At 65.7% G+C, this 230,686-nt stretch carries 178 protein-coding genes and 1 tRNA gene (1 of these 179 cut by a window edge); 136 read left to right on the top strand and 43 right to left on the bottom strand.

Annotated elements, in window-relative coordinates; all coding sequences use genetic code 11:
- The 4 genes from AAK988_RS00895 to AAK988_RS00880 all read right to left on the bottom strand — a co-directional run.
- Positions 1-1,839 carry the 5' end (the start) of a hypothetical protein gene (locus tag AAK988_RS00895; protein ID WP_369880269.1) on the bottom strand. 2,688 nt of this gene lie to the left of the window's left edge, so 1,839 of the gene's 4,527 nt are visible here — the first part of the coding sequence; the start codon lies at positions 1,837-1,839; the stop codon falls past the left edge of the window.
- A gap of 238 nt (positions 1,840-2,077) precedes the next feature.
- Positions 2,078-2,212 carry a hypothetical protein gene (locus AAK988_RS00890; protein ID WP_263000148.1) on the bottom strand — a complete coding sequence of 45 codons (135 nt, stop codon included), beginning with the start codon at positions 2,210-2,212 and terminating at the stop codon, positions 2,078-2,080.
- A gap of 202 nt (positions 2,213-2,414) precedes the next feature.
- Complete coding sequence (locus AAK988_RS00885) at positions 2,415-6,560, bottom strand: hypothetical protein (RefSeq protein WP_369880268.1); 4,146 nt, start codon at positions 6,558-6,560, stop codon at positions 2,415-2,417.
- 175 nt (positions 6,561-6,735) lie between these two features.
- On the bottom strand, positions 6,736-6,870 hold the full coding sequence (locus tag AAK988_RS00880; RefSeq protein ID WP_288071395.1) for a hypothetical protein: 135 nt from the start codon (positions 6,868-6,870) through the stop codon (positions 6,736-6,738).
- Positions 6,871-7,186: 316 nt separating this feature from the next.
- On the opposite strand from AAK988_RS00880, the gene AAK988_RS00875 reads away from it, so the two are divergent.
- On the top strand, positions 7,187-7,432 hold the full coding sequence (locus AAK988_RS00875; RefSeq protein ID WP_135971432.1) for a helix-turn-helix domain-containing protein: 246 nt from the start codon (positions 7,187-7,189) through the stop codon (positions 7,430-7,432).
- Between the two features lie 5 nt (positions 7,433-7,437).
- Positions 7,438-8,700, top strand: a complete 1,263-nt coding sequence (locus AAK988_RS00870; RefSeq protein WP_369873290.1) for a HipA domain-containing protein — start codon at positions 7,438-7,440, stop codon at positions 8,698-8,700.
- A 70-nt stretch (positions 8,701-8,770) separates the two neighbouring features.
- On the opposite strand, the gene AAK988_RS00865 is transcribed toward AAK988_RS00870, so the two are convergent.
- The 8 genes from AAK988_RS00865 to AAK988_RS00830 form a co-directional block, all read right to left on the bottom strand.
- On the bottom strand, positions 8,771-11,623 hold the full coding sequence (locus AAK988_RS00865; protein WP_369880314.1) for a hypothetical protein: 2,853 nt from the start codon (positions 11,621-11,623) through the stop codon (positions 8,771-8,773).
- 937 nt (positions 11,624-12,560) lie between these two features.
- On the bottom strand, positions 12,561-13,409 hold the full coding sequence (locus tag AAK988_RS00860; protein WP_369873291.1) for a hypothetical protein: 849 nt from the start codon (positions 13,407-13,409) through the stop codon (positions 12,561-12,563).
- Between the two features lie 100 nt (positions 13,410-13,509).
- Positions 13,510-13,644, bottom strand: a complete 135-nt coding sequence (locus AAK988_RS00855; protein WP_321194257.1) for a hypothetical protein — start codon at positions 13,642-13,644, stop codon at positions 13,510-13,512.
- 135 nt (positions 13,645-13,779) lie between these two features.
- Complete coding sequence (locus tag AAK988_RS00850) at positions 13,780-14,055, bottom strand: DUF4160 domain-containing protein (RefSeq protein WP_135971671.1); 276 nt, start codon at positions 14,053-14,055, stop codon at positions 13,780-13,782.
- Positions 14,048-14,308, bottom strand: coding sequence for a hypothetical protein (locus AAK988_RS00845; protein WP_369873292.1), 261 nt, complete (start codon positions 14,306-14,308; stop codon positions 14,048-14,050). The genes AAK988_RS00850 and AAK988_RS00845 overlap by 8 nt, the downstream gene beginning before the upstream one ends.
- Before the next feature lie 146 nt (positions 14,309-14,454).
- Positions 14,455-18,900, bottom strand: a complete 4,446-nt coding sequence (locus tag AAK988_RS00840) for a hypothetical protein (RefSeq protein ID WP_369880267.1) — start codon at positions 18,898-18,900, stop codon at positions 14,455-14,457.
- Between the two features lie 265 nt (positions 18,901-19,165).
- On the bottom strand, positions 19,166-19,300 hold the full coding sequence (locus AAK988_RS00835; protein ID WP_369880266.1) for a hypothetical protein: 135 nt from the start codon (positions 19,298-19,300) through the stop codon (positions 19,166-19,168).
- Positions 19,301-19,473: 173 nt separating this feature from the next.
- On the bottom strand, positions 19,474-19,875 hold the full coding sequence (locus AAK988_RS00830; RefSeq protein WP_369873294.1) for an RrF2 family transcriptional regulator: 402 nt from the start codon (positions 19,873-19,875) through the stop codon (positions 19,474-19,476).
- A 152-nt stretch (positions 19,876-20,027) separates the two neighbouring features.
- Here AAK988_RS00830 and nifS point away from each other — a divergent pair, with 152 nt between their 5' ends.
- Positions 20,028-21,254: a cysteine desulfurase NifS gene (nifS, locus tag AAK988_RS00825; RefSeq protein WP_135970692.1), complete on the top strand. Its 1,227-nt coding sequence runs from the start codon at positions 20,028-20,030 to the stop codon at positions 21,252-21,254.
- Between the two features lie 127 nt (positions 21,255-21,381).
- Complete coding sequence (gene nifU, locus AAK988_RS00820; RefSeq protein WP_321194131.1) at positions 21,382-21,843, top strand: Fe-S cluster assembly scaffold protein NifU; 462 nt, start codon at positions 21,382-21,384, stop codon at positions 21,841-21,843.
- A gap of 63 nt (positions 21,844-21,906) precedes the next feature.
- On the opposite strand, the gene AAK988_RS00815 is transcribed toward nifU, so the two are convergent.
- Entirely contained in the window at positions 21,907-22,872 is a 966-nt protein-coding gene (locus AAK988_RS00815; RefSeq protein WP_369880265.1) for a sortase domain-containing protein, read from the bottom strand.
- 482 nt (positions 22,873-23,354) lie between these two features.
- Here AAK988_RS00815 and AAK988_RS00810 point away from each other — a divergent pair, with 482 nt between their 5' ends.
- The 10 genes from AAK988_RS00810 (at position 23,355) to AAK988_RS00765 (ending at position 37,344) form a co-directional block, all read left to right on the top strand.
- Positions 23,355-25,955: an ATP-binding protein gene (locus tag AAK988_RS00810; protein WP_369873296.1), complete on the top strand. Its 2,601-nt coding sequence runs from the start codon at positions 23,355-23,357 to the stop codon at positions 25,953-25,955.
- A 98-nt stretch (positions 25,956-26,053) separates the two neighbouring features.
- Positions 26,054-27,631, top strand: coding sequence for a methionine--tRNA ligase (metG, locus tag AAK988_RS00805; protein WP_369873297.1), 1,578 nt, complete (start codon positions 26,054-26,056; stop codon positions 27,629-27,631).
- 90 nt (positions 27,632-27,721) lie between these two features.
- Positions 27,722-27,853 carry a hypothetical protein gene (locus tag AAK988_RS00800; protein ID WP_257475584.1) on the top strand — a complete coding sequence of 44 codons (132 nt, stop codon included), beginning with the start codon at positions 27,722-27,724 and terminating at the stop codon, positions 27,851-27,853.
- A gap of 112 nt (positions 27,854-27,965) precedes the next feature.
- Positions 27,966-28,961: a TatD family hydrolase gene (locus AAK988_RS00795; RefSeq protein WP_369873298.1), complete on the top strand. Its 996-nt coding sequence runs from the start codon at positions 27,966-27,968 to the stop codon at positions 28,959-28,961.
- The gene (locus AAK988_RS00790; protein ID WP_369873299.1) at positions 28,954-29,967 is read left to right on the top strand and encodes a flavodoxin family protein; all 1,014 of its coding nucleotides are present in this window, start codon (positions 28,954-28,956) and stop codon (positions 29,965-29,967) included. The genes AAK988_RS00795 and AAK988_RS00790 overlap by 8 nt, the downstream gene beginning before the upstream one ends.
- Positions 29,951-30,976 (top strand): 16S rRNA (adenine(1518)-N(6)/adenine(1519)-N(6))-dimethyltransferase RsmA, encoded by a 1,026-nt coding sequence (rsmA, locus tag AAK988_RS00785; protein WP_369873300.1) that lies wholly within the window; start codon positions 29,951-29,953, stop codon positions 30,974-30,976. Before AAK988_RS00790 ends, rsmA begins: the two co-directional genes overlap by 17 nt.
- 49 nt (positions 30,977-31,025) lie before the next feature.
- Entirely contained in the window at positions 31,026-32,573 is a 1,548-nt protein-coding gene (locus tag AAK988_RS00780) for a cellulase family glycosylhydrolase (RefSeq protein WP_369873301.1), read from the top strand.
- Between the two features lie 2 nt (positions 32,574-32,575).
- A complete protein-coding gene (locus tag AAK988_RS00775) occupies positions 32,576-34,567 on the top strand; it encodes a RecQ family ATP-dependent DNA helicase (protein WP_369873302.1) in 1,992 nt (663 codons plus the stop codon).
- A gap of 204 nt (positions 34,568-34,771) precedes the next feature.
- Positions 34,772-35,974: an NADP-dependent isocitrate dehydrogenase gene (locus AAK988_RS00770; RefSeq protein ID WP_369873303.1), complete on the top strand. Its 1,203-nt coding sequence runs from the start codon at positions 34,772-34,774 to the stop codon at positions 35,972-35,974.
- Positions 35,975-36,657: 683 nt separating this feature from the next.
- Positions 36,658-37,344 carry a peptidylprolyl isomerase gene (locus tag AAK988_RS00765; RefSeq protein ID WP_369873304.1) on the top strand — a complete coding sequence of 229 codons (687 nt, stop codon included), beginning with the start codon at positions 36,658-36,660 and terminating at the stop codon, positions 37,342-37,344.
- Between the two features lie 239 nt (positions 37,345-37,583).
- Here the strand turns inward: AAK988_RS00765 and AAK988_RS00760 are convergent, their stop codons facing one another.
- Positions 37,584-39,272, bottom strand: a complete 1,689-nt coding sequence (locus AAK988_RS00760) for a helix-turn-helix transcriptional regulator (protein ID WP_369880264.1) — start codon at positions 39,270-39,272, stop codon at positions 37,584-37,586.
- A gap of 341 nt (positions 39,273-39,613) precedes the next feature.
- On the opposite strand from AAK988_RS00760, the gene AAK988_RS00755 reads away from it, so the two are divergent.
- Complete coding sequence (locus AAK988_RS00755) at positions 39,614-41,284, top strand: FAD-dependent oxidoreductase (RefSeq protein WP_369873306.1); 1,671 nt, start codon at positions 39,614-39,616, stop codon at positions 41,282-41,284.
- 133 nt (positions 41,285-41,417) lie between these two features.
- Entirely contained in the window at positions 41,418-42,104 is a 687-nt protein-coding gene (locus AAK988_RS00750) for a cytochrome c3 family protein (RefSeq protein ID WP_369873307.1), read from the top strand.
- Positions 42,105-42,329: 225 nt separating this feature from the next.
- Here AAK988_RS00750 and AAK988_RS00745 read toward each other — a convergent pair whose 3' ends face one another.
- Positions 42,330-43,319, bottom strand: coding sequence for a C-terminal binding protein (locus tag AAK988_RS00745; RefSeq protein WP_369873308.1), 990 nt, complete (start codon positions 43,317-43,319; stop codon positions 42,330-42,332).
- Between the two features lie 194 nt (positions 43,320-43,513).
- Between AAK988_RS00745 and AAK988_RS00740 the strand changes: the two genes are divergently transcribed.
- From AAK988_RS00740 to AAK988_RS00725, 4 genes are all read left to right on the top strand, one after another.
- Complete coding sequence (locus AAK988_RS00740) at positions 43,514-44,266, top strand: SDR family NAD(P)-dependent oxidoreductase (protein ID WP_369873309.1); 753 nt, start codon at positions 43,514-43,516, stop codon at positions 44,264-44,266.
- A 150-nt stretch (positions 44,267-44,416) separates the two neighbouring features.
- The gene (locus AAK988_RS00735) at positions 44,417-44,743 is read left to right on the top strand and encodes a Veg family protein (protein ID WP_016308269.1); all 327 of its coding nucleotides are present in this window, start codon (positions 44,417-44,419) and stop codon (positions 44,741-44,743) included.
- Positions 44,744-44,811: 68 nt separating this feature from the next.
- Positions 44,812-44,887, top strand: a tRNA-Ala gene (locus tag AAK988_RS00730).
- A gap of 98 nt (positions 44,888-44,985) precedes the next feature.
- On the top strand, positions 44,986-45,915 hold the full coding sequence (locus AAK988_RS00725; RefSeq protein WP_321194133.1) for a 5-formyltetrahydrofolate cyclo-ligase: 930 nt from the start codon (positions 44,986-44,988) through the stop codon (positions 45,913-45,915).
- Between the two features lie 326 nt (positions 45,916-46,241).
- Here AAK988_RS00725 and AAK988_RS00720 read toward each other — a convergent pair whose 3' ends face one another.
- Entirely contained in the window at positions 46,242-47,870 is a 1,629-nt protein-coding gene (locus AAK988_RS00720) for an FAD-binding protein (protein ID WP_161127523.1), read from the bottom strand.
- Between the two features lie 504 nt (positions 47,871-48,374).
- Between AAK988_RS00720 and AAK988_RS00715 the strand changes: the two genes are divergently transcribed.
- Positions 48,375-49,592 carry a helix-turn-helix transcriptional regulator gene (locus AAK988_RS00715; RefSeq protein ID WP_172711590.1) on the top strand — a complete coding sequence of 406 codons (1,218 nt, stop codon included), beginning with the start codon at positions 48,375-48,377 and terminating at the stop codon, positions 49,590-49,592.
- Here AAK988_RS00715 and AAK988_RS00710 read toward each other — a convergent pair.
- The gene (locus AAK988_RS00710) at positions 49,555-51,117 is read right to left on the bottom strand and encodes an MFS transporter (RefSeq protein WP_369873311.1); all 1,563 of its coding nucleotides are present in this window, start codon (positions 51,115-51,117) and stop codon (positions 49,555-49,557) included. The two genes, AAK988_RS00715 and AAK988_RS00710, sit on opposite strands and share 38 nt — an antisense overlap.
- A 282-nt stretch (positions 51,118-51,399) precedes the next feature.
- On the opposite strand from AAK988_RS00710, the gene AAK988_RS00705 reads away from it, so the two are divergent.
- The 5 genes from AAK988_RS00705 (at position 51,400) to AAK988_RS00685 (ending at position 56,646) form a co-directional block, all read left to right on the top strand.
- On the top strand, positions 51,400-51,540 hold the full coding sequence (locus AAK988_RS00705; protein ID WP_172711589.1) for a hypothetical protein: 141 nt from the start codon (positions 51,400-51,402) through the stop codon (positions 51,538-51,540).
- A 238-nt stretch (positions 51,541-51,778) separates the two neighbouring features.
- Positions 51,779-53,563, top strand: coding sequence for an FAD-dependent oxidoreductase (locus AAK988_RS00700; RefSeq protein WP_369873312.1), 1,785 nt, complete (start codon positions 51,779-51,781; stop codon positions 53,561-53,563).
- Positions 53,564-54,139: 576 nt separating this feature from the next.
- Positions 54,140-54,265 (top strand): hypothetical protein, encoded by a 126-nt coding sequence (locus tag AAK988_RS00695; protein ID WP_369880263.1) that lies wholly within the window; start codon positions 54,140-54,142, stop codon positions 54,263-54,265.
- A gap of 80 nt (positions 54,266-54,345) precedes the next feature.
- The gene (locus AAK988_RS00690) at positions 54,346-54,927 is read left to right on the top strand and encodes a transporter substrate-binding domain-containing protein (RefSeq protein WP_135970675.1); all 582 of its coding nucleotides are present in this window, start codon (positions 54,346-54,348) and stop codon (positions 54,925-54,927) included.
- Positions 54,928-55,083: 156 nt separating this feature from the next.
- Positions 55,084-56,646, top strand: coding sequence for a helix-turn-helix transcriptional regulator (locus tag AAK988_RS00685; protein ID WP_172711587.1), 1,563 nt, complete (start codon positions 55,084-55,086; stop codon positions 56,644-56,646).
- 69 nt (positions 56,647-56,715) lie between these two features.
- On the opposite strand, the gene AAK988_RS00680 is transcribed toward AAK988_RS00685, so the two are convergent.
- Positions 56,716-56,922, bottom strand: a complete 207-nt coding sequence (locus tag AAK988_RS00680; protein WP_321194130.1) for a virulence RhuM family protein — start codon at positions 56,920-56,922, stop codon at positions 56,716-56,718.
- A gap of 269 nt (positions 56,923-57,191) precedes the next feature.
- On the opposite strand from AAK988_RS00680, the gene AAK988_RS00675 reads away from it, so the two are divergent.
- Positions 57,192-58,592 (top strand): RNA-binding domain-containing protein, encoded by a 1,401-nt coding sequence (locus AAK988_RS00675; RefSeq protein WP_135970672.1) that lies wholly within the window; start codon positions 57,192-57,194, stop codon positions 58,590-58,592.
- 10 nt (positions 58,593-58,602) lie between these two features.
- On the opposite strand, the gene pdxR is transcribed toward AAK988_RS00675, so the two are convergent.
- Positions 58,603-59,994 (bottom strand): MocR-like pyridoxine biosynthesis transcription factor PdxR, encoded by a 1,392-nt coding sequence (gene pdxR / locus AAK988_RS00670; RefSeq protein WP_369873313.1) that lies wholly within the window; start codon positions 59,992-59,994, stop codon positions 58,603-58,605.
- A gap of 382 nt (positions 59,995-60,376) precedes the next feature.
- On the opposite strand from pdxR, the gene AAK988_RS00665 reads away from it, so the two are divergent.
- The 17 genes from AAK988_RS00665 to AAK988_RS00585 all read left to right on the top strand — a co-directional run bounded on the left by AAK988_RS00665 (position 60,377) and on the right by AAK988_RS00585 (position 78,871).
- The gene (locus AAK988_RS00665; protein WP_242370011.1) at positions 60,377-61,003 is read left to right on the top strand and encodes a 4Fe-4S dicluster domain-containing protein; all 627 of its coding nucleotides are present in this window, start codon (positions 60,377-60,379) and stop codon (positions 61,001-61,003) included.
- Positions 61,004-61,128: 125 nt separating this feature from the next.
- Entirely contained in the window at positions 61,129-63,672 is a 2,544-nt protein-coding gene (locus tag AAK988_RS00660; RefSeq protein ID WP_369873314.1) for a molybdopterin-dependent oxidoreductase, read from the top strand.
- A 12-nt stretch (positions 63,673-63,684) separates the two neighbouring features.
- A complete protein-coding gene (locus AAK988_RS00655; protein ID WP_369873315.1) occupies positions 63,685-64,026 on the top strand; it encodes a hypothetical protein in 342 nt (113 codons plus the stop codon).
- A gap of 2 nt (positions 64,027-64,028) precedes the next feature.
- Entirely contained in the window at positions 64,029-64,280 is a 252-nt protein-coding gene (locus AAK988_RS00650; protein WP_369873316.1) for a chaperone NapD, read from the top strand.
- Between the two features lie 305 nt (positions 64,281-64,585).
- Positions 64,586-65,431, top strand: coding sequence for a 4Fe-4S binding protein (locus AAK988_RS00645; RefSeq protein ID WP_369873317.1), 846 nt, complete (start codon positions 64,586-64,588; stop codon positions 65,429-65,431).
- 151 nt (positions 65,432-65,582) lie between these two features.
- Positions 65,583-66,842 carry an ammonia-forming cytochrome c nitrite reductase subunit c552 gene (locus AAK988_RS00640; RefSeq protein ID WP_369873318.1) on the top strand — a complete coding sequence of 420 codons (1,260 nt, stop codon included), beginning with the start codon at positions 65,583-65,585 and terminating at the stop codon, positions 66,840-66,842.
- 356 nt (positions 66,843-67,198) lie between these two features.
- Entirely contained in the window at positions 67,199-67,864 is a 666-nt protein-coding gene (locus AAK988_RS00635; protein WP_369873319.1) for a cytochrome c maturation protein CcmE domain-containing protein, read from the top strand.
- A gap of 3 nt (positions 67,865-67,867) precedes the next feature.
- On the top strand, positions 67,868-70,174 hold the full coding sequence (locus tag AAK988_RS00630; protein WP_369873320.1) for a heme lyase CcmF/NrfE family subunit: 2,307 nt from the start codon (positions 67,868-67,870) through the stop codon (positions 70,172-70,174).
- Complete coding sequence (locus AAK988_RS00625; RefSeq protein WP_369873321.1) at positions 70,171-70,884, top strand: ABC transporter ATP-binding protein; 714 nt, start codon at positions 70,171-70,173, stop codon at positions 70,882-70,884. Before AAK988_RS00630 ends, AAK988_RS00625 begins: the two co-directional genes overlap by 4 nt.
- A 102-nt stretch (positions 70,885-70,986) precedes the next feature.
- The gene (locus tag AAK988_RS00620) at positions 70,987-71,742 is read left to right on the top strand and encodes a heme exporter protein CcmB (RefSeq protein WP_369873410.1); all 756 of its coding nucleotides are present in this window, start codon (positions 70,987-70,989) and stop codon (positions 71,740-71,742) included.
- A gap of 12 nt (positions 71,743-71,754) precedes the next feature.
- A complete protein-coding gene (locus AAK988_RS00615) occupies positions 71,755-72,525 on the top strand; it encodes a cytochrome c biogenesis protein (protein ID WP_369873322.1) in 771 nt (256 codons plus the stop codon).
- 45 nt (positions 72,526-72,570) lie between these two features.
- Positions 72,571-72,762, top strand: coding sequence for a hypothetical protein (locus tag AAK988_RS00610; RefSeq protein WP_369873323.1), 192 nt, complete (start codon positions 72,571-72,573; stop codon positions 72,760-72,762).
- 115 nt (positions 72,763-72,877) lie between these two features.
- On the top strand, positions 72,878-73,291 hold the full coding sequence (locus AAK988_RS00605; RefSeq protein WP_369873324.1) for a DUF454 family protein: 414 nt from the start codon (positions 72,878-72,880) through the stop codon (positions 73,289-73,291).
- A gap of 375 nt (positions 73,292-73,666) precedes the next feature.
- Entirely contained in the window at positions 73,667-76,129 is a 2,463-nt protein-coding gene (locus AAK988_RS00600; RefSeq protein WP_369873325.1) for a molybdopterin-dependent oxidoreductase, read from the top strand.
- A gap of 25 nt (positions 76,130-76,154) precedes the next feature.
- Positions 76,155-76,700: a 4Fe-4S dicluster domain-containing protein gene (locus tag AAK988_RS00595; protein WP_369873326.1), complete on the top strand. Its 546-nt coding sequence runs from the start codon at positions 76,155-76,157 to the stop codon at positions 76,698-76,700.
- Between the two features lie 198 nt (positions 76,701-76,898).
- Positions 76,899-77,615 carry a Crp/Fnr family transcriptional regulator gene (locus AAK988_RS00590; RefSeq protein ID WP_369873327.1) on the top strand — a complete coding sequence of 239 codons (717 nt, stop codon included), beginning with the start codon at positions 76,899-76,901 and terminating at the stop codon, positions 77,613-77,615.
- Complete coding sequence (locus AAK988_RS00585) at positions 77,612-78,871, top strand: MFS transporter (RefSeq protein ID WP_369873328.1); 1,260 nt, start codon at positions 77,612-77,614, stop codon at positions 78,869-78,871. Before AAK988_RS00590 ends, AAK988_RS00585 begins: the two co-directional genes overlap by 4 nt.
- Positions 78,872-79,168: 297 nt before the next feature.
- On the opposite strand, the gene AAK988_RS00580 is transcribed toward AAK988_RS00585, so the two are convergent.
- Positions 79,169-80,284: a DUF5692 family protein gene (locus AAK988_RS00580; RefSeq protein WP_369873329.1), complete on the bottom strand. Its 1,116-nt coding sequence runs from the start codon at positions 80,282-80,284 to the stop codon at positions 79,169-79,171.
- A gap of 346 nt (positions 80,285-80,630) precedes the next feature.
- Between AAK988_RS00580 and AAK988_RS00575 the strand changes: the two genes are divergently transcribed.
- The 3 genes from AAK988_RS00575 to AAK988_RS00565 are packed head-to-tail and all read left to right on the top strand — an operon-like array spanning position 80,631 to position 83,833.
- On the top strand, positions 80,631-81,224 hold the full coding sequence (locus AAK988_RS00575; protein WP_369873330.1) for an FMN-binding protein: 594 nt from the start codon (positions 80,631-80,633) through the stop codon (positions 81,222-81,224).
- On the top strand, positions 81,217-83,058 hold the full coding sequence (locus tag AAK988_RS00570) for an FAD-dependent oxidoreductase (RefSeq protein WP_369873331.1): 1,842 nt from the start codon (positions 81,217-81,219) through the stop codon (positions 83,056-83,058). The genes AAK988_RS00575 and AAK988_RS00570 overlap by 8 nt, the downstream gene beginning before the upstream one ends.
- 1 nt (position 83,059) lies before the next feature.
- A complete protein-coding gene (locus AAK988_RS00565) occupies positions 83,060-83,833 on the top strand; it encodes a hypothetical protein (RefSeq protein WP_369873332.1) in 774 nt (257 codons plus the stop codon).
- Between the two features lie 49 nt (positions 83,834-83,882).
- Here the strand turns inward: AAK988_RS00565 and AAK988_RS00560 are convergent, their stop codons facing one another.
- Both AAK988_RS00560 and AAK988_RS00555 read right to left on the bottom strand, forming a co-directional pair.
- Positions 83,883-84,812 carry a MarR family winged helix-turn-helix transcriptional regulator gene (locus AAK988_RS00560; protein ID WP_369873333.1) on the bottom strand — a complete coding sequence of 310 codons (930 nt, stop codon included), beginning with the start codon at positions 84,810-84,812 and terminating at the stop codon, positions 83,883-83,885.
- Between the two features lie 64 nt (positions 84,813-84,876).
- Complete coding sequence (locus AAK988_RS00555) at positions 84,877-85,875, bottom strand: FAD:protein FMN transferase (protein ID WP_369873334.1); 999 nt, start codon at positions 85,873-85,875, stop codon at positions 84,877-84,879.
- 96 nt (positions 85,876-85,971) lie between these two features.
- On the opposite strand from AAK988_RS00555, the gene AAK988_RS00550 reads away from it, so the two are divergent.
- The 5 genes from AAK988_RS00550 (at position 85,972) to AAK988_RS00530 (ending at position 91,858) form a co-directional block, all read left to right on the top strand.
- Positions 85,972-86,784, top strand: coding sequence for a UTP--glucose-1-phosphate uridylyltransferase (locus AAK988_RS00550; protein ID WP_369873335.1), 813 nt, complete (start codon positions 85,972-85,974; stop codon positions 86,782-86,784).
- 496 nt (positions 86,785-87,280) lie between these two features.
- The gene (gene folP / locus AAK988_RS00545; protein WP_369873336.1) at positions 87,281-88,594 is read left to right on the top strand and encodes a dihydropteroate synthase; all 1,314 of its coding nucleotides are present in this window, start codon (positions 87,281-87,283) and stop codon (positions 88,592-88,594) included.
- A complete protein-coding gene (locus AAK988_RS00540; RefSeq protein WP_160324925.1) occupies positions 88,595-89,440 on the top strand; it encodes a biotin--[acetyl-CoA-carboxylase] ligase in 846 nt (281 codons plus the stop codon).
- A 46-nt stretch (positions 89,441-89,486) separates the two neighbouring features.
- Entirely contained in the window at positions 89,487-91,082 is a 1,596-nt protein-coding gene (locus tag AAK988_RS00535) for an MATE family efflux transporter (RefSeq protein ID WP_369873337.1), read from the top strand.
- A 134-nt stretch (positions 91,083-91,216) separates the two neighbouring features.
- Positions 91,217-91,858, top strand: a complete 642-nt coding sequence (locus AAK988_RS00530) for a biotin transporter BioY (protein WP_135970251.1) — start codon at positions 91,217-91,219, stop codon at positions 91,856-91,858.
- A gap of 108 nt (positions 91,859-91,966) precedes the next feature.
- Here AAK988_RS00530 and AAK988_RS00525 read toward each other — a convergent pair whose 3' ends face one another.
- On the bottom strand, positions 91,967-92,662 hold the full coding sequence (locus AAK988_RS00525) for a response regulator transcription factor (protein WP_028026943.1): 696 nt from the start codon (positions 92,660-92,662) through the stop codon (positions 91,967-91,969).
- 137 nt (positions 92,663-92,799) lie between these two features.
- Here AAK988_RS00525 and AAK988_RS00520 point away from each other — a divergent pair, with 137 nt between their 5' ends.
- The 6 genes from AAK988_RS00520 to AAK988_RS00495 all read left to right on the top strand — a co-directional run bounded on the left by AAK988_RS00520 (position 92,800) and on the right by AAK988_RS00495 (position 98,976).
- Positions 92,800-93,567, top strand: a complete 768-nt coding sequence (locus AAK988_RS00520; RefSeq protein ID WP_369873338.1) for a type III pantothenate kinase — start codon at positions 92,800-92,802, stop codon at positions 93,565-93,567.
- A gap of 305 nt (positions 93,568-93,872) precedes the next feature.
- A complete protein-coding gene (locus AAK988_RS00515) occupies positions 93,873-95,561 on the top strand; it encodes a formate--tetrahydrofolate ligase (protein ID WP_160324592.1) in 1,689 nt (562 codons plus the stop codon).
- A 391-nt stretch (positions 95,562-95,952) separates the two neighbouring features.
- The gene (locus AAK988_RS00510; protein ID WP_160324591.1) at positions 95,953-96,567 is read left to right on the top strand and encodes a cyclodeaminase/cyclohydrolase family protein; all 615 of its coding nucleotides are present in this window, start codon (positions 95,953-95,955) and stop codon (positions 96,565-96,567) included.
- Positions 96,567-97,427 (top strand): bifunctional 5,10-methylenetetrahydrofolate dehydrogenase/5,10-methenyltetrahydrofolate cyclohydrolase, encoded by an 861-nt coding sequence (locus tag AAK988_RS00505; protein WP_160324590.1) that lies wholly within the window; start codon positions 96,567-96,569, stop codon positions 97,425-97,427. Before AAK988_RS00510 ends, AAK988_RS00505 begins: the two co-directional genes overlap by 1 nt.
- 111 nt (positions 97,428-97,538) lie before the next feature.
- Complete coding sequence (locus AAK988_RS00500) at positions 97,539-98,690, top strand: hypothetical protein (protein ID WP_369873339.1); 1,152 nt, start codon at positions 97,539-97,541, stop codon at positions 98,688-98,690.
- A complete protein-coding gene (locus tag AAK988_RS00495) occupies positions 98,674-98,976 on the top strand; it encodes a helix-turn-helix domain-containing protein (protein ID WP_369873340.1) in 303 nt (100 codons plus the stop codon). The genes AAK988_RS00500 and AAK988_RS00495 overlap by 17 nt, the downstream gene beginning before the upstream one ends.
- Positions 98,977-99,017: 41 nt before the next feature.
- On the opposite strand, the gene AAK988_RS00490 is transcribed toward AAK988_RS00495, so the two are convergent.
- Positions 99,018-100,712, bottom strand: coding sequence for an FAD-dependent oxidoreductase (locus tag AAK988_RS00490; protein WP_369873341.1), 1,695 nt, complete (start codon positions 100,710-100,712; stop codon positions 99,018-99,020).
- 337 nt (positions 100,713-101,049) lie between these two features.
- Here AAK988_RS00490 and AAK988_RS00485 point away from each other — a divergent pair, with 337 nt between their 5' ends.
- The 16 genes from AAK988_RS00485 (at position 101,050) to AAK988_RS00410 (ending at position 128,464) form a co-directional block, all read left to right on the top strand.
- Complete coding sequence (locus AAK988_RS00485; protein ID WP_136432462.1) at positions 101,050-101,871, top strand: formate/nitrite transporter family protein; 822 nt, start codon at positions 101,050-101,052, stop codon at positions 101,869-101,871.
- A 202-nt stretch (positions 101,872-102,073) separates the two neighbouring features.
- On the top strand, positions 102,074-102,586 hold the full coding sequence (tsaE, locus tag AAK988_RS00480) for a tRNA (adenosine(37)-N6)-threonylcarbamoyltransferase complex ATPase subunit type 1 TsaE (protein ID WP_016309350.1): 513 nt from the start codon (positions 102,074-102,076) through the stop codon (positions 102,584-102,586).
- Positions 102,587-102,869: 283 nt separating this feature from the next.
- Complete coding sequence (tsaD, locus tag AAK988_RS00475; protein ID WP_369873342.1) at positions 102,870-105,332, top strand: tRNA (adenosine(37)-N6)-threonylcarbamoyltransferase complex transferase subunit TsaD; 2,463 nt, start codon at positions 102,870-102,872, stop codon at positions 105,330-105,332.
- 487 nt (positions 105,333-105,819) lie between these two features.
- Positions 105,820-107,607 (top strand): potassium-transporting ATPase subunit KdpA, encoded by a 1,788-nt coding sequence (gene kdpA, locus AAK988_RS00470; RefSeq protein ID WP_369873343.1) that lies wholly within the window; start codon positions 105,820-105,822, stop codon positions 107,605-107,607.
- Between the two features lie 15 nt (positions 107,608-107,622).
- The gene (kdpB, locus tag AAK988_RS00465) at positions 107,623-109,848 is read left to right on the top strand and encodes a potassium-transporting ATPase subunit KdpB (RefSeq protein ID WP_369873344.1); all 2,226 of its coding nucleotides are present in this window, start codon (positions 107,623-107,625) and stop codon (positions 109,846-109,848) included.
- Between the two features lie 15 nt (positions 109,849-109,863).
- Entirely contained in the window at positions 109,864-110,472 is a 609-nt protein-coding gene (locus AAK988_RS00460; protein WP_160324583.1) for a potassium-transporting ATPase subunit C, read from the top strand.
- 176 nt (positions 110,473-110,648) lie between these two features.
- On the top strand, positions 110,649-113,480 hold the full coding sequence (locus tag AAK988_RS00455; protein WP_242370119.1) for an ATP-binding protein: 2,832 nt from the start codon (positions 110,649-110,651) through the stop codon (positions 113,478-113,480).
- Positions 113,464-114,174, top strand: coding sequence for a response regulator (locus AAK988_RS00450; RefSeq protein WP_135971609.1), 711 nt, complete (start codon positions 113,464-113,466; stop codon positions 114,172-114,174). The genes AAK988_RS00455 and AAK988_RS00450 overlap by 17 nt, the downstream gene beginning before the upstream one ends.
- Before the next feature lie 93 nt (positions 114,175-114,267).
- Entirely contained in the window at positions 114,268-115,578 is a 1,311-nt protein-coding gene (locus AAK988_RS00445; RefSeq protein WP_369873346.1) for a replication-associated recombination protein A, read from the top strand.
- Positions 115,579-115,728: 150 nt separating this feature from the next.
- Complete coding sequence (locus tag AAK988_RS00440) at positions 115,729-116,577, top strand: DUF948 domain-containing protein (protein WP_262999533.1); 849 nt, start codon at positions 115,729-115,731, stop codon at positions 116,575-116,577.
- 24 nt (positions 116,578-116,601) lie between these two features.
- Positions 116,602-117,978 (top strand): AI-2E family transporter, encoded by a 1,377-nt coding sequence (locus AAK988_RS00435; protein WP_369873347.1) that lies wholly within the window; start codon positions 116,602-116,604, stop codon positions 117,976-117,978.
- A gap of 61 nt (positions 117,979-118,039) precedes the next feature.
- Positions 118,040-120,676 (top strand): alanine--tRNA ligase, encoded by a 2,637-nt coding sequence (gene alaS, locus AAK988_RS00430; RefSeq protein WP_369880262.1) that lies wholly within the window; start codon positions 118,040-118,042, stop codon positions 120,674-120,676.
- 144 nt (positions 120,677-120,820) lie between these two features.
- Entirely contained in the window at positions 120,821-123,331 is a 2,511-nt protein-coding gene (locus tag AAK988_RS00425) for a type I restriction-modification system subunit M (protein ID WP_369880261.1), read from the top strand.
- Between the two features lies 1 nt (position 123,332).
- Entirely contained in the window at positions 123,333-124,586 is a 1,254-nt protein-coding gene (locus AAK988_RS00420; protein WP_369880260.1) for a restriction endonuclease subunit S, read from the top strand.
- 8 nt (positions 124,587-124,594) lie between these two features.
- The gene (fic, locus tag AAK988_RS00415; RefSeq protein WP_114540314.1) at positions 124,595-125,218 is read left to right on the top strand and encodes a protein adenylyltransferase Fic; all 624 of its coding nucleotides are present in this window, start codon (positions 124,595-124,597) and stop codon (positions 125,216-125,218) included.
- A gap of 3 nt (positions 125,219-125,221) precedes the next feature.
- Positions 125,222-128,464, top strand: a complete 3,243-nt coding sequence (locus AAK988_RS00410; RefSeq protein ID WP_369880259.1) for a type I restriction endonuclease subunit R, EcoR124 family — start codon at positions 125,222-125,224, stop codon at positions 128,462-128,464.
- Here the strand turns inward: AAK988_RS00410 and AAK988_RS00405 are convergent.
- Positions 128,436-129,002, bottom strand: coding sequence for a restriction endonuclease subunit S (locus AAK988_RS00405; protein ID WP_369880313.1), 567 nt, complete (start codon positions 129,000-129,002; stop codon positions 128,436-128,438). The two genes, AAK988_RS00410 and AAK988_RS00405, sit on opposite strands and share 29 nt — an antisense overlap.
- A 623-nt stretch (positions 129,003-129,625) precedes the next feature.
- Between AAK988_RS00405 and AAK988_RS00400 the strand changes: the two genes are divergently transcribed.
- A complete protein-coding gene (locus AAK988_RS00400; protein ID WP_135971231.1) occupies positions 129,626-130,879 on the top strand; it encodes an ATP-binding protein in 1,254 nt (417 codons plus the stop codon).
- 213 nt (positions 130,880-131,092) lie between these two features.
- Positions 131,093-131,437 carry a restriction endonuclease subunit S domain-containing protein gene (locus tag AAK988_RS00395; protein WP_369880258.1) on the top strand — a complete coding sequence of 115 codons (345 nt, stop codon included), beginning with the start codon at positions 131,093-131,095 and terminating at the stop codon, positions 131,435-131,437.
- On the opposite strand, the gene AAK988_RS00390 is transcribed toward AAK988_RS00395, so the two are convergent.
- Positions 131,423-132,349 carry a site-specific integrase gene (locus tag AAK988_RS00390; RefSeq protein WP_369880257.1) on the bottom strand — a complete coding sequence of 309 codons (927 nt, stop codon included), beginning with the start codon at positions 132,347-132,349 and terminating at the stop codon, positions 131,423-131,425. The genes AAK988_RS00395 and AAK988_RS00390 overlap by 15 nt on opposite strands.
- 209 nt (positions 132,350-132,558) lie before the next feature.
- Between AAK988_RS00390 and AAK988_RS00385 the strand changes: the two genes are divergently transcribed.
- The 16 genes from AAK988_RS00385 (at position 132,559) to AAK988_RS00310 (ending at position 148,640) form a co-directional block, all read left to right on the top strand.
- Positions 132,559-134,124, top strand: a complete 1,566-nt coding sequence (locus AAK988_RS00385) for a 5-bromo-4-chloroindolyl phosphate hydrolysis family protein (protein ID WP_369873355.1) — start codon at positions 132,559-132,561, stop codon at positions 134,122-134,124.
- Positions 134,125-134,230: 106 nt separating this feature from the next.
- Positions 134,231-135,379 (top strand): toxic anion resistance protein, encoded by a 1,149-nt coding sequence (locus AAK988_RS00380; RefSeq protein ID WP_160324573.1) that lies wholly within the window; start codon positions 134,231-134,233, stop codon positions 135,377-135,379.
- A gap of 2 nt (positions 135,380-135,381) precedes the next feature.
- Entirely contained in the window at positions 135,382-135,810 is a 429-nt protein-coding gene (ruvX, locus tag AAK988_RS00375; RefSeq protein ID WP_242370309.1) for a Holliday junction resolvase RuvX, read from the top strand.
- A gap of 45 nt (positions 135,811-135,855) precedes the next feature.
- Positions 135,856-137,049: an endolytic transglycosylase MltG gene (gene mltG, locus AAK988_RS00370; protein WP_369873356.1), complete on the top strand. Its 1,194-nt coding sequence runs from the start codon at positions 135,856-135,858 to the stop codon at positions 137,047-137,049.
- Between the two features lie 30 nt (positions 137,050-137,079).
- Positions 137,080-137,658: a YqeG family HAD IIIA-type phosphatase gene (locus AAK988_RS00365; RefSeq protein WP_369873357.1), complete on the top strand. Its 579-nt coding sequence runs from the start codon at positions 137,080-137,082 to the stop codon at positions 137,656-137,658.
- Between the two features lie 19 nt (positions 137,659-137,677).
- Positions 137,678-138,604 (top strand): shikimate dehydrogenase family protein, encoded by a 927-nt coding sequence (locus AAK988_RS00360; protein WP_304596825.1) that lies wholly within the window; start codon positions 137,678-137,680, stop codon positions 138,602-138,604.
- Between the two features lie 129 nt (positions 138,605-138,733).
- Positions 138,734-140,173: an asparagine--tRNA ligase gene (gene asnS / locus AAK988_RS00355; RefSeq protein WP_369880256.1), complete on the top strand. Its 1,440-nt coding sequence runs from the start codon at positions 138,734-138,736 to the stop codon at positions 140,171-140,173.
- A 125-nt stretch (positions 140,174-140,298) separates the two neighbouring features.
- Complete coding sequence (aroC, locus tag AAK988_RS00350) at positions 140,299-141,465, top strand: chorismate synthase (RefSeq protein WP_369873359.1); 1,167 nt, start codon at positions 140,299-140,301, stop codon at positions 141,463-141,465.
- 1 nt (position 141,466) lies between these two features.
- The gene (locus AAK988_RS00345; RefSeq protein ID WP_369873360.1) at positions 141,467-142,054 is read left to right on the top strand and encodes a shikimate kinase; all 588 of its coding nucleotides are present in this window, start codon (positions 141,467-141,469) and stop codon (positions 142,052-142,054) included.
- Positions 142,036-143,160: a 3-dehydroquinate synthase gene (aroB, locus tag AAK988_RS00340; protein ID WP_369873361.1), complete on the top strand. Its 1,125-nt coding sequence runs from the start codon at positions 142,036-142,038 to the stop codon at positions 143,158-143,160. The genes AAK988_RS00345 and aroB overlap by 19 nt, the downstream gene beginning before the upstream one ends.
- Positions 143,161-143,199: 39 nt before the next feature.
- Positions 143,200-143,643, top strand: coding sequence for a type II 3-dehydroquinate dehydratase (aroQ, locus tag AAK988_RS00335; protein WP_016308320.1), 444 nt, complete (start codon positions 143,200-143,202; stop codon positions 143,641-143,643).
- Positions 143,644-143,882: 239 nt separating this feature from the next.
- A complete protein-coding gene (locus AAK988_RS00330; RefSeq protein ID WP_369873412.1) occupies positions 143,883-144,962 on the top strand; it encodes a M24 family metallopeptidase in 1,080 nt (359 codons plus the stop codon).
- Between the two features lie 3 nt (positions 144,963-144,965).
- Positions 144,966-145,691: a response regulator transcription factor gene (locus AAK988_RS00325; RefSeq protein ID WP_369873362.1), complete on the top strand. Its 726-nt coding sequence runs from the start codon at positions 144,966-144,968 to the stop codon at positions 145,689-145,691.
- Between the two features lie 244 nt (positions 145,692-145,935).
- The gene (locus AAK988_RS00320) at positions 145,936-146,883 is read left to right on the top strand and encodes an ABC transporter ATP-binding protein (protein WP_369873363.1); all 948 of its coding nucleotides are present in this window, start codon (positions 145,936-145,938) and stop codon (positions 146,881-146,883) included.
- Complete coding sequence (locus AAK988_RS00315) at positions 146,876-147,724, top strand: ABC transporter permease (protein ID WP_369873364.1); 849 nt, start codon at positions 146,876-146,878, stop codon at positions 147,722-147,724. The genes AAK988_RS00320 and AAK988_RS00315 overlap by 8 nt, the downstream gene beginning before the upstream one ends.
- 28 nt (positions 147,725-147,752) lie before the next feature.
- Positions 147,753-148,640 carry a sensor histidine kinase gene (locus AAK988_RS00310; RefSeq protein WP_369873365.1) on the top strand — a complete coding sequence of 296 codons (888 nt, stop codon included), beginning with the start codon at positions 147,753-147,755 and terminating at the stop codon, positions 148,638-148,640.
- A gap of 108 nt (positions 148,641-148,748) precedes the next feature.
- Here AAK988_RS00310 and AAK988_RS00305 read toward each other — a convergent pair whose 3' ends face one another.
- Entirely contained in the window at positions 148,749-150,392 is a 1,644-nt protein-coding gene (locus tag AAK988_RS00305) for an FAD-dependent oxidoreductase (RefSeq protein ID WP_304596833.1), read from the bottom strand.
- 146 nt (positions 150,393-150,538) lie between these two features.
- On the opposite strand from AAK988_RS00305, the gene AAK988_RS00300 reads away from it, so the two are divergent.
- The 3 genes from AAK988_RS00300 to efp all read left to right on the top strand — a co-directional run bounded on the left by AAK988_RS00300 (position 150,539) and on the right by efp (position 153,973).
- Positions 150,539-152,080 (top strand): response regulator transcription factor, encoded by a 1,542-nt coding sequence (locus AAK988_RS00300; RefSeq protein ID WP_369873366.1) that lies wholly within the window; start codon positions 150,539-150,541, stop codon positions 152,078-152,080.
- Positions 152,081-152,367: 287 nt separating this feature from the next.
- A complete protein-coding gene (locus tag AAK988_RS00295) occupies positions 152,368-153,294 on the top strand; it encodes a YczE/YyaS/YitT family protein (RefSeq protein ID WP_369873367.1) in 927 nt (308 codons plus the stop codon).
- A gap of 115 nt (positions 153,295-153,409) precedes the next feature.
- On the top strand, positions 153,410-153,973 hold the full coding sequence (gene efp / locus AAK988_RS00290; RefSeq protein ID WP_016308328.1) for an elongation factor P: 564 nt from the start codon (positions 153,410-153,412) through the stop codon (positions 153,971-153,973).
- A gap of 128 nt (positions 153,974-154,101) precedes the next feature.
- On the opposite strand, the gene AAK988_RS00285 is transcribed toward efp, so the two are convergent.
- Positions 154,102-155,757 (bottom strand): FAD-dependent oxidoreductase, encoded by a 1,656-nt coding sequence (locus AAK988_RS00285; RefSeq protein WP_369873368.1) that lies wholly within the window; start codon positions 155,755-155,757, stop codon positions 154,102-154,104.
- Positions 155,758-155,978: 221 nt separating this feature from the next.
- Between AAK988_RS00285 and AAK988_RS00280 the strand changes: the two genes are divergently transcribed.
- Positions 155,979-157,454: a helix-turn-helix transcriptional regulator gene (locus AAK988_RS00280; RefSeq protein WP_369873369.1), complete on the top strand. Its 1,476-nt coding sequence runs from the start codon at positions 155,979-155,981 to the stop codon at positions 157,452-157,454.
- A 32-nt stretch (positions 157,455-157,486) separates the two neighbouring features.
- On the opposite strand, the gene AAK988_RS00275 is transcribed toward AAK988_RS00280, so the two are convergent.
- The 3 genes from AAK988_RS00275 to AAK988_RS00265 form a co-directional block, all read right to left on the bottom strand.
- Positions 157,487-158,359: a DegV family protein gene (locus AAK988_RS00275; RefSeq protein WP_369873370.1), complete on the bottom strand. Its 873-nt coding sequence runs from the start codon at positions 158,357-158,359 to the stop codon at positions 157,487-157,489.
- A gap of 617 nt (positions 158,360-158,976) precedes the next feature.
- Positions 158,977-159,726: a hypothetical protein gene (locus AAK988_RS00270; protein ID WP_369873371.1), complete on the bottom strand. Its 750-nt coding sequence runs from the start codon at positions 159,724-159,726 to the stop codon at positions 158,977-158,979.
- Positions 159,716-160,426 carry a cytochrome c3 family protein gene (locus AAK988_RS00265; protein ID WP_369873372.1) on the bottom strand — a complete coding sequence of 237 codons (711 nt, stop codon included), beginning with the start codon at positions 160,424-160,426 and terminating at the stop codon, positions 159,716-159,718. The genes AAK988_RS00270 and AAK988_RS00265 overlap by 11 nt, the downstream gene beginning before the upstream one ends.
- A 265-nt stretch (positions 160,427-160,691) precedes the next feature.
- On the opposite strand from AAK988_RS00265, the gene AAK988_RS00260 reads away from it, so the two are divergent.
- The 7 genes from AAK988_RS00260 to dxs all read left to right on the top strand — a co-directional run bounded on the left by AAK988_RS00260 (position 160,692) and on the right by dxs (position 169,145).
- A complete protein-coding gene (locus tag AAK988_RS00260; RefSeq protein ID WP_369873373.1) occupies positions 160,692-161,996 on the top strand; it encodes a putative endonuclease domain-containing protein in 1,305 nt (434 codons plus the stop codon).
- 608 nt (positions 161,997-162,604) lie between these two features.
- On the top strand, positions 162,605-164,476 hold the full coding sequence (gene accB / locus AAK988_RS00255; protein ID WP_369880255.1) for an acetyl-CoA carboxylase biotin carboxyl carrier protein: 1,872 nt from the start codon (positions 162,605-162,607) through the stop codon (positions 164,474-164,476).
- A gap of 11 nt (positions 164,477-164,487) precedes the next feature.
- The gene (gene accC, locus AAK988_RS00250) at positions 164,488-165,840 is read left to right on the top strand and encodes an acetyl-CoA carboxylase biotin carboxylase subunit (RefSeq protein WP_242370251.1); all 1,353 of its coding nucleotides are present in this window, start codon (positions 164,488-164,490) and stop codon (positions 165,838-165,840) included.
- The gene (locus AAK988_RS00245) at positions 165,837-166,187 is read left to right on the top strand and encodes an Asp23/Gls24 family envelope stress response protein (protein ID WP_151430526.1); all 351 of its coding nucleotides are present in this window, start codon (positions 165,837-165,839) and stop codon (positions 166,185-166,187) included. The genes accC and AAK988_RS00245 overlap by 4 nt, the downstream gene beginning before the upstream one ends.
- A 13-nt stretch (positions 166,188-166,200) precedes the next feature.
- Positions 166,201-166,902 (top strand): transcription antitermination factor NusB, encoded by a 702-nt coding sequence (gene nusB, locus AAK988_RS00240; RefSeq protein WP_369880254.1) that lies wholly within the window; start codon positions 166,201-166,203, stop codon positions 166,900-166,902.
- A gap of 4 nt (positions 166,903-166,906) precedes the next feature.
- A complete protein-coding gene (locus AAK988_RS00235) occupies positions 166,907-167,257 on the top strand; it encodes an exodeoxyribonuclease VII small subunit (RefSeq protein WP_369880253.1) in 351 nt (116 codons plus the stop codon).
- A 10-nt stretch (positions 167,258-167,267) separates the two neighbouring features.
- Complete coding sequence (dxs, locus tag AAK988_RS00230) at positions 167,268-169,145, top strand: 1-deoxy-D-xylulose-5-phosphate synthase (RefSeq protein WP_369880251.1); 1,878 nt, start codon at positions 167,268-167,270, stop codon at positions 169,143-169,145.
- Between the two features lie 78 nt (positions 169,146-169,223).
- Here dxs and AAK988_RS00225 read toward each other — a convergent pair whose 3' ends face one another.
- The gene (locus tag AAK988_RS00225; RefSeq protein ID WP_240806259.1) at positions 169,224-169,889 is read right to left on the bottom strand and encodes a GNAT family N-acetyltransferase; all 666 of its coding nucleotides are present in this window, start codon (positions 169,887-169,889) and stop codon (positions 169,224-169,226) included.
- A 439-nt stretch (positions 169,890-170,328) separates the two neighbouring features.
- On the opposite strand from AAK988_RS00225, the gene AAK988_RS00220 reads away from it, so the two are divergent.
- From AAK988_RS00220 to AAK988_RS00195, 6 genes are all read left to right on the top strand, one after another.
- Positions 170,329-171,654, top strand: a complete 1,326-nt coding sequence (locus tag AAK988_RS00220; protein WP_369880250.1) for an ammonium transporter — start codon at positions 170,329-170,331, stop codon at positions 171,652-171,654.
- Positions 171,655-171,696: 42 nt separating this feature from the next.
- On the top strand, positions 171,697-172,035 hold the full coding sequence (locus AAK988_RS00215) for a P-II family nitrogen regulator (protein WP_136433641.1): 339 nt from the start codon (positions 171,697-171,699) through the stop codon (positions 172,033-172,035).
- 50 nt (positions 172,036-172,085) lie between these two features.
- Positions 172,086-172,340: a TIGR03905 family TSCPD domain-containing protein gene (locus AAK988_RS00210; RefSeq protein ID WP_369880249.1), complete on the top strand. Its 255-nt coding sequence runs from the start codon at positions 172,086-172,088 to the stop codon at positions 172,338-172,340.
- Positions 172,341-172,404: 64 nt separating this feature from the next.
- A complete protein-coding gene (locus AAK988_RS00205; RefSeq protein WP_369880248.1) occupies positions 172,405-173,523 on the top strand; it encodes a PucR family transcriptional regulator in 1,119 nt (372 codons plus the stop codon).
- 189 nt (positions 173,524-173,712) lie between these two features.
- On the top strand, positions 173,713-174,843 hold the full coding sequence (locus tag AAK988_RS00200) for an aminotransferase (RefSeq protein WP_369880247.1): 1,131 nt from the start codon (positions 173,713-173,715) through the stop codon (positions 174,841-174,843).
- 43 nt (positions 174,844-174,886) lie between these two features.
- On the top strand, positions 174,887-175,903 hold the full coding sequence (locus AAK988_RS00195; protein WP_369880246.1) for an ornithine cyclodeaminase family protein: 1,017 nt from the start codon (positions 174,887-174,889) through the stop codon (positions 175,901-175,903).
- Positions 175,904-176,130: 227 nt separating this feature from the next.
- Here AAK988_RS00195 and AAK988_RS00190 read toward each other — a convergent pair whose 3' ends face one another.
- On the bottom strand, positions 176,131-177,177 hold the full coding sequence (locus AAK988_RS00190) for an inorganic phosphate transporter (RefSeq protein WP_135971139.1): 1,047 nt from the start codon (positions 177,175-177,177) through the stop codon (positions 176,131-176,133).
- A gap of 426 nt (positions 177,178-177,603) precedes the next feature.
- Here AAK988_RS00190 and rpsA point away from each other — a divergent pair, with 426 nt between their 5' ends.
- Entirely contained in the window at positions 177,604-178,824 is a 1,221-nt protein-coding gene (gene rpsA / locus AAK988_RS00185; RefSeq protein ID WP_135971138.1) for a 30S ribosomal protein S1, read from the top strand.
- A gap of 145 nt (positions 178,825-178,969) precedes the next feature.
- Positions 178,970-179,578, top strand: coding sequence for a dephospho-CoA kinase (coaE, locus tag AAK988_RS00180; RefSeq protein ID WP_369880245.1), 609 nt, complete (start codon positions 178,970-178,972; stop codon positions 179,576-179,578).
- A 54-nt stretch (positions 179,579-179,632) separates the two neighbouring features.
- Here coaE and AAK988_RS00175 read toward each other — a convergent pair whose 3' ends face one another.
- The gene (locus AAK988_RS00175) at positions 179,633-180,760 is read right to left on the bottom strand and encodes a YeiH family protein (RefSeq protein WP_369880244.1); all 1,128 of its coding nucleotides are present in this window, start codon (positions 180,758-180,760) and stop codon (positions 179,633-179,635) included.
- A gap of 331 nt (positions 180,761-181,091) precedes the next feature.
- Between AAK988_RS00175 and uvrB the strand changes: the two genes are divergently transcribed.
- Together uvrB and AAK988_RS00165 are read left to right on the top strand one after the other, a co-directional pair.
- Positions 181,092-183,209, top strand: coding sequence for an excinuclease ABC subunit UvrB (uvrB, locus tag AAK988_RS00170; RefSeq protein WP_151430567.1), 2,118 nt, complete (start codon positions 181,092-181,094; stop codon positions 183,207-183,209).
- A gap of 254 nt (positions 183,210-183,463) precedes the next feature.
- The gene (locus AAK988_RS00165; protein ID WP_369880243.1) at positions 183,464-185,080 is read left to right on the top strand and encodes a polysaccharide deacetylase family protein; all 1,617 of its coding nucleotides are present in this window, start codon (positions 183,464-183,466) and stop codon (positions 185,078-185,080) included.
- Between the two features lie 199 nt (positions 185,081-185,279).
- Here the strand turns inward: AAK988_RS00165 and AAK988_RS00160 are convergent, their stop codons facing one another.
- From AAK988_RS00160 to AAK988_RS00150, 3 genes are read right to left on the bottom strand one after another with little or no spacing between them, the layout of a single operon-like run.
- The gene (locus AAK988_RS00160; RefSeq protein WP_369880242.1) at positions 185,280-186,902 is read right to left on the bottom strand and encodes a DNA repair protein RecN; all 1,623 of its coding nucleotides are present in this window, start codon (positions 186,900-186,902) and stop codon (positions 185,280-185,282) included.
- A 12-nt stretch (positions 186,903-186,914) separates the two neighbouring features.
- Positions 186,915-187,361, bottom strand: a complete 447-nt coding sequence (locus tag AAK988_RS00155; protein ID WP_135971134.1) for a hypothetical protein — start codon at positions 187,359-187,361, stop codon at positions 186,915-186,917.
- A 2-nt stretch (positions 187,362-187,363) separates the two neighbouring features.
- Complete coding sequence (locus AAK988_RS00150) at positions 187,364-187,669, bottom strand: hypothetical protein (RefSeq protein WP_135971133.1); 306 nt, start codon at positions 187,667-187,669, stop codon at positions 187,364-187,366.
- 283 nt (positions 187,670-187,952) lie between these two features.
- On the opposite strand from AAK988_RS00150, the gene AAK988_RS00145 reads away from it, so the two are divergent.
- From AAK988_RS00145 to pheT, 3 genes are all read left to right on the top strand, one after another.
- Positions 187,953-189,095 carry a coiled-coil domain-containing protein gene (locus AAK988_RS00145; protein ID WP_369873384.1) on the top strand — a complete coding sequence of 381 codons (1,143 nt, stop codon included), beginning with the start codon at positions 187,953-187,955 and terminating at the stop codon, positions 189,093-189,095.
- A 423-nt stretch (positions 189,096-189,518) separates the two neighbouring features.
- A complete protein-coding gene (gene pheS / locus AAK988_RS00140) occupies positions 189,519-190,580 on the top strand; it encodes a phenylalanine--tRNA ligase subunit alpha (protein ID WP_135971131.1) in 1,062 nt (353 codons plus the stop codon).
- Positions 190,581-190,595: 15 nt separating this feature from the next.
- Positions 190,596-193,046, top strand: coding sequence for a phenylalanine--tRNA ligase subunit beta (pheT, locus tag AAK988_RS00135; protein WP_369880241.1), 2,451 nt, complete (start codon positions 190,596-190,598; stop codon positions 193,044-193,046).
- A 20-nt stretch (positions 193,047-193,066) separates the two neighbouring features.
- Here pheT and acpS read toward each other — a convergent pair whose 3' ends face one another.
- Positions 193,067-193,621: a holo-ACP synthase gene (acpS, locus tag AAK988_RS00130; protein WP_240806261.1), complete on the bottom strand. Its 555-nt coding sequence runs from the start codon at positions 193,619-193,621 to the stop codon at positions 193,067-193,069.
- Between the two features lie 208 nt (positions 193,622-193,829).
- On the opposite strand from acpS, the gene glmS reads away from it, so the two are divergent.
- Positions 193,830-195,677 carry a glutamine--fructose-6-phosphate transaminase (isomerizing) gene (glmS, locus tag AAK988_RS00125; RefSeq protein WP_369880240.1) on the top strand — a complete coding sequence of 616 codons (1,848 nt, stop codon included), beginning with the start codon at positions 193,830-193,832 and terminating at the stop codon, positions 195,675-195,677.
- A 21-nt stretch (positions 195,678-195,698) separates the two neighbouring features.
- Positions 195,699-197,549, top strand: a complete 1,851-nt coding sequence (locus AAK988_RS00120) for a hybrid sensor histidine kinase/response regulator (RefSeq protein ID WP_289636661.1) — start codon at positions 195,699-195,701, stop codon at positions 197,547-197,549.
- 9 nt (positions 197,550-197,558) lie between these two features.
- Here the strand turns inward: AAK988_RS00120 and AAK988_RS00115 are convergent, their stop codons facing one another.
- The gene (locus AAK988_RS00115; protein ID WP_369873388.1) at positions 197,559-198,443 is read right to left on the bottom strand and encodes an NAD(P)H-hydrate dehydratase; all 885 of its coding nucleotides are present in this window, start codon (positions 198,441-198,443) and stop codon (positions 197,559-197,561) included.
- A 156-nt stretch (positions 198,444-198,599) separates the two neighbouring features.
- On the opposite strand from AAK988_RS00115, the gene AAK988_RS00110 reads away from it, so the two are divergent.
- The 7 genes from AAK988_RS00110 to AAK988_RS00080 all read left to right on the top strand — a co-directional run bounded on the left by AAK988_RS00110 (position 198,600) and on the right by AAK988_RS00080 (position 208,182).
- Positions 198,600-199,139 (top strand): HdeD family acid-resistance protein, encoded by a 540-nt coding sequence (locus AAK988_RS00110; protein ID WP_160324698.1) that lies wholly within the window; start codon positions 198,600-198,602, stop codon positions 199,137-199,139.
- A 198-nt stretch (positions 199,140-199,337) separates the two neighbouring features.
- Positions 199,338-201,473 (top strand): NAD-dependent DNA ligase LigA, encoded by a 2,136-nt coding sequence (gene ligA / locus AAK988_RS00105; RefSeq protein WP_369873389.1) that lies wholly within the window; start codon positions 199,338-199,340, stop codon positions 201,471-201,473.
- 323 nt (positions 201,474-201,796) lie between these two features.
- Entirely contained in the window at positions 201,797-202,378 is a 582-nt protein-coding gene (locus tag AAK988_RS00100) for a C40 family peptidase (protein WP_135971385.1), read from the top strand.
- 378 nt (positions 202,379-202,756) lie between these two features.
- On the top strand, positions 202,757-205,225 hold the full coding sequence (locus AAK988_RS00095) for a PASTA domain-containing protein (protein WP_369873390.1): 2,469 nt from the start codon (positions 202,757-202,759) through the stop codon (positions 205,223-205,225).
- 142 nt (positions 205,226-205,367) lie between these two features.
- Complete coding sequence (locus AAK988_RS00090) at positions 205,368-206,384, top strand: MraY family glycosyltransferase (RefSeq protein ID WP_369880237.1); 1,017 nt, start codon at positions 205,368-205,370, stop codon at positions 206,382-206,384.
- A gap of 240 nt (positions 206,385-206,624) precedes the next feature.
- Entirely contained in the window at positions 206,625-207,434 is an 810-nt protein-coding gene (locus AAK988_RS00085; RefSeq protein ID WP_331881798.1) for an ABC transporter permease, read from the top strand.
- Positions 207,424-208,182: an ABC transporter ATP-binding protein gene (locus AAK988_RS00080; protein WP_369873392.1), complete on the top strand. Its 759-nt coding sequence runs from the start codon at positions 207,424-207,426 to the stop codon at positions 208,180-208,182. The genes AAK988_RS00085 and AAK988_RS00080 overlap by 11 nt, the downstream gene beginning before the upstream one ends.
- Here the strand turns inward: AAK988_RS00080 and AAK988_RS00075 are convergent.
- Complete coding sequence (locus tag AAK988_RS00075; RefSeq protein WP_369873393.1) at positions 208,176-210,221, bottom strand: DUF6541 family protein; 2,046 nt, start codon at positions 210,219-210,221, stop codon at positions 208,176-208,178. The genes AAK988_RS00080 and AAK988_RS00075 overlap by 7 nt on opposite strands.
- Positions 210,222-210,232: 11 nt before the next feature.
- On the bottom strand, positions 210,233-211,360 hold the full coding sequence (locus AAK988_RS00070) for a CDP-glycerol glycerophosphotransferase family protein (protein WP_369873394.1): 1,128 nt from the start codon (positions 211,358-211,360) through the stop codon (positions 210,233-210,235).
- 184 nt (positions 211,361-211,544) lie between these two features.
- Here AAK988_RS00070 and AAK988_RS00065 point away from each other — a divergent pair, with 184 nt between their 5' ends.
- Genes AAK988_RS00065 through AAK988_RS00025 form a run of 9 tightly spaced genes read left to right on the top strand, consistent with a single transcriptional unit; the run spans position 211,545 to position 223,937 of the window.
- The gene (locus AAK988_RS00065; RefSeq protein WP_369873395.1) at positions 211,545-212,258 is read left to right on the top strand and encodes an IspD/TarI family cytidylyltransferase; all 714 of its coding nucleotides are present in this window, start codon (positions 211,545-211,547) and stop codon (positions 212,256-212,258) included.
- Positions 212,252-213,274 carry an alcohol dehydrogenase catalytic domain-containing protein gene (locus tag AAK988_RS00060; protein ID WP_369873397.1) on the top strand — a complete coding sequence of 341 codons (1,023 nt, stop codon included), beginning with the start codon at positions 212,252-212,254 and terminating at the stop codon, positions 213,272-213,274. The genes AAK988_RS00065 and AAK988_RS00060 overlap by 7 nt, the downstream gene beginning before the upstream one ends.
- Positions 213,275-213,308: 34 nt before the next feature.
- Positions 213,309-215,585, top strand: a complete 2,277-nt coding sequence (locus AAK988_RS00055) for a CDP-glycerol glycerophosphotransferase family protein (protein WP_369873398.1) — start codon at positions 213,309-213,311, stop codon at positions 215,583-215,585.
- A 43-nt stretch (positions 215,586-215,628) separates the two neighbouring features.
- The gene (locus AAK988_RS00050; RefSeq protein ID WP_369873399.1) at positions 215,629-216,849 is read left to right on the top strand and encodes a nucleotide sugar dehydrogenase; all 1,221 of its coding nucleotides are present in this window, start codon (positions 215,629-215,631) and stop codon (positions 216,847-216,849) included.
- A gap of 23 nt (positions 216,850-216,872) precedes the next feature.
- Positions 216,873-217,928 (top strand): glycosyltransferase family 2 protein, encoded by a 1,056-nt coding sequence (locus AAK988_RS00045; protein ID WP_369873400.1) that lies wholly within the window; start codon positions 216,873-216,875, stop codon positions 217,926-217,928.
- Between the two features lies 1 nt (position 217,929).
- Positions 217,930-218,997, top strand: coding sequence for a glycosyltransferase (locus tag AAK988_RS00040; protein WP_369873401.1), 1,068 nt, complete (start codon positions 217,930-217,932; stop codon positions 218,995-218,997).
- Position 218,998: 1 nt separating this feature from the next.
- Positions 218,999-221,113, top strand: coding sequence for a DUF6541 family protein (locus AAK988_RS00035; RefSeq protein WP_369873402.1), 2,115 nt, complete (start codon positions 218,999-219,001; stop codon positions 221,111-221,113).
- Positions 221,103-222,359 (top strand): alginate O-acetyltransferase AlgX-related protein, encoded by a 1,257-nt coding sequence (locus tag AAK988_RS00030; RefSeq protein ID WP_369873403.1) that lies wholly within the window; start codon positions 221,103-221,105, stop codon positions 222,357-222,359. Before AAK988_RS00035 ends, AAK988_RS00030 begins: the two co-directional genes overlap by 11 nt.
- A gap of 51 nt (positions 222,360-222,410) precedes the next feature.
- Positions 222,411-223,937, top strand: coding sequence for an MBOAT family O-acyltransferase (locus AAK988_RS00025; protein WP_369873404.1), 1,527 nt, complete (start codon positions 222,411-222,413; stop codon positions 223,935-223,937).
- Positions 223,938-224,030: 93 nt separating this feature from the next.
- On the opposite strand, the gene AAK988_RS00020 is transcribed toward AAK988_RS00025, so the two are convergent.
- The gene (locus AAK988_RS00020; protein WP_369873405.1) at positions 224,031-225,221 is read right to left on the bottom strand and encodes a TRM11 family methyltransferase; all 1,191 of its coding nucleotides are present in this window, start codon (positions 225,219-225,221) and stop codon (positions 224,031-224,033) included.
- Between the two features lie 117 nt (positions 225,222-225,338).
- On the opposite strand from AAK988_RS00020, the gene AAK988_RS00015 reads away from it, so the two are divergent.
- A complete protein-coding gene (locus tag AAK988_RS00015) occupies positions 225,339-227,600 on the top strand; it encodes a sensor histidine kinase (RefSeq protein WP_369873406.1) in 2,262 nt (753 codons plus the stop codon).
- Entirely contained in the window at positions 227,593-229,074 is a 1,482-nt protein-coding gene (locus AAK988_RS00010) for a hypothetical protein (RefSeq protein ID WP_369873407.1), read from the top strand. Before AAK988_RS00015 ends, AAK988_RS00010 begins: the two co-directional genes overlap by 8 nt.
- A 524-nt stretch (positions 229,075-229,598) precedes the next feature.
- Here AAK988_RS00010 and AAK988_RS00005 read toward each other — a convergent pair.
- Complete coding sequence (locus AAK988_RS00005; RefSeq protein ID WP_369873408.1) at positions 229,599-230,273, bottom strand: hypothetical protein; 675 nt, start codon at positions 230,271-230,273, stop codon at positions 229,599-229,601.
- Positions 230,274-230,686 lie beyond the last annotated feature (413 nt).

Here is a 230,686-nt window from a genome sequence, read left to right as displayed (position 1 = left end):
CGTGGCGCGGTGGCCCCAGTAGCTCTCCGAGAAGTTCCCCTCGGTGTCGTCGGAGTACTGGGTCGATATGGCCGTGAACGTCATGGTGCCCACGTCGGCGCCGTTGTCGGTCTCGGCGCCCACAGGGTTGCCCGACGGGTCGAGGCGCTGGTACTTGAAGGTGATCTTGTCGGCCTCGGTGAGGTCGCGCCCGTCGGGGGCGCGCAGGGGCAGCGGGAAGACGGGGAACGGCTCGCCGTCGTAGTACTTGCTGAGGCCGGCGAGGTAGTCGGGGTCCAGCTCGAAGTCCACGTAGCGGCGCAGCTTGCCGTCGTTGGTGACCCCGGGCGGCAGCGAGCTGTCGGCGGGGCGGAACAGGGGCAGCGGCGTGACGGGGGTGGGGTTGCCGCTCTCGTCCAGCTTGTCGGTGTCCAGGTAGGTGAACTCCACGGTCACCTCGGAGTCCTTCACGACGCGCTCGGGCAGCCACAGGTACAGGTGCCCCTTGTCGAACTCGGCGGGCGCCCCGTAGTCGTAGGGCACGCCGTCCACCTTGAGCTCCCACTCGCTGAGGGCGAAGGTGTTCTCGCCCACGTCCGAGGTGAGATCTACCTGGATCATCTTGATGGGCTCGCCCTCGGCGTTGTGGACATTGCCTGAGAAGGTGAAGTGTTCGGGGTCGCGGCCGTTGCCGATGGAGCCGCCGGTGATGGTGATGTCGGCGTTCGGTGCGCCGATATCACCCGTGCCAGCATAAGCGGGTGGGTAGACGGTTGAGGGGATGAGGGTACCCCCGGTGAAGATCATTTTGAACGCGGAGCTGTCGGCGGGGATGCAGGCGGCTCCGAACCCGCTGCCGTGGTCGCCGCCCTTGGAGATGACGTAGCCGCCGTTGATGCGAATGTTGCCGCAGGCACCCTGGTTGCCGCTGCCCACGCCGGCACCATGATTGCCGCCGATGGCGGTGAGGCGCCCTCCGTTGATGGTGATCCACTCGTCGGCGCCGGTTCCATTGCCTCCCCAGCTGCCCCCGCCCACTCCGGCCGAGCAATGCCATCCGCCCGCATCGTAATTATAAGAGCTGCGGGCGGTGACGACGCCCCCGTCCATGGTGAAGGTCCCTCCGTCCTCTCCTTGCATGGTAGAGAATCCGAGGTCGCCGCGGCCACCGATGGCCGCACCGGAGCCTGCCGTGCACCAGGCGAGGAGGGAGCCTGGGTTGTCGCTGTCCATGACCGTGAGGGGATCGCCCTTCTTGATTCGCGTCCCATTGGCCAGAACAGCGTCGGCGGGAACGAAGCCGTCTTCGGGAACGATGGCGTTGCCCCTCTGGTCCTTGTTGGCCACTGAGTCGTCGATAGCGAGAGAAGCTCCGGTGGGGTTGTGGATGCCGGAGCCGTTCGACGCGAGGGCGACAAGGGAGTTCTGCGTGCCGTCGGCGAGTACCAGATGGCAGGAGGCCCCCTTGGCGATATCGATGGCGCTGTTGGTAGCGATGTCGGGTTCCGCTCGGATGCCCACGCCCGCAAGCGTGATATGCGCCTCGCGGCCAGCGGGAATGAGGAGGCGGGTGCTCACGGGGTTCGTGTGAGCGCCCACGATGGTGTGCACGCTCTCGTCCTCTTTGTCGGAGAGGGTCTGGTCGTCCGTCTGCAGGGCGAAGTGCTTGTCGGTGTTCACCGTGAGGGTCTTGGCGGCCTCGTCGTAGGCGAAGTCGGAGGCGGTCACGGCATCGCCGTCGACGCCCCAGATGGTGAAGCCGCCCAGCTCGAAGGAGCCGGGGCCGGGAGCAGGTTTCGCGCCGTCGGATACGGGGATGGCCGTCGCCGATGCCGACTCGCCGGCGGTCAGGTGGGCCATGCCGGCCGTGATGCGGCCCAGGGGCGATGTCGTCGCGCCAGTTGCGGCGGCGGAGTCCGGTGCGTCGCCGGGGGATGGGTCCTCCCCGCCGGCCGATGCGCCGCCGGCGGGGCTGGTGGCCGCAGGGGAGCCGTCCTCGCCGGAGGAGGCTGGGGGGTCGGAAGAGGAAGATGGGTCCGGGGAGTCCGGGGGAGAGGAGGAGGGAAGGCCGCCGTCGGGCGATACGTCGCCTACCGGCTCAGAAAACTCGATGGGGGGGGGTCTCCGTGCCCTGGCCCTCGGGCTCGGCGAGGGCCGCCGCGGGAACCATCCCGCAGGCGAGCGCGGCCGCCAGGCCGAGGCTCAGAAGCGAGACCGCTCGCTTCTCTCTCATGGTCGTTCTCCTTCTCTCGCAGGCCGGGTCGCATCCTTCGGGTGCGCGGAACCGTTGCCGACCTGTCAGCGTACCGTGGCCGAATATACCCCTTCGGCCCGCTTTCCGCAACCCTGAGTGGGTCAGTCGGGGTTGGAGGCGGCGGAGGGGGCCGGGGGCGCGAAGCCGCCGGCCCCCTCCTGCATGATGGGCGGACTTTTGCCTACCGCGGGCTGCGCGCCCTGCGCCGCCGCGACGCGAGCAGGGCTGCGCCGGCCGCCAGGGCCAGCGTCAGGGGCAGGAGCGCCGCGGCCAGCAGGGCGTCGCCGGTCTGGGCCAGCTTGTGGGCGATGGTGGTGCGCCGCTTGCCGCCTTCGTCGCCGTCCAGCACGCCGCCCGAGGCGTCCGCGCCGGGCGGATAGGCGGGGTCGGAGACGGCCTTGCCGCGGCCCTGCTCCCAGGCGTCCCAGCCGCCGTCGGGGGAGAAGGGGGCGCCTGGCTCGGGATGGGTGCCGTCGGGGTCCCATGCGCTCGGCGGCGTCCCGTAGCCGACGGCCACGTTGCCGATGTCGGCGCCGAGCGCCTCCCCGGTCACCAGCGCGTCGAAGGAGAGGACGGCGGCTTGGCCGCCGCGGAGGTGGCCGCAGGCGACGGCCAGGATGCGGGTCGCCGGGTCGTAGGCGGCGTCGTCGACGGAGACCTCCGAGCCGTCGGGCAGCGCGAGCTTGATCGTGCCCGCCACGGGCTCCAGGCCCTCGGGCACGTCGTCGCGGATCGCTGCGTCCATCCAGCTCGTGCCCGCCCCCTCGTTGCGCAGGGTTATCTCGTAGCGCACCGTGTCGCCCACGCGGGTGGTGCCGTCGTCCCGGCTCGTGTTCTCGGCCGTCTTCCCGATGGCGACGTCGCCCTCGGCCGGGTCGTCGCCCACCACGACGGGCGGGACCGCCGGCGGCGAGGACGCCTCGGGCTCGCCCGCCGGGGGCTCCGCGGGCCCTCCGGGCTCGGGGGCCTCGGGGCGCGCCCCCGGGTTCTCGGAGGGCACCTTCCCGCCGGCGTGGGCAGTGTTCGCGTTGTCGGCCCCGAGGGCCGCCTCGCCCACGGTGCACTCGAAGGTCAGCACGGCCCTGTGCCCGCCCCACACATCGCCGCAGGCCACCGCAATGGTGCGGCCGGCCCGGTCGTAGGCCTCGTCGGGGACCTCGACGGGCTCCCCTCCGTCCACGGAAAGCCGCAGGGTGCCGGGCACCGGCTCGATGCCCGCCGGCAGCGGGTCGGACACGACGGCGCCCATGAGGCAGCTGTCGGCGGGGCCCGCGTTCTCCAGCGTGACGGTGTAGCGCAGGCGGTCCCCCAGGTGCGTCACCTTGGCGCCCGGCGCGGTCAGGTTCTCCACGCTCTTGGCCACCCGGACGTCGGGGTCGGCCGGCGCCACGGTCCCGCCGCCGGGCGGCGTCGACGGATCGGTGTCGGGCGGCGCCACCGGCCCCACGTCGGGGCCGTCCGGGCCGTCGGGGTTGGGGCGCTTGCCCGTGGCCGAGGCGACGTTGGCCAGATCGGCCGCGCCCGCGCCGGGCGCCGCCGCGTCGTCGCGCACCGTGCACTCGAAGGTGAGCGTGGCCGACGCGCCGCCGGCCACGTCCCCGGCGGGGGCCGCCAGCACCTGCCGGCCGTCGGCGCCCGGAGCGGAGAGCGAGAACCTCCCCACGTCGCCCGCGGCGGCCGCGTCGGCCCGCGCGAGCGTCCGGCCCTCCAGCCCCTCCCAGGCGTTCGTGAGCCGCACCGAGCGCTCGTCCAGGGCGAGGCACGCCGGCAGCGGGTCGGTCACCACCACGTCGGTCCACAGCGACCCCTTGGCCCCGTTCGACGCCTCGATCGTGTAGCGGATGCGGTCGCCCGGCTGCGTCGGCCCGTTCGGGTGCGTGAGGTTCTCTGCCCTCTTGGCGAGCTTCGGCACAGGCGCGATGGCCGGGTCCGGCGCCACCTGCACCGGCGCCCAGGGGGCCTTCGAGTCCCCGGAGGGCTCCTCGCTGGCCAGGTAGTTCGCAGGCGCGCCCGTGGCCTGCTGGGCGGCGTCCGGCGGCAGGAAGCGGACCGACACCCGGTGCTCGCCCGCGCCCGCGGCCGCCGCGTCGAGCCCCGCGGCGGCCGCCGTCATCGAAAGCGACACGCGCGTGCGGTGGCCCGCGGCGTCGTCTCCCTCCCGCGCGGCGTTGGCGGGCAGCACGGTGCCGTCGGGCAGCGTCGCGTCCTCGAAGCGCAGCTCAACCGGGTCTCCCACGGGCTTCCCGTCCACGTACAGCTGCACGCGGCCCTCGGGCGAGGCGCAGGTGGGCTCGGTCAGGTTCGACCCGTCGGCCGCCGGCGGGGCCCCGTCCACGGTGGCGGCCCGCTCGATCACGGCCTCCACGTCGAGCGCCCGGCCGGCGCCCTCCCCGGCGCCCCACGAGGCCCTCACGTCTGCCACCCTCGAGGGGATGGCCCATATCTCGCACCACCCGAAGGCGCGGTGTCCCCAGTAGTTCTCCTTGAAGCCCTCGGTGGTGGAGTACTGCCGCGGGATCATGGTGAACTTCATGATCCCGACGTCGCTGGGCATCTTGTTGCCCGTGGACACCTCGCCGGACACGGCGTTTCCGCCCACGGCGTCGAAGCGCTGGTACTTGTAGTCGCAGGCCAGGGGGTCGTTCAGCACGCGGTCGGGGTCCTTCGGCGGGGCGATGGGCCTGGCGGCCAGGTCGTAGGCCTCGAGGGGCCGCCCGTCATAGTACTTCTTCAGGCCGGCCAGGTACGACGGGTCCAGCTCGAACTCCTCGTAGCGCTTCAGCTTCGTGCGGTTCGGGTCCTCCGGGTCGGCGGGGCTCGCGGGGTCGCGGAACAGGGTGTCCGGCTCCACGCGCGTCCCGTCCTCCCTCTCGTAGCCCAGGTCGATGGAGATCACCTTGTCCTTGGCCGACGCGGGCAGCCAGAGGTACAGCTTGCCCTCGTGGAACTGCGCGGGAGCGCCGTAGCCCTGCGGCACCCCGTCGATGCTCAGGCCCCATTTGTCTATGGTCTCGTTGCCGACCCCGTCCGAGCCGAGGTCGACGGTGATCATGAACACCTTGTCCTCTTCTCGGTACTCGCCTTCGCTGCCGTAGGCTGTGCCGCCGAACCCCTCGAAGTTGTCGGTGCCCTCGGTGCGCACCGATCCGCCGCTGATGACAACGCGCCCTTCGGTGCCTGCGGAAAAATCAGGGCGAGACCCCTCGGTGCCTGGGAGTAGGGTTCCGCCGGTAACTTTAACGAGATTGCCCTTGTTGGAGCCCCCGCCGCAGCCGGTTCCGAAGCCACTAGTGCAGTAGCCTCCGATTGAGGTGATGCAGCCGCCGTTGATGGTGATGTCCCCTGCGTTCGGCGCCCCCCACGTGCGAGAGCAGATGGCATCCGGTGTGGCATATGGGCTTGGGTCTGTCGTCAGCCAGCAGCCAGCCCCGGTGCCAGCCCCGTGGTATCCGCCATGAACTTCAATGGTGCCAGAGTTGTACGTGATAACTTCGTCGGACCCTTCTCCGCCCGCGCCGCCGCCAATGCCGGCCCCTGTGTCGGTGTTCTTGGTGCCATAGTAGGCCCGCGCGAGAATGGCTCCACCATTTATGGTGATGCGTCCGCCTGTTTCTGCCATTCCGCCGCCGATGGCCGACGCGCCGTAGCCTCCCTCAACCGTGAGCGATCCGGGCTCCTCGCTGTCCAGAGTGGTGTGCACCTCCCCTTTTTTGAGGTGTTTGCCTCCGATAAGTGTCGTCTCGTGATTGATGATACCGCCAACGGGCACCACTTCATTGCCGGCGGAATCGATATTGCGAGTTTCATCGTCGATGGTCAGGTTCGCCCCTTCTCCGCATCTGATGCCCGGTCGGTAGTTTTCATGGGAGGAAAGGGAATTGTCAGACCTGTCGCTTACGACCAGATACAGCTCTGTCCGAGTCTGCAGCTGCGTGCTGTCGGATGCCTTGGAGCCGTTCTCGGTGGAGGTGCAGTCGGTGATGATGTTGAGCGGAATGGTGTGGGAGACATGCACGCCGTTCAAGGTGATGGCCGCGTGCACGCCGGGGTTCACCTGGATGCCCGTGGCGCCCGGCGCGTCCTTGCTGTGGCCGGCGGCATCCGAGAAGACGAGGGGCGCGGAGGTGAGCACCTCCACGACGTCCGATGTGCCGTAATCGGCCCCGTTGTACTGCACGGCGCCGGGCGTGTACGTGAAGTCCACGCCGTAGGCCCCGCCTTTCACGCGCAGGTCACCGCAGGTGACCCACCCCTGCGCGTCGGGGGAGGGATCGGCCGAGGCCGCGGCGGAGAGGGGCAGCCCCGCCTCGGCGAGGGCGCGCGCCACGGGGTCGGGGGTGCTGCCGGGCGCTACATCGGGAGCGCCCGGCTGGGGAGCGGTGTCGGATTTTTCGAAAGAGGGAGAAGCGGAGCCCGCGGCATCGGTGGCTTGCGGCCGGCTGTCGGGCGGATCGCCTTCGGCCGGGATGGTCTCGCCGGGGTCGGTAGCGTCGTCTACGGCCTCAGAAAACTCGATGGGGGGGGGTCTCCGTGATTTGGCCCTCCGGCTCGGCGAGCGCGGCCGCGGGCATCATCCCGCAGGCGAGCGCGGCCGCCAGGCCGAGACTCAGAAGCGACCCCCGTCGCTTCTCTCTCATGTCGGATCTCCTTCTCTCGGGCGCCCTTTTGGCGCCAGGTCTGCCCGAATATACCCCTTCGCCCCGCTTTCCGCAACCCTGAGCGGCGCGGTCGGGGTAGGGGAGACGCCGTAAAGTTGAGAGGGGTGCCCCTAAAAGCTTTACACCGAGCAGCTAGGCGGGAGAAAGGTTTTGGGGAAAGAGTGGGCCAGGTGCCGACGGACCTATTCTTCATACGTATACGTAATATTTTGGCTGAATCTTGAATATCTTACGTATACGTATGATACTATAGACGACACAGAACGGATTACCTATACGTAAGAAACGAGGCGTCATGGACATAAGCCGCGATCAGATCATAGCCCAGGGGGTGCGCGTGACGGAGGGGGCTGCGCTGGGGGCGGCGCTCAGGAGCCGCCGCAAGAGGCTCGGCTACACCCAGGAAGATCTTGCGGACATGCTGGGCTTCAGCCCGCGGCTGGTGGGGGAGATCGAGCGCGGCCGCGGCACGGTGGGGATCGACAAGGTGCTCGCCTTCGCGACGGCCCTGGGCGTCGACGTCGTCGCGTTCGAGAGGTGAGTGCCATGAAAGACACCGAACTTGTGGTCTACCGCGAGTACTTCGGCCGCTTCGAGGAGGTCGGCCGGGTGGTGCCCGCGGGCGGCGGAATAGGCTTCGCGTATTCCGAGAGCTATCTCCAGAGCCGTACGGCGCAGTCGATCTCCCAGGCGCTTCCCCTGCGGCCGGGGGCGTTCTCCGCCAGGGAGACCGAGTCGTTCTTCAACGGCATCCTGCCCGAGGGGAGCATGCGGCGCAGCTTGGGTCGCGCCTTTCACGCCGATATCGACGACGTAGGCGCCTTCATGGCCCGCCTGAACGACGAGTCCGCCGGGGCTCTGGTGTTCGGCAAGGGGGAGGAGCCCCTTCTGGAGGGCCGCAGCTATGCACCCGTGGGGGAGGAGGACCTCGTGCGCTTCGCCGCGCGCCCCGGGGAGTTCGCCCCGCGGGCCGCCAGCCGATCGAGGTTGTCGCTGGCGGGGGCGCAGATGAAGATCGGCCTCTTCTTCGACGCCTCGTCCGGATTCTGGTTTTACCCGCAGGGAGCGGCTCCGTCCAGCCATATCGTGAAGGCGTGCGACGGCAGTTTCTCCGACCAGACGGTCAACGAGGCCATCTGCATGAGGACGGCCGCCGCGCTGGGATTCGATGCGGCCCCGTGCCGCCTGATTCCCGTTGCGGGCCAGGAGCCCCTGCTCGCCGTGGAGCGGTTCGACCGCATCGACGTGGGCGATGCGTTTTTGCACCGCTTGCACCAGGAGGACTTCCTCCAGGCCTTGCCGGACTATTTCGACAAATACGAGCCCACGGACGGGAACTACGCGAACCACTGCGCCCGGGTCGTGAACGAGGGAAGTCGCAATCCGTTCGGGGACAGGAGGCTGCTGTTCTCGCGCCTGCTTCTGGACTGGGCGATGGGGAATGCCGACAACCATCTGAAGAACCACTCGATGCTGTGGAGCGAGGACTGGTCGTCGCGGGAGTTGTCGCCGCTGTACGGCCTCACGTGCACGACGATATACCCCGACCTCGATCGGGAGATGGGGGTGTCGTTCGGTGGCTCGCGCCGCATCGACGATGTGAGGATGGAAGATATCGTCGCAACCGCCCGGTCGTGCGGCGTCGGTGCCCGGTTTGCCCGCGACGAGCTGGAAGAGTTGATCGAAGCGTTTCCGGCGGCCCTGCGCGAGGCGGCCGGGGCCGTCGCCGAGGAGGGCTTCCCGCGGGCCGCCGAAGTGGGCGGGCGGATTGAGGAAGGCTTTCTGGGGCGACGCGACGCGCTGCGATAGGAGCTGCAAACGAGGAGGGGCCGGCGGCGCGAAGCCGCCGGCCCCTCCTGCATGCCGGGCGGATTTTTGCCTACCGCGGGCTGCGCGCCCTGCGCCGCCGCGACGCGAGCAGGGCCGCGCCGGCGGCCAGGGCGAGGGCCGCTGGCAGGAGCGCCGCTGCCGCCAGGGCGTCGCCGGTCTGGGCCAGCTTATGGGCGATGGTGGTGCGCTCCTTCTCGCGGGGCAGGTCGCCGGGCACCACGCCGCCCAGCCGGTCGACCCCCGGCGGGTAGGCGGGCTCGGACACCACCTTGCCGTGCGAGCGGTCATAGGCGTCCCACCCCTCCGGCGGGTCGAAGGGCGCGCCCGGCTCGGGCGACTCCCCGTCGGGGTCCCACGCGCTCGGCGGCGTCCCGAGCCCCACGGCCACGTTGCCGATGTCGGCGCCCACGGCGGCCTCCGTCACCAGCGCGTCGAAGGCCAGCGTGACCCGCTGCCCGCCGTAGAGGTGCCCGCAGGCCACGGCCAGGATGCGGGTGGCCGGGTCGTAGGCGGCATCGTCCACGGCGACCTCGCTCCCGTCGGGCAGCGTCAGCCGCAGCGTGCCGGCCATGGGTTCCAGCCCCTCGGGCACGTCGTCGCGGATCACGGCGTCCATCCAGCCGGTGCCCACGGCGCCGTTGGCCAGCTCGACGCGGTAGCGCACCGTGTCGCCCACGTGGGTGGTGCCGTCGTCGCGGCTCGTGTTCTCCGCTGTCTTCTCGATGGTCACGTCCCCGCGGTCGGGGTCGTCGGGGACGACGGTCGGGGGAAGGACTGGCGGCGTGGACGTCTCGGGCTCTCCCGACGGCGGCGTTGCGGGCCGGCCGGGCTCGGGGTCGGTCGGTGCGGTGCCGGGATCCTTCGAGGGGACGGACCCGTGGGCGTGGGCGACGTTCCCGTTGTCGGCGTCCGCGGCCTCGGCCCCCACGGTCGCGTCGAAGGTGAGCACGGCGCGCGAGCCGCCCCACATATCGCCGCACGTCACGGCGATGGTGCGGCTCGCGCGGTCGTAGGCCGCGTCGGGCACGGCGACGGGCGCCCCGCCGTCCACAGCCAGGCGCAGCGTGCCGGCCACGGGTTCCAGCCCCACGGGCAGCGGGTCGGACACCACGGCGCCCACGAGGCAACTGTTGGCCGCTCCGGTGTTCGCGAGGGTCACGGTGTAGCGCAGCACATCGCCGATGTGCGTGGTCCCCGCATCGGGCGCGGTGACGTTCTCCACGGTCTTGGTCAGGTCGACAACCGGGTCGGCCGGCACCACGCGGCCGGGGCCGGGCGGCGTGGCCGGGTCGGTGGGCTCGGGGTTCACGGGCAGGGGCTGCCCGGGGTTGTCGGGGTCGGGCATCGGTCTCTCCGGGTCGGCCGGGTCGGGCCGCGTGCCCGTCGCCTGGGCCACATTGGCCAGGTTGGCCGCCGGCGCCCCCTCGCCGGCCGCGTCGGCGCGCACCGTGCACTCGAAGGTCACGGTGGCCGAGGCCCCGCCGGCGACGTTGCCCACGGGCACCGTCAGCACGGGCCGCCCGTCCGCGCCCGGGGCCGACAGCGAGAACTTGCCCACGTCGCTGGCGGCCACCGACGGCGCCTTCGAGAGAGGCTTGCCCGCGGCGCCCGCCGACGGGTTGTCCAGCTTCACGCTGCCCTCGTCCAGCTCCAGGCACGCGGGCAGCGGGTCGGTCACCACCGCGTCCGTCCAGAGCGACCCCTTGGCCCCGTTCGATGCCTCGACCGTGTACCTGATGCGGTCGCCGGGCTGCGTGGGGCCGTTCGGGTGCGTCAGGTTCTCGGCCCTCTTGGACAGCGCCGGCGCGGGCGCGATCCTCGGCTGGGGTAGCACCGTCACGTCGAAGTTCCAGGTGGTGCCGGTGAAGGCGCCGTTGGGCTCCTGGCGGATGGAGAGCTTGCCGCTCCCCACGGCCGCGGGGTCCAGCACCAGGGTGTAGGAGCCGTCGGCGTTGCGCACCGGCTCGCCGTCCTCGCCGCGCAGGAAGTCGGCGGTGAATACGTCGCCGTTCTGGTTCACCACGCTCACCGGCCCGGAGGACTCGGTCTTGATGTCGATGACCACGCGGCCGGGGTGCGGGTTGTCGGCGCTCGGCTCGCCCCAGGTCGTCACGATGGCGCCGTCCACGATCTTGTCGCCGGGCTTGGCCGGGTCGGCGCCCGGGTCGGCGGGCCGCGGCGCGCCGGCGCTGACGTCGGGGACGGGGGAGTCCGGGTCCTTGTTGTCGGGGTCGTCCCTCCGGATCACCTCGGTAGTCGGGTCGATGGGGTCGATGGCCACCTCCGCCCGCGGCACCGTGCTGTCCGTATCGGGCGCCCCGCTCGCCAGGTAGTTGGCCGGCTGCCCGGCGTCGGCCTGGGCGGCCGAGGGCGGCAGGAACCGGAGCGCTATCTCGTGGCGTCCCTGCTGGCCCTGGGTGGGCACGAGGAAGTCGGAGGCGGAGGCCGCCCGGGCCAGCGAGAAGAGCGCGGTCGATCCGCCCTGGCCGTTGTCCACTTTCTTGGCCGTCACGCGGGGGTCGCCCTCGGGGATGGGGTTGCCCTCGGCGTCCGGGTCGCCCGCGTACACGAGGTCCACCGGCGCGCCCACGGGCTGGCCGTCCACGTAGATCTGCACCTGCCCGCGCGGGGCCTGGCAGGTGGGCTTGGTGGCCTCCGACCCGGGCCGGCCGTCGACGGTGGGGGCGGCGCCAATGGTCGCGCTCACCTTGAGCACCTGGTCGGAGGGGTGGGCCACGTCTCCCGGGTCCCCGTCGTCCACCCACTCGGCGGCGATGCCGCTCACCTGGGAGGCGATGGGCCAGATGGTGAACTGGCCGGTGGCGCGGTGCCCCCAGTAGCTCTCGGAGAAGCCGTCCTCGGTGTCGTCGGAGTACTGGGTGGACACGGCGGTGAGCTTCATCGCGCCGACGTCGGCCCCGTTGCCGCTCTCGGCGCCGACGGGGTTGCCCGACGGATCGAGGCGCTGGTACTTGAAGGTGATCTTGTCGGCCTGGGTGAGGTCGTGCCCGTCGGGCGTGCGCAGCGGCAGGGGGAACATGGGTGCGCCCTTGCCGTCGTAGTACTTGCTGAGGCCGGCGAGGTAGTCGGCGTCCAACTCGAAGTCAGCGTAGCGTCGCAGTGTGCCGTCATTGGTGACCCCGGGCGGCAGCGAGCTGTCGGCGGGGCGGAACAGCGGCAGCGGCGTGACGGGGGTGGGTTTGCCGTTCTCGTCCAGCTTGTCGGTGTCGAGGTAAGTGAACTCGACGGTCACCTCGCTGTTCTGCTTTACAATTTCTGGCAGCCACAGATACAGATGTCCCTTGTCGAATTCGGCCGGGGCGCCGTAATCGTAGGGCTCGCCGTCAACAAGCAGCTGCCATTTGGCGATGGGGTAGGCGCTCGTGCCTACATCGGACGTGAGATTGACCTCCACCATGGTGACGGTTTCTCCGCGGTCGTTCTTGGCCGTCCCGTCGAATCGGAAGTCTGCCACACCGTTTTGGTTGCCCATGGACCCGCCGGTGACAATCACCTGTAGGCCGGGGGCTCCCACATCGTTGAATATGGGATCCGATCGAGAGCCAGTCGGCAGAAGGGTTCCTCCGGTGAGAATGAGCTGGTAGGCCGAGCTGTTGCCGGCCGAACAGCCGCCTCCGAAGCCGTTGCCGTCGTTGCCGCCGAGCGACTCCACGAAACCGCCATTGATGCGAATATTCCCAGAGGGCGCCAAGGCTCCTGACCCGATGCCAGCGCCATGGCAGGCTCCCTGGGCGCTGACGCGGCCTCCGTTGATGGTGATCCACTCGTTCAGGCCCGTTCCGGGGCCGCAACGGCCGCTTCCGATGCCCGCGCCGTCGCTATTGGGGTTGGTGTTGCTTCCAGATTTCGCGACGATGAGGCCCCCATCGAAGGTCATATTGCCCGCAGGCTCGTCCTGGTCGCGATGAGCGATATCTCGAGGTGTGCCCAGGTAGTTCGATCCGATGGCTGTACGCATGGGCCCCGCTCGGCGCCCATGCGTACAGCTCGCCCGGAAGATTGCTCTCCAGGGCGCTGAGGGGGTCGTTGCGGGAGACGACTATCCCGTTCGAGAGCGTGCAGTCGTAGGGAACCTTTCCGTTTTCGGGGACGATGTGCCGCCCGTCAGCGGTGCGGTTGAGCATAGCGTCATCGATGATCAGGCTCGCGCCGGTGGGACAGTGGAGGGCGGCGTGATTGATATTTGTGGAGCACAGTTCGTTTCTCGTTCCGTCGCCGAGGATAATGGTGAGAGAGCCGCCGGCCTTGATGTCGACGGGCTGATCGCCCTCGATGCCTAGACCTTCCATTGCCATGAAAGCGTTTCGCCCCGCCGGGACAACGATGCTCGCGGAAGAAGGATTGGCGATGCGCCCAGCATCGGCGCCGGAGGTTACCTTCGTCTGATCGGTGTTTTGGATGGCGAAGTGAGCATCAGTGTTCACCGTGAGGGTTTTTGCCGAGGAATTGTAGGTGAAGTCGGCTGCGGTCACCGCGTCGCCGTCGATGCCCCAGATGGTGAAATCGCCAAGGGCGAAGGAGCCTGCGCTCGGGGCAGCGGTGGGCTGAGCTGTTCGGGGGCTCGCGGACACCGGAGTCGTCTGGGCGCATCGGAACGCCTCGCCCACGGTTCTCGCGACGAGATCGGCCGTCGCCCGTGCGTGGTCGCCTTCCTCAGAGGGTGTCACGACGGTCGGCTCTGGGGGATCGGAGATGCTGCCGCCGGCGGCAATGCCGTCTGGGTCGCCGGGTGCGGGATCCTCGGCAGCGGAGAGGTCGTCTACGACCTCAGAAAACTCGATGGGGGGGGGTCTCCGTGATCTGGGCCTCCGGCTCGGCCAGGGCGACCGCGGGCGTCATGCCGCAGGCGAGCACCGCCGCCAATCCGAGGCGCAGAAGCGACCCCTGCCGCTTCTCTCTCATGGTGGTTCTCCTTCTCTCATGGGTAAGAGTCCGCTGAATATACCCCTTCTGCCCGCTTTCCGCAACCCTGGGCGCCGCGGTCGAGGTTGCGAGCAGGCGCAGCCACCTGGCTTGCGAGAAAATCCGAGGGGCCTTTTAGCAGTAGAACGACAGGTCGCCGTCGAACACCCGACGCCACTTGTCGCAGATGTAGGCGTGGTTCAGCACGACGAGCTCCTTGATGTCCTCGAGATCCTTCGCGGGAATCTTCGATCGATTGTGGGCGACGAGGCAGCCGCCTGCGGCGGTGAGCCATATCTTCGTGGCGTTTTGCGAGGGCCTCTTCACCGCGACGTGTACGTGGACGGGCTCGCCGTTTTCCCCTACCCAGAAGAAGAGGATGTAGGGGCCGAACTCCAGGACCTTAGGCATAGGCCTTGCCCGCCTCGCGGGAGAGCCGGTAGATGAGCGGCGCGTTGTTCCGCACGATTTCGGTGAGGAAGCTCAGCTCCTCGCGGGTGAACCCCTCCGTGTCGTGCCATTGGCAGAGGGGGAGGGAGCAGAAGGCCGCGTCGAAGCCGCCGTCGACGGGGCGCTCCACGGCGATGCGCACGGTTCCGTCCTCCTGCGGGCTGGAATAGGCGATCTGCGTCTCGTCGTCGAGCTTCAGGTAGTTGTACATCATGGCCGCGCCCTTCCGAGAGTCCTTGCTGTGGGGCCATTATACAACGCGGCCGCGCAACCGGGCGGCGTGCATCCGCCCCTCCAGGTGGGAGCGGCCCCGGACGCTGCTGCATCCGGGGCCGCGCTGCGGGGCGTGGTGGCAAGCCCCTACCGGCTCGCGCGCTGGCGGCGGCGGGAGGCGAGCAGGGCCGCCCCGGCGGCCAGGGCGAGGGCCGCTGGTAGGAGCGCCGCTGCCGCCAGGGCGTCGCCGGTCTGGGCCAGCCTGTGGGCGATGGTGGTGCGCCGCTTGCCGCCCTCGTCGCCGTCCAGCACGCCGCCCGAGGCGTCCGCGCCGGGCGGATAGGCGGGGTCGGAGACGGCCTTGCCGCGGCCCTGCTCCCAGGCGTCCCAGCCGCCGTCGGGGGAGAAGGGGGCGCCTGGCTCGGGATGGGTGCCGTCGGGGTCCCATGCGCTCGGCGGCGTCCCGTAGCCGACGGCCACGTTGCCGATGTCGGCGCCCACGGCGGCCCCCGTCACGAGCGCGTCGAAGGAGAGGGCGGCCTCCTGCCCGCCGTAGAGGTGCCCCACGGCCACGGCCAGGATGCGGGTCGCCGGGTCGTAGGCGGCGTCGTCGACGGCGACCTCCGAGCCGTCGGGCAGCGCGAGGCGGATGCTCCCGCTCACGGGCTCGAGCCCCTCGGGCACGTCGTCGCGGATCACCGCGTCCATCCAGCCGGTGCCGGGCCCCGAGTTCGAGAGGGCGATGCGGTAGCGCACCGTGTCGCCCACGTGGGTGGCGCCGTCGTCCCGCGTGAGGTTCTCGGCGGTCTTGGCGATGGCGACGTCGTCCTCGGCCGGGTCGCCGGGGACGACCGGCGCGGGCGAGGCGGGCGGCGAGGAGGCCTCGGGCTCGCCCGCCGGGGGCTCCGCGGGCTTGCCGGGATCGGGGTCCTCGGGGCGTGAGCCAGGGCTCTCGGAGGGCACCTCGCCGTGGGCGTGGGCGATGTTGGCGTTGTCCTGTTCCAGGGCCGCCTCGCCCACGGTGCACTCGAAGGTCAGCACGGCCGCGTGCCCGCCCCACAGGTCGCCGACCGTGACGGCTATGGTGCGGCTCGCCCGGTCGTAGGCGGCGTCGGGCACCTCGATGGGCTCGCCGCCGTCCAGGGCCAGGCGGATGGTGCCGGCCACGGGCTCGATGCCCGCCGGCAGCGGGTCGGACACGGCGGCGGCCATGAGGCAGCTGTCAGCGGCGCCGGCGTTCGAGAGCTCGATGGTGTAGCGCAGGCGGTCCCCCAGGTGCGTCACCTTCGCGTCGGGCGCGCTCAGGTTCTCCACCGACTTCGCGATGCGCACGTCGGGGTCGGCCGGCGCCACGGTCCCGCCGCCGGGCGGCGTCGCCGGGCCGGTGCCGGGCGGGGCCACGGGCCCCACGTCGGGCCCGTCCGGGCCGTCGGGGTCGGGGCGCTTGCCCGTAGCCGAGGCCACGTTCTCCAGATCGGCCGCGCCCGCGCCGGGCGCCGCCGCGTCGTCGCGCACGGTGCACTCGAAGGCGAGCGTGGCGCTCGCGCCCCCGGCCACGTCCCCGGCGGGGACCGAGAGCACGGGCCGCCCGTCCGCGCCGGGGGCCGACAGCGAGAACTTCCCCACGTCGCCCGCGGCCACCGACGGCGCCTTCGAGAGCGCGCGGTCGGCGACGCCGGCGCGCGGGTTGTCGAGCCGCACCGAGCGCTCGTCCAGGGCGAGGCACGCCGGCAGCGGGTCGGTCACCACCACGCCGGTCCACAGCGACCCCGCCGCGCCGTTCGTGGCCGTCACCGTGTAGCGGATGCGGTCGCCGGGCTGCGTCGGCCCGTTCGGGTGCGTGAGGTTCTCGGCCCTCTTAGACAGTGCCGGGGCTGGGGCGATCTTCGGTTCTGGTTTCACGGTCACGTCGTAGACCCAGGTGCTGCCGGTGTAGGCGCCGTTGGGCTCCTGCCTGAAGGTGAGCTCGCCGCGCCCGACGGCCGTCGGGTCCAGCACCAGGGTGTAGGAGCCGTCCTCGCCCCGCACCGGCTGGCCGTCCTCGCCCCTCACGAAGTCCGCCTCGAACACGTTGCCCTTGGCGTCGGTCACCGACACGGGCCCCGACGAGGGCGTGTCCACCTTCAGCAGCACGCGGCCCGGGTGCGGGTCGATATCATTCGGCTCGCCCCAGGTTGTCACGATGGTGCCCCGGAACGCCTTGTCGCCGGGCTTGGCCGGGTCGGCGCCCGGGTCGGCGGGCTGCCCCGGCCCCGTCGACACCTCGGGCTCGGGCGCGTCGGGGTCGGCGCAGTCGGGATCGGGCTCGGGCGTCACCGCGGGGTTCGGGTCGATGGGGTCGATGGCCACCTCCACCCGCGGCACGGTTTCGTCCGCATCCGGCGCGGCGCTCGCCAGGTAGTTGGCCGGCTGCCCGGCGTCGGCCTGGGCGGCCGAGGGTGGCAGGAACCGGAGCGCTATCTCGTGGCGTCCCTGCTGGCCCTGGGTGGGCACGAGGAAATCGGAGGCGGAGGCCGCCCGGGCCAGCGAGAAGAGCGCGGTCGATCCGCCCTGGCCGTTGTCCACCCTCTCGGCCGTCACGCGGGGGTCGCCCTCGGGGATGGGGTTGCCCTCGGCGTCCGGGTCGCCCGCGTACACGAGGTCCACCGGCGCGCCCACGGGCTGGCCGTCCACGTAGATCTGCACCTGCCCGCGCGGGGCCTGGCAGGTGGGCTTGGTGGCCTCCGACCCGGGCTCGCCGTCCACGGTGGGGGCGGCGCCAATGGTCGCGCTCACCTTGAGCACCTGGTCGGAGGGGTGGGCCACGTCCCCCGGGTCCCCGTCGTCCACCCACTCGGCTGCGATGCCGCTCACTTGCGAGGCGATGGGCCAGATGGTGAACTGGCCGGTGGCACGGTGCCCCCAGTAGCTCTCGGAGAACTTTCCCTCGGTGTCGTTGGAGTACTGGGTTGATATGGCGGTGAACTTCATGGTGCCCACGTCGGAGCCGTCGCCCGTCTCGGCGCCCACCGGGTTGCCGGCGCTGTCGAGGTGCTGGTACTTGAAGGTGATCTTGTCGGCCTCGGTGAGGTCGCGCCCGTCGGGCGTGCGCAGCGGCAGGGGGAACATGCCCGCGCCCTTGCCGTCGTAGTACTTGTCGAGCGACGCCAGGTAGTCGGCGTCCAGGGTGAAGTCGGCGTAGCGGCGCAGCTTGCCGTCGTTGGTGACCCCGGGCGGCAGCGAGCTGTCGGAGGGTCGGAACAGGGGCAGCGGCGTGACGGGGGTGGGGTTGCCGTCCTTATCGAGATGGTCGGTGTCCAGGTAGGTGAGCTTCACGGTCACCTCGCTGTCCTGCTTCACGATCTTGGGCAGCCACAGGTACAGGTTCCCCTTGTCGAACTCGGCGGGCGCTCCGTAGTCGTAGGGCTCGCCGTCCACGAGCAGCTGCCAGTCGGTGATCTTGTAGGTGTTCTCGCCCACGTCGGATCTGAGGTCCACCTGGATCATCTCGATGGGCTCGCCCGCGCCGTTGTAGGCCTCGGCTCCGTTGCCGCCGAGGAACCGGAAGTCCGCGACGTCGCCACCATTGCCGATGGAGCCGCCGGTAATGGTGATCTTGACGCCGGTCTGACCCATGTCGCAGGTGCCGGCCGAGGGGATGAGCGTGCCGCCGGTGAGGATGATCTGATAGCCGTCGGCCCGGGTGCTGGCGCAGCAACCCTGCCCGAACCCTCCCGAGCACTCGCCGCCCGTGGCCTTCACGTAGCCTCCGTTGATGCGGATGTTGCCGCAGCGCGTGCCAGCGTTCCCGTTGCGTACGCCGCCGCCGATGCCGGCTGCGTGGTAGCCGCCTTGGGTCTCGATATAGCCGCCGTTGATGGTGATCCACTCGTCGATGCTGGTGCCATCGCCAAACGAGCCGCCGCCGATACCGGCCGAGCCGCCGACATCGGTAACGGGCTTCTTTGCGAGAATGCGGCCGCCCTCGATGGTGATGGCGCCGCCCGCCTCGGAATGGCCGCCGCCGATGCAGGCACCGTCAAGGTTGCTGCTCATGGTCGAGGAGACATCGAGGGTTCCCGGGTTGTCGCTGGCAAGGACGCTGAGGGGATCGCCCCGTTTCACCTGGGTCTTTCCGTCATCGAGGGTCGCATCGGCGCTCACCTCGCCGTTCTCGGGGACGATGCCGCTGTTGGGCACCGTGTCGTCGATGACGAGCTTGCCTCTCGTGGTGCATCGCAGGCCCGCGGCGCCATTGCGGCTGGCAAACAGGCTGTTGAGCGTCCCGTCGGCAAGCACAAGGTGGAGGGAGGCTCCGGGTTCCACGCTAATGGCACTGGAGGAGGTTGAGATGGAGACGCCGTTGAGCACGATGCGCGCGTCAGTGCCGTCGGGGATGAGGATGCTTGTGGTGCAGGAGGAGCCCATGTTCTTGTTCTGCACGACGAGGTGCTTGGGCGTCAGCACGGTCACCTGGTCGGCGGCACTATTGTAGGAGAAGTCGCCGGCTTCGGCTGTGTCTCCGTCGATGCCCCAGAAAACCAGGCCGCCGAGCTCGATGACCGATGAGGGACGCGGCAGGGGGCTGCCGGTGTTGATGTCGTCGAGCGGCACCTGCGCACGGGGTGAATCCGAAGGGGGATTGTCGGCGGTCGGCGCCGCTGGGCTGTCAGCTGTCGCGGCGACGAGGGGAAGCGCTGCTCGCGCGATGGCGTCGGCGACGGAGGTGACATCGGGATGCGCCTGGTCGGCTGTCGCCGAGGGGGTGGAAGGGGAGAGGGCGCCGTCTCCCGACGGATCTGCGGAGTCGGGCGAGTCTTCCGGCGGATCGGCCTCAACCGGGGCGGTCTCGCCGGTCGCGACAGCGTCGTCTACGACCTCAGAAAACTCGATGGGGGGGGGTCTGTGTGCCCTGGCCCTCCGGCTCGGCGAGCGCGACCGCGGGCAGCATCCCGCAGGCGAGCACGGCCGCCAGGCCGAGGCTCAGAAGCGATCCCCGTCGCTTCTCTCTCATGTCGGATCTCCTTCTCTCATGGGTAAGAGTCCGCCCGAATATACCCCTTTGCCCCGCTTTCCGCAACCCTGAGCGGCGCGGTCGGGGGTTGGAGAGGCTCGCAACTCGCGCTCCTGCTGGGCTGCGGCAGCGTTTGGCATCGTGCGGTTTGCAGGCGAGGAGACGGCCTTAGGCTACGAAGCCGCCATGTCGGCGAGGGTCTTGCTCTCCAGGTAGGCGTTCACGGCGTCTTGGAGGCCGCCCCACACAAGCCGACTCGGGCAGGCGTCGGCGCGCTCGCAGGCGAGTAGGTCGCTGGTGCAGGTCATCAGGTCGAGACCGTCTTCCGAGGCGGCGATGACATCGGCCAGGGTGATCTGCGCGGGCGGCCGGGCCAGCTGGTAGCCGCCCTGGTGACCGCGGGTAACGGCAAGCAGGCCAGCTGCGGTGAGGGGGGCGACCACCTGCTCCAGGTACTTTTTCGAGAGGCCCTGGCGATCTGCCACGTCCTTTAGGGGCGTGTAGCCCTCATCGTAGCGCTCGGCCAGATCGAGCATGACGCGCATGCCGTAGCGAGTTTTCGTTGATATCTTCACAGGGCCACCATTCTCTCCTTGACATTCTCATTTTCCAGTTTATATTAAAACCTAGCAAACTACTAGACTTAGATGGGACGGCTGCGGGGCCCTCGGAGGAGCGAGCGGCGCCGAGGGCCCCATCGCAAAGAGAACGAGGAACCGTGAGCCCCATGAAGCAGATCTACCTCGACCACGCCTCAACCACGCCGGTGCGCCCCGAGGTGGTGGAGGCCATGCTGCCGTATTTCACCGAGCAGTTCGGCAACCCGTCGTCTATCTACCCGCTCGGCCAGGAGGCCGCCGACGCCGTGGCCGCCGCCCGCGAGACCTTGGCCGGCCTTATCGGCGCCGCGCCCCGCGAGGTGTACTTCACCAGCGGCGGCACCGAGTCGGACAACTGGGCAATCAAGGGCTTTGCCCGGGCCAACGCCGCCAAAGGCAAGCACCTCATCACGAGCGCCATCGAGCACCATGCGGTGCTGCACGCCTGCGAGGCCCTGGAGAAGGAGGGCTTCGAGGTGACGTATCTGCCCGTGGACGAGCACGGCCTCGTGCGCCCCGAGGACTTTGCCGCGGCCATCCGCCCCGACACTACGTTGGCCTCCATCATGTTCGCCAACAACGAGATCGGTACCATCGAGCCCGTTGCCGCGTTGGCCGCCATCGCCCGCGAGCACGGCGTGGCCTTCCACACCGACGCGGTGCAGGCCTTCGGCCACGAGCCCATCGACGTGAAGGAGATGGGCATCGATATGCTGTCCGCCTCGTCCCACAAGATCTACGGGCCCAAGGGCGTAGGCCTGCTCTACATCCGCAAGGGCGTAAAGGTGGAAAACTTTATCGACGGCGGCCAGCAGGAGCGCGGGCGGCGCGGAAGCACCGAGAACGTGCCCGGCATCGTGGGCTTCGCGAGGGCGGCCGAGCTGGCTGCGGCCGACATGACGGCCGAGCACGATCGGCAGCGGGCCCTGCGCGATCACGCCATCCGCCGCATTCTGGACGAGATTCCCTCGGCGAAGCTGAACGGCAGCTGGGAGAGCCGCCTGGCCAACAACGTGAACTTCTCCTTCGAGTTCATCGAGGGCGAGGGCATGCTGTTGCAGCTGGCGGCCCGGGGCATCTGCGTGTCGTCGGGGAGCGCCTGCACCTCCGGCTCCCTGGATCCGAGCCACGTGCTTCTGGCCATCGGCCTGCCCCACGAGATCGCCCACGGCAGCCTGCGCATGACCATCGGCCGCGACACCGCCTTGGAGGACGTGGACTTCGCCGTGGACTCCCTGAAGGCCACGCTTCAGAACCTGCGCATGATGAGCCCCCTGTACGAGGACTTCCAGCACGGCAAGGTGGCCTCGGTCATCGCGCGCCTGAAGGAAGGCGGCTTCCCCTACGCGAGCTAGCCCGGGCGGCACGGAAGGCGCGGCCCGTCCGGTGGTTCGCGGTCGCTCCGTCTGACGGCTCCCGACCCGCGCCCTGTACACGAATCCCACTTCAACGACGACATTTTCAACGAAAAGAGGAACAACCATGGCAATGAACTACTCCGATAAGGTGATGGAGCACTTCACCAACCCCCAGAACGTGGGCGAGATCGAGAACGCGAGCGGCTGCGGCACGGTGGGCAACGCCGTGTGCGGCGACATCATGCGCGTGTATCTGGACATCGACGAGAACAACGTCATCCAGGATGCGAAGTTCAAGACCTTCGGCTGCGGGGCCGCCATCGCCACCAGCTCCATGGCCACGGTGCTCGTGAAGGGCAAGACCGTGCAAGAGGCCCTGGAGGTGACCAACAAGGCCGTGATGGATGCGCTGGACGGCCTGCCGCCGGTGAAGGTACACTGCTCGCTTCTGGCCGAGGAGGCCATCCACGCGGCGCTGTGGGACTACGCCGAGAAGAACAACCTCGTCATCGAGGGCCTGGAGAAGCCGGTGACCGATATCGGCGAGCACGACCATCATCACGACCTGGTGGAGGACGAGGACTAAGGGCCTGGGGACTCTGCGGAAGAGGGGCGGCCGCCTGCCGAGGGCGGTCGCCCCTCTTTGCGTTCAGGCGGCCACGACGATGATGTTGGTGGCCCCGTCGCCGCTACAGGTTTGCAGGACGATGGACTCCCCATAGCCGGTGACGCGTGCGGCGATGGTCTTCCACGTGGCGGTGACTTCTGCGGTGAATACCGTGCGCACGGTATAGGTGCGGCTTCTTCCCGCGTTGTCGCACAGGATGACGGTGCTGCCAACACCGAGGCCTTTTACCGGGGAGAACGATCCGGGGTTGTGACCGACGAAGTAGCCCCAGGAGCCGTCGGTGGTGTCGTCTGAGCCGAGCCAGAGGCCGGCTCCGCTGTCGGGGGTGGTGCCCCCGCGCACGTCGCGGTAGGGGATGATCGCGCCCCCGATGTTCAGGCTGCGGGCAGCCATTCCCGGCTCGGGGGCTGCCGGCGCCGGGGGCTTCGGTTCCGAGGCGCCGTTGCCGCCGCCCGCGTCGTCCTCGCTCCGATCATCGGCGGCGCCGGAGTCGGCGGGGTCGCCGGCTGGGGGCTCGCTGGTGCCGGGGTCGGGGGCCGGTGCGGGGGAAGCGCCGGCCCCTTCATCGGCTGAGGGGGATGGCCCTGCGGCCGGGCTGGCGGGGGAGCCCGCTGAGGCGCCACCGGCCAGGTCGGTGGGGCCCGGCTCATCCCCGTCGGCCAGGGACGGGCCGGGATGCTCGGATGCAGCGCTGGCATCCAGGGTTGCCGGTCGGGCGGCGCGGCGCACCTGGTGGGCGGCCCCAGAGCCGCGGGCAAGGCTCTGCTCGGCGAGGCTGCGGATGTGGTCGCGCACTGCTGCGGCCGCGACGCCATCGCCGCCGTCGAGGGAACGGCTTTCCACGGCGGGGGTGCCCGCGGTGCTTTCCGGTGCGGCCACGGCCTCTTCAAGGGCCCAGGCGAGGGCGCCTGAGGCTGCGAGCCCCAGGACGAGGGCTGCGGCGATGGCCCATGCGGGGATGGCTCTCGGCTTCTTCGCGTTCTCCATGGCTCCTCCTTCGGTTGGGCGGTCGGGGCGCACGAATCCAAAGGACCCTTGCCCCTGTTTCTGCCCTATAGCGAATATTTGTTCGCATTTTAGCGGGGTATTTGAAGAATGTAAATAGCAATTCCCATTAAATGATCGCCGTTATCTCTTCAAAATCATTTTGCTATCATAGTAGTGTCCCCTCGATACCTCCCGCATGGCTCCTCTGCGTCGCCCGGGCATTCCCCTTGAACCGCGCTCCCGTCGCCGGGAGGCTTCCCGCAAATCGCCCCCGCGCCGTTCCCGCACCGCTCTCCATTCGGCTACGGTTCGCGGCGCCGTTCCCGCACCGCCCTCCATTCAGTCGCGGTCCGCGGCTCTGTTTCCGTGCCCCTGGCCTTTTGCCTTGGAGTGGGGATAAACTTGATGACAGTTCTCCTGAGGTACTATCGGGGGGGTGTATGATGGACGGCACGGATAGAAGAGGCCCGAGGGGAGCGCCCATGGAGGACGAAGGCAGGAAGTACTGGCTGTCAGTGGCGGCCTTCGTCGTCGTGTTCGTGGCCGTCATCATCACGTTCTCCATGTTCATGCAGCAGACGAGCAATCGCATCGTGGCCCAGACGAGCCAGTACGTCTCCGATGCCACCGATCAGACGGCCAAGCTCGTGTCCACATTCATGCAGAACACCCAGAAGGACATCGAGACCATCGCGGCCCTGGCCTCGGAATCCCCCGATGCCGCCCAGGTGGCCACGAGCGAGGAGTGGCTGCGCTCCGTCGGCGAGATCGCCCCCTTCGATTCCATCGACTTCGTGGATGCCGACGGCATCCAGCACTCGCCCGGCCTCGGTGCTGTGGACGTGAGCGATCGGGTCTACTACGAGCGGGCCATGGCTGGCGAGTCGGGCATTGAGTGCGTGTTCAACACCCGCCTCACCCATGAGAACCTCGTGTACTTCTATGCCCCGGTGCGCGAGGGGGCTGACGGCCCCATCATCGGGCTCCTGCTGGCTCATTACGACGAGGAGCGCCTGACGGGGCTGCTTCAGAACAGCTTCTTCGGCTACGAGTCCCATGTGCTGCTGTGCTTGCCCACGGGCGAGGTGGTGGCCTCTAGCGGCGAGTTCGTGGGCATGAACCTGCTGGCCGAGGCCGAGGCCGCCTCCAGTGTGAGCGCCCGCCAGATCGAGCTGGCCTTCGAGGGCAGCCAGGGGGCCACCTTCACCTACGAGGCCGGCCACGGCCTCGGTTCGGCCTGCGTCAAGGTCGTGCCCGGCTTGAACTGGATGATCGTCGAGACCTTCCCCTCGGCCGCCACCGAGCAGATGATCAACGCCGCCAACGAGGGCGGCTGGAATGCCCTGTTCGTCATCGTGCTGGTGTTCCTCGCGGTGCTCGTGGGCATCATCGCCTTCAACAACCACCGTCATCGCACCCTGGCCCGCTCCATGCGGGACCGCATCGATGTGCAGACCGGGGTGGGCAAGCTCACCGAGCGTCTGGTGCTCATCGATTTCCCCGCGAACCATTTCCGCTACATGAGCGGACCGGTGATGTCGGACGACCCCCATGCGACCGAGGGCGACTACGACTACATGGTGCGGCGGCTCGAGCGGCTCGTGGTGGGCGAGGAGGCGAAGCGCGAAGTGGTCGAGCAGTTCAGTCGCGAGGCCGTCATAGCCGCCATGGCCGATGGGGTGGACAATCTCGGTTTCGAGTATCAGATCAATCGCAGCGGCCGGTTGAAATGGGAGAACATCAACCTCATTTGCGTGGAGCGCGACGGAGAGGGACGGGCATCCCGCGTAGTGTACACCACTCAGGACGTGACGGCGATGAAGGCCCGCGAGAAGCGCCTCCAGCAGGCCATGGAGGATTCCTATCGCGCCGCTGTGGCCGCCAACAGCGCCAAGAGCGACTTCCTCTCCCGCATGAGCCACGACATCCGCACCCCCATGAACGCCATCATCGGCATGACCGAGCTGGCCCGCATGAGCGAGGGCGATTGGGAACGGGTGAGCGATTGCCTTGGGAAGATCACGCTGTCGAGCAATCATCTGCTCGGGCTCATCAACGAGGTGCTCGATCTGTCCATGATCGAGAACGGCCGGTTGGTGCTGAATGTGGCCCCCGTGGATCTGCGGGAGCTTGTGGCCGAGACCGAGACGGTGTTCGCTGCTCGCTGCCAAGAGGCGGGGGTGACGTTCTCCGTTGCCGTCGAATCCCTGGCTCACCCGGTGGTGCAGGCCGACGACCTGCGCTTGCAGCAGGTGTTCATGAACATGCTCGGCAACGCCGTGAAGTTCACTCCGGCCGGGGGACGGATATCCATGGTCCTCATCGAGCATCCGGCCCGCGTGGAGGGGACGAGCGACTACGAGTTCATCTTCGCCGATACCGGCTGCGGTATGGACCCCGCCTTCGTCGAGCACGTGTTCGAGCCTTTCACGCGGGAGCATGACTCCCGCACCGAGCGGGTGGAGGGCACGGGGCTCGGCCTCTCCATCGTCCAGAGCGTCGTGTCGCTCATGGGGGGTACCATCGAGGTGGAGAGCGCCCCTGGGGTGGGGAGCACCTTCACCGTGCATGTGAACCTGCGCCACGACGAGGGGGCCGCCGATGTTCCTGCCGGCGCGGGCGATCCCAATGCCGCGCTCGACGGCTCCGAGCGCGGGGCGACCCCGCTGCCCGAGGCTCCTTCTGCCCCGGCGGGCGCCCTGCCCGCGGCCCGCGTGCTGCTCGTAGAGGATAACGAGCTGAACAGCGAGATCGCCGCCGCCCTGCTGGAATCCCTCGGGCTGACCGTGGAGTGCGCCTTCGACGGCCAGGAGGCCCTGGACAAGCTTGCTGCCCACGAGCCCGGTCACTTCGCCGTGGTGCTCATGGACATCCAGATGCCGGTGATGAACGGTCTGGAGGCCACCCGCCGCATCCGCGCGAGCGAGCGGGCCGACTTGCGAGCGCTGCCCATCGTGGTGCTGTCGGCCAACGCCTTCACCGAGGACGTGCAGGAATCGAAGCAGGCCGGTGCCGATGACCACCTCTCCAAGCCCATCAGTGTGAAGGACCTGGCCGCCACCCTGCGCGGAATCCTCGGGTAGCGCGCTCCTTCCCAGTGTTAAGATAGCCAGCACGTATATTCGAGGGAAGCGGCGGCGTCATTGGCCGCCCGTCTTCCGGATAGGAGCATCGATTCCTCATGGCTAAGGGAACCTTCGGCGTCACCACGCCCATCTACTACATCAACGCCGCGCCCCATCTGGGCACCGCCTACACTACGGTGGCGGCCGACACCATCACCCGCTACCAGCGCATGAACGGCTACGACGTGTCGTTCGTCACCGGTACCGACGAGCATGGCCAGAAGATCGCCGAGACCGCCGAGAAGAACGCCATGACCCCCCAGGCCTGGTGCGATTCTTTGGCCCCGGCCTTTACCGACGCGTGGAAGACGCTGAATATCGACTACACGAACTTCGTGCGCACCACCGAGGATCGCCAGACCCGCGCGGTGCAGAAGTTTTGGGGCGCCCTCCACGATGCCGGCTGGCTGTACAAGAGCGCCTACGAGGGCTGGTACTGCGTCCATGAGGAGACCTATTACGCCGAGAGCGACCTGGAGAAGAACGACGACGGCGAGTTCGTCTGCCCCGACTGCAAGCGCCCCGTGCGCTACGAGGCCTCCGGCGAGGAGAACTGGTTCTTCAAGCTGTCCGAGTTCCAGGACCGTCTGCTGGCCTTCTACGACGAGCACCCCGACTTCATCCGCCCCGTCACGCGCCGAAACGAGATCGTCTCCTTCGTGAAGGGCGGCCTGAACGACCTGTCCATTTCCCGTTCCAGCTTCGACTGGGGCATTCCCGTGCCGTGGGATGAGGGTCACGTATTCTACGTGTGGGCCGATGCGCTCATCGCCTACCTCACCGGCATCGGCTACGGCGACGGCGAGCGCGAGGCCGAGTTCGACGGCCGCTGGCCCATCCAGTACCACTTCGTGGGCAAGGACATCACCCGCTTCCACTGCGTGATCTGGCCGGCCATGCTCATGGCCGCCGGCATGCCCATCACCCACACGGTGTTCGGCCACGGTTTCCTGCTCACCAAGGGCGAGAAGATGTCGAAGTCCAAGGGCAACGGCCTTATGCCCGCCGATCTGGTGAAGGTCTTCGGCGTGGACGCCTACCGCTACTACTTCATGAGCGACGTGCAGTTCGGCCATGACGGCTCCATCTCCATGGAGCGCATGGTGCAGGTGTACAACGCCGATCTGGCCAACACCTGGGGCAACCTGGTTTCTCGCGTGACCAACATGACCACGAAGTACTTCGAGGGCCGCGTGCCCGAGGCACCGGCCGCCGCGGCCGAGAACCCCCTGCGCGAGATCGCCGATACGCTGTACGCGGACTATGACGCCTGCATGGCCGAGGTGGACTTCACCGGGGCGGCCGCGGCTGTGCAGAAACTCGCGAGCCGCGTGAACCTCTACGTGGAGGAAAGCGCCCCGTGGGCCCTGGCCAAGGATCCCGCGCGTGCCGATGAGCTGGCCGGCGTGCTGTACAACTGCCTGGAGGCCATCCGCATCATCGCGCTGTACCTGGCGCCGTTCATGCCCAACACGTCGGCCGAGGTGTTCCGCCGCCTGGGCCTGGGCGACATCGCGGAGGTGACCGACATTAAGGAGGCCACGGCCTGGGGCCAGCTTCCCGCCAGCGTGGCCGTGGAGGTGGGCGAGCCCCTGTTCCCGCGCCTGGACGTGGACAACCTGCCGGAGCTGTAAGAAAGTAATACGTTAGTTTGTATGCTATAATGAGCGAGCACTAGCAAAGTCCGACTGCGGGCGGCGCTTCGAGAGATTGGAGTACCGCCTATGTTTGAACAGGTTCTTTTTGCCGCAGCCGCGGCCGCCACCATAGCAGGCTTCCTTTTGGAAGTCTGGCGAGAAACGAAATCAATCGTGCAGGAGGATGACGAGGGGAGAAACAGAAAAGGCCAGCGCTAACTGACCTTTTCTGAATCGATAACACCCGCGCCGCCCGCCTAGGCTCACAACCACCGGGCTTTGCTGGTGCAACCATTATAGCAGCTTGGGAAGCGGATTGCTAGGAAACTGCATGGATAACGACGAGCCGATATTCTACGACGGGAAGTTTCGCCAGAAGCGCAAGCACGGGGTGTGGCGCGAGGTGGAGGCGCCGGTGCTCGAGGGGCCGGTGGCCGACACCCACGCGCACCTGCAGATGCTGCGCGACCCGGCGCTGGAGCTGGCCCGCTGCGCGATGCACGGCGTGACCTTCGTGGAAACCATCGTGGATCCCGCCGATGACGGCTTCGCCACCTTCGAGGCGCTGCCGGGCTGGCTTATGGAAGCCTCGGCCGACCTGCGGGCCATGGTGGCCGCTGAAGGGGCCGGTGAGGGAGCGGACGGGGAAGAGCGCCGGGCGCTGCCCCCGCTGCCTGCGGTGCGCATCGCCGCCGGCGTGCACCCGCACAACGCCAAGGACCTCACGGACGACCTGGCCGCGGCCCTGGGCGAGCGCCTGCGGGATCGCCGGGTGAGCGCCGTGGGCGAGATCGGGCTCGATTACCACTACGACCTGTCGCCCCGAGCGGTGCAGCGCGAGGTGTTCCGGACCCAGATTCGCCTGGCGAAGGCGGCGGGGCTGCCCGTCGTCCTCCACATGCGCGAGGCCCACGACGACGGCTTCGCCATTCTGGCCGAGGAGGGCTTTCCCGAGGCCGGCACCTTGCTGCACTGCTTCAACTTGGATGGGGTCGAGGTGGCCCGCTGGGTGGAAGCGGGCTGCTTCATCGCCTTCGGCGGCCCGCTCACATTCAAGCGCGCCGAGGAAGTGCGCGAGGCGGCCCGGATAGTGCCGGTGAACCGCCTGCTCACCGAGACCGATTCCCCCTACATGACCCCCGAGCCCCTGCGCGGCACCTTGTGCGGGCCGGCCCACGTGGTGTGGACTGCCGACGTGCTCTGCGCGGTGCTCGGTGCTGATACGCCCGAGACCCGCGCGACCCTGCTTGCCCAACTGTACGCCAATGCCGAGGCGCTGCTCAACCGCGTCCCCACCCCCTGGCAGAAGGAGCCCTCCCATGCATAGAGTCATCCTGCACGGATCGTGCCGTGCCGACGGTCGCAGCGCGGCCCTCGCCGACGAGCTGTTCAACGCCTGCATCGAGGAGTGCCCCGACGACGGCGTGTCCATCGTGTCGGTGTCCTCCACGGACGTGGGGCCCTGCATCGGCTGCGACGAGTGCCGCGCCCTCTCGGAGGAGCCTATCCACGTGTTCCAGGAGGGCGACCCGCTCCTGCCCCAGGAGACGGTTGTGGAATCGGAGGCGCTCTTCCACCACTGCGTCATCGACGACGACATGGACGAGGTGCGCAAGCACCTGGATGCGGCCGACGAGCTCATCGTGGTGTGCCCGGTGTACTTCGCCGGCGCCCCGGCCCAGATGAAGGCCCTGCTCGATCGCTTGCAGCCCTACTACTTCACCGATCTGCGCACGCGGCCCAAGCGGCCGGCGGTGCTGCACGTGGTGGGCGCGGGAGGCGATCCCCACGGCTTCGAGCCGCTTATCGGCAGCCTGCGCTCGGCCCTGTCCGTGACGGGCTTCACCCTGGAGCTGGTGCTCGACTGGGTGGGCAAGATTCGCGCCGACGGCGAGATCACCGCCGAGGCCGAGGAGTACCCGCTGCCCCCGGTGGGCGGCTTCGGCGCGCTCGGGCTCGATGGGGAGGATTGCGGCGAGGCGATGGCGGATGGCGGGGAATCCCCGGCGTCTTTTGTAGGTTTTGCCGAGGAGGAATTCGCGGTGGCCTTCGAAACGGAAGACGACGATGGCGGCCGGGATGACGACTGGGGCGGCGGTCGAGGCGAGCGGGCCGGCTCCAGTTCCGGTTCTGGCTCCGGCCCTGATTGCCGCGGTCGCGCCAAGCTCTCGGTGAGCTCGCCGACGCCCGCGGTGAAGGACGAGGCCGCGAAGGGGTCGGGCGGCGCACGCGGTTCCCACGGGTCGCGCAAGTCCTCGGGCAAGGGGGGCGGTCCCGCCTACGGCAAGAAGAACGCCAAGAAGAAGGGCAACGGCCGTGGCGGCCGCCGCTAGCGGACGGGGCCGGGATGACCTCGCCGGTGACGGTGGGCGCCTCTCGCCCCTTTCCACCCCGAGTGCCACGCGGCTCGTGCTGGAGGCCCACGGCATCGGCACTAAGTACACTCTGGGCCAGAACTTCCTCGTGAACGACGACGTGTTGAAGAGGATCATCGCCCTAGCCGAGGTAGGGGAGCGCGACCGCATCCTGGAGGTGGGCCCCGGCATCGGCACCCTCACCATCGCGCTTCTGAAGCACGCTGCAAGTGTGGTGGCCGTCGAGCGCGATCCCGACCTGCCCTCCGTGCTGGCCGACACCCTGTACCCCTGGCGCGAGCGGTTCGCCCTCATCGAGAAGGATGCCCTGAACTTGACCGCGGCGGACATCGGTGAGCCTCTCCCTAACAAGTTCGTGTCCAACCTGCCCTATGCCGTGGCGGCCACGGTGGTGCTCGACTACTTCCAGCAGTTCCCCTTCCTGGAATCGGCCACGGTCATGGTGCAGAAAGAGGTGGCCGATCGCATGGCTGCCGAGCGGGGGACCAAGAACTACGGGGCCTACACGGTGAAGCTCGGCCTGTACGCCGAGGTAGCGGGTCGCTTCGCCGTGGGTCCGGGCAATTTCTTCCCGCCGCCGCGCGTCGATTCCGCCGTTATCCGCCTGAACCGTCGGGTGCCTCGCATGGCCGACGGCGCCCCGGCTGCCCCCGAGGTCATAGCGGCCGCCTGCCTCATGGCCGATGCCGCCTTCGCGAACCGCCGCAAAACCCTGGCGAATTCCTGCAAGACCTACTTCGCGGGGCGCGGGGGCATTACCCTGACACCAATCGGCGACCTGGCGGAGGCAACCGACTCCGTGACGCTGGACGGTCCGGCGGTGGCCTCCCGGCTGCCGGCTCTCTTCGAGGCGGCTGCCATCGACTCGAGGCGCCGCGGTGAGACCCTCGACCAAGGGGAGTTCCTTGCTTTAGGGGCGGCCCTGCTGGCTCTGACGGGCGCGAGCGCCGGAGCGGCGGCCGAATAAGGTACAATAGCGGGTCTCATTGATCCTATGGCAGAGAGGGGCGAGCCCGATGGCCGCACAGCAGCGTAATAAGCATACGGGACGCGCGAAGCGTATCGTCGTGGCCGCGGTGGCCCTGGTGGCCCTCGTGGCCGTGGGCATCGCCCTGGCCTCGACGGCCGCTAACGCCGAGGATCCAGACTATTCCGGCCTGGCGGTAGAGACGGAGCCCACCCGACCCCAGGCCCCCGAGCCGAAAGAGGAGGAGCCGGCCGAAGAGGCTGCCCCGGTTCCGCAGGATCCTGCCGAGGAGCCGGCGCGGCCCGTGGCCTCCCCCTCTCAGAACGGAGCGCTTCATGTGGAGGGGTCCCAGCTCGTGGATGCCGCCGGCGATCCCGTGCAGCTGCGGGGCGTTTCCACCCATGGCCTGGCCTGGTACCCCCAGTACGTGAACGAGGAGCTCTTCAGCGAGCTGCGCGAGGACTGGGGCGCCAATGCCGTGCGTTTTGCCCTGTACTCCGACGAGGAGGGGGGCTACGCCACCGATGGCCGTCGCGTCGAGCTGAACGACCTGGTTCTGAAGGGTGTCGAGTACGCCACGGCTGCTGACATGTACGCCATTGTGGACTGGCACATCCTGTCGGACGGCAATCCGCGCACCCACGCTTGGGCCGCCGAGGAGTTCTTCAAGCTCGTGTCGGCCCGCTTGGCCGATCACGACAATGTGATCTACGAGATCTGCAACGAGCCCAACGGGAAGACCACCTGGGCGGATGTGAAGGCCTATGCGGCCGAAATCATTCCCGTCATCCGTGCCAACGATCCCGATGCCGTCATCGTCGTCGGTACGCCCACCTGGTCCCAGGACATCCAGGATGCAGCCGCCGACCCGCTCTCCGAGGACAACATCATGTACGCGCTCCACTTCTACGCGGCCACTCACCAGGACGACCTGCGCGACCGCCTCAAGACCGCCGTGGAGGGCGGCCTGCCGGTATTCGTCACCGAGTTCGGCATCTGCGAGGCTTCGGGTGCCGGCGAGATCGACTACGAGTCGGCCGATGAATGGCTCGCCCTCATGGATGAGCTCAACGTGAGCTACATCTGCTGGAGCCTGTCGAACAAGGAGGAAGCGTCGGCGCTGTTCAAGTCCGACGTATCGAAAACCTCCGGCTTCTCCCTGGACGATCTGAGCGAAGAGGGGCTCTGGCTCGTGGATGCCCTGCGCGGCCCCGGCTTCGATCGCAAGGAGGTGCAGCTGGCTCGCGCCGATAAGAAGCCGAACGCCACGGGCTCGGCCATGATGGCCTTCGCCGAGGATACCATCCAATGGCAGCTGAACGTGACCGAGACCTGGGAGGAGGGCGACCGCACCTTCTTCAAGTACGAGATGGCGGGCAGCAACTACAGCGCCGCTACGAAGAAGTGGTCGGTTACCATCCCCTTCAACGCCGACGTGACGCTAGAGGACAGCTGGAACTGCAAGGCGAGCGCCGCGGCCAACGAGCTGACCGTTTCCAACGACAGCCACAACGGGAAGGTGGGTGCCGGCGATTCGGTGTCCGATATCGGCTTCATCGTCAGCGGTCCCGCCAAACTGGCCGTCGTGGACCTGTAGCCATGGCGGTATCTCTCGGGGCCGCCCGCTCGGTGCTGGCCCGGCAGTTCGGCTATGCTGATTTCCGTCCGGGCCAGGAAGCCGTGGTGGCCGCCGTGCTCGCCGGCCGCGATGCCCTGGCGGTCATGCCCACGGGCGCGGGGAAGTCTGTCTGCTATCAGGTGCCGGCCGTGGTGCTCGACGGCCTGACCGTGGTGGTGAGCCCTCTCGTGTCGCTCATGGCCGATCAGGTGCGGGCCTTGAAGGAGGCCGGCATTCGCGGGGCCTATCTCAACTCCACGCTCACGCCGGCCCAGCAGGCCGAGGTGCTCGCCCGGGCTCGGGCCGGGGCCTATGATCTCATGTACGTGGCCCCTGAGCGCCTGGCCGATCCGCGCTTCGCCGCCTTCGCCGCCGAGGCCCCCATTCCCTTCGTGGCCGTGGACGAGGCCCATTGCGTGTCCCAGTGGGGCCAGGATTTCCGGCCGTCCTATCTGGCCATCGGCGAGTTCATCGCGGCCCTGCCCGTCCGGCCGGTCGTAGCGGCCCTCACGGCCACAGCCACCGAGCGGGTGCGGGCCGATATCGTGCGCCTGCTCGGCCTGCGCGATCCGGCCCTCACGGTGACCGGATTCGACCGTCCCAACCTGCGCTTTGCCGTGGAGCGCTGCGAGCCGAAGCGCAAGGACGCCCGTCTCGACGCCTTCATCGACGAGCGCCGGGCGGAAAGCGGCATCGTGTATTGCTCCAAGCGCGCCTGCGTGGAAGAGGTGTGCGCGCACCTGCGGGAGCGGGGCATTGCCGCCACGCGTTACCATGCGGGCCTCTCGCCCGAGGAGCGCCAGCGCAACCAGCGGGCCTTCGTGGCCGACGATGCGCCGGTCATGGTGGCCACCAACGCCTTCGGCATGGGCATCGACAAGTCCAACGTGAGCTACGTGGTGCACTACAACATGCCTGGGTCGGTGGAGGCCTACTACCAGGAGGCCGGCCGCGCCGGCCGCGACGGGGCGCCCGCCGAGTGCCTGCTGCTCTGGTGCGACGGCGATATTGCCACGGGCCGCTTCTTTATCGAACAGGAGTCGGCCAATGAAGCCCTTACGCCCGAGGAGTCCGAGGTAGTGCGGGCCGGGCGGCGCCGCATGCTGGAGGCCATGGTGGGCTATTGCTACACCACCGACTGCCTGCGCCGCTACCTGCTCCGCTATTTCGGGGAAGACGGGGAGGGCGGGGAAGGCGAGGAAGGGCTCGCGCTCGTCGACCACGCCGGCGGCGGGGCTGGCACGGCAATGGAAGCCGGTGCGGCTGCGGCCGCTGCGGGCGCCCCTGTGGCTGGGGGTGGTCCCGCGCTCGCGTCGCCCGACCCCCGTTGCTGTTCCAACTGCGCCGGCGAGATGGAGACTGTGGACGTGACGGCCGAGGCCCGGGCGGTTATGCGCTGCGTCCACGAGTTGCGCGGACGCTTCGGCAAGACCATGGTGGTGGACGTGCTGCGCGGGGCCGACACCGAGGCCATCCGCTCCCGGGGCCTGAACCGGGCGACCTCCTACGGCGGCTGCGACGCCAAGCGCTCCCTGCTCATGGAAGTGGTGGAGCTGCTGGCGGCCGGCGACTACCTCGCCATCACCGAGGGCACCTACCCGGTGGTGTGCGCCGGCGGTCGCTACCGCGAGGCGGCGCGGGACGATTTCTCCCTGAGCATGAAGCGCACGGCTTCCAAGGCGAAGCGGGGTGCGGCGGCGCGCGCGGCCGGCGGCACCGGTAGCGGCGCGACGCTGACCGCGTCCGACGAGGCCCTGTTCGAGCGCCTGCGCACCCTGCGCAAGCGCCTGGCCGACGAGGCGGAGGTGCCGCCCTATGTGGTGTTCCCCAACACCACGCTCGCCGCCATGGCCTCCGCCCGTCCCGCCACGGCCGCCGAGTTTTTGGCCGTTCCCGGCGTGGGCGAGAAGAAGCTCGCAACCTACGGCGAGCCCTTCCTCGCCGAGATCGCCGCCTTCCAGGAGAAGGGATAGGGGCAGCGCCTCTATGCTTCGTCGCCGCCCCCAGCCGGGCACGGCGTCCCTGCTGCCCCAGCCGGTCGCGGCGCCCCTGCGCTTCACGCTCTTCGGCGCGCCCCTTCCGCGTTACATCCTTGTTTCTGGGCGAATTGCGGGGCGCGGCGGTTCGGTTTCGCGGTAGCATAGGCACCGAGCAATTCCGATACCCGAGGAGGCCCTGTGACGAAAATCGCAATGACCACGCCGCTTGTGGAGATGGACGGCGACGAGATGACCCGCATCATCTGGCAGATGATCAAAGACGAGCTGATCTGCCCGTTCGTCGATCTCAAGACTGAGTACTACGATTTGGGCCTGGAGAACCGCAACGCTACCGACGATATGGTCACCTTCGAGTCCGCCGAGGCCACCAAGCGTTTGGGCGTGGCCGTGAAGTGCGCCACCATTACGCCGAACGCCGCTCGGGTGGAGGAGTACGACCTGAAGCAGATGTGGAAGAGCCCCAACGGCACCATCCGCGCGATGCTCGACGGCACGGTGTTCCGCACCCCCATCATTGTGAAAGGCATCGAGCCCTGCGTTCGCAACTGGACGCGCCCCATCACCATCGCCCGCCACGCCTATGGCGACGTGTACAAGAACGCCGAGATCCGCGTGCCCGGCCCCGGCAAGGTGGAGCTCGTCTACACGGGTGACGACGGCACGGAGATCCGCGAGCTGGTGCACGAGTACGACGGGGCCGGCGTGGCCCAGGGCATGCACAACCTGGACGCCTCCATCGCCAGCTTCGCCATGAGCTGCTTCGAGTTCGCCCTGGACACCAAGCAGGACCTGTGGTTCGCCACCAAGGACACCATCTCCAAGAAGTACGACCACCGCTTCAAGGACATCTTCCAGGAGATCTACGACGATAAGTACGCGGCCCGCTTCGAGGAGGCCGGCATCGAATACTTCTACACGCTCATCGACGACGCCGTGGCCCGGGTCATGAAGGCCGAGGGCGGCTTCATCTGGGCCTGCAAGAACTACGACGGCGACGTGATGAGCGACATGGTGTCGAGCGCCTTCGGGTCGCTGGCCATGATGACCTCGGTGCTCGTGAGCCCGGCGGGCGTCTACGAGTACGAGGCGGCTCACGGCACGGTGCAGCGTCACTACTACAAGCACCTGGAGGGCAAGGAGACGTCCACGAACTCCGTGGCCACCATCTTCGCCTGGTCCGGCGCCCTGCGCAAGCGCGGCGAGTTGGACGGGTTGGACGAGCTGGTTGCGTTCGCCGACCGTCTGGAAGCGGCTACCCTGGATACCATCGAGGCCGGCGAGATGACCGGCGACTTGACCCGCATCACCACGCTTGAGAATCCGACCACCCTTTCCACGGGCGAGTTCATCAAGGCCATCGCCCGCCGTTTGGCCGCTTAGGCGGTGCAGCGCGGGACTTCCTGGAGAGAAACGGGACGATCCCTCTGAGCGCGGCGTCTTTTTGGGTGCCAAAATCTGAGCCCGGTCGGGTGCAGGACTCTTTTCTGCATGAGATTTCGAGTTATGAGCGCCGTGAAGGGGTCTGTCGATTCTTCGAGATAACGTTGAATCTTTGCGACCTGGGATTTCGCTGAAGGCGGAATCTCAGGTCGTTCTTTTTGTGCTTCCAAGACGCTCATAACTCGAAATCTCATGCATTTTCGGGGCGGCTCGTCGACGCGGGGATGGCGTGGGGCCCATAGCTCCGGATTTCGCGCAAAAATAGGATGCTCCATCGTGGCGCGACCTTCGGGTACACGGCGGCTCTGACCCAGGCCGAGGACTTCCCGAGGCAGCCGTAAGGGTGCCAAAGGCGTTCTGTGGGCCCGGCGCTTGGCCGTCTGGCATCCTCGCGGAAAATCGGGGGCACCTTCTGGGGGCGCTCTTGCGCGGCGAGGGTGCCCCCGTTTGCGTGGGAATGCGGTTTCGGGCGGCGTTTGGCGCGAGCGGAGTGCAAAATACGACGTTCCGTCGGATGGTCGGACGGCCTTCCTACCGTAAGATAGGGAGGCCGTCTCTATGAGGGACGGCCTGCTGTTGTGTGACCTGCGGACCTTGCGTCCGCCCGAGGAAAGGGGAATGGAATGGGACGCATCGAGCTGTCCGTCTACACGCCTCATTACGTGCCGACCGGCACCGAAATTGCCGTTATCGAAACATCGAAGGGTACCGTGCGCGTCGAGTTGTTCGGGCGTGAGGTGCCCGTTACCGTGGGGAACTTCGTCGAGCTGGCCGCCAAGGACTTCTACGACAACCTGAAGTTCCACGCGAAGAAGCCCGGTTCGGTGGTGCTCGGCGGCTGCCCCACCACCCGTTCCATGGGCCCGGCCCAGGTGCTGGCCGCCGCCCAGGGGGTCATTCGCGGCATGCACCCCGGCACCGGGGATGCCCGCTACACCATCATCGACGAGTGGGAGGGCAACCCGAGAAACGTGCACCGGCTCGGGAGCCTGTGCATGGCCCACAAGTCGGCGCCGAACTCCGGCAGCTGCCAGTTCTACTTCTCGTTGGGCGAGCAGCCTGAGTTCGACGATCAGTACACCGTGTTCGGCCAGGTGACAGAAGGGCTCGAGGTGATCGAGAACTTGGCCATCGGCGACGCTATCAAGACCGTTGCCATCGAGGGGGCCGACGAGGAGGCCCTGGCTGCCGCCATCGCTCAGGAGACGCCGCGGCCGCCCACGCCCCAGGAGGCTCTGGCCGCCATCGAGGCCGAGCGTGCCGAACGGGCTGGCGCCAGGGCCGTCGCGGAAGCGGAAGCCGCAGAATAGGCTGCTTGCCGCGGAAATAACGGGACGTCTCGTAGGGAAGGGCATCTCACAGGGTAAGACGCGGCAGAGAGCGGAGCGTCCCGTAGGGAAGGGGACGTCCACGTCCCGTAGGGCCGCTCGGAGCAGAAAGAGCGGGGCATCCCGCCGGGCAAGGGCCGCGTCCCTGCCGCTCAACCGACCGGAACATTCCAGATTGCGGAGGCGGCGAGGGCGCGGCCCTTGGGTTTTGCCGGGTTGCCCTAGCCCTCGTGACTTTCCACGAGGTCGATGAGCTCCTGCTGCTTGTGCACATCGAGCTTGCGGTAGATGTTCTCGATGTGGGTACGGGCCGTGCCCTGGGCGATGTGCAGATCGCGGGCGATGATGGCCAGGGTGCGCCCGTAGGCCAGAAGCACGATGACCTCGCTCTCGCGCGGGGTGAGCCCGAAGTCGCGGGCCACGGCGGCGCAGTGGCGCTCGATGCGGCCCGGAGCCGTCGCGCCCTCTTCCGCCGCCGGCGCGGTCTCGCTGGCGGCCGCTTCGGCCCGAGCCGCCGCGCTCTCGGCCTTATCCCCATGGCCCTCGCGGCGGGACAGCTGGGCCACGGTGCCCTCGGGCAGTACGAGGAAGGCCACGATAACCAGACAGAGGATGGCGGCCATGGCCACGGCGTTGGCCTGGAGGTTCCCGCCGATAAGCAGGCTGTTCACCACGTGGCTCGCCGCATTGCCGAGGGCCATGCCGCAGAACATGAAGGCCACGCCCAGACCGAAGATGTACAGGGCGTTCTCGTTGCGCCGCCGAGCGGCATCTACGAAGAGCACCCAGGTGAGGATGTCGAAGAACTCGTAGCCCACGTTGATGATGAGCAGAGACATGGCCGCGTGGGTGTCGAACAGCAGGGCGATGGCCACGTAGCCCGCCACCATGATGGGCAGCGAGAGCCGGTAGATGAGCGTGGGGTTGAAGCGCTCCCGCACCTTCGCCACGATGGCGAAGAAGGCCACCCCCACCACCACGAGGGCGAAGATGGGGCTGCCGCCGAGGAAGGAGAGGGGGTCGTCGCCCTGGTTCATGGTATCGAACATGCGGCAGAGCAGCGAGAAGGCCATGATGGAGAACATGAGCTTGCCCACGCCCAAGGGCACGCGGCTGCCCGCCCGCAGCCCCAGGGATCGCACGACAGCCGGGGCCGTGGGCATCGGGGCGGCTGCCGGGGCCCGGCCGGTGGCGTCGCTGCTCTGCGAGGGGCGCCCCATGAGCTCGTGCCAGGGGTGTCCCGTGCGCCCGGCGTGGAAGGCCAGCAGGGCGAAGGAGAGCAGGGGCACCACGACGAACCCCATGAAGCTCGTCTGGCTCGAGGACAGCGCGGCCACCACGGCCGTGACGATGGCCGCCACCGGCGAGGCGAAGGCGGCGAACTGCACCGAGTGATGGGAGAAGCGGTCGCCCCAGAGCGCCTGGAGAGGCCCCGCGCCGATGCCGCCGGCCACAAAGCCGCACACCATGAGGGCCTCGCTGTTGGTGCGCACGGCCAGGGGGATGAGCACGCCGCTGGCCAGAAGGGCCACGGGCGTGATCTTGAAGAGCAGCCCGCGCGCGGCCGCGACGGCCGCCCCGCCCCGGCGGCACACGAGGGCCACGGCTACCGAGCACAGGGCCCCGGCGGTCAGATACACCCAGTGGGTGGGGGAGGCGGCCGGAAAGGCGAGGGGCGCTCCCAGGCAGAAGACGATCCAGGCGCGGCACAGGCCGAAGCCCAGCACGATGATGAGGAAGTCCAGAATGGCGGAATCGCCCACGGCGCCCAGACTGCCGCAGCCCGGCCGCTCCGGGGGCTCCGGCATCGCCGATGGGGGAGACGCGGCGGCATTCGCGGCTCCTGCGGTCTCGTCGGTTGCGGCTGCTGTGGTCTCGGTATGCTCACGCGCGTGTGTACATGCTGACACGGGCTCCCCTCCCAGGCTGTGTCGTCGTCGGCGGCGAATGGGTGCGGCCCATTCGCCTGTCTCTGCGCTTCCGATCATAGCCGAACAGGGGGTTTACGCCTATCGGATGCATAATCCTAGAAGCTCTGAACAGGGAAATCATCCCCGGCATCCGAAAAATTTTCCAAAAATCCGACGGATGCTCAGATGTACGGCGCTCCCGTTGTCCGTAACCTGTTGCCTCGCAAACGCGGAGAAGCGCCGCAAGGGGAGGGGCCCGCCGACCACGGCGGGCGGCTTTCGGGAAGGTTCTCGGGAGTGCCCTTGGGCATCCGCACAACCAGAGGAGGAAGGATCTTTCCATGAAGAAAGACGCGAATCTCGGCGTATCCCGCCGCTCGTTCCTGAAGGGCGCGGGCCTTGCCGCGGCCGCCATGGCGGGCACCGCGGCTCTGGCCGGCTGCTCTGCCGAGGGCGGTGCCGACAGCCTCGCCGACACCGGCGACTGGATGCCGGCCAACTGGGACTACGAGTGCGACCTGCTCGTCATCGGCTACGGCGGCGCGGGCATGTGGGCGTCGCTCATCGGCGCCGACGAGTGCGGCCAGCAGGTGCTCGTGCTGGAGAAGGCCCCCGAGCGCGGCGGCGGAAACAGCTCCATTAACAACGGCGAGTGGACCATTGTGGAGGAGGCCGACAAGCAGCGCTTCAAGGACTACATCCGCGCGTTCACCAAGGGCAAGACCCCGGACGCCATGATCGAGGCCTGGGTCGAGGAGTGCGCGCGCAACACCGAGTACGCCGACAAGTACGGCATGACCTACGAGGTGGTGGAGCAGGCCCTGGCCGGCGCCATCCCCGAGTACTTCTTCCTGGACGACAACGCCTACGAGGGCTCCTGCAAGCTGTCCTCCGTGGACGGCTTCGGCATGCTGTCCTTCCACGAGCTGGACGCCCAGCGCGAGGCCCTGGGCGTGGAGGTGCTGTTCGACTGCCATGACGAGCGCCTCATCCAGAACCCCGCCACCAAGGAGATCGTGGGCGCCTACACCATGATCGGCGACGAGGAGAAGACCGTGAAGGCGCGCAAGGGCGTCATCATGACCCTCGGCGGCTTCGAGTTCAACGAGGAGCTGAAGAACGAGTACCTCAAGTGCTCTCCCTTCAAGTTCGAGGGCTGGCGCTTCAACACCGGCGACGGCATCAAGATGGTGGAGGACGTGGGGGCGAAGCTGTGGCACATGGACATGGCCATCTCCATGTACTCCATGTGGACCCGCGATCCGGAGTACGACTTCTCCATCCTGTACTTCATGCCCGGCTTCAGCTACTTCAACGTGAACCGCCTGGGCCGCCGCTTCGTGAACGAGAACAACATGGGCTCCCCGCACAACGGCTGGCACACCCTGCTCTCCTTCGATGACGGCATCGCTGATTTCGACCGCATCCCGTCCTGGGGCATCTTCGACCAGACCTGCTTCGATGCCGGCAAGCTGTCCACGAGTCAGGGCGACTTCTTCGAGTGCGGCAACTTCGCGAGCGATCTGCCCGACTCCGTGCGCGACTGGGACGGCTGGAGCCAGGACAACAAGGCCGAGCTGGAGCGCGGCTGGATTCTGACTGGCGCCACCATCGAGGAGCTCGGCCAGAAGATCAAGGAGTTCGATCCGCTCATGGACATCGACACCCTGAAGGCCACCTTCGAGGAGTACCAGGGCTTTGCCGCCGCCGGCAAGGACGCTCGCTTCGATCGCGCTGCCGAGACCCTCGTGCCCCTGGACAACGGCCCCTACTACGCCGTGTCCATCTATCCCGGCTCCTGCTCCACCCTGGGCGGTCCCATGAAGAACGAGCATGCCCAGGTGCTCGACCCGGCCCAGAACCCCATTCCGCGCCTGTACGCGGCCGGCTGCTTCGGCAACTTCCAGAGCCACACCTACGGCATCACCGGCGGCAACAACGCCGAGAACCAGGTGTGGGGCCGCATCGCCGCCCGCCACGCCTCCGGTCTGGACGCCTGGGACGCCGAGTAGCGCGACCCTTCGGGCTCGCGGATTCGCGGGCCTGGCACGATAGATCGACGGCGGCCGCCCGACGCGACGAGGCCTCGGGCGGCCGCTCCCTGCGAGCGGCCGGGCGCCGCGAGCGAGATGAGAGGAGAATCCCATGGAATGTGATGTGAAGCGGGGCCATCGCCGTCTCGCTCTCGCGGCCGTGCTCGGCGCGATGCTCGCCGTGGCGGCGCTGACCGCCACGCTGATGGGCTGCGCCCCCGGCCAGCCCGCGGCCGACACCGGCTCGGGTGCGACTTCGGGGGCCGAGGCCCCGGCCGGGGAGGCCGGCGGCGGCGATGCCATGGCCGACCAGCCGGTGAACTGGACCCCCGAGTCCGACTGCGCGACCTGCCATACCGCCGAGGCGGAATCGGCCACCGATGCGGCCTGCCCCCAGGGCGTGGCCCACGAGGCCGAGGGCGTGACCTGCGTGACCTGCCACACCGACGAGGCGGTGCTCTCCGAGGCCCACGCCGACGCGACCATGGGCGACAAGCCGGCCACCAAGGCCACGGTCGTCACCGTGGACGAGGCCACCTGCATCGGCTGCCACGGCGACCTGTCGCAGGTGGCGGAGCTGACCGCCGACTCCACGGCGCTGACCGACGACAAGGGCACCACGGTGAACCCGCACGAGCGCCCCGCCGGCGCCAAACACGAGGAGAACCCGGCCACCTGCACCGACTGCCACAACAACCATTCGAAGGATCTGCCCAAGGACGCCATGAAGTACTGCGCCCAGTGCCACCACCGCGGCACCTTCGAATGCGGCACCTGCCACGAGCTGCGCGAGCGCTAGGCTGCCCGCTCAAAGGTCCTCACGCTGCTATCCGGCAATGCTCTTGTCGGACAGCGCCCCCCGCTCAGAGCCCATCCCGCGCCGGGGCGGCACCCTCCCGTTCGCCCCGGCATCCCTCCCCGGCCCGACCGCTCCCAGCCCGCGGTCGGGCTTTTTTCGGGCTGGGGGCGGTTGCCGTCCGAGGGGTTAGCGCGAAACGCCCCTGGTCGTGCCCCGCCGCACCCGCTACTTCGCCAAAGCCCGGGGAAGCACCGCGGGGTTCACGCAGGCCTCGGGGGCGCGGCCGAGCACCACGTCGATGGCGTTCTGCGTGCAGCGCTGCCGCAGCTCCACGGCCGATTCCTCCGACCAGTAGGCCGCGTGCGCGGTGAGCACGGTATGCGGCGCGCGCATGATGGCCGCGTCGGCGGGCACGGGCTCGGTCTCGAACACGTCGATGCCCGCGCCCCAGAGCCTTCCCGCCTCCAGGGCCGCCGCCACGGCGTCGGTGTCGATGACGGCGCCGCGGGAGGTGTTCACCACGATGGCGCCTGGGCCCAGCAGGGCGATGTTGTCGGCGTTCAGCAGGTGGCGGGTCTCGGGGGTGAGCGCCGTGTGGAAACTGACCACGTCGGCGGCGCGCAGGGCCTCGTCGAAGGCGAGGTAGGGAAAGCCCTCGGCGGTGAGGGTGCCCGGCTGGCCGTGGCGGTCCCATACGACGACGGAGAAGCCGAGGGCGGCCGCCTTGACGGCCGTGGCCCGTCCGATGTTGCCGTAGCCCACCACGGCGAAGGTGCGGCCGCGCACCTGGCCCAAGGGTCGGCGGCGCGCGAAGTCCCACACGCCGGCGCGCATGTCGGCGTCGATCTCGTTGATGCGCCGCAGGCATGCCAGCGCGAGCGCGATGGCATGGTCGCTCACCACTTCGGTGCCGTAGGCCGGTACGTTGCACACGGCGATGCCGCCGGCCGTGGCCGCCTCCACGTCGATGTTGTCCACGCCGGTGCCGGTCTTGCTGATGACCCGGGCGGCCGGCAGGGCGGCGATCACCTCGGCCGTGAAGTGGCCGTAGGAGGTGATGATCCCGTCGGCACCGGCCGCATGGGCGATGATCTCGTCGGCGGTGCAGTGGCGGCCGTGGCTGAAGCTCGTGAACTCAATGCCCGCCGCCTCCACCATGGCCCGCTCGAAGTCGCAGTCGTCGAAATCGAAGTCCACCATCGCAATGGTTGCCATGGCCCCTCCCTTCCGCAGGTTCGCTGATCCGTTGAGAACGCCATTGTAGCCTCCACGGGCCGTTCTGCCGACGCACCGGGCGCGGCAACCCTTATACTGACAAGCCCTGTCGCCCAACGGCTCGGCGGCTTTTCCGCCCGAGCGTGCGGGCCGGGGTGCACCTATCGGTAGATCGATCAGATGGGAGTTCCATAATGAAGAAACTTGAGGGGCGCGTGGCCATTGTGACCGGGGCCAGCTCGGGGGTGGGCCGGGGCCTGGCCAAGGTGCTCACCGAGAACGGCGCGAAGATCTGCGCCTGTGCCCGCCGTGTGGAGAAGCTCGAGGAGCTGAAGGCGGAAGTGGAGGCCTTCGGCGGGGAGGTGCTGCCCGTGGCCTGCGACGTGACCGACGTCGATCAGATCAGCAACGTGGTGGCCCAGTGCGTCGAGCGCTTCGGCGGCATAGACATCCTCATCAACTGCGCCCAGGGCGCCATGGAGTACCGCGAGATCAACGACGTTGACGAGGCCTATGCCCTGGAGGCTTTCGAGAGCGGCCCGCTCGCTTCCATGATGTTCATGAAGGCCTGTTTCCCCTACCTGAAGGAGAGCGGCCACGGTCGCGTCATCAACACCGCCTCGGCGGCCGGCTACGACGGCAACGCCGGCTTCGGCGCCTACGGCATGGCTAAGGAGGCCATCCGCGCCATCACCCGCACGGCGGCCAACGAGTGGGGCAAATACGGCATCACGGTGAACGTGTTTCTGCCCATCATCGCCACCGACTTCTTCCGCGAGACCCAGCCGGCAGCCCTGAAGAGCCTGGAGGCGAAGACGCCGCTCGGCTACATCGGCACCACCGAAGCGGACTGCGCTCCGCTCATCGTGTTGCTCGTCAGCGACGAGGGCGGCTATTTCACCGGCCAGTCCTACATGGTGGACGGCGGCATCCACAAGCATTCCTAAGACTTGCGCACCTCTTGGAGCCGCCTTCAAAAATGGGCCCCGCTAGGGGTTGCGGATATTCCCGCGGCCGAAAAAAGTTGCGGGGCTTGACAATCGTGGTATGATATGGGGCTGTACTTGTACCGTCAGCACACGTGAGGAAGTTAGTCAATGGATTTGGCCAAGCAGGCAAAGATCGTCGATGGCATTCATGATACCTTGAATGATTTCGTCGGTCAACGACTGAAAGTGCGCGCCAACATGGGCCGCTCGAAGATCGTGGAGAGCGAAGGCGTGCTCACCCAGGTTCACCCGCAGCTGTTCATCATGGAGGTGGACCGCAAGCGCGGCCGCACCGCCCGTCAGTCCTACCAGTACGTGGACGTGCTCACCGGCATGGTGGAGCTGTCCCAGAACGGCGAGCCCCTGTTCGCCCCCTTTGTGGACGAGTCCATGGAGCTGATCGACTACGTTATGGAAGAGCGCGTGGTCTCTTAAGGGCAGCGCTTGACAACCGCCGCCAAATCGGGCAAACTACTGCCTTGCGCGAAAGCGCACACCTTCGTGGGGATGTAGCTCAGCTGGGAGAGCATCACGTTCGCAACGTGGGGGTCGTGGGTTCGAATCCCATCATCTCCACCACGGAAATGTAACGGCCTCGGGAATATCCCGGGGCCGTTTTGCATGGATTGTGCCCGCATCTGTGCCCGCACGCTATCGACCTTGCCCGCGTTTATACAATGCGCGACCGTCCTGCATTCGCTCATTTTCGCGAACTGACGTATGATGTACTCAAATCTGCAGTTATCAGCGTCGGTATTATTTGCCGGTCAGTGTGTAGCACTTCTCATATAGCTCTGAACTGGCGTTTTGGTTTTGCGAGAAGAATGAGGCTCGACGCCGAGGCCTTCGAGACGCTGATAACTGCAGATTTGGATACAAAATCGGGCAGTTCATTCAAAAGAGGATTGCGGGGAAGTATCTGCATGCGAGGAATGCTCAGGATGGATGTGCTTTGGAGCGGACAGTCTCTCATGCAGGGCTGCGTGTTTGATGCGAGAGAAAGGGAACGCTCGGTGGAGTTACCAGCAGATAAGAATCTCCTGCGGCAGCACTTCAGGATGCTCCGGGCCAAGTTGTCGGAAGGGGAGCGTCGGGCGGCGGATGCGGCTATTGCGGGGAGCATGGCGGCGTTGCCCGAGTTTGCGGAAGCCGACGGGGTGTTCACGTACCTGAGCTTTGGGGCTGAGGTGGATACGCGGGAGCTTATCGAACGGGCGTGGAGCTTGGGGAAGACCGTGGCCCTGCCGCGGGTGGTGCCCGGTACGCGCCAGATGCGGTGGTACGCGGTGGATTCCCTGGACTGCCTTGAGCGCAGCTCCTTCGGCGTGGAAGAGCCGCCAGCTGACCCGGCCCGCGAGGTGACGCCGCGCGACTTCCACACCCCTGTTGCCCTCGTGCCCGGGCTCGCCTTCGACCGCGAGGGCTACCGCCTCGGCTACGGCGGCGGCTTCTACGACACCTTCCTGCCCACGTTCCCCGGCACCTCCATGGGCCTCTGCCGCGCCGCCCAGCTCGCCGACCACCTCCCGCACGAGGACTATGACATGCCAGTGGACGAAGTGGTGACTGAGCACGGTTTGCGGGCACTTTCAAAAATCTCAAGCTGATTTTCGCAAAAAAACGAGTTTGGTAGGGTTTGCGAAGCGTCGGCACCTTCCGAAACGGCAACCTGGGGGCAATAAGGGTCGGCAGACGAGCGTTTTCTCAAATCCCCACCCTACTAACTTGAGTTTTTGCCAAATTTCTCGGGATGATTTCCGTTTCCCCTCTGCGGGTATGCGGCGTAAGGTTGCGAACGGGGCCGGCTCCATGCTCTCCCTGCTTTGCGCAAGCCATCCCCGATGAAAAGCCCCGCCGGGGGAGGGGTCGGCGGGGCTGGGGGAATGGCGCGATGCGGGTGCCCGCGGGCGCAGTCGACCGCGGGTCGAGCGGTCTACTCGTTGGCGAGCGCGCTGCGGGCGGCGATGCGGCCGAAGGCCAGGCACTCGCCCAGGTTGCCGCCGCCCTGGTAATGGCCCGACCACACCGAGCCGAACTCGCCGGCGGAATAGAGGTGCGGAATGACGTTGCCCTCGATGTCGATGATCTCGCCCTTGGCGTTGCGCACGGGGCCGCCGTCGGTGTTCAGCATCTGCGGCCGCTGCATCATGATGTAGAACGGCGGGGTCTTCACCGGGGTCAGCGTGCTCGGCGGCCGGAAGAAGGAGAGGTCCTTGCCGTTCTCGCAGTAGCCGTTCCACACGGTCACGGTTTCGACGAACTCGTCGACGGGCAGGTTCGCCTGGGCTGCCAGATCCTCCAGCGTGTCGGCCTTGTAGCCGAAGCCCTCGGCGACCGGGTCGGTGCCTTGGAAGGCGTAGGCGCCGGCGTCCATGGCGGCCTGGTCGCAGACGAACCAGCTGATTTCGGGCATGGGCAAAAGGTGCCAGTTGCCGCCGAACTGCATGTGGCCGTGGCGCGAACCCACCGCGGCGTTCATGGGCACGCCCGCGTAGAACTGGTCCCAATCGAAGGTGCAGCAGGCGTCCCAATCCATGTAGAAGCGCCGTCCGTTGTCGCCTACGGTAATGCCGAGGTTCTTGAGCGGGCTGCCCGAGCCGTTGTACTTGCCCCATCCCGAATCGTCGAGCTTGCGGATGGTGTTCCAGAAGCCGGCGCCGGAATTCATGTGCCACTCGGCGACGTTCAGCAGGGCGCAGATGCGGTGGCCGTCGCCGGTGTTCTCTTGGGCGGCGATGGGAGTCACCGTGGGCTGGGAGAAATAGTTGGCCATCATATCGGGGTTGCTCTCGAAGCCGCCGCAGGTCATGATGACGCCCTTGTTCGCCTTTACGCGCACGTCGTTCTTGCCGTCGTTGTAGATGCCGCCGAGCACCGCTTTGGTGGTCGGATCTTGCACCAGGGCCACGAGCGGGCACTCGGTCTTCAGCGTGACGGAAGGCAGGCCGCCCACCACCTCGTTCATGAACTTGGTGACGTGGTCCCACTTGCTGTCCTCGGCGGTGAATGCGGCGTAGTCGATGGCCGCGGAATGCTCCAGCTCGGGGTATTCGGGGAAGCAGGCGTAGTCGGTGGTGCCGGGGACGATGGTCAGGTCGGTGTCGGCGGCGCCGAGCTCCTTGATCCAATCGAGATTGCGGGTCAGTTCGGTCGCGAAGGCGGCGAGCACGTCGTCGGGCGTGCCCGTGTCGCTGTGGCGCAGCTCCTTCAGATAGTCGAGGGCCGCTTGCTCGCGGTCGGCGCTCGTGTACATGAACCAGCCGCTGGAAAACGGGCTGTTGCCGTTGCCGAGGGGGCTTGTGCCCTTCTCGATGAGCAGGCACGAGGCATCGGGGCTCTCCTTGCCCACGGTGACGGCCGCGGCCACGCCGGCCAGGCCCGCGCCCACGACGAGCACGTCGGTTTCCTCGTCCCAGGCGAAGTCGCCGTCTGCGGCTGGTGCGCTCTCGGAGGCGCCGCCTTTCGAGCTGCAACCTGCCAGGCCCATGCCCGTCAGCCCCGCAACGAGAAGCGTCGTTCCCGCGGTCTTCACGAAGGACCGGCGGCTCTGTGCCATTGCCATGATAATCTCCCTTCCGATAGGTTCTCCTTCGCTGCATGGATGCGGAGAATTTGCTACCATGCAGTGGCTCGATCATGGAGGGAAAATGCTTCGGGCGAAACTCCCGTTTTAGGGTAATTTCGAGCATTGGCTCCATGGATGCTTTGCCCAAAAATTGGGCAAATATGAAGATGATCAGGCGATATGCGGCATTCGTCGCAGGATGGGGGAGGGGCGATGCGCGAAGGAACGAAAAAGCGGATCCCATCGCTTGACAGCGTGCGGCGGATGGCGGCGTGCTTCTTCAGCGTGCTCCTCACCGTTCCGTACTTGCAGCACAACCTCTACCACACGACGTTGTTCTCCGGATTCGGGGCGCAGCAGTTCGTCGTTTTCGCCCTTTTCTCCCTGATTTTTGCCGCTGGGCTGATTGGCTGCATCGTGGGCTGCGAACGCATTGGGCGAATTCTTCGCCCCCTCAGCGTTGCCGCCGCGGCGTCCGTCGTGGCAACAGGCGGTACGGTGATGCTTTGGTTTGCTCCCTCAGTGGGTTCCGATGCGGCGCTGATATGGGGTGCTTTGGGCGCCGGCTGTTACGCCCTCGGTCTGGTGGCCCTCGGAGCCCGGATGTTCCTCATGCTCGGCGTTCTTGCGCGACGGGAGGGCTTGAAGGCAGTTCTGGCACTCGTGGTTTTGGCGGCGCTCTGCGGCCATGTGGCATTCGCGTACTCGGCGCCTGCGCCCTTCTACGCGTTTATCGCCGTGGCCGGTCTCAGCTTGAGCGGCATCGCCCAGCTTTGCTTCGGGCTTTTGGCCGTCCCCGCGTCTGCCGCGGCGGACGGGGGAGAAGTTCCTTCCCCGTGCGACGCCGACCTCTATGGAAACGGGTGGCGCTTCTTCTACGTCATCTTTTTCGCGACGGTGCTCGTGCACGGTCTGCTCTATGTGGCCGATCCGGCGCTGGAATATTTGGGCGATGCGCCGCTGTCCCGCGGGGTGACGTTTTTGCTCCTGTTCGCGCTCAGCGTGCTCATGCTCGCGACGTCTTCGAAGGCATCGCGGTACCTGCGTGCGGTGTGCCTGTTCGGCAACGGGCTTTTCGCGGTGCTGTTCTTGGGGCTTGTGGCTGTGAGCTTCTCTTCGCTTACCCACGGCGATTTCTCCGCGGCCGCCGGCGTGGTGCTGGCGCTCATCCGCGTGTTCGATGTCCTTCTGCTCGTCGCCATGTTCGTGAGCGCGTTTTTGAAGGGGTCGAATCTGGTGCGCACGGCGGCCGTGTATCTGCTGGCGCTCTTCTGGCTGCCGACGACGTTCGCCTACGTGCTGCTTCCCCTCGCCACCGCCGGCCACGCCCTCGACGCCGGCCACGCCCTCGACGCCGGCACGCTGCTCGGCCCGGCGTCGCTGGTCATTGCCGCGGTACTGGCTCTGGCCATCGTCGCGTTTCTGACCCTTTTCATGGTGAAAGCGGCGCGGCCCTTGTCGGCTGCGCGTCCCGCTGCGGAAAAGGAGGGGCGCAGGGAAGCCTGCGATGCTCTCGCGGAACAACACGACCTCACTCGGCGCGAGGGGGAGATTCTCTACTATATATCCCTCGGCTACTCGAGCAAGGCCATTGCCGAGAAACTCTTCGTGGCGCCCGGCACCGTGCAGTCCCACACCAAGCGCATTTACGCGAAGCTGGGCGTGCATGCAAAACAAGAACTTATCGAGTTGGTGAATCGGGAGGAAGGGGACGGTTAGTGTCCTGCCTGCTCGAGCTGGGTCGTCGCAAGGGCTTCGTGCCGCCGTGGTTGATGGTTGTGGCGAGGGGGTGCTGCTTGACGAGGGCCATCATCACCACCGTGACGGCCACCATGGGCACGAACCACAAAAACAGGGGCACGAGCGCGTCGGAGTAGCCCTGGGCGATGACGGCCTGGGCGGAGGCGGGCAGCTTGTCCATGAGGGCCGGGGTGATGTGGGCCACGGAGATGTTGTCGGTGGCCGGCAGCGTGGCGGAAAGCGCGGCGGTCAGGCGCGAGGTGAACAGGGTGCCGATGAGCGACGCCCCCAGCACCGAGCCGATCTCGCTGAAGAAGTTGTAGGCCGCCGTGGCCGCGCCCACCATGGCGTGGGGGAACTCGTTTTGCACCACCAGGGTGAGGATCTGCATGCCGAAGCCGATGCCGAAGCCCAGGATGAACAGGAACACGAGCGGCAGCCAGAACGCCTCGTGCACCTGCAGGGTGGACATGAGGAAGAAGCCCACGGCGGCGATGGCGCTCGAGGCGACGAGCATCCACTTGTACTTCCCCGTGCGGGCCGCAATGAAGCCGCTGGCCGTGGACGTGATGAAGATGCCGATGCTCATGGGCACGCACATGAGGCCCGCGAGCTCGGGGCTCATCTCGTCGACGATTTGGAAGTAGGTGGGCAGGTAGGTGACCGTGCCCATGAACGCCACGTCGATGATGAGGCTCGTGACGGCGCAGAGCACGAAGTTGCGGTTGCGGAAGAGCGAGAGCGGCATGACCGGTTCGGTGGCCCGGCGCTCCACCAGCACGAAGGCCACGGCCGAGGCGACGCACAGGGCAAACAGCCCGATGATCTCCCAGCTGTCCCAGGCGTACAGGGCGCCGCCCCAGGCGCTGGCCAGCACGAGCGAGGTGACGGACAGGCCCAACAGCGCCGCGCCCGCGTAGTCGATGACGGCGCGTTTCTTCTGGGCGGTGCGTCGGGGGAGGAACGCGCCGAGGGCCGCCAGGGCGAGGCCCGCGAGCGGAATGGTGAACCAGAAGATCCACCGCCAGCCCGGCACCTGCACGAACCAGCCGCCGAGCACCGGGCCCAGCACGTTGGAGGTGGTGAAGACGGCGCCCATGATGCCCATGTAGGCGCCGAGTTTCCGCGGGGGCACCACATCCGAGATGATGGCGTAGGCCAGAATGCCCAGGCCGCCTCCGCCCAGGCCCGACAGGCAGCGGCCGCAGATAAGCATCTCCATGGACACGGCCAGGCCGCACACCGCCTTGCCCAGGGCGTACAGCGCCAGGGCCACCATGATGACGTGCTTGCGGTTGTACAGGTCGCTGATCTTGCCGTAGACGGGCATGACCACGGTGCTCACCAGGATGTAGGCGGTGGAAATCCACTGCATCATCTCCACGCCGCCCAAATCGCCCACGATGGTGGGCAGCGCCGTGGCGGCGATGGTCTCGGACAGCGAGTTCACGAACATCGCCAGCAGAAGCCCTGTGAATATGAATGCCAGCCGGCGGCCGTGCACGGCCCATCCGACGTGTGCTCGTCCGCATTCGCGCCCATGATGTCATTCCTCGCGTTCGATGTATACTCAGTCGAACTCCATTGTAGGAATGCTGGAGCGGCCACCCGGGAAAGGCCCCAACTTGAAACGCCCCCGATGCCAACCTGCCTTTTCGGCAGCTTTTCAGCTGTGGTATACGTTATCAACGTATAGTCGTGTGCGCTGTACGGCAATGTGCCTGCGAACCTGCGAAGCGCTCAGATTCTGTGCGATCACATGGAGGGCGAGGAGGCACAACTCATCATGTTCGGCTACGCCACCGAGGCCCGCGGGATCGAACGGGCCCTCCGCGAAGTGGACGACTACCTGGTCCTCGTGGCGGAAAGGGAAACAGAGCAGATCGAGGCATCTGAAAGCCCGATGGCGGGAGGTTCCGAAGAATAGACGAGGCAAGATGCTCCTTGCTGCGGTCGGGAAAGGTTCTTGTTGGCGCCCGATGGACGGCCTTTCCAGAGAAATGCCTGATCGTTGATGCCCTCGGGTGAAATGCCCGATATTCTGTCCAATGAGATGTTCCCTCCTTCTGCCCGATACGCGCGGGCTTGGAATCGTGAATAGTGGGGGTGCGGAGTCAAGGGGCTCCACGGAGACTATCGGTTCCATTACGAAGAAGGGGATGGACATGAAGCAAGAACTGCAGAACGTCTCTCGGCGCGAATTTCTCAAGCGCTCGGCCGTGGTCGGCGCCGGCGCCGTCGCTGCGGCGGGGATGCTGAGCGCATGCTCGACGGAGCAGAACGAGGACGTGAAGGTCGCCTCCACGGGAAGCGACATCAATTGGGACCACGAGGTTGACATCGTGATCGTGGGCTATGGCGGAGCCGGCGTGACCGCCGCCATTTCGGCCCAGCAGGCCGGCGCGAGCTTCCTCGTGCTGGAGAAGGACACCGAGGCCCGCGGCGGCAATACCGGCTGCACCGGCGGTTGGACCATCGGCAAGGACGTCGAGTCTGGCTTCAACTACTTCAAGTCGCTCTGCCGCGGCGTGACGCCCGACGAGGTGCTCCGCGCCCACGTGGAGGCCTTCCACAAGTTCCCGGATTTCGCCCGCAGCATCGGCATCGAGCCCGACTACAAGAAGTACAACTTCGTGTACCCCTCCGTACCCGGCGCCACCGAGTTCGGCGACGGCACCAAGGACAGCAAGGCGTCGTTCCGCTGCGCGAAGCCCGGCGAGAACACGAACACCACCTGGCAGCGTTTTGCCGACGCGGCCCGCGACATGGGCATCAGCGTGGAGGACGGCAACGTGCTCGTCGCCACGCCGGCCACGCGCCTCATCCAGGATCCGAATACCAAGGAGGTCATCGGCGTCACGGCCATGACGGGCGTCCAGTTCGACATTCCGAGCTACACCTGGTCGGGAGGCACCGAGATCAACATCAAGGCCAACCGCGCCGTCATCCTGTGCTGCGGCGGCTACGAGAACAGCCCGGAGATCCGCGACAACTTCGGTGCGCATCCCCATGGTGCCTACGTGACCTTCTACGGCACGCCCTTCAACCAGGGCGACGGCATCCGCATGGCGTCGGACGTGGGCGCGAAGCTGTGGCACATGAACAAGAAGGAAGTCCATGCCCTGGCGAACGTGCCGGCCACCCAGGCCACCGGCATCGGCATCGTGGTGGACGCCTACGAGGCCAAGGGCCACGACGACGCGCCGGCCACGAAGTCCTCCTTCTTCATCAACCGCTTCGGCAAGCGCTTCCAGAACGAGAGCTTCTACCACGGGCACACCGACCGTACCCAGGCCTGGGACCGCTTCGTGCACGTGCACGGCAAGGACGATGCGGGCATCGAGTTCGCCGACGAGGTGGGTCCGGAGTTCGCCGACTACATCAACCTGCCGTTCTACTGGATCTTCGACCAGGCCATGTTCGATGCCGGTCCGCTGATCTCCGACCATGAGGAGAACTACCGCTTCGCGCTCCAGCACGGGCTGTTCACGGCCATCGACAACCAGGAGTGGGTGGACAACGGCTGGGTCATGAAGGCCGACACCATCGAGGAGCTGGCCGCCCAGATCGTCGCCAAGGACTACTGGGGCCAGACGGTGGGCGTCGATGCGCAGGCCCTGGCCGAGACGCTGGCCAAGTTCAACGAGTACGCGGCCGCCGGCGAGGATCCGGAGTTCGGACGCCCCGCCGAGACCATGCAGCCGCTGGCGGGCCCCTTCTACGCCATGGAGTTGTGCGAGTGCCAGACCAACACCGACGGCGGTCCGGAGCGCAACGAGTTCTGCCAGACCATGAACCACTACGGCGAGCCCATTCCGCGCCTGTACAACTGCGGCGAGTGCGGCTCCATCTGGGGTGCCATGTACAACGGCGGCGGAAACATCCCCGAGACCTACTCCACGGGCATCATGGCCGTCGAGCATGCCATGACCCTGGAGCCCCTGAGCTAGCTTTTCCCCGACGGCCGACCGCATGGGGAGCCGCCCCTCCCTCCCGCTCCCCATGCGGCCCCTGCCGCGGTTCCTGCCGTGATGTGATTACTGGAGGTAAGATGATGGGCAAGAAACGTCTCCTGCTGGCGGCGATCTCGCTGTGCGCCGTGGCGGCCTTGGCGGCCTGCTCGCCGCAACAGGCGCCTACGGGCGGCGAGTCCGACGATGGGGGCGCACCCGCGGTCGAGGCGGTCGCGTGGTCGGCCGACTCCGACTGCGCCTCGTGCCATGCCGAGGAGAGCGCTGCAGCCGCCGATGCGGCAACGGGATCCGGATTCCATGCGGGCCAGGGCGTGACGTGCGCCACCTGCCATGCCGACGAGGCCATGGGCGAGGTGCACGCCGATTACGCGACGGCGCGGCCGCCCTCCGAGCTGCGGAAGACCGAGGTGCAGCCCGAGACGTGTCTGACCAGCGGCTGTCACGACCAGGCGCAGCTCAAGGAGAAGACGGCCGCCGCGACGGTGCTGACGGACAACAACGGCATGACGGTGAACCCCCCACGATCTGCCCGTCAACGAGGATCACGCATCGGTGACCTGCGTCATGTGCCACGAGATGCACGGAAGCGACCCGGTGGAGGAGGTGGCGCCCCAGAAGTGCCTTGGATGCCACCACAAGGGCACCTACGAGTGCGGCTCGTGCCACGGAGACGAATAGCAAGTCGGGCCGCGTGCCGGGAGAGGCGTGCGGCCCGGCCCTGTACCATGACAATGAACGGAACATGAAAGGAGGGGCGTATGAACGCACTTCCCAAAACCTTGGCGGCCCTGGTCCTGATGGCGGCGCTGTGCGGGCTGGCGGCCTGCGCGAACGACGACGGGGCCGCCTCGCAGCCGGCGCCCGAGTCGGCCGCCGAAGAGACCGTGGCTTCTGCGGAAGCCTCCGAAGCGGAGGCCCCCGAGGTGGAAGCGCCGGCGGCGCCCGAGGTGTACGCCCTCGCGATCGACCCCGCCCAAGCGCCGGCCCAACGACGCGATTCCCACAGCGATTGGCTGACCATCGACGAGGAGATCTGCGCGGCCGTGGCCAACGATCAGGATTTCCGCATCGAGTACACGTACTTCAACGAGGATCCCGACGACGCACTCGCTGCGGCCGAGTCGGGGGAGGTCGCCGGCGTCGTCGGGGGTGTGGCCATCACCGATGACGCGAAGACGGCATTTGATTTCTCCGACCCGTACTTCGAGGACGCCGACGGCGTGGCCTACGGGCTCGCCGTGCCCAAGGGCCAAAGCGCCGAGCTTCTCGAGGCGTTCAACGCGGGGCTGGCCGACATCAAAGCGAACGGAAAGTACGAGGAGATCATGGGCAAGTACTAGGAGCGGAGCGTGCGGGGAAGCCGGCTGGCTGACCGGCGCCTTCGCAGGCTGGATAGACGGTAAAGGATGGCGAACGGCTCGAAGGGGCCGTTCGTCTATCGGCGTTGGTCCCGCATGGGCCAGACGTCGGAAGGTTCGGGAGGGGAGGCGCATCCTATGAGGAAGAGGGAGGCGAGCCGGGCAGACATGGCGAAGGCGGGGGAGGGGACGGCACGGGAGAGCCGCCGTCAGCGTATCCTCGACGAGCGGAATCGCCGGGTGCGCATTCCGACGCTCGGAGCGGCCATCGACGAGTCGGTCGGCACGGCCATTCTCATGGTGGTTGCGTTGGTCGTGATCGGCGTGTGGGTCAATTTGGTTGGGCACAGCCCGATCTTCCTCGATTCGATCATCGATTCCAGCTACTACGACATGGGGCGCAACGTGTACCTGCTCGGGCGCGTGTGCGTCGCGCTGGCCATGGTGGCCCTCTATCGGGTGCTGGGGCGGTATCTCGCCGAGGCGTGCGCCTTGGCGTGCTGCGTGCTGTGCGTCGTCACCTGTCTGCACGGCTTCGGCGCCCATCAGACCCTGATCGACTCCGTTCCCGTGGAGCTGCTGTGCCAGTTCCTGATGGGCATGTGCTATCCGCTTATCGTGGCCACGTTCCATATCACCATTGCCACCAAGCTGCGCATCGAGGCCGCTGTGGCGGTCATAGCCGTCGCCCAGGCCGTCGAGCAGGTCGCCTCGAACAGCCTCAACGCCCTGTTCACCTCGGGCTCCGCCGTCATTCTGTGCATCGCGTTCCCCTTGGTGGCCTGCGCCGCCTTCCTGCGAGTGAACAGGCGCCCGGACGCGGCTCATCCGGAAAGGGCGACGGGCCGCATCGTGGGCTGTGCCGTGGCCCTCATTCTGGCCTCGCAGATGGCCCTCGCCATGGCATCCGCTGTGAGCACCGTGGGATTCTGGAGCAACGTGCGCCCGGATTACTACACCGAGGACAGCGTCCAGGCCCTCGCCCAGACGGTTATCGCCGCGATGCTGGTGCTGGCGCTCAGCTATCTGACGCTGTACCGCCGCATGCGCGATGCGCTCTCCGTTCGCTACCAGTTGCCGTTCCTCGTGGTCATCGCGGCTTTCTTCTGCGCGAGCGTTCCGTCGTTCTTCGGAGAGAGCATGGTCGCCCTCGATACGGTGACCCTTGCCATCGAGTTCTTCGCCCACGTGTTCGCCTGGACGGTCATCGTGTCCGCCATCCAGCGGTTGGACGTGCCGCCGCTGATGCTGGTCGGCGCGGCGAATCTCTTCCACGCGGGAATTCGCTTCGCCGCGGAGTCGCTCGAAGGCATCTCGGCCGCCTCGGCGAGCGCGACCATCGCCATCATGTGCTACGGACTGATTGTCGTGGCGGCATTGAGCGCTCCCGTCATCGGCGGAGCCTACGGCAGCGGCGAAGTGGCGCCGCCGGCCGCCGAGGCCGGCGACATGCTCGGCGAGCTGCAGCGGCGGTGCGAGGCCCTCGGCGCGCATTACGGCCTGACGGCCCGAGAGGTCGACGTGTTCGTGCTGATGGCGCAGGGGCGCACCCAGACGCGCATCGAGGAGGAACTGACGCTGTCGAAATCCACGGTAAAGACCCACATAGGCAACATTTTCTTGAAACTCGGCGTCCATTCCAAGCAGGAACTCATCGACCTGGTGTTCCGCACGCCCGAGGACGACACCGCAGCCCCGTGATCGTGGCCGGCCGCCCTGGCATCGAGCCGTCTCCGCGGGAGGGTCCTCGGCCATGCCGGCCGCCCTGGCCTATGCGGGGCTTTCGCCGTCGTTGAGCGGCTTCTTCAAGTGGTAGTTGATGGTGTTGGTGCCCACGTCGTAGAGGATGCCCATCATCTTCTGGGTGAGCCAGACGTTCTCGTCGGCGTAGACGGCATTCACCTCGCTCTCGCCCGTGGCGGTGATGAACGTGAGGTACTCGGCGACACTCGATCGAACGATGAGCTCATCGGCCACGGCGATCCTTTCTCCGGCAGGGGTGATCACCATGCCATATCGGGCGGTTGGCGAACCGAGAAAGGTGCTCTGTCGCGAGGGGGTGAGGCGGCTGCCCCGAGCGTGGTCGGCCATCCTCGCCTTCTGTCCGAATCAGGCCCTTGTGGGGGCTTCGACGCTGGAACGAATGTCCTCTTGAGGGTGCCTCGGCTAAAGAAATTTCCCTTATTTTTTCCTCTATTCCCTTATTTTTTCCTCTATTCTGCTAGGAAACGAGCGAAAGGGGCGTTATGGAGCGCGAGGTATTCGAGGCCATTCTTCGCCAAGGGGAATCTACGACGGTGGAATTCAAACGCTGCGGGACCAACCCTGGCCCCGATGCGCTCGAGACCATCTGCTCCTTTGCGAACCGGAATGGAGGGAGCCTCTTCCTCGGCGTGACCGACAACGGGGAAGTGACGGGGGTTCCGTCGGCAAACTTGCTCGAGATACAGCGCAACCTGATCAACTGCACCTACAATCCCAACCTTTTCAACATGCCGCCGAGCCTGGAATTCGAGTCCATCGAATACGATGACCGCTCGGTACTTCGAGTGTGGGTGCCGCCGACTCAGGGAGTTTTCCGGTTCAAGGGACGGGTGTACGATCGCGTGGCCGATGCCGACGTGGTCTTGAAAACGGATTCCCAGATATCCTCTCTCTACTTGCGGAAGTACACCGTTTTCACCGAGCAGCACATCTTTCCCCATTTGCGTATGGAGGATCTGGAACTCCCCCTCATCGAAGAGTGCCGTAAGCGTGCGGTTCTTCGCCGACCGGGACACCCGTGGGGACAGATGGACGATTTCGAGTTGCTGAGAAGTGCCCAGCTCTATATGAGGGATATCGAGACGGGTGCCGAGGGATTTAATCGCGCTGCCGCGCTGCTGCTTGGCAAGCCGGAGGCCGTGTTGGCGGCGTGCCCCGCCTATAAGACCGACGCCGTGTTCCGCAAGGACGATCCCGACCGCTACGACGATCGCGCGACCGTGCGGGACAATCTCATAATCGCCTATGATCGGCTGAGGGAATTCTGCGCAAAGCACCTTCCCGATCCGTTTTATTTGGAGGGAGATGTGCGCATCAGCGTGCGCGATATTGTCGTGCGCGAGGTGGTGTCCAACACGCTCATCCATCGCGAGTTCACGAGCCCCTTTCCCGCGAAGCTCGTCATCGACGACGCGGGCTTGCGCACAGAGAACGCGAGCCGCGCCATTTTTGAGGGGCGTCTGACGCTGGCCGACTTCAACCCCATGCCGAAGAACCCGATCATCGCCAATTTCTTCACCCAGATTGGCTATGCCGAGGAGCTGGGCAGCGGGCTGCGCAACTTGGAGAAGTACTCCAAGCCGTTCCTCGGTGCCGATCCTGCGCTCCGGGAGGGCGATGTGTTCGTGACTCAGATTCCTCGGGAGATCGAGCTGGTTCCCGGGTCGCACCCGGCGGAATCGATGAAGGAGACAACGCGCCTGGCCATTCTCGCTCTTCTGGAAGAGAGAGGGTCGCTGTCGGCCTCGGAAGCAGCCGGCGAAGCGAGGGTTACGGCGAAGACCGCTGCGAAGTACCTGAAGGGCTTGGTGGCTGAGGGTTTGGCCGAGCCCGATGGCAACGCGAGAACGCGACGGTATTATCGAACGGGAATGATGCGTTGATGGGCCACCCCTACCCGAACCACGCCCGGGCCAGGGCTTCTATGCCGGGGCGGATGTCTTCCTCGCGGATGGAGCTGAAGCCGACGAGCACGATGCCGCCGGGGCGGTGGGCGGGGTCGGCCCAGTACTTCTTCGTGGGGTACACGGCCACGTCGGCCGCCGCGGCCGCGGCGATGAGCTCGTCCTGGCCCCGGCCGTCGCGCACCCGCACCAAGAGGTGCAGGCCGGTGCCGCACTCCAGCACTTCCACGCGCTCGCCCATGCACTCACGCAGCGCAGCGGTGAGGGCGTCGTACTTGCGGCGGTTCTTCGCCTGCACCCGGCGCAGGTGCCTGTCCCACGAGCCGTCGGTCATGAAGCGGGCCAGCACCTTCTGGTTCAGCCACGGCACCGGCGAGTAGGAGTTGGCGAACAGCTCGCGCCAGCGGGCCAGCAAGGGCTCCGGCAGCACCAGGTAGTTCATGCGCAAGGCCGGCGAGAGCGACTTCGAGAACGTGCCCATGTAGATGACGCGCCCGCGGGTGTCCATGGAGGCCAGCGGCGGCAGCGACCGTTCCCGGTAGCGGAAGTCGCGGCAGTAGTCGTCTTCCAGGATGTAGGCGTCGGTGCGCTCGGCCCAATCGAGCACCCGCTCGCGTATGTCCGTGGGCATGATGCGGCAGGTGGGAAACTGGCTCGACGGCGTCAGGTACACGAGTCGCGCCCCCGAGGCCTCCAGATCTTCCAGGAACGCGTCGTAGCCCTCCGTCACCCGGCACGGCGCGATGGCGAAGCGGGCCCGCTCGATGACCGAGCGCACCCCGTCGTAGCCCGGGTCCTCCATGGCCACGGTGTCCGCGGCGCCGTCGAACAGGGCCAGCAGGTTCTGCACGCTCGTCTGGGTGCCGCCCTGGACGATGACCTGGCTCGGGGTGCAGTCGATGTCGCGTTGGGTGGCGATGCGCCAGGCGATGGCCACGCGCAGGGCCTCCTCGCCGAAGGGGTCGTTGTAGGCGTCGCAGCCGGCGCTTTCCACCGACAGCAGCACGTCGTCGGTGATGGTGCGCCAGGCGAGTGCCGGGAAGGTGCCCGGCTCCAAATCGCCGTAGGTGAAGTCGTAGCGGGTCCGCCGCGCCGGCGACCCCAGCAGCACGGCGCAGGCGGGGGAGGCGGCCGTGGGCTGCAGGTAGGCCACGTTCTGCACCACGTACCCGCTGCCCGGCCGGCTTTCCACGTAGCCCTCCTGGGTGAGCAGGTGGTAGGCCTGCTCCACGGTGTTGCGGGCGCAGCCGAGATCGCCGGCGAGCCCCCGGATGGAGGGGAGCTTCGCCCCTGCGGGCCGCGTGCCGTCCTCGATATCGGCCCGCAGCTGATCGAAGAGCTGCTGGTAGAAGGGGATGTCGCTGTGCTCGTCCAGGTGCATGGGGCTCCTTTGGGGCTCTTCCGGGGTCGGGAGCGCGGGGTACTCTGATTCGCTCAGACAGTCCTCGCTTTGGAGAACAGGACGTTTAGTCCTGTTCTCGTCGCTGTGGAACTCGCTCGGTCAGAGCACCCCGCGCTCCCTCTACGCTCAACCTTGGTCGAAGGGGAGCGCATTGTTTCCTGACTCAGAAGCTTAGCAAATGTGGACGGTTGGTGGAGGCGTCCCCTGGGAAGTTTTTCAACCGTCCCCATGAATTAGCGGGGAACTGTCCCTTCGCGGGCGGGCCGTCCCCATCGTAGACTGTGCGCCGAACTTCGGTGCGGGCCGCAGTTGCGCCCCCGCGCCGCCCGTCATCGCGCAAGGGGAAGGGAGAGGATCCGCCATGCGTCTTTCGGCCGTTGCCGCCCTCGCGGCGGCCGGCGTGTTCGTCGCCGGCACCGCCTACGCTGCCGCGCCGTCGCCGCTGCCGCTGCTGCGGCCGCCCGGCGCCGGCGAGCCGGCCCGCTTCGCGGCCCGCTGCGTGCGGTGCGGGCGCTGCCTGGAGGCCTGCCCCTACCAGGCCATCCACGCCGCTCCGCTGAATGCTGGCCGGGAGGCTTCCACGCCGTTTCTGAACGCCCGGGCCCAGGCCTGTCGCCTCTGCCGGGACTTCCCCTGCGCCGCGGCGTGCCCCACGGGAGCTCTGGAGATGCCAGCCGAGCGCAAGGCCGCCGCCATGGGGGTGGCCGTTATCAACGAGGACACCTGCCTGTCGTTCCAGGGCATGCGTTGCGAGGTGTGCTACCGGGCCTGCCCGCTCATCGACGAGGCCATCCGCATCGACTACCGCCCCCGCGAGGGGGATGCCATTCACGCGGTGTTCGCGCCCCAGGTGATCGACGAGGATTGCGCCGGTTGCGGCCTGTGCGAGCAGCGCTGCCCGGTGAGCGACCCGGCGCCGGCCATTGTGGTGGTGCCCACGGGCGCCGACGAGGCGGCCTACACGGCCCGGCGCAACGGCGAGGCGTGACGACCGGCGCCACAGCAGCGCGTGACGACCGGTGCCGCGATGCCGGCCGACGCGGTCGGCGGCGCGGGCGGCGTATTTCAGGAACTCGGGGCCGGGTGCGGCCCCCGAACCATAAGGGAGGAACTATGGAACTGACTCGACGGAACTTCGTGAAGACCACGGCCGTGGTCCTGGCCTCGGCGGCCGCCGCCGGCACCATGGGCGGCTGCTCCTCGTCGCTGGCCGGCACCGGCGACGACGCCGCGGCGACGGGCGGCGACACCACCAAGACCGTGGGCGTCTGCCGCTTCTGCGGCTGCGGCTGCGGCGTCATCGTGGAGGCCAAGGACGGCAAGGTGATCTCGGTCACGGGCGACCCGGAGAATGGCTCGAGCCGCGGGCTCAACTGCGTGAAGGGCTACTATTTGGCCGGCGCCCTCTACGGCGAGGACCGCCTGACCCGCCCGCTCATCCGCGACGACAAGGCCACCAAGGGCACGCCGGACGGTTTGCGTGAGGCCACCTGGGACGAGGCGCTCGATCTGGTGGCCGGCAAGCTCCGCGACACGTGGAAGGCCGACAAGAGCCGGCTCGCCTTCTGGGGCAGCGGCCAGCAGCCCATCGTGGAGGGCTACTGCCAGGCGAAGTTCTGGAAGGCGGGCCTGCTCTCCAACAACATCGACCCCAACGCGCGCCTCTGCATGGCCAGCGCCGTGGTGGGCTTCATGAACGTGTTCCAGACCGACGAGCCGGCCGGCTGCTACGCCGACATCGACGAGACCGACACCTTCGTCACCTGGGGCGCCAACATGGCCGAGGCCCATCCCATGCTGTACTCGCGGCTGACGGCCCGCAAGCTGGCCGACGCCAACGTGCGCCACTACGACGTGACCACCATGACCACGCGCACCTCCGCCTCGGCCGACAAGGTGCTCACCTTCCGCCCCGGCTCCGACATCGCCATCGCCAACGCCATCGCGAACTACCTCATCGTGAACGACAAGTACGACCACGCCTTCGTGGCCGACCACGTGCAGTTCAAGCAGGGCACCGAGAACCTCGGCAACGCCACCGACGACGGCTACGACAAGTCCGACATCGGCCAGGCTGTGGACAACGTGGAGCCCATCACCTTCGAGGCCTTCGCCGCACGGCTCGCCCCCTACACGCTCGAGTACGCTTCCGAGCTCTCCGGCGTGCCCGCCGAGGACATCCAGGAGCTGGCCGAGGTGTTCGCCGACAAGAGCCGCAAGGTGCTCTCCCTGTGGACCATGGGCGTGAACCAGCACAACCGCGGCACCTGGATGAACCACTGCATCTACAACATCCACCTGCTCACGGGCCGCTACGCGCTGCCCGGCGACGGCGCCTTCTCGCTGACGGGCCAGCCTACGGCCTGCGGCACGGCCCGCGAGGTGGGCACCTTCTCCCACCGCCTGCCGGCCGACCTGGTGGTGAAGAACCCGGATCACCGCCGCTACACCGAGGCCATCTGGGACTTGCCCAACGGCTACCTCGACGCCATCGAGACGCCGGGCTACCACACGGTGAAGATGTTCCGCGAACTTTCCAAGGGCGGCATCGACTTCCTCTGGAGCGCCCACAACAACTGGGCCGTGTCCATGCCGAACCTCACCCGGTTCCTCGGCAAAGGCGAGATGAAGGGCATCAACGACGCCTTCATCTGCGTGGCCGAGGTGTACCCGACCCTGTCCTGCCAGTACGCCGACGTGGTGCTGCCCGCGGCCATGTGGGTGGAGCGCGAGGGCGCCTTCGGCAACGGCGAGCGCCGCACGGCCGTGTTCGAGAAGGCCGTGGACGCCCCCGGCGAGGCGAAGTGGGACCTGTGGATGCTCATGGAGATCGCCAAGCGCGTGCTGGCCGGCGAGCAGATCGGCGGGGAGGACGCCTTCGACCACCTGTTCGGCGCGTGGTACGACGCCGACGCGGCCGCCTTCAAGGGCACCGACCGCGAGGTGTGCGCGAGCATCTGGGAGGAGTACCGCACCTTCTCCAACCCCGACCTGAACCCCGACGCCGCGGCCATCAACACCGAGGCCAAGCTGAAGATGGAGGCCAAGCAGCTGGCCCCCTACGAGGAGTACATCCACAACCACGGCCTCACCTGGCCCGTGCGCGAGGTGGACGGCCAGTGGAAGCCCACGCTGTGGCGCTTCTGCGACGGCCCCCAGGAGGACGGCTTCGACCAGTTCGGCGTCGAGCAGTACGGCGAGCACGACAAGGCCGGCGGCGTGAGCTTCTACAAGTCCGCCGATAAGAAGCCCTCGGTGGTATTCCGCCCCTGGGAGCCGCCGGCGGAGGAGCCGACCGATGAGTACCCGTTCTGGTTCTGCACCGGGCGCTTGCTGGAGCACTGGCACACCGGATCGATGACCCGGCGCGTGCCCGAGTTGAACCGGGCCCTGCCCGAGGCGCTGCTGGACATGAACCCCGCCGACTGCGAGCGCTTGGGCGTGACCGACGGCGACCGCGTGCGCGTGACCTCGCGCTTCGGCACCTGCGACATCACGGTGTCCACGGCCGGCCGCACCCGTCCGCCCGCGGGCATGGTGTTCGCGCCGTTTTTCGCGGAGGAGACGCTCATCAACCTGGTGGTGCAGGACACCTACTGCCCGCTGTCCAAGGAGCCGGACTTCAAGAAGACCTGCGTTTCCATCGAGAAGATCTAGGGAGGGAATACCATGGAGAAAATGAAGAAGTCGAAGGTTCTGACCACCTGCGTACTGGCCGGCGTGCTGGGAGCGGCGGCCCTGGTCGGGTGCTCCCAGCCGGTGGCCGAGACCGGCGCCACCTACAACCCCGGCGAGCCGCCGCTCATGACGGCGAGCCACGAGGGCCGCTACGAGAGCCTGGGGGCCGCCGGCTGCTACGGCTGCCACGGCTCTAGCGACGAGGCCGAGGTGTTCCTGGCCACGGCGCCGGCGCTGCCCGAGGACCACTACGCCGACGGCGACGCGTCCTCGCGCCAGGTCGACGGCCCCCGTGCCGAGTGCATCACCTGCCATCCGGTGGCCCAGGAGTAGCCATGGAAGAGGAGAAGGTGGTCATCTCGTCGCTTGTGGTGGAGGCGCGGCCGGAGTCGGTGGACGAGGTTGCCGCGGCCCTGGCGGCCATGGAGGGGGTGGAGGTGCATGAAGTGAGCGGCTACAAGATCGTCGTCACCATCGAGGCTTCCTCCACCGGCGCCTCCCACGCGCTGTCGAGCCGCTTCGTCTCGGTGCCGGGCGTGCTGAACGTGAACCTGGTGTACGTGAACTTCGAGGACGAGACGCTGTAATTCCGCCGTTGCTACGCAACGTCGGATTACGCCGATGCTGCGGTTCCGACAGGCACCTGCCCTTGCCCCTTGTTTTGGGCACGGCGTTGGCCCAAGCCAACTTGGCCCAAAGGCGGGGCAATTGCAGGCACCTGCCGGAACCTCGCTGACTTCCTTGGGCGAACCAGCGAGCGGTTGTATAAGAGGAGAGCTCGCTTGGTTGGAACACCCTGTATCTCCTCTACGCATTGCCAATTGTTGAGGAGTGAACTGTGGCTCGCACTGTCGGAAAAATTACCCTTGTTAGGCGTATCGTGCAGGTTTGCATGTTGGTGTTGTTCTGCTTGCCGCCGCTGTTGGCCGGGTGGGGGCTGGCGGGGCTGTTCGCCGGGGGCGATGGGGAAGTGGCCACGCCGGCCGAGGGCGTGTTCTTCGGCAGTTTGTCCTCTTCCAGTGTCAGTGGCGTCACGCTGTTCGATCCCTTGGCGGCGTTGGAGGTGCTGGCGGCTTCCCGGAGCCTGTTGGTAGCGTCGGCGCTGGCAGGGGCGCTCCTCGTGGCCGTGGTCTACGGGCTCGTGCGGGCCCGGGCCTTCTGCAGCTGGGTGTGCCCGGTGAACCTCATCGGCGAGGGGGTGGATGCCGCCCGGCGCCGACTCGGCATCGCGGTGCCCGAGTCCACGGTGCCGCGCCGCGCGAAGATCGGGGTGGCCGTGGCCGTCGTGGCGCTGTCGGCCCTGGTGGGATTCCCCGTCTTCGAGCTGGTGTCGCCCATCGGCGCGGTGAACAAGGGGCTCGTCTTCGGCGGCTTCGCCGGCCTGGGTACGCTGGTGGCCATCGTCATCGCCGAGCTGCTCGTCAGCCGGCGGGTGTGGTGCCGGTCGCTGTGCCCCTTGGGCGGCACGTTCCAAGTGCTCGGCCGCGCCGGCCAGGTGAACGTGGCCATCGACCATGGCGCCTGCATCCACTGCGACAAGTGCCGCGAGGCCTGCCTGGCCGACCCGGCCATTTTGGATGCGCCCCTGGCCGGAGCCGACGTCATCGTGCGGGCCGGCGACTGCATGGCCTGCGGTGCCTGCGTGGACGCGTGTCCGACCGACGCCCTGCGCTTCCGCCTGGGACGCCCGCGCAAGCCAGCTGCTGCGCCGGCCGACGAGGCTCTAACGGCTCTGTGACGTCCATGGCGGTGTCATGGAACCGTCCCCATGAAACATCGCGCAACTGTCCCTTTCCGCAGGTAAGGGCCCTGCGATAGGCTGGGGCCGACGAGGAAGGCGCCCCGCTGGGGGTGCCGTTGAACCGGTCGTAAGACAAAAGGAGGGAACCATGAAGAAATCGCATCTGCGCACGGTCGCCACGGCGGCGTGCACCCTGGCGCTTGTGGCGGGGCTGGCCGCCTGCGCCCCGGCCACCTCGGGCAACCCCGAGGAACCGGCCACGGGCGGTACCGCCCCGGAGGCGCCGGCCGAGACGCCCGAGGCCGACGAGTTCGGCGTGGTGCTGGCCGATTCCTGGAAGGACATCTACCCGGGCCAGTACGCCACCTATAAGGCCAACGAGTCCAACAGCCCCGACGGCAAGATGAACTACCTGGAGGAGTACCCGGAGCTCACCACCATGTATGCCGGCTACGGCTTCGCCAAGGGCTACGACGAGGCCGCGTCCCACAGCTTCACCCTGCACTCCATCAGCGAGACGCCCCGCGTGAACGACAAGACCCTGGCCAACTGCATCACCTGCAAGACGCCCCAGTTCACCGCCATGGTGAACCGTGAGGGCGACGAGGTGTACGCCCGGCCCTTCGCCGAGGTGCTCGCCCAGATGAGCGAGCCCATCAGCTGCTACAATTGCCACGAGAACGACCCGACCCAGGTGGTGGTCACCCAGAAGCACTTCGCCAACGCCATCGGTGCCGATGCCGCCAACGTGCCCGTGGAGGCCCAGACCTGCGGCCAGTGCCACAACGAGTACTACTTCGATCCGGACACCAAGGCCACGAGCAACCCCTACACCGACCTGGCCGGCATGGACGCCGAGGCCATTCTCGCCTACTACGACGAGATGGGATTCAAGGATTGGGAGCACCCGGACACCGGCGCCCCCATGCTCAAGGCCCAGCACCCCGAGTTCGAGACCATCTACGGCGGCGAGCAGTCGTCCATGGCGAAGCAGGGCTACAGCTGCGCCGACTGCCATATGGCGCCCGTGGAGGACGAGAACGGCGAGTACAGCTCCCACGAGCTGAAGAGCCCGCTGGAGAGCCCCGAGGTCATGGAGCAGTGCTCCGGTTGCCATAAGGACCTGGAGGGCGAGGTGCGCGCCTGGCAGAAGGAGGTCACCGACCGCGAGCACGCCATCGCCGCTGACATCAAGCGCTACACCGACGAGCTGGCCGCCCAGAAGGACGCCCTCGACGCCGACAAGCTGGCCCAGGCCCAGCAGATCCAGCGCCGCGCCCAGTTCTATTGGGACTACGTGATGGTGGAGAACTCCGAGGGCGCCCACAACTACAAGGCCGCCCACGCGAACCTCGACAAGGCCGAGGCCCAGCTGGAAGAGGGCTTCAAGCTCCTCGGCATCGCCTAGGGCCGCAGCGAACCCACCCATCGACACGGCGGGAACCCTCCCTTCCCGCTGACGACGCCGACGCGCACCCATCCGTGGTGCGCGTCGGCGCATTCAGGTGGGACGCCCTACCGGGCAAGCTGTCCCACTTTTGCCGGCGGTGAAGTAGGACAGCTTACCCGGTAGGGCGTCCCACTTCGCCGCAGGGCGACGGCTCCGTCCGACCTCCCCATTGCGAAAGTGTTGCGTTTGCGCTGATCTGCTGGTTTCGGTGGAGTTTTCGTGCCGCCGCGGACGGGTTTCGGGGATACTGGCCGTTGGTAATTTTCAGACCGTCGGGGAGGCCGGTCTGGCTCATCGACGGAAACAGGAGGATTATGAACGCGAAGATGAAGAAGAGGATGATCGCCGTCTCCGGCGTCATCGTCATCGTGCTCATCCTGGTGCTCGCCTTTGTGGGCGGCAACACCGCCGCCACCACGCTCTCGGTGGCCGAGGCGGCGGAGAACCCCCAGGCGGGCCAGAAGGTGCAGGTGTCGGGCAACGTGGTGCAGGATTCCTTCTCCACCACCGACAACGTGCTCACTTTCAAGATCTACGACCCGGCGGGCGATCCGGCCCAACAGCTGGAGGTGCGCTACGACGGCGCCGCCTCCTCCACCTTCGGCAACGACGTGACCGCCATCTGCACCGGCAAGATCAACGACGCCGGCGTGCTGGAGTGCAGCAACCTCGTCACCAAGTGCCCCTCGAAGTACGAGAACGCCGACAGTGCCCTCACCGTGGACCAGCTGCTCGGCTACGGCGACGAGGTCGTCGGCAAGGTGGTGAAGGTGGCCGGCACCGTGGGCGAGGGCACCCTGAAGGCCGCGGGCCAGGGCGACCGCTTCGTGCTCGTCGCCACCGAGGCCGAGGGCTCCATCCCCGTCGCCTTCGACGGCGCCCTGTCCGACGAGGTGGTCGACGGCGCCTCCGTGGTGCTCACCGGTTCGCTCGCCGAGGACGGGAAGTTCGCCGCCACCGACGTCGCGCTGGAGGGTTAGGCCATGGGTGTCTCTATGATCGGCCTTCTCGGCCTGCTCGTGGCCTTCGCCGGCTGCGTGATCTCGGTGCTGTGCCTGGGCGTGGCCCACGTCCTGTACCGGAAGCGCTCCTTCGAGCGCTCCGAGACCTTCGCCTGGGGCGGGCGTCTGGCCGCGGTACTCGTGGCCGCGGCGCTCACGCTGTGCTGCGCGGTGCTCGTGTGGTGCTTCTTCACCGGCGACAACACCATCCAGTACGTGCTGGACAACCGCTCCAACTCCGTGTCGGACATCGCGTGGCTCTACAAGCTGGCCGGGCTGTGGGCCGGGCGCCAGGGCTCGCTCCTGTTCTGGGCGTGGCTCATCGCCGTGTTCAACAGCGTGCTCGTCTTCGCCACCCGCAAGGACGTGCGCCCGCTCGACAACGGGGCGCTCTGCATCGCCCAGCTGGTGCTGACCGCCTTCGTGTCGGTGCTGCTGTTCTCCGAGGCGAACATGCCCTTCCTCACCACCGATTCCCGGTACTTCGCCGAGAACGGCATGCTGAACGCCGCCGCCTCCATGCGCTCCATGAACGCGCTGCTGGAGCACTGGGCCATGGCCATCCACCCGCCGACGCTGTTCATCGGCTACGCGGGCCTCACGCTGCCCTTCGCCTACGCGGTCTCGGCGCTCATCGTGAACGACGACTCGACCCTGTGGGTGAACCGCTCCACGGGCTACCTCATGTTCTCGTGGCTGCTCCTCGGCATCGGCATCGGGCTCGGCGCCGTGTGGGCCTACGTGGTGCTCGGCTGGGGCGGCTACTGGGGCTGGGACCCGGTGGAGAACGCCTCGCTTCTGCCCTGGCTCGTGGGCGTGGCCCTCATCCACTCCTTCACCGTGTACCGCCAGCGCGGCGCCTTCAAGCGCTGGAGCGTGTTCTGCGCCTGCCTGGCGTTCTGCTTCGTGGTGCTGGGCACCTTCATCACCCGCTCGGGCCTCGTGCAGTCGGTGCACGCCTTCGAGGGCGACCCGGTGTCGCTCGTGATGTTCGGGGCGCTCATCGTGCTGTCGCTTTTGGCCGGCATCGTGGGCCTTGTCGTGCGCCGCAAGAGCTTCGGCGCGGTCAATGCGGCCGATGACGACATCGAGTCCATGGCGTCGAAGGAGGCGGCCTACTACGTGAACAACCTCATCATGGTGGTGTTCGCGGTGCTTCTGGCCTACATGACCGTGTCCTCGGCCCTGCCGAGCTGGCTGCCCTTCGGCGGCCAGTCCCTGTCGGCGGGCACCTACAACGCCATTGCCCGCCCGCTTGGCATCGCGTACCTGGCCGTGCTGGCCATCTGCCCGCTTCTGGGCTGGCGCCGCACCGACAAGAAGGCCTTCTGGCGCGCCGCCCGGGTGCCGGGGCTGTGCGCGCTTTTGCTGTTCATCGTGCTGATGGTGTACTTCGCCACGTACCTGCTGCCCAGCTACAACGCCATGATCGCCATGGGCGGCACCATCGCCGAGGGCCTGCTGGAGCAGGGCGCCCCGGTGTACTACAACGGCCTTACCGTGGTGGGCTTCGCCGTGGCGAGCCTGCTGTTCTTCAACGCGCTGTTCATGGCCGTGCGCTCGCTCAAGCGCTCGGCGGGGAAGGTGCGCCGGCGTCTGGCCCTGTTCGGCGGCTCGGTGGCCCACGCGGCCATGGGCATCATCCTCGTGGGCCTCATCGGCTCGTCCATGTACGTCACCGAGGTGACCGACTACATCCCCTACAACGAGGACGAGGACGCCACGGTGGCCCCCTTCGTCATCCAGGACTTCGAGTTGCAGTACACCGGCAACAACATCGAGGAACTGGGCAACGGCAACGTGAAGTACACGGTGTACTTCGATGCCTACCGCGACGGCCAGTTCGTGGGCAAGGTGGCCCCGGCCGTGCAGGTCGTGGGCGCCACCCAGCAGCAGAAGCTGGAGGCCAGCGTCATCAGCTTCCCGCTGGAGGACCTCTTCGTGGTGTACCGCGGCGTGAACGAGAACGGCGACTTCTCCATGGACGTGCGCGTGAACCCGCTCATCTCGCTCGTGTGGGTGGGCTTCGGCCTGCTCATGGCGGGCTGCCTCATTCCGCTGTTCGCCAAGCGCACTGCCCGTCGCGACGACGACCCGGCCGATGAGCCGGCCCGGGCGCTGGCCGAGGACGAAGGCGACGGGGAAGCGGTGGCCGTGGCCGTCGCAACCGAGGAGCCCGAGCGCCCCGACCCGGTGGAAGAGACCGTGGCCGAGGAAGTGGCCCTGGTGGAAGACGCCGAGGGCGACGCGGCCGCCGACGCCGATGGGGCGGAAGGCGCCGCGCAGTGAGCGCCGCCATTTGCGTGGAGCACCTGACCAAGTCGTTCGGCGGCCGCAAGGCCGTCGACGACTTGTCGTTCTCGCTGCCTGAGGGCGCGTTCCTCTCCGTGTTCGGGCCCAACGGCGCCGGCAAGACCACGCTGCTGCGCATGCTGGCCACGCTGTCGCGCCCCACGGAGGGCTCCATCACCCTGGCCGGCATCAACTTGAAGGAAGAACCGGAGCGGGCGCGGGCCTCCATCGGGCTCATCTCCCACAACCCCATGCTGTACCCCGACCTCACGGCCGAGGAGAACCTGCTCTTGTTCGCGAGGCTCTACGGCGTGGCCGACCCGCAGCGCCGCGTCATCGAGCTTTTGGACGCCGTGGGCCTCAAGCACCGCCGCCTCGATCGGGTGCGCACCTTCTCCCGCGGCATGACCCAGCGCGTCTCCATCGCCCGGGCGCTGGTGAACGACCCGGCCGTGGTGCTCTTGGACGAGCCCTATTCCGGCCTCGACCCCCACGCCATGGCCATCTTCGACGAGCTCATCGCCTCGGTGCGGGCGAACCGCACCTTCGTCATGGTGAGCCACGACTTGGAGAAGGGCCTGTCGCTGGCCGACCACGTGCTCGTGCTCGCCCGCGGCCGCAAAGTGGCCTTCGCCGAGAAGGAGACCCTGGCGGTGGACGAGTTCCACGACCTGTACCGCTCCACCGTCGGATTGGGGGTGAGCTAGGTGACAAAGGATATGCAGCGAGCAGACGTGGGGTGTTCCGACCGAGCGAGTTCCACAGCGAACGAAACAGTCCAGTGGACTGTTTCGCAGAGCGAGGACTGTCTGAGCGAATCGGAATACCGCGCGGCTGATCGCGGAGAGGTAAGAAGCTCTCTCTGCAAAGCCCCCTCCACTTGGACCCAGTGCAAGACGCTGCTGGGGAAGGACTTGAAGGCGGAGTTCCGCACCAAGGACATGATCGTGTCCATGGGCATTTACGCCTTCCTCGTCATCGTGGTGTTCGGCGTGGCGCTCTCCTTCGCCCGGCCCGGCTCGGAGTTCCTGGAAGTGTCCGGCGGCCTTCTGTGGGCGCTCGTGGTGTTCACGTCGCTGTTGGGCCTGAACCGCTCCTTCGCCAAGGAGACCGAGAACGGCTGCCTGGAGGGGCTTCTGCTCGCGCCGCTCGACCGCGGGGTGATTTTCCTCGCCAAGGCCACGGCCAACCTGGTGTTCCTGCTCGTGGTGGAAGTGGTGGCCGTGCCGCTGTACTGGGTGTTCTTCTCCAGCTTCGCGGCCCCGGCCGATACGGGCTGGCTGCTTGTGGTGCCGCTTTTGCTCGGCAGCGTGGGCATCGCCGGCATCGGCACCATGCTCTCCACCATCACGGCGGCCACCCGCGGCAAGGACGTCATGCTGGCGCTCCTGTTCGTGCCCGTGGTGTTCCCGCTGCTGTACGCCTGCGTGTCCGCCACCACCTGTGCGCTTGTGGGCGGCGATGTGTTCGCCGACGGATTTGCGACCTCACTCGCGCTCGCCGGCGGCTACGATGTGATTATGATTTTGGCGTCGTGGGTTCTTTACGACTTCGTTGTTAACTGAGAGGAGGACCGTGTGTCCGATAAGAAGTTGAAGCTGCCCGAGGTGGGGCAGTGGCCCGACAAGCTGGTGGCGCCGGCGCTCATCGCGGGCGCCGTGCTGTCCACGGTCGGGTTCCTCATGGCGTTCTTCTACGTGGCGCCGGTGGGAGGGGCCACGGTGAACGGCGCCGAGCTCATCGGGGATGTGATGGTGTCCCAGAAGATGCTGCTGTCCCAGAAGATCTTCTACTTCCACATGCCCGTGGCCATCACCTCGTTCATCGCGCTGGGCTTCGGGTGCTACTACGCCGTGCGGTTCCTCATGACGAAAAACCAGCGGTTCGACACCTGCTCGCGCATCTGCCTGGAGATCGCCCTTCTGTTCGTGGCACTCACCATGATCACCGGCGAGATGTGGACCCGCTTCGAGTGGGGCGTGTGGTGGAGCTGGGAGCCGCGGCTGACCACCTACCTCATCCTCATGCTCATCGTGATCGCTTACTTCGTGCTGCGCAGCTCGGTGGACGAGCCGGAGCGCCGCGGCACCTTCGCCGCCGTGGTGACCATCATCGCCACCATCGACGTGCCCATCTGCTTCATGATCACCCGGCTCATTCCCTCGTCCATCCACCCCGTGGTGCTGCGCGAGGGCGGCATGAGCCCGGAAATGGGCCTGTGCGTGGGCCTGTGCGCCCTAGGCATGCTGTGCGTCGGCTTCGTGCTGTACCGCGCCCGCTTCAACCAGGTGCGCCTCACCCAGCGGGTGGAGGCCCTGAAAGAGACCCTCGACGACGAGCGCGCCTAGGCGCCCCCTCCTGTTCCGCAACGACTTTGAAGAGAAAGGCCCCTTATGAACCCCATTCTCGCTGATATCTACTCCACCATCCTGCCGTCGGCGCCCTACATCATCGCGGCCTACGCGCTTCTGTGGGTGGCCCTGCTCGTGTACGTGCTCGTGGTCTTCCGCGGCACCAAGAAGGCCGAGGCCCAGCTCATGCTGCTGGAAGAGGCCGTGGCCGACCGCGCCGCGAAGGGCGAGTAGCGTCCGGTTCGGAATAGCCCGTTCGGGCGATGCCCGTTTGCGCAAAGCCGCGTAGCATGCACGGTGGAGAAACGCCGCTGCATGGTGCGCGGCTTTTAAGATGAGGAGCCACCCTGTGAACGTTGTTTTGCGCTATGCCATTCTCGGTTTCGCCTGGTTCTGCGTGGGCGCGGCCGTGGTCGGCGTGTTCGTGCCCGTGCTGCCCACCACGCCGTTGCTGCTTCTGGCCACCTTCCTGTTCGGGAAGTTCTCGCCGCGCTGCCACCGCCTCATCACGGGCTCGAAGATACACCGCTCCTACGTCGTGCCCTTCAAGGAGGCCGGCGGCATGCCCGTGAAGGCGAAGATGCGCATGCTGCTCATCTCGTTTTCGGTGCTGGCCGTCTCGGCGGCGCTGGTGCAGAAGCCCTTCGTGTGGTGCATCCTGGGTGCCGTGGCCGTCTTCCTCGTGTACCTCATGGTCGTGCGCATTCCCACGGTAGGCGAGAGCGATGTCGTCCGCGACGCCGAGGTGGAAGCCGAGGGGTAGATGCGGGCTTGAATCGAGAACTTCAACGGCAGTCTGTCTTCTGAGCCACCCCCAAAACCCCTTCCAGGCGGGAACTGCGGCGATAGTTCCCGCTTTTGTTTTCGCTATGCACAGCGTGGTCTTATTTCGCGACTTCTCAAGAATCTTTAGAAGATGAGGGCGTAACTTCTCAAAATTTTTGAGAAGTTACGAGAAACCTGCCGTGATCCCGCCACTACCGAGCGGTTTCTTCAAATGGGCGGCTGGCCATGGCCTGTCACGTCAACACCGGGACTGCTATGTGACCAATGTTGGGCGGAAGACCCAGCTCCCCTCTTTCTATACTGAATTTACTCAGTGTCAAGGCACTGCGTATCAGAGAGAAAGAGGAGGACTATGGAAGAGAAAGAGCAACTTGCTCCCACCGAGTTCGTGCACGACGGGAAGCTGACCCGCCGTACCTTCGTGAAGGGCGCCGGTTGGCTGACCATCACTTCGGCGGTGGGCGCTGCGGTGGTGGGCTGCGCGCCGGCCGAGAAGTCGTCCGAGGAGCTGGCGTCCACGGGCGCCGAGCCGGTGGCCGACCCGGAGGAAGGCTTCACCTACAAGAGCGCCTGCTGCTCGGTGAACTGCACTTCGCGCTGCCATTTGCGCGCCCGGGTGAAGGACGACCGCATCTACACCGTCACCCCGGGCCAGATGCCCGGCCGCGACGACTACGCCAACTGCTGCCTGCGCTCCATCGGCCTGGGCACCCGTACCCATGACGAGTCCGTGCGCGTGCTGCATCCCATGAAGCGCACCGGCGAGCGTGGCTCCGGCGAGTTCGAGCAGATTTCCTGGGAGCAGGCCATCGACGAGATCGCCGAGCGCATGGAGGCCTCGAAGGCCCAGTACGGCCCCGAGTCCTGCGGCTTCTACTCGTTCACCGGCAACCTTTCGAAGCTGTCCTGGGAGGCGCCCACCCGGTTCGCCGGCTGCTACGGCGGCACCGCCTTCGACATCGAGGGCATCATGGGCGACCACGGCGCCACCATGGGCATGACGCTCTGCTTCGGCCAGGGCCGCGGCGCCCACGACACGCGGGACTACCTGAACTCCAAGATGGTGGTGCTGTGGGGTCGCAACGTGGCCGACACCCACACTTCCGAGTACCGCTATCTGGTGAAGGCCCGCGAGAACGGTGCCAAGATCGTGGTGGTAGACCCGCGCCTGTGCTCCACGGCGGCCATCGCCGACCAGTGGATTCCCATCAAGGCCCAGACCGATCCGGCCCTGGCCCTCGGCATGATGAACGTCATCATCTCCAAGGACCTCCACGCCAAGGACTGGCTCGTGGCCAATTCCGTGGCGCCCTTCCTCGTGCGCGAGTCCGACGGCGCGATGCTGCGCGACGGCGAGGGCGAGGACGCCGCCTGGATGGTGTGGGACGAGACCGCCGGCAAGGCGGTGCCCAACACCACCGAGGGCGTGAAGGGGGCGCTCTCTGGCACCTTCGACGTGGACGGGGAGCCCTGCCGCACGGCCTTCGACCACCTGGTGGACGAGGTGTCGAAGTACACGCTGGAGTACACCGCCGAGATCACGGGCCTCGACCCCGAGGTCATCGAGACCTTCGCCATGGAGTACATCAATGCCCAGCCCGCAGGCATCCGCATGGGCCAGGGCATGCAGCGCGTGTGGAACTCCCACTCGCCCTTCCGCACCGTGGCCACCCTGGCCGCCGTGGCTGGCTACATCGGCGTGGAGGGCGGCGGCGCGTCCCATGCGGGCGGCACCGCCTCCATCCGGTCGACGCCGGGCATCACCATCCCCGCGTTCAACTACGACGAGTGGGCGGACACCGGCGCCAACGAGGTGAACATGGTGAAGAGCTCCACCACCTACGAGCAGATCCTCACCGGCAAGCCCCATCCCATCGACTTCATGTGGTTCGCCAACTCGAACTTCATCAACATGAGCCCGGATTCCAACAAAATCATCAACGAGGTGCTGCCGAAGATCTCCACCATCGTGACCGTGGACCCCTACTGGACCTGGACGGCGAAGTACTCCGACTACGTGCTGCCGGCCTGCAACTACTGGGAGAAGTGGGACTTCCTCGACCGCTCGCCCTGGGTGTTCTTCCAGAGCCCGGCGGTGACGCCGGCCGGCGAGAGCAAGTCCGACGTGGAGATCATGTCGCTGTTGGCCGCCAAGGTGGGCCTGGGCGATTTGTGGGCGAAGACCGACGAGGAATGGGTGCGCAGCTTCGTGAACGAGGAGCATCCGGCCTGGGAGGGCTTCGACTTCGATACCGTCGTGGCCGACGGCATCTGGGGCCGCCCCGATGGCATCTACGACTCTCAGATTGTCTTCGCTGACGGCGTGTTCGCCACTCCGTCCACCAAGTTCACGTTCTACAACGACGATCTGGTGGAATTCCAGGAGGAGGTGCCCTGCTACAAGCCCATGCTGGAAGACCCCAAGGGCCCGCTTGGCGAGAAGTACCCGCTCGTGTTCCTGCAGTACCACGACCGCATGAACGTGCACACCCAGCACATCGGCATCCCGGCCCTGGCGGGCATTCAGGACGAGCCTCTGCTGGAGATGAACCCGGTGGACGCCGAGGCGCGCTCCATTGCCGACGGCGATGTGGTGAGCATTGTGAACGATCGCGGCGCCTGCAAGATGAAGGTGTTTTTGACCGAGGGCATCGTGCCGGGCACGGTGGCCACCCAGAGCGGCTGGACTCCCGACTACACCATCGAGGGCAACTACCAGACCCTCACCCACTTGACGTTGAACCCCACAGAAGAGCATATTTCCCAGACCTGCACGGCGTTTTACGACGTGTTGGTGGAAGTAGAGAAGGCGTAGGTGCGACATGGCTAAGCAATATGGAATGGTAATCGATACAAGCCGCTGCATGGGCTGCCAGACCTGCGTGGTGGCGTGCAAGGTGTCCAACGACGCTCCGGGCGACATCTACTGGGGCCACGTGGTGAGCCTGGACGGCGAGGACGTGTATCGCCCCACGGGCACGTTCCCCAACGTGAAGATGAACTTCCGCCCCACTCTGTGCAACCATTGCGCCGAACCGGCCTGTGTGGCGAACTGCCCCACCGGCGCCATGGCCAAGCGCGAGGACAACGGCGCGGTAGTGGTGGACACGGAGGTGTGCATCGGCTGCGGCACCTGCGCGAGCGCGTGCCCCTACGGGGTGCCCCAGATCGACGAGGAAGCGAGCGTGTCCTCGAAGTGCACGATGTGCTTCGACCGCCAGGATCACGACCACGCGCCCTGGTGCGTGCAGGCCTGCCCGGCCGAGGCCCGCTTTGCCGGCGACTTGAACGATCCGGAGAGCCCCGTGGCGAAGTACATCGCCGAGAAGGGCGCGGTGCCCTACCTCGAGGAGCACGGCACGGTGCCTTCGGTATACTACGTGTAACATGACGCGGGCCGGCCGTCCCGGTGAGGGGCGACCGGCACCGGGGCCCGACCCTGCGGAAGGGCGGCCCCGGCTTTTGAAAAGCCCTCCCTCTGGTTGCGCCCCGGCCGTTTGTGGCCGGGGTCGCAGCCGTTTGGGGAAGGGGCATGGTACCATGAGGCGGCGTCGTCGAGCCGCCGCGCGAGGGGAGGGGAGTCCATGACCTGGACGGGAAAAAACGAGGTATTGCAAGAGCCCTTGGGTCGGGCCGAGTTGGAGGCGATGCTCGACGGCATCGACGCCACCTATACGGTGAAGCGGGTGCCCGCCGGCGCCATGGTGTTCTGGCTCGACGAGCCGAACCAGTGCCACTATTACCTGGTGGAAGGCTCGGTGGAGTGCTTCCGAGTGGATGCGGCCGGTCGCACCAAGGTAATCGACCGATACGGCCCTGGGTGCTTTTTCGGCTATCACATCCTGCGGGACGATTGCCTGCCCATGTCCTGTGCGCGTTGCTGCGAGGACAGCCGCATCCTGGCCATTCCGAAGGAGTCGTTCTTCCAGCTTCTGCACACGTGCCCCGAGTTCACCGACCGCACGGTGCGCTATTTGTTCGGGCTTCTGTCCATGCAGACCCGTGAAGTGGTGAACCAGTCTTTCTACGGGGCCGCTCAGCGGGTGCCCATGCTGCTTGCCGAAATGGCGCACGATTGCCAGCGCGGGGAAGGAGCTTCGGTTCCCGGTACGCCGACCCAGCCGATGGTGCTGCCCTACAGCAATAACGAGGTGGCCGATATGTTGGGCCTGTCGCGCAACTCCGTGACCACGGCCCTGTCGCGGCTGCAATCCCAGGGTGTCATCGAGAAGCAGCGCAACTCCATTCGCGTGTTGGATATCGCCAAGCTGGAGGAGATCGCCCAACGGGAGCAGGAATGAGCGCGCGGGACGTCCTGCGCGTGGCGCCGTTGTGCGCGGCGGGGTTTCTCGCGTTCGGTTACAACAACGTGCTCATGGCCGTGCTTCCCTCGTACCTTACGGCCGCAGGTATGACTCTGGGGGAGGCGGGGGTGCAAAACGGCGTGTTCCTTATTCTGGCCGTGGGTTTGCGCTTCGCTTTGGGCTCGGTGGCTGATCGCCGGGGGCCGCGGTGGGCGATGCTCGTCGGCATGGCTTCGTTTGCGGTCGGGGCCCTTATGCTTGCGTTGCCGCTGCACTTTGGGACAGTGCTGGCCGCCCGGTGTGTGCAGGCCGTCGGTTTGGCGCTGTTCTGGCCCGCCGCCACCGCGGCCGTGACGCTGATGGCACCGCCGGGGCGCCAGGGGCGGTACTTGGGGCGGTATCGCTTCTTTACCTCGCTAGCTCTTCTGGTGGGGCCGGCCTTCGGGTTTTGGGTGGGGGAGCAGTGGGGCTTCCGGGCGCTCTTCCTCGTGGCTGTCGTTGCGGCGGTGGGCGCGGGCTTTCTGGTGCTGGCGTGCCCTTCGACGGGGCGCGGGAAGGCTGGCGGTCGCAGTTCGTCCGACGCTTCTCCGGTCGGCCGCGCCCCGGGGAATGCTTGCGGCGACGGGGCGGCCGAAGAAGCGAGCGGCCATCGCCGGCCGCAGCGGTGGGGGTTGGTGGATGCCGGCGGGACGTCACTGGCCCTTGCCATCGGGCTGTCGGCCGTGGCGGCGCTCGGCTACGGCCTCGTGTTCAGCTTCTCGTCCACGTTTCTTGCCGCGGCGGGCTTTCCCGACGATGCGGGCGGGTATTTCACCGGCATAGGCCTGGGGTCTTTGGCCCTGAACCTCGGATCGGGGTGGCTGCTCGATCGCTGCGGGCACCATGGCGTGTTGGCGGCCTGCCTCGGGGCCATGGCCCTCGGCATGGGCCTCATCGTTTCCGCGGGAAACGTTCCCGCGCTTCTGGGGGTATCGGGACTTTTGGTAGGAGGCGGCTACGGGGGCGCCATGACGGCCGCCCAAACGTTGACGGCGGCTCGCAGCGCCGAATCGGTGCGCACCTCCGTGCTCGCGTGGCAGCAAAACGCCATCGATATCGGCATCGCCGCCGCCAGCGTTGCCTTCGGCTTCGTGTTCGCCGCAACCTCGGCAGCCAACCCGGTCCCGTTCCTCCTCCAAGCCGCCGCCCTGCTGGTCGGTGCCCTTATTGCTTGTGTCTGCAATAGGTTTTCGCGATCTGGGAAAGAGCGCTGATGAGACGGTGGGCTCGTAGGCCGTCAAGTTGTCATGGAAAGCAACTATTCGAAAAATTCGAATAGTTGAGTCTCCTGTGCCCGAACCTTCGTCGATCAACTTCTCAAGAATCTTCAGAAGATAAGACTGCAACTTCTCAAAAATTTTGAGAAGTCAATTAACAAGCGTTTTATGTCTTAGCAGGAGTCATTGTTAACATGCAAAAGCGATGTTAATGACCGGTGCACAAGAAAATGAGCCCGTACAAAACGGGCTCATTTTCTTGGATGGGAAGGCGTGGGCTGGCGGCCTAATTGCCTACTTTGCGCTCTCGTCCTTCTCGACGGCGACGTAGACGTAGCCCGGGGTGCCTTCGGCGGGCAGCTCGTTGTAGGCCACCATCTCGGCGATCTCGGCCGGGGTGGCGGAAGCGGGCTCGGTCTCAAGCAGGTAGGGGGTGGCGGCGCGGCGACGCATGGCGGCCACGAAGTCCTTGGTGCCCACGAACGCTTCCTGCATCCAGGGGTTCACGCCGAGCTTCTTCGCGCGGTACATGATGTAGGCGAAGGCGGCGATGTTCGCGCCCAGGGCCAGAAGCGAGACGACCAGGTTCACGCTCGGGTTGTTCACGGAATCGGCGGCGAAGATGGAGTCGTTGGCGAACATCGGCACCAGCTGGCAGAACATGCACCACATGGACAGCGTGAAGGCGCGGTTCTGGATCCAGCCGCCCTTGTTCCAGATGAGGCCGGCGATGGTGGGGGCGAGCAGCAGGGCCACGCCGCAGTACCAGGAGTGGGTGGGCAGGTTGTTGTAGGTGTAGCAGAAGTTCCACAGGTCGTAGGCGATGATGAACACCCAGGTCATGTCGGGCCACAGCATGTCCTGGCGCTTCTTGGAGATGTAGATGCCGAACCAGCCGGTCATGCAGGCGATGTTGATGATGCCGGCGATGCCGTTGAACACGTTGTGCCAGCCGCCGTAGAGCGTGACGCCCTCGGAGGACACCCAGGTGGTGCCGAAGGCACGGATGGCGCTCTCGAAGTCGCTCACCACGGCGATGAGGATGTTGATGGCCACGATGACGAAGGGGAAGGCCTTGAACCAGTGGGAGCGGCCGATGGTGCCCCAGGAGTACTTGATGGCCATGAAACCGATGCAGCCGATGGTGGCGGCGATGACCTTCGCGTAGTGGAACCAGCTGTTCATGTCGGTGTGGGTGGGGTTGTTGAGGGCCCACTCGGCCCCGGCGGCGGCGCCGACTTCCACAACGATGCAGTAGGCGAGCATGGCGCCGAACACGCCGAAGAACATGAAGATGCCGCCCGCTTTGGTGCGGCGGGCGAGCTCGTTCAGCAGAATGAGCGCCACGAGCACCATGGCCAGGCCGAGCCATTGGTACAGAGCGTTGGGGCCGTACACGTCGAAGAGCATGGGTATCCCTCCTTAATAGATACCGGGTGGTGCGCCCGGCGCGGGCGGGGCGGGGGAGAGGGGAGGCTTTCGGGGGCCTCCGCGCTTCCCCGACGTGCCCGCGCCGGGGTGCAAGGGGTTCCTTGCGGTCATTGATATGCACCTTACTCGTGTTTGCTTCTCCAGTCAATATCCATAAATTATCAATTTGGTAGTAATTGACGGAATGTAAAAGAGCGTCAATATATGCTTGATATACGGGATAAATGCTGATATGCTCCGCTTCAATAAGTTCATGAATGTAAATAAAAGAAAACTTTCATGAAGAAATATCAGTCCAACAAGTGCGAATGATTGGAGGTATGGGATGCAGTGGAAGACGAAGGCCGCGTGCAGCGCCGTGCTGGTGCTGGGCCTGACCGGTTGCGGCGCCTCGTTCGAGGGGTCCGGCTCTAAGGACGCCGCCTCGGCCGAGCAGCTGGCCCAGCGTACCGACGATCCCTGGGCCGTCGAGGCGGTCGCCGACGGGGCTGCCCGCGCCGAGGGCGATCTCCGCGACGGCGTGTACACCGGCCGCGGCACGGGCATGGAGGGCCTCATCACCGTGACGCTTCTGGTGGACGACGGGCGCATCACCTGCCTGGAGACCACCCAGGAATGCGAGAGCCAGAGCCGCGGCGGCTACGAGGCCATCCGCGATGGCAAGTTCGCTGCCATGATAGAGGCGGCCCAGGGCCCCGACATCGACGCCGTGGCCGGGGCAACCATCACCACGGCCGGCGTGAAGCAGGCCGTGGAGGACGCCCTGGCCCAGGCCGAGGCGGCAACGGCCGCCGAGGGCACCGCCGCGGCTGGCACGGAGGCGGCCGACGCTGCGGGCACCGACACCGCTGCAGCTGTCGACAGCGCCGCGGACACGAGCGTCCCGGCCGAGACGAGCAAGGAGGCCGACCATGACTAGGCAAACCCCTTCCGCGCCCAGCCTCTCGCGGCGCGACTTTCTGGCCGGGGGCGCCCTGGCCGCCACCGCCGCGGCCGCCACGGCCCTCATGGGCCCGGATGCGGCCCTGGCCGCCGAGGGCCGCATCGGCGACTGGGCGGCCGACGGCAGCGCCCGCGCCGACGCGCCCGACAGCGCCCGGGCCAACGCCAGCGCCGCCGACGGCACCTACCGCGACCACAACGCCGCAGCGTTCCCGGCCAACGACGCCACGCCCATTCCTCCCCGTGCGGTGCCGGCGACGTGGGACTACGAATGCGACATCTGCGTGGTGGGGGCCGGCGGCGGAGGGCTCAACGCCGCCGCCCGGGCCTGCCAGCTCGGCGCCGAGGTCATCTGCGTGGAGGCCATGGGGCTTCCCGGCGGCAACGCCCAGGAGGCGGGCATGTGCGGCATCCTCGGCGGGTACTCCGGCCAGGAGGAGAAGCAATTCGCCTTCCCGAGCTACCCCTTCGACCCCAAGGCGCTGACCGACTGGGCCATGGACGAGTACCACTACGCTGCCGACCCGAAGCTCATCTACCGGCTGGCCTGCGAGGGCGGCAAATCCCTCGATTGGATGGCCGAGTGCGGCGTGCACTGGCGGCTCGGCGAGGTGCCGGTGTACGTGGCGCCGAAGCGCTCCACGCTGGACCACCACGTGCTGAAGATGAAGGACGCCACCGACGCCATGTACAACTACGGTTACAAGCACGGGGTGGACTTCCACTTCCAGAGCCCGGCCGTGGCCCTCGTGCAGGACGACGAGGGGCGCATCGTGGGCGTGGTGGTGAACGAGGACTACCAGGCCGAGCGTTTCATCCACGCGCGGAACGCCGTCATCCTCACGGCCGGCGGCTTCTGCAACAACAAGGCGCTCTTGGACAAGTACATCCCCACGGCGGCCATGGGCTGCGCCTCCAGCTATCTCACGGCCGGGGAGCGCGGCGAGTGCTTCCGTATGGGGCTCGGCGTGGGCTCCGACGTGTCCGGCTTCAACAGCTCCGCCTCCTTCGACGGCGGCGTGGACTGGCAGGCCGAGGGCGGCCAGTGGGCCCGGTTCCTCTACGACGGCATGACCCAGCTGTCGCGCCAGCCGTGGCTGACCATCGACCGGTGCGGCAATCGCCTGCGCTACATGGATTCCCGGGTGGGGGAGGACGGCGCCAACGCCATCTACGCTCTGGGCGATTTGGCCACCATCCAGATGACCCCGCCGGGCCACCGCTCCTACATCATCTTCGACGCGAACTATGAGGACCACCTGGCCGGTTTCGCCCAGGAGCACTGCCGCAAGCTCATCACCCCCGACCTGGAGCAGATCGAGAAGGTGCCCGAGCACTACCGCGACTGGCACCACGGCGTGCAGGACGCCATCGACGCCGATGTGCTGAAGCGCCGCGACACCCTGGAGGAGCTGGAGCGCGACCTGGGGTTCGCCGAGGGCGTGCTCACCGGGGCCGTGGCGCGGTGGAACGAGGCGTGCGAGGCCGGCGAGGACGATTTTTTGTACCCCATGCCGCCCGAGTGGCTCCACGCCATCACCGAGCCGCCCTTCTACGGCTGCCGCATCGGCGGCAACTTGTACGGCACCAAGGCGGGCCTGCTCATCAACGACCAGATGCAGGTGGTGGGCACCGACGGCCGCGTGATTCCGGGCCTGTACGCCGGCTGGCACACCGCCGGGGGCGCTTGCGGCGAGAACAGCTACATCGGCGACCCCATTCTGGGCTCGCTCATGGGGGATGTGGGTCTGGCCTTCTGCGGCGGCTACCTCTGCGGCACCTCCGCCGTGGAGAACGAGATGGGAGCGTAAGATGAACGACATGAAGAAAATGGCGCGACCCTTCGGCTGGCTGTTCGCGCTGGCACTGGTGGTGGCGGTGCTCGGTCGTATCGGCCTGACCATCGCCGGGAGTACCGGCGTGCTCGCCTTCGACTACATCTCGGCGGCCGGCGTGCCCGTGCTGGATGTGATCTGCTCCATCCTCACGGGCTCGGCCTTCGTGGCCTTCCTGTTCGCGGCGGGGCTGGCACTGGCGGTGTCCACGGCGGGGCCGGTGCTCTACGGGGCGCTCGTGGCCCGGGGCGATGTGAAGGCGCGGCCGCTCACGGCGTTTCTCGCCGGTTGGGCCTGCGCCCTGGTGGCGCTGCTGTGCCTCGTCGTGGTGGTGCTCGGCATCCTGTCCGCCGTGCAGGTGGGCTCCATGTCGTCGAAGTTGCCGGGGGCGGCGGCGCTGGCGCTGGGCGCCATCGGGTTCGCGGCGTTTCTGGGCACGCTTCTGGGCGCGGCTTCCCTGGTGGTGTGCGCGGCCGTGGCCCGGGCCCGGGCCGGCCACAGCCTGGGGCTCTCCCTCGTGGTGGCCTGCGCCGGGTGCGGCGCGGTGGTCATGGCGCTTACAGTGGGCACCTTCGGCGCCCTGAACGCGGCGGCCGTCAGCCTACCGGCGTTGGGCGGGTGGCTTGCGGCCGATGTGGCCGTGAACCTGGGGATGCTCTTCGGGGCCGCGGCCTACCTGCGCAAGCTGGAGGGCGCAGCCGCGGCGCCGGCAACCGGCCCGGCCGCGTCCCGGGCCCACTCGGCGGCCTAGGAGGTTTCCGGCGCCGCATCCGCCGGACGGCTTCCCGGCCGATCCGGTCCTACACTTCCTGGAGCAGGTCGTAGGCGGCCTGCTCCTTTGCTTTGCGTCGGGCGTCCAGCTCGGCCACCACCACATGGCCCACCTTCTCGATGGCCTCGCGCTGGCCCGGGGTCAGGTGCGCCCACAGCTTCGTGGCCGCCAGCTCGTTCACCGTGGCGCTGATGAGGAACCCCTGGTAGACCCCCTCGTCGGTGAGGGCCACGTACACCGCCTTCTTGTCCGCGGGCGATTTCAGGCGCTTCGCCCAGCCGCGCTGCACCAAGCGCTCGCAGGCCCGGGCGGCGTTCACGGGCGACAGGTGCAGGGCCTCGGCCAGCGCGCCCACGCGCTCGGGGCGGTCGGTCTCGCCCAGGCGCTGCACGATGCGGCACTCGTTGAACGAGGCGCCGGTGGCCTCCCTCAGCACCCGCTCGGTCTCGGCGCGGATGAGCTCGATGGACACGAGCGAGCGCGTGGCCGGGAAGCGGTCGGCCGCCTTCGGGTTCAGCGGCGGCTCGATCTGGGCCGCGGCCGACACGGCGGCCTCCAGAATGGTGCGGTAGGTGGGGTTCTCTGTGGGGAAGGTGGTGTAGAGGCTCTCCACGAGTGCCTCGTTCACGGCGGCCACGTGGGCCCGGCCCTCCTCGGTGACGGCCAGGTAGCGGGTGCGCCCGTCGGCAGCGCCGGCCGTGCGGGTGACGAAGCCGGCGCGGTTCAGCGCGTCCACGGCCTGGGTCACCACGTTGGGCTTCATGCCCAGAAGCTTTCCCAACTCGCCCTGGTTCACCGGCTCGCTCGCCTGGGCCAGCTTGGTGAGCACCCGGTATTGGGTGATGTTCAAATCGCTCGCCGCCGCCAGTCCGCGCTTCAACGCCTCGTGGGCCATCTCGAAGGCCACGAAGTAGGTGGAGTCCAGGTTGAACCGGTCTTTGGCGCAGGTGGCGGTCATGGGATCCTTGCTCGCGGGGAATTAGTTCATTGCTGCAATAATTGTACCGCGCGATTCTCGGATTTCACCGCGCCGGCGTGATCTTCCCCGCGCCATCCACGAAAAAAGCCTGCAAGATTTCCGGGTGGCGCTGCACGAGGGCGCAGCCGCGCTCGGTGCCCAAAGCGAGCAGGGTGGTGGAGAAGCCCTCGGCGTCGATGGACCGCTCGCAGATGACGGTGACGCCGCCCACGTCGGTGGCCACGGGCATGCCCGTGCGCGGGTCCAGGATGTGGTGGTAGAAGGTGCCGTCGGGCGCGGTGAAGCAGCGCTCGTAGATGCCGCTCGTGACCGCCGAGCCGCCGGTGAGGGGCACGGCGCCGATGAGCTTCTCGGGGTTGCGGGGGTCGCGCACGCCGATGCCCCAGGGCTCGCCCGAGGGCTTCGCGCCGCGCACGGCCACGTTGCCGCCCAAATTCACGATGAGGCCCGTCAGCCCGTGGGCCCAGGCGGCCTCCACGAGGGCGTCGGCGATCCAGCCCTTGGCGATGCCGCCGGCATCCACCGCCGCCTCGGGGTCGGCCAGCTGGGCGAAGCAGGTGGCCGTGCCGTCGGGGCCGGCCTCCTCCCACAGCTGCACCTGATGCCAGTCCACATGTTCCACGGCGGCCGCCAGGGCCGCAGGGTCGGGTACCGTGCCCTCGTGGAAGTTCCACAGGCCCACGGCCGGCCCCACGGTGATGTCGAAGGTGCCCTCGCTGGCCGCGCAGTAGGCGAGGGCCCGCGCAAGCAGGTCGTAGGTGCGCGCATCGATGGCCACGGCCGCGCCGCCCGCGCCGTTGATGCGGGCGATGTCGGAATGGGGGAGCGTCCGGCTGAACAGCCGCTCGTAGGTGCGGCAGAGCGCCCGCGCCTCCTCGAAGGCCGCCCGGCACGCGTCGGGCTCGCCGTAGGCCTCCAGGTCGATGACGGTGTTGAAAGCCAGGAACCGCACCCCGGCCGGCTTGCCGCCCTCGGCCTCGCGCCACTGCGCGAAACCTTCGTCGGGGATGGGGTCTGTGAGTTGTCCGTTGCCGTTTTCCATGGGCCCAGTATAGACCAAGGGACGGTGGTATCATGGGCGGACGGAAAAACAACGCGCAGTGGGGCCCGGGGGCTCCCGCAAGAGAAAGGCTCGCAGATGAAGGCTCTCATTCCCGCGGCGGGGCTCGGCACCCGCTTCTTGCCGGCCACGAAGGCCCAGCCCAAGGAGATGCTCTTGGTGGTGGACCGTCCGGCCATCCAGTACGTGGTGGAGGAGGGCCTGGCTTCGGCGGCCGACGAGGTGGTCATCATCAACAGCCGCGAGAAGAAGGCCATCGAGGATCACTTCGCCCCCAACCCCGAGCTGGTGGCGCTCCTGCGCGAGCGCGGCAAGGACGCCTACGCCGACGCCGTAGAGACCGTGGGCAACTACCCGGTGAGCTACGTGTACCAGGAAGAGGCCCTGGGGCTCGGTCACGCGGTGCGCTGCGCCGCCGAGAAGACGGGCGCTGAGCCCTTCTACGTGCTTCTGGGCGACGTGCTCGTGCCTGGCAACGGGATGCTGCCGGCCATGCAGGCGGTCTCCGACGCCCATGGCGGCGCGAGCGTGATCGCGGTCATGCCCGTGCCCGACGATGAGGTGAGCCGCTTCGGCGTCATCGCCGGCGCCGAGGTGGAGCCGGGCGTGTGGAAGGTGAGCGAGCTCGTGGAGAAGCCGGCCCGGGAAGACGCGCCGAGCAACCTGGCCGTGTTCGGCCGCTACCTCTTGAGCCCGCGCGTCATGGAGCTGCTCGCCAACGTCGCGCCCGGCGTGGGCGGCGAGATCCAGCTGACCGACGCCCTCGACGCCGTGCTCGCCGAGGAGGAGATGTACGCGCTTGTCGTGGACCCTGCCGACGGCTTCGACACCGGCACCGTGGAAAGCTGGCTGGAGACGAACAACGTGCTGTTCCAGCGGAAGCGCGGGTAGGGGAAGGATCGGGGAAGCGGCGGCGGCAGGCGGCCGGCCGTGCGCGGGTGCCCTGGAACCCTCGAAATCGGGGGTGACAGGGTGTCAGCGGACGTGCTATCATAACGGCTTACCGCCGCGTTGCCGCAGGTGGGAATTCTTCTCAATGCTGAAGAATTGTTTAACGATGACCCGTTGAATCCACAAGTTCCCCACCTTCGCGTCATAGGGAATTCAAGGGCGGCTGTTATACTGACGTCAGCAAGTGAGACAACCCCCTCCGATCACTTGCCTGCTTTGTCTCTGAAAAGCAGAAAGCGGCTCCTGAGAGAGTCGCATCCCCCCTCCTTCTGGCCCGGCTGGCCCCCTCCAGCCGGGCCGCTTCTTTTCTCGCACCCGTTCTTGGCGCCCGCGCAGAGCTCGTACACGGGCCTTTCGCCCGAAAGTCAACGAAAAGCGGCGAGGTCGGCATTACACTGAGCGCTTAGGCTGGCAAACGGAAAGGCACGTTCCCTTCATGATTTGGCATTGCGGTCGCTTCGACTTCGATACATCGACGCCCATCGTCATGGGCATTCTGAACATCACTCCCGACTCGTTCTCCGACGGAGGCCTCTATCTGGATGCCGACGCGGCGGTGGAGCACGCCCTGGCTATGGTGGACGCGGGCGCGGCCATCGTCGACGTGGGCGGCGAGTCCACCCGCCCCGGTTCCGATGCGGTAGACCCGGCCGAGGAATGGGAGCGCATCGGGGCCGTGATCGCGGCCCTGGCCGAGCGCGGGCTGTGCGTGTCGGTGGACACGCGCCACGCCGAGGTGGCCTCCCGGGCCCTGGCCGCGGGCGCGTCCATCGTCAACGACGTGTCCGGCTTCCGCGATCCCGCCATGGCGCAGGTCGCGGCGAAGAGCGGCTGCGGCTGCGTGGTGATGCACATGGCCGGCGAGCCGAAGACCATGCAGGACAACCCCGTCTACGACGATGTGGTGGCCGAGGTGCGCGACTACCTGCGCGATGCGGCCGCCGCCCTCGAGGAAGCGGGCGTCGACCGGTCCCGCATCTGCATCGATCCGGGTCCCGGCTTCGGGAAGACCCCCAAGCAGACCATCGAGCTCATGCGCAACCTCCATGAGCTCGTGCACCTGGGCTATCCGGTCATGGTAGCCGCCTCCCGCAAGAGCTACGTGGGCTACGCCTACGGCGTGGAAGAGCCCCACGAGCGCGACGTGGCCTCGGCCGCCGAGGCACTGCTCGCCTGCGAGCTGGGGGCGAGCGTGGTGCGCACCCACAACGTGCCCCTCACTGTGGCGGCCCTGGGCGACCTGCGCCCGGCTGTGGTACTGGGCCTGGGATCCAATGTGGCTTTAGTGGCCGAACCCGGCGAGGAGACCGAGGCGAAGATCGCCCAGATCAATCTCGCCGTGGGACAGCTATGCGGCCTGCCGGACACCCAGATCATCGACATGGCCCCCTTCTACGAGAGCGAGCCGGCCTACTATACCGATCAGGACGCCTTCGTGAACACCGTCGTGCTGCTGCGCACTGGGCTGCCGCCTAAGGAGCTGCTCGGCTACCTCCACGGCATCGAGAACTCCCTTGGCCGCGTGCGCACCATGGAGAACGGCCCGCGCACCTTGGACCTGGATATCGTGGACTACCAGATGTACGTGGCCTCCGACGACGAGCTTACCCTGCCGCACCCCCGTGCCTGTGAGCGCGACTTTGTGGTGCGCCCCCTGCTCGACATCCTGCCCGGCTACGAGCTGGCCGACGGTACGGCCGTCGGGGCGGTTCCCGCGGCCGAGCGCGTGGGGAAGGCGAGGAGGTTGTAGATGAAGCTCACGGTTATCGACGAGGTGACCTCGACCAACGAGGTGGTGAAGGAGGCCCTGCGCGAGGGCAAGGCCGAGGGGCTCGTGGTGCGGGCCCGGCGCCAGTCCGGCGGCTACGGCCGCCAGGGCCGCGGCTGGGACAGCCCCGAGGGCGGCCTGTACATGTCGCTGCTGCTGCGTCCCGATGTGGCCGGCAGCGGTCTGGCCACGCTCAGCCTGGTGGCGGGCCTGTCCGTGCAGCGGGCCCTGGCGGCCATGGCCGACCCCTCCGTTGAGGATGGCATCCAGCTGAAATGGCCCAACGACGTGGTGTACATGCCCGCCGACTGCGAGCGGGCCGACGAGTACCGCAAGCTCTGCGGCATCTCGCTGGAGTCTTGCGGGGGAGGGGTGTGCGTGGGCATCGGTGTCAACGTGTTCCCGCCCGACGTGGAGCGTCCTATCGAGGGCCGCAACATCCCCGAGTACCTAGCCGATCTCATGATGGATCCCGCTTCCAGCCCCGCCCATCCCGTCACCGTCCGCGCGGCCATCGAGGCGCTCGACGAATCAGAGCAGGCGGCGCGGCGCGAGGAGCTCATCACCGACGTGCAGCGCGAGGTGCTCGCCCGGGTGCTGGTGAACTACGGTCGCTGGCGCGAGCTGGGCTTCCAGCCTTCCCTGGCCACCTACGAGGCGGTGTCGTTCTTGGATGGGCGCCCCCTGCGCATCGAGACCATCGGCGGGGCGACCACGGTGGAGGGCGTCGGCGCCGGCGTGGACGAGCGCGGCCGGCTGCTCGTGCGTACCGCTGACGGCGTGGTGCCCGTCGCCTCGGGGGAGGCCCACGTCGTTCCGCTGCCCTAGGGTCTACAATGGCGCTCGGCGTTTTTTGAGGAAAGGCACGAGCCCCATGGACGAATCGAAGCAGAGCGAACCTAGCGAACCTGTGACACCTACCGACCGCACTCCGGTCGCCGGTGGCTCCGACGCGGGGGCGGCCGCGACTGAGGGCGGTGCCGGCCGTCCCGATGAGGACGCGGCGCTGGACGACCGGGGAGAGGCGCTGCGCAGCCACTCGGCCGGCGACGAGAAGGTGCTGCGCATGGGCACCGCCTCCATTCCTCGGCTCATCACCGAGTTCGCCATCCCGTCGGTGGTGGGCATGCTCATCAACGGCTCCTACGCCATCATCGACTCGGTGTTCCTCGGCCATGCCGTGGGAGAGATCGGTCTTTCAGCCATGACCGTGGCCAATCCCATCATGATCGTGTTCATGGCCCTGGCCATGCTCATCGGCAACGGCGGCAACGCTCTGGCGGCCCTGCGCCTGGGGGAGGGCCGGCGCGAAGATGCGGAGCGGGCCCTGGGTAACGTGGTGTCCCTGAGCCTGTTGGCCGCCGTGGTGGTGCTGTTCATCGGATGGAACCCCGTGCTCGTGAACGGGGTGCTCGACCTTGCCTCGGCCACCGAGGAAGTGCGTCCCTACGCCCTCACGTTCATTCAGATCCTCTGCTCGGGCTTCCTGCTCCAGTGCATCGGCATGGGCGTGAACAACTTCATCCGCACGTGCGGTGCCCCGAACCGGGCCCTCGGCACCATGGTGGTGGGCCTCGCGAGCTCGGTGGCCTTCAACTTCCTGTTCGTCATCATGCTCGGCTGGGGAGTGGCCGGCAGCGGCCTGGCCACGGTGCTCGGCTGGGGTTGCTCTTGTGCCACGGTGCTGTGGTACTTCTGCGGCCGCACCGATGTGCCCATGCGCCTGTCTGTGCGCTCCATGATTCCGAACGTGCCCCTCATCGTCACTATTCTGGGCTATGGGCTCCCGAGTTTCTGCGTGCAGGCCGGCATGGCCGTGGTGAATTTCGTTATCAACTTCCAACTCGTGAAATACGGCGCCCTCACTCCCATCGGTGCCGACGATGCCCTGGCGGCCATCGGGGTGGTGCAGCGTATCGGCCAGTTCACCGTCATGCCCCTCATCGGCATCGCCATCGCCCTGCAGCCGCTGCTCGGCTTCAATTACGGTGCCCGCAAGGTGGCCCGGGTGCGCAAGACGCTGTGGTACGGCATCGGGGCCGCCACCTCCATCGCCGTGGTCATGTTCGCTGGGGTGGAGCTATTCGCCGTCCCCATCGCCCACGGCTTCGGCATCAAGCACGACGGGCTCGTGGACTTCACCGCCTTCGCCCTCCGAGTGCAGTTCCTCATTCTGCCCTTTGTGGGCTTTCAGATCGTGAGCGCCAACTACTTCCAGGCCACAGGCCAGCCGGCCAAGTCGGTGCTCCTCACGCTGACGCGGCAGATCCTGTTCCTTGTGCCGCTGCTGTACCTCATGCCCGAGATGCTGCCCTCTCTGGCCCCGGGGCTCACGGGCCTCGATGCCCTGTACTTCGCCGCTCCCGTCTCCGATCTGCTGGCCACGGGCACCACGGCCGTCTTCATCGCATGGGAGATGGTGCGCCTGCGCCGCTTGGCCCGACTGTGCGCCCAGGGCGCGGAGGCCTGAGGCTGGGGCATCCATATTTTGTGCATATGCTCAAAACTGATCAAATCGCTTCCCGTTGGCCGTTCAGGGGCGACTCTGGCGTCTGAAGCGCACGGCGTCCCGTAGTATCTCCCTCGTCGAAAGGAGATATGACCATGGAAACCGCACGCACGAAAACCAGCGCTTCCGCGCGCACCCGTTCCGTGGCCTTTGTAGGCCTGACCATTGCCATCATGGCGGTATCGGCATGGGTAACCGTACCTCTGGGGCCGGTGCCCTTCACGTTGCAGATGTTCGCCATCACCTTCGCCATCGTGGTGCTGCGGCCCAAGGAGGCCATCGCCGCCATCGCGGGCTATCTGCTCCTCGGCGCCGTGGGCGTGCCGGTGTTCTCCGGTATGCGCGGGGGCCTCGGGGTGCTGGCCGGTCCCACGGGCGGCTTTCTGTGGGGCTACCTCCTTGGCGTGAGCGCCGCGGTGCTGTTCCTGCATCTGGCGCGTCCGGGCCGCGGCTCGGGCCCCGCCCGCGGCCCGCGGCCCACGGCCGCCGAGCGGGCCGCCCTCGCGCCGGCCCAGCGGGCCGTGGCGTTCCTGCGCGCCTTCGGGGTCGATCTGGCGGCCGGCCTCATCTTCACGGCCGTGGCCTACGTCTGCGGCTGCGTCCAGTACATGGCCGTGGGTCAGGTGGACCTCATGACGGCCTTCCTCACGGCTGTGGCCCCCTTCATGGTGGTGGACGCCTGCAAGATCGTGGCCGCCGTCATCTGCGCCGACGCCGTGAAGGCCGTGGTGAAGTAGGCCGTTTGGGCGAATTGGAATATGCGCCGCCCTCTGATCGGGAGGCGTGACAACAAGCAAGGGGCTCCCATCTGGGAGCCCCTTGGCGCTTAAGATGAGGTGCGTTGGTTACGCCTTGAAGCGGTAGCCGTAGCCGCGGACGGTCTCCACGAGGGCCGGATCGTAGCCGGCGGCGTGGATCTTGTCGCGCAGGCGCTTGATGTGGGTGTCCACGGTCTTCGTCTCGGTGAGGTACTCCCAGCCCCAGGCGTCGCGGAGCAAGTCCTCGCGGGAGACCACCTTGCCGGCGCTCTTCATGAGGCTTGCGAGCAGCTCGAACTCGCGCGGGGTGAGGTCGATCTCGCCGTGATCGCCGGCGGCGGTGTGAGCATCCTCGTCAAGGGTGATGCCCGAGGCGGTGATGGAGTTGGAGGCACCGGGGAACTCGCCGCCCTGACCGCGGCGAAGCAGGGCGCGTACGCGGGCGATGAGCTCGCGCACGCCGAAGGGCTTGGCGAGGTAATCGTCGCCGCCGATCTCCAGGCCGACGACCTTGTCGAGCTCGGTATCGCGGGCCGACAGGAACAGCACGGGGGCCGTAGTTTTGGAACGAAGGCGGCGGCACAGCTCGTAGCCGTCCATTCCCGGCAACATGATGTCGAGGACGAACAGATCGTAGTTGTTCGCGCTCGCGAGGGCGAAGGCCTCCTCGCCGTTGTCGACGACGTCGGCGTCGTAGCCTTCCTTCCGCAACGCGTAGCTGACGAATTCAGTGATCGATGGCTCGTCGTCAACGACAAGGATTCGGCTCGGTGTCTCAATCATAATCTTGCCTTTCTCTCGTCATGTCGACGATTGCCCTGCGGGGGCAGATCGTTTAATCCTTGATATAATCAAGCACCGTGTTCACTATAAACACTGTGTCATATTTTACTGGAAAACTGAGGAAGATTGTCATAATTATGTTACTTGCTATTGACATAGGGAATACCCATACCGTTATCGGGGCCTACGACGGTGAGCGACTCGCTGCCATGTGGCGCGTGGCCACGGATCGTTCGGTGACCGCCGACCAGCTGCGGGCGACCCTTTCCTCGCTTTTCGCCCTGGATGATCTCACCCTGACCGAGGTGCGGGCCTCGGCTGTGGCCTCGGTGGTGCCCCAGCTCAGCCGCGCATGGATACAGGCCATCGCCGACGCCACGGGCACCGCGCCCCTTGTGTGCTCGGCCGAGACGGCCGCCGGGCTCTTCGAGGCCGACTACCCCCGTCCTCACGAGATCGGCGCCGATCGCGTGGCCGACGCCGTGGCCGCCCGCAGCCTCTATGGGGCCCCGGTCGTGGTGGTCGATTTCGGCACCGCCACCAACATCGAGGTGATCGACGGCGAGGGGCGCTTCCGTGGCGGCGTCATCGCGCCGGGCGTGCAGACCTCGGCCAACGCCCTATTCGCCTGTGGGGCCCAGCTGCCCGACATCGCGCTGGTGGTGCCTCCGGCCCCCATCGGCACCTCCACGGTGGAGGCCATCCAGGCCGGCATCATGCTGGGGGAGGCCGACCGGGTGGACGGTCTGGTGCGCCGCATCTTTGCCCAGCTGGGCTACGAGGCCCCGGTCATCGCCACGGGCGGCCTGGCCCCGGTGGTGGCGCCCCATTCCGCCACCATCTCCGCAGTGAACCCGGAGCTGACCCTCCACGGCCTGCGCCTCATCGCCGAGCGGGCCCAATAGGGGGGCTCTGGCACTGCGGGCACGGGAACCGCGCCCGATCGGCGTCGGGAGGGGCGGGCGCTGTCGTCCTGTCTCGGGCCGCCGGCCCCGATGCCGGCGCGGAACGCATCGCGGGAGCGGTCGCGTCCGGCCTTGCTGCCGGCGCAGGGCCGTATCGCGGGGAAGTTGTGCCCTTGGGGGAACGGTGCGGGCCACCGTGCGGTTCCATGGCTAGAATGGGGATGCGCCCGCAGCGTGCGGGCACATTCGTCCAAGGAGGCTGCCAGGACGTTCCCGGCGCCGCGACATGAGAAAGAGGGCCCGACGTGTTGACCGACATTGAAATTGCCCAGGCGACCGAACCGAAACCCATTGGCGAGATCGCCGCCATTGCCGGCGTCGACGAGAAGTACCTTGAGCTGTACGGCAACTACAAGGCCAAGGTGGATTTCAACCTCCTGCGCGACGAGGAGCACGCCCCGGGCAAGCTCATCCTGGTGACCGCCATCAACCCCACGCCCGCCGGCGAGGGCAAGACCACCACCACCGTCGGGCTCGCCGATGCCCTGGCCCAGCGCGGCAAGAACGTGGTCGTGGCCCTGCGCGAGCCGTCGCTCGGGCCCGTGTTCGGCATCAAGGGCGGCGCTGCCGGCGGCGGGTACGCCCAGGTGGTGCCCATGGAGGACATCAACCTGCACTTCACCGGCGACTTCCACGCCATCGGGGCTGCCAACAACCTGCTCGCGGCTTTGCTGGACGCCCATATCCAGAACGGCAACGAGCTGAACATCGATGTCCGCAAGATCACCTGGAAGCGCGTGGTGGACATGAACGACCGCCAGCTGCGCCACATCGTGGACGGCCTCGGCGGCAAGGCCCACGGTGTGCCCCGCGAGGACGGCTTCGACATCACCGTGGCCAGCGAGGTCATGGCCATCTTCTGTTTGGCCACCTCCATCACCGACCTGAAGGAGCGTTTGGGCCGCATCGTGGTGGGCTACACCTACGATGACGCGCCGGTCACGGCCCACGACCTGAAGGCCGAGGGCGCCATGGCCGCGCTTCTGAAGGACGCCCTGAAGCCGAACCTCGTGCAGACGCTGGAGGGCACCCCGGCCTTCGTGCACGGCGGCCCTTTCGCCAACATCGCCCACGGCTGCAACTCCATCATGGCCACCCGCATGGCCATGGCGCTCGGCGACTACTGCGTGACCGAGGCCGGCTTCGGCGCCGATCTGGGCGCGGAGAAGTTCCTCGACATCAAGTGCCGCCTGGCCGGCCTCGCGCCCGATGCCGTGGTGGTGGTGGCCACCGTGCGCGCGCTCAAGAACCACGGCGGCGTGGACAAGGCCGACCTGAACGAGGAGAACCTGGAAGCGCTGGAGGCGGGCTTGCCGAACCTGCTGCAGCACGTGGAGAACATCACGAATGTGTACAACCTGCCCTGCGTGGTGGCTATCAACGCCTTCCCGACCGACACCAGGGCCGAGCTGGATTTGGTGGAGGCCAAGTGCCGCGAGCTGGGCGTGAACGTGGCCCTGTCCGAGGTGTGGGCCAAGGGCGGCGAGGGCGGCCTGGCCCTGGCCGACGAAGTGGTGGCCCTCTGCGAGAACGGAGACGCGGCCGGCCGCTCGGCCGAGACGTTCTCGTTCTCCTATGAGAGCGACCTTTCCATCGCCGAGAAGATCGAGGCCATTGCCAAGCGGGTCTACCGGGCCGACGGCGTGGTGTTCGAGCCGGCCGCGCAGAAGGAGATCGCGTCGTTGGAGGCCCTGGGCTTCGGGGCCATGCCCGTGTGCATGGCCAAGACCCAGTACTCGTTCTCGGACGATGCCACGAAGCTGGGCGCTCCCCGCGACTTCACCGTCACGGTGCGCCAGGTGAAGGTGTCGGCCGGTGCCGGCTTCATCGTGGCGCTGACTGGCTCCATTATGACCATGCCCGGCCTGGGCAAGGCCCCGGCCGCCCATAAGATTGACGTGCTGGAAGACGGCACCATTGTTGGGTTGTTCTAGGCAATAAATAGCATGTAAAAACAGCCCCTAGGCGAATAGCTTGGGGCTGTTTTCGTGTTAGAATGGCGGCACTGGCAAAGTCCGATGCGGGCGGCGCTTCTTGAGAGAGGAGTGACGCCTTATGCTGAAAGAAGTTCTCATTCTCGTTTTAACGGCACTGCCCAACTGGATGGCCCTGGCGCTTATGGGGCTCGACAGGTACGAGCGATGGAAGTATAAGCAATCGGATGGAGCGGGAGAACAGTAAAAAGCCCGGCGGCAACCGGGCTTAATCGTCAACACCGCGCCGCCCGTACCCAGGCTAGCAACCTACGGGCTTTGCCAGTGCCCTTGCAGTATAGCTGATTTTTTTACGAAAGACAATGGGTCGAAGCGTGCGATTGGGAGAATCATGGTAAACACCGAGTTCATCGAGGCGCTGGCGTCGAAGGCGCCCACACCGGGCGGGGGCGGGGCGAGCGCCTACGTGGGGGTCCTGGCGAGTGCCCTGGCCTCCATGGTGGGCAACCTCACCGTGGGGAAAAAGAAGTACGCTGACGCGGAGGAGCGCGTGCAGGCCGAACTGTTGGAATTGGAGGCCACGCGCTTGCGCCTTTTGGAGCTCATCGATGCCGATGCCGAGGCCTTCGCGCCGCTGGCCGCGGCCTATGGTATGGCCCGCGATACCGATGGGGCCGCAGCTGCTCAGCGAGCGGCCCTGCAAGTGGCCCTCGTGGATGCCTGCGAGGTGCCGCTGGAGATTATGCGCCAGTGCGTGCAGGTGATCGAGTCCTGCGTGTTCATGGCGAAGCACGGCTCGGTACTGGCCGTGTCCGATGCCGGAGCTGGGGCGGTGCTGGCAAAGGCGGCCCTTCTGGCGGCCAGCCTGAACGTGCGCATCAACATCGGCTCCATGGACGACGAGGCCCGGGCCGCCGCCTATCGCGAGCAGATGGAGGACCTCATCGCCGCTGGCAGCGCCCTGGCCGACGATGTGTATGCCGACGTGGTGGAGAGGCTGGGATAATGGCGAAGCTGCTCACTGGTAAGGAAGTGTCGGCGGCTCTGGCCGACGATCTGGCGCCCCGCATCGAGCGCCTGTCCGCGGTCGGCGTGACTCCGACGCTGGCCATCGTGCGGGTGGGAGTGCGTCCGGACGATCTGTCCTACGAGCGCACCGCGTGCAAGCGGGCCGAGGCCTTGGGGCTCGCCGTGCGCCGCTTCGAGCTGCCGGCCGATGCCCCCCAAGGCGAGCTGGAAGCGGTGATCGACGCGGTGAACGCCGACGACGGCATCCACGGCTGCCTCATGTTCCGCCCCTTGCCCCCCTCCATGGACGAGCGGGCCGTGTGCGATCGACTGGCCCCGGAAAAGGACATCGACGGCATCGGCTCGGCATCGCTGGCCGGGGTGTTCGCCGATACGGGGGAGGGCTTCCCCCCGGCCACGGCCCGGGCCTGCCTGGAGACCCTGGACTTCTACGACATTCCCGTTAAGGGCAAGCGGGTGGTGGTGCTCGGCCGCAGCCTGGTGATCGGGCGGCCCGTGGCCATGATGCTGTTGGCCCGCCACGCCACGGTCACCCTGGCCCATTCCCGTACCGAGGACGCGGCGGCTCACACCCGTGAGGCCGACATCGTCGTGTGCGCCACGGGCCGGCCCCGCGCTTTCGGGCCGGAGTACTTCGCTCCGGGCCAGACGGTGCTCGACGTGGGAATCAACTTCGACGAGGCGGGCAACCTCTGCGGCGATGTGGACTTCGACGCCGTGGAGCCCGTGCTGGGGCCCGAAGGCGCCATCACGCCGGTGCCCCGGGGTCTCGGCGGCGTGACTACCACGGTTACCATGGCCCATGTGGTGCAGGCGGCCGAGGCTGGGCAGCGCTAGGGGCGGACGACTCGTGAAACGAGCCTTGCCCCTTGGGAGCAGATAGCGGGTATAATGGTGGCGGCCCCCCTGGGGCCGCGCGCGACCGGTTCTGATTCGAGGGGAGAGAGGTTGAACAAGCTGCGCATCCTGCTGCTCGCGTTGGCCTACGCCTGCTTTTGGGCGTTGTTCGTGCTGTTTCCCTACCCGTCGAACGTAGTGCCCGAATCCTATACCTCCTACGATGCGGCCCCTGTATTCGCCAGCAGCGTTGTCACGCTCGTTACGATGGCCCTTTCAGGCGGGGTTCTCGTAGCGCTTCGTGACGGTCTGGCCGAGCGGGTGGCCGGAAGCACGATGGCTGTCGTTGGGTCCGGCGCCGCGCTGCTTGCCTGCGGCGCCGCGCTCATTGTCAGCGCTCATATCGGAGCGATACCGCTTTGGCTGATGGTCGCCTATCCCGCCATCATGGCGATCTATGGCGTGGTGGCCGCCGTTGCCCTTGCGGGGGCATCGCGGCGTTTGTCTTCTCGGGACAACGCCGTCGTGCTCGCCCTCTCCCTGTTCCTGTCGTTCCTGATCGGCGAGGCTATCGTGGCGCTTACGGATCCTCTGCCCACCGGGGAGGTCTCCAACCCGCTCATGCCCGCCTTGGGCGGTGTCTTCCTGGTGATTCTCGGCCGCCTCGGCCGCAGTGATGCCGAGCCGCCGTCTCCGCCACGCCCTGCGTCGTCGCTTTCGGGTCGTGCTGCTGCGCTCGCGGCTGCCATTCTACTGTGCTACCTGCTGGGAAGCGGGGCGTTCATGAGCCTCTCGTCGGTGGCTCGGGGTGAGACGTGGTTTTCCGATGGGTGGATCCATTGCGCCATCGCCCTTGGGCTCTACCCGGCTTTTTGCCTCTGCGCATTCGCTGCATGGCGCCAGGGTCGCGCGGGCTATCCGTGGCTCGGTTTCTTCATCCTCTGCATCGCCTGCCTCTATTGCACCGCCCTGCTGTATGCGCCGCTGGCCGTCCTATGCCGAGCTTTGATCCTGTCGAGCCGTCCCATGGCCATCATGCTGCTGTGGGTGGCGGTTCAAGAGGGGATGCGCGCGCGGTCTTCCTTGGTGGCAGTCCGCGGTTGTCGCGCCCATGCTCACCGTTGCCGTCGATTGCGCCATTCACGCCATCGGACTTGTCGGGCTCCCTTCCGCTCAGATGGATTCAGTCGTCAATGCCGTCATGCTCGTTACGGCCTTTGTCATGACGCTGGGGATGCTCTGGTTCGTGCGACTGCGCCTTGACGGCACGGATCCCGCGCGCTCTGGGTACCTTGCGGGTGCCATCGATGTGTCGGCGGTTATCGCCGCTTTGGCCGACGAACATGGCTTGAGCGAGCGGGAGGGCGAAGTGCTCGGGCTGCTCTACCGCGGTAACACCCAGAAAAAGATTGCCGAGCGCTTGTTCCTGTCGGTGAACAGCATCCAAACCTATGCAAAGAGCCTCTATCGAAAGCTCGGCGTGCACTCGCGTCAAGAGCTCATCGACATGGTGAACGAGGCTATGGACAAAGGCGACCGGGCCCGCTGAGGGGCCCGGTCGCAGGGGGGGGGAGGGCGAAAAGTGGTCGATTACCAGACCGAGATGGCCGTGGCGCAAGCGGGGCTGTCCCAGGCGTAGCCGCCGTCTTCCCCGATGAAGGAGTCGGCGATAGAATCGAAGCTCGCCGGGTTCGAGGGTGTCATGTCACCGGTTAGCGCGTGGATGACGGTGTAGCGTCCGGCGGTGAAGATATGCGCGTTCGAGAAGCCGCCCGGCATGTTCCAGTTGATGCCCCCGCAGGGGTTGCCCGCCTGGATGCCGGCGGCGTAGAGGCCGGGAATGGGATTGCCCTCGCCGTCGGTCACTCGGTAGCGGTTGTCCACCACGATACCGGCGTTGATGCCCGAGATGCCCACATCTCCCTTGATGCAGAAGAACGGGGGAGTGTCTATGGCCGCCATGTCGGATCCGGCCACGCCGAAATCGTCGTCGGCGCCCTTGGCACACAACTCGTTGTATCGCTCGATGCTGGCCACTCCCTCCTGGACGGGAATGCCGGCCGCCTCGCAGAGCTCCTCGAGGGTATTCCCCGACACCACCGTTTCGGGATCCATCCAGGCGCTGCCCTCGCCTACGAGGGCCACCGGCGGTACGCCGGGGATGCCCTCCACGGCGCCTTCGGTCTTAGAGTCGAAGATGCGGTAGTGGATGCCGCGATCCTCGGGTTTGTAGGTGGCGGACATGGAGATGTTCAGGCTGCTCATCGGAATGGTTTCGTTGCAGAAGCGCTTGCCGTTGACATCGAGGGCCAGGAAGGGATAGAACATGAAGGGGCCGATATAGTTGGTGTGGATCTGCCGGGCGTGTCCGAGCGGTGCCATGCGCCCGCCTGCCAGAATGCCGAGGATGTGCCCGTCGCCTGTGTGGTTGACCAGGCAGAGGGGGAACATGGACGCATCGCGCATGTTCCGATCCACCATAGACTCGTTGTTCATGTAATCGCCGGCGGCCAGCACTACGCCCTTTGTGGCGGTGAGCTTCACATAGGTGCCGTCTTTTTGCTTGCCGATGGCGCCGGTGATGGTGCCGTCCTCTTCCTGGACGAGCTGCACGCAGGGGGTTTCGTAGTAGAACGTGGCACCGCCGTCGGCTGCCTTTTGGGCGAGAGCGGTCATGAGGTCCTGATTCGAGGCTTGGGTCGCGTCGCAAACGGCGACAACGCTGCCGTCATCGTAGCGGATGGAGCTGTCGGTGAGGAACTCGATGGGCTCGATGCCGACGGAGCGGCCCTGGGATATCACCCACGGCACGGCTTCCTCGGCGTATTCCACATAGTAGTCGAACAAGTCGTTGTTGATCCTCCAGTCGTTAAGGCGGGCCCAGTCGCTGCGCCAGCGCTTGATGCCGGCGGGGGTGGAGTGCTCTTTCGCGACGAAGGAGCAGCCGTTGCCATTGGCGGACACCACGGCCTCTTTCTGGAGACAGGCTACCTTTGCGCCCTCTTCCACGGCGGTAAGTACGGCGGGCACGCCGGCGCAGCCCGCGCCTACTACGACGATGTCGTAGGTTTCCTCGGCGGCGAACTCGGTGATCGGCTCGCGCTCTATGATGCTGAAATCGAAGTCGCTCTCCTTGAGGTCGGTGGGAAGCTCGTCGTTTGCGGTGTCGGCCAATTTCCCGCTTGCAGTGGCGGATGGGGCGCACCCCGCCATTCCCAGCAGGGCGGTTCCGGCCGCTGCGCCGATGCCGCCTTTGATGAACATTCTGCGATCCATGGTCTGCATGAGTCCCTCCTTGCACTGTTTCTTGGACGCGGACTGCGGTGCCCGAACGTCTCTTGCCAGTGATCATCATGGCCCATGAAGCCGGCTCGCGCTTCCCATGGAATGGGGATAGTTTTGCTCGGAGTGCTTCCCATAAAATGGGGAAGCACCTGTATGGAGGCGCTTTTGGAAACAGTGCCCGCATCTTCGCATTCGCCGTGCGAAGCTGGATGGGAATTGCGGGAAAAGACAAAGGAGGTCGTGCCGTCAGCCGATTAGCGCAATGATGACGCAGCGTCAGAGGCTTTCTCGTGAAATGATATGTCTTTCACTGACATTCACGAGAAGGAGAGCGATCATGCCCATCTTCACGCCCACCGAGATCACCGACAACTACATGAAGGCTTCGGTGGGGAAGGCGGCATCGCCGGCGTGGCGCCTGTTCGTCCTCGCCGTGGCCGCAGGTCTGCTCATCGGTCTGGGCGGCGTGACCTCCTCCACGGCGGCCCACGCCCTCGACAACGCCGGCATGGTGCGCCTCGTATCGGGCCTCATCTTCCCTGTGGGACTCATGATGGTCATCCTCATGGGCACCGAGCTGTTCACGGGCAACGCCCTTATGATCACGGCGGCGCTGGACGGCCGCATCACCTGGGGGCGTCTGCTGCGCAATTGGGGCATCGTGTTCGCCGGCAACCTCGTGGGTGCGGTGCTTCTGGCCGCCTGCATGGCATTCTTCGGCCAGCTGAACATCGGCGGGGGCGACTTGGCTGTGTACACGGCCAAGGTGGCGGCCGCAAAGAACGGGCTGCCGTGGGCGAACGCCTTCGTGCTGGGCATCTTTTGCAACCTCATGGTGTGCATCGCGGTGTACCAGGCCAACACCGCCCAGGACACCGCCGGTCGCATCCTCGGCATCTTCTTCCCCATCATGGGGTTTGTGCTGGCCGGCTTCGAGCACTGCGTGGCCGACATGTACTATGTGCCGGCGGGCATCTTCGCCTATATGAACCCGGCCTACACCGGCATGATCGACGCGGCCGGCATCAACACGGCCCTGCTCACCTTCGGGGACTTCATCGCGGCGAACCTCATTCCCGTCACGCTCGGCAACATCGTGGGCGGCGTGCTCGTGGGCGCGACCATGTACGCCTGTCACCGCACCAAGTCCGCGAAGTAGCTTTCCCGGGGCATCGCGCGGGCAAGCGGGCGCGAGCGGGAACGGCGTGCCGTCTGGCGGAGGCGGCACCGGTCTTCTCGGCCGGAACCGCTGTGGGGTCCCCAGCCTAAGAAATCGTAAGGAATATGGGTAATTCGGTCGGGTTTTGCGCGTTTGCCCTGGCGGGACTTGCGCTATGGGGCGCGAGCCGTAAGATAGGGCCATGGCAAACGGACTGACATACCAGCGCACCACTTCCACCCCCGAGGCGACCAAGCAGCTCGCCTCTACGTTGGCCCCCTACCTGCATCCGGGCGATGTGGTGGTGCTCGATGGCGACTTGGGCGCCGGTAAGACCCAGTTCGTGCAGGGGGTGGCCGCCGCCCTCGGCGTGCGCTCGCCGGTCACGAGTCCCACCTTTAACATTCTGCTGGAATACGGCGAGGGCCGCATTCCCGTGCGCCATTATGATCTGTACCGGCTGGACGATCGTTTCCAGCTGGAGGACATCGACTACTACAGCGCCATCGACGGCGACGGCGACGGAGTTGCCTTCGTGGAATGGGCCGAGAAGTTCCCCGAGGACATGCCCTACGACTACCTGGAGCTGACTGTTACCGTTGAGTCCGACGAGTCTCGCCGTATCGTGGCCCATTCCTACGGCAGCCGCGCTCGTCAGCTTCTGTGCGTGTGGGCCAACGACTCCAAGGCGCGTTTGGGGAAGTGCAAGCTGTAGGCACCTGTGCCGCCGGCTGCTGTCCTGTGTTTCGCCTGCGGCGAGCCAAGGGCCGCGAGATGCGGGAAATGACGTTTTCGCGAGCCGAGGGGGCCGGCGCGCCTCTCTTTCCGGGCCAAAACCTCGCTCGAACATGCTTGCGGTCGCAGACGAACTCGCTCAACCGTCATTTTTTGCATCTCGCGTCGGCAGCTGTGCGCCGCGGCCCGTGTCGCACGGCGGCTCGCGGGGGCTGCGGTACAATACCGGGGCGAAATACCGACATGGCATGGAAGAGGTTTCCGTGAGTACAGCTGAACACTCCTTCGTTCTCGCTTTCGACACCGCCAACGAGGTCATTGCCCTGGGGCTCGGGCTGCTCGATGCCGACAGGTCCGCGGTGACGATCGTGGCCTCGGCGGAAGTGGAGGCGCGGCGGGCCTCGAACACCCAGCTCGTTCCCCGTATCGATCGCCTGTGCGCCGAAGCGGGCGTGGCCCGCGACGAGATCGCCTGCGTGGCCGTGGGCCGCGGGCCGGGGTCGTTTACCGGCGTGCGCATCGCCCTCGCCACGGCCAAGGGCATCGCGAGCGCCCTGGGCGCGGCCCTTGTGGGGGTCTCTTCCTTGGATGCCGTGGCTTGGGGCCTGTGGGACGCGGGTCTGCGCGGCACCGGTGCGGTGGTGGCCGACGCCATGCGCCGGGAGGTGTACCCGGTGCGCTTCTCGCTGACCGATGACGGCGCCATGCGCCTGACGGCCGACCGGGTGGTGAAGGCCGCCGAGGCCGCCGAAGAGCTGGCTGCGGGCGGCTCGGCGGATTTCGTTGCCGGCGACGGACTGCGCAAGTACGGCGACTTGTTCGCTGGCGCGGGTCCCTTCGCGCCCGAGGACCGGTGGGCGCCGACGGGCCGCGGCCTGCTGCAGGCGGTGCAGGCGGCCTGGCGGGCGGGACAGTGCGACCCCCTCGACGCGCGCCGGCACGATCCCGGTCTGCTGCTGCCGGTGTACACGCGCCTGTCCGACGCCGAGGAGAACGAGCGGCAGCGCCTGGCCCGGGCCGACGACGCCCTGGCGGGCAAGCGCGGCAGCAAACATGTGACCATGAACGACACGGCCATCGCCAACGCCCGGGCCAACGGCGAGGGCATTGCCTACAAGCCCCTGGACGCGCGGCACGGAGCCGACGTGGCGGCCCTGGAAGCCGCGGTGATGGGAACCGACGCATGGAGCGAGGCTCTGGTGGTCGACGAGCTGGGACGATCCGACCGCGTGTGGTGGGCCGCCTACGCCGCCGACCCGAAGATGCCGCTTACGGCCGACGCGCCCTTGGTGGGCTATGCCGGCGGCTGGGTAGTGGACGGCGACGTGCAGATTCTGAAGGTAGGGATCGATCCGGACTGGCGCCGCCGCGGCGTTGCCCGGATGCTGCTGGCCCGCGTGGCCGACGACGCGCGCAACCTGGGGGCCCGCACCTGCTCGCTGGAAGTGCGCGCGGCCAACGCGGGCGCCCAGGCGCTCTACGGGGCCCTCGGCCTGACTGTGGCGGGGAAGCGCCCGCGCTACTATTCCGACGGGGAGGATGCCGTCATCATGACGGGCCCGCTGCCCACCCTGGCCCTGGCGGCCCTGCCCAACGGGGAGCCGGCTGCACTGGTGCCCGCGTCCGAGCCAGGGCCGGGAACGGCACCCGGCGGAAGCGCTCCGGAAGGGGAGGCGGCCGCCGCAATGCGTCCGCTCATCCTCGCCATTGAGTCGTCCTGCGACGAGACCGCCGCCGCCGTCATCGACGGTACGGGTGCGCTGCGCTCCGATGTGGTGGCGACTCAGGTGGACTTCCACGCCCGCTTCGGCGGAGTGGTGCCCGAGATTGCCAGCCGCAAGCATATCGAGGCCATCTGCGGCGTGTGCGACGAGGCCCTGGACCGGGCCGCGGAAAGCCTCGGCTGCGCCGCCCTGGCCTGGCGCGACCTGGATGCCGTGGCCGTCACCTATGCCCCGGGGCTCGTGGGAGCGCTCGTGGTGGGGGTGGCCTTCGCCAAGGGGGCGGCCTGGGGCGCCGATCTTCCCTTCATCGTTGTGAACCACCTGGAGGGGCACCTCTACGCCAACAAGATCGGCCTGGAGGACTTTGCTCCCCCGGCGGTGGTGTCGCTGGTGTCCGGCGGCAACACCATGCTCGTGTATATGGCCGGCTGGGGCGACTACCGCGTGCTCGGTGCCACCATCGACGACGCGGTAGGTGAGGCCTTCGACAAGGTGGCCAAGGCCCTGGGGCTCGGTTATCCGGGCGGCCCGGTGGTGTCGAAGTTCGCCGCCGAGGGCGACCCCGCGGCCATTTCCTTCCCCCGGGCCATGCTGCATTCGGGAGATTTGCGCTTCTCGCTTTCAGGCTTGAAGACCGCCGTGGTCACCTACATCAACAACGAGCGCGAGGCGGGCCGCCCGCTGAACGTGCCCGACATCTGCGCGAGCTTCACGGCCGCCGTGGTGGACGTGCAGGTGGCCAAGGCCCGGACGGCCCTGGAAGAGACCGGGGCGCCGACGTTCTGCCTCGGCGGCGGCGTGGCGGCCAACCCGACGCTGCGGGCGGCCTACGGGCGGCTCTGCGCCGAGATGGGGGTGCGGCTCGTGATGCCCCCGCTGGCCTCCTGCGGCGACAACGCCGGCATGATCGCGGAAGTGGCCCTCGACCGCTATCGCGCCGGAGCCTTCTCGCCCCTTTCCACCGACGCGGCGGCCCACGGCGATTTGGAAGAGCCCTACTGAGCCATCAAACCCGTACTGGTGACGTTCCGCTGCGGAAGGGGAGGGCCCGCGGCGGACGTCTGAGCGCCCCTTGGAGAATGCGGCCGTTAAGAAGCAGATTCCACTTCAGCAGCAGCGATGGCGGGATGGTGCCGGCCTGCGTGCATCAGCTTCTCTGCTTCTGTTGCCGCATTCGGAAAGGGATCAGCGCGAAGTCGGCCGCCGCGGGCCCTCCCCTTCCGCGACGCCGGGGCATCCCGCCTGTCTTAATACTCCCTTAATACCCGAGCGCGAACCTTAAGGGCGCGTTTATCCCCTTTTTCCTAGACTAGGTTCCATCCGGTGCGGAAGGCCGAGAACGGCGCCGCACCGCCTGTGACGGTGCGGCCCTGCGGGGCCCTGAGCGAAAGGGGAGCGCCATGGCGTATGTGACGGCGGCGGTGGGCGTGCTGGCCCTGGCCGCGATGGCGTACCTCGCGGTACTGCTGTTGAGGGACGGTGACGGGCGATGAGCGGGGAGGTGAGCGCGGCCCTGTTCACGGCGGCGGCCTACGGGGCCCTGCTGGTGGCCTGCGCGGTGCCGCTTTCCGGCTACCTCGTGAACGTGATGGAGGGGCGCCAGGCCCGGGCCCGCCGCATCATCGGCCCGGTGGAGCGCGGCGCCTTCCGCCTTCTGCGGGTGAACCCGGACGACTCCATGGGCTGGAGGCGCTATCTGGTGTGTGTCGTGGCCTTTACGGGGGTGTCCATCGCGGGGCTGTTCCTGCTGCTCGTGGCCCAGGGGGGCCTGCCCGCCAACCCCGAGGGCTTCGGGGGGCTGCCCGCCGATACGGCCCTGAACATGGCCGTGAGCTTCGCGACCAACACCGATTGGCAGGCCGTGGCGGGGGAATCGCACCTCAGCTACTTGTCCCAGGCCGCGGGCCTGGCCGTGCAGAACTTCCTGTCCCCGGCCGTGGGCATTGCCGTGGCCTTCGCCCTCATGCGGGGACTGTGGTCGGCCGGCGACGGGCGGCTCGGGAACTTCTTCGCCGATGTGATCCGCGTGACCCTCTGCGTTCTTTTGCCCCTCTCCCTCGTGCTCTCCATAGCCCTGGCTTCCCAGGGCGTGCCCCAGACCTTTCAGGGCTACGAGACCGTGCAGCTGCTGGAGCCCGTGGCCGTGGACGAGGCCGGCAATGTGGTGGCCGCCGACGATCCGGCGGCCGTGGAGGAGGTGACCGAGGCCGTGGTGCCCCTGGGCCCCCAGGCCTCCCAGGTGGCCATCAAGCAGCTGGGCACCAACGGCGGCGGCTTCAACGGGGCGAACTCCGCCTCGGCCCTGGAGAACCCCACGCCCCTGGCGAACTTGCTCGAGTGCCTGGCCATTCTGCTGCTGCCCTTCACCCTCATCCTCAGCTTCGGGCGCATGGTGGCCGACCGGCGCCAGGGGCGGGCGCTGCTGGCCTGCGTGCTCATCCTGCTGGCCATCGGCACCGCCGTGCTCGTGGGGGCGGAGTTTCGGGCCACGCCCCAGCTTTCCCAGGACGGGGCCGTCTACACCGGCTCGCTTGCCCAGGCCGCCGGCAACATGGAGGGGAAGGAGTGCCGCATCGGCACGGCCGGCTCCGCCATTTGGACCGCGTTCACCACGGCGGCGGCCAACGGGTCGACCAACGCCTCCCTGGAGGGGCTCACGCCCCTGGGCACGCTGGTGCCGCTGGTGTTCATGGGGCTTGGCGAGGTGGTGGGCGGAGGGGCCGGCACGGGCTTGGCGGCCCTGGTGGGATTTGCCGTGCTCACGGTGTTCATCGCGAGCCTCATGGTGGGCCGCACCCCCGAGTACCTGGGGAAGAAGATCGGCCCGACCGAGATGCGCGCCGCCGTGGTGATGGTGACGGCCCCGGCCCTTGTGATCCTGCTCGCGGCCGCCGGGCTCTGCCTGGCCCCCGCTGGGGCCGTGCCCACGGGCGAGGGCGGTCCTGCCGGCTTCACCGAGGTGCTCTACGCCGCCGTCTCGGCCGGGGCCAACAACGGCTCGGCCCTCGCCGGGCTGGACGCCGATGCTCCGCTCGTGAACATCGTGCTGGCTGGGGCCATGGCGGCCGGCCGCCTCATCCCCGTGGCCTGCGCCCTCGCGCTGGCCGGCTCCCTGGCCCGGCGCGAGCCGGTGGCCGCCGGTCCCGGGTCGCTCTCCACGGCGAGCCCCCTGTTCGTGTTCCTCCTCCTGATGATCATCGTGCTCGTGGGCGCCCTCACGCTGCTGCCGGCCCTGGCCCTGGGGCCTGTGGCCGAGCAACTCGGCGCCCTCGCGTAGGAAAGGCAGTGCGCTATGACGACGTTGGCAAAGAGCGGGAAGGATCTCCGCGCGGCGGTCGAAAGTGAGCCGGGCGCGGGGAATGATACGGGCGCCGGGGCCCTCCTCGGTCCGGCCGCCGGCGCCGGCTGCGGTGCAGCGCGCCGGGGGGCGCCGGCTGCGGGGGCGTCCCCGGTAGGTCGGGCCCTGCGCGGGGCCGTGAAGAAGCTCTCGGTGCGGGACCAGGCCAAGAACCCCGTGATGTTCATGGTGTACCTGTCGGCCCTCTTGACCACGGCGCTGTTCCTGCTGGCCCTGGGCGGCATTTCCGACGCGCCGGCAGGCTACATCGCGGCCGTTGCCGCTATCCTGTGGGCCACGGTGCTCTTCGGCAACTTCGCCGAGGCCCTGGCCGAGGGGCGGGGCAAGGCCCAGGCCGATGCCCTGCGCTCGGCCAAGCGCGATGTGCGGGCCCGGCGCATCGACGGGGCCGCCCTGGCCCTGGCCGAGGGGGCCGACGATCCGCTCGCCCTGCTACGAGACGCCTCGTGCGCGGTGTGCTCCACCGAGCTTGCCCGAGGGGACGTGTACCTCGTGTGCGCCGGCGAGGCCGTGCCCGCCGACGGCGAGATCCTCATGGGCGCGGCCAGCGTGGACGAGAGCGCCATCACCGGCGAATCGGCCCCGGTGGTGCGCGAGAGCGGCGGCGACCGCTCGGCGCTCACCGGGGGCACCACGGTGCTCTCCGACTGGCTCGTGGCCCGGGTGGCGGCCGAGCCCGGCGCGAGCTTCCTCGACCAGATGATCGCCATGGTGGAGTCGGCGGCCCGCAAGAAGACCCCCAACGAGCGGGCCTTAGAGCTGCTGCTCATCGCGCTCACCCTGGTGTTCCTGACCGTGTCGGTGGCCCTGTACGCTTTCGGGTCGTTCGCGGCCGCCCAGGCCGGCGAGGCGAATCCCGTGGGACTCACCTCGCTTGTGGCCCTATTCGTGTGCCTGGCGCCCACCACCATCGGCGCGCTGCTGTCGGCCATCGGCATTGCCGGCATGAGCCGTCTGAACCGGGCCAACGTGCTGGCCACGAGCGGCCGGGCCGTGGAGGCGGCCGGCGATGTGGACGTGCTGCTGCTGGACAAGACCGGCACCATCACCCTGGGCAACCGCCAGGCCGCGGCCTTCCTGCCCGTGGACGGCGCCAGCGAGCGCGACCTGGCCGACGCCGCCCAGCTGGCGAGCCTGGCCGACGAGACCCCCGAGGGCCGCTCTGTGGTGGTGCTCGCCAAGGAGCGCTTCGGCATCCGCGAGCGCACCCTGGCCGGGGCGGGCTTCACCGTGGTGCCCTTCACGGCCCAAACGCGCATGAGCGGCGTGGACTTCGGCGGCCACGAGATTCGCAAGGGGGCCGCCGATGCCGTGCGGGCCTACGTGGAGGAGCGCGGGGGCCGCTACAGCGCCCAGACCGCGGCCATCGCCGACGGGGTGGCCCGGGCCGGCGGCACCCCGCTCGTGGTGGCCCGGGACGGGAGGGTGCTCGGGGTCATCCATTTGAAGGACGTCATCAAGTCGGGCATTCGCGAGAACTTCGCCGACCTGCGCGCCATGGGCATCAAGACCGTCATGGTCACCGGCGACAACCCGCTCACGGCCGCGGTCATCGCCGCTGAGGCGGGGCTGGACGACTTCATCGCCGAGGCCACCCCCGAGGCGAAGCTGGCGGCCATTCGCGGCTACCAGGCCGAGGGGCACCTCGTGGCCATGACCGGCGACGGCACCAACGACGCGCCGGCCCTGGCTCAGGCCGATGTGGCCGTGGCCATGAACTCCGGCACCCAGGCGGCCAAGGAGGCGGGCAACATGGTGGACCTGGATTCCTCGCCCACCAAGCTCATCGAGATCGTGCGCATCGGCAAGCAGCTGCTCATGACCCGCGGCAGCCTGACCACGTTCTCCATCGCCAACGACCTGGCGAAGTACTTCGCGGTGATCCCGGCGCTGCTGGTGCCGCTGTACCCGGGCCTGGAGGTGCTGAACATCATGCACTTGGCCAGCCCCGCCTCGGCCATGCTCGCGGCCATTCTGTACAACGCCCTCATCATCGTGGCGCTCATTCCGCTGGCTTTGCGCGGCGTGAAGTACCGCGAGGGCACGCCGGCCTCGCTTCTTGCTCGCAACCTCGCGGTGTACGGCCTTGGTGGCGTGGCGGTGCCCTTTGTGGCCATCAAAGCGCTGGATATGGCCCTCGTGGCCCTGGGTGTGGCCTAGGGAAAGGAGAGAATCATGCATGGAAATCAGTGGGCGCGCGCCATTCTGCGCTCGGCGGTCCTCGTGCTGGCGGCCACGGCGCTGCTTGGGGTTCTGTACCCCCTCGCCATCTGCGGCGTGGCCGCAGCGGCCTTTCCGGCCCAAGCCGCGGGATCGCTCATCCAGGTGGACGGCGTGACCTATGGGAGCGCCCTGGTGGGCCAGCCCTTCAGCGATCCCGGCCATCTGTGGGGGCGCCCCACCGTGGCCGATGCTTCCACGTTCACTGGGGAGGACGGCGAGCGGCTTCTGTGGTACGGCCCCGAGAACCTAAGTCCCGCCAGCGACGAGTTTGCCGAGCGCGTGGCCGCACGGGTGGAGGTCGTGCGCGCGGCCCATCCCGACCAGGGCGACGCGCCGGTGCCGAGCGAGCTGGTGACCGTGTCGGGCTCCGGCTTCGACCCGCACATCTCGCCGGCCGCCGCCGAGTACCAGGTAGGGCGCGTGGCTGCGGCCTGCGGTCGCACCGAGGAGGAGGTGCGGGCCATCATCCGCCAGTGCACCGAGCGGCCCCTGCTCGGCGCCATCGGGGAGGCCCGGGTGAACGTGCTGAAGGTGAACCTCATGCTGGACGGCATCTTGTAATACGCTCGTCCTGGCGGGACGAGCGTATCGCTCCGACGCTGAGGCTTCGGCAGGCACCTGCCGGAGCCTCGCTGGCTTCTCGGGGCGCTTCCCCGTTTCCTTAGATTGATTAACTGTTAAGTGAACGAAAACCATCGGGGCTGCGGCCAGTGATAGGATGATGGATACGGTAAGCAATGGAGAGGAAGGAGGTTGCGGTGGCGCTCGGGCGCGACAATGGGGAGGCGGCCGAGGCGCGTCGCGATCCGGAGGCCATCCTGCACCGCCTGCGCGAGGAGGAGGCCGCCGCTCCGACCGGTCGGGGGACGCTGAAGGTGTTCTTCGGCTACGCGGCCGGGGTGGGCAAGACCTACGCCATGCTGAGCGAGGCCCATCGGGCCCAAGAGGCCGGCGCCGACATCGTGGTAGGCTATGTGGAGCCCCACACCCGTGCCGACACCCTGGCCCTCGTGGAAGGGCTCGAGGTGCTGCCCTGTCGTGAGCTGTCCCACCGCGGCATCGCCCTGCGGGAGTTCGACCTGGATGGGGCCCTGGCGCGCCGTCCCCAGATCGTGCTCGTGGACGAGCTGGCCCACAGCAACGCGCCGGGGTGCCGCCACCGCAAGCGCTACCAGGATGTGGAGGAGCTGCTCCGCGCCGGCATCGACGTGTACACCACGGTGAACGTGCAGCACCTCGAGGGGCTCAACGACAAGATCGCCGCCATCACCGCCGTGGCTCCCTCCGAGCGCATCCCCGACCGCATCTTCGACGCTGCCGATTCGGTGGAGCTCGTGGATTTGGAGCCGGCCGACCTTATCGAGCGCCTGCAGGCGGGCAAGATCTACGCCCCGGAGCGGGTGGGCACGGCGCTGGCGCACTTCTTCTCCCGCACCAACCTCGCCGCCCTGCGCGAGGTGGCCCTGCGCCGGGCGGCCGATCGCCTCACCCGCAACGCACCCGCCTCGGCGGTGCCCCATGCGGCCGGGGGCGAGGACGTGCTCGTGCTGGTGAGCGGCGAGGACGCTGCCGCCCGGGTCATCCGCACGGCAGCTGCCCTGGCCGAGGCCGCCCACGGCACTCTGACGGCCCTCGTCGTGGAATCGCCCGAGGAGGCCGCCGCCCCCGATGAGGTCGAGGGGCGCAAGCGGGCCGTGGCCCTCGCCGAGGAGCTCGGCGCCCGCGTGGTCACCCTCGCGGGCGACGATCCCGTGCAGCCCTTGGCCCTCTACGCCGCCACGGCCGGTATCCGCCGCATCGTGGTGCCCGCCGGCACCGGCCGCTCGCGGCTCTTCGGACGGGGGGAGGTGGCCTGGCGGCTCATGCGGGCCGCTCCCGAGGCGGTGGTCACGGCGGTGCCGGCCGTGGACGCCCCCTCGGTGCTCAAGCGCCTCCACGCCTCCACGGGATTTAGGCCCACGGCCGCCGACGGGATCCGGGCCCTGGGGGCCGTGGCCCTGGCCACGGCCGTGAGCGCGGTGGCCTGGGCCGTGAGCCCCGCCACCTCGGTGGTGCTCATGGTCTATCTGCTCGTGGCCCTGCTCGTGGCCACCCGGGCCGACGGCTTCCTCTATGCGGTGCTGGCAGCCCTGGGCAGCGTGGTGGCCTACAACTTCTTCTTCACGGCCCCGCGCTTCACCTTCCATGCCTACGGCCTGTCGGCCCCGGTGATCTTCGCCTTCCTGCTCATGGGCACTTTGGCGGCCTCGTCGCTGGCCATCCGCCTCAAGCGCCAGGCGGCCCAGGCGGCCCGCCGCTCCTACCGTACCGAAGTGCTCTTGGAGAGCAGCCGCAAGCTCCAGGCCGCCTCTACCCTGGACGGCTGCCTCGAGACGGCCGCCGCCCAGGTGGTGAAGATCCTCGACCGGCCTGTGGTCATCTACCGCGCCGACGATCTGGCCCCCTCGGGCCTAGCCGCTCCCCGGGTCTTCGACGTGCCGGGCACCGGCGGTGGCGATGCCGAGGCTGCCGCGCTCACGGCCCCCGGCGAGCGGGCCGTGGCCGCCTGGGTGGCCGCCAACGGCGAGCCGGCCGGCGCCACGACCGATACGCTGCGGGAGACCCGCTGTCTGTATCTGCCCATCCGCTCGGCTGAGCGCGTGTTCGCCGTGGCCGGCTTGGTCATGGAGCGGGACAGCGGCGATTTCGGGTCCTTCGAGCGCAACCTGCTGGCCGCCCTTCTCGATGAATGCGGCCAGCAGGCCCAGGCCCTGGTTCTGGCCCGAGATCGGCGCAATCTTTCGGTGAAGGCCGAGAAGGAGGCTCTGCGGTCGAACCTGCTGCGGGCCATCTCCCACGATCTGCGCACGCCGCTCACGAGCATCTCCGGGGACGCCGATGTGCTCCTGACCGCGGGCGATGCCCTGGACGGCGCCCAGCGCCGCCGTCTGGCCTCCGACATCTATGAGGATGCGACCTGGCTTATCGACCTCGTGGAGAACTTGCTGTCGGTGACGCGCCTCGACGACGGTGCCGTGGAGGTGGCCCGGGCCCCCGAGCTGGTGGCCGACGTGCTTGATGACGCGCTGCGCCACGTCAGCCGCGCGGCGGCCGATCGCGCCATCGCTGTGGAAGTGGAGGACGAGCTGCTCATGGCCTCCATGGACGGACGGCTCATCGTGCAGGTGGTGGTGAACCTCGTGAACAACGCCGTGGCCTACACCCCGCCCGGCTCCATCATCCGCGTGACGGCGGCGCGCCAGCGCTCGGCCGCGGGCGAGCCTCTCGTCGCCGTGGCGGTGGCCGACGACGGTCCTGGCATTCCGGACGGGGAGAAGGCCCGCGTCTTCGAGCTGTTCTACCACGGCACGGCCGCTGGCGAGGGGTGGTCCGCTGCTCCGGGCGAGGGGGGCGACAGCCGCCGCGGCATGGGCCTGGGGCTGTCTTTGTGCCGCTCGATTCTGCGGGCCCATGGCAGCGACATAATCCTGGCCGACGCCGTGCCCCACGGCTGCGTGTTCTCCTTCACCCTGCCCGAGGCTGCGGTTCTGATGATAGAGGGAGGCGGGAGCTATGGCAGTTCACGATGAGGGCGTCATCCTCGTGGTGGAGGACGACGGGGCCGTGCGCAACCTCGTGGCCACGGCCCTCGATGTGCACGGCTACGCCCACCGCGAGGCCGCCACGGCCACGGCGGCCCTTATGGAGCTGACGAGCGCGACCGACATCAACCTCGTCATTCTGGATCTGGGGCTGCCCGACCGCGACGGCGTGGAGGTCATCGGCGCCCTGCGCGGCTGGTCGCGCACGCCGGTCATCGTGCTGTCGGCCCGCCAAGAGGACGCCGACAAGGTGGCCGCCCTGGACGCCGGGGCCGACGATTACCTCACGAAGCCCTTCTCCGTGGAGGAGCTCTTGGCCCGGGTGCGGGTGGCCCTGCGCCGCCAGGCCTACGACCAGCCGGCGCCCGAGGTGCCCCAGCGGTACCACAACGGCGGCCTGGAAATCGATTTCGACGCCGGCGTGGCCCTCCGTGATGGAGCCGAGCTGCACCTCACCCCCATCGAGTACAAGCTCCTGGTCCTTATGGCCCGCCATACGGGGAAGGTGCTCACCCACAACTACATTCTGAAGGAGGTGTGGGGCGCCGCCCTGGCCTCCGACCTGCCGAGCCTGCGGGTGTTCATGGCCACCTTGCGCAAGAAGATCGAGCCCGATCCCGCCAATCCCGTCTATCTCCAGACCCATGTGGGCATCGGCTATCGCATGATGCGGGTGGAATAGGTAACGCCCCCACGCCCGCTCACTCGGCTCTAAAGGTAAACATTTGTTCGATTTCTCGTGACCACTTGGGCGGAGCCGTGGTAGGATAGGCCCATGGATACTTTATTTACAGCTATGGAGAACGATCGGCGGGCCACGGTGGCTCCCCTAGCCGTGCGCATGCGCCCTCGCACCCTCGATGAGGTGGTGGGCCAGGGCGAGGCCGTGGGCGAGGGCAGCTGGCTTCGGGCCGCCATCGAGAACGACAGCCTCAGTTCGGTTATCCTCTTCGGCCCCGCCGGCACGGGGAAGACCTCGCTCGCCCATGTCATCGCCGAGTCCACCCGCGCCACGTTCGTGGAGGTCTCGGCCATCGGGGGCACCGTCTCCGACCTGCGCCGCGAGATCGACGCGGCGGAGAAGCGACTGCTCATGGGCGGCCTGCGCACCATCCTGTTCGTGGACGAGATCCACCGCTTCAACCGCAGCCAGCAGGATGCGCTGCTCCACGCCGTGGAGGACCGGCTGCTCGTGCTCGTGGGGGCCACGACCGAGAACCCCTTCTTCGAGGTGAACTCGGCCCTCATCTCCCGCTCTCGGGTAGTGGAGCTGCACTCCCTGTCCGACGACGAGGTCGCCGAGCTCGTGGGCCGGGCCGTGGCCGACGAGCGGGGGCTGGCGGGCCTCTATGTTCTGGAGGATGCTGCCCGCGACGCCATCGTCACCCTGGCCGGGGGCGATGGGCGCGGGGCTCTCACCACCTTGGAGCTGGCGGCCGGCATGGTGGCCCCAGGCACCCTTGAGGCCCCGGTCGCCGTTACCGAGGCCATGGTGCGGGCCGCCACACCCCATCGGGCGCTGCCCTACGACAAGAACAAGGACATGCACTACGACATCATCTCGGCGTTCATCAAGTCCATGCGCGGCAGCGATCCCGATGCCGCGGTGTACTGGCTCGCCCGCATGATCGACGGGGGAGAGGACCCGAAGTTCATCGCCCGCCGCATGTTCATCGCCGCCTCGGAGGATATCGGCAACGCCGATCCCCAGGCCCTGCTCGTGGCCGAGGCCGCCTTCCGCGCCGCCGAGGTCATCGGGTATCCCGAATGCCGCATCAACCTGGCCCAGGCCGCCATCTACCTGGCCCTGGCCCCCAAATCCAACGCCGCCGAGGCCGCCATCGACGCGGCGCTCTCGGAGGTGCGCCATGGTCCTGCCCGCAAAGTGCCCGACTACCTGCGCGACCGGCACCGTCCCGGTTCGGAGCATTACGGGAAGTACCAATATCCGCACAGCTATCCTGGCGGTTGGGTTGATCAGCGGTATCTGCCCGATGGCTTGGAGCGCGGCTGCTTCTACCAGCCGAGCGAACGGGGCTGGGAGGCCTGGCGCATCGACGCCGCCGCTCGGGATCGCGGCCAGTAGGCCCTGCGGCGGGCGCGGTTGACGCGGTGTCTCCATCCGTTTACGGAATGGCTACTGTGTGGGAGCCTTCTGTGGAATGGGCCGGGAGCCTTATTAGAATGAGCGCGGTAATAGTATAGTTTGGTCTTCGGAACTATAAGGAGGCTCATCATGGAATTCGCCGCTCTTGTGGATATCGCGCTGCCCGTCGTCTACGTGCTCGTAGGCGCCGTGCTCGTCTGGTTCGTCGTGGAGCTCGCCCTCACCATTCGCTCGACCCGGGCCACCATCGACGACGCCCACGAGGAACTGGTGCCCACCTTGCAGCATGTGGAGAAGATCACGGCCCAGGTGGAGCCCCTCGTCGGCAACGTCAACACCCTCATCGTCGAGCAGGTCACGCCCCTTATGGAGAAGGCAAACGCCCTGGCTGAGGAGGCCCGTCCGGCCGTGGGCCGGGTCGATCCCCTCGTGGAGCGCCTGTCTCTCACGGTGGATGCGGCGAATTTGGAGCTCATGCGGGTCGATCAGATCCTGGAGGACGTGACTCAGATCACCGATTCCGTCTCCAAGGCCGCCGGCGCTGTCGATACGGTGACGAGCGCCCCCATCGATCTCGTGAACACCCTCACGGGCAAGCTGCGCAGCAAGTTCAAGCCCCGCTACGCCTCCGATGAGTCGGTGCGCCTCGGCGGCGGTCCGGCGGTCCCCGAGGCCGGGCGTTCCGCCACCGTCGCCGACGCTGTGAGCGCCGTGGGCGATGCAGCCAGTGCCGTGGTATCCGAGCAGAAGGCCCGCCATGCGGCTCGCAAGGCCGAGGCCGCCTCCCGCGCCTCCCGCTCCGAGGCCTTCGAGAGCCAGTTGACCGATACCGCCGCCGCGCTCGCCAACGCCGCGGTGGACGCCGCCGGCGCCGACACCGAGCCTGCGGGCGACCATGCTCGCGCGGTGTCCCCCAACGCCGCTGCGGCCGACGCCCCGGCGGCGCCGGTTGGCCGCGATCCCTATTCTGTCCAGTAGCCTGCGCTCTTCAAGGAGCTGTCTATGAGCACCGAGGTACCCGCCGACAACAATCCCCGTGCCGCGGCCGATCGCAGCCTGACGGCGCGTCAGGCCAAGGCCCGCATCCGCTTCCTCGACCTGTGGTCGGTCATCGCCGCCATCGGGCTGCTCGGAGGTATCGTATGGCTCATGGGCATCCTGTCGGTGCCCGTGGCCATCCTCATCTGGACGCTCATCATCGTGTTCTGTCTGCGGGGCATCGTGAACGGCCTCGAGCGCGTCCACGTGAACCGCGCCATCGGCACCACGGTGGCCTACGTGGTCATGGCGCTCGTGATCGTGGTAGTGGGCTTCTTGCTGTTCTCTCCTATGTTCGGCCTGAACGCCCAGTTCAACGACTTGCTCACCAGCATGCCTCACTACGTGGACGCGGTCATCGCCTGGGGCAACGACATCTATGTCCGCTATGCGCCGGTCTTCGAGGACGACACGGTGAAGAGCCTCATCGCCGAGGCCCAGAAGGCGGCGGCATCCTGGGCCGCCGGCATTGCCCAGGGCAGCGCCAATGGCGTGGTGGCCTTCGGCACCACGCTCGCCAACGGGCTCATGGCCTTCGGCTTCGGCCTCGTCATCGCCTTCTGGGTGCTCATGGAGCTGCCGGCCATCGGCCGGGAGACCCGGCGCCTCATCGGTCCCAAGCACGCGGGGGACGCCGAGTTCTTCCACGCCACCTTCACCCGCGTCATGGGCGGCTACATCAAGGGGACGCTGTTCCAATGCGCCATCATCGGCGTGGGCTGCGGCGTGCTGTTCGGCTTCATCGGCGTGCCCAACGCCGCCGTGCTCGGCCTCATCACCGGCGTCATGAACATCATCCCCATCATCGGTCCCTGGATCGGCGGCGCGCTCGCGGCCATCGTGGCCATCTTCTCCGGCCCCATGACCGCTGCCATCGCGCTGATCGGCACCATTGTCATCCAGCAGCTCGTCTACACCTTCATCTCTCCGAAGATCATGGCGAACTCCGTGGACATCCACCCGGCCCTCACCCTGTTCGCCCTCATGGTGGGCTCCGCTCTGGGCGGGGCCATGAGCGGCCTGCTCGGCTCGCTCGTGGGCATGCTCGCCTCCATCCCGCTCGTGGCGGTGGCCAAGTCGGTGTTCGTGTACTACTTCGAGAAGCGCACCGGCCGTCATCTCGTGGCCGAGGACGGCGTGTTCTTCAAGGGCACGCCGGCCAATGCCGAGGAGGTGAACCCCATCGCCGACGCCACCGCGCCCGGCACCACGGGCACGTTGCGGCCCATTCGCCTGGAGAACATGCCCGGAATATCGGGGCGTCTTCCGAAGTTGCATATGCAGCGCCACGGCCGCATCACCCCGCGCCACTCCCACGACGAGGACGACGGCCGCAGGTAACTTGTACTATAATACTCGGTTGGATATTTTCGACATGCCGTAAAGGACGGACAGGATACCTATGCAGTACATGACCACCGCGGAAATCCGCGAGAAGTACCTCGCCTACTTCCAGGAGAAGGGCTGCAAGCTCGTGCCCTCTTCCTCCCTCATTCCCGATGACCCGTCGCTTCTGCTGACGAGTGCGGGCATGGTGCAGTTCAAGCCCTACTTCCTGCAGCAGAAGCAGCTGGAGGCGCCCTATATCGGTACCACCAGCGTGCAGAAGTGCGTGCGCACCAACGATATCGACATCATCGGCACCACGGGGCGCCACCTGAGCTTCTTCGAGATGCTCGGCAACTTCTCCTTCGGCGAGTACTTCAAAGAGGAGATGTGCGCCTGGGCCTACGACTTCTCCGTGAACGTGCTGGGACTGCCTCCCGAGCGTCTGTACTTCACCGTGTTCGAGGACGACGACGAGACCATCGAGATCTGGAAGAACCTGGGCGTGCCCGATGACCATATCTCCCGCCTCGGCGAGGACGACAACTTCTGGCGTGCCGGCCCCACGGGCCCCTGCGGTCCCTGCTCGGAGATCTACTTCGACCAGGGTCCCGACTTCGGCTGCGGCAGCCCCGATTGCGCCCCAGGCTGCGACTGCGACCGCTTCCTGGAGTTCTGGAACTGCGTGTTCACCCAGTACGACGGCCAGGAGGACGGCACGCTTGCCCCCCTGCCCAAGAAGAACATCGACACGGGCATGGGCCTGGAGCGCATGGCCGCCATCATGCAGGGGGTGCAGTCCAACTACGAGACCGACGTGCTGCGCAGCCTCGTGGCCGTGGGCGAGCGTTTGTCCGGCCGCACCTACGGGGAGGATGCCGAGGTGGATCTGGCCCTGCGCATCATCGCCGACCATTCTCGCTCGGTCACCTTCATGATCGCCGACGGCATCCTGCCGGGCAACGAGGGCCGCGGCTACGTGCTGCGCCGCCTGCTGCGCCGCGCTATCATGAAGGCCCAGCTCGTCGGCATCGAGGGCCACTTCCTCAATGAGTACGTGGACGAGATCGTGCGCCTCATGGGAGATGTATACCCCGAGATCGTAGAGAACCGCGAGCTGGAGCGCGGCCTCATCATGGCCGAGGAGGATCGCTTCGGCGCCACCCTGCGCCAGGGCCAGGCCTACCTGGAAGAGGCCCTGGGCAAGCTTGCGGGCGACACGCTTTCCGGCGAGGAGGCCTTCACCCTGCACGACACCTACGGCTTCCCCGTGGAAGTGACTCAGGAGATTGCCGGGGGCCGCGGCGTGAAGGTGGACATGGAGGGCTTCGAGCGTTCCATGGCCGCCCAGCGTGAGCGCGCCCGCGCGGCCGGTGCCAAGGACGCCGAGGCCGCCTGGTCCACTTACGGCGGCGTGTACGCCGATCTGCTGCGCGAGCTGGGTCCCACGGCCTTTGTCGGCTACGACGCCACGGCCGCCGAGACGCACGTGGTCGCCATTGTGGTCGACGGCGAGCGGGTGGGCACCCTGGCCGCCGGGCAGACCGGTGAAGTGGTGCTGGCCGCCACCCCCTTCTATGCCGAGATGGGCGGCGAGGTGGGCGACACCGGCCTCATGGAGAACGGTGCCGGCCGCGTAGCCGTGCTGGACACCCGCGCTCCCGAGGAGGGGCTGTTCGTGCACGCGGTGCGCGTGGACGAGGGCGCCCTGGCCGTGGGCGATACGGTGGTGGCCCGCGTGGACGCCAATCGCCGCGCCGCCATCGAGCGCAACCACACCGCCACGCACATCCTGCACGCCGCCCTGCGCCGCGTGCTGGGCGATCACGTGAAGCAGGCCGGCTCCTATGTGGGCCCCGACCGCCTGCGCTTCGACTTCACCCACTTCGAGGCCTGCACGGCCGAGCAGCTGGCCGAGGTGGAGCGCGAGGCCAACGACCACATCATGGCCGCCGTGCCTACCACGATTTACGAGACCTCTCTGGAAGAGGCCCGCGCCGCCGGCATCACGGGGTTGTTCGGCGAGAAGTACGGCGAGGTCGTGCGCGTCGTGGAGGCCGGCGAGGCGTCCCGCGAGCTGTGCGGCGGCTGCCATGTAGGCAATACTGCCGAGATCGGCTTCTTGAAGATAACGAGCGAGTCCTCCGTGGGCGCCAATGTGCGCCGCATCGAGGCCGTGACGAGCTTCGGGGCGCTCGCCTACGTGAACAAGGTGGAGGCCGAGCTGAAGGAGACCGCGGCCATCTTGCGCGTGCCCCCCTTCGACGTGTCCGAGCGCGTGGCCGCCGACCAGAAGGTCCTGAAGGACTTCCGCACCAAGGCCAAGCGCGCTAAGGAGATGGTGGGCGGCGATGTGTTCAACGAGCTGCTCGCCCAGGTGCAGATGGCCCCGGCCGGCTACCCGGTCATCATCGCGCGGACCGAGGTGCGCGACGGCGGTCAGCTGCGTAATCTGTGGGATGTGCTCAAGAGCCGCATGGAGGCGCCCGGAGCGATCGTGGTGGCGGGCGTGAAGGACGGCAAGCCCCTGCTGTTGGCGGCCGGCACCGACGAGGCCGTGGCCGCGGGCTTCGACGCCGGCGCGCTCATCAAGGCCATGGGCCCGGCAGTCCAGGGTGGTGGCGGCGGCAAGCCCACCATGGCCCAGGCCGGCGGCAAGAACGCCGAGGGTATCGATGACGCCCTGGAGATCGCCCGCAACATGGTGCTGTAGGGCTCTTCGCGCCACGCAAAGTTATCACCCCGAGGGGCGGCTGCGGTCGCCCCTCTTTGTTGGCTGGCCCTCTTGTGGCTCACGCTGTACTACCGCGTTCGTTATAATGAAATGATCTGTGCTCGCATCGAAAGGGACGCTTCTATGAACAAGCAACAGCTCGCCGCGAAAATCTGGGAATCTGCCAACCGCATGCGCGGCAAGGTGGATGCAAGCGAGTACAAGGACTTCATCCTGGGCTTCATCTTCTACAAGTACCTCTCCGAGAAGGAGGAGCAGTTCTTCCTGGGCGAGGGTATGACGGCCGCTGATATGGAGCAGCTGGTGGAAGAGGACGAGGAGACCGTAGGCTATGCTCAGAATCATCTGGGCTATTTCATCTCCTATCAGAACCTGTTCTCCACTTGGATCCAAGCCGGCAATGATTTCGCTGTGTCGCAGGTGTACGAGGCACTCTCGGCCTTCAGCCGCCTTGTGAGCCCCCTTTACAAAAACGTGTTCGACGGCATCTTCATCACGCTACAGACGGGACTGAGCAAGCTCGGCGACAATACAGGGTCGCAGACGAAAGCCGTGCGCGATCTCGTCCATCTCATTCAGACCATCCCCATGAGCACGCACCAAGATTACGATGTGCTGGGCTACATCTACGAGGATCTCATCTCGAAGTTCGCCTCTAACGCCGGCAAGAAAGCCGGCGAGTTCTACACCCCCCACGAGGTGTCGGTGCTCATGGCGGATATCGTCGCTCATCATTTGCGGAGCCAGGACACGATTCGTATCTACGATCCTACCAGCGGATCCGGTTCGCTGCTCATCACCATCGGCGATGCGGTGAAGCGTCGCATGGGGGATGCGGACGGCATCGCCTACTATGCTCAGGAGCTCAACCAGTCCACCTACAATCTCACGCGCATGAACCTCGTCATGCGAGGCATCAAACCGTCGAATATCACAGTGCGCAACGGCGATACCTTGGAAGATGACTGGCCCTACTTCGACGATTCGGATCCGTCAGGCACCTACGACCCGCTCTATGTGGACGCGGTGGTTTCCAATCCCCCTTACTCGCAGCGATGGGAGCCTGAGGGCAAGGAGAACGACATCCGATTCGCCTATGGCATCGCCCCTCGCTCGAAGGCGGACTACGCGTTTCTGCTGCATGACCTGTATCATCTGAAACCCTCGGGTATCATGTGCATCGTCTTGCCCCACGGCGTCCTATTCCGTGGGGGAGAGGAGGGAGCGATCCGTCGCAACCTCATCGAGAACGACAAGATCGCCGCCATCATCGGGCTACCGGCCAACATCTTCTTCGGAACGGGCATCCCCACCATCATCATGGTGTTACGTCAGAAGCGCGACGAGAGCGACGTGCTTATCGTCGACGCCTCGAAGGACTTCGAGAAAGTGGGGAAGAACAACCAGCTGCGCTCCTCGGATATCCGCCGCATTGTCGATACGGTTACGGCTCGTCGGACGATCGAGGGCTACTCGCGCCTTGTGGGAAAGGACGAGATACGCGCCAACGATTACAACTTGAATATCCCGCGCTACGTGGATTCCTCTGAGCCTACGGAAACGTGGGACTTGTATGCGTCGATGTTCGGTGGCATTCCGGTTCAGGAAATTGACGCCCTAAGCAAGTATTGGGAGGCGCTTCCCGGCCTTCGTGAGGCGCTGTTTACGGCCAACAATGGCCATTGCGCTCGGATGGCGTGCGAGGACGTAGCCGATGCAATTCAGGGGAATGAGGCGGTCGAAGGCTACGTTGCCCGCTACCACGCAGCGTTCTCTGGGTTGCGCCGTCAGCTCGTGGCGACGCTCATCGGCAACTGGCAGCGGGTGGACGCACCGAGCGCGGAGGCTGCGGTGGCCGATGAGGTGTTCAAGCTCGTGGAACCGTTTACTCTGGTTGATAAATATGACGCTTATCAGGCGCTTGATGATGCTTGGGGCGTTATTGCCGCCGATTTGGAAATGCTGCAAACGGAAGGTTTCGACGCTGCGAGGAAGGTCGATCCGGAATACGTCATCAAGAAGAAGAGCGGCAAAGACGTTGAGGTGCAGGACGGATGGAAGGGCCATATCCTGCCGTTCTCTCTTGTACAAGACGCGCTCTTGAGTGTGGAAGCCGAGCAGTTGCGTGATTTGCAGGATGAGATGAGCCACTTGAATGGCGAGTGCGAGAGCTTGCAAGAGGAGCTGCCCTGCGAGGACGCCGAAGAGGGCGATGCCGACGATTCGTGCGATTTGACCGAGGAGGAAATCGCGGCGAAGCGGAATGAGCTCGCGGCCCTCCAGAAGAAGCTAAAGAGCTTGAAGAAGGATGCCAAAGCTCAGGAGTCGGCCCTCGAAGAGAAGACCCGCGAGACCATTGAGGCGCTGACCGACGAGCAGGTGTACGAGCTGCTCGAGGCCAAATGGGTAGAGCCCCTCATGGATGATCTGAACGCGCTGCCGCAAGTGTCTATTGAGGGTCTTATCAAGAAAGTGAACGCGCTGGAAGAGAAATACAAAGACACCTATGCCGATGTGGCAGAGCAGATCAGCGAAGCCGAAAGAGAGCTGGATGCAATGCTCGGCCAGCTTGTGGGTGACGAGTTCGACATGCTCGGCATCGCGGAACTGCGTAAGCTTTTGGGCGGTGAGTAACATGGAAGAGCAGCGTAAGTCCGAAAACGCCCTCGTCCCCGCCCTCCGCTTCGAAGGATTCAGCGACCCTTGGGAACAGCGTAGGTTGGGGGAGCTGTGCTCGTTCGCCAAAGGGCGAGGCTACAGCAAGATGGATATCTGCGACTCGGGAATGCCCCTAATTCTCTACGGGCGTCTTTATACACAGTATCAAACCAGGATCGAAGAGGTTGATACGTTTGCCGCGGATAAGGGCGGCTCGCTGCTCTCAAGCGGCAATGAGGTGATAGTTCCGGCTTCGGGCGAGACGGCCGAAGACATTGCAGTTGCGTCGTCTGTTCGCAGGCCAGGCGTCATTTTTGGTGGCGACTTGAATGTTTTAACCCCAGAGGGTGCACTGGATCCCGACTACGTTGCGCTTGGGATAACCTACGGAAGCGCCCATGGCGATCTAGCCAAACGCGCGCAAGGAAAGTCAGTCGTGCATGTGCATAACGCCGACATCGCGATGACGGAATTGGCGTACCCAGGTATCGACGAGCAAAGAGCTATATCGTCTTTTGTGTTAAGCCTCGACTCGCTCATCGCCCTTCATCAGCGTAAGCATGAGAAGCTGAAAACGGTAAAGCAATCACTGCTTGAGAAAATGTTCCCCAAAGAAGGCGAGGATGTGCCCGAGATCCGTTTCGAAGGTTTTACTGATCCTTGGGAACAGCGTAGGTTGGGGGAGATCGCACATCGAGTAATCCGCAAGAACGAAGAGGGGGTGTCCGATCTCCCATTAACTATCTCGGCTCAGCTCGGGCTCGTAGATCAGAGGGACTTCTTTAGCAGCCAAGTTGCAAGCCGTGATTTGCGTGGATATTACTTGCTCAAGAAGGGAGAGTTCGCTTACAACAAAAGCACCTCGGGCGATAGTCCTTGGGGCGCGGTTAAGCGCCTGACGAGATACGAAAAAGGCTGCTTATCGACCCTTTACATTTGCTTCGGGCTCGACGAAGGCGATCCTGCTTTTCTAGTGACTTACTATGAAACCAACCGTTGGCACAAAGGGATTCGAATGATTGCCGCCGAAGGTGCCAGAAACCATGGTCTGCTTAACATAGCACCCATCGATTTCTTTGAAACTAAATTAACTCTACCGAGCGAAATCGAAGAGCAGTCCCGCATCGGCCTTTTCTTCCAGAAACTCGACTCGCTCATCACCCTTCATCAGCGTGAGTTGGATATTCTTAAAAACCTTAAGCAAGCGTTACTTGAAAAGATGTTTGTCTAGGAGCTGCCATGACTCTAAAAAACAAGCTGGGCATCCATAACGCTGTAGAGCTTTCTCGCCAAGAGGAACGACTGTCGAAGCAGCGGGCATTGGAGTTGTTCGATGAAGGGCTGCTCGACACCTTCGAGATAGGAACTTTTGCAGGCTTGCAAGCGATTCACGCCCATCTCTTTTGCGATGTTTACGACTTTGCAGGAGATGTGAGAACCGGCAATATCGCCAAGGGGAGCTTTCGGTTCGCTCCTTCTCTCTATTTGGATGCTGCGCTTGAAAGCATTAGCGCCATGCCGCAAAGCACCTTCGATGAGATCATCGAAAAGTACGTTGAAATGAATGTGGCGCATCCTTTTTGGGAAGGCAATGGTCGAAGTATGCGAATTTGGCTCGATGCCATGCTTCGCCAAGAGCTGGGTGTCGTAATCGACTGGAGCCAGGTCGACAAAGAGGACTATCTGCTTGCCATGGAACGCAGTCCCGTGCGAGATAGGGAGATCAAGGCTCTTCTCAATGCGGCATTGACTGACAAAGCCGCTGATCGCGAGGTGTTCATGAAGGGCATTGACGCGAGCTATCGCTACGAGGGACTCGAAGAGTACGAGACGGGGAACCTGCCCGAGGATGACGAGGATTAGCTCATGGTTTTCGATACAGAGGCGGCATTCGAGGAAGCGGTTATCGAGAAGCTGAAGGCCTACGGCTGGGACGATGCGGGCGGAGTGTTGAAATATCCGACCGAGCAGCAGCTGCTGGACAACTGGGCGGCCATCCTCTTCGAGAACAACAAGCATCGCGATTGCCTGAACGGCGCGCCCCTGACGCCTACCGAGATGCAGCAGATCGTCGAAAAGATCCGGGAGAAGCGCACGCCGGTGGCCATTAACGAGCTGATCAACGGTAAAGAGATTATCATCAAGCGGGACAACGCCAACGACGACCTGCATGTCGGCAAGGAAGTGGCCCTTAAGATATTCCATCGCGACGAGATCGCTGGCGGGCAAAGCCGGTACCAGATCGCGCAACAGCCGGTGTTCCCCTCGAAGTCGAAGCTGGGCCACGACCGGCGGGGCGATCTCATGCTGCTCATCAACGGCATGCCCCTGTTCCATATCGAGCTGAAGAAGAGCGGTGTGCCGGCATCTGAGGCCATCGGTCAGATTCGCAAGTACGCCGCCGAGGGCGTGTTCGAAGGGCTGTTCTCGTTGGTGCAGATCTTCGTCGCCATGAACCCCGAGGAGACGAAGTACTTCGCCAATCCCGGTCCCGACGGCGCTTTCAACGAGAAGTTCCAGTTCCATTGGGCCGACTTCAACAACAATCCCATCAACCAGTGGGGCGATGTGGTGAAGCACCTGCTGAGCATACCCATGGCCCATCAGCTCATCGGCTACTACACGGTGGCCGACAGCTCCGACGGCGTGCTGAAAGTGATGCGCAGCTACCAGTACTATGCGGCCAGCCGTATCTCCGACCGCGTGACGGTGATCGACCGCGACAAACTGTGGGGAACCAAGGGCCTGAAAGGCGGCTTCGTCTGGCACACCACGGGCAGCGGCAAAACCATGACCAGCTTCAAGTGCGCCCAGCTCATCGCCAACTCCAAGGATGCCGACAAGGTGGTGTTCCTGGTCGATCGCATCGAACTGGGTACTCAGTCGCTGGAGCAGTACCGCTCCTTCGCCAACGAATCCGAGACCGTACAGAAAACGGAGAGCACCGATGCGCTGAAGGCGAAGCTGAAGAGTAGCGATCCCTCCGATACGCTCATCGTCACGTCCATTCAGAAGATGGGCAACATCGACGAGGATGCCATGAGCGCCCGCGACCTGGAGGCGATTCGCAAGAAGCGCATCGTGTTCATTGTGGACGAGTGCCATCGCTCGACGTTCGGCAAGAACATGGAGACCATCAAGCGGGTGTTTCCTGGGGCGGTGCTGTTCGGTTTCACGGGCACGCCGATACACGAGGAGAATCGCAAAAAGCTGAGCACGACCACCGATGTGTTCGGCGACGAGCTACACCGCTACAGCATCGCCGACGGCATCCGGGACGGGAATGTGCTCGGGTTCGACACGTACCCGGTAGCCACCTATCCGGAGTTCGATCTGCGACAAGCGGTAGCGCTGGATGAGGCCAAGGCCCGCAGCATTGAAGAGGTGATGGGCGATCCGCGGCGCGAGCAGGTGTACTACCAGGTTATGGACTTGCCCATGGCCCCTTACGAGAACGATCGGGGTGAGCGGTGCCACGGCATCGAGAGCATGGTGGCGGAATCGCAGTACGGCACGGCCGACCAGGCGGAGGTGACGGAGCATCAGCGCCAGGTAGTGGCCGACATTTTGAAGCACTGGCCGACGCTCAGCCGTATGGGGAAGTTTCACGCGGTGTTCGCCACCCATTCCATTCCCGAGGCCATTGACTACTACCACCTGTTCAAGGAGCAGGACAAATTGCCCCTGAGCGTGACGGTTCTGGTTGATCCCTCGATCGATAACGAGCAGGAGCGCATCGATAAGGCACTCATCAAGCAGGATGCGCTTGAGGAGATAATCGGCGATTACAACGAGCGCTACGGCAAGGAATTCACGCTAGGCACGTGGCCGGCTTTCAAGACCGATGTGTCCAACCGGCTGGCTCACAAACGGCCCTATCTGGGCATCGAGAAGAAGCCCGAGGAGCGGCTCGATATTCTCATTGTGGTGGACCAGATGCTGACTGGCTTCGACTCGAAGTGGATCAATGCCCTGTATCTGGATAAGATCCTGCGCTATGAGATGATTATCCAAGCGTTCAGCCGCACGAATCGCCTGTTCAACGAGAACGAGAAGCCGTTCGGCGTTATTCGCTACTATCGTCGGCCCCATACGATGCGCAAATATATCGAGGAGGCTATCAGCTTGTATTCGGGCGACAAGCCCTTCGGCCTGTTCGTACCGAAACTGCGGGAGAATCTGTTAGCGCTGAACGGCGTCTTCGATGAGATTTCCTCGGTATTCCACGATGGGGGAGTGGAAGGTTTTCTGCATCTGCCTGAGAATGGCGCCGCCAAGGCCAAGTTCGCCAAGCTCTTCCGCGAATTCGACTTGCTGGTAGAAGCGGCAAAGGTGCAGGGGTTTACGTGGGACGAGTCGGATTACGACTTCCCGGTGGGGGAGGACGTGGTCGAGGAACTGGCGGCGGCAATTTCCGATGTGATGGAAAATGTCGGGGCGGAGCTGGTTGAGAATCGCGAGATTATATCGGTGCGTTTCGATGAGACTGATTACCTCACGCTGGCCCAGCGCTACAAGGAGCTGCCGGCCGGTGAGGGGCGGGAGCGCGGAGGAGCCGATATCCCCTATGACATCAGCGGTTACTTGATGGATATCGACACCACGAAGATCGACCAGGACTACATGAACGCGAACTTCTCCAAGTGGCTCAAGCAGCTTGACCTGGAGGGCGCGGATGCGGCGGCCACCGAGGCGGCTCTGGCGGCGCTGCACAAAACCTTTGCCACGTTGAGCCAGGAAGAGCAAAAATATGCCAACCTGTTCATTCACGACGTGCAGAGTGGCGACGTGTTCGTGGACTCTACCAAGACGTTCCGCGACTATATCACCGAGTATCAGCGCCATGCCCAAGACGAGCGCATCGCGCGTGCCGGAGACTTCCTGGGCGTGAATGTGGCGCAGCTCGCGGAGCTTCTTGCCGCAGGGCCCGATGAGGAGGGCTTGAACGAGTTCGGGCGCTTCGACAAACTCATGGACACCGTGGATTTGACGAGGGCGCGCGAGTACCTGTCTGCACTCGAGGGTGCCTCTATCCCCGCATTCAAGGTGAAGATGCGTGCCGATAGCCTGCTCCGTCGCTTCATCTTGGAAGGAGGCTTCGACTTGTAGGATTTTCACTGCCTGCTTCCTCACGCTGATGAAGGGTGATGAGCGAGTCGAGCTTCTGGAAGAGCGCGCCGATGCGGGATTGCTCCTCACCTGATGGTAGCGCAAGTGTCAGGTCTTTAACTATGGCTCCGGACAGATTGCCTTGACCTCCTTGCAAATATGTATCGAGTATTTTTGGCTTTTCGCGCCGAAGCCATGCTGCAATGAATTCAGCATTGTTGTTCTTACTGGGAACAATCGCAAGTATCGCCTGGTTGATAGCTCCTCTTATACGAGAAATGGCTACCTCGCCGCTAGTGGCTCCGTAGAGCGCATACAGAACGCACCCACTTTCAACTAGTGCTGCCGAAGAATTGTCTAGGCCCTTTTCCGTGAGTCGTAATTCGGTTGAATCAGATGATATTTCAGCCGATCGGATGAACGGAATATCGCCACCGTAATAGCTCTCGTTTCCTACTGAAGGCGTGCCACCCGAATACGATTCGCTTATCTCCCCCAACCTACGCTGTTCCCAATCATTAGCAAGCGCCTGTTGGATTGATACAAAACTCGAGCATGAAGATGCCGGGGGGGGGATTCACGGCAACTTGGGAACAGCGTAGGTTGGGGGAGTTATTTGTCGAGAGCGAAGATCGCTCATCCGATTTGGAGATACTCTCGGTTAGTGTTGCGAACGGAATATATCCTGCGTCGGATTCCGACAGGGAGATAAATCCCGGTGCGAGTCTTGTCAACTATAAGGTGGTGTGCAAGGGGGACGTGGTATACAACAGCATGAGAATGTGGCAAGGCGCCGTAGACTCGAGTCTGCATGATGGCATTGTTAGCCCAGCTTACGTTGTGGCAAGACCGGTTTCGATGACTGCCTCTCGCTTTTTCGCAAGGTTGCTCAAGCGTCCCAACCTGCTCTGTCAATATCAGCGACGATCTCAAGGAAATTCGAAAGATACTCAGGTTCTTAAATTTGAGGAATTTGCAGAAATCGAAGTCAGCGTACCTCTCTTTCGAAAAGAGCAGGAGGCGATAGGCTCTCTTGCGGATGCTCTCGACTCGCTCATCACCCTTCATCGAGCGTGAGGACTTGCCTCCACGCTGCGCCCTCGCTACAATTCTATCTGTGAAAAATGCTACAATCATCACGTTAGAAAGATGGATATCTCCATGGAGTTCTCTCGAGGCGCCTACGTTTCCCAACTCGTATCCCAAATCGGCAGCGGCCAGGTCAAGGTTGTCACTGGCGTTCGCCGTTGCGGCAAGACATACCTGCTAAATACCCTCTTCAAACGCCATCTCATCGAGGCGGGGATCCGCGCCGACCATATCGTCGAGATGGATTTCGACGGATACCGCAACAGCGTTTACCGGGATCCCGATCGCTTCCTCTCGTTTGTAGACGGCAGAATAACCGATGGGGAGCCGTACTTCCTCCTGCTCGATGAGATCCAGCTCCTCGACCGATTCCCGGAAGTGCTCAACGACCTGCTGCGCATGGAGAACGTCGATGTGTACGCAACGGGAAGCAATGCGCGCCTCCTCTCCAAGGACGTCGTCACCGAGTTCAGGGGCCGGGGCTACGAGATACCGATGCGGCCATTGAGCTTCTCGGAATTCATGGAGGGCTTCAATGGGGACAAGCGCGATGGATACTTGGAATACGCCACCTACGGGGGCCTGCCCGCAGTCGTCCTTCGCAAGAGCGCCGACGAAAAGACGCAGTATCTCACGAGCGTGATGAGCGAAGTTTACCTGGCAGATATCGTCGATCGGTACAAGGTTCGGGACGTCTCCGACCTCAACGACCTGGTCGACATGCTCTCGTCCTGCATCGGCTCCCTCGTGAATCCGACCAAGATCGCAAACACTTTCAAAAGTGAGAAGCACTCCAATATCGCGAGGGAGACCGTGGACAGGTTCCTAGCCCACCTCGAAGACTCATTCCTTTTCGAGAAGGCGGTACGCTACGACATAAAAGGCCGAAAATACATCGGGGCGGGATCAAAGTACTATGCCGTTGACGTGGGCCTGCGCAACGCGCGACTCAACTTCAGGCAGTTCGAGGAAACTCACATCATGGAGAACATCCTGTACAACGAGCTCCGCGGACGGGGTTTCAAGGTCGATGTTGGCATCGTGCCCTCGCAGCGCAGGGACAGCCAGGGCAGCGTGAGGCGCGTCAATTACGAGATAGATTTCGTGTGCAATCTCGGAAGCAAACGGCTCTACATCCAATCCGCCTACGCGTTGCCCACTCAAGAGAAGATGGATCAGGAGCAAGCATCCCTCATGCGAGTCGGCGACTCTTTCAAGAAGGTCATCGTGACAAAAGATGGCATCGCGCCCCACTACAACGATCGCGGCGTGCTGATAATGAACATCTACGACTTCCTCCTCCATCCCTCCTCGCTGGAGATATAAAACCCGCGCCCTACGGCTTCCTTGTAAGTCGCCACAACAGCTTGGGAACAGCGTAGGTTGGGGGAGTTATTTGTCGAGAGCGAAGATCGCTCATCCGATTTGGAGATACTCTCGGTTAGTGTTGCGAACGGAATATATCCTGCGTCGGATTCCGACAGGGAGATAAATCCCGGTGCGAGTCTTGTCAACTATAAGGTGGTGCGCAAGGGGGACGTGGTATACAACAGCATGAGAATGTGGCAAGGCGCCGTAGACTCGAGTCTGCATGATGGCATTGTTAGCCCAGCTTACGTTGTGGCAAGACCGGTTTCGATGACTGCCTCTCGCTTTTTCGCAAGGTTGCTCAAGCGTCCCAACCTGCTCTGTCAATATCAGCGACGATCTCAAGGAAATTCGAAAGATACTCAGGTTCTTAAATTTGAGGAATTTGCAGAAATCGAAGTCAGCGTACCTCTCTTTCGAAAAGAGCAGGAGGCGATAGGCTCTCTTGCGGATGCTCTCGACTCGCTCATCACCCTTCATCAGCGTGAGCGTTTCGCCGATCTAGATGAGACTTGAAATGGAGCGCATTACAAGGTCGACATCCTGGTTCTCAAGTTCTTGGATGATGTGCAGGTAGGTTTTTTGCGTCGTGTTCATGCTGGCATGCCCCAGTCGCTTGGCAACGCTTGCGATGGATACGCCGGCGAACAGCAGGAGCGACGCGTGCGTATGGCGCAGGCCGTGCACGGATATCACGGGTATTTCCGCATGCCTGCAGTGGCGCTCTAGCACGTCATTGGCAGTCGAGTTGTAGACCTTCCCGTTCACGAAGATGGGCTCATCGGGGGGAAGCGACTTGGTGAGTTCCGAAAACTGAATGACGAGCTGCCAATCGAGTTGCACCTTGCGAACTGACGAACGGTTTTTCGTGGGCACGAAGCCGCCTCCGCTCTTATAGTCCCAGGTTTTGCTCACCGACACCACCCGCCTTCCGAATTCGAAGTCGGCGGGGGTGAGCGCGATGGCCTCCGAGAACCGCAGCCCTGTTTTGGCGATGAGCAGGATAAGCCAATCCCACGAGATGTCCGTCCCGAGGTTAAGATCGTTGAGCAGGCGGTGGAGTTCAAACTGGTTCAGGTATTTCTGCTTCTTGGCGCGTGGGGTCTTGCCCTTGATGATGGCCTTTCGTGTCGGGTCTCTGTCGACAAGGCCCTCGTCCACGGCGTCGAGGACGGCGCCTTTAAGTTGGTGGTGGAAATCCATCGTGGTTTGCCGCTCGTGGCTTTGGGCGTAGTCGTTGAGAAGCTGCTGGTAGGTGATTCGGTTGAGCTCTGCCAGGGTGAGCAGAGGGATGAGCTTTTGCAGCCATGCGCAGGTGAGGTGGTATTTGCTGAGTGTCACATCGCGCACGGCGCCCTCCTTGTACATGGCAACCCATTGTCGACAGTAATCGCAGAAGGTGTGCTGGGGTGTCATCGCGTTGATCATGGCCTTCTCCTATCTTCGTTTCGGGGTTCGTTTGGATTGCTCACGCTGACGAAGGTTTTACGAGCATAGGCGAAGGGGGCATGGACGCGCAATGGCTTCGGGCTTGCTGATTGCGTGGGATGCGGGCCTGCCGCAGCGGGCGCGTGGTATGATGGCGGCGAAATTACGGAAGGCGCCTGCGACGGCGCCGCGCACGATGAGGATGGACGATGGCAGCGTATAGTACGGGAGGCCCCGGGCCCCAGCAGCCCCACCACAGCCAGGGGAGGCCCGCGGCCGAACCTCAGCAACCGGGGCCCGACGCCATCTACGAGGTGCCCTGGGACGACCCTGCCCCCGCGGGGCAGCCGGGCGGCCAAGCCGAGTCCCGGTCTGGCGCAGGTTCGGCATTCGCGCCCGGCACCAGCCCGGTGCCCGGCATGTCACCCAAAGATTTCGAGCGCCTGTGCCACTCGGTGGACAAGGCGTTCTCCCAGTTCGCCAAGGCGGTGGAGAAGGGTGCCGGTGAGGTGGCCGAAGCCCTGGGATCGAAACCCGAGGACAATCTGAAAGCCTACGAGGAGATAGCCCGCAAGCGCCAGGCAAAGGCCCGCAAGCGCCAGGCCAAGCGGGAGCGCAAGGCGGCCGAGGCCCAGTACCGCGCCGCCCAGGCCCGGGCAGCCGCCCAGGCCCAGGCAGCCGCCCAGGCCCAAGCTGCCCAAGCCCAGGCTCGGCCTCCGGCCAACGGCGGCTGGGGCATCCCCGTCGCTTCCGCTCCCGCGCCGGCCTACCCCGGCCCCACGGCCCTTGCCAAGGGGCGGTTCCGCTCGTCCGGCGGCCTGACGGCGTCCGGCGTCATCATGACGGCCATCGGCGGCGCGTGCACCTTCGCCTTCGGCATTTTTACAGCTGTGGGCATCGTTGCGGGGCTCGCCACGGGTCCTGTCGGCGTGGTGACGGCGGTGCTGTTCGGCACGCTCACGGCGGCCGGGGCGGCGCTGCTGGCCGGAGGCATCGATCGCTTGCGCACGGCCTCGCAGCTCAAGTCGTTCCGGCGCATCTTCGGCGACCGCGAGGCCTGCACCTTCGACGACATTGCCGCCCGCGCCCTGATCAGCCGGCCCAAGGCCCTGGCCCGGGCCCGCAAGCTGATCAGACGCGGGCTCATTCCCCAGGGGCGCATCGACCATGAGGCCACCACCCTCATGGTGACCGAGAACGCATACCGCCAGTACTGCACGTTGCAGCAGCATCAGCGCCAGATCGCCGAGAGCCAGCGGGCTGCCGAGGAGGCCCGGGTCGCTGAGGCGGCCGCGCGCCAGAGTCGCGAGCGCGACCTGAGCGACCGTCTCACGCCGGAGCAGCGCGCCTTCGTTGCGACAGGCCGGGACTACCTGGGCCAGCTGCGCCGCCTGGACGAGTCCATCGACGATGCGGCCGTGAGCGAGCGCATCGTGGCCATCGAAGAGGTGGTGGGCCGCATCCTCGCCCGAGCCGAAGGGGAGCCCTCTGTCATCGCCGGCCTCGATCGCTTGACCGCCTACTACCTTCCCACGACGGTGAAGCTGCTGGCCGCCTACGATAACCTGGAAGAGCAGCCGGTGCAGGGCGAGAACATCGCCGCCTCGCGCCGCGAGATCGAGCATACCCTGGGAGTGCTCCACAGCGCCTTCGAGAAGCTCTTGGACGACACCTACCAGGATCTGTCCCTCGATGTGTCTGCCGATATCGCCGTGCTCCAGACCATGCTGGCCCAGGAGGGGCTGGTAGATGGCCCCTTCGATGTGAAACCGTAAGCCGATGACGGGCTGTGCCCGGAAGCGAAACACCCCCGAAAGGCGGTCTTTCCCCATAAGGCCGCCTCACGCTAACGACGTTGTTGAACCTTTGGAAGGAACTTTTATGAACGACGAGCTGACGAACCTCACGAACATTCCCGCTCCCACCCTCACGCTGGACCCGGTGGTCGAGGACACCACCGTCAAGGCGTCCATCATCGAGGTGGAGGCCCCGCCCGCCCCCTCTCTCGCCGATTCGCTCTCAGCCGAGGAGCTGGCCCAGGTGGACGCCTTCGCCCAGCAGATCGATATCGCCAACTCCCAGCAGGTGCTCACCTTCGGCTCCGGCGCCCAGAAGAAGATGGCCGACTTCTCCGAGACGGCCCTCGAACGTGTGCGCACCCAGGATCTGGGCGAGGCCGGCGATCTCATCGCCGGGGTGGTGACCGAGCTGAAGAGCTTCGATGCCGATGAGGAGAGCAAGGGGCTGTTCGGCCTGTTCAAGCGCCAGGCAAACAAGATCATGGCCCTGAAGGCCCGCTACGACAGCGCCGAGGCCAATGTGGACAAGATCGCCCGGGCCCTGGAGGCCCACCAGGTGACCCTCATGAAGGACGCCGCCACCATGGACAAGCTCTACGAGCTGAACCTCACCTACTTCAAGGAGCTGACCATGTACCTCTTGGCCGGCCGCCAGCGTCTGGCCGAGGTGCGCGAGGGCGAGCTGGCCGCGCTGGCCGCCAAGGCCCAGGCCTCGGCCTCCACCGAGGATGCCGAGGCGGTGCAGAAGCTGTCGGCGGCCTGCAACCGCTTCGAGAAGAAGCTCTCCGACCTGGATCTGTCCCGCACCGTGGCCATGCAGATGGCCCCGCAGATCCGTCTCGTGCAGAACAACGAGATGCTCATGATCGAGAAGATCCAGACGACGCTCGTGAACACCATCCCCCTGTGGAAGAGCCAGATGCTTCTGGCCTTAGGGCTGGCCAACAACGAGGCGGCGCTTAAGGCCCAGTCCGCCGTCACCGACATGACCAACGAGCTTCTGCGCAAGAATGCCGAGAAATTGAAGCAGTCTACGGTGGAGGTGGCCCGCGAGTCCGAGCGGGGCATCGTGGATATCGAGACCTTGAAGGCCACCAACGAGAACCTCATCCAGACCTTCGACGAGGTGATGAAGATTCAGGCCGAGGGCCGCGCCAAGCGCGCCGAGGCCGAGGTGGAGATGCGCCGCATGGAAGCGGAGCTGCGCCAGAAGCTGCTGGAGGTGCGCTAACCGTGCGCGTCATGGCGCTCGATATCGGGGAAGTGCGCGTGGGGGTGGCCGTGAGCGATCCCGGCGAGCGGGTGGCGAGCCCCGTGTGCGTGCTGCCGGCCGCCGAGGTGGCGGGCGCGGCCAAGCCCTTCCGGCGCCTGCTGGAAGATTGGGAGCCGGAGCTGCTCGTCTGCGGGCTGCCCCGCACCTTGGCCGGCGAGGAAGGCCCCCAGGCGGCCCGCATCCGCAAGGCCGCCGCCGCTATCAGCGATGCCTGCGGCATTCCCCATGTTTTCGCAGATGAGCGTCTGAGCTCGGCCGAGGCCAAGCGGAGTTTGCGTGAAAAGGGCCTAAGCGAGCGCGCGATGCGCGGAAAAGTGGATATGATAGCCGCGAGTTTGTTTCTGCAATCGTGGCTCGACGAGCGTGCTCGCGCCGAGGGGAGGCGCTGAGCCGCCAAGCGCTTCCGGTCGGGCTGAGGAGAGAAAGGCTGTTCTGTGGCCCTTCACAAGAAGACGGTAACCTATTCCTCCCGACCCACCCATGCGGCTCGCGCGGCCCATGCCAAGGGCGATCGGGAGTTCCGCACCTACGACACGAGCGCCATCATGCCCAAGCGCGATCCGAAGCCGGTCATCTTCCTCGGGGTGTTCGCGCTCATCGTGCTCGCCGCAGTATGCTTCTTCGCCTTCAAGGCCTGCTCGGGCACTGAGCTCTTGCAGCCCGGCGAGACCGTGGAGGTGACGATCGCGGAAGGGGAGAGCGCCACTTCCATCGGCGATGCCCTGGCTGCGGCGCGCCTCATCGGCAGCGCCCAGGAGTTCACGAACGAGGTGACGCGTCTGGATGCCGCCGCCGCGCTCATTCCCGGCACCTACACCTTCGAGGGCGGCAGCACTCCCGAGGCGCTGGTGCGGGCCATTATGGCCGGGCCGGCCACCGTGGGCGATACGCTCGCCGTGCCCGAGGACATCACCCGCGCCGAGCTGTCCGATCTGGTGGCCAGTGCCACGGGCGGTCGCATTGCGGCCGAGGCCTTCCTGGCCGCCTCCGAGAACGCGAGCGCCTATGTCGCCGACTATCCCTTCCTGGAGAGCGCTGGGGAGAACTCTCTCGAGGGCTTCCTGTTCCCCAAGACCTACGCCGTGACCGAGGACGCGGACGCCGAGGCCGTGGTGCGCATGATGCTCGACCAGTTCGGCACCGAGACCGCCGCCATCTTCGGCGACTTCGCCAACAGTTATCCGGCGAGCCAGGGGTTGTCCCTTTACGAAGCGGTGAACCTGGCCTCCATCGTGGCCAAGGAGTCCACGGGCGATCAGGAGGTGCGCGATCATGTGGCCGGCGTGTTCTACAATCGCCTCTCCTCCGACCGCCCCTATCTGGAATCCGATGCCACCACGGCCTACGAGGTGGGCCGCGAGCCCACGGCCGAGGAGGTGCACGCCGAGACGCCCTACGGCACCTACGCGAACCCGGGGCTGCCGCCGACCCCCATCTGCTCCCCGGGCATCGAGAGCCTTGTGGCCGTGTGCGAGCCGACGGATACCGAGGATATGTTCTTCTACTTCTATGCCGATGCCGACGGCAACATGCAGGCCGTCTTCAGCCAGACCTACGAGCAGCACCAGCAGGCCATCGCCGACAACTCCGGTACCTCCGCCGGCGACGGCGAGGCCGAGGCCGCCTAGGTCCTGGGCCCCGCCGGTGCGGATGTGCCCATGGCGCTGCTGACCCCCGACCGCTACTTCTCGCGCATCACCGCCATCGATATCGAGGCCGACTTGCTCGGCCGCGGATATCGGGCGGTGCTGCTCGATATCGACAACACCATTCGGGCTCGGGATACGCATCAGGTGCCCCGTGATGTGGGCCTGTGGCTCGGCCGCGCCCGCACGGCCGGGGTGGATTTCTGCCTCGTGTCCAACAACTGGCACAGCGACGTGTACCAATTCGCCGGCGAGCTTGAACTGCCCATCGTGGCCAAGGCTATGAAGCCCGTGCCCGCGGCCTTCATGGTGGCCCTGCGGAAGCTGAAGGCGCCGCGGAGCGAGGCGGTGGTGGTGGGCGATCAGCTGGCCACCGATGTGCTCGGCGCCCATTTGGCCGGCCTTCCCGCCTATATGCTGCAGCCTCTGGTGGAGCAGGATCTGCCCCATACGCTGCTGCTGCGCAATGCGGAGCGGGTCATTCTGGGAGACCGCAAGCCGGAGCCGGCCGTGCATATGCGCCAAGCCGGCGACGAACTGGCCGCCTCCTGTGCTCCAGCTGGTGCGGGTTCTCCCTCATCGTCGGAATAGGAGTGAAAGGAGCGCGGCTGTGACCGAGCATCTCTATATTTTGGGGCATCCCATTGCCCATTCGAAGTCGCCCGTCATGTACAACGCCGTCTACGAGCGGGCAGGGCTGCCCTGGCACTACGGCGCGGCCGATCTGGCGACCCGGGCCGAGGCCGAGGCCTTCTTGGCGGCCCGCGACTTTCTGTCCATCAACATCACGACCCCCTATAAGCCCGAGGCCTTCGCCGCCGCCGATGTGAGGGCCGCCTCGGCGAGCCTTGCCCATGGGGCCAACGTGCTCGTGAACAAGGCCGGCGCGCTCATCGCCTACAACACCGACGGCCAGGGCTGCGTGGCCTATCTGGAGGGGGCCGGCGTCTCCTTCGCGGGGAAATCCGTGGTCGTCTGCGGTACGGGCCCCACGGCGCTGTCCATCCTGCACGCCGTGGCCCAGGCCGGTCCGGCCGACGTGCTGCTGCTCGGCCGCGACAAGGAGCGGGCCCATCGGGTCATGCGCACCTACGCCGACGAGCTGGGGGCCATGATTGGCCGCACTGTGGACATGCCGGCTTTCAAAGAGGGGCATCTCAGCTTCGCCGAGGTGTACAGGCAGGTGGATTTCCGCTTCGGCAGCTACGACACCTCGCGCCAGGCCATCGCCGGTGCCGACATCATCATCGACGCCACGCCCCTAGGCATGAACGAGGGCGATGGCGCCCCCTTTGATGTGGCCCTGCTCCGCGCGGACCAGACGGTGTTCGACGTGGTGTACGGCCACGGTGAGACGGCCCTGGCCGCGGCGGCCCGCGCTACGGGGTGCACCTTCTTCGACGGAGCAGGCATGCTGGTGGGCCAGGCGGTGGTAACGGTGGGCATCCTGCGCGACATCACCGAGACGGCCGCCCTCGATATTCCCGAGGACGAGTTGTTCGCCATCATGGCCGATGCCGCGGGGTTCGATCTGTAGGGGCACCGACGCGCCCATGGGCCGTGGGGTTGGGTCTGCAAGATTGCCTATCGGGCCATAGGCGAGCGCGGCCCGTCCTGCTATCATAGCCGCAACGGAAAATACGCTCTGTCGAAAGGTTGCGCCCCTATGAACCGCATCAAGATTGCTCAACTCTACGCCGACGCCGGCGCCTTCGAGGGGAAGGCCGTCACGGTGGCCGGATGGGTCAAATCGGTCCGCGATATGAAGAACTTCGGCTTCGTCACCTTGAACGACGGCAGCTGCTTCAGGGACCTGCAAGTGGTCATGGACCGCTCCAGCCTGGAGAACTACGACGAGATCGCCCATCAGAACGTGGCGGCGGCGCTCGTGGCGGAGGGCACGCTGAAGCTCACGCCCGATGCCCCGCAGCCCTTCGAGCTGGCGGCCGCTTCCATTCGCGTGGAAGGGCCCTCGGCGCCGGACTACCCGCTGCAGAAGAAACGGGCCACGGTGGAGTTTCTGCGCACCCAGCAGCACCTGCGCCCGCGCACGAATCTGTTCCGTGCAGTGTTCCGCATCCGCTCGGTGGCCGCCGGCTCCATCCACCGCTTCTTCCAGGACCGCGGCTTCATCTACGTGCACACGCCCATCATCACCGCGAGCGACTGCGAGGGCGCTGGCGAGATGTTCCGCGTGACCACCATCGATCCGGCCTGCCCGCCGCTCGTGAGTGCCGAGGCGGCCGCGGCCAGCGAGGGCGCCCTGACGGCCGGCGAAGTGGATTGGAGCGCCGACTTCTTCGGCAAGCCCGCGTCGCTCACCGTGTCCGGCCAGCTGAACGCCGAGAACTTCGCCATGGCCTTCGGCGACGTGTACACCTTCGGCCCCACCTTCCGGGCCGAGAACTCCAACACCGCTCGCCACGCCGCCGAGTTCTGGATGGTGGAGCCCGAGATCGCCTTCGCCGATCTGGAAGACAATATGGAGCTGGCTGAGGCCATGCTGAAGTACGTCATCACCGATGTGATGGAGCGCTGCCCCGATGAGCTGGCCATGCTGAACAAGTTCGTGGACAAGGGGCTCATCGAGCGCCTGACCCACGTGGCCGCCTCCGACTTCGCCCGCGTCACCTACACCGAGGCCGTGGACATCCTGCTGGCCGCCCAGGCCGCCGGCCGCGCCTTCGAGTACCCCGTGGAGTGGGGCATCGACCTGCAGACCGAGCACGAGCGCTATCTCACCGAGGAGCACTTCGGCTGCCCCACCTTCGTGACCGACTACCCGGCCGCCATCAAGGCCTTCTACATGCGCCTGAACGACGACGGCCGCACCGTGGCCGCCATGGACTGCCTCGTGCCGGGCATCGGCGAGATCGTGGGCGGGTCCCAGCGCGAGGAGCGCCTGGAGGTGCTCGAGCGCCGCATCGCCGAGCTGGATATGGAGGCGGAGGAGTACCGTGCCTATCTGGACCTGCGCCGCTTCGGCACCTGCTCCCATGCGGGCTTCGGCCTGGGCTTCGAGCGCTTGGTGATGTATCTGACCGGCGTGAGCAACATCCGCGACGTCATTCCGCACCCCCGTACCGTGGGCAACGCCGAGTTCTAGGGTTCGCGCCGCTTCCTTTCCGCACTTTACCGTCCCGAAACGGCTCGGTGCCTGCCAGTGCGCTACAATGGGTGCCGATCTGCCTCGGGCGCCCTATCTGTGCGCCCTGCGAGAAAGCTGTATCTATGGAATACATCACAGCCGGGGAAAGCCACGGGCCGAATCTCACGGCCATCGTGACGGGCGTGCCGGCGGGCCTGCCGGTGTCCGTCGACCATATCAACACCGATCTGGCCCGCCGCCAGGCCGGTTACGGCCGGGGCGGCCGCATGGCCATCGAGAAGGACACGGTGACGGTGACGAGCGGCATCCGCTTCGGGCGCACCATCGGCAGCCCCATTGCGCTGACCGTGGCCAACCGCGATTGGGAGAACTGGACCGGCCGCATGGCCGCCTTCGGGAGCGCTCCGGGCGATTTGGTGCGGGAGGTGACGCCCCGGCCGGGCCATGCCGATCTGGTGGGAGCCCTGCGCACCAACACCGACGACTGCCGCAACATCCTTGAGCGGGCCAGCGCCCGGGAGACGGCGGCCCGAGTGGCCGCCGCCGGCATTGCCCGGGAGTTTCTGGCCGAGCTCGGCGTGGACGTGATGAGCTACGTGGTCTCCGTGGGCGATGTGGCCATGGCCCCCGAGACCATGGCCGATGCCGCCGAGCACAAGCCCCTCGATATCGAGCTGTCGGAGATGCGCTGCCCCGACAAGAAGGCCACTGCCGCCATGAAGCGGGCCATCGACAAGGCGAAGGACGCCGGCGAGAGCCTGGGGGGCACCTTCCGCATCGTGGCCACCGGCCTCGTGCCGGGCCTGGGCACCTATGCCACGGGCGTCGACCGGCTGACCTCCCACATTGGGGCGGCCCTGTTCTCCATTCCGGCCATCAAGGGCGTGGAATTCGGCCTCGGCTTCGAGGCGGCGCGCCGGCCCGGCAGCCAGGTGCACGATCCCATCCGGCTGGAGGGCTGCGACTTCATCCGCACCTCGAACAACGCCGGCGGCCTGGAGGGCGGCATGACGAGCGGCATGCCCCTCATCGTGACGGCGGCCATGAAGCCCATTCCCACCCTCATGCAGCCCCTGGAGACCGTGAACCTGGACACCCTGGACGTGGAGGAGGCCTCCAAGGAGCGCTCGGACGTGTGCGCCGTGCCCGCGGCGGCCGTGGTGGCCGAGGGAGAGGTGGCCTTCGCCCTGGCCAACGCCTATCTCGAGGCCTTCGGCTGCACCTGCATGGCCGACATCAAGGCCTCCATCAAGGCCTACAAGCAGCGCCTGCGCACCATGGGGCGCTAGGGTGGAGCGGAAGAAGGCGCGCCCGGCTCCCGTGGCGGCTCCGGCCGAGTCGCCGCTCGCCCTGCGCTGCCCGGTGTTCTTCGTGGGCTTCATGGGGGCGGGCAAGACCTCGGTGGCCCGGCGCCTCGCCCGCACCTGCAAGGTGGCCTCGGTGGACATGGACACCTACATCGAGCGCCGCGAGGGCAAGAAGGTGAGGGAGATTTTCGCCGCCGTGGGCGAGGAGGGCTTCCGCGCCGTGGAGACCGAGGTGCTCCGGGAGCTCGGGGCCGCCGATCCTATGCTCGTGTCCTGCGGGGGCGGCGTGGTGGTGACCCCTGCCAACCACGAGGTGTTCCGCGAAGCCGGCTTCGTGGTGTATCTGGAAGTGACCGCCGATGAGGCCGCGAGCCGCATCAGCGACACCTCCACACGGCCCCTGTTCCAGAATTTGGAAGCGGCCCGGGCCCGCTGCGAGGAGCGCCTGCCCCTCTACGCCGCCGTGGCCGATGCGACGGTGAGCACCGCGGGCAAGTCGGTGCCGGCCATCGCCCGAGAAGTTCAGCGCATCTTGGAAAAGGAGGGCGTCCTGTGCCCGCAACGAAGATAGTCGTCAACATTCCCGGCGAGGTTCCCTACGACGTGCGCATCGGCGCCGCCGTGCTGGAAGGGCTCGGGTCCTCGCTCAAGAAGCTGCCCGCCGTGGCCGGCGCCCCCCGGCTGCTCGTCATCACCGACACCAACGTGGGGCCGCTGTACTTGGCCGCGGCCAAGGCGTCGCTCAAGGCGGCCGGCTTCGCCGTGAGCGACATCACCGTGCCGGCCGGCGAGGAGGCCAAGTCGCTGGCCGTGGCCGGGGAGGTGTGGAACGCCATGGCGACTTTGGGCCTCACGCGCGACTGCGCCGTGGTGGCCCTCGGCGGCGGTGTCGTGGGCGACCTGGCCGGATTTGCCGCCTCCACCTACATGCGCGGCATTCCCTTCGTGCAGGTACCCACCACGCTTCTGGCCATGGTGGATTCTTCAGTGGGGGGCAAGACCGGCGTGAACCTGGAAGCGGGGAAGAACCTCGTGGGCACGTTCAAGCAGCCGGCCTACGTGGGCGCCTGCACGACGGTGCTCGCCACCCTGGACGCGCGCGAGTGGGCCTGCGGCTGCGCCGAGATCGCCAAGGCGGCCGTCATCGATTCCGACGAGTTCTTCTTCTGGATGATGGACCACGCCCCGGCCCTGGCCGAGCGGGACACGGTGACCGTCACCGAGGCCATCGCGCGGTCGGTGGTGTTCAAGGCCAACGTGGTGGCCGAGGACAAGACCGAGAGCCGCGGGGTGCGGGAGTGCCTGAACTACGGCCACACCCTGGGTCATGCCGTGGAGGCCCTGGCCGGGTATGGCACCTTCTCCCACGGGGCCGCCGTGGCCGAGGGCATGCGCTTCGCGGCGCGTCTCGGCGCCGCGATCGTGGGCACCTCCGAGGAGCTCATCGCGGCCCAGGACGAGCTGCTGGATGCCCTGGGGCTGCCGGCCCTGGCCTGGTCGGCTCCGGCCGAGGAGATGCTTGCCGCCATGAGGCGCGACAAGAAGACCCGCGGCGGCCAGGTGCGCTTCGTGCTGCCCCGCGACATCGGCGACTGGGAGCTCGTGTCCGTGCCCGACGAGGCGCTGTTGGAGCAGCTGCGGGCATGGGAGGCGTCGAAGGACGGCGCGGCTTCCTAGGCGCTTGGCGGCGGCAAATCTGCGAGAAAGGCTGGTTTCGTGAAGAAAATCCTACTTGTGAACGGGCCGAACCTGAATATGCTCGGTGTGCGCGACCCGGCCATCTACGGGTCGGACACCCTGGCTGCCATCGAGGCCATGGTAGTGGCCTACGGTGCCGAGCACGGCGCCCAAGTGGACTGCTTCCAGTCGAATCACGAGGGGGCCCTGGTGGACAAGCTGCACGAGGCCCACGGGCGCTACGACGGTATCGTGTACAATCCCGGCGCCCACACCCACTATTCCTACGCGCTCCACGATGCCGTGGAGTGCATCGATGTGCCCGTGGTGGAGATCCACATCTCGGACATCAGCCAGCGCGAGGAGTTCCGCCGCACCTCGGTTATAGCCCCGGCCTGCGTGGCCCAGGTGAAGGGCTTGGGGAAGGAAGGCTATCTGCGCGCGCTCGATATACTGTTGGAAGAGACGCCTGCCGAAGGCTGAGGATTCGAAAGGCCTCTCGTTCGGTCGGCGCCGAGACGGGGGCATTCGTGCTCAAACAGTCCTCGCTTGGTGGAAATGCCCACTGGGCATTTCCAGTCGCTGCGGAACTCCGCGCGAACGCCCCCGTCCCGCCCCCAACCTGCCCGCACTCGGTCGAGAAAGGAAGACTCATGACCGTCTTCGACGAACTGCACAACCCGGTAGCCTGCGAGTGGCATATCGGCCAGCTGCTGCGCGCCATGAATCAGCTGCGCGACGGGCGTCCCTCTCCCATGGTGGTACGCGATACCTCGAACATCCGCTGGCTCACCGCCTTCGACGGGGTCTTCGACGACGAGGACGCCCATGCCCTGTATGTGGCCCCCGACCGCGTGGTGCTGCATACCGATTCCCGCTATGCCAAGGCCTGCGAGCAGGCGGCCCGGCGCACGCCCATCCGGGTGGACGACACGCGCGAGAGCCACGCGAGCTTCGTGGCGCGCCAGTGGAACGGCTCGTGGCTCCACGGCATGCCCGGGGCCGAGCTGCAGATCGAGGACACGGTGACCCTGGCCGAGTACCGCGCCCTGCAGAAGGCCTTCCCGGCCGATTTTCCCATGGGCGAGACCGACGGGGTGGTGCGCCGTCTGCGCTCGGTGAAGGAGCGCTACGAGGTGGCCCGCATGCGCGGGGCCCAAACCATCACCGATGCCGCCTTCTCCCACATCGTGGAGTTCATGCGGCCGGGTATGACGGAGCGCGAGGTGCAGCTGGAGCTGGACGAGTTCATGCTGCGCCACGGAGCCGAGGGCCTGGCCTTCTCCACCATCGCGGCCACGGGCGAGAGCGCCGCGAACCCCCATGCGGTGCCGGGCGCGACGATGCTCGAGGCCGGTCAGTGCGTGGTGCTCGACTTCGGGGCGAAGTCCTACGGCTACTGCTCGGATATGACGCGCACGGTGTTCCTCGGCGAGCCCGAGGGGCAGATGCGCGAGGCGTGGAACGCGGTGCGGGCCGCCAACGAGGCCGTGGAGGCCATGCTCGCCCCAGGCGTGACGGGCAGACAGGCCCACGAGCGGGCCGAGGCGATTCTGGCTGAGGGCGGCTTCGCCGGGGCCATGGGCCACGGGCTCGGCCACGGCGTGGGCCTCGACATCCACGAGGAGCCGGTGCTCTCGCCGCGCAACCCCGAGCCCCTCGTGGAGGGCAACGTGGTCACGGTGGAGCCGGGCATCTACCTGCCGGGCAAGTTCGGCATGCGCCTGGAGGACTTCGGCGTGGTGACCGACGACGGCTTCGAGGTGTTCACCAAGTCCACCCACGAGATGGTGGTCATCTAGCCGGTGCTTGAGGGCGCGCGCATACTGGTAGTGGAGGACGATGCGGCCATCAACCGCGTCGTCTGCTCCTATTTGGGGAAGATGGGCGCGATGTGCACGGCGGCCTTCTCCGGCACCGAGGGCCTCATGCACCTCGCGGGCGGCGAAGACTTCCATCTGGTGATTACCGACCTCATGCTGCCCGGGGCGAGCGGGGAAGAGGTGCTGGCCGCAGCGCGGGCGGCCGCGGTGCCGGTGGTAGTGCTGTCGGCTCGGGCCGCTGTGGCCGATCGGGTGGACTTGCTGCGTCTCGGTGCCGACGACTACCTGGTGAAGCCCTTCGACCTGGAAGAGCTGCTTGCCCGCTGCGAGGCCGTGTTGCGCCGCAGCGCGGGCTTTGGGAGGGCTGGCGACATTCGGGGCGCCGGTGCCGGGCAGGAGGCGGATGTCGCTCCGCTGTGCTTCGGGGCCTGGGAGCTGGATGAGACCGCCCGCGCCTTCACAGCGGCCGGCATGCCGGTGCGCCTCACGCGCACGGAGTTCGAGATCGTGCGCACGCTGATGGCCGCGCCGCGCCGGGTGCACACCAAACGCGCGCTGTCGATCGCCGCATGCGGCGATGCGGCGGCCCTGGAGGACAAGACCGTAGCCACCCATATCGGCAACATTCGTGCCAAGCTACGCGCCACCGGCACCGATGACTACGTGGAGACCGTCTGGGGCGTCGGCTTCAAGCTGCGCGAGTTGTGATGTGGGAAAACGTCGAATATTTGCCAAATCAAAATAGCTATGATGATCAGGCAATACGTACTATAGGCGCAGGTCGTGGCCCTGGCAAGAAATCAACGTTTTCCAACAGGCGGTCGCGAGGGCGCCGCCGTGAGGGCCGCGCAGAGCCGCTGTCCTTGTCCCTTTCTTGGAACTTCTTGGGAAGTTTCTGAAAACGGTCGCCCTAAGATGGAGGGGAATCGGTATCCGAGAGAAAGGGGCGCCCATGGAGGCGTTGCGTTGCGAGCACTTGACCCGGGCGTTCCGGGGCAGGTGCGTGGTGGACGATGTGTCGCTGGCGCTGGAGCCCGGCGATATCTACGGGCTCGTGGGGCGCAACGGGGCTGGCAAGTCCACGTTGCTGAAGGTGCTCGCGGGTTATCTGGCTCCGACGGCTGGCACCGTGGCCGTGGGCGGTGAGGTGCTTGGGCCGTGCCAGACGAGCGCGCATCTGGGTTGCCTCATCGAGCACCCCGCTGTGAACCCGGGGCTCACGGGGTTTCAGAACGTGATGGTGCGGGCGCTGGCCCAGGGGCTTCCAAATCCGAAGGCCGAGGTGGCCGAGGTGATGGAGGCTGTGGGACTTGAGGCCGTGGCTGGGCATGTCGCCAGGGGCTATTCTCTCGGCATGAAGCAGCGCCTCGGATTGGCGCTCGCTCTTATCGGACGGCCGGACGTGCTGCTTTTGGACGAGCCGTTCAACGGTCTCGACCCCGAGGGGGTGCGCCAGGTTCGGTGCCTGCTGGCCGACCTCGCCTTGCAGCGAGGGTGCGCCGTGCTCGTGAGCTCGCACGTGCTCGACCAGCTGGAGCGTCTGGTCACCCGCTACGGCGTGCTGCGCGAGGGGCGCCTGGTGGCCCAGATGACCGCGCAGGAGGTGGAGGAGGCCTGCACCGACTATCTATGCGTGGAAACGCCGGAGGCGCCCCGGGCTTTGGCAGTGCTTGCGGGAGCGTTCCCGGATGCGGTCTTTACGGTGATGCCCGACGATGCCATCCGCGTAGTCGGTCCCGAAGCCGAAACGGTGGGCCGCGCTCTGCTTGAGGTCGAGGTGCCCGTAAGCGGGCTGTACCTTCATGCCCGCGACAGAGAAGACTACTTCGTGGAACTCATGGGCGACGGCACTGGTGCAGTGCGTGGCGCGGCTGGGAAAGGGGGTGGCAGCGATGCTTAATCTGCTGCGAGCTCAGTGGTACTCCTTGGCGTGTAACCGGATGTTCTGGGGGTTTCTCGTTCTGTTTGCGGTCATTATGGTGTGGGATATGGTGTCCCTGGGGCAGAACTACTATGGGCAAGAAGGCTTCCGCAACATTCCGCCCATCTACTACGAAGGCGTGACGGTGACACTCGACCCCGAGGGTTATTTGGGGGAAGGCGGGGTGGTGTATTTCCTCGTTTTGCTCGCGCTCGTGTTCGTGGCGGTGTTCTTCGCCGAGGAGTTTCGCGCGGGAACGTGCCGATCGCTGATGGCGGGGCCGTCTTCCCGGCGGGACTTCGCGTTGGCATTGGCGGTGACGGTGGCGCTGCTGACCATGCTGTTCGTGCTCGTCGGTCTGGTGGCGGTTTACGCGGTCATTCCCCGCTTTCCCCTTCTGGATGTGGGCCTGCCGACTGGGCGTACCTTGCGTTGGGCGCTGCAGTTGGTGCTGATCGTGGAGGTGTACGGGTTGCTGACGGTGGCCGTGGCGGCGGCGACGAAGCGGCCCGCGCCCACCGTAGCGGCGATGCTGCTTCTGGCCACTGGCCAGGTGGAGGTGCTGCTGACGAACCTGTATGTGATTGCGACCCAGCTGGGGGCGGTTGCCGGGTTGCCCGAGCTGCCCGCAGCGACGGACGTGTCATCGGCGTTCTTCGAGACGGCGGCCATGGTGCCCACGTGGTTGCCGGCTGCCCAGCTGCAGTGGATGATGGGCGAGGGCTGCACGCCGATGGCTGGCGATATCGCATCGGTGGCGTTGCTGGCCGCCGGTGCTTTGGGTGTCGTTGTGCTGGTGACACGCCGGCGGGCGCTTTGAGGGTGATGGGCTGCGGAAAGGAGTTGCGATGATCTGGCTCGGAGTTCTGTGCGTTCTGCTCGCTGCGGCGCTTGTGGTCTACGTGACGGCTACGGAGCGACAGATGCGCGGCTTGTCGGCGTCGCTGGCCCAGCGTTCCCGCGAGGGGCAGCGCCTGCGGCTGGCCTTTCCCACAGCTGGCGCCCGGGCGTTGGCCCGCGAGGCCAACGGGCTTATCGACGAGGCCGACGACGTCCGGCGCCAAGCCGTCGAGGAGCGGCGCGTGCTACAGGAGAACCTGGCCTCGTTCTCCCACGACGTGCGCACGCCGCTTGCGGGCGCCCAGGGCTTTCTGCAGCTGTACGCCGTGGCTGACGACGACGTCGAACGCGACGAGTGCGTGGCGGCCGCCGTCGAGCGCCTGGGCGCCATGCGCGTTTTGGTGGACGCCCTCTTCGAGTATGCCAAGGCCGACGACGGTTCCCGCGAGCTTGCACGGGAGCCGGTGGATGTGGCCGCTGTGGCATCCGACGTGCTGGCGACGCTGTACCCCGCTTTCGCCGAGCGCGGGTGGCGGCCGGAGGTGTCGCTGGCGGAGGATGCGGTGATTGAGGCCGACGGCGAGGCGGTGCGCCGCATCGTGGAGAATCTCCTCGCGAACTGTTTGCGCCACGGGAGCGCCGCCCCGACCGTCGAGCTGCGCGCGACCGGGTCCGAGGCGACTGGTTTCGCCCTCGTGATCTCCAATGCCGCTGCGGGTCTTGGCACCTTGGACGAAGGCCGTCTCGGCGAGCGCTTCTATCGCGGCGATGCCTCGCGCCGCGCTGGCGGCAGCGGCCTCGGGCTGGCCACAGCGTGCAGCTTGGCCGATGCCATGGGGCTGCGCCTGCTCCTGTCCATCGAGAGCGGGCATTTCACTGTAACGCTCTCGTCTTGAGGAGGGGCGCTGCCCCCTTGGCGGCGACGGCCCTTTTGGGGTCTGCAAGGGCGTGCGCCCCCATCAGGGGGCGCACGAGGGGGGAGGGCTTATAGGGTGGCGCGGGCCTTAGGCCTCCAAGCCGGCGAGGCGACGACCGACCAGATAGCCGAAGGTCAGACAGCGTCCGTGGCTGATGGCGCTCATGTGGTGCGGATAGGTGCCGTTGAACATGCTGCCGGAGGCGTTGCCGAGAGCGTAGAGCCCCTCGATGGGCGCGCCTGCTCCCGTCAGTACGCGGGAGTCGGCATCGGTGCGCAGGCCGTTCACGGTCACGAGGCAGCAACCGCTCTCCTCGATGGCATAGTACGGCCCCTCCTCGAGGGGAATGAGGTCGCCCGGCTTCTTCCCGAAATCGGCATCCTCTCCACTTGCGCACAGCTCGTTGTAGCGGGCCACGGTCTGGGCGAGGTTGGCGGCATCGATGCCGCACTTCTCGGCCAGCTCGTCCAAGGTCGGCGCCTCCACGAGGACGTCCTTGATGGAGTCGTACATGTCCTCGGGCGTCCAGGGGGCGCCGCCTTTGGCCTTCTCGAGGGATGAGAGTATGTCGGTACCCGAGAGCAGCACGAAGTCGTGGGCGCCCGGCTGGTACATGATGGCATTGCTCATGTACTCGAAGGAGAGGTTCTCGTTCACGAAGCGCTCGCCGTTCTCATTCACGCGCAGGAAGGCGAGCATGGCTCCGTTCGCGCGGTTGCCCGTCTTGGCGCCGGCGGGGTCGTTCATGAGGATGTGGGGCCAGTCGTCCTCGGCGGCACCTGCGGCAAGCCCCATGAGGATGCCGTCGCCTGTGTTGGTGACCGTCGGGTTGATCCAGGCGTACACCGCCAGATCGCGCGGGCGGATGCGCTGGGTGAGCATGTCCCAGTTGAACTCGTAGCCGCCCGTGGCGAGCACGACGCCCTTCGCGGCCTCGATCTTGATGATGCCGTCCTCTCCCTTCGCGTAGACGCCCGTCGCCTTTCCATCCTGGACGGCCAGCTGCACGGCCGGCGTGTTGTAGTGAATGTCGGTGCCGTGACCCTCGGCGATGCCGAGGAGCGCCTCCACGAACGAGGCGATGCCCTTCTCGATGCGCACGCCCGAGCCCCAGGTGGTAACGCCGCAGAACTCGGCGTTACCCGCTTTGGCCGTGAAAGCGCCGCAGGCATCGCCGACGGTGTCCATGGCCCAGTCCAGTGCTTCGCCCGAGCGCTCGCACCAGCGCTCCCAGACGGAGCGGTCGCAGCGGAAGTGGGCGGTGGAGAGGCCGTCGTTCATGAAGTCGAGGGCGCTCAGCACGATATTCGCCTCCGCATGGGCCCGGTCGCCGAAGGCCGCGACCTCTGTGCCCCGGGCGGCGAAGGTCGCCCCCTTTTCCAAGAGCACCACCGACAGGCCGCTCTCGCTTGCGGAAGCGGCGGCGGCCACGCCCGACATGCCCGCTCCGCAGACGGCGACATCGCAGGTAATGGTCTCGACGACGTCCTCGTCTGCGATGGGATCGGCGATGTAGGCCACCTCGGCCCCGCTCGGCGGGAAGAATTCCAGGTTGTCGACATTGGGGATGGTCGTCTCGCCCGCGCCGTCGGCGGCCGTGCTTGCGAGCGCGGACTCCGTGGCGGCGGGGACGCTGGGCGTCTGCGGCGCGCAGGCAACCAGCGATGCGGCGGTTGCGGCTCCCAGTGCCCCCAGCCCGATGAATCCGCGACGTGAAAGGTTCTTCTCCATGGTGCCCTCCTCAAGGTAGGTTTCTCCGTCAGGCAGCCGAGGGCTTCTGCGCTATACTTGCGATTTGCATCTTTCGCACGGCATCTGCTCCCGGCCGCCGCGCCCGTTGCACCGGGCATGGATGAGGCTAAGGGAATGGAGGGACCATGTCATCTGACCAAACGGCCAAACATGGCTTGGGCCGTGTCTGCCAAAAAGTAGGACACGGCTTATCGCTTATTTTCTCGGATAAAACGTCGGTTATCTATATTTTCGGCCTCGCTGCCTTCTATACGTGGAACCTGGTTGACATCTTTGCCCCGCCGCTTGTGGGCTCGGGCGGAGGGCCGGCCGTCGAGGTGTCCACCATCGTCTCGTCGGCCTGCAACGTGGGGAGCTATATCGCCATCGCCGTACTGCTCTCCCGGTTCAGGTCTTTCTTCGCCCTGGCCCTCGCCGCCTCCGTGGGGGCCGCCGTCGTGGTGCTGGGGGCCTGGGGCTTGTGGTCGGCCGGCCTCGTCGATTCGCAGGCGGCCTCCCTTGCGTACAAGGGGGTGACGCGGGCGTGCGCGGCCTTTGTGATCGTTGCCTGGGGGATGCGCTTCAGCGAACTGGAAGGCTCGGCGCTCACCCAGCGGGCTCTGGCCGCTTTCTGCGTGGCGACGCTGGCCTTCCTCGTCATCGGCGCGACGCGCGGGTTCCTGCAGTGCGGGCTGTTCGCGCTGCTCTTGCCCCTCTCGATGGGTTTGTGTCCCCGCGACGCGGACGAGGACATCCCGCGGGAGGGTACCTCGCGCCTCCTGCGGGATGGGGCTTCGTCTGGTTGCGGGGATGATCTGCCCGCCGTGTCGGCGCGGCGCGCCGGGGTGCGCCGCTTCCTCTCGTCGGTCTGGCGTGTGCTGCTCGTCTTCATGCTGTTCGGCATCGTGACGTGGGTTATGATCCTCGGAGCCCAGGCGGGCTTATCGGCGGCTTTTCCCGGTTCCGTTGTCGCAGGCGCGTCTTTCCTCGTCATGGCCTGCCTGCTTGTCGCCTCTTGTGTTTTCAAGGGGATCATCTCGTATCGTTACGTGTATAAGTTGGTCTTGCCCCTCGTTATGGTGGGGCTGCTGCTCGTGGCCGCATTCGAAGGGTTTAGGGGTATGGGCGCGGCCGTCGTGTCGGTGGGGTTCACATGCTTCGACCTGTTCTGCTTCGTCATGGTGGCGACGGCCTGCCGCCAGAGCGGTGTGCGGGCAGGGGCGGCTTTCGGCTGGTACCGGGCTTTGGAGAGCTTCGTTCCCATGGTGGCCTTGGGGCTTATGGCGGCGCTCGGGCAGCTTGGCGCCCGGGGCGGCAATACGACCCTTTACGTCCTCGTGGCGGCGTGCGTTCTGGTCCTCGCGGTGGTGCTCGTGTTCGACCGGGGGAACATCTTGGAGCGCGGTCGGTTGAAGCCGGATGTCGTCTATCCCCGCGCCGAGGCGCTCTACTTCGCGCGCCAGTGCGAGGAGGCCATCCGCCGCTACGAGCTCTCGCCCCGCGAGGCGGAGGTGCTGAGCCTCGTAGTACGAGGGCGCAGCGTCCCCCATATTGCCGAGCGGCTCTATCTCTCGCGCGGCACGGTCAAAACCCATATCGCGCGTATTTACCAGAAGCTCGGGGTGAGGGACCGGCAGGAGATGATCGACCGCATTGAGTCTTTGGAGCTGCCCGCAGGCGAGCAGTAGCCCCCGCCCCGGCTCTCCTCTGCCGGGCCGCCCTTGTCCTTCGGCCCGCGAGGTCGGCCCTTGTCCGTGCCGCCCTTCGGCTGCCGTTCGTCGGCGGCGAGCGGCAGGGCGTCAACCGTCTGGCCTTCGCGTCGTTGTGCTCGCGTAATTGTGCGGGCTCTCGCGCGGCATCGTGCTTTATAACGGAAAGGGTAAGCGAAAGCCGCGATACCGGAAAGGACGGTGAGGACACGATGACGGAACGGAAGATCAATCGGGGGAGCGAGATTCGGACCAAGGGGAAATCCATGGGACGCGAGCGCTCCGGTTGCGCGACCGATCCGTCTGACAGACCCTCGCCCCGGGCTGCCCTCACGGCTTCCGGGCGCCCCGATGCCTCGTCGGCCCCATCGGGCTCCGGGGAGCCGATCGGCTCGCAAAGCCCTCGGCCGGCCGGTCCGGCCCCGAAGCATTCGACTCCGGGCTGTGCCAGTGCGCACGGCGGCGGCTCTCGGCGCTCCAATCTGCGCCCGGCGCTGTTCATGACCGGCCGCATCGCCCTCATGCTGGCGGGCATCGCGGTTATGGCCCTTGGCATCGATGTGGTCGTGAAGGCCGATCTGGGCAACTCGCCCATCTCCGCCACGCCCAACGTGCTCGCTCTCGGCTTTCCCGCCGTGAGCTTCGGCACGTTCATGCTGGGCTGGCAGTGCTTCCTCGTGCTCGTGCAGGTGGCCCTTCTTCGCCGGGAATTTCGGCTGGTGGATCTGTGGCAGATCCCCATCTCGGTGTTCTTCGGGCTGTGCATCGACTGGTTCATGGCGCTGCTGGGTGCAGCCGCACCGACCACCTACCTCGCCTCGTGGCTGTGGCTGGTCGTCGGCATGGCCGTGCTCGCTGCGGGCATCGTGATGACGGTGGTCTCGGGCACGGTCATGAACTGCGGCGAGGCTGTGGTGCAGGCCGTGGTGCGCAAGACCGGCGCCCGCTTCGGCACGGTGAAGGTGGGCTTCGACCTGGCCTGCGCGGCCTTGGCAGTGCTGTGCGCCCTGGTCTTCGTGGGACACCTCGCCGGCGTGCGGGAGGGCACCGTGGTCTGCGCGGCGCTGACCGGGGTGGTGGTGAACGGCTACATGGCTCTCTACGGCCGTGTGCGCCAGGGAGCGCGCCGGTGGCGAGCCGGATCTGGCTCGCGCGCCGACGAGGCGGCGGCGTCCCTGGTGGAGCAGAGCTAAGACCATATTTTCTTTGCGGAATGCCCGCAAGATGGCTATAATGTAACGGTTTGAATCAGGCGCGACGTGCGAGCGTAAGGGTTTCCGCGGCGCGTGAGCATGAAAGGAAGCATCCGTGGCAAGCATTTCTACCGCCGATTTCAAGAACGGCATGTGCATCATCAACAACGGCAAGATGTGCACCATCGTCGAGTTCCAGCACGTGAAGCCGGGCAAGGGCGGCGCGTTTGTGCGCACCAAGCTCAAGGACATCAAGACCGGCCGCGTGGTGGACTACACCTTCAACGCCGGCACCAAGTTCGATTCCGTGCGCCTGGAGTCCAAGAAGATGCAGTACCTGTACAACGACGGCGCCGACTACTGGTTCATGGACAACGACACCTTCGAGCAGATGCCCATCGCCGCCGATATGGTGGGCGCCGCCTCCGATTGGCTGAAGGAGAACGACGAGGCCACGCTGCTGTACGCCGGCGACGAGCTCATCAGCCTGGAGCCCCAGATGTTCGTGGAGTTGGAAGTGACCCACACCGAGCCGGGCTTCAAGGGCGATACCGCCACCAACACGCTGAAGCCGGCTACCCTGGAGACGGGCAAAGAGGTGCAGGTGCCCACCTTCATCGAGATCGGCGACGTGCTGCAGATCGACACCCGCGACGGCCGCGTCATCAAGCGCGTCTAATCAAGCGGGAAAACCTCACAGGTCGAGAAGCCTCCTCCGGGAGGCTTCTTCTATTCCCGGGGAAGGGGCGCAACCGAAAGCAGCCCCTCGGGCGGAGGGGCTGCTTTCAAGAAGGGGAGGGCAAAAGGCTAGGCGCTGGCCATGGCGTTGCGGGCGGCGATGCGGCCGAAGACGCAGCACTCGCCGATGTTGCCCGTGCCCTGGTACATGGCGCCCCAGATGCTGCCGAACTCGCCGGCGGAGTACAGGTTGGGGATGGGATCGCCGTAGGGGTCGAGGATGCGCGACTCGGCATCGTGCACCGGGCCGCCGTCGGTGTTCAGCAGGGTGGGCGTGCACAGCATGGCGTAGAACGGGCCGCTTGCCACGGGGGTCATGTGGTTGCTCGGGCGGTAGAAGGCCATGTCCTCGCCGCGCTCGCAGAACTCGTTCCACTGGGCCACTGTTTTCGACAGCTCGTCGGCGGGCACCTCGATCTGGGCGGCCAGCTCCTCGATGGTGGCGGCAGAGTGCGCCCAGCCGTCGGCGACCGGATCGTCGGTCAGCCCCTCGGGCAGCGCGCCGGCGGCCAGGCCGTTCGCGTCGAAGACGAACCAGGCCTTCGGCGGCAGCTGCAGGTGGATCCAGCGGCCGCCCCACTGGGTCTGGCCGTGGCGGTAGCCCACGTTCGTGGTCAGGTTGCTGCCGATAGGTTGCACGTCGCCGGCGGCGCAGGCATCCCAGTCGTTGTAGAAGCGGCGCCCGTTCACGCCAACGGTGATGCCGAACTCCTTGGTGAGGCCCGTCTGCTGGGTCTGGGTGAACTGGGTGTTGTCCAGGTTGCGCGGAGCCAGCCAGAAACAGGCGCCCCCGTGCATGTGCCATAGGGCCGCTCCGGCCTTCTGGCAGGCGCGATGTCCGTCGGCGGTGTTCTCCAGGGCCGCGGCGGGTGTGACGCCCTGCATACCCATGTACTGCTCCAGGTATTCGGCATCGTTCTCGAAGCCGCCGGTGCACATGACCACGCCGCCTCGGGCTCGGTAGTACTTGTTGCCGCCGTCATCGGCCACGACGCCTAAAATGGTGCCCGTGGCCGGATCCTGCACGAGCGCGGTCATGGGGGTGCTCAGCTTGTAATCGATGATATCGGCGTGGTCGCGCACGTAGTTCTGCAGGAACACGGCGATATGGGTGGGGCCGTCGCCGGCTTCGCCCCCGTCGAACATGAACGCGCCCTGGAGCTCTGCTCCGGGAATCTCGGGATACTCGGGAATCTGGGTATTGCGCATCTCCTCGCTTGCCCAGCCGAGGGGCTTCACGCTCATGTAGGGTTCGCCGCCCAGGTCTTTCACCCACTGCACGTTCTCGGTAATACCCTGGGCATAGGCGCGCAGCACATCCTCGGGAGTGCAGTTCGTGTCGCCGCACAGGCCGCTGATGTAGGTCTCGTAGATGGCATCGGCATCCTCAGCGTGCATGCAGAAGCCCGACGACGCGAAGCTGTTGCCGCTGCAGTTCGCCGACTTCTCCAGAAGCAGGCAGCTCTTGCCGTCGCCTTCGAGCGCGACCGTGGCCGCCGTCGACAGGCCGGCGATGCCACCGCCCACGACGATTACGTCGTACTCGCCGTCCCATGAGATGTCGGCGATGGCCTGGGCGGCATCGTTGCCCGCGGCGGAAAGGCCGGTCTCGCCCTTGGCCTTGGGAGCACATCCAGCGGCACCAAGGGCGGCGGCACCCACAAGGGCGATGCCGGCTGACTTGATAAAGGAACGGCGGGTGGGGGTGAGGTTCAGATCTTGCATGGGGCTCTCCTTCTCATTCGGATGCCGAGCAGGTGCCCGGCGTTGCTTTCTCCGTGGCTCGAACGATACGGCCGCGCCCCCTCTTCCGTCATGCCCTGTTGCGGGGGAGGGCACTACCCGTTGCGGGTGATCTTCGCGAAACCCCAGGTGAGAGGCGATGCGGTCGGGATATCGGAAAGTTCTTCCCCAGATGGGGCGGCAAACTCCCTATAATGCATGCCATGGAAACCTATCGCAGACAATTCGAACTTGCGGGCGCCGGCATCGTATCGGCGCTCGCGCTGACGGGCATCTGGACCCAGCACGTCTGGGTCTTCTGGCTGAACACCGCCGCCATGGACGTCGGCAGCCTCCCGTGGCAGAGCATGTACCTCGTCACGGGGCTTGCCATGCTCGTCGCGGTCGGGCTCGTCCTGCTCGGACGTCCCTCGGCTGGCTGCCTTCGCGGCGTGGATGCGGTTGCGGGTGTGGTGTCGACGGCTGCCACGCTGGTGGTTGCCCTCGCCGCCGTGGGGGTCGCGGCACCTTCGGCGGCCACGGCGGCAAAGGTCGTGGCGGTGGTGGGTTATGGATGGGCCTATCTACGCTGGGGGCAGTTCTACGGCCGTCTTTCCATCCGCCAGGCCGTGGCTTATCTGTTCACAGCGGGCATCGCCGCGGCGGCGCTGAAGCTCGCGGTGTTCACGCTGTCCCCGCTGGCGGCGGGTATCCTGGCCGCGCTGCTGCCGGCGCTCTCGATCGTGCTCTGCCGCCGCGCCCTGCGCCTGACCGCAGAGGGCGGCGAAGGCGACGGTGCCCCTGCGACCGACGGGGGCGACGCCTGCCCGTCCGCTGCCGAGGCGGCGTTCGGCGTCCTGGCAGCCGCGCCCCGCTTCACCCGGGATAACGTCGGCGCGCTCTGGAAGGCGGCGGCGGTGTTCGTCGTCTTCAGCTTGGCGAACGCCTCCATGCTCTCCTTCCAGCCGGCCTCCGATACCCTCGGGGGCGTGGGGCTGTTCGCCGCGGCCCGCGCGCTCGACGCCCTGCTGTGCCTGGGCATTCTGCTGTTCGTCTTCGCGCTCGCACGGCCTTTCGACTTCCCCCAGCTGTGGAAGATCGTGCTCTTCGTGCTGGCCACCGACCTGCTCTGCGAGCTGATCGCGCCCGATGCCGGCATGCAGGCTCTCTTCTCGGGCGTCTCCCTGAACTTCATCGTGCTGTTCCTCTGGCTCACCTTGGCCGATGTGGCCCGGCACAGCAGCTTTTCGCCCTTCCTCGTCTTCGGTATCGGCTGGAGCTGCTATGTACTGCCGTTCTACGGCGGCTCGCTGCTTGCTGCCGAGTTCTTCCGGCATGGTTTGGGCGCAAGCTATGTGGCGGTGCTTCTGTACGTGGTGACTCTGACCATGGCGCTGTGCCTGCAGTCGAGAGACCAGAACATCGCCCATATCTTCGGCGATCTGGCCGAGCGGGAGCGTGTTGCGCCGAGCGACTTCGACGACATCGAGAGCCGGTGCGCGGCGGTGGGCGCCCGCGCGGGGCTTACCGCGCGCGAGGTGGAGGTCATGCAGCTGTTCTGCAAGGGCCGCACCAAGGCCTACATCGCCGAGACGATGTACGTGACAGAGAACACCGTGCGCAGCCACATCAAGCACATTTACACCAAGCTCGGCGTGCACAGCCGCAAGGAGATCCAAGAGCTCATCGACGCCTACTGACGCTCTCCCGCCAGGAGGAGAGCTGCGACTGGCTAGTCCCGGGCGAAGAAGGCGAAGGCGACGCCGTCGGGGCCGACGTGGGTGCCGATGACGGCGCCGACCAGGGTGAGCGGCAGATCAACGGCATCGGGGCTCTCGATGATGCCCGTATCGGCGGCAATGGCGAGCGAGTCGGCGATGTACTTGCGGCCGATCTTGTCGGACAGGCCGGAGTAGGCCACCCACACCGGGCGCGTGAAATCGATGCCGCCGGCCTTCTCGATTTCCTCGAACACCATGGAGCGCGATGCCTTCGAGCCGCGGGCCTTCCCCAGAACGACCACTTTGCCGTCCACGACGCCCACCACGGGCTTGATGGACAAAAGGCCGCCGATGGCCGCCGCCGCGCCGGAGATGCGCCCGCCGCGGCGCAGGTACTCCAGGCCGTCTAAGGCCGCCACGAGGCGGATGTCCTTCTTCTCCTGATCGAGGCAGTAGGCAATGTCGGCGGCGGAAAGCCCCTCGTCGCGCAGGGCCCAGGCGCGCTCGGCCAAGATGCGCTCGCCGACGGTGGCGTTCTCGGAATCCACCACGAAGACGGATTCCTTGAAGGGGGCTGCGGCGATGCAGGCGCTCTGGTAGGTGCCCGAGATGTGGCTCGACAGCGTGATGCACACCACGGTGTCGCCGGCGGCCACGGCCTCCTGGAACAGATCCTGGAACACCATGGGGGGAATCTGGCTCGTGCGCGGCAGCTCGTCGCTCTCGACGAGGCGCTCGAAGAACTCGGTGCGGCTGATGTCGACCCCCTCGGCGAACTCCTCGTCGCCGAAAGTGATGGTCATGGGGATGATGGTGATGCCGTGGGCGCAGGCGTAGTCCTCTTCCATGTCCGCCGACGAGTCCACGATGATGCGAATGGCCATGGTGCCTCCAAAGTTGTGTTTGCTTCCCTGTATTCTATCGGGCGGCGGCGCTCGGAGGGCGCAATGGCCCAAAGGCAAGTAAATTGTTCATAATTCGGGCGGCGGTCCGCTGTGGCGGTTCGGCGCTTTGGCCGAAGAGTCGCCGCCGCGGATGCTTGGACGGGCCAATTGCGGCTACAGTAGGACCCTCTTCGCGCCAATCGGACATTTCTGCGACAAATGATGCGATCGGGCGACATTTCCCGCGGGGAAAGACCCTGGAATGCGACAAATCTGTCGATCGGGCGACATATTGCGGCAATGGATGTCGCCCGATCATGCGATTTGTCGCATTTCAGGGCAAAAGCTTGGGAAGCGGGGAAGCGCGCAAAGCGCGGAGAGTCCGTGGGGCGCATGGGGGGCGCTGAACCTGCCGAGCCTACCGAGCCTACCGAGCCCACTGAACCTACCGAACCCACTGAACCTACCGAACCTGTCGAACCTGTCGAACCTACGGGGCCTGCGGGACCTACCGAACCTACCGAACCTACCGAACCTACGGGACCTGCCAAGCCTGCTGAATCTGCGGCATGCGTCGAGCTCGTGGAGGGCCTCGTTGTCTGCGCGAACGCGTTTCCTTAGCGAGGCCCGCCCTCGTCGGTCTCGCACTTGACGAACTCGGTGTACCAGCGCACCTCGGCGCCCTGCTCGGCGGCGTAGGCCAGGATAGACTCCGCGAAGCCCCACTCCTCGTCCTCGCCCACAGCATCGGTCTTCTGGGGGCTGTGGCCGGTGGCGAAGGCCTTGTTGCGGCCCGGGTCGTCGATGTTGCCCACGCCGCCTTCGAACTCCATGACCATCTTGCCGTCGCGCTCTACGATGTCGGTGAGCCAGTTCACCATGGCGCCCGACTCGTTGGCCCACAGCTTCACCAGATCGTAGTCGACGAATCCGTTGGCGTAGCGGACGATCTCCTCCATGGCCTCCATCTTGTCGATGCGGAACTGGGGGAACTTGTCGAAGGACGCCTGCTGCAGGCGCGAGTCGATGGCGCCGATGTCCTCGCGGACGTTGTGCGGGCTGCCCTGGCGGTCGATGCCGAGCACGCGCGCTCCGTTCTCGGCGGCCGAGATCATGGCCGGGATGCAGCCGGTGCCGATACCCACCACGAGCACCTCGGTGTCGATGGTTTCGGCGATCTCGGACTCTTCGATGACGGGCGGCGCGCCGAGCCAGGAGGGGCCGCCGAAGTCGCCCGTGCTCAGGTTCGCGGGTTCCTCGGCCGCGTACCCGTGACCGCACCCGGACAGCGCGGCGGCGGAAAGGCCACCCAAGGCGGCCAGGCCCGCGCCCTTGAAGAAGCTGCGGCGTGAGACATTACTCTGCATGGGGGGCCTCCCATCCTTCGGGCAGGGTCAGATCGTGGCACTCGTTGCGCACGAGCACCTGGTTCTCATGGATCTTGTGGCAGTCGCCGCACTCCAGCGCCATGTCCTGGTGGCTCGCGTGGGGGTTGTACTTCTCGTCGTTGCCGGCAAAGTCCCACAGGTTCGCGGTGATCTCGTCGAAGGAGGTGCCCGCGGCGTGGTGGCACTCGGCCCGTGCGCAGAACTCCTCGCTTGCGAACTGCTTGCCGGTGGCGAGCATGGTGCCGTCCTCGGTCATGGGGTAGGTGTCCGACACCCAGGCGCACACTTCGGCCACCTGGGTGGTCAGTTCGGCGGTGTGGCAGTCCAGGCACGCCTCGCCGGCCTTCGCGTGGGCCGTCACGCCGAGCTGCGGGTTATCGTCGTCGTAGGTCTCCACGTAGTAGTCCATGGGGTTGTGGCAGATGGCGTTGCAGAAGCTCGGCTGCTCGTGCCAGATCCAGAAGCCCGCGCCGGCCACCACGATGACGGCCGCCACCACGCCGGCGACGATCCACCCGCGACGCCGCGGCTTCTTGGCGGCGCCGAGTGCGCCGTTGGGCGATGCGGCGCCGGATGCGATGCCCAGAGCCGGGGCATCCGCCGCTGGAGCTCTGGGGCCGCCGGGCGCCCCCTCCTGCGGTCCAGCCGCGGTTGCGGCCTTTTCCTCGTCGATGCTCATGATCGTTTCCTCCCTTCCTCGTCTTGTATAGAAACGATGGGGCCAGTGTGCGCCCCAAAGGGGTGGAAAGCTATTACCCCAGCGGGGTAAACTTTGCGTTTAGCCTGATGAGTTCAGGGTAAAAGGCAGCTGGGCAGGGGAGGGGAAGGAGGGACGGGCCGGCCGCGGGCGCCCGATACCCGACCTGCCCCATCATCGATGTTGGTTGCGTCGAGGCGCATCTTTCCAGTTGCCGGGAGCCAGTTGGCGGGTAAGGTGTCGCGTTATGAGTTTGTACCTCTCCCATAGCACTGCGCTTCGCTTCTGGCGCGCCTGGTCGGCCGCGGCTGCCGTGCCCTTGCATGCCTTCCACGGCATGGGCGCCGCCGAAGCTGCGCTGTTCCCCGATCGCTTCTTCGCCGCATCGGAGGTGCTTTTCCGAGCCGCCCGCACCGATCGAGAGATTCGGGAGGCGTTGCGGCGCGCGGCAGCCCCGGGGGATCCCTCTGCGGCGTCCGCCGCCGAGAAGGGCGCTGATCCGGCGGCCTCCGTCGTGCCGGCCGCCGTTGCCCCGAGGGTGCCGGCGGCCGTCGTGCTGGAGGCTGCAACGTCGCGCGCGAGCTCACTGGGGGTAGCGGCCGCCACTGCGCCGGGCGTGGCCGCGCCGGGGGCGCCGGCTGCCGATGCGGCGTCAGCGAGCGACGCGATGCCGGCGACTGGCGCCGTGGCGGTGGCGCTTCGCACGGCATGCTGTTCCGATGGCGATCCGGTGCATGTTGTGACGGCCAGTCGCGGAGGTTTGCGCGGCTCGACCGCCGTGACCCGCCATCGGCTCGGGGGCGCCCTGCCGCGGGGATCATTTCTCAAAGTGGCTCCGGGCGTGTTCGTGTGCTCTCCCGAGCTCGTCTTCGTCCAGATGGCCGCAAGCGTTTCCCGGGGCGCCCTCCTCGCGCTCGGCTACGAGTTGTGCGGCTGCTATCCGGTCGGGGACGATCGGGCGGGCGCCCTCGTGCGTCGGCCCCTGACCGCCCCGCGTCGCCTGTCGGCATTCGCTGCCCGCGCGACGGGGCTCACGGGCGTGACGGCGGCCCGTGCGGCCGCAAAGCGGGTGCTTGCCAAATCAGGATCGATCATGGAGACAGAGGTGTCCATCGTGGCCTTCTCCTCTGTGGCCCAGGGCGGGTTGGGGCTTGTGCCGCCGAAGCTGAACGAGCCGGTGACGCTGTCCGCCCGGGCGAAAGAGGCGACGGGCCTGAGCCGCGTTGTGTGCGATTGGCTGTGGCCCGAGGCGCGGGTGGCTGTCGAATACGACGGACGCGACTCCCACGCCAGCCCGCAGCAGCAGGCCCGCGATGCCCGCAAGCGCGATGCGTTGCGCATCGACGGTTTCGACCTGACCGTCATCACGAGCTCTCAGTTCCACCACGTGACCCAGTGCACGGCGCTGCTGCTGGGCGTGGGCCGTCGCGTCGGGCCGAGGAAGCGCAAGCTGAGCGCCGAGCACGTGCCCCGGCATTTGACGCTGCGCAAGCAGGTGCGCGCGCACCATCGCGAGCATTTCCCCTTTCTCTTCAAGAAGAGCCGCTCGTAGAGCCCGTTCTTCTCACGGGGTCCCATCCAGTAATCTCGCTGTTTTTCGTCGAACTCGGGGAAATGCGACAAATCGGCTAATTGGGCGACATCGCAGAGCGTCATATGTCGCTCAATCGACACATTTGTCGCAGATCGGGTCTCTTTTCGAGAAGAAATGTCGCCCAATCGCGGTGTTTGTCGCATTTCCCCGGTTTGAGCTGGAAAGGCCCCGCGCCCTTGCGCGGCGGCCCGCGCCCCTGCCGCCTGTGCTCCCGGCCCGCCTACGCCTCTCGGCAAGCCCTCCGCCTGTGCCCCTTCGCGGCTTCCCTCGCTTCTCCCTCTCATTCTTTCCCTCTATATTACATCCCTTCTGCCGCTGCACTGTGCTCTCTTGTCGCCTTCCCCTCTGTCCTCGTCTCCCTGCCGCTTCCGTACGCTCGTCTCCCCTCGTTCTCCCACAGCTTCCCCCGGCGCCCCGTCCCCCGGCCCTTCCTCGCCGTTTGCGTCCTCCTGCCGCTTCGTTGATGTTTCTTGTCGGCAAATCACGTGCTCGCGCTGTGGGCTATGCGGGGTGTCCCCTATAATGCAACACTTGATCTTTGACTAACTATAAGGAGGTGTGAGTTCATGCCACGGCTTCAGATCATGGATACGACCATTCGCGACGGTCAGCAGAGCCTGTGGGCCACCCGCATGCAGATCGGCGACATGCTGCCGATCCTGCCGAAGATGGACCGCGTCGGCTATTGGGCCATCGAGGCGTGGGGCGGGGCGACATTCGATTCCTGTCTGCGCTTTCTGGACGAGAATCCTTGGGAGCGCCTGCGCGCCATCAAGGACAAGACGCCCAACACCCCCCTCGCTATGCTGTCGCGCGGCCAGAACCTGGTGGGCTACAAGCATTACTCGCGCGAGATCGTCAATCGCTTCATCGGGGCCGCCCATCGCAACGGCATCGAGGTCTTTCGCGTGTTCGATGCGCTGAACGACATTCGCAACGTGGTGGACAACGCCGAGGCCATCAAGGAGCACGGGGGCCTGTTCGAGGGCGCCATCTCCTACACCATCTCGCCGGTGCACACGCTGGACTCGTTCCTCGAGTACGGCCAGCAGCTGAAGGACCTGGGCGCCGATACCATCGCCATCAAGGACATGGCCGGCATGCTCACCCCCTACCGCGCCGAGCGCATGGTGAAAGCCTTCAACGAGGAAATCGGCCTGCCGGTGCACATCCACTGCCACTACGTCGGCGGCATGGCCCCGGCCAATATTTTGAAGGCCGCCGAGGCCGGCGTGGCCGTGGCCGACACCGCCCATGCGCCGCTGGCCTTCGGCAACTCGCACCCGGCCGTGGAGATGATCGTGGCCGCTCTCAAGGAGAGTCGCTACGATACCGATCTGGACCTCGATCTGCTCTTCGAGATCTCCGAGTACTGGGAGGAGATGCGCAAGCGCGGTCACTACAAGCGCGGCGTGTCCTCGCTCATCCACATGCAGGTGTACTCCCACCAGGTGCCCGGCGGCATGATGAGCAACCTCATCAGCCAGTTGGAGGTGCAGAAGGCCGTCGACCGCCTGCCCGAGGTCATGGCAGAGATTCCGAAGGTGCGCGCCGAGGTGGGGTATCCGCCGCTCGTGACCCCCATGTCACAGATCGTGGGCACGCAAGCGGTGTTCAACGTGCTCACCGGCAAGCGCTGGAGCGTCATCTCCAAGGAGATGAAGGACTACGTGTGCGGCTACTACGGCAAGGCCCCGGGCCACATGGACAAGGAGATCGTGACAAAGGTGGCCGGCGATACCGAGATCTTGGATCCGGCCGTCGCCCCCGGCACGCTTGTGACCACTACCTACGACGAGGTGGCCAACGAGATCGGGGACTTGGCCCACAGCGAGGAGGACGTGCTCATGTACGCCCTGTTCCCCAACGAGGCCCGCACCTACCTTTCCAAGCACCGAGTATCCGAGAAGGTCGACTTCATGCTGGAGCAGGAGTCCAGCGGCACCAAGGAGGATGATTACGTGGACATCAATCAGATTCGCGAGTTGGTTCGCGTTGCCGAGGAGAGCGGCGTCGGCGAGATCGTCGTCGAGGAGGAGGGCGTTCGCATCGTCGTGCGCATGCCCGGTCAGGGCGCGCCCGTAGCGGCCTCCGCGCCGGCTGCCCCGGTGGCCCAGGCGGCCCCTGCTGCGGCCGCGGCCCCGGCGCCGGCCGAGGAGGTTCCCACGCGACCGGCCGCCTGGAAGCCGGTCATCGCCCCCATGGTGGGTACTTACTACGAGGCCCCGGCTCCCGGTGAGCCGCCCTTCGTGAAGGTGGGCGATGAGGTGGCTGCCGGCGAGACGTTGTGCATTGTCGAGGCCATGAAGCTCATGAACGAGATCGCGGCCGAGGAGATGGGCACTGTGCGCGAGGTCTGCCTGTCCGACGCCACGCCCGTGGAGTACGGCACCGTGCTCTTCTACGTGGAGCCCCACGATCCCACCCCGGGCGTGTAGGAGACCCTGCTATGTTCGAGAAAATTCTCGTCGCGAACCGCGGCGAAGTGGCCCTGCGCATCATGCGCGCCGCCCGCGAGCTGGGCGTGAAGACCGTGGCCGTGTACTCCACCGAGGACGCGAGCACCTACCCGGTGCAGTACGCCGACGAGGCCGTGTGCATCGGTCCCGCCCAGTCGGCCAAGAGCTACCTGGTCATGTCCTCCATCATCGCGGCGGCGAAGAACACCGGTGCCCAGGCCATTCACCCAGGCTACGGCTTTCTGGCCGAGAACGCCGAGTTCGCCCGTGCCTGCGCCGACAACGACCTGGTGTTCATCGGCCCAGCGGCCGAGTGCATCGAGCGTATGGGCGACAAGTCCAGCGCGCGGGAGACCATGAAGGGCTGCGGCGTGCCTACCGTGCCCGGTTCCGACGGTTGTTTGGATACGGTGGAAGAGGCCGCTGCCTTCGCCGAGCAGGTGGGATACCCCGTACTCATCAAGGCCACGGCCGGCGGCGGCGGCAAGGGCATGCGCGAGGTGCACGACCCGTCCGATCTGGCCGCCCAGTACAAGGCGGCCCGCACCGAGGCAGGCGCCGCCTTCGGCAACGACGGCGTGTACCTGGAGAAGCTCGTGCTGCGTCCCCGCCACGTGGAAGTGCAGGTGCTCGCCGACGACCACGGCAACGCCGTGGCCCTGTGCGAGCGCGATTGCTCCATCCAGCGCCGTCATCAGAAGCTTTTGGAAGAGGCTCCCTCTCCGGCGCTCACCGACGAGCTGCGCCGGGCCATGGGCGTGGCGGCCCTGAAGGCCGTCCGCGCCGTGGACTACAAGAATGCCGGCACCATCGAGTTCCTGCTCGACGAGCGCGGCGAGTTCTACTTCATGGAGATGAACACCCGCGTGCAGGTGGAGCACCCCGTGACCGAGGAGATCACCGGCACCGACATCATCAAGGAGCAGCTGCGCATCGCCGCCGGCGAGCCCATGAGCTGCGCCCCCCGGGCGCCGTTCGCCCCGGCCGGCCACGCCATCGAGCTGCGCATCAACGCCGAGGACCCGGCCCACGGCTTCCGCCCCTGCCCGGGTACCGTCACGCGCTTCGAGCCCCCGGCGGGTCCCGGCGTGCGCGTGGAAACCTATTTACGAACTGGTTCTAAAATCTCTCCGCACTACGATTCCCTCGTTGCAAAGGTTATCGTACATGGGCAGGACCGCGAAGAGGCCGTGGCCCGTGCCCGCCGTGCCCTGGACGAGTTCGTCATCGAGGGCATCGCCACCACCATCCCGTTCCATCAGCGTGTGCTGGACAACGAGGTGTTCCTGGCCGGCGACGCCACCACGGACTTCATCGAAACCCAGATGGGAGATGTGCTATGACCAATGAAATGAACGTTGAGGGACTGTCGATCGCCCCGGGCGTCATGGAGACCATTATCTCTGTGGCCGCCAGCGAGGTGGACGGCGTGGCCTCGCTCGGCAACTTCGCCACGAGCGGCATTCGCTCCATGTTGGCGAGCAAGCCCTCCACCTCCGGCATCGAAACGAAGATGACCGAGGACGGCAAGCTCTACGTGGCCGTGCACGTGGAGGTGTACTACGGACACGTGCTGCCCGAGCTGGCAGCCGCCCTGCGCTCCGCTGTCGCTGAATCGCTGGCCACCCAGGCCGGCGTGGAGGTGTCGGCGGTGGACGTGTACATCGACGGCATCCAGTTCCAGTCCTAGGCGGCGCGCTCCTATGGCTTCGAGAAAACACGAGAGAACCCTCGACCGCGCCTGTGCGGTGCAGGTTCTCTATACGAGCGAGCTGAAGGGGGAGTCCCCCTCCAAGCTGCTGGACGAGGGGCTCTGCCTGGTGGCCACCGAGCAGGCCCCGGCCACCGAGGAGGAGGCGGCCACGGAATTCGGCCGTATCTGCGAGGGCTCCCTGAGCGATTACGCCCTGGCCCTCATCCGCGGTGTCGAAGGCTGCCAGGCCGAGATCGACGAGCGGCTCGAGGGGGCGTCCGAGAACTGGACGCTGTCCCGCATGCCCATCGTGGACCGCTCCATCCTGCGCCTGGCCACTTACGAGATGTACTACTGCGATGACGTACCGGTTTCCGTGTCCATCAACGAGGCCGTTGAGCTGGCCAAGGACTTTGGCGGGGAGGAGGACTCTCCGCGCTTCGTCAACGGCGTGCTCGGCCGCATCGCCCGCTCCATGGACGAGGGCCCCGAGGCCGGCGGCGAGGTGGCCGGGGCGGAGGAGGCGCCGGCCGATGATTCCGCAGTCGCGGCCGCAGCCGAAGCCCCCGTTGCCGAGGATGCTCCCGAGGCCGGCGGCGAGGTGGCGGCTGCGCCCGCGCCGCCGATCGCCGACGAGATCGAGACCGTCACGGCAGTCGACGTCGTGCGGGGCGCTTCGGGTGCTGCGGCCTGCGTGCAGGGGGAGGTGTAGCTCCGTGGATGCTGCGCAGCCGTCGGACTTCGGTCGGGTGCACGAGCGCCTGACCCAGATTGTGGACGAGGTGTCCGCCGACGACATCTCCCTCGATGACGCCCTCAAGCTCTACGAGGAGGCCGTGAAGCTGGGTCTGTCTGCCTGCGATTTGTCTGAGCAGGACATCGAGGCGCACCTGGCCGCCGAGGGCGTCGAAGACGCCTCCGCTCGCGCCGGCGTCGCCGTGGCCTCTTCTGCCGATGCGCCGACCGATGCTGCGGACGCCTCTTTGGGCGAGGCGGCTGAAGGGGTGCCGGACGAGGTTTCCGGGCCTGCTTTCGAAACCGCCGCGGGCGAGCGTGCCGCCGTATAAAGGGGGTTTCATGGACATGCCGCGCATACTCGATGCTATCAGCTCTCCTGCCGACCTGAAGGTGCTCGACAACGACGAGCTGGCCATCCTCGCCCGCGAGATTCGCCAGGAGATCGTCGCCACCACCTCGGTGACCGGGGGGCACGTGGCCTCATCTCTCGGTGCGGTGGACATCATCGTGGCCCTGGAGAGCCTGCTCGACATGCCGCGCGACCGCGTGGTGTTCGACGTGGGGCACCAGGCCTACGCCCACAAGCTGCTCACCGGGCGCCGGGAGGCGTTCAAGACCCTGCGCACCTACGGCGGCATCTCCGGCTTCACCAAGCCCCACGAGAGTCCCTACGACGTGCACTACTCCGGCCACGCCTCCGACTCGCTGTCCATTGCGACGGGTCTGGCGAAGGCGCGCCAGCTGAAGGGCACCGACGAGAAGGTAGTGGCCCTCATCGGGGATGCGTCGCTGGCAGGCGGCATGGCCTTCGAGGCGCTGAACTACATGGGCAACGAGCAGCTGCCTCTGGTCATCATCCTGAACGACAACGAGATGTCCATCTCGCGCAACGTGGGCGCGCTCATGAAGCACCTGGGCAACCTGCGGGCGAACGGCCACTACCGCGAGGCCCGCGAGGGCCTGCAGGCGGCCATGGAGCAGGGCGGCCCCGCTGCTCGCGGCCTGCTCGGCTTCGGGAAGAACATGAAGGAATCGCTCAAGCAGATGGTGATTCCCCACGCCATGATCTACGAGTCGCTCGGCATCGTGTGCACCCATCCCGTGGACGGTCACAACATCGCCGAGCTGCGCGACATTTTGTCCCTCGTGCTGGAAATGGACGGCCCGGCCCTCGTGCACGTGGTCACCCGCAAGGGCGAGGGCTACGAGCCGGCGCGGCAGGATCCGGAGCGCTTCCACGGCACGGGCCCTTACGACATCGCCACGGGCAAGGCGGTGAAGAAGCCCGCGAAGGCCCCCAGCTATACCGAGGTGTTCGGCGCTGCCTTGGCCGATGAGGCCGCTCGCGACAAGGGCGTGGTGGCCATTACGGCGGCCATGACCGGGGGCACGGGGCTGAAGGATTTCGCTGCCGAGTTCCCCGAGCGCTTCGTGGACGTGGGCATTGCCGAGGAGCAGGCCATCGGCATGGCGGCCGGGCTTGCTTCGGGAGGCAAGAAGCCCGTGGTGGCCCTGTACTCCACCTTTATGCAGCGGGCGGTGGACCAGCTTATCATCGACTGCGCCCTGCCGGATGCGAACGTGGTGCTCGCCTTCGACCGTGCGGGCTTGGTGGGCGATGACGGCCCCACGCACCACGGTGTGTTCGACATGGTGTACTCCCGCATGGTGCCCAACGTGTGCGTGCTCGCCCCCTCCGACGAGGCGGAGCTCGTGCACGCCCTGCACACGGCGCTCTCGCTGCCCGGCCCGGTGACGCTGCGCTACCCGCGCGGCGAGGCCGAGGGGGCGTGCCTGCCCGATGCGCCCGAGCTTCTGGAAGTGGGGAAGGCCCGCGTGGTGCGCGAGGGGGGCGATGCGGCCCTGCTCGCCTTCGGGCGCATGGTGGGATGTGCCCGCGCTGCCGCCGACCTCCTGGCCGCTGAGGGCATCGAGTGCCGCGTGGTGGACATGCGCTGGGTGAAGCCGCTCGATGAGGAGGCCATCGCTGCCGCGGCTGCCACGGGGCTTGTGGTCACCGTGGAGGAGGGCGTCATCGCCGGTGGCGCCGGCCAGGGCGTGCTCGAGGTGCTCGCCCGCCTGGGCGCGCAGGTGCCGGCTATCACCCTGGGCATTCCCGACCAGTTCGTCGGCCAGGGCCCAGTGGGCCGCCTCTTCGCCGATCTGGGCCTGGACGCCGAGGGTATCGCCGCCGCGGTGCGCGCGAAGCTGAAGTAGCGGCTGCGGATCGGATTCCTGTCACGAAAAAGGCCCGCGTCGTCGCGGGCCTTCGAATGTTCCGGGGGTCGGTGGGTGCTACTTCAGCTTCTTCTCCATGATGTAGTCGTTCATGACGAAGCCCTCGCCGATATCGGTTTCCACGGCGTCGATAATCTCGAAGCCGTGCTTCTTGTAGGCGCGGATGGCCATCTCGTTTCCCTTGTTCACGGTCAGGTACATCGCATCCAGCCCGCGCTCGCGGCACAGGCGCTCGTAGAAGCGCACGACGCTGGCGATAAGCCCGCGGCCGCGATGCTCCTTCAAGAGGTATACCTTCGAGACGAAGAAACGGTTCGTGTCCGCCTCCACGCGTCCGCCCGTGTAGCCGATGATGCGCGGCTTGGCGGCCTCGTGTGCGAAGTCCTCGGCGTCGTGGGCCAGCTCTCCATCGCGGTCAGATTCCACGGCATCATCGGCGCCGGCCGGCGCGGGCCTGCCCTCGTCGTGGATGTCGGCACCGTGGACGGCCTGGTCGAGCTCGCGCGGGGTGGCGTTCTCGCGGTCCATGATGAAGAAGTACTCGTAGCCGTTATCGGCAATGTCGGCACGGAAGGCGTTCAGGCTCTGGAACTTCTCGACCATGTAGTCGGTCTGCTCTTGGCCGATGAGCGCCGGCCAGTACTCGTTCCAAATGTGGTGGGCCATATGTGCGAGGGCCTCTACTTCCTCGTCGCGCTCGACCTGGCGGAATGACACGCTCATGGGGTTTCCTTTCCGATTGGCGCCAATGGTGCGAGCACTTCTCGCTTTTTTGGACAAAAAGCCTTCGAGTGCGCTGTCTCGAAGGTTCCGCTGGCCGCCCGGGGTCGAAATAAGCGGTTTTCGAGCCCTTCCCGGGGTCATTTGAGCCCGAATGGGATCATTTTCTCCTTGCGGGAGCTCACTCGACGCACTTTTGTCCAGGATTGCGCAATGTGCTCGTCGATCGATCCCATTGTAGACATTTCCTGGGCCCTCGATGCCGGTGTCGCGAATTGTTTCCGCTCCGTGGCAAGGAAAGGTCGCTTGCGTTAACGCTTCTTTGAGAGAGGGTTAACAATCATCGATGACCTTGGGGGTGCGCCTTTGCCGTGGAAGAATCGAAGGCGTTCCCGATGCGCGCGGGCGGCCGGCCCGCGCCGATGCAAGGAGGTCGATTGCCATGCTCGATACTGGCTCGACCGGCTTCATGCTCGTGTGCACCATGCTGGTGCTGCTCATGACGCCCGGTCTCGCATTCTTCTACGGAGGGCTCTCGCGGCGCAAGAACGTGGTGAATACCATGGTCATGATCTTCGCGGTGCTCGGCATCGTGGGGGTGGCATGGGTTGCGTGCGGCTGGTCGTTCGCCTACGGCGGCGACGGCACCATCCCCGTTTTCGGCGACTTGGACCAGCTGGGGTGCTTGAGCGCGGTGAACGACATGATGGCCGAGGCCGCGGGCACGCCCGATGCCTTCGCGATACTTTCAGGCCAGGGGGCGCTGGCCGCTGATCCGGAGCTGGCGGCAAGCTACCCGGCCATTATCGATATCGTCTTCCAGATGGCCTTCGCGATGATCACCTGCGCCATCATCACCGGTTCAGTGGCCGGGCGCATGAAGTTCGGCGCGGTGTGCGCTTTCGTGGCAGTGTGGGTGCTTGCGGTGTACGCGCCGCTCGCCCATATGGTGTGGGGCGGAGAAGGATCGCTCATCGGCGAGATGATCGGCGCGCTCGACTTCGCCGGGGGTGACGTGGTGCACATCTCCTCGGGACTTACGGGCCTCGTGCTCTGCATCATGCTCGGTCGGCGCAAGGGCTTCGCCGTGCTGTCCTACCGGCCCCACAACGTGCCCTTCGTGGCGCTCGGCGCGGCGCTTCTGTGGTTCGGGTGGTTCGGCTTCAACGCGGGCAGCGAGTTCGCTGCCGACGGGGTGGCGGCCTTAGCGCTGCTGAACACGGTGACGGCCAGCGCGGCCGGCGTGCTGTCGTGGCTTATTGTCGAGCGGCTGCACGTGGGGAAGTGCACGCTGGTGGGTGCGGCCACGGGACTCGTGGCGGGTCTGGTGGCCATCACCCCGGCCGCCGGGTTCGTGGAGCCGTGGGCGGCGCTTGTCATGGGCGCGGTGACAAGCCCAGTGGTGTACGCGGCCATCGCCTGGGCCAAGCGCCGCATCGGCTACGATGACGCCCTGGACGCCTTCGGTTGCCACTGCATCGGCGGCATTGTCGGCGGCGTTCTGACGGGGCTGTTCTGCGTGCCGGAGCTGTCCTGGACCGATGCCGGCGGTCTTCTGTACACGGGCGACTGGTCGCTGCTGGGCGCCCAGGTGCTCGGCATCGTGGTGACGGTGGTGTTCGTGGTGGCAGCCGACGTGGTGCTCGGGTTCATCGTGCGGGCCTGCTTCGGCGGCAGCCTGCGCGTCTCGGCCGCCGACGAGGCGGCTGGCCTGGACGTGGCCGTCCACGGCGAATCGGCCTACCCGGCCTATCTGGGCCTGGACTAGCGGAGCAGAGCACGGCAAGCAACAAGTAAGGAGCTGAGACCTATGAAGCGAGTGACGGCCATCGTGCGGCCCGAGAAGATGGAAGCCCTGAAGGACGCGCTGTTCGCGGCGGACGTGAGCGGCATGACCATATCCCAGGTGCACGGCTGCGGCGCCCAGCACGGCTGGAGCGAGTACGTGCGCGGCACCGAGGTGCTGCTGAACATGGTGCCGAAGGTGAAGTTCGAGATCGTCGTGGACGATGGGGAGGTGGACGGCCTCGTGGACACTATCGTGGCGGCCGCGCGCACCGGGGAGGTGGGCGACGGCAAGATCTTCGTGGCGCCCATCGAGGAGGTCGTGCGCATCCGCACCGGCGAGCGGGGCGCAGCCGCTGTGTAGGGGGCGTGCGTGCTACAATCTCTCGCGAGAAAACGAGAGAAAGGAACCCCATGCACATCTATACCCCCCGCGGCGTGTGCTCCCGCCAGATCGATGTGGAAGTGAACGGCGACACGGTGGAGAGCGTCCAGTTCACCGGTGGCTGCGACGGCAACCTGAAGGCCATCTCCAAGCTGGTGGCCGGCATGAAGGTAGACGACGTGGCCGCGCTTTTGGAGGGCAACACCTGCGGGCGGCGCTCCACCTCCTGCGCCGACCAGATGGTGCGCGCTCTGCGCGAGGCCCAGGCTGAAGGGCAAGCCTAGAAAAAGCAAGCGGTAAGGGCCCAGGCGGCGTTGCCCGGGCCCTTCGTCATGGAAGGGGATTTCGATGATCTGCGTCGGTGATCTGTGCGCCCTGGCGTCCATCTCGGGCATCGAGGTGCTGTCCGGCGCCGGGGCCACCTCCCGCCGGCTGGTGCGCGAAGTGGCCATCATGGATGACGAGCCCCTCACCGGCTCCTACGATGTGTTTCATCCCGGTGATGCCGTTTTCGCGTCGCTGAGCTTCTGCGGCGGCGATAACGCGGTCATGGACGAGGCTGTGGCAGCCCTCGCCTCCCGCGACGTCGCCTGCGTGCTCGTGAAGGGCTCGCTTCCCTACGCACCTTCCGAGGCGGTGCTGGTCGAGTGCCGCCGGCGTGCCGTTCCCCTTATCCGCTACGGCGCGGGCCTGCTCGAGCAGATTATCTCGGAGGCTCGCGCGCTCATCGCCGAGGATGCGCGCGCCGATCGTGTGGAAGAAGCCCTGCGCGCGCTCATGGAGCGCCGCAGGGGAGACGATGTGCGCCAGCGTTTCGGAGAGGTCACGGGCCTTGGGGGCTCGTGGGTGCAGGTGGCGGCGTTCTCAGCGGCTGAGGGCGACCCGCTTGTGCTGGCGGCGTTGAAGAATCAAGTGGCGTGCGAGCTCTCGCGGATTGCCCCCTGCTTCACGGCCCGCTTCGGCGACGGTGTCGTCGCCTGCGTCTCGTGGGAGGGCCCCGAGGAGGGGCTGAGCCGTGCGTCGCTGGAGGCGCTCGTGGCGGGGTTCGGCTCGCACACGGCAACAGGCGCCTCCGAGGTGCTTCCGGCAGATGAGGCCGATGTCGCTCTGCACGAGGCGCTCGGCTGTCTGGAAGCTGCTCGGGAGGGCATCGACGCCCCCGTGCTCTGGCAGACCGCCGGATTCGATGCGTTTCATGCAGTCCGACGGCGCGATCCATTGCTCGCGCGGGCCTGCGAAGCGGGTTTGGGCCTCCTTCGGGCCTCTGACGAGGAAACGGGCGGAAACCTCGTCGAGAGCATGGGGGTCTATGTAACGTGCGGGGGAGACGTGACCGCAGCGGCGGTGCTCCTTGCCCAGCACCCCAACTCCATGCGCAACCGCATCAACCGCGCTCGCAAGGTCCTTTCCCTGGAAAACGCTACCGACAAGGAGCTGTTCGCCTATCTGGCCATGATCTATCTCTAGGTTGTCGCGCTTCGGGCTTTCCTGGTCGGGCGGGCGCCAATCAAGAGGGCCCGCTGCCCTTGCGTTGCCGTTGTGGGCGCTCACAACCATTGCCGCCGGGCTCTGGTGCTGGCTCCATGAGGGGCGCCGGCTCCTCCCCTTATGCTGGAATCACCGTGAAGGGAATCGCGTTCAGCAAAAGGAGAGCCCATGGAGATCAAAGATTTCGAAGTCGAGCAGTGGATGAACCTCTGGGAGACGAAGTGCACCTACAACGTGGCCGAGACCTGCGTCTACTCGCTGTCCCTCGATCAGCTTTTCGAGCTCACCGGGGGCGACAAGGCCGCCTTTCTCGACGCCTTCGCGACGCGCCGTCTCACCTACGGCGACATCGAGGGCCGCCCCGACCTGCTTTCCGGCATTGCCAGGCTCTACCGCACGGTTAAGCCCGAGCACATTATCCCCACCCACGGCGCCGCGGGGGCCAATTCGCTCGTGCTCTCGACGCTGGTGAACCCCGGCAACCACGTGGTGTCGGTCATGCCGACTTACCAGCAGCTCTATTCCATTCCCGAGATGTGCGGCGCCAAGGTGGACGTGCTGCATCTCGAGAAGGAGAACGGCTATCATGTGGATGTAGAGGCGCTCGATGCCCTATGCACGCCCGATACGAAGCTCATCTGCATCAACAACCCCGACAACCCCACCGGTGCGCTGCTCGACGGCGAGACGCTGCGGGCTATCGTGGAGGTGGCGCGCAAGAACGACGCGTGGCTGCACTGCGACGAGGTGTATCGCCATCTGAACCAGACCGACGCATATGCCGAGTCCGTCGCCGACCTCTACGAGAAGGGCGTCACCACCAGCTCTATGAGCAAGGTGTGGTCGCTGGCGGGCATCCGCTTGGGTTGGTGCATTACCAAGGACGAGCAGCTGCGACGCGATCTGCTGTCCCACCGCGATTACAACCTCATCTCCTGCGGCATGTTCGATGAGGCGGTGGCCGCCTATGCCCTTGCCCATGCCGATGCGATTCTTCATCGCAGCCGCCGCATTGTGCGCGAGAACCTCGCCACCCTCATGGAATGGGTCGATTCCGAGCCGCATCTGTCCATCGTGAAGCCCGAGGCCGGTACCACGGCGCTTGTCTACTACGACTACGACATCCCCTCCTACGACTTCTGCACCGATATGGTGAAGTTCAACGGCGCTTTCGTCACCCCGGGCGACTGCTTCGAGGAGCCGAAGAGCTTCCGCGTGGGTTACGGCTACTCCGACGATCCCGATGCCCTGCGCAGCGGCCTGCTCGCCATCAGCGAGTACCTGCGTACCCTGGAATAACCGATCCCCCTAGCATTGGCGACGATTGAGAAGGAGAAAACCGATGAGCGAGATTCGCATTTTGTCCGCTAAGGACGTGACGGCCTGCCTCACTATGGACGAGGTGATCGACGCCGTGCGCGAGACCTATCAGCAAAAGGCCGAGGGTGCCGCTGAGGCGTGGCCCATGGTTTACCATGCTTTCGAGCCGGGTGTGGCCGATATGGACATCAAGTCCGGCGTGCTGGGCGCCCCCGGCGTGTTCGGGCACAAGACCGTCGCTTGGTTCTCGGATAACCCCAAGCGTGGCCTACCCGACCTCTACGGCATTATCGTTGTGCTCTCCTCCGAGACGGGCGAGCCGGTGGGCGTGGTGGACGGCTCGGCAATCACCGGTTTGCGCACCGGTGCCGCCGGCGGTTTGGGCGCGAAGGTGCTCGCGAACCCCACGTCCGAGAGCCTGCTCATGGTGGGCGCAGGCCATCAGGCGCCCTATCAGATTGCAGCGACGCTCTCGCTGCTCGATGGCATCAAGGTGGTGCGCGTGGCCAATCCGCACAATCCCGACCGCGCCTGCGACCTGGCCAGTCATTTGCCCCGGAAATTGGCTGACCAGTTCCATCGGGAGTTTCCCGGGGTGCGCTTCGAGGCGGCAGACGACTTGGCGAAGGCGGTGGACGCAAGCGACATCGTCATTACAGCCACCATGGCCACCTCTCCGCTCATCGATGCCTCCTGGGTACGCCGCGGCACGCATTTCTCCTGTATGGGCGCAGACATGCCGGGCAAGCAGGAGATTGATCCGGCCATCATCGCCGGGGCGCGCCTGTTCACCGACGATACGGCGAACTGCGTCGGCAACGGCGAGATCGAGCTCGGGCTGGCTCAGGGCGTCTTCGGTCCCGGTCAGGTAGCCGGCGAGCTCGGCGAGGTGCTCGCGGGCAAGGTTGAGGGCCGCATCGATCCCGACGATATCACCGTGTTCGATTCGGCCGGTACGGCCCTGCTCGACATCGCCTGCGCCAAGATCGCCCTCGACCGCGCCGCCGAACTCGGCTTGGGTACGGTGGCGGCGCTGTAGATGTTGCTTCGGAGGGGGGGGTAAAGCCAGAGGGCGGCCCTACAGGAGCATCTCCACGGCGCAGAAGGCCAGCGATGCGGCGAAGAGGAGGTTGGCGGCGCGGAAGTGGTGCAGATAGAAGCCTTGCAGGGCAACGCCGAATGCGACCCAGGTGAGGTAATAGCTCTCGGCGATACGTGGCTATCGCCGAGAGCTATGAAGCGGCGTTCCGCTCAGAAGGCGGTTGCCTACAGCATCATGAACAGCTTGGCGAGGCTCCAGCCGATAAAGCCACAGCAGGGGAAGGTGAGCACCCAGGCCCACACCATGCGCCGGGCCACGCCCCAGTTCACACGGCGGAAGCTGCGGGAAGCGCCCACGCCCATGATGGAAGCGGTGGAGCAGTGCGAGGTGGACACGGGCATGCCGGTCATAGAGGCTACGAACAGGGTGATGACCGTGGAGGCGGAGGCCGCCACGCCCTGGTACTTCTCGAGCGAGACCATGTCCATGGCCACCGACTTGATGATGCGCTTGCCGCCGAGCAGGGTGCCGAGCGACATGGCCAGCGAGCAGATGACCATGAGCCACAGGGGGAAGTCGGTGGCGCCACTCGTCTCCATGCCGAAGGCGAGCGCTATGCCCAACAGGCCGATGGACATGAACTTCTGGCCGTCTTGGGCGCCATGGAGAAACGACAGCGCGCAGGCGCAGATATCCTGCAGCACCACGCACACCCTATTGCCGCGCTTGCGGTCGGCGCAGGAGAAGAAGAACTCGATGATCTTGGTAGTTGCCATGCCGAGGATGAAGCCTCCCACGAGCGAGAACGCCATGCCGTAGATGACGAGCATCCACTCGGAGAGCACCACGCCGGCCAGACCGTTCAAGGCGATGGCACCGCCCGTGACGCCGGCGATGAGCGAATGGGACTTGCTGGCGGGGATGCCCCAGAACCAGCAGAACACGCCCCAGCCGATGGAGCCTATCATGGCGGCGATGAGCGCGAGGAGCGCCTGGTGGGTGTTGCCCGAGAAGTCCACCATGTTGAACATGGTGTGGGCCACGGCCGTGGAGATGTAGGTCATGCCCACGAGTCCCGCGAAGTTGAATACGGCCGCCAAGATGAGCGCGGCGGTGGGGGAAAGGCAGCGGGTGGACACTGCCGAGGCGATGGCGTTGGGGGCATCGGTCGCCCCCGAGATGATCGTCACGCCGATGACGAGCGCCAGAATGCCGAGCAAGACGGGATGATCGCCTACCTGCGCAAGAAACATCGAAAGCGTCAATTCCATGCAGAGCCTTATCTCGATGAAACCGATCTGAAGAAACGCACAGCTCCTTATTCTAACGCACTGGCCGTCGGTGGGGATCAGGTGATGCGCCAAAAAGCGGCTCGGCGCGCCGCCGGCAGAAGGCGGGGAGTCGTCCGCCGATCGCGTTCTGCCGCCCCTGTGCGTCCCTCCCCGTGTCGAGGCAGCGTCGGTTTTGGGGCGTTTGGCGGCGGTACGGAAAATGTCCGCACTCGGGGAAAATCCACAATGTTTCGCTCGCGCCCAGTGCTATACTGGGCGAGCTTGCCCAAACGGGCAAGTGAAAGTATCTGTTGGCCCCCGAGACATGTTTGTTGCACCGCGATCCCTTGCTTGCGCAAGCGAACATGGTAAGTATCAACCATCATGACGAAGGGTCCCCGATTTAGTTTTTGAAAGGGGTCCGTTTTGACCGAAATCAAGAACACCTCCGTGATCGACTTCTCCGACATCTCCGACGAGCAGATGAACGAGATGATCGACGGCACGCTGACCGAGTTCGACGAGGGCGATCTCGTCGACGGCACCGTCGTCAAGCTGGAGCATGACGAGGTGCTCGTGGACATCGGCTTCAAGAGCGAGGGCGTCATCCCCTCCCGCGAGCTGTCCATCCGCAAGGACGCCGATCCGTCCGACATCGTGAGCCTGGGCGACAAGATCGAGGCTCTGGTTCTCCAGAAGGAGGACAAGGACGGCCGTCTCATCCTCTCCAAGAAGCGCGCCGAGTACGAGCGTGCCTGGATTTCCGTCGAAGAGAAGTTCAAGGCCGGCGAAGTGGTCACCGGCGAGGTCATCGAGGTGGTCAAGGGCGGTCTTATCCTGGACATCGGCCTGCGCGGCTTCCTTCCGGCCTCTCTCGTGGACCTGCGCCGCGTGAAGGACCTGGACATGTATCTGGGCACCGAGATCGAGGCCCGCGTCATCGAGATGGACCGCAACCGCAACAACGTCGTGCTGTCCCGCCGCGTTCTCTTGGAGGAGGGTCGCAAGAACGAGCGCGCCGAGATCCTCTCGAAGCTCTCCAAGGGCATGCGCCTCAAGGGCAACGTGTCCTCCATCGTGGACTTCGGTGCCTTCGTGGATCTGGGCGGCATCGACGGCCTGGTGCACATCTCCGAGCTGTCCTGGAACCACGTCAACCATCCCTCCGAGGTCGTCAAGGTGGGCGACGAGGTGGAGGTCGAGGTGCTCGACGTCGATCTGCAGCGTGAGCGCATCTCCCTCGGTCTCAAGCAGACCACGCCCGATCCGTGGATCCAGCTCGTGGAGAACTACCCGGTGGGCACCATCGTCGACGGCAAGGTTACCAAGATCGTGCCCTTCGGCGCCTTCGTCGAGCTGGGCGACTCCATCGAGGGCCTGGTACACATCTCCGAGATGGCCGGCCGCCACATCGACACCCCGGCGCAGGTCGTGCACGCGGGCGACGATGTGAAGGTGAAGGTCATGGAGATCAACCCGGATCGCCGCCGCATCTCCCTGTCCATGAAGGCCGCCGCCGAGGAGCTCGGCTTCGAGATCGACGTGGACGAGTCCGTGCAGGCCGAGGAGAAGCCGGCCCGCCGCAAGAAGGCCGACGAGGCTCCTGCCGAGGCCGAGGTTGAGGCTGTGGAGACCGTCGAAGAGTAAGCAACCTCGGATGCCCATAGCCGCTGTATTCGATCGGTGACTTTCAGAAGGCCGCTCTTCGGAGCGGCCTTCTCGTGTATCATGGAGCCGTTGAAATGTCTGCGCAGGATCGCGCGAAGGGGCGCGGTTTCGGAGGAGGTACTGCATGAAGAAGCTGTTTCTCATCGGCGGCATGGGCGCCGGCAAGTCCACGGCCCGCAAGGCGCTGACCGATGAGGGTCTGGCCTGGATCGATCTCGATCAGGTGGGCCACGAGGTGCTTACGTGGGGCACGGTAAAGGACGATCTGCGCGGCGCCTTCGGCGACGGCGTCTTCGACGAGGGCGGGGAAGTGGTGCGCGCGGAGCTGGCCGCGGTGGCCTTCGCGAGCCCGGCGGCCACGCGCAAGCTGAACTGCATCACCATGCCGCGCATCGAGGAGCGCTACACCGACCTCATCGACGAGTTCGAGCACGAGGGAAAGCCGGCTGTGGTGGTGGAGTACTCGGTGTTCCGCAACCGCCAGCAGTCGCTGGCCTACGGGGCCGATGTGGTCATCGCCGTGCTCGCGCCGCTGGAGGTGCGCATCGAGCGCGCCGTGGCCTCGGGCTTTTCCGAGGAGGACGTGCGGGCCCGCATCGCCCGCCAGATTACCGACGCCGACCGCATCGAGGCGGCCGACGTGGTATTCAACAACGACGGCACCCCCGAAGAGCTCCGCAACGAGGTGCTCGCCTGGTGGAACGAGTATAAGAAGGAAATCTGGCTCGGATAGAGCCGATTGCAGATCGACGTCTCGGAGGCCGTCTCGTGGAGACGGCCTCTTTTGCTACCACAGTCCGAGCGTGTGCTGCATGGCGAGGCTGGCGGCGGCGATGCAGATCCAGCAGATGAGACCCATGAGGATGGGCTTGGCGCCGGATTTCACGAGCTTCACGAGGTCGGTGTTCAGCCCGATGGCAGCCATGGCCATGACGATGAAGAACCGACTCAAGGTCTTCAAGGGTGCGAAGACCGCCACGTCGGCGCCAGCGGCCACGGCAACCGTGGTGATGACCGAGGCTGCCAAAAAGAGCAGGATGAAGGTGGGAAGGGCGCGCTTCAGCGAGAAGCCGCTGAGGGGCTTCGTGGCGGCGGGAGCCGCCGTGGCGATCTCGGCGTTGGCAGCAGGGTCGCTCGCTGCCGTGCCGTCAGTGCCGTCAACGCCTGCAGCCGCGCCGACGCCTGCCGCGTTCTCCTTGCGCGCCACTGTGATGGCCAGCACGAGCGTGATGGGGATGATGGCGAGCGTGCGCGTGAGCTTCACGATGGTGGCGTCGTCGAGCGCGTTGGCGCCGGGGTGCATGCCGTCCCAGGCGGCTGCGGCGGCGGTGACCGACGAGGTGTCGTTCACGGCGGTGCCGGCGAACAGGCCGAAGCCCTCGTTGGACATGCCGAGCGCGCTTCCCAAGGTGGGGAAGATGAGCGCCGCGATGACGTTGAACAGGAAGATGACCGAGATGGCCTGGGCCACCTGCTCGTCTTTCGCCTTGATGACCGGAGCCGTGGCCGCGATGGCGCTTCCGCCGCAGATGGAGGAGCCCACGGCGATGAGCGTGGCGATGGCGCTATCGAGGTGCAGCACGCGGTACAGGAGGTAGCCCGCGATGAGGGCCGTGGCGATGGTGGAGCAGATGATGGGCAGGCTCTCGGCGCCCACGGCGGCGATCTGGGCCAGGTTCAGCCCGAAACCGAGCAGGATGACGGCGTACTGCAGCACCTTCTTGGCCGTGAACGCGATGCCGTCCTGAACGGTGCCCCGCGCCGGCTGCTTCCAAACAAGGGCGATGGCCATGCCTGCCAGGATGGCGAATACCGGGCCGCCGACGACCGGCAGCGCCTCGCCAAGAAACCAGCAGGGCACAGCGATGGCCGCACACACCCCGATGCCAGGCACCACATTCCTCAGATTTGCCACAAGGGCCTCCTTGTCTTCCCATCCGGTGTCTCAACGGCGATTGCTGAGTATAGCACCGTCCGAGCCGGGGTTCCCGCGCCGACTGGGAGCGAACGGTGGACGCGGCGCGAAGGCCATGGGAGAATAGATTGGCGAGGTTGAGCATCTTGGCAAGTTGGGGCGCTGGCTCTTGTAGGGGAAGAAAGACGGTCATGAATGAAGAGACGCAGGTAATAGTTACGAACATCTGTTCATTTCTTTGGGAAGGTGCTAAACTGTTCCCCTTACATTGATTCTCATTGAGAGGAGGGGGCCCGTGTCCACTCATCTTTCCAATATCGAGGGCATCGAGATGGCCGGCAAGCTTCCCGAGGTGCGCCTGGCGGGCACGCCGTTCAAGGTGGTTTCGCCCTTCGAACCGTCGGGCGATCAGCCCGAGGCCATTTCAGCGCTCGCAAAGGGCATCGAGGAGGGGCTGCGCTACCAGACGCTTCTGGGCGTGACCGGCTCCGGCAAGACCTTCACCATGGCCAAGACCATCGAGGCGGTGCAGAAGCCCACGCTCGTCATGGCGCCGAACAAGACCCTCGCGGCCCAGCTGGCCGCCGAGCTGAAGGAATTCTTCCCTGACAACGCCGTGGTGTACTTCGTCAGCTACTACGACTACTACCAGCCCGAAGCCTATGTGCCCGCGTCCGACACGTTCATCGAAAAGGACGCCTCCATCAACGAGGAGGTGGAGAAGCTGCGCCATGCGGCCACCTCGGCCCTGCTGTCGCGTCGCGACGTGATCGTGGTGGCGTCGGTGTCGTGCATCTACGGCATCGGCAGCCCCATGGACTATGCCGGCATGGCCGTGTTCGTCGACAAAGAGAAGGAGATGGATCGCGACCAGGTCATCCACGAGCTCATCGATATCCAGTACGACCGCAACGACTACGAGCAGAAGCGCGGCACCTTCCGTGTGCGGGGCGATGCGCTCGACGTGTTCCCGCCCTACGCCGACCACCCCATCCGCATCGAGTTCTGGGGCGATGAGATCGAGTCCATCGACGAGATCGACCAGGTCACCGGCGAGGTGCTAAGCAGCTACGAGGCGCTGCCCATCTGGCCGGCGTCCCATTACGTGACGGCGCGGCCGAAGATGGACAAGGCCCTGGTCACTATCCAAGACGAGCTGCGCGAGCGCCTCATGCAGTTCAAGGAGGAGGGCAAGCTCTTGGAGGCCCAGCGCCTGGAGATGCGCGTGAACTACGACTTGGAGATGCTGGAGACCATGGGTTTCTGCTCGGGCATCGAGAACTACTCGCGCCATCTGGACGGACGGGCGCCGGGCGAGCCCCCCTACACGCTCATCGACTACTTCCCGAAGGACTTCCTCTGCATCATCGATGAGTCCCACGTCACGGTGCCGCAGATCCGCGGCATGCACGAGGGCGACCGCTCCCGCAAGATCACCCTGGCCGAGCACGGCTTCCGCCTGCCCAGCTGCCTGGACAACCGCCCCTTGCGCTTCGATGAGTTCGAGGAGCGCATCCCCCAGTTCGTCTACGTGTCGGCCACGCCGGGCGACTACGAGGAGAAGGTGAGCCTGGCCCAGGTGGAGCAGGTCATTCGCCCCACGGGCCTGCTGGATCCCGAGATCGTCGTGCGCACGAGTGCGAGCCAGATAGACGACATCATCGACGAGGCCAAGGACCGGGCCGCCCGGGGCGAGCGCGTGCTCATCACCACGCTCACGAAGAAGATGGCCGAGGACCTCACCGACCACCTGCTCGACCAGGGGGTGAAGTCCCGCTACATGCACTCGGACATCGCCACCCTGGAGCGCACCGAGATTTTGCGCGATCTGCGCCGGGGCGAGTTCGACGTGCTTGTGGGCATCAACCTGCTGCGCGAGGGCCTGGATCTTCCCGAGGTATCGCTCGTGGCCATCCTGGATGCCGATAAAGAGGGCTTCCTGCGCAACCACCGCTCGCTCATTCAGACCATCGGGCGCGCGGCCCGCAACGTGTCGGGCCAGGTCATCATGTACGCCGACCGCATCACCGACTCCATGCGCCGCGCCATCGACGAGACGCGCCGGCGCCGCGAGATCCAGATGGCCTACAACAGCGAGCACGGCATTGAGCCCCAGACTATCCGCAAGGCCATCAACGACATCATGGGATTCATCACCGAGGACGTGGAGGGCAGTACGGCCGAGCAGGTGAACAAGGAGCTGGCCGAGCTGTCCCGCGAAGAGGTGCTGCGCATCATCTCCTCCATGGAGGACGATATGGCAGCGGCCTCCCGCGATATGGACTTCGAGGAGGCGGCCCGCTTGCGCGACCAGGTGGTGAAGCTGAAGAGCTCGGTGGAGGACAAGTCCGAAGACGACGTGCTGAAGGACCTGAAGAAGTCGGCCCGCAAGGGAAGCGCCTACGGCAACCGCAAGCACGCCGCCTACGGCAGCAGCCGTGGGGCCTGAGCGTTGCCGCATGGGGGGGGCGGGGCGCGAGCCGTGGCGAACGGGTCGGCGGCGTTGCCTGGGCTGCGATGGCTTCGGCGGCCCGTCGCGGGCCCCAGGATGCTCTCGGTTCGGCCCATGCTCGCTCGTGGAGATGCTGCGGATTGCGATCTTTACGGAAATGTAAGCCGGAGAGCGCGGGGAAACGAGGCTGCAGGACGTATAATGCCCCTAGACAACCTGTGCCACCCTTGAGCTTGCTTGAAGGAAGTTAGATGCCCAATCAGCCGATGACTCCTGCGGGAGGAAGCCATAATCCGCGGAACAACCCGCGGCCGCATCCCAAGCCCACGCGCCGGCACCCGTCCCAGGAGACGGGGAGCTTTTCCGCGGCCCCGTATCTGACGGGCCCGGCGGCCGTCCTTCCGCCCGACGATGAGCCGGCTGTGACGGGGTGCTCTTACCCGAGCGGCCATGATGCCGCCTCCCAAGAGGCGGCGGCCCGGGCTGCCTACGAGCAGTACGCCGCGGCCGTAAGCCAGCCCCATCCCCAGGCGGCGAATCACCCGCAGTACGGCTCGCGCTATCAGCAGCAGGGCGGCTATGCCGGTTACGCTCCCGCGGGGGCGAACCCGCGGGTCATGCCCGCTCAGAAGACCGAGGGGCAGATGACCCCCTACGACGACATGGGCCGCTATAAGAAAAAGGGAAAGAAGAAGGGCGGCATCGTCTCGGCCATCGTCGCCGTGGTCATCTTGGCGGTCATCGGGGTCGGCGTGTACCTCTATTTGAACCCGCCCACCTACAACGTGACGGTCAACGGCATGACACGCACGGTGCACGATGGCGCTACGGTAGGCGATATCATAAACGAGGGCATCGTGTCCCCTAAGCCCGGCAACCTCCTCGCCGTCGATGGGGAGGTACTCGAGGAGGGCGGTGGTACGCCGTTCACGGGTACCATCAACGGCAGCGAGTTCACCGATGCCGCCACGGCCCTTCACAAGGGCGATACGCTCCAGATCGAGGACGGCGCCGATGCCACCGAGGATTACGAGGCCGAGACCGTGGAGAGCGAGCCGGGCCATCAGGAATTGGGCGACGGCGCCATCCATGTGTACGTGCCCGGAGAGACGGGCCAGGTGGAGAAGCGCACCGGCAAGGTGTCGGGCAAGACCGTCGAGGAGACGGTGCGCGAGGGCCGCGATAACATCTATCTGAAGTACAACGCCGATACCAAGGGGGAGAAGGTCGTCGCGCTCACCTTCGACGACGGCCCCATCGGTACCACGCCCGAACTGCTCGATGTGCTGAAGCAGTACGGGGTGAAGGCCACGTTCTTCACCATCGGGGACCAGATCTTCGATAAGACCGATTTCTCAGAAGTGGTGAAGCGGGCCGCCGACGAGGGACACCAGATCTGCACTCACAGCTACGATCACGCCTCCGGGTCGGGCCGCGGCGTCGATATGACCCGCATGTCGGCCGACGAGCAGATCGCCGAGGTGCAGAAGGGCCAGGACGCCATCACCCAGGCTACGGGCAAGGAAGCGTCGAAGATCTTCCGCTCTCCGGGCGGCAATTATCACGACGAGATCATCTGGACGCTGCAGCCCTACGTGACCGGAGAGATCGGCTGGAACGTCGACACCGAGGACTGGCGCCGTCCCGGCGCCGAGGCCATCGCCCAGCGCCTGCTGAGCGTGAAGCCCGGCGATGTGGTGCTCATGCACGACGGGGGCGGCGACCGCAGCCAGACCATCGAGGCGCTGAAGATCGCCCTGCCCCAGCTGGTGGAAGAGGGGTACAAGTTCGTGACCATCGACCAGCTCATTGCCTATGACGACGTGGAGGCCCTGGCCAAGGACCTGCAGGACGCCGCAGCCGCCTAAGGCGCCTGCGGTTCCCCGTGGGAATCATCATTGGGAAGCGCGCCGGCGCGCCGATCGCCTTTCCGGTCAGGGGATGGGGGCTTTGCCCTCATCCCCTTCTTCTAGCGGGGCTCAGCTTAGGGGGGGCGGCGCCCTCCTCCAGCAACAAGGCCGCGTGCCGACGAGCAAGCATCGCGGCCTGCACCGACAGACGGCGCGATCAGTCTCGGGCGCGGTCGAGCATTTCCCGGGCATGGGCCAGGGAGGTCTCGGTGGTGCTGCCCGACAGTAAGCGGGCAATTTCCGCGATGCGGGCATCCCCCTCGACCGGGGCGAGCTCGGTGCGGGGCTCGTCGCCGGCTGTCTTGGTGACGGTGTAATGGGCATCGGCCAGCACGGCCACCTGGGCCAGGTGGGTGATGACGATGACCTGATGGCTGGCGGCCAGCTCGGCGAGGACGGCGGCCAGGGCGTTGGCGGCGTTGCCGCCCACGCCGGCATCCACCTCGTCGAAGATGAGGGTCTCGGTGCCGTCGCGCTCGCCGAGCACCACCTTCACGGCCAGCATGACGCGACTGATCTCGCCGCCGGAGGCGATGCGGGTGAGGGGGCGCGGCTGCATGGATTTGCTGGCCCGGAACTCGAAAGCGACAACGTCGGGGCCGCTGCGGCTCCACTGCTCGCGCGGCAGCTCGCCCACGGTACAGAGCAGCCCGGCCCCGCCCATCTCCAGGCGCGCGAGCACGGCGTTCACGGCCTCTGCGAAGCGGGGGGCCGCGCCGCGCCGCGCCCTGTCGTAGGTCGCGGCCCGCTCGGCGAGGACCGCCTCCGCCGCGTCCCGTGCCCGCTGGGCCTCCTCGATGAGCCCGTCGGCATCGTCGACGGCGGCCACGAGGGCGGCTGCCTCGTCCCAGCGGGCGAAGACCTCCTCCATGGTGGGACCGAAGCTGCGCATGAGACCGGTGAGCTGGCCCATGCGCTCCTGGGCCTCGGCGAGGGAAGCGCCGTCGAAGTCGATGCCGTCGCAGTAGGCGGCCATGTCGCGGGCCACATCCTCGATGACGAAGGAGGCCTCGCGCAGGGACTGGGCGTAGGGGGCAAGGCTCTCGTCGGCCCGCGCAGCCTCCTCGATGAGCCCGATGGCGGCGTTCAGGGCATCGAGGGCCCCTTCGTCGCCGGACAGGGCCGCCGCCGCGCCGTGGGAGTTGCGGGCCAGCGTCTCGGCGTGCTCGGCCCGGGCGAGCCAGTCGCGCACCTCCTCGTACTCACCGCCCTGGGGGTTGGCGGATTCAATCTGCTGAAGGGTGAAGCGGGCCTCGTCGAGCTGGTTAGAGGAGGCGCTCGCCTGGGCCCGAACCTCTCGCAGGCGCGCCTCGGCCGCCTCGGCCGCCTCGAGGGCCGCCCGGTAGGCTCCGGCCACCTCGGCAGTCTCGTCGGCCCAGGCGTCTAGGATGCGGCCGTGCTCGGCGGTCTTGAGGAGGGCCTGGTACTCGTGCTGCCCGCAGAGCTCGATGAGGGGGCCGACGGTGGCCGCCAACTCGGAGACGCTGGCCATGGCCCCGTTGATGGAGGCGCGGGAGCGGCCGTCGGCCCCGACGCGGCGGGAGATGACGAGGTCGTCGGCTTCTCCCGGAGCGAAGAGCCGTCCGTCCACCTGGGCCCGCTCGGCCCCCTCGCGCACCACGGCGCTGTCGGCCCGCGCCCCCATGAGCAGCTTGCAGGCCGAGATGAGGGCGGTCTTGCCGGCGCCGGTCTCGCCGGTGAGCACGGTGAGGCGCGGGGAGGGGGCAAGGGCGGCCCTGCGGATGAGGGCGATGTCTCGCACGTGGATTTCGTCGATCATGGGGCGCCCTTTCTAGAAGTCGATGAGGTCGAAGACGATGCCCTGCTCCCGCTCGAGTACCTCGAAGAACTCCTCGGGCTCCACCCGGCGGATGGGCCGTGAGATGTCGACGGGGCCGGTGCCCGTGATGATGAAGTCGGCCTGGATCTTGCGGGCGCAGGCCTCGGTCAGGGCCGTCTCGTAGGGAACGCCCCCGTGGTCGAGGGCGAAGCGCACGTCGCCGCCGTCTACGGAGCAGACCGACAGAAAGCCCATGGTAGAGCGCAGGGCCGATCGGGCCTCCCCGTCGGCCACGGCCGTGGCCAGGGCGCTGCGCACCCGCTCGAAGCTCGCCGCTCCCACCCACAACTCCGCTGTGCCCGTCAGTTCCAGGGCGTTGAGCTTGTTCCAGGCCTCGCGGGTCTGGGGTCTCTCGGCTACGAAATCGAGCAGCATGTCGCTATCAATGAACAATCGCATGGCTACATCTCCTCGGGACAATCGGGCTCAAAGGCCGCAAGGGCCGGCCCCTCGGGGCCCCAGAATGTGGCGGGAACGCTGCGAGTGGCGTGGCGCAGGCGAAAGCGCAACTCGTTGACTTGCGCGTCGGTGAGCGTGATGCGCAGGGGCTGTTCGCTCGGCTGCGGGTCGGGCAGCTGCCCGGTGCGCAGCACGTAATCATAGGCAGCGTTCACCAGCTCAGTGGGGGATGAACCGATGGAGCGCAGCTGCGCATTGACTTGATCCCGAATCTCCACGGGGACTCGGGCGGTGACCATGGCATGCATGGTGCCTCCTTTCCGTATGGACGCAGTGTAGGGGAAGGGAGTAAAAAAATCAATAGTAATACGAACAAACATTTGCATTACATGGAAGATTCTGGTATCGTGCAGCGAGGGGCGGGACGCTCGGTCATGTCTTTTTCGGCAAGACGCTTGTCAGCAACCGTATTATTCGGGAAGATAAAGCGATATGTCACGGGCCGCCTCCTCGGAAACGGGGAACCGGTCCGGAGAATGTCAGCGCAACGAAAGGGATGCCTTGGTATACCTGCAACGACAAGGACGGCGCTTGATCGCGGGCTTCATGGCGATCCTGCTCGCCTGCTCCCTGGCGGCGTTCGCGCCCGTATCCGCTTTGGCAGACCCGGCCGACGACGCCCAGGCTGCCGTTGACGATGCCCAAGCCACGCTTGATGCGGCCGAGTCGCGCATGGCCGAGATAAACGAGGAGTATGAGCAGCTCACGGCCGAGGTGGAGCGTCTGCAGCAGCAGATCGACGACACCGCGGCCTCCGCTCTTGAGGCCCAACAGGCGATGCTGGAGGGACGCTCCGTCTTGGAATCGGTGGCCGTGGGGGAGTACCGGGATGGCAGTTCTCTGGGACTTCTCGGCCTGGTGCTCGACTCGAAGAACTTCGATGACCTGCTGCGCAATATGGAGTACGTCAACCAGATCATGGCCTATCAGGCCGAGGAGATCGCCGAGCAGAAGGAGCGCAAGCGCGCCTTCGATGAGGTCTCCGACGAGCTGAACGCCCAGAAGAACGAGCAAGAGCAGGCCCTGGCCGCCCAGGAAGAGAAGCGAGCCCAGGCCGAAGCCGTCGTCCAGGGCGCCACCGAGCGCCTGGCCGGCGCCAAGGAGGACCAGGCGGCCCGGCTGGCCGAGCTGGCCGCCCAGGCCGAGGCCCTGCGCCAGCAGCAGGCTCAGGCCGAGGCTGCTGCGGCTGATAATGTGGAAGAGAGCCCCGATGCCAACACCGGCGATCGCGAGCCGGTCGTCTCCGACGACGAGCCAGTGACGTCCGACCCCGACGAGGGTTCCGGGGGCTCCGGTTCCGGCTCGGGCTCCGATTCCGAGTTCTCGGGCTCGGGGTCGTCCAACGAGGGGTGGCTTTCGGGCACCGCATCGGCCTACGGCGGCAGCACCGATCCGTCCACGCCCAACCCGGGCACCACGGCCACGGGCGCCATCTGCGACGATAACTCCATGGGCGTGGCCGTTCCCAAGTCGATGCCCAACTACCGCAGCTACTTCGGCCGCACCGTGGAGATCCGCTACGGCGGCATGACCGTGTACGCCACGGTGAACGACTGCGGCTCCATGGGCGGCGGCAGCCGCGTGCTCGATCTGCAGCCCGGCGTATGGAAGGCCTTCGGCTTCTCCAGCTGCCGCGACTGGGGCCTGCGCACGGTGAAGTACCGCTTCCTGTAGCGTCGCGGCCGCCTCCCGCGGTCTCTGCGGGGATTGCGGTGGTCGCACCGCAAGAAGTGCGCTATACTGCACTGCTACATGCGATGACGAAGATAAGGCTCGCAGGCTGAGATCACCAGAGAAGGGCCCCCCGGCTGAAAGGGTCCGATCGGAGGCGCGAGACCCGTTCCCTTCCGAGCAGCGCCCTTGAACCCGGCAATCCCCGTTGCGGCGCCGGCCAGTAGGGGGCGACGGCTCGCTCCCGTGACCGAGCGCAACGAGCGGGCGATGGCGCCCCCGGCCGAGGGCCGGACGGAGCCATGGCCAACCGAGGTGGTACCGCGAGAGCCCTCTCTCGTCCTTGGGTTTCGGAGACGTGTCTCCGGCCAAGGCGGGAGAGGGCTCTTTTCTATAGGTTCGATGTACGAGAAAGGGAAGGCAGATATGGCAATCGCAGAGGAGCTCGCGGCGCTGCGCGAGAGCACCCTGGCCGCCATCGAGGCGGCGGCCGACTCGACGGCCCTCGACGGGGTGCGCGTGGCGGTGCTGGGCAAGTCCGGCAGCCTGACCGGCTATCTCCGCTCCATGGGATCGGTTCCCCCCGAGGAGCGGGCGAGCGTGGGCAAGGCCGTGAACGAGGCCCGCGTGGAAGTGGAGGAGGCCCTGGCAGCCCGCAAGGCCGTGCTCGATGCCGCGGAGCTCTCCGCCGCCATCGATGCGGCGGCCGTGGACGTGACGTTGCCCGGCCGTGCCCAGCAGATGGGCACGCGCCACCTCATCAACGGCATCATCGACGAGATCTCCGACATCTTCTTGGGCCTGGGCTACAAGGTGGTCGAGGGCACCGAGGTCGAGACCGACTACTACAACTTCACGGCCCTGAACGCCCCGGCCGATCATCCGAGCCGCTCCATGCAGGACACCTTCTATGTGCGCGATCTGTCCGGCGACGCGGCTCGGGTGCGCGGCGAGTCCGACGTGCTCCTGCGCACCCAGACCTCCGGCGTGCAGGTGCACACCATGGAGGACTGGGACCTGCCCATCTACATGGTCGCCCCGGGCAAGGTGTACCGCCGCGACGTGGCCGACCCGTCGCATTTGCCCCAGTTCCACCAGATCGAGGGCCTCGTGGTCGATCGGGGCATCACCTTCGGCGACTTGAAGGGCACCCTCGACTACCTGTGCAAGCAGATCTTCGGCCCCGAGCGCAAGACCCGTTTCCGCGCCCATTACTTCCCCTTCACCGAGCCCTCGGCCGAGGCGGACGTGAGCTGCGGCATCTGCCACGGCGAGGGCTGTCGCATGTGCAAGGGCACCGGCTGGATCGAGATCCTCGGCTGCGGCATGGTGGATCCCAACGTGCTGTCCATGAGCGGCATCGATCCGGAGGAGTACTCCGGCTTCGCCTTCGGCATGGGAGTGGAGCGCATCGCCTGCCTGAAGTACGACGTGCCCGACCTGCGCATGCTGCTCGAGGGCGACATGCGTTTCCTGCGTCAGTTCTAGGAGAGGAATGAAGCTATGAAAGTATCTTTGAAGTGGCTTTCGGAATATACGCAGGTGCCGGGCGATTTGAAGGCGTTCTGCGACCGGCTCGATCTGACGGGCACGGGCGTGGAGGGCGTCGAGCAGACCGGCGAGGCCTTTGAGGGCGTCGTCGTGGGGCACGTGCTCACCTGCGAGCCCCATCCCGATTCCGACCACATGCATGTGGTGACCGCAGACGTGGGGGCCGGCGAGCCGGTGCAGATCGTTTGCGGCGCTCCGAACATCGCCGCGGGCATCAAGGTGCCCGTGGCCTGTGTCGGCGCGGTGCTGCCCGGCGATTTCAAGATCAAGAAGTCGAAGCTGCGCGGCGTCGTCAGCTGCGGCATGTGCTGCTCCCAGCGGGAGCTGGGCCTCGGCTCCGACCATTCGGGCATCTGGATCCTGCCTGAGGAGACCCCCGTGGGCACCCCGGTGGCCGAGGTGATCGGCTCGGGTGACACGGTGCTCGATCTGGAGATCACCCCCAACCGCCCCGACTGCCTGTCGGTGGTGGGCATGGCCCGGGAAGTGGGGGCCATGTACCAGCAGCCGGTGACCTATCCTCTGGCCGACGACGTGGCGAAGCTCGCCGCCGTCACAGCCGGCGAGGATGTGGCCGCCACCGTCACCGTGGAGGTGCCCGACAGCGAGCGCTGCTGTCGGTACACGGCCCGGGTCATCGACAACGTGAAGGTGGGTCCCTCGCCCGATTGGCTCGCCGAGCGCGTGAGCGCCGCCGGCGGCCGCCCCATCAACAACGTGGTGGATGTGACCAACTACATCCTCTACCTCTACGGCCAGCCCCTGCACGCCTTCGACTTCGACACCCTGCGCGACGGCGACGGGCGCGTGCGCATCATCGTGCGCGGCGCTGCCGAGGGGGAGCGACTTGCCACCCTCGACGGGGTGGAGCGCGTTCTTTCCGAGGACATGACCGTCATCGCCACCCCCGAGCGGGCCGTGGCCCTGGCCGGCGTCATGGGCGGCCTGGACACCGAGGTGACCGAGGCCACCACGACGGTACTGCTGGAGTCGGCGGACTTCTGCAACGGTCGCACCTCCCGCACGAGCCGCAACCTCGGCCTTATCTCCGAGTCCTCCATGCGCTACGAGCGCGGGGTGGACGAGAGCCTGACCGAGCTTATCTCCCAGGCCGCGGCGGCCCTGCTCGCCGAGGTGTCCGGGGGCACCGTGCGCCCGGGTGTGGTGGACGTGTACGGCCGGCCGGCCGAGGCGCGCCCGCTCACTTTCCGCATCGACCGCTTCAACGCCATGATGGGCGCCGATATTCCCACCGATTTCATTGAGGACATCCTCGTGCGCCTCGGCTGTGCCGTGGAGGCCACCGGCGAGGCCGCGATGCTCTCGGTGCTGGCCCCCACCTTCCGTCCCGACCTGGAGCGCGAGATCGACCTGTACGAGGAAGTGCTGCGCCTGTGGGGCATGGACCGCATCGAGCCGACGTTGCCCGGCGGCCGCGAGCGCGTGGGCGCCCGCACCCCCGAGCAGGAGACGCTGCGGCTGGTGAACGCCGTGCTGCGGGCCTCGGGCCTCAACGAGACCATGACCTACTCCTTCGCCGAGCCCGGCGACATAGAGCGGCTGCGCCTACCCGCCGACGGCCTCGGCCTGGCGGTGGAGCTGCTGAACCCGCTCAACGCCGACCAGTCGGTCATGCGCCAGTCCATCGTGCCGAACCTGCTGCGGTCGGTGGCCTACAACCAGGCCCGCGGCGTGAAGAACATCCAGCTCTACGAGATCGGCACGGTGTTCTCGGCCGCCGAGGGGCGCAAGAAGGCCAAGGAGCGCAAGAAGCTCGCCGCCGTCATGGCCGGCTCCATGGGGGATGCGGCCTGGAACGCGCCGGCGGTGCCCTTCGACTTCTTCGACGGCAAGGGTGTGCTGGAGAACCTGGCCCGCGAGCTGGCGTGCCCCAAGGTGCGCTTCCGGGCCCTGGCCGCCGATGAGGCGCCCCAGCTGCAGCCCGGCCGGGCCGCCGAGATGCTCTCCGGCGGCGCCGTCATCGGCTGGGTCGGCGAGGTGCACCCGCTTGTGTGCGACGCCTTCGACGCGATGGCGCCGGTGGTGGCCTTCGAGCTGGACGTGGCGGCCCTCGTGAAGGCGGCCCGTCCCGCCCGCGACTACGTGGCCGTGCCCACCTTCCCGGCCGTGGTGGTGGACCAGGCCTTCGTGGTGGGGGAGGACGTGACCCACGAGAAACTCGTGCAGGTGATGACCTCGGCCGGCGGCAAGCTGCTGGAATCGGTGGCCCTGTTCGACGTGTACCGCGACGAGGAGCGCGTGGGGGCGGGCAAGAAGTCCATGGCCTACACCCTCACCTACCGCGCCGCCGATCGCACCCTCACGGGCGAGGAAGTGGAGCGGGCCCACGGCAAGCTGGTGGCCAAGGTGGAAAAGGCCTGCGGCGCCGAGGTGCGCGGCTAGCGGTTGGGAGGCGGCCGGGGCTACTCCCGGCCGCCCTCGTTTGCGGGGAGCTCGTCGAGAAACGAGCGGGCCTCCTTGAACTGGCGGGTCAGCTCCTCCATGGGGTCGCGCCGGCGCTTTTGGGCGGCCACAGACTCGTCGGTGATGGCCATGGCGCAGGCCACGGCGTCGGTGTGCGTGTAGGACAGCGAGATGGGGATCTCGCGTACCCCCATCTCCCGGGCCACCTCCCGGGCCCGGCCCGTGAGCACCACGTAGGGGCGCCCCTTGCTCGTGCGGCGCACCTCCACGTCGAGCCAGCCGATGCCCTCGGAGAACCCCGTTCCCAGGGCCTTGAGCACCGCCTCCTTGGCGGCGAAGCGGGTGGCGTAGTGCACCTCCGGGTGGGCGTGGCCGTCGCAGTAGGCCCGCTCGGCGGCGGAGTAGACCTTCTCGGTGAAGGCGGGAGAGCGCTTGATGATGCGGGCCATGCGCTCGATCTCCACGATATCGACGCCGAGGCCCACCGAATCGCTCGCCACGGCCATGGACAGGGCACCGTCGACGATAGCCTGGGATTTCTTGGATCGGGCCACAATGCCGCCTTTCCTTGGGAGTGCCGGGGAGGGGGAGGCGGCTCGCCGGTCGCGCCGCCTCCGTGTCGCCCGCCATTCTACCAGATGCGCCCCGTGCGCACGTTTCGTGAAACGGGGCGCGGCATTCTGCCCGCGACGGTACAATGATGCGAATCACCGACAAGAACGAGGGGCGCTCCGGTGCGTCCCGTTTCCAAAGGAGCAACCTATGTGCGGAATCGTTGGATACACGGGGGCCGCCCCCGCCGAACCCATCCTCATCGAGGGACTTTCCCGCATGGAGTACCGCGGCTACGACTCGGCCGGCGTGGCCGTGCAGCAGGGGGAGGCCATCGAGGTGGTGTGCCGCAAGGGGAAGGTGTCCGAGCTGGCCCACACCCTCGAGCACTTCGATCTGACCGGCACCTGCGGCATCGGGCACACCCGCTGGGCCACCCACGGCAAGCCGAGCGAGGCCAACGCCCATCCGCACACCTCCTGCGCCGGCGATATCGCCGTGGTGCACAACGGCATCATCGAGAACTTCGCCGAGCTGCGCGAGGAGCTGATCGGCCGCGGCCACGCCTTCAAGTCCGAGACCGACACCGAGGTGGTGGCCCACCTCGTGGAAGAGGCCTACCAGCGGCTGCGCGAGGCCGGCGCCGGCGACCTGCGCGCCGCCGTGGCCGAGGCCGCCTCCCAGCTCGTGGGCGCCTACGGCCTGGCCGTCATGGCCGAGGGCGAGCCGGGCACCATCATCGTCTGCCGCAAGGACTCGCCCATCGTGGTGGGCCGCGGCGAGACGGGCAGCTACGTGGCCAGCGACATCATCGCCCTGATCGATGCCACCCGCGATGTGGTGGTGCTCGCCGACGACCAGATGGCGCGCCTGACGGCCGACGGCATCGCCTACTTCGACATGGACGGAAACCCGCTCGAGCCCGAGGTGACCCACGTTGATTGGGATATCGACGTGGCCGAGAAGGGGGGCTATCCCGACTTCATGCTGAAGGAGATCCACGAGCAGCCCCGGGTCATCCGCGACACCCTGGCCGGCCGCCTTTCCGGCGGCTCGCTCACCATCGACGAGCTGGACATGACTCCGGCCGAGCTCAACCTCGTCGATCGCGTCTACGTCATCGCCTGCGGCACCTCCTACCACGCCGGCCTCATCGCCAAGAACCTCATCGAGGGCTGGGCCCGCATCCCCTGCGAGGTGGAGGTGGCCAGCGAGTTCCGCTACCGCAATCCCATCATCACCCCCACGACCCTCGTGGTGGCCGTGTCCCAGTCCGGTGAGACCGCCGACACCCTGGCCGCCATCCGCGACGCCCGGGTGCGCGGCGCAAAGGTCTTCGGCATCACCAACGTGGTGGGAAGCCCCGTGGCCCGCGAGTCCGACGGCGTCATCTACACCAAGGCCAACAAGGAGATCGCCGTGGCCTCCACCAAGAGCTTCCTGGGCCAGGTGGTCTCCCTCACCCTGTTGGCCATGCTGCTGGGCCAGTCCACGGGCCGGCTCACCCAGGGCCAGATCAAGCTCCTGTTCAGCGAGCTGGCCGACACGGCCGAGGCCGTGGAGCGCATCCTCACCGAGTGCGGGCCGGCCGTAAAAGAGGCCGCTCGGGCCATGGTGGATGCCCCGAGCGCCCTGTTCATCGGCCGCGGCATGGGGGCGGCCACCTCCTACGAGGGGGCCTTGAAGCTCAAGGAGATCAGCTATCTGCACGCCGAGGCCTACGCCGCCGGCGAGATGAAGCACGGCCCCATCGCGCTCATTGACGAGAACTTCCCCGTGGTGGCCATCGCCACCGACAGCCCGGTCTACGACAAGGTGGTCTCGAACCTCCAGGAGTCCCGGGCCCGCGGCGCCTGCATCATCGCCGTGGCCACCGAGGGCGACGAGGATATCGCCAAGCACGCCGACCATGTCATCTGCATCCCGAAGGTGCGCGACGCCTTCAGCCCCATCACCGCGAGCGTGCCTCTGCAGCTTCTGGCCCGCGAGGTGGCCTTGCTGCGCGGCTGCGACGTGGACCAGCCCCGCAACCTGGCCAAGTCCGTCACGGTGGAATAGCTTCTCGGGCGGCCGGCGACCATGAGGCAGAGACTCGATTCCCGGACCATCTTCGTGGCCGTCGCGGCCGTGGTCATTGCCTTGGCCGCGGTCATTGCCGCCGCCGGCCTGCACTACTACGCCACTATCCACGAGCTGGTGGTGCAGGCCGACGCCATCATGCCCACGGATAAGGCCGAGGGCACCGCCATCGTGACCGTGACGGCGCGGCTCGTGGCCGTGCTCGTGGGCTCGGTGCTTCTGGCCGTGGCCGCCATCGCCGCCCTGCTCGTGTACCGCAACCGCCGCGAGCGGCGGGGCGAGCGCTACGTGCAGAGCATCTATCAGGCCATCGGCGCCAACATCGACACGGCCATCTTCATTGTGGACAGCAAGGACCGAGTCGTGGAGGCGGTATTCGAGAACATCCAGGACATTCTGGGGGTGCCGGCCGCTGCGTTCTTCGCCGTGGACGGCCTGTCGGCCAACGAGGCCTACGCGAAGGTGGCGGCTATCGTGCACTCCGGCGTGCCGGGCGAGCGTCGCACCTGGGAGTTCCAGTGCTTCAACGGGGCCCTCGGCCGGAATATGTGGCTGCGCATCACGAGCCGCCCGGTCGTGCTCGGCGGCAGCGAGAAGATCATCTACTCGCTCACCGATGTGACCCACGAGCACGATATCCGCCAGAAGCTCATGGATACGGTGGCCGCCGCCGAGGAGGCCAACCGGGCCAAGAGCAACTTCCTCTCGGCCATGAGCCACGACATCCGCACCCCCATGAACGCCATCCTGGGCTTCTCGGCCCTCATCGACCGCGATGCCGACGACCCCGAGACCGTGCGCGAGTACAACCGCAAGATCGCCACGTCCGGCCAGCATCTGCTCGGGCTCATCAACGACGTGCTCGACATGTCGAAGATCGAGTCGGGCAAGACCACCTTGGCGGCCTCGGAGTTTCGCCTGAGCGAGACCGTGGCGGCGGTGGAGGCCATGATGCGGCCCCAGACCAGCGCCCGGGATCAGGTCTTCACCGTGGAAGTGACCGGCGTGACCTATGAGGCCCTCGTGGGCGACGAGGGGCGCCTGCGGCAGATTCTCATGAACGTGCTGTCGAATGCCATGAAGTACACTCCCGAGGGCGGTTCCATCCGCTTCGCCATCGACGGATCCCTCAAACGCCACGGCGCGTTGCAGCATCTGCGCATCGTGGTGGCCGACGACGGCATCGGCATGGCACCGGAGTACCTGGCCACCATCTTCGACTCGTTTTCCCGGGAGGAGTCGAGCCTGACCAACAAGATCCAGGGCACCGGTCTCGGCATGGCCATCACCAAGAACCTCGTAGACCTCATGGGCGGCACCATCGCCGTGGAGAGCGCCCTCGGCCGTGGCTCCACCTTCACCATCGATCTGGACTTCCCGCCGGCGGTCGGGGATGCGGCCGATGTGGACGTTCCGGCCCCCGAGGCCCCGGTGGACATCGACGAGGCCCTCGGCGGCCGCCACTTCCTCGTAGCGGAGGACAACGATCTGAACGCCGAGGTCATCGCTGCGGTGCTGGGTATCCACCATGGAACCTGCGATGTGGCCGAGAACGGCCGGGAGGCCGTGGAGATGTTCTCTGCCGCGCCCGCGGGCACCTACGCCATGATCTTCATGGATGTGCAGATGCCGGTCATGAACGGCCACGAGGCCGCCCGGGCCATCCGAGCCCTCGATCGGCCGGACGGGCGCACCATCCCCATCATCGCCATGACGGCCAACGCCTTCGCCGAGGATAAGCGGGAGGCCCTTGCGGCGGGTATGGACGCCCATGTGTCCAAGCCCATCGACGTGGCCGTCCTTGCCAAGACCGTAGCGGCACTGTCCCGCCCCGAGTCCTCTGGGGCTTAAGCGGCTCGCTTACCGGCCCGCGATGGCCCGCACGGCGGCCGGCAGATAAGAGGGGAGATCCTCGGCGACTACGCAGATGGCCGTGCGTGCCTCCTCGGCGGCCCGGGCCGCCTCGGCATGGAGGGCGCAGCCGAGGGCGGCGCTGTCCCGCGCCCCGATGCCCTGGGCGAGCAGCGCTCCGATGATGCCGGCGAGCACGTCGCCCGTACCGGCCTTGGCCAGGGCCGCCGTGCCGCGGTCCATGGCCTCCACCCCCGCGCCGTCGGCTATGTAGGTACACGGGCCCTTGAGGGCCACGACGGCCCCGAAGGCCCGGGCGAGCTCGCGGGCGAGGGCCGCTTCCGTAAGGCCCTCTTCCAGCTGCGCCGCCCGGGCGAGCCGGGCCGCCTCGCCGCCATGGGGCGTCAGCACGAGGGGCAGCCCCGCACAGGCCCGCTCAGCGGCCAGGCGCAGCCCCGTCGCGCTCGCCAGGAGGGTCAGGGCGCCCCCGTCGACGAGGAGCGGGCCGGCGAAGGCGCGCAGGGTCTCCATGACGAGCGGTCCCTCGGTCTTCTCCTCGCCGGCGAACCCGCAGCCGATGACGCAGGCGCCGGGGCGGTCGGGGCTTAGGACGGCTCCGCGGCTCGGCTGCCAATGGCGCCAATCTTGCGCGACGAGGGAGGGGCTCGCGGCCCGCACGGCGAGCAGCGACTTCCCCGCGCAGAACACCTCGGTGTAGCCGGCCCCGGCCCGCTGGGAGGCCGTGGCCGCCAGGCAGGCCGCTCCGGGGTAGGCCGGCGAGCCCGCTACGAGGGCGAGGCGCCCGCGGCTGTACTTGTGGGCGTCGGGGGCGGGCCAGGGGAGCAGAGCCGCCAGCGCGGCATCGGTGCGAGGGGGTGCGACGGTGAAGGTCATGGGGGTCCTTTCCCGGGCGACGATCATTCCAACGCCGTGCCAACGCGGCGCAATCTCCTGGGCAACGGCCGCGCCGAGAGCGCTATGCCGCCTGGCGCGGCCCCCTACAATGGGAGCCTACCTAGTATACAACCTCGCATAAGGAGTGTGGAAACCATGGATATCAAACCGGGACGCAACTGGGCGCTGTTCGCCGCCGGCATTGCGCTCATCATCATCGGCTTCATCTTGCTCATGGTGCCGGGCCTCACGCTCGTGACCATCGCCATCCTGGCCGGCTGCATGTTCGTGGCCGCTGGCATCGTGGACGGCTGGGCCTTCTTCAGGTACCGCAAGAGCGCGGGCCTGTCGGCCTGGGCGCTCGCCTACGCCGCCTGCGACCTCATCTTAGGCGTGCTCTTCATCGCGCACCCCGTGGCGTCGGCCGTGGTGATCCCCTGGGTCATGGGCATCTTCGTCATCGCCTACGGCGTGTTCGGGATCGTGGCCTCGGTTCGGCTGCGGGAGGTGCTGCCCGGCTGGGGCTGGGTGCTGTTCTCCGGCATCGTGAGCGTGCTGTGCGGTTTCGCCTTCATCATCGCCCCGGGCTCCTTCGCCCTGTTCCTCGGGCTGTTCCTTATGGCCCGCGGTGCGCAGATGGCCGTCTACGGCGTGACCCTGCCCCAGGCGCCGACGCGCTTCGCCCACAACCACTAGGCGCACGGCGGCGACGGGTGCGGCCCTACGGCTTCGCCCGTCGCCCCGGCGGTGGTATCATAGCCGCTGCGACACGACCGAGGGCCCGGATTCGTCCGGGCCCTCGCTGACGAGGCGGCCGTCTTCCCCGCGGGAGGCGGCCGGTGCGACGGGCGGGGCCGCGCCACGGCCCTGCGGCGAGGAGAAAGGCGCATATCCATGGTTCAGCGGGAAAGCCCCCTGTTCGACGAGGCGGCCCTGGCGGCCGCGGCGAGCGATCCGGCCGCCCGGGCGGCGGCCCTGCGTCGCGAGATCGAGCACCACAGCTACCAGTACTATGCTCTTGACAACCCCACCATCTCGGATGCGGCCTTCGACTCCCTCATGGGCGAGCTGCGCGAGATCGAGGCGGCTCATCCGGAGCTGGTGACGCCGGCCTCGCCCACCCAGCGCGTGGGGGGCTACGTGGGCGAGCAGTTCGCCCCTGTCGTGCACGAGCGGCGCATGTACTCGCTCGACAACGCTATGGACTTAGACGAGCTGGACGCGTGGCTCGGGCGCGTGGAAGAGGCCTGCGGGGGCGTGCTGCCGCCGTTGTGCTGCGAGCTCAAGATCGACGGCAGCTCCATTGCCCTTACCTACGAGGACGGCCTGCTCGTGCGCGCCGCCACTCGCGGCGACGGCACCACCGGCGAGGACGTGACCGTGAACATGCGCACCGTGCGCGACGTGCCCCTGCGCCTGCGCGAGGGGGCGCTTGCCGCCATCACGCCCGGCACCGACGCGCTCGAGCTGCGCGGCGAGGTGTACATGCCCAAGAAGAGCTTCGAGGTGCTCAACGCCGCCGCCGTCACCGAGGGGCGCCCTCCCTTCGCCAACCCGCGCAATGCCGCGGCCGGATCGCTGCGCCAGAAGGACGCGCGCGTCACCCAGGGGCGCGACCTGTCCACCTTCATGTACGCCATCGCCGACGAGGGGGCGCTCGACATTGCCGGCCAGTGGGAGCTGCTCCAGTGGCTGCGCGAGGCCGGATTCCATGTAAACCCCGATGTGCGGCTGTGCGAGAGCGCCGAGGAGGTGCGCGCCTTCTGCGAGGAGGCCGTCCGGCGCCGCGATACACTGCCCTACGAGATCGACGGCGTGGTGGTGAAGGTGAACGCCTTCGCCCGTCAGGCGGCCATGGGATTCACCGCCCGGGCTCCGCGCTGGGCCATCGCCTTCAAGTTCCCGCCCGAGGAGAAGACTACCCAACTGCTGGACATCACCGTGCAGGTGGGCCGCACCGGCGCGCTCACGCCCGTGGCAGAGCTGGAGCCGGTATCGGTGGCCGGGTCCACCGTGGCCCGGGCGACGCTGCACAACTTAGATGAGGTGCACCGCAAGGACGTGCGCGTGGGCGACACAGTCATCGTGCGCAAGGCCGGCGACGTGATCCCCGAGGTGCTCGGTCCGGTGCTGGCCCTGCGTAGCCCCGAGGCCCGCATCTGGGAGATGCCGAGCGCGTGCCCCAGCTGCGGCAGCCCTGTGGTGCGCGACGAGGGCGAGGTGGCCTTCCGCTGCATCTCCATCGATTGCCCGGCCCAGGCTTTGGAACGGCTGCTCCATTGGGCGAGCCGCGGGGCGCTTGACATCGACGGCATGGGGGAGGAGATCGTAAGCCGGCTCGTGGAAAGCGGACGGGTAGCCGATGTGGCCGACTACTACTCGCTCTCTGAGGACGAGCTGGCCGCCATCGATATGGGCCGCGTGAACAAGGATGGCGAGCCCATCCGCCTGGGGCACACGGTGGCGAAAAAGCTCGTGGCCGCCATCGAGGCCTCCAAGGGCCGCCCCTTCGCCCGCGTGCTCTTCGGCCTGGGCATCCGCCATGTGGGCAAGACCACCGCCGAGCTTCTGGCCGGCGCCTTCCCCTCCATGGAGGCCCTGGCCGCTGCCGGCGAGGACGAGCTGGCCGGGATAAACGGCGTGGGCCCGAAGATGGCCCACGGCATCTGGCTGTTCTTCCGCACGCCGGACAACGTCTCGGTCATCGAGCGGCTGCGGGCCGCCGGCGTGGCCATGGCCGCCGAGGTCATGGAAGTCGACGAGGCGGTGCCCCAGGTGCTCGCCGGGCTCACCTTCGTGCTCACGGGCACCCTGGCCGCCTCGGGTATGACCCGGGATGAGGCCGGGGCGCGCTTGCGCGCCATGGGGGCGAAGGTGTCGGGCTCTGTATCGAAGAAGACGAGCTTCGTCGTGGCGGGGGAGAGCGCCGGCTCGAAGTACGACAAGGCCATCTCCCTCGGCGTTCCTGTGCTCGATGAGGCGGCCCTTCTGCACCTGCTGGAGACCGGCGAGGTGCCGCGCGTGGAATAAGGATCGCCCTGCTCCTCCGGAGCGCGGCTGCGCGGTGTCTTGATTCACTCAAGCTGCCCCCGCTTCGGGGACAGCACCGCCGAGCCCTCGTCGTTGCGGAACTCGCCCGGTCAGGGTGACCCGCATCCAACCTTTCGGTTCAAACGTTCTTCTGAGCAGGGCATTCGCCTCCAATCCGTCTCTCATCTTTTTCCTCAGGAATGGAGGCCGTGCGAAGCGGCCGTGTCCATCCCGTTTATTTCCCGCGAGGGGGCTGTGAACTGAAGGCGCGGGACTTGTGAAGGGCCTTGGACGAGGGCGGCCGACCCGTTACACTCGCCGCCATGCTTAGTTACAGATTTCTCACCCAGCGGGCGCGCACCCTTCTGCTCGCCTGCGCCCTTTCCGCGACGATGATCGCGATGAGCGCCCCGGAGGCCCAGGCTAACGAGGTCGCGCAGGACAACCCCTTCACTCACATCGAGTCCTTCGCCAACGAGATCAAAGACTACGTGGGCGCTGTGGCCGACGGCGCCGCCGAGCGCGCCGCCGAGGAGGAGCGCGCGATCCGGCGCCAGTCGGTCGTAGACGAGGCCGCGAGCCACCTCGGGGTTCCCTACGTCTACGGCGGCACCACGCCGGCCGGCTTCGACTGCTCTGGGTTCACCCGGTGGGTTTTCGAGCACGCCCTCGGCATGGCGCTTCCCCGCACTGCCGCGGAGCAGAGCGCCCTGGGGGAGGCGGTCTCGCTCGACGAGGTGCTCCCCGGCGATTTGCTCTTCTGGGGCAGCGGCAGTGGCGTGTACCACGTGGGCGTCTACGTCGGCGACGGCGAGTACATCCACGCCTCCACGGGCGGCGGCCGCATTATGCGGGCCACCTTCGACTACTTCGCCCCCTCCTTCGCCAAGCGCCTCGTGGCCTAAGGGCTCCGAAGGAAGGTCAGCGAGCCCGGTCGGCTCTCGCTCGCGACTCTGTTTCCCAATCCTGAGCCCGCTCATCAGTGAAAAAAGTCATCCACGGAAAAATATTATCGGCGGCCTAAAGCGGGGAAACAGGGCGGCATATTCCGGAAGTTCCAGGCAAAATGCCAGATCAGTAACGGTTTTGTCGCCGTTTTGCCCCATTGCTCATCGATGCCATCAGCGAAACATCGTTCCAACGAGATGTTTTCGCAGGTTGGACAGCGCAAGAAGTCGCGCTATAATGCCTACCTCAAGGCACCCGCTTGCCTTGGATTCGCATACCCGGACAGTTGGGGTCTGCGAAGCCCGTGAGAGATGATGACACAAGAGGAGGCATTGATGACCTCATCGAAAAACGCAGTCTCGCTATTGACGGCAGCTGCCCTCGTCGTTGCCCCGGTGGGCGGCGTGGCCGCTAATTATAAGACCGCCCACGCCGACGAGGGCGAGGGCGACGACGGCCACGTTCGCGAGGCTGACGAAACCCAGGAGGGAAAGACCCTCGCCGACGTGGAGTACGCCAAGGCCAACGGCGAGTACAGCAGCGAGGCCGACTACGCTAAGGACGTTCAGGAGGCGCTCGGCAACGAGGCCGCACCTGAGGAGGCTCCGGCTCCGGAAGAGAGTGCCGAGTCCGAAGGCGCCGGCGATGGCGCCACCGAGGGCGAGGACACGGGCGAGGCTGCCCCGGAGGGCTCCGAGGGCACTCCCGAGGGCACGCTGCCCCCGGTCGACCAGAACAAGCCCGTCGAGGGCGAAGGCGAGGGAGAGGGCACCACGAAGTTCGAGATGCCCAACCTGGTGGACAAGTCCCTCGAGGCGGCCAAGAGCATTCTCGCCGAGGCCCATCTGAACCTCTCCGACGATATCCAGTACGAGTTCAGCGCGGCCCCCAAGGGCACGGTGCTCTCCACCAACCCCGCGGCGGGCACTACGGTGAACGCCGGGGACACGGTGCAGCTCGTCGTCTCCAAGGGCACCGAGAAGGTGGCCGTCCCCGATTTCAAGAACATGACGCTGGAAGAGGCCATGGCGGCTCTCGACCCGTCCTGCCTGACCCTGTCCAGCGAGAAGCCCGTCTACGAGTTCAGCGACACGGTGGAGGCCGGGCGCGTCATCGCCACCTCGCCGGCCGCCGGCACCGTGGTGGACAACGGCGCGGCCGTGCAGTTCACCATCTCCAAGGGCGCTGACCCCGACCAGAAGCCCGATGGGGGCCAGGAGCCGGGTGAAGACGACGGCAACAAGCCCTCCCAGCCGGAGACGCCCGAGCCCCCCGTGGTCGATCCGAGCAATCCGGTGGATTCCGGCGTGCAGAAGCCCAAGCCCGACGGGGCCGGCGGCACCACCGATGCCAGCCACACCGCGGCCGTGAACAAGGGCCAGGCCCAGACGCCCCTCAAGCAGGTGGCCGTCACGGTGCCCTCCATCTCGTTCACCCATATGGACAACTCCTCCTATGTGGCCCGCCACTACAGCGAGGATCTGACCACCGAGAAGTTCATCTCGCTGGTGGGCGAGTCGGCCCGCACCATCGCCGCCGACAACGACCTGTACGCCTCGGTGATGATCGCCCAGGCCATTCTGGAGTCCGCTTCCGGCAACTCCACGCTGGCCCAGGCGCCGAACAACAACCTCTTCGGCATCAAGGGCACGTACAAGGGCAGCTCGGTGTCGCTGGCCACCCGCGAGGATGACGGCTCCGGCGCCACCTACACCATCATGAGCGACTTCCGCCAGTACGCCAATGTGGACGAGTCGCTTTCCGACTACGCCGATTTGCTGTCCAACTCCATGGGCGACTTCTACGCCGGCGCGCGCAAGTCGAACACCGACAGCTTCGTGGATGCCTGCGACTTCCTCGTGGGCCGCTACGCCACGGACATCTTCTATTCCGAGAAGCTGCAGGACCTCATCGAGACCTACGACCTCACCCGCTTCGACGTGCCGCTCACCTACGAGCTCACCGAGACCTTCGTGCTGCCGGTAAAAGACGAGGTGACCGGTCTGGATCTGTACCTGGATCCCGTGGCCGATAAGGAGGCCTACGACGCCTTAGTGGCCGAGTACGAGGCCTACGTGGATGCCACGAGCGAGTACCAGCAGGCGCTGGCCACCTGGGAAGAGCAGATGGCTCGGGCCGAGGAGCTCTACCATGTGCCCGTGTACCTGGAGAAGCCCTCGGTACCCGCGGCCGATACGGCCATGCAGCAGCATCAGAATGCCATCGATGCCGAGCGCTTCGACGGCTTCGACAAGCTCATCGCCGCCGGCGCCCCTCTGCCGGTGCGCGAGGCCCGCACCCTGAACGACCTCACGTCTCTGGCGAACTCCTTCCTCGGTGTGCCCTACCTGTGGGGCGGCACCACGCCGTCCGGCTTCGACTGCTCGGGCCTCGTGCAGTACTGCTACCGCGAGGTGTTCAACATCGAGCTGCCCCGCACCACCTACTACCAGTGCGAGGTGGGCGTGGAGGTGCCCTTCTCGGAGCTGCTCCCGGGCGACCTGCTGTTCTTCGCCGAGAACGGCGATGTGCACCATGTGGCCATGTACCTGGGCGACGGCTATTACGTCGAGGCGCCCCATACGGGCGATGTGGTGAAGATCACCGCCATGAACGACAAGCTGCCCGACTTCGCCAAGCGCGTGGTCGAGGTGCGCGATGTGGAGCTGTCCGAGTACAGCGACGCGCAGCTGGCCATGTTCGTGGAGCGTGAGAAGTACCTCCAGGAGCGCGAGCAGCGCATGGGTGTCTCCGACGAGGCTCTCGAGGAGCTGACAACGTGGCTGCAGGGCCTCGAGTTCTAACCTCTCGGCCTGCGTGGGAGTAACACTGCGACATTTTCTGGTGCTGGGCCTGATTGCCTTCGCCGTGACGTACCTCTGCGTCCCGTTGGCAAGAAGGCTCGCACTGCGTTTGGACGCCGTTGACTATCCGAACGCGCGCCGGGTGAATAAGCGCCCGGTGCCGCGGATGGGCGGCATCGCCATGGCCTGCGGTATTGCCGTGGCGCTTTTGGTGGAGGTGGCCGGCGAGTTCCTCTTCGGCTGGGCCGGCTTCTACGTGCATCCTACCCACGGCACCATCAACCACGTCGGCGTCATGGCCGGTCTTCTGGTGGTGGTGCTGGTGGGCGCTCTGGACGACGTGTACTCGCTGCCCCCTAAGATGAAGCTGCTGGGCCAGGTGATCGGTGCGTCGATCATCGCGGCCTCGGGGCTTCTGCTGTCGAGCATCGCCAATCCCCTGGGGGCGGGCTTCATCCAGTTCGGCTGGCTCGCCTATCCGCTCACGGTGCTCTACCTCGTGTGCTTCATGAACGTCATCAACCTCATCGACGGCCTGGACGGCCTGGCTGCCGGCATTGCGGCCATCGCGTCTTTCTTCCTGTTCCTCATCGCCTTCGGGCGGGGACTGGAGGAGACGGCCATGCTGTCCATCGTGCTCCTCGGTGCCGCCCTGGCCTTTCTGCGCTACAACTTCGCTCCAGCGAGCATCTTCATGGGCGATTCCGGCTCGCTCATGCTGGGGGCCATGATCGGCGTCATCTCGCTCATGGGCGTCATGCGCTCGCCGACCCTCATCGTGCTGGCGGTGCCCGTGGTGATCGCGGCCATTCCCATCGCCGACACGGCGGCGGCCATTGTGCGGCGCGTGTACCACCACAAGCCCATCCAGCAGGCCGACCGCAAGCATTTGCACCACATGCTTCTGCGCAAGGGCTACGGCGTGCGCAAGTCCGTGGTCATCGTGTACGCGTGGACGACGCTGCTCGGCATGGGAGCCTGGGTCATGTCCACCACCCACGGCGTGGCCGTGTGGGCCATGATGGCCGTCATGCTCGTGGGATCGTTCTTCATCCTCTGGAAGATCGGCATCTTCGACCAGGTGCTGCGCCACCACTACCACGGCCGTCACACCCGCCAGGAGGATAAGCCCCGCTGGTACGGCAAGCACGGGCGGTAGGGCGCCCCGCGGCCGGCGGGGCGAACGATCGAGTGCGCGTCTGATCGGTAAAGCTGGCCAGTCGCCGAGGAAGAAACCGCGCGTCTCGCAAAAAACTGCCGCTGCCTCGACCCCTCCCACCCGAGTGCAGTCCCACGCCACGGCTCCCTGCGGTCGATGAATCGCATATGGGTAATGTGATGGCGGCGAAGCAGTGGTAGAATAAGCCCTTGCCGATATTGGTCGCGAGAAACGAGGATCGTGGGCACGCTCTCGGAGATACTCAAGGAACAGTGGCAATGGCGCAAGCAGATCTTGAGCCTGGGGCTGTTCGATCTGAAGAAAACGTCGGCGGGCGCGGTGCTTGGCCCCCTGTGGTTCTTTGCGAAGCCGGCGGTGTACATCCTAGTGTTCTGGTTCGCCTTGGGTGTTGGCCTGAAGAGCGCGGATCAGACGGGGTCGGACGTGCCGTACGTTCTCTGGCTGGTGGGCGGTCTCATTCCGTGGTTCTATATCCAGGACATGATCGGCCAGGGCGTCAACGTGTTCAGCCGTTACTCGTATCTGGTCACGAAGATAAAATTCCCCCTGGCGGGCATTCCGACCATCTACAGCATCTCGAATTTCGTCATTCAGATCGGCCTTGTGGTGGCGCTGCTCGCGATACACTTCATCTGCGGTCAGCCGCTTGACCTGTATCTTTTGCAGCTGCCGGTGGCCATGGTGCTCATGTTCGTCTTCTTTGACATGTTCTCCCTCATGACGAGCTTGCTTTCGGCCATCAGCAAGGACTTCATGAACTTGCTGAAGACGCTCTCTACGCCGCTGTTCTGGCTGTCGGGTATTATCTTCAACGTGTTCAATCTGGGGATTCCCGCCATCGAGCTCATTCTCATGTTCAACCCGATCACCTTCATCGTCACCATGTATCGCTGCGCGGTGTACGACAAGATGTGGATTTGGGACAAGCCCGAGGCGATCATCGGGTTTGTCATCGTCTTCGTCGTGACCGCCATTGCCACGGCGATCATCTACCGCCGCACTCACGAGGAGGTGGCCGATGTCCTCTAGCTCGGTGGATCCTCAGGCTCCTGTTGCCATCAAATTCGATCATGTCACGAAGACGTACAAGCTGTACGAGAACGATCGGCAGCGTTTCTTCAGCGTGTTCAGCAGTCGCGACAAGCGCAAGCTCATCACTAAGGTGAACGCCAGCAACGACCTTACCTTCGAGATACGCAAAGGCGAGGCGGTGGCGTTTCTCGGGCACAATGGCGCGGGGAAGTCGACGGCGCTGAAGATGATCACGGGCGTGACGTTCCCCACCAAGGGTACGGTGACCGTCAACGGCGCCGTGAGCGCTCTGCTGGAGCTGACGGCCGGCTTCGATTCGCAGCTGACGGGGCGCGAGAATATCTATCTGCGCGGCCATGCGCTCGGCTTGGAGAACGAGGAGATCGCCGCCCTCGAGCCCAAGGTGATTGAGTTCGCCGACCTTGGCGTGTACATCGATCAGCCGGTACGTACCTACTCCTCGGGCATGAAGGCCCGCCTGGGTTTTGCCTTCGCGGTTTCCAGCGATCCGGAGATCCTCGTGGTGGACGAGGCGCTCTCGGTGGGCGACAAGCAGTTCCAGGAGAAGTGCTTTGCCCGCGTGCGCGAGATCATGGAGGACGAGAACGTGACGGTCATCTTCGTGACCCACGCCTCCTCGGCGGCGCAGGAGTTCTGCACGCGCGGCATTGTGCTGGACAAGGGCACGATGAAGTTCGACGGCCCCATTCAGGAGGCCGTGGACTACTACGAGAGCAACTACTGATTTGGCGGTACGATCCGGTACAGGCGCATATCGCCCTCTTCCATGATCACCTCGAAGCCAGGGGTGCCGCCATCTACGGCTTCGATGCCGGCGAAGTCCTTCCGATTGTCCTCGTTGGTCTGGATGAGCCAGACGCCGTCCTCGAAGGGAACGTTGTGGTCGAGCTGCAGAACATAGGCGGCGCCGGCATCCTGGACGGCTCGGGCCACCTCCGGGTCGGCGGCAAGTTCGGCGAGGTGCTCGCGGATGAGGGGACTTGCCTCGGTTTCGGTGCCCAGGTCGATGTGGCGGTAGTAGGTGTTCAGCCCGTTTAACCCGTAGGCGAAGGCGCTGCCGTCGTGGGGATCGTTGATGACGAGGGCGTCCGGCGGAATCATCTCCATCGCCCTGCGCACGAAGGCTTCCTCGTCGGCGCTGTATATCTGTTCTTCTGACATATCGTAGCCCTCTTCGAAGAGCAGATGGAAATAGCCGAAGGCCGTGCCGACGGTTGGCACGAAGTGCGACTCCTCCACGTCGCGGGGGAGGTCGTGTTCGGGGGATGCAACGAAGACGGGGAAGAAGTTGACCAGCGAGAACGCCGCCAGCACAAGCACCAATGCAGGCTTCGGCGAGAGGCGTCGCGCCTTTCTCGCTGCGAAGCCGGCGATGGCGGCAAGGCCCGCGGCGGCCACGGGCACGAGGAAGATCTCGGCGCAGCAGAGGATGCGGTAGGGGTCGCTGTACCAGAAGCCGGCGAGGAAGGTTCGCAGCGTGTAGCCTGCATCCACGCACCGGCGGGCGGCGTATACGAGCAGCATGTAGGTGCCGGGCAACGCGAGCCACACCCGGCGGCGGCGCACCAGCGCCACGACGCCGATAACGCAGACGGCGGCGAGGATCCACTGCGGAGGCTGCTCGGGGTAGAGCGAGAACGCGGCGGCGGCATAGAAGCTCTCGGGCCAGGAGAGGTTCAAGTTGCCGGTGTTGTCGTAGAGAACCACTTGCTGAAGCGGCGGGGCATAGAGCATGAGCTGCCAGATAGCGTAGCACAGCACCGCGCCGGTAAGCCATACGAGCGGCGCGCGTCGGAAGGGATTGCTCGGGGCGAGGCGCGGACTGCGGCGTGCGGCCTCGGCAGCCTTGTGGATGAGGAATGGGGCGAGGAACACCAGGGCGGTGAACAGCCCGTTGGGATGGGCGAGACCGAAAAACGTCACGGTCAAAATGCTGGCGGCGACGATGCCCATCCAATGCTTGAGGCCTCCCTCGTCGAAGGGACGCATGACGAGCGCCAAGGCCGCGGGAACGAGGGAGAAGCTGATGAGATTGGCGAGGAGCTGTCCTTTCAGCAGAAGAACCCAGGGGAAGCAGGCGAAGGCCATGGTGGCGACGGCGCCGGCGGCGACGACTGAGCGGCGTCGGGGGAAGAGCGCCGTCATGAGCGCCAGGGAGCTTAACGGGTAGGTGAGGCCGGCCAGCGCCGCGTTCAGGGCGTTGAAGATGATGGGGAGATCGATGCCGGTGAGGGAGAAGGCGAGGGCGGCCATAAGGTGCCAAGCGGAAGGATAGTAGCTAGACGAAGCGATGTGGGAGGTAGCGCCGTCGCTGTGGTGCAGCGCTGACCAGTCGCCGGTGTCGATGAAGTGTCGTGCGAGGTTGTAATGGGTCTGGTCGTCGAAGCGGCAGTAGAACGACTCGGGGCTGTCGAGCGGTTTCACGAACACGTACAGACAGACGAGGGCGCCGACGGTGAGATAGAAGGCTGCGAGTGCGAGTTGCTTGCGGTCGGGAGCAGCGGGCTTCGGACATCGTTGCCACGAGATGCCGAAGACCAGAACGCCCGCCGCAAGCACGGGGAGAAACACGTTCGGCCATCCGCATGGAACGGAGGCAAATCCCAAGACTATGGCGATCAAGCAAAAGCCCGTGACGCTTACGAGGGGCGCCGCTCCCAAAGAAAGCGTGCGGGGAAGTCCGACTCCGTGAAGGAGGAGGTAGCCCGGAAGGTACAGCGCAAATACGATGACGGCGGCGCAAAGGAAGAGACTTGCCCACATGGCTCTTCTCCCTAGTGGGCCGGCTTCTCGGCCAGGGCGAGTATGCGCTCGCAAAGCTGCTCGGTGCAGGTGCCGCGGGGCGGTAGAGCGATGTTGCGTCGCACGAAGGCTTGGAAGGCGTCGTGATCGAAGGCGTCGCTCTCGATGGCTTCCATGATGGCGCGGGGGTCACCCGTGAACAAGGTCGGGACGTCGTTTTCGAAATCGATGGTGAGACCGCGCTTCTCGCGGTAGGTATCCCAATCGTAGGCGTACAAGTAGACGGGGATGTCCAGCAAGCCGGCCTCGTAGATGACGGTGGAGTAGTCGCTGATGATGACGTCGGCCACGAACAGGGCATCGAATTGGCCGCCGGGGATGGTGACGACGCGCTGGTCGTCGATGACCTGCTTGCTCACGGGATGGGGCTTGTAGACGAAGTTGAAGCGGTCGAAGTCGACAGCACCGATGAGCGCTGCCGCGGCCTCGGCTTCGTTGGCGGCTGGCTGCTTGCGGAAAGTGGGGCAGTAGACGATGGTTTCGCGACCGCGCAGCTGCGGATAGGCGGTAAGGATGGCCTCTCGCTGGCGGGCGCGGTGCTGTTCGTTCAGCAAGAGATCGACTCGGGGGAGGGGCGCCTCGAAGAGCTTGGCCGGAGCGGCGTTAAATGCGGCGGCGAACTCGTCGGCGAAGCTGAGGGACGAGGTGGCGATGGCGTCGTAGCCCTCGTGCATGTGCATCAGACGCGCCGTCGCTTCGGAATGCCCCTCCTCGGTGCCGAAGGCGGTGTAGCCGAACCGCTTCATGTTGCCCAGGGAATGCCATATTTGAATGACGGGCACGCGAATGCGGTCGTGCAGAAGCCCGACGACGATGCAGTAGGAGTCCAACACCACGGCGCGGCTCGTCGCGATGTAGTAGACCTGGCGGATCATTTCGATCAGGTAGGCCGCCGGATTGCGCAGCTGCTTGGCGAGGATCACCACGCCCCACGGCGGATCGCGTCGCTCGCAATACTCCTTAATGAGCCGAAAGTCGACCGGCGCGCTATCGCTCTGCCGACTAATACAAACGATGCGCTGTTGTTGCAGCAGCAACCGGCAGAGCGCATAGAGCGCCGCCAGAAGAAGGGTTGCTATGCCGATGGCGATCTTGCGCACCGCTGAATCCTTTCGTACATCTTCGAATCAAGGGTTTATGGTACCACGACCCTCGCATTCCTCTCCGACAGCGCCGCGCATATGCGCAAAACGTAGGCTGGGATGCAAGCGGGCTTTGCTAAGGGCAAAGGGTGCTAGAATGACGGGAAGCCATTGCCTTGCATCAACCAAAAAAGGAGCGTCCATGCAGTTTGCTGCTATTCTTGCCGGAGGGTCGGGGGTTCGGATGGGGAACCCCGATAAGCCGAAGCAGTTCTTCTTTCTGGGGGATAAGCCCATTCTCGTGCACACGCTGGAGAAGTTCTGCGCGGCCGGATGCTTCGATAAGGTGCTGGTGCTTACTCCGGCGACGTGGGTGAAGCAGACGCGGGACATCGTGGCGAAGCACTGCCCGCAGTATGTCGACCAGGTTGAGGTCATCGCCGGTGGGGCCGAGCGCAACGACACCATCATGAACGCCATCGCCCATCTCGAAAAGGAATGCGGCGCCGATGAGGCGTCCATTATCGTGACCCATGACGCGGTGCGCCCCTTCGTCTCCCTGCGCATCATCGAGGAGAACGTGGCCGCGGCTCGCGAGCACGGAGCATGCGATACGGTCATCCCCGCCACGGATACCATCGTCGAGAGCGTTGACGGCGCGACCATCTCGGCCATCCCCAATCGCAGTGTCCTCTATCAGGGGCAGACGCCGCAGAGCTTCAACATGGCCGAGCTGAAGCGAACGCTCGAGTCGCTCACGGGAGAGGAGCGTGCCATTCTCACGGACGCCTGCAAGGCCTTCGTTCTGCGCGGCAAGCCGGTGGCCCTCGTGCGCGGCGATGTTGAGAACATGAAGATCACCTACCCGCAGGACTTGCGCATCGCTGAGGCGCTGCTGGGGGCCGAGCGATGCTAAACACCGTCTATCGGCTGGTGGCGCCGCGGACTTTCGAGCCGGTGGTCGTGTCGCAGGATACGGCGGGCAAGGTCGTGGTGCGCCCTACGCACCTCTCCATTTGCAACGCCGATCAGCGCTACTACCAGGGAACGCGCGACAGGGCCGTGCTCGACCGGAAGCTGCCCATGGCGCTTATCCATGAGGGTATCGGTCGGGTGGTCAGCGACGGCACTGGCACTTTCCGCCCGGGCGATCGCGTGGTGATGCTACCCAACGCTCCGGTGGAACAGGATGAGTTCATTGCCGAGAACTACCTGCGCACAAGCCGATTTTGCGGCAGCGGCTTCGACGGCTTCATGCAGGAGGCTATGGTGCTGCCGCCCGAGCGCGTGGTGCTCCTGCCGTCGGGCATCGACCCGGAAGTGGCAGCCTTCACGGAACTCGTGAGCGTGGCCACCCATGCCATCTCGCGTTTCGATGAAATCGCCCATGGGCGCCGCAGCCGCATCGGCGTATGGGGCGACGGCAACATGGGCTATATCGTCTCACTCCTCCTGCATATGAGATTCCCTGATGCGCAGATCGTCGTGTTCGGCCGCAATGAGTCGAAGCTGCACGACTTCACCTTCGCCGATGAGACGCATCTGGTCGACGACGTGACCGAAGTGGAGCTCGTCGACCACGCTTTCGAATGCGCCGGCGGCGAAGGATCCGTTGCCGCCATCGAGCAGATTATCGACCGCATCAACCCCGAGGGGACCGTGTCACTGCTCGGCGTATCCGAGAACAACGTGCCCATCAACACGCGCATGGTGCTGGAGAAGGGTCTTCGCCTGTTCGGCAGCAGTCGCAGCGGGCGCGAGGATTTCGAGAGGACCGTCGCGCTCTACCGCGAGCACCCCGAGGTCGTCGATTACCTCGGTGCGCTCGTCGGCGATGTCGTGGGTGCCCGTCAGGTGGCGGATCTGTCCGCCGCCTTCGAGACGGACATTCGCAAGCCCATGGGCAAAACCGTCATAAAGTGGGATATGTAAGCGCCCGATCTGGGCTCGGAAGGAGAAGGCCCTTATGCTCAAGCGCCTCAAAGCGGCCGTCAGAAGCTTGGGAAGGCGAGCGGCCCGAGGGGCCCTCTTCTCGTGGTACTACCCTCATCTTTACCGCAAGGCTGCCAAGGAGCCGGTTGCGTCGGGCACGGTCATCTTCCTGGACAACAAGGAGGGCGGCCTTTCCGACAACTTCAAAGTGCTCTATGACCGGCTCGCTCGCGTGCCCGGCCTGCAGCTGCGGCTGATGACGCTGGGGGAGGGCCGCGGGTTTCGCGCGTACTTTAGAAACTGCGTCCGCTTCGTCCGCGCGATGGCCACGGCGCAATATGTCGTGCTCAACGACGCCTCCAGTCTGGTGAGCTGCGTGCCGCTGCGGCCGGAGACGACGGTCGTGCAGTTGTGGCACGGGTGCGGTGCCTTCAAGAAGTGGGGGATGAGCACCGCCGACCTCAAGTTCGGGGCGACGCGCGAGGAGATTCGGCGCCATCCCTACTATCGCAACCTCTCGCTTGTAACGGTGAGCAGCCCGGAGGTAGTGTGGGCTTACGAAGAGGCCATGGATCTTGCGAACGAGGGCGTCGTGAGCCCGACGGGCGTGAGCCGCACCGACGTGTTCTTCGACGACGAGTTTCGCGCTCGCAGCCGGCAACGCCTCGAGAGGGTTGTGCCCCAGGCAGCGGCCAAGAAGATCATCCTGTACGCGCCGACCTTCCGGGGGCAGGTGGCCCAGGCCTCGGCGCCCGAGTATCTGGATGTGTCGGCTATGGAGCGCGCCTTGTCCGACGACTACGTTCTCGTGGTGAAGCACCATCCCTTCGTCAAGAAGCGTCCCTCCATTCCCGCTGAATGCCGCGAGTTCGCCTTCGATGTGTCAGAAGAGCTGCCTATCGATGAGCTGCTCTGCTGTGCGGATGTCTGCATCTCCGACTACTCGTCGCTCGTCTTCGAGTTCGCGCTGTTCGAGCGCCCCATGGTTTTTCTCGCCCCCGACCGAGCCGACTACGATGATTGGCGCGGGTTCTACTACGATTACGACGAGCTGACGCCGGGCCCGGTCGTCGAAGACACTCAGGGAGTCGTCGACTACATCGCTGATCTGGAGGAGCGTTTCGATCGGCAGGCCGTGATCGCCTTCAAGCAGAAGTTCATGAGCGCTTGCGATGGGCACGCCACCGACCGCATCATCGAGGCCGTGTTCGGCCCGGAGGTTCTGGCCGAGTCGAAGCGCGAGGGTGCGGTGGAGGCGCGGCCTTTAGTGAGCGTCGTCGTGCCGGTGTACAACGCCAAGAAACATCTGCGGGAGTGCCTCGATTCCATTGCTGCGCAAACGCTTGAGCGCATCGAGATCATTTGCGTGGATGACGGCTCTACCGACGGGTCGCTGGACGTCCTTTACGAGTATGTGGCCGCCGACTCCCGTTTCGTCGTGGTCACCCAGAAAAACCAGTACGCCGGGGTGGCACGCAACAAGGGCATCGAGATCGCCCGGGGCGACTACCTGGTCTTCTGGGATTCCGATGACTATTTCGATGCGACGGCGCTCGAGAAGATGTACCGCCAGTGCGAGGCCGACGGCGCCGATATCTGCGTCTGCGGCGCTCGCCAGCTGTTCCAGGATACGGGGAAGATTCTTCACGGGCCTATGTACCTCGTGAAGAAGCAGGTACCCGCTAAACGGCCCTTCAACCGCGGTACTATCCCTCTGCACATACTCACCTTCACCACGATGGTGGTGTGGAACAAGATGTTCCGCCGATCGTTCGTGGTGGAAGAGGGATTGCGGTACGCGGCGAGCCGCAGCAACAACGACGTGGAGTTCGCCGTGTGCGCCCTGTGCACGGCGCGGGCCATCACGGTGGTCGAGGAGGATCTCGTCACGTATCGGCGCAATCAGGGCACGGCGCTCACCAACACGCTGGAGGCTGCGGCCCTCGACCCCGTGAAAACGTGGGTCGCTACCCGCCGCGAGCTGGAGCGGCGCCATGTGCTGCCGCGTATCAGCTTCGCGAACCGCGCCGCGACGAGCATCACCTACATGTTTCGCAACATGACTTCCTATGAAGGTTTCAAGACAACGGCGACGTACTTGCGCGAGCGCGGCATGAAGGAGCTGGGGCTTAACGAGCTGACCGTGCGCTCGCCCTGGCAGCGCGCGTTCTTCAAGGCGCTCAAAGACGACGGCGTGGAACAGGCGCTCATGGTGCTCATGCACGAGACCTACGCGCAGCAGCTCGCCGGCAAGACGAAATGCGATGAGTTGCTAGAGGAAATCGATGCGCTTCGAGGCCGCGCCTCCTAGTGCTATACTTTTGCGGATAAACCCGAGACGATAGGAGCTCACCTTGAACATCGCCGTTGCCGGCACCGGCTACGTGGGGCTTTCCCTGGCCGTCCTGCTGTCCCAGCACAACCATGTGACCGCCGTGGACGTCGTTCCCGAGAAGGTCGACCTCATCAACCGGGGCCTTTCGCCCATCGCGGACGCCGAGATCGAGGACTACCTCGCGAATCACGAGCTGGACCTCACCGCCACCCTCGACGGCGCGGAGGCCTACAAACAGGCGGAGCTCGTCGTCATCGCCACGCCCACCAACTACGACTCCGACAAGAACTTCTTCGACACGAGCTTCGTGGAGCAGGTGATCGAGCTGGTGCTCGAGGTGAACCCTGAGGCCGTCATGGTCGTCAAGTCCACCGTGCCCGTGGGCTACACGAAGGACATCACCGAGCGCTACCCGCAGGGCAAGTTCCTCTTCAGCCCCGAGTTCCTCCGCGAGGGGCACGCGCTCTACGACAACCTGCATCCCTCCCGCATCATCGTCGGCGTGCCGAGCGAGTCGCCCTACGCCGAGGAGCTGACGGGCGCCGCCGAGACCTTCGCGGCTCTTCTGGCTGAGGGATCGCTTGACGCGGAGACGCCGGTGCTCATCATGCGCGCCACCGAGGCCGAGGCGGTGAAGCTGTTCGCCAACACCTACCTGGCCTTGCGCGTCGCCTACTTCAACGAGCTGGACACCTACGCCTGCGTTCGCGGGCTGGACGCCTCCCAGATCATCGAGGGCGTGGGGCTGGACCCGCGCATCGGCGGACACTACAACAACCCGTCGTTCGGCTACGGCGGCTACTGCCTGCCCAAGGACACCAAGCAGCTGCTCGCCAACTACGACGAGGTGCCCCAGAACCTCATCGAGGCCATCGTGGAGGCCAACCGCACCCGCAAGGACTACATCGCCGACGAGGTGCTCGACCGCGTGACGCGGCTCGTGTACCAGGGCGTCGCGCAGCCCAAGGTGGGCGTCTACCGCCTCACCATGAAGACGGGCTCGGACAACTTCCGCGCCAGCTCCATCCAGGGCATCATGAAGCGCATCAAGTCCCGCGGCGTGCCCGTGGTGGTGTTCGAGCCGACGCTGGATGCCGAGGAGTTCTACGGCAGCGAGATCACCCACGACCTGGATGCCTTCAAGCGCGACTGCGACGTCATCCTCGCCAACCGCTGGAGCGAGGACTTGGCCGACGTGGAGGACAAGGTGTTCACGCGCGATCTGTTCAAGCGCGATTAGAAAGAAAGCTTCGGAGCAATTTCATGGGTCAGCCTAAAGTCAGCATCATCGTGCCCACATACAACGTGGAGCCCTATCTTCGCGAGTGCCTCGATTCCATTTGCCGCCAGACACTCAAAGACATTGAGATCATCTGCGTGAACGATGGATCGACGGACGGCTCGCTCGCCATTATCAACGAATACGCCACCCGAGACAGCCGCATCGTCGTGCTCGATGGCCCCAACGGCGGTTACGGAAAGGGCATGAACCGAGGTCTCGACCGCGCGACGGGCGAGTACATCGGCATTGTGGAGCCCGACGACTTCATTGCGCTGACCATGTACGAGGATCTTTACGCCATCGCTTCCGAGCACGATCTTGATTTCGTGAAGGCCGACTTCTACCGCTTCACGCGGGAGGAGAACGGCGACATGGAGTTGAAGTACAACCATCTGGACAAGACCGACACCTGGTACAACAAAGTGTTCGATCCGAGCCAAGAGCCCGAGGCGCTCCGCTTCATCATGAACACGTGGAGCGGCATCTATCGGCGCCAGTTTCTGGAAGAGCACAGCATCCGCCACCACGAGACGCCGGGCGCGTCGTTCCAGGACAACGGCTTCTGGATGCAGACGTTCGTTTACGGCCGCCGCGCCATGATCGTGAACAGGCCCTACTACCGCAATCGCCGGGACAACCCCAACTCTTCGGTGAAGGACACCGGCAAAGTCTATTGCATGAACGTGGAATACGACTACATCGAGGATCTGCTGCGGAAGGATGCCGATGTGTGGGAGCGCTTCAAGGCCATGTTCTGGTTGAAGCGGTTCGGCAACTACACCTTCACGCTCTCTCGCATCGATTCGTCGTTCATCCCCGAGTATTGCGAGCGCATCCGCGAGGACTTCCTGCGGGCGCGCGATGCGGGCGAGCTGGATCAGGCGGTGTTCAGCGAGAAGCAGTGGAACGATCTGCAGGCGATTTTCGCGAATCCGCAGGCCTTTGCCAAGCGCTATATCGCTCGTCGAAACAAGAAGGCCCGTCGCAAGGAGGCCATCGAGTCGGCGCGCGTGTGGGCGCGGAAGGTGCTCAAGTAGTATGGCCGAGGCGACAAGGGCAGCAGGGTGCCCGAGCGTGTCGGTCATCCTGCCCATTTACAACGCGGCCGCCTACGCGGAGGAGGCGCTGCGGTCGCTTCTCGACCAGACGCTTCGCGATATCGAGGTCATCTGCGTGGACGACGGATCCACCGACGGCACGGGCGACCTTTTGAACGCGTTGGCGGAGGAGGACGATCGGATCGTCGTGGTTTCCAAGGCCAACGGAGGTGCCGGTTCTGCCCGGAATGCCGGGCTCGATGTTGCGCGGGGGGAGTACCTGTCCATTCTCGACATCGACGATTTCTTCGAGCCGAATATGCTCGAGTGCGCGCTGAACGCAGCTCGCGCCGATGATCTCGATGTGCTCGTGTTCCGTTCCGACGAACTGTATCCGGCTACCGGCGAGCGCAAGTCCATTCCGTGGACTATTCATGAGGATCTGCTGCCCGAACCCCGCCCGTTTGCCGGGACAGATGTTCCGCGCGACATCTTCAAATTGTTCGTCGGCTGGTCGTGGGACAAGCTCATCCGCGCGAGCTTCGTGCGCGAGTACGGGCTCCGCTTCCAGGAGATCCGCACGACCAACGACATGCTCTTCGTGTTCAGCGCCGTAGTTCGCGCCGAGCGCATCGGCATCATCGAGGACGTGCTGGTGCATCATCGCAAAGATGTCGGTTCCCTATCGGTGACGCGCGAGAAGAGCTGGGGCTGCTTCTACGAGGCGCTTTGCGCATTGGGCGGCCAGCTGCGCGCGTGGGACTTGTACGAGCGGTTCGAGCGGGACTATCTCAACTACTGCGTCCATGCGGCGCTGTGGAACGTGCGCACGCTGGCCGAGCCGACGCGAACGCTTCTGACGCAGCGCTTGGCCGACGAGTGGTTCGACGCCCTGGGAGTTCCCGCTCATGACGAGGCGTACTACTACAACAAGGGAGAGTACGAGGAGTTCCTCCGCATCTACGATCCCGGGAAATACCGTCGGCGCTCTTGGAAAGCTGCTCCCCGCAAGGCTCTGCGGCGGGCGAAGCGGCTGTTGAAGCGCTCTGCGGCGAAGGGCGGCCGCTAGCATGTGGCTGTCGTTCTCGCTCGCTTTTGCCCTGGCCGTCCTCCTGCTGTTCGTCCCTGGCCTGTTGTTCGCCAGGGCCGCCCGTTTCGCCCCGCTGCAGTGCGTCGGTTTTGCGCCCGGGATCTCCGTGGCGGGGTATGCCGCTCTCTGCCTTGTGTATGAGCGCATCGAGGTGGCGACGAGCGCTCTGACCATCTGCGGCGGTTGGCTGCTCATTGCCGCCGTGGCCTTTGCCTGCTCTTGCGTTGCCCACAGGGGTCGCTTGCGCGCCGCCCATGCCGTACGTCCCAAATTGCCCCGAGGCAAGGCCCATGCCCGCTGGTTCTGGCTTCCGATCGTTGCTGCTTACCTTGTCGTTCCCCTCGTGGCCGCCACGGTTCTCTTCCTCAAGCCCATGGACGGGGCTGATGCCTTTATGCAGGCTTTCGACAACGTGTCCCACTTGGGGACGATTCGCGGGGCGTTGGACTCGGGCATGATGGATCCCATTGGGAAGGTCGGCTACTATTCTGCCATGGAGGATGTGGCGCGACCCTTTGCGCCGACTACTTCGTTTTATCCAGAGATGTGGCATATGCTGACAGCTATGGTGGTTCCTGCGGCAGGCGGATCCATCCCCGTGGCCATCAATGCCATGAACTGCGCGTTTTCCTTCGTGGTCGCTCCCATGGGGATCTGCGCTCTTGTCTTCCAGCTGTTCGGCGCCGATCGTCGCAAGCTGCTGATCGGGGCTTTGGGATGCGTCGCCTTCGAGGCCTATCCTTGGGGAATGCTTGTCTATGGGCCTCTGTACCCCAACCTCGCCTCGTTCGCTCTGGTGCCCGGCTGCGTGGCGCTCTTCCTGCTGCTGTGCTCTGAGAAGCCCGTGGGCCGGATGAAACGGATTGCGGTAGCGGCGTTTTTTGCGGCTGGGCTTTTCTCCGGCGCGGTCATGCAGCCCAACGTCGTCTTTACCGTGGGTGTTTTGCTCGCCCCCTACTGCGTGTGGGAGGCGAGTCGATTGCCCCTGCGCTGGCGACGGACGGCTGGGGGCGTTGCGGGCTGGCGCATTGCCTTCGCCCTCGTCGCGGCCGTCCTCATCTGCGCGTTGTGGGTATTCGCGTTCAACCTTCCGGCGCTGTACGCCGTGGTTCACAATAACTGGCCGAGCATCTCCAGCGTGAAGCGCACTTTGTTCGATGCAGTGCTGCTGGGGCTGATGAAACATCCGGTGCAGCCGGTGGTGGCGCTGCTTGTGTTCGCGGGCATTGCGAGGACGCTTCGCCATCGGCGCTACCTCTGGCTTACGGTTGGCTACGGGTTGTGTCTGGTGATGTATTTCTTCTGCGCGGCCACGGACGGTTTTTGGGATAATCTGCTCACGGGCTTTTGGTACAGCGACCAGTACCGCATAGCGGCTATGGTGGCGCTGGCCGGCATGCCGTTGTTCGTGTACGGCTTCGATGGGACACTCGGCGCTGTCAGGCGCTTTGCCGTTCGACGGGGAGCCTCGAGGAAGGCGGCCCGCTTTGTGTGGCCGAGCGTTGCCGCGGCCGTTGCGATGGCGGTTGTCTTCTGCCCGACCATCAACGTGGGCGATCATGAGTGGGACACAGCCTTCGGCAGCTTCAGCCATCGGGTCTCCTATCTGTACAACCCCCATGCGTTCCGGCATCTCAGCTGGGAGGAGCACGAGTTCGCCGAAGAGGTCCAGGCCATCGTTGGCGATACGGGGCTCATCGCCAACGAGCCCTTCGACGGGAGCGTGTACCTGTTCGGTCCCGACGGCATGCCCGTTTACTACAAGAGCCTGCGCGGGTTCGGCGATGATGGCGAGAGCGCCGACAGTGCGCTCATCCGCGAGCATTTGAACGAGCTGGCGACGAATGAGGACGTCCAGCGAGCCGTGCGCAACACGGGCATTCGCTACGTTCTGCAGCTGGACAAGGGCAACGTGGAGAAGCAGCCCGGCCGCCATGGCGGCTACAAGGAGGCCCAGTGGGTCGGCATCGCCTCGGTTGACGACGATACGCCTGGCTTTACTCCCGTGCTCTCCGAGGGGGATATGCGCCTGTACAAGATCGACGACGCCTACACGACGCCCATGGGCGGGACGGAGACGAAGCATGCGAGCTGATCGGGCGAAGGCGGGTGTCATCCGAAACGGTGCCTGCAGGCTGAGGGGCGCTTTATTCACCGCTGTTCTCTGCCTCATGCTGGCGGGGCCGACGATTTTGTTCGCCGTCGAGAGGATTGGCGTCGAACTCCCTGGTTGGCTGACGAGTGAGGACGCCACCTATTTGTCGGGCGGTGTTCAGAAGACGGATTTCTCGAGCGTCACGGGCCTGCGATCGCTTCTGAAGAGCATTCATCAGAATGCCGAGAAGGAGATCGGCAACTACATTCCCATGAAGGCGACGGCGCTGCTGACCAACGCCACATGGCAGCGAGGGGCGATTGCCCTTTCCAACGGGCTGTGGGGCTGGGAGTGCTACCCGACGTCCTTCGGCGCCGATCACTTGTACATTCCGGCACAGAAGGCCGTGTGCAAGTGGCCTCGGACGGTCGATCCGGCCTCGGATGCGGGGCTGGCCTCTTTCGTCGAGGGGCTCGATGGCGCCACGCGGACGCACGAGGGCGTTAAGTTTGTCTCGTACTTTGTTGCCCGGTCGGAGGCGGCGACTCCCAACCCGGCGCGCGCCTACCTCGGCGCGGCGTACACAGCAACGGATAGCGCCGCGTTTGTAGCCGATGCCCTGGATGGTGACGCCGTTGAGGTGCTGCATTCGGAAATAGACGACCTTGATGCCTATTACGAGCAGTTCTTCCGGAGCGATCACCATTGGCGGGCCCTGGGGGCGGCGAACGCCTACAACCAGATCGCCGATGCTCTTGGCAAAACCCATCTTCCGACGGAGGTAGCACCAGTGGAAGGGCCGCTGTACTCCGGCGCCTATGCGCGCAATTCGCTGTGTTTGGTGACTGACGAGCCCACCGAGCTCGCCTACGACTTCGCGGACGTCGAGCTTTCCAAGGGTGATACCGCGGAAGGCGGCAACGAGCACGCGCTTTACGCGAGTGCCGACGTGCAGAACAAGCACTGGCGCTTCTACGACTTGTTCTACAACTCGTTCGCGACGGCGAAGGGAACGGGAGAGGGCCGGGCGCTTCTGGTGTGCGACTCGTTCGGTTTCGCGCTTTTGCGCCCGCTGGCTACGGGGTTCGCGGAGGTGGCGTGCGTCAACTCGCTTCAGGCCACGGCGGAAACCGACCAGAGCCTGGGAGAACTTTTGCGGGAAAGCGGGGCCGACACCGTGCTCTTCGTCGGCGACCCTGGCAATTTCAGCACCTTCTGCGAGAGGAATCCGCGGTTCTTCGAATGACGGTGATACCCTAATGGCTTGCAGACTTTTACGAGGTTGAGGAGTTTACCCGTGGTCTTTTCCAGCACGATATTCCTGTTCGCGTTCTTGCCGCTGTTTCTGGCGGTGTACTTTGCCATGCCGTGGCGGCCGGCGAAGAACGTGGTTCTGCTGCTGTTCTCGCTTCTGTTCTACGCCTGGGGCGAGCCGGTGTACGTGTGGCTCATGGTGGTCTCCATCTGCTTCAACTGGCTGTTTGCCTTCATCATAGGCAAGTGCGGCGAGGGCAAGACAGCGCCGAAGCGCTTCTGGCTCGTGGCGGCGCTCGCGGTCAATCTGCTCGTGCTCGGGTTCTACAAGTACCAGGGCTTTCTGGCCGAGAACATCAACCGCGCCATCGGCGAGGAGTTCATCGCCGAGCTGAATCTGGCGCTGCCCATCGGCATCTCGTTCTTCACCCTGCAGGCCATCACCTATGTGGTGGACGTCTACCGTGGCGAGGTGAAGGTGCAGAAGAACCCGCTGTACCTCGGCATGTACATCGCCATGTTCCCGCAGCTGGTGGCCGGCCCCATCGTGCGCTACGCCGACATCGAGCACGAGATTGACAACCGCCGTGCGACGCTGGAGGGCTTCGCCCAGGGCCTGCGGCTGTTCTGCGTGGGCCTGGGCAAGAAGGTGCTGCTCGCCAACACCGCCGGCGTCCTGGCCGACTCGCTTTTGCCCCGCGAGGCGGCCGAGATCGGCTTTATCGGCTGCTTCTCGGGCGTGGCCGCCTACACCTTCCAGATTTACTTCGACTTCTCCGGTTACTCGGACATGGCCATCGGCCTGGGCAAGATGATGGGCTTCGAATACCCGCGCAACTTCAACTACCCCTACACGTCCAAGTCGGCCACGGAGTTCTGGCGCCGCTGGCACATGTCGCTCGGCGGCTTCTTCCGCGACTACGTGTACATCCCTCTCGGCGGCAACCGCGTGAGCACACCGCGCTTCGTGCTGAACACCATGATCGTGTGGGGTCTGACGGGCATTTGGCACGGCGCCGCGTGGAACTTCCTTCTGTGGGGCCTGTACTGGGGCGTGCTCATTCTGTTGGAGAAGTTCTTCGTCATGAAGGTGCTCGACCGCTTGCCGCGGTTCGTGAGCCACATCTGGTGCATTGTGCTGTTCTTCTTCGGATGGCTCCTGTTCGCCGTGACGGGGCTGACGAATGTGGGGGAGTGGTTCTGCGCCATGTTCGGCGCCTACGGGTGGCTGGGCACCTCCACGCTCTGGGAGCTGCAGTCGTGGAGCTACGTGAGCCTCGTGCCCGTCTTCATCGTGGGGTCGCTGCCCTGGGCGCCGTGGCTGCGCAAGAAGATCCAGGCCTGGGCCGAGGGCGACTCGCATCGCGCCATCGTCGCCGCCCCGCAGAAGGGCAACACCACCGTGCCGCCCTGCCAGGTGGTTTGCGAGGGCCCCGTGCCCGCCGGCCGCGCCCGCGCCGTGAGCGCCGTGAACGTGCTCGCCGACGTGGCTCTTCTGGCCGTCTTCGTGCTGAGCTGCATGTCGGTGGTCTCCAGCTCGTACAACCCGTTTATTTACTTCCAGTTTTAGATCGAAGGCGGGGAGAAGCCAAGTGATACTGCCCGCTAAAGAGTATCAAAGCTATGATTCTGCAAATTTCTCAGAACCCCTTGGTCTGTTGTGCTAAACATAGGCGAGCAGAACAACTTCCTCTCTCATTCGTCGATGAAGTGATGAGTCTTGGTTGGATGTGCGAATAGGAAGATAACGACTACTGTCCGGTATCTCACGCGTCGCTCTTTCGTGAAGACGGACTCCGTGTGCTTCCAGCGCCTTCTCCATGAGGAGATCGTTGCGAATGAAGTTGCCTTTTATTGATGAGTTACCGATAACAATCACCACAGATGCTCCAGCCTTGCAGATTCTTTTTATCTCCGACGAGAATGCAAGCAGGTCATATGCATATCGCTGGAGCATTTTTATTGGCAACAAGCTAATGTCTGAGATGTTCTCTTCATCTTGTTTTATGCATTCGACTAAATGCAATACTCTTTCGTCTGCAGAGGCAGAAATGGCGCGATTGGCCCCAATGCTGTCTGAGCGTATTGCACGAAGCTCAGGAATCGAATAGCCAAGCCATATCAATGAAAGACGATGGCCGCGCAGGTAATCAATTGCATTGAGGTAGGGTGGAGATGTGATAACGGCGTCAACAGAACCGTCCGGTATGTTTAGCTTGCGTGCGTCGCCCAGTTTAACTTTGGCGCTTCCGGGGTATCTCGGATGATCGAGCAATTTAGCGATCCTTTTAACGGAAGATAAAAAGCCATCGTATACATTGTAATCATTGTCTTCGGGGGAAATCGTGCGATGTGGTCTACTGTGAGATGTGTCAGATGCTAAAGAAGCTTTGGGCGACTTGGTATCAATTAGGCGGCTTAAGGCTAATCCCAGAGCGTCTTTGATGTTGGATGGCTCCATTTCTGAGATAATTATCGAAAGGCGTGACAGTTGTTCGCGTTGTTTTTCTCCGAACCAGAATTCAGCAAACTCCTGTGTTTCCTCGTCATCCCAGAGAACGGGGACGTCGACTATTTTTCTTGCCATCGATTCAATCGTCTTGGCGGTACTCATCAGGACGGTTGAATCGTATGAGTTCGTGGAGACCCTGCTCATCAGAACAGCAAGTGGATCCATGTCAAAACCAAGTGCGTTAAAACCGAGATTGACGGATTCTCTTATCACTGTGCCTGAGCCGCACATGGGGTCGACAATAGTTAAAGCGCGATCTTCGGCCGAACTTGCTATTTGCTTCAGATGGGCGGATGCAAGATCTGACGCCATACGTGCTGGAAATGGGTGTATGTTTGCCAAGTTGAACCTCTTTTGAGTGATAAAATAGCTTTAAGTTATTATAAACGAAGTTGTCAACTCGGATAACTAGGTATCCCTACGTCGATAGTGTCCGTCTTCGTTCTTGTGAGGTGCACAATGGAAGCACAGGCTCTCAAAATCAGACCGTATGCTCGCTTGTTGACGATGCTTGGCGATCAGCTGATAAAGGATGAAAGTGTTGCGCTTTCGGAACTGATCAAAAACTCCTATGACGCAGATGCTGAGTGGGTTGCGGTGGAATTCAACAACTTTGGACCGAATTTTGAAGTTATGGATAACTCGGAGATCGTGATCGAGGATGATGGTTATGGAATGACAAGGGAAGTTGTGGAGAATCACTGGCTTAATCCTGCTACTCCGGAAAAGTATAAGCGCAAAAGAGAAAACCCCTATACTCCAAAGGGGCGAATACTCCAGGGAGAAAAAGGGATTGGAAGATTTTCTGCGTTTAAGCTAGGAAAAGAAATAAAACTTGTCACTCGTAGTGCGCAAAGAGACGAAGTCGGACGTATTACGGGTCAAGGAGAGAAGGGGGAGAGGGAGCTATACTATGGTTTTTCGCAATATGGCAACGAGTTTTTAGGGAATCTAGAGACCGATGGTGCAGTGTTTCTCGATGAGTTGGAAGTGACTTGCACGGAGATCGAGCCGCCCGTAACGATCTCTTCGGAAAGGCAGGATCCGTTCGGGGAAAAGCGTCGTAAACCATATGGCACACGACTCAGCATTTCTGCATTGGAAAACGATTGGAGCGCAAGCAAGGTTCAAAGGGCCTGGCGAAAGGTGAACAGCTTGATGCCTATCTTCTCGCGACGAAAACAGACGGATTTTCAGATCGTCTTTTTGAAAGACGGTCGCATTGTGAGCGATTTCGAGCGGAGCCAAACCGAGTTACTGGATTTAATTGAGAATAAGGCGGTTTACCGCGTAACTGATGGTCATTTTGACGAGGCTTCGAGTCGTGTTACTTTCAAATTGAATGGTCTTTCAGAAATCATTGATTTGACGGACGAGCGCCTGAATGGTTACAAGTTTGTCGAGGCGTATTGGAAAGAAACGGGAAAGCGCGTTGAGGATCTAAGTTGCGGTAATTTCAACTTTGAGTTCTACCTATTCGACTTCAACGCAAAACCGAACGATGGTGCCAAGTACTATTTGGACAAGAATGAAAAGGCGCGCATTAAGGAGCATCGAATCTATTTGTACCGAGATGGTATCCGTGTTCTTCCCTACGGTGACAAGGAAGATGACTGGCTAGGGATAGATGTGTATAGAGGGACTATCAAGGCGAGTGCATTTCCAAGCAACGATCAAATGATTGGGTGTGTGTATATATCGCATAGTGACAACCGTCATCTAATTGACAAGACGAATCGTGAGGGACTCATAGAGGATTCGTCTGATTTTCAAGAGTTTAAACTTATAATTAAGATTATTCTATTCTGGATACAGAGAAACCCAATGCAGCATTATCTTGATGGGAAGCAGGCCCGAGCAAAAAAGGCTGAACTTGAGGCTGGGAAACCATTAGCTTTGATGAAAGACCTTCGAGAGTATGCTTTATCAATCGACGATCCAGCTCTCGAGAAAAAGATTTCGTTTGTCGAAAGAAGCTATCGAAACGATATTGATCAATATATTAAGCGCATCGAAAAAGTCGAGAATCTTGCAGCGGTTGGGCTAGCGGTGGAAACAGCCTCCCATGATCTGAAGCAGGTTCTTAGTCGTGTGCTTGAGCAAGTGAAAAGCATGCGAGAGAGGCTGAAGGAGTCGGGACTACCGCCATTGCGCGATCTTAAGCTGTTTTTCAAAAAAATACATGGTGAGCTTTTGTTTGTAAATAACTCTCTTGGTGATATTCAGCTCCTGTTCCCTTCCGCTAAAAGAAGAGCGCGTGATCTCGATGTTTCTGTTGTTATTGCTGAGGTTGGCTCAATTTATTCAGAGCTGATGGCTAGAAATAATATTTCGTGGGAGATAGTGCCTGAGAAGGCCAGCCTCATTGCTAAGACAACAGATGCGGTACTTCTGCAAGTGTTTATCAACTTGTTTGATAACTCCGTGTACTGGTTAAAAACAACTCGAAGGACACGCAAGATTCTCGTTGTGGTGGATTCGGCTCGAGCGCGAATTGTCTTCGCAGACAATGGTCCTGGGGTGTTGAAAAGCGATGAGCCATATATATTCGAAGACTTTTATTCGGGCAAAGGAGAAGAAGGGCGAGGACTTGGTCTCTATATTGCACGACAGCTTTTGGATAGATATAATTTTACAATAGATTTGATTACGGACGCTGAAGAGAAGATTCTCCCCGGTGCAAATTTTCTGATTGATTTTTCTGGAGGATGCCATGAATAGTCAAGTGGATGAGCGGGAAACTGTCCTACCGAATCATGCAAGCAAGCATTACGAATTCCTGTCTCTCTTCAAGGGTACCGTTGTAATATTCGACGATGAAGTTAACAGGGCGGACTCAGCGATTCACCAGGTCAAGAACTCTCTGGAAAAAGCAGGATATTACGTTGCTTGCAACGTTAATGAACCTTCCGTGGAGAGCTTAGAGGCGTTATATGATGTAGCTTTTGTTATTTGTGACTACCTCTTCGATAGTGGAGGAGGTTCTACTGCGGATGGGGACGAGGATTTGGAAGAAGACCTCGATGCGATGACGTTCGATCCTGTTGAAGCAAGATATCAGGGACGGCAGATCGAAAGCCTTCGGGCGGATCGGATGGCCCACTTTTTATGCGAGGCGCGTGAGATGTTTATTCCCGTTTTCGTACTTACTGCAAAGGGAGATGCAGAAAAAGAATTGATGGAGGCCAATCCGCCCATCTCTGATCCCTACGTCGTATCTAAGTCAAATGATCTAACAGTTGAAAAAATCGATACATTATTGGGCGATTGGTGCAATCGGTGGCCTGCTTTGTTTGTTTACAGGCAGTGGCTGAAGGGCGCAATTGGGGCACGACGACGCATGTTGGCTGATATGAGCAAGATTGATAACGATTGGGCGATTGATCTTTGGCGGCTGGCGCAAAAAGATAATGATTCAGAGTATGGTCCAAGTGCCCACGAATTTACTGAAATCATGAATCGTTGCTTCATGAATCGCTTCCCGTATTCTGTTGTTGATTTGACTTGGTTGAAGGATGAGTGCGATCGGCGCTATAAAGAAGAAGGGGAGATATCCAATCAGTTTGTTGAGAAGATCTTAGAGGGCGAGCGATTCGTTGAGCTGCCTTTGGAGGATGCTGCATCGCATTTTGCCACCGGAGATTTGTATAGAGGGAGGAAAGAAGGCGAGGACGAGTATTTGGTGAACATAAGGGCACAATGTGATTTAGCGCGAAACGATAATCCTGATTTGTTCCTGTTGAAGGGAAAGCCGGGAAAGTACGAGCAGCTTATCGTCCCTTATCCTGTGGTGAAAGATAAGGCGCTCCATTTTGCGCATGATGAAAAGTCTTTCGATCAGAACGAAATTGTCGGAATGCTTGAAGCGGGGAGGCTCTCTAGGAATTTTTCGAGGCATATTAAGCGATTATCGCGACCGCCGTATCTGGAAAATGGCGCGGTCATTTCCAGATCGAATCAGTGCGTCGTTCTCTTTGTTGCAGGAGAAGGGTATATTGATTTCGATTTGAGGAGTCTGATCGTTGAGCAGGAGGCAGAACGAAATGTGATAGAGGTCGAAGAAGGGAATACAAAGGTGCGCTATGAAAAAATTGGACGCATAACCTCACCTTATGTTACGGATTTGCAGCATAGATTTGCGTCGTATACGGTCAGGACGGGTCTTACTCCTGCGCCATCAGGTTATTTTAGATAGCCTCTTTTTACGGTTCGCGACGTATGTTATCCGGTTCCTTCCTCTGATCTATGGCTAATGTTGCATCTCTCCTAGATCCGAGCGTTTTGGGGCGACGGGTTGTCCCGTTCGGCGGCATCGTGGCGTTCGGCATTTTGCCGGCGATCTCGTTTGCCGTAATGAAGAATGATGAAGTTATTTTCTGGCTCAAAGATAAGTGGTATATTCATTTTGGGCCAACGAAGGCAAGCAAGGCACAGACCCCTGATGCCTCCAGGTGGAGGAAACTCTATTGAGGAGAAGCCACTGAATCCCCGCAGTTGGGAGTTGGAAGTGGTCGGTCTGGGGGTCTTCTCTCAATCTAACGGCCTATTGGTCCACGGAATAGTGTTCGCTCGTATTGTGCGATCCTGAAGAATGCTCACAAGCCGATCCAGTGCAGAAGCGCATTCTGGATTGCTGTGTTGCGGGTCGGCGGCTATCGCATCTTTCGTGAAATGCGCTAGATAAAACGATTGATCCGGCTTTGGCATAGGATGTCCTCCTTAAGCTCTAGATTGTTTGTCGTCGCTCGTTGGTTTCTGCTCCTTGCTCTCCCTTTCTCTCTTTATTGATTCTGCCGTTTTGCTGCCGATCAGTCCCTGTATGGCTATTGCAGCGAAGTTCGCATTCATTTCAGCGTAGTTAGTGCTGGAGAACCAAAGATAGATGAGGGCGTAGATGTTGGACGCAGCGACTAGTATTAGGAATATGCCCGCTTTGCTTTCTAGATAGCAAAAGGTTAGCCCCATTGTTACCACCAGGAGAATTCCGCAGGAGACTAAGCCGACGATTCTCATTGAGTTGCGCGTTTCGCTGGACGGACGCCATGGGCAGGCGGCGGTTGTGGCGATGGCCGCACCGAGGAATATAACTATGGGCGGGAGAACTGCTAGCCACGTGAGCAAGACATCCGTCAACGATGTTCCCCCTAGGCCGTAAGCCGCAGCTAGTGTCGCGACAGCCATAGCGACCAAAGATGCGATTGCGCAGACGTTCCAGGTGCGTCGATGCGGGTAATCGCGCAAAGGGTACTCAAGGCCAATGTCGTTGCCTAGCTTCCATCCTTGAAATGCGATATGCGGCTTATAAAACTCCCTTGTTTTCATATTGCCGCCTTTCTCCTTTCCGGTGATCGTCCGGAAAATGCTGGACGCTTCTAGAGACCACGTCATCATCACGAACGATTCTCCGAATAGGGTCGTGGCGACGAGCAGAAGGGCGAGCGCGATAGTCGGTGGCCACCAACACGCTGTTTGGCCTAGGGCGCCGATTAGGTTCGGGAACACGGCAAATACGCCAATTGCCGTGCGTAGCGGATAGCCGAGACAAACCAAGAAATTCGTCGAACGCGACATTTTGACGAGTTTGCCATAAGTTCGGTCACCTCTCACGCCCTTTATTCTTTTCGGAGAGCGTTGTTTGCCGCTTGAAGTCGAAGCGTTTTCGGCCGAAGGCGCATCCGAAAAGTCACGGTTGTCCCCGCGCCTTGGCCCAGAAAGGACTAGCCATGTGCGTGAGTATTGCGGCATCCTCGGGTGGTGATTCCGCAATGCGTCAGTGCGCAAATCCATTGGCCATCGGTGCGCGCTTG

The organism is Adlercreutzia muris (genome assembly GCF_041223505.1).
GTDB classification, from domain to species: Bacteria; Actinomycetota; Coriobacteriia; order Coriobacteriales; family Eggerthellaceae; genus Adlercreutzia; species Adlercreutzia muris.
The sequence above is the reverse complement of the archived record's forward strand: the minus strand, read 5'-3'. Positions and strand labels throughout refer to the sequence as shown.

Bases quoted from the DNA above. Each gene is read 5' to 3' on its own strand.
- AAK988_RS00890 (WP_263000148.1), bottom strand. From the start codon at position 2,212: ATGAGAGAGAAGCGAGCGGTCTCGCTTCTGAGCCTCGGCCTGGCGGCC.
- AAK988_RS00880 (WP_288071395.1), bottom strand. From the start codon at position 6,870: ATGAGAGAGAAGCGACGGGGGTCGCTTCTGAGTCTCGGCCTGGCGGCC.
- AAK988_RS00875 (WP_135971432.1), top strand. From the start codon at position 7,187: ATGGACATAAGCCGCGATCAGATCATAGCCCAGGGGGTGCGCGTGACG.
- AAK988_RS00870 (WP_369873290.1), top strand. From the start codon at position 7,438: ATGAAAGACACCGAACTTGTGGTCTACCGCGAGTACTTCGGCCGCTTC.
- AAK988_RS00865 (WP_369880314.1), bottom strand. From the start codon at position 11,623: ATGAAGCTCACCGCCGTGTCCACCCAGTACTCCGACGACACCGAGGAC.
- AAK988_RS00855 (WP_321194257.1), bottom strand. From the start codon at position 13,644: ATGAGAGAGAAGCGGCAGGGGTCGCTTCTGCGCCTCGGATTGGCGGCG.
- AAK988_RS00850 (WP_135971671.1), bottom strand. From the start codon at position 14,055: ATGCCTAAGGTCCTGGAGTTCGGCCCCTACATCCTCTTCTTCTGGGTA.
- AAK988_RS00845 (WP_369873292.1), bottom strand. From the start codon at position 14,308: ATGATGTACAACTACCTGAAGCTCGACGACGAGACGCAGATCGCCTAT.
- AAK988_RS00835 (WP_369880266.1), bottom strand. From the start codon at position 19,300: ATGAGAGAGAAGCGACGGGGATCGCTTCTGAGCCTCGGCCTGGCGGCC.
- nifS (WP_135970692.1), top strand. From the start codon at position 20,028: ATGAAGCAGATCTACCTCGACCACGCCTCAACCACGCCGGTGCGCCCC.
- nifU (WP_321194131.1), top strand. From the start codon at position 21,382: ATGGCAATGAACTACTCCGATAAGGTGATGGAGCACTTCACCAACCCC.
- AAK988_RS00815 (WP_369880265.1), bottom strand. From the start codon at position 22,872: ATGGAGAACGCGAAGAAGCCGAGAGCCATCCCCGCATGGGCCATCGCC.
- AAK988_RS00810 (WP_369873296.1), top strand. From the start codon at position 23,355: ATGGAGGACGAAGGCAGGAAGTACTGGCTGTCAGTGGCGGCCTTCGTC.
- metG (WP_369873297.1), top strand. From the start codon at position 26,054: ATGGCTAAGGGAACCTTCGGCGTCACCACGCCCATCTACTACATCAAC.
- AAK988_RS00800 (WP_257475584.1), top strand. From the start codon at position 27,722: ATGTTTGAACAGGTTCTTTTTGCCGCAGCCGCGGCCGCCACCATAGCA.
- AAK988_RS00795 (WP_369873298.1), top strand. From the start codon at position 27,966: ATGGATAACGACGAGCCGATATTCTACGACGGGAAGTTTCGCCAGAAG.
- AAK988_RS00790 (WP_369873299.1), top strand. From the start codon at position 28,954: ATGCATAGAGTCATCCTGCACGGATCGTGCCGTGCCGACGGTCGCAGC.
- AAK988_RS00780 (WP_369873301.1), top strand. From the start codon at position 31,026: ATGGCCGCACAGCAGCGTAATAAGCATACGGGACGCGCGAAGCGTATC.
- AAK988_RS00775 (WP_369873302.1), top strand. From the start codon at position 32,576: ATGGCGGTATCTCTCGGGGCCGCCCGCTCGGTGCTGGCCCGGCAGTTC.
- AAK988_RS00765 (WP_369873304.1), top strand. From the start codon at position 36,658: ATGGGACGCATCGAGCTGTCCGTCTACACGCCTCATTACGTGCCGACC.
- AAK988_RS00755 (WP_369873306.1), top strand. From the start codon at position 39,614: ATGAAGAAAGACGCGAATCTCGGCGTATCCCGCCGCTCGTTCCTGAAG.
- AAK988_RS00750 (WP_369873307.1), top strand. From the start codon at position 41,418: ATGGAATGTGATGTGAAGCGGGGCCATCGCCGTCTCGCTCTCGCGGCC.
- AAK988_RS00745 (WP_369873308.1), bottom strand. From the start codon at position 43,319: ATGGCAACCATTGCGATGGTGGACTTCGATTTCGACGACTGCGACTTC.
- AAK988_RS00740 (WP_369873309.1), top strand. From the start codon at position 43,514: ATGAAGAAACTTGAGGGGCGCGTGGCCATTGTGACCGGGGCCAGCTCG.
- AAK988_RS00735 (WP_016308269.1), top strand. From the start codon at position 44,417: ATGGATTTGGCCAAGCAGGCAAAGATCGTCGATGGCATTCATGATACC.
- AAK988_RS00725 (WP_321194133.1), top strand. From the start codon at position 44,986: ATGCGCGACCGTCCTGCATTCGCTCATTTTCGCGAACTGACGTATGAT.
- AAK988_RS00720 (WP_161127523.1), bottom strand. From the start codon at position 47,870: ATGGCAATGGCACAGAGCCGCCGGTCCTTCGTGAAGACCGCGGGAACG.
- AAK988_RS00715 (WP_172711590.1), top strand. From the start codon at position 48,375: ATGCTTTGGTTTGCTCCCTCAGTGGGTTCCGATGCGGCGCTGATATGG.
- AAK988_RS00705 (WP_172711589.1), top strand. From the start codon at position 51,400: ATGTTCGGCTACGCCACCGAGGCCCGCGGGATCGAACGGGCCCTCCGC.
- AAK988_RS00700 (WP_369873312.1), top strand. From the start codon at position 51,779: ATGAAGCAAGAACTGCAGAACGTCTCTCGGCGCGAATTTCTCAAGCGC.
- AAK988_RS00690 (WP_135970675.1), top strand. From the start codon at position 54,346: ATGAACGCACTTCCCAAAACCTTGGCGGCCCTGGTCCTGATGGCGGCG.
- AAK988_RS00685 (WP_172711587.1), top strand. From the start codon at position 55,084: ATGAGGAAGAGGGAGGCGAGCCGGGCAGACATGGCGAAGGCGGGGGAG.
- AAK988_RS00675 (WP_135970672.1), top strand. From the start codon at position 57,192: ATGGAGCGCGAGGTATTCGAGGCCATTCTTCGCCAAGGGGAATCTACG.
- pdxR (WP_369873313.1), bottom strand. From the start codon at position 59,994: ATGCACCTGGACGAGCACAGCGACATCCCCTTCTACCAGCAGCTCTTC.
- AAK988_RS00665 (WP_242370011.1), top strand. From the start codon at position 60,377: ATGCGTCTTTCGGCCGTTGCCGCCCTCGCGGCGGCCGGCGTGTTCGTC.
- AAK988_RS00660 (WP_369873314.1), top strand. From the start codon at position 61,129: ATGGAACTGACTCGACGGAACTTCGTGAAGACCACGGCCGTGGTCCTG.
- AAK988_RS00655 (WP_369873315.1), top strand. From the start codon at position 63,685: ATGGAGAAAATGAAGAAGTCGAAGGTTCTGACCACCTGCGTACTGGCC.
- AAK988_RS00650 (WP_369873316.1), top strand. From the start codon at position 64,029: ATGGAAGAGGAGAAGGTGGTCATCTCGTCGCTTGTGGTGGAGGCGCGG.
- AAK988_RS00645 (WP_369873317.1), top strand. From the start codon at position 64,586: ATGTTGGTGTTGTTCTGCTTGCCGCCGCTGTTGGCCGGGTGGGGGCTG.
- AAK988_RS00640 (WP_369873318.1), top strand. From the start codon at position 65,583: ATGAAGAAATCGCATCTGCGCACGGTCGCCACGGCGGCGTGCACCCTG.
- AAK988_RS00635 (WP_369873319.1), top strand. From the start codon at position 67,199: ATGAACGCGAAGATGAAGAAGAGGATGATCGCCGTCTCCGGCGTCATC.
- AAK988_RS00630 (WP_369873320.1), top strand. From the start codon at position 67,868: ATGGGTGTCTCTATGATCGGCCTTCTCGGCCTGCTCGTGGCCTTCGCC.
- AAK988_RS00610 (WP_369873323.1), top strand. From the start codon at position 72,571: ATGAACCCCATTCTCGCTGATATCTACTCCACCATCCTGCCGTCGGCG.
- AAK988_RS00600 (WP_369873325.1), top strand. From the start codon at position 73,667: ATGGAAGAGAAAGAGCAACTTGCTCCCACCGAGTTCGTGCACGACGGG.
- AAK988_RS00595 (WP_369873326.1), top strand. From the start codon at position 76,155: ATGGTAATCGATACAAGCCGCTGCATGGGCTGCCAGACCTGCGTGGTG.
- AAK988_RS00590 (WP_369873327.1), top strand. From the start codon at position 76,899: ATGACCTGGACGGGAAAAAACGAGGTATTGCAAGAGCCCTTGGGTCGG.
- AAK988_RS00585 (WP_369873328.1), top strand. From the start codon at position 77,612: ATGAGCGCGCGGGACGTCCTGCGCGTGGCGCCGTTGTGCGCGGCGGGG.
- AAK988_RS00580 (WP_369873329.1), bottom strand. From the start codon at position 80,284: ATGCTCTTCGACGTGTACGGCCCCAACGCTCTGTACCAATGGCTCGGC.
- AAK988_RS00575 (WP_369873330.1), top strand. From the start codon at position 80,631: ATGCAGTGGAAGACGAAGGCCGCGTGCAGCGCCGTGCTGGTGCTGGGC.
- AAK988_RS00570 (WP_369873331.1), top strand. From the start codon at position 81,217: ATGACTAGGCAAACCCCTTCCGCGCCCAGCCTCTCGCGGCGCGACTTT.
- AAK988_RS00565 (WP_369873332.1), top strand. From the start codon at position 83,060: ATGAACGACATGAAGAAAATGGCGCGACCCTTCGGCTGGCTGTTCGCG.
- AAK988_RS00560 (WP_369873333.1), bottom strand. From the start codon at position 84,812: ATGACCGCCACCTGCGCCAAAGACCGGTTCAACCTGGACTCCACCTAC.
- AAK988_RS00555 (WP_369873334.1), bottom strand. From the start codon at position 85,875: ATGGAAAACGGCAACGGACAACTCACAGACCCCATCCCCGACGAAGGT.
- AAK988_RS00550 (WP_369873335.1), top strand. From the start codon at position 85,972: ATGAAGGCTCTCATTCCCGCGGCGGGGCTCGGCACCCGCTTCTTGCCG.
- folP (WP_369873336.1), top strand. From the start codon at position 87,281: ATGATTTGGCATTGCGGTCGCTTCGACTTCGATACATCGACGCCCATC.
- AAK988_RS00540 (WP_160324925.1), top strand. From the start codon at position 88,595: ATGAAGCTCACGGTTATCGACGAGGTGACCTCGACCAACGAGGTGGTG.
- AAK988_RS00535 (WP_369873337.1), top strand. From the start codon at position 89,487: ATGGACGAATCGAAGCAGAGCGAACCTAGCGAACCTGTGACACCTACC.
- AAK988_RS00530 (WP_135970251.1), top strand. From the start codon at position 91,217: ATGGAAACCGCACGCACGAAAACCAGCGCTTCCGCGCGCACCCGTTCC.
- AAK988_RS00525 (WP_028026943.1), bottom strand. From the start codon at position 92,662: ATGATTGAGACACCGAGCCGAATCCTTGTCGTTGACGACGAGCCATCG.
- AAK988_RS00520 (WP_369873338.1), top strand. From the start codon at position 92,800: ATGTTACTTGCTATTGACATAGGGAATACCCATACCGTTATCGGGGCC.
- AAK988_RS00510 (WP_160324591.1), top strand. From the start codon at position 95,953: ATGGTAAACACCGAGTTCATCGAGGCGCTGGCGTCGAAGGCGCCCACA.
- AAK988_RS00505 (WP_160324590.1), top strand. From the start codon at position 96,567: ATGGCGAAGCTGCTCACTGGTAAGGAAGTGTCGGCGGCTCTGGCCGAC.
- AAK988_RS00490 (WP_369873341.1), bottom strand. From the start codon at position 100,712: ATGCAGACCATGGATCGCAGAATGTTCATCAAAGGCGGCATCGGCGCA.
- AAK988_RS00485 (WP_136432462.1), top strand. From the start codon at position 101,050: ATGCCCATCTTCACGCCCACCGAGATCACCGACAACTACATGAAGGCT.
- tsaE (WP_016309350.1), top strand. From the start codon at position 102,074: ATGGCAAACGGACTGACATACCAGCGCACCACTTCCACCCCCGAGGCG.
- kdpA (WP_369873343.1), top strand. From the start codon at position 105,820: ATGAGCGGGGAGGTGAGCGCGGCCCTGTTCACGGCGGCGGCCTACGGG.
- kdpB (WP_369873344.1), top strand. From the start codon at position 107,623: ATGACGACGTTGGCAAAGAGCGGGAAGGATCTCCGCGCGGCGGTCGAA.
- AAK988_RS00460 (WP_160324583.1), top strand. From the start codon at position 109,864: ATGCATGGAAATCAGTGGGCGCGCGCCATTCTGCGCTCGGCGGTCCTC.
- AAK988_RS00455 (WP_242370119.1), top strand. From the start codon at position 110,649: ATGGAGAGGAAGGAGGTTGCGGTGGCGCTCGGGCGCGACAATGGGGAG.
- AAK988_RS00450 (WP_135971609.1), top strand. From the start codon at position 113,464: ATGGCAGTTCACGATGAGGGCGTCATCCTCGTGGTGGAGGACGACGGG.
- AAK988_RS00445 (WP_369873346.1), top strand. From the start codon at position 114,268: ATGGATACTTTATTTACAGCTATGGAGAACGATCGGCGGGCCACGGTG.
- AAK988_RS00440 (WP_262999533.1), top strand. From the start codon at position 115,729: ATGGAATTCGCCGCTCTTGTGGATATCGCGCTGCCCGTCGTCTACGTG.
- AAK988_RS00435 (WP_369873347.1), top strand. From the start codon at position 116,602: ATGAGCACCGAGGTACCCGCCGACAACAATCCCCGTGCCGCGGCCGAT.
- alaS (WP_369880262.1), top strand. From the start codon at position 118,040: ATGCAGTACATGACCACCGCGGAAATCCGCGAGAAGTACCTCGCCTAC.
- AAK988_RS00425 (WP_369880261.1), top strand. From the start codon at position 120,821: ATGAACAAGCAACAGCTCGCCGCGAAAATCTGGGAATCTGCCAACCGC.
- AAK988_RS00420 (WP_369880260.1), top strand. From the start codon at position 123,333: ATGGAAGAGCAGCGTAAGTCCGAAAACGCCCTCGTCCCCGCCCTCCGC.
- fic (WP_114540314.1), top strand. From the start codon at position 124,595: ATGACTCTAAAAAACAAGCTGGGCATCCATAACGCTGTAGAGCTTTCT.
- AAK988_RS00410 (WP_369880259.1), top strand. From the start codon at position 125,222: ATGGTTTTCGATACAGAGGCGGCATTCGAGGAAGCGGTTATCGAGAAG.
- AAK988_RS00400 (WP_135971231.1), top strand. From the start codon at position 129,626: ATGGAGTTCTCTCGAGGCGCCTACGTTTCCCAACTCGTATCCCAAATC.
- AAK988_RS00390 (WP_369880257.1), bottom strand. From the start codon at position 132,349: ATGATCAACGCGATGACACCCCAGCACACCTTCTGCGATTACTGTCGA.
- AAK988_RS00385 (WP_369873355.1), top strand. From the start codon at position 132,559: ATGGCAGCGTATAGTACGGGAGGCCCCGGGCCCCAGCAGCCCCACCAC.
- AAK988_RS00380 (WP_160324573.1), top strand. From the start codon at position 134,231: ATGAACGACGAGCTGACGAACCTCACGAACATTCCCGCTCCCACCCTC.
- AAK988_RS00365 (WP_369873357.1), top strand. From the start codon at position 137,080: ATGGCGCTGCTGACCCCCGACCGCTACTTCTCGCGCATCACCGCCATC.
- asnS (WP_369880256.1), top strand. From the start codon at position 138,734: ATGAACCGCATCAAGATTGCTCAACTCTACGCCGACGCCGGCGCCTTC.
- aroC (WP_369873359.1), top strand. From the start codon at position 140,299: ATGGAATACATCACAGCCGGGGAAAGCCACGGGCCGAATCTCACGGCC.
- AAK988_RS00330 (WP_369873412.1), top strand. From the start codon at position 143,883: ATGAATCAGCTGCGCGACGGGCGTCCCTCTCCCATGGTGGTACGCGAT.
- AAK988_RS00320 (WP_369873363.1), top strand. From the start codon at position 145,936: ATGGAGGCGTTGCGTTGCGAGCACTTGACCCGGGCGTTCCGGGGCAGG.
- AAK988_RS00315 (WP_369873364.1), top strand. From the start codon at position 146,876: ATGCTTAATCTGCTGCGAGCTCAGTGGTACTCCTTGGCGTGTAACCGG.
- AAK988_RS00310 (WP_369873365.1), top strand. From the start codon at position 147,753: ATGATCTGGCTCGGAGTTCTGTGCGTTCTGCTCGCTGCGGCGCTTGTG.
- AAK988_RS00305 (WP_304596833.1), bottom strand. From the start codon at position 150,392: ATGGAGAAGAACCTTTCACGTCGCGGATTCATCGGGCTGGGGGCACTG.
- AAK988_RS00300 (WP_369873366.1), top strand. From the start codon at position 150,539: ATGTCATCTGACCAAACGGCCAAACATGGCTTGGGCCGTGTCTGCCAA.
- AAK988_RS00295 (WP_369873367.1), top strand. From the start codon at position 152,368: ATGGGACGCGAGCGCTCCGGTTGCGCGACCGATCCGTCTGACAGACCC.
- AAK988_RS00285 (WP_369873368.1), bottom strand. From the start codon at position 155,757: ATGCAAGATCTGAACCTCACCCCCACCCGCCGTTCCTTTATCAAGTCA.
- AAK988_RS00280 (WP_369873369.1), top strand. From the start codon at position 155,979: ATGGAAACCTATCGCAGACAATTCGAACTTGCGGGCGCCGGCATCGTA.
- AAK988_RS00275 (WP_369873370.1), bottom strand. From the start codon at position 158,359: ATGGCCATTCGCATCATCGTGGACTCGTCGGCGGACATGGAAGAGGAC.
- AAK988_RS00270 (WP_369873371.1), bottom strand. From the start codon at position 159,726: ATGCAGAGTAATGTCTCACGCCGCAGCTTCTTCAAGGGCGCGGGCCTG.
- AAK988_RS00265 (WP_369873372.1), bottom strand. From the start codon at position 160,426: ATGAGCATCGACGAGGAAAAGGCCGCAACCGCGGCTGGACCGCAGGAG.
- AAK988_RS00260 (WP_369873373.1), top strand. From the start codon at position 160,692: ATGAGTTTGTACCTCTCCCATAGCACTGCGCTTCGCTTCTGGCGCGCC.
- accB (WP_369880255.1), top strand. From the start codon at position 162,605: ATGCCACGGCTTCAGATCATGGATACGACCATTCGCGACGGTCAGCAG.
- accC (WP_242370251.1), top strand. From the start codon at position 164,488: ATGTTCGAGAAAATTCTCGTCGCGAACCGCGGCGAAGTGGCCCTGCGC.
- AAK988_RS00245 (WP_151430526.1), top strand. From the start codon at position 165,837: ATGACCAATGAAATGAACGTTGAGGGACTGTCGATCGCCCCGGGCGTC.
- nusB (WP_369880254.1), top strand. From the start codon at position 166,201: ATGGCTTCGAGAAAACACGAGAGAACCCTCGACCGCGCCTGTGCGGTG.
- dxs (WP_369880251.1), top strand. From the start codon at position 167,268: ATGGACATGCCGCGCATACTCGATGCTATCAGCTCTCCTGCCGACCTG.
- AAK988_RS00225 (WP_240806259.1), bottom strand. From the start codon at position 169,889: ATGAGCGTGTCATTCCGCCAGGTCGAGCGCGACGAGGAAGTAGAGGCC.
- AAK988_RS00220 (WP_369880250.1), top strand. From the start codon at position 170,329: ATGCTCGATACTGGCTCGACCGGCTTCATGCTCGTGTGCACCATGCTG.
- AAK988_RS00215 (WP_136433641.1), top strand. From the start codon at position 171,697: ATGAAGCGAGTGACGGCCATCGTGCGGCCCGAGAAGATGGAAGCCCTG.
- AAK988_RS00210 (WP_369880249.1), top strand. From the start codon at position 172,086: ATGCACATCTATACCCCCCGCGGCGTGTGCTCCCGCCAGATCGATGTG.
- AAK988_RS00205 (WP_369880248.1), top strand. From the start codon at position 172,405: ATGATCTGCGTCGGTGATCTGTGCGCCCTGGCGTCCATCTCGGGCATC.
- AAK988_RS00200 (WP_369880247.1), top strand. From the start codon at position 173,713: ATGGAGATCAAAGATTTCGAAGTCGAGCAGTGGATGAACCTCTGGGAG.
- AAK988_RS00195 (WP_369880246.1), top strand. From the start codon at position 174,887: ATGAGCGAGATTCGCATTTTGTCCGCTAAGGACGTGACGGCCTGCCTC.
- AAK988_RS00190 (WP_135971139.1), bottom strand. From the start codon at position 177,177: ATGGAATTGACGCTTTCGATGTTTCTTGCGCAGGTAGGCGATCATCCC.
- coaE (WP_369880245.1), top strand. From the start codon at position 178,970: ATGAAGAAGCTGTTTCTCATCGGCGGCATGGGCGCCGGCAAGTCCACG.
- uvrB (WP_151430567.1), top strand. From the start codon at position 181,092: ATGGCCGGCAAGCTTCCCGAGGTGCGCCTGGCGGGCACGCCGTTCAAG.
- AAK988_RS00165 (WP_369880243.1), top strand. From the start codon at position 183,464: ATGCCCAATCAGCCGATGACTCCTGCGGGAGGAAGCCATAATCCGCGG.
- AAK988_RS00160 (WP_369880242.1), bottom strand. From the start codon at position 186,902: ATGATCGACGAAATCCACGTGCGAGACATCGCCCTCATCCGCAGGGCC.
- AAK988_RS00155 (WP_135971134.1), bottom strand. From the start codon at position 187,361: ATGCGATTGTTCATTGATAGCGACATGCTGCTCGATTTCGTAGCCGAG.
- AAK988_RS00150 (WP_135971133.1), bottom strand. From the start codon at position 187,669: ATGCATGCCATGGTCACCGCCCGAGTCCCCGTGGAGATTCGGGATCAA.
- pheS (WP_135971131.1), top strand. From the start codon at position 189,519: ATGGCAATCGCAGAGGAGCTCGCGGCGCTGCGCGAGAGCACCCTGGCC.
- pheT (WP_369880241.1), top strand. From the start codon at position 190,596: ATGAAAGTATCTTTGAAGTGGCTTTCGGAATATACGCAGGTGCCGGGC.
- glmS (WP_369880240.1), top strand. From the start codon at position 193,830: ATGTGCGGAATCGTTGGATACACGGGGGCCGCCCCCGCCGAACCCATC.
- AAK988_RS00120 (WP_289636661.1), top strand. From the start codon at position 195,699: ATGAGGCAGAGACTCGATTCCCGGACCATCTTCGTGGCCGTCGCGGCC.
- AAK988_RS00115 (WP_369873388.1), bottom strand. From the start codon at position 198,443: ATGACCTTCACCGTCGCACCCCCTCGCACCGATGCCGCGCTGGCGGCT.
- AAK988_RS00110 (WP_160324698.1), top strand. From the start codon at position 198,600: ATGGATATCAAACCGGGACGCAACTGGGCGCTGTTCGCCGCCGGCATT.
- ligA (WP_369873389.1), top strand. From the start codon at position 199,338: ATGGTTCAGCGGGAAAGCCCCCTGTTCGACGAGGCGGCCCTGGCGGCC.
- AAK988_RS00100 (WP_135971385.1), top strand. From the start codon at position 201,797: ATGCTTAGTTACAGATTTCTCACCCAGCGGGCGCGCACCCTTCTGCTC.
- AAK988_RS00095 (WP_369873390.1), top strand. From the start codon at position 202,757: ATGACCTCATCGAAAAACGCAGTCTCGCTATTGACGGCAGCTGCCCTC.
- AAK988_RS00080 (WP_369873392.1), top strand. From the start codon at position 207,424: ATGTCCTCTAGCTCGGTGGATCCTCAGGCTCCTGTTGCCATCAAATTC.
- AAK988_RS00075 (WP_369873393.1), bottom strand. From the start codon at position 210,221: ATGTGGGCAAGTCTCTTCCTTTGCGCCGCCGTCATCGTATTTGCGCTG.
- AAK988_RS00065 (WP_369873395.1), top strand. From the start codon at position 211,545: ATGCAGTTTGCTGCTATTCTTGCCGGAGGGTCGGGGGTTCGGATGGGG.
- AAK988_RS00060 (WP_369873397.1), top strand. From the start codon at position 212,252: ATGCTAAACACCGTCTATCGGCTGGTGGCGCCGCGGACTTTCGAGCCG.
- AAK988_RS00055 (WP_369873398.1), top strand. From the start codon at position 213,309: ATGCTCAAGCGCCTCAAAGCGGCCGTCAGAAGCTTGGGAAGGCGAGCG.
- AAK988_RS00045 (WP_369873400.1), top strand. From the start codon at position 216,873: ATGGGTCAGCCTAAAGTCAGCATCATCGTGCCCACATACAACGTGGAG.
- AAK988_RS00040 (WP_369873401.1), top strand. From the start codon at position 217,930: ATGGCCGAGGCGACAAGGGCAGCAGGGTGCCCGAGCGTGTCGGTCATC.
- AAK988_RS00035 (WP_369873402.1), top strand. From the start codon at position 218,999: ATGTGGCTGTCGTTCTCGCTCGCTTTTGCCCTGGCCGTCCTCCTGCTG.
- AAK988_RS00030 (WP_369873403.1), top strand. From the start codon at position 221,103: ATGCGAGCTGATCGGGCGAAGGCGGGTGTCATCCGAAACGGTGCCTGC.
- AAK988_RS00015 (WP_369873406.1), top strand. From the start codon at position 225,339: ATGGAAGCACAGGCTCTCAAAATCAGACCGTATGCTCGCTTGTTGACG.
- AAK988_RS00010 (WP_369873407.1), top strand. From the start codon at position 227,593: ATGAATAGTCAAGTGGATGAGCGGGAAACTGTCCTACCGAATCATGCA.